The sequence below is a fragment of the Yersinia aldovae 670-83 genome, assembly GCF_000834395.1.
Taxonomy (GTDB): Bacteria; Pseudomonadota; Gammaproteobacteria; order Enterobacterales; family Enterobacteriaceae; genus Yersinia; species Yersinia aldovae.
On record NZ_CP009781.1, the window covers coordinates 3745282 to 3975967 of the forward strand.

The window sequence follows — 230686 nt, forward strand, 5'->3', positions numbered from 1 at the left end:
ATGGTGGTGAGTTAATAATATAGCCTGCGGAAGGTACTGACCTTGGCTCAGCGCCGCCAGCACCGGAGCGGATTCTCCGGGGTCCACAATGACACTCTGTTTTTGCGAGTCAGCCAGAAGCCAAATGTAATTGTCTTGAAATGCCGGAATGCTGATAAGATTCATTAGATACCTCTTTTTATTGGCAACAGTTTGAAAGAAGACGTTAAAACATGAAACCAGCGCAAACACGCCAAAAGATCAATGCGCCCGCGTCCTGGGCTGAGTTACCGTGGGGGGAGTATTATCGCGCTGCGCTTGAACAGCAGTTGCAACCCTGGTGGCCGAAATTCTTTGGTTTTCACTTGTTGAAGATAGGGCATTTGAGCGCTGAAATTGCCAGCGATACCTGTGCTATCTCGCATCAGGTCAATGTGGGGGAGCAGGGCAAGAATATGCAGGTACTTGCCAGCCCATATCAGTTGCCCTTTGCTGAAAAATCGGTTGATGCCTGTTTACTGTCTCATACTTTAGCTTATGCCGCAGACCCTCACCGCATTTTACGCGAAGTGGATCGGGTGCTGATTGATGACGGTTGGCTGGTTATCAGCAATTTTAATCCCATGAGTATATTAGGGGCCGGGAAGCTGGTGCCATTATTACGTCAGCGGCAACCTTATGTCAGCCGGATGTTTACCCAGATGCGTTTACTCGACTGGCTGAGTTTGCTGAATTATGAAGTTATGCATATGTCATGCTTTCACGTTTTACCCTGGCATAAAGAAGGGGGGCGCTTTATCAGCACCCACCTACCTGCTCTGGGGTGTGTCAGCTTGATTGTGGCCCGTAAACGCACGGTGCCGCTGACCTTCAACCCGATGAAGTTTGGTGCGCGTAAACCCTGGTTTAGCCGAGCGGTGGGTGCAACGAAGAGTTATCGTGACCAATCCTGATTCGGGGCAATGGGGTTAGTCGGGGTTATAGCCGATATCGTCCTGTGTTGGTGAGTTAGCTGCAAGCCGTGCCAATTCATCACAGCGTTCGTTTTCTGGGTGACCGGCGTGGCCCTTGACCCATTCCCACTGTATTGTATGAGTCTGAATAGCCAGATCCAGCCGTTGCCATAAATCCATATTACGCACCGGTTTGCGGTCAGTGGTTTTCCAGCCGCGTTTTTTCCAATTGTGTATCCACTGGGTGATCCCTTGGCGCACATATTGGCTGTCGGTGCTAATTGTCACTTCACACGGCGAGGTCAACGCCTCCAGCGCGACAATAGCAGCCATTAACTCCATGCGGTTGTTGGTCGTTAAATAGTAGCCCGCGCTAAACATTTTTTCATGTTGCTTGTAACGCAATATTGCGCCATAACCACCGGGACCCGGATTGCCAAGGCAAGATCCATCGGTGAAAATTTCTACCTGTTTAGTCATCTCTGGTAGACTCTTCCTATCTGTTTCATTAAACGTTAAGTCTGACATAAACGAGCGCTATGAGCACTGGCAATATGCAAGTTACACCGACCAGACAGATTGTTCTGGATACTGAAACCACCGGTATGAATAAGCTGGGCGTTCATTATGAAGGCCATCGGATTATTGAGATCGGTGCGGTTGAGGTGATCAACCGTCGCCTGACCGGTAGAAACTTCCATGTCTATGTGAAGCCGGACCGTCTGGTTGACCCGGAAGCCTACGGTGTTCACGGTATCAGTGATGAGTTTTTGGCGGATAAACCTTCATTTGCTGATATTACACCAGAGTTTCTTGAGTTCATCCGCGGTGCCGAATTAGTCATCCATAACGCCGCGTTTGATATCGGCTTTATGGATTATGAATTCCGTATGTTACAGCAGGATATTCCGAAAACGGAAACCTTCTGTACCATTACCGACAGTCTGTTATTGGCGCGCCGCCTGTTTCCCGGCAAGCGTAATAACCTTGATGCTTTGTGCGATCGCTATCTAATAGATAATACCAAGCGAACCTTGCACGGCGCGCTGCTCGATGCCGAAATTCTGGCTGAAGTTTATCTGGCGATGACCGGCGGTCAGACCTCACTTTCTTTCTCAATGGAAGGTGATCAGTCGCAGAATGATTCCTCAGAGGATATCCAGCGTATTACCCGGCCAGCATCTGGACTGAAAATAATTTATGCCGCTGAAGATGAGTTAGCCGCTCATGAGTCACGTCTGGATTTGGTGATGAAAAAGGGGGGCAGCTGTTTGTGGCGTATGCCGCTTGAATCTGAAGATGACGCCAATGCGGAATAAAGTGTAAGCGTGGCATAAAACAGTATCCAGATGAAAAACTGCGCAAACGGCTTATTTTGCTGGAAAAAGTGTTGACGAGATGGCGTTCCAAACGTAATATTCGTTTCGTTCTTAACCGGAACAGCAGCGTGGTGCGGTAGTTCAGTCGGTTAGAATACCGGCCTGTCACGCCGGGGGTCGCGGGTTCGAGTCCCGTCCGCACCGCCAACATTCAAGCCCTAGTCTTTATTAAAGACTGGGGTTTTTTGTTTGTGTTTTTTTCACAGATACCATATTCCGTTCGCCGCCACTAAACCAATTGATTGGGGTGAGGATGGATAAAGCCTGCAATACACTCATTCTGATTCATTGGGCGTTAACTCACCGTTATTCTGGTGGGTTTGAGTTAGCGTGAGTCATCAGAATGACTCTTTATTTATCAGAATCTGGCTTATCAGAACAAGACAGAATAGTTCACACCAAAGGTACGGCCACGGCCTTTGTCGGTATACAAGTCGGGTGAACCGTAGATTGGGCTGTACAGAATCGGTGCGCGCTGGCCCCAAACCGTGGTGTAGTGTTTTCAATACTGAAGCTGATTTTACCCACCGGCAAGGCGTAACTGCTGAGGAAATCGATGGTGTTATAACCGTCGATTTTACGGCCCTTACTGTCAGAAACATCAAAGGTCTGCTGGGATTGTACCCGCAGATTCCAGTCACTTGGTGCCCAGCCAACATAAGCGGTGGCTTTCGATGGGCTGGCGGTATCAACCGTCAATTTCTGCCATTTACCGCTATTTTTGGTTTCAGATTTGATCAGGTTGAATGTTGCCCCGGTACTCCAATCGCTCTCTTCGAAGAAGTAATCCACCGCACCTTCAACCCCGTAGATCCGGCGTTTGTCCGGCAACACATTGATAGTCATATCTGTTTTGTTGATTGAAATCGTCTGGTCAGGTAGTGAGTAACAACCGGCGATTTGAGTGCGCAGATTATCACCGGTGTAGCGCCAGCCCAGTTCATAGGCGTTAACTTTGATGCCTTCTAACTTGGAATCATTGACGTTGACGCTGTTTTGTAGCCGATAATGGCCGTTGACCAACTGATCGCTGCCTGAGCCATAATATTTCGCCAAATCGGGGATCTCAAATCCTTGAGAGACGTTGACCCAAGTCTGCTGGCGTTCCGCCAAATGTGCCAGTAAACCGGCGTTGAACAGGAGGTTGTTGTAATCGGTTTTTCCCCCTGGCACGGCATCGGCCGATCTCGCCGTACCGTTGGCTATCGCTTGCTGCTGCGCGTAACCGACAACATCATCGACCTTGTTCTCGGTGTACTGATAACGTACTCAACCGCTCAGGGTGAAGATTGGGTTGATGTCATCGCTGGTTTGCAGGAACGGCGCAAGGTTGGTGGTGGTGTAACCTGGGTAACGGCCTACGTTGTAGGCATTTTGTAATGTCATACCGCCGGTCTGTTGCGTCAGCGCCAAATTAAAGAACTGTTGATTGGCGTTGAAGCTTTCATGTTCTGCATCAATATGAGTGGGCCGCACCTACGCAGATGAGGCAGGCGTTACTGATTGCTGATGAAACCGCGTTACCCGCGGCGGTGGCAATTTTAGAACAGTTGGCATTACAGGCCAATCCACCACCGGTTCAGGTTTTTTTTGAGGTGCCGGTTGCCGGTGATTGTATCAATCTGGCGCGATTCCCGTTTGCACAAATACACTGGTTGCCACGCGATACGGAACATCAACCAGCCCACGGCCATTTGTTAGTCGACGCGGTGCGCCAGTGGGTACAGATTCCCGTTGCAGCGCGGGTAGCCGCACAATCATTGGCAGAAAATAGTTTGGGCGGTGATGTGTTGTGGGAGCGTGCTGAAGCTGCGAGTACTTTCTATGCTTGGGTCGCTGCGGAATCTTCAACAGTGAAAGCTTTACGACGTTATCTGATTGGTGAGAGCAATCTTGATCGTTCCTGCGTGAACTTTATGGCCTACTGGTGCCATACCCCTCTAACTGAATGCTTAAAATCGCAACGCTAAACAGACTGCTGAAGGTATCTGTTTAGCGTTGTATTTACCACTTAGCGTTATTACTGCGCTGCTTGTGCGGCGGTTTTCACCCAGCCATCAAAGGTCGTCTGATGGCCTTGAATCCAGCCATTCACATGACGTTCAATATCGGCATCTGATGATTCACCTGCGTGCATCCGCATATTCTGAGCATTCACATCATTAATAGATAATTTCATGATGGAGAACAGTTTGGCGGCAGCCGGGTTAGCTTCGGCCCATTTTTTATTAGCCACAATATGCATAATACTTGGCGGGAAGCCGTAGTTTGCGCCGTTGGCTAACTTGGTGTCGATAGTGGCATCCGGCAAAGAAGAGAAGGGAACCTGTAGCCACACTACATCGCGGCCCGGTACCAATACATCACTGACCCAATATGGTGTCCAGGTATAGTACAGGATAGGTTTACCTTCTTTATAGCGCGTAATGGTATCGGCCAGCATCGCGGCATAGTTACCCTGATTATGGGTGACGGTGTCGCTCAGGCCATAAGCCTTGATCTGATGGTTGATGGGGGCTTCACAACCCCAGCCTGGGTTACAGCCCGTCAGATCGGCTTTACCGTCGTTGTTGGCATCAAACAGTTTGGCGATTTTCGGATCTTTTAACTGCTCAATATTGGTGATGTGATATTTATCGGCGGTTTTTTTGTCAATCAGATAACCCTGCGCCAAGCCTTCAATATAGTTACCCTGACGGTAAAATTTGGCATCACCACCGGCGGCCTTATATTGGTCGTTATGCAGCGGCACCCAGTTTACCGCCAGATAGGTGGCATCCCCTGCGGCAATGGTCGAATAGGCGACGTTGTAGTCGACCTCTTTGGTTGGTTGAATATCGTAACCGAGTTTTTCCAACGCTTTGTTGACCAGCGCGGTCTGGAAGGTTTCTTCCGAAATAGTGCTTTGCAGTGCCTGGACGGTGACACCTTTGCCCGGCAATTCTGCGGCGGATAACTGAGTGCTTACCAGTGTGGTGAGGGCCAAGGCCCAGATTCCAGTCGTGCGCATAATTTTCCCCATCTTAAGCTATTTTATTTGCCAGTTTGAACCTGGGCCGTGCTCATCATCCTCACGTACTACGTGTACGCTGCGGTGATTGCGCGCTGTCCGTGTCCAAACTGCCTGCGACAATTACGCGTAAATTTGAGCGTAATAAATTGAAATTACTTAGTGTTACGGAATGGTTTGGTAATAAGCCCTACAGGGCCGGTGGCATACCAGCGGCCAACGCCTTTAGTACGACGGTCACGGCCTAATGATTGGGTCAGGCGGTCAAGGATAATCGCCAGAATCACGATACCAACACCACCGACCGCAGCCAGCCCCATATCAAGGCGACCAATCCCGCGCAGCACCATCTGGCCTAAGCCACCGACCGCAATCATCGAAGCAATAACCACCATCGACAATGCGAGCATTAAGGTCTGGTTGACACCGGCCATGATGGTTGGCATCGCTAGCGGTAATTGCACCTTGAACAGCATTTGGCGCGGGTTGGCACCAAATGATTCAGCCGCTTCAATCAAATCTTCCGGTACCTGTTTGATACCCAGAATAGTCAGGCGGACAATCGGCGGTAGGGCAAAGATAATGGTTACGACGACACCGGGGACATTACCGATACCAAACAGCATCACTATCGGCACCAGGTAGACGAATGCGGGCGTGGTCTGCATGGCATCCAGTAAGGGCCGAATGATACGGGCGGCATTATTACTGCGCGCCAGCCATATTCCGAGCGGTAGCCCGATAAGGATACAGAAGAACAGCGAGGTCAGAACCAGCGCCAGGGTCACCATCGCTTGCGACCACGCGCCAATAGCGCCGATGGCAATCAGGGAAACCAACGTCGCAACCCCCATGCCTAAGGTGGAAAACTGCCAGGCGATCAGGGCGAAAACCAGTATCGCCACCGGTGCCGGCATCCCTAGTAGCAGATGTTGAAAACCGCTGAGGATAAAATCAACCGGTACACGGATGCCCTGAAACAGCGGGCGGAAATGCAGCACCACCCAATCAATACCGTGGGTAACCCACGAATCCAGTGGCACCCAAGTGTTATGGAACGGGTCCATCAGGCTAAAATGTTCAGGCGCTGCCGCCGGCGCACTATTGAGCCAATCGGCACTTTGTGCCGCCTGGCTCTGTACGGCCTGAGACGCCACCTCATGGCTGGCGCTACTTGCGGCATGGCTACCCTCGGCCATACTCGCTCCCCACGGGTCAGCGGCGGCTGAGAGTGTCTGAGGCGCTGTGTCTGTGGCCACCGGTGCTGCTGAAGTCGCCGCATCCGTCGCCCACGGGTTACTGTCTACGGGGGTGCTGTTTTGGATTGGATTACTCATTTGGCGTCTCCTTGTCTAAAGCCTGCAACAGCATGGCTTTGGAAATAATACCGATATAACTGTTGTCTTCACCGACGACAGGAACCGCACACGGGGCCTGCGCAACCAGTGAAATCAACTCACTGAGGGGCATCTCTGCGGGAACCGGTGCTGGTTCGGCCAATAAGGCACTGTCCAGCGACAGGTTCTCTGCTAATGCTTTTTTCAGTGAATCTATCGATACCACACCAATAAACTTCTGCCCGCGCTCCAGCACATAGCCGTAATCGCGGTCTTCATCCTGAAGCAGTTTTAGTGCTGAGCGCGGCCCGAAGCCCGGCGTTTTGCGGATCAATGATACCGGACGGCGACGCGCGATATCCTTGGCACTAAAGACGTGACTAATATCAACGCCACGGAAGAAGGTACGCACATAATCGTTGGCCGGATTATTCAATATTTCATCCGGAGTACCGACTTGTACTACCTCGCCACCTTGCATTATGGCAATGCGATCGCCAATACGCATGGCTTCATCCAGATCATGGGAGATAAATACGATGGTTCTTTGATGTTTGGCTTGTAACTTGACCAACTCATCCTGCATTTCAGTACGAATTAATGGGTCGAGTGCCGAGAAGGCTTCATCCATTAATAAGATATCGGGGTTATTCGCCATTGCCCGGGCCAGACCCACACGTTGGCGCATCCCGCCGGAAAGTTCATCGGGGTAAGAATGGGCGTAGCTTTCCAAACTGACCTGACGCAGCGCTTCCATTGCTTTATCGTGGCGCTCTTGTAAAGGAACGCCTGCCAGCTCCATACCAAATGCTGTATTATCGAGTACATTCAGATGCGGCATTAATGCGAAGGATTGAAATACCATACTGATCTTATTACGGCGCACGGTGCGCAGGGCACTTTCAGATATTTTGGCAATATCCTCGCCATCGATCAGCACTTCACCACGAGTCGGTTCTATCAGACGATTGAGAAGGCGTACCAGGGTGGATTTACCGGAACCGGATAACCCCATGATGACGAATATCTCGCCTTCTTCAATGGCCAGATTGGCATCTTTAACGCCAACGGACAAACCGGTCTTGGCAAATATCTGCTCTTTATTCTTACCTGATTCAAGCAGCTTAAAAGCCCGTTCTGGATGCTCACCAAATATTTTATATAGATTCTTTACTTCGAGTTTAATTGCCATGCAGTGGTGTATTCCTCTGTCAATTTTAAATTATGTTTATTCGATCGTTGTTATCCTGATGGAAAATTAGAGCGCTATATACCCTAACACAATGAGAATCTGAGACAACCCTCAATGTTATTATAATCTAATGTGCAATAGTCAATATCCCAATATATAGCTTTTCAATTTGTTAACTTACGCATGTTAATATTGTGATTTTTCATGGTCTATTAGTTACTGAATATCCGAGAGCTGAGCGTGGGTGAATTAGGCATTCAATGGGGGGCTTGTTACCCATATAGTAGTAATATGTTTTGTTGTATTGTGACTGACTATATTAGCCTGTTCTTCGTTGCTAATTATCATATAAGTTATGTGAGGATATGAGCGCTTGTTTGCTCTTTCATCGGGCCAGACTGATGCGCCCAATCCCCTTTGTGCTCTGGTCTGTCGCCAAACAGAGGGGCGGGTAAAGATTTTTCATTGGGTGATAAAATCAGGTGATGGACACGGCTAAAATCAAGTCAGATCTAAAGGGCCACAGCATAGTGAAATAGGCAGTAAAATCGAGCAGAAAAAACGGCAGCCCTGCTACGACTACCGATGGATGCTGAACCTCTGTTTTTCTACCTACTGGAAAGGGGGGCGGAGGTCGTGTCACTAAAGGCTAAAAATCCCAGTCTTCATCTTCCGTATTGACCGCTTTACCGATCACATAGGATGATCCTGAGCCGGAGAAAAAATCATGATTTTCGTCTGCATTGGGTGATAAAGCCGCCAAAATGGCTGGGCTGACCGCCGCCTGACTGACTGGAAATAACGCCTCGTAACCTAAATTCATTAATGCTTTATTAGCATTATAATGGAGGAATTTTTTGACATCTTCTGTCCAGCCGACATTATCATAGAGGTCTTCAGTATAGCGAACCTCATTATCATATAAGTCTTGCAATAAGTCGAAAGCGAAATTCTTTATTTCCAAACGTCGGGCGTTATCCACCTTCTCCAATCCCTTCTGAAATTTATAGCCGATATAATAACCATGCACGGCTTCGTCACGGATAATAAGGCGGATAAGGTCAGCGGTGTTGGTTAATTTAGCCCGGCTAGACCAGTACATAGGTAAATAGAAACCGGAATAGAACAAAAATGATTCCAAAAATACACTGGCAATCTTTTTCTTTAAGGGGTCGTCATTATGATAATGCTGCAAGATAATATCAGCTTTCTTTTGTAGCGGGCCATTCTCTTCACTCCAGCGGTAGGCATCATCAACATCAGATGTCATGCAAAGGGTAGAAAAAATAGAGCTATAAGAGCGTGCATGTACCGCTTCCATAAAGCTGATATTGGAAAATACGGCTTCCTCATGGGGCGTAATAGCATCCTTAATTAACGCCGGTGCGCCCAGTGTATTTTGAATAGTATCCAGCAGCGTCAGGCCGGTGAAAACACGAATAGTTAACTGCTGCTCATTTGGTGTCAGGATCGCCCAAGAGGGAATATCATTGGATAACGGGATCTTTTCCGGCAACCAGAAATTAGACGTGAGGCGATTCCACACTTCCAAGTCTTTATCGTCTTCAATTTTATTCCAGTTGATGGCACTGACGTGGGTTATCGATTTTGTTGTGTTCATATTATTTATCCATTCTTATTCATTCAACGTTGTGCGTTACAGCGAGCAGGAAACACAGCCTTCGACTTCAGTTCCTTCCAGTGCCATTTGACGCAACCGGATGTAATAGATGGTTTTAATCCCTTTCTTCCAGGCATAAATTTGCGCTTTATTGATATCACGGGTACTGGCGGTATCGCGGAAAAACAGGGTCAGTGACAGCCCCTGATCGACGTGCTGTGTTGCCTCGGCGTAGGTATCAATGATTTTCTCTGGCCCAATTTGATAAGCATCCTGATAATATTCAAGATTATCGTTTGTCATGTAAGGTGCAGGATAGTAAACGCGGCCAATCTTACCTTCTTTACGGATCTCAATCGGTGAGACAATTGGGTGAATGCTGGATGTCGAATGATTTATGTAAGAAATGGAACCAGTAGGGGGCACGGCTTGCAAGTTTTGATTATAAATCCCGTGTTCCATCACTGATTGGCGCAGGGCTGTCCAATCCTGTTGATTTGGAATGGAAATCCCCGCAGTATCAAAAAGCTCTCGAACTTTGGCTGTTTTAGGCTGCCAGCACTGTTCTATATATTTGGTGAAATAGTGGCCTGAAGCATAAGTAGATTGGTCGAAACCTTTAAAGTAACTACCACGCTCCATCGCCAGTTGGTTGGAGGCGCGAATAGCGTGATAGACCACGTTGTAGAAGTAGATATTGGTGAAATCGAGCGCTTCTTCCGAGCCATAGAAAATACGCTCCCGCGCCAGATAACCGTGCAAGTTCATTTGCCCAAGACCGATAGCGTGGGATTCCTGATTGCCTTTTTCGATTGAGGGCACCGAGCGGATGTTGCTCATATCAGATACCGCCGTCAGCCCGCGGATGGCTGTTTCAATAGTTTTACCAAAGTCTGGTGAATCCATCGTGTGAGCAATATTCAGTGACCCGAGATTACAGGAGATATCTTTACCAATATGGCGATAGCTGAGGTCGTCGTTATATTCAGTTGCTGAATTCACCTGCAAAATCTCTGAACACAGGTTACTCATATTAATACGGCCTTTGATCGGATTGGCACGATTAACCGTATCTTCAAACATCATATAAGGGTAGCCAGACTCAAACTGGATCTCCGCCAGAACCTGGAAGAACTCGCGTGCTTTGATTTTGCTTTTACGGATGCGTTTGTTATCGACCATCTCACGGTATTTTTCGCTGATACTGATTTCAGACATCGGCACACCGTAGACCTGCTCTACATCATAAGGTGAGAACAGGTACATCTCTTCATTGTTCTTCGCCAGTTCAAAGGTGATATCCGGGATAACCACCCCGAGCGACAAGGTTTTAATGCGAACTTTTTCATCCGCATTTTCCCGCTTGGTGTCGAGAAAACGTAAAATATCGGGGTGATGGGCATGGAGATACACCGCACCGGCCCCCTGACGAGCGCCTAACTGATTGGCATAGGAGAAGGCATCTTCCAGCATTTTCATAATCGGGATAACGCCGGAGGACTGGTTTTCAATCCTTTTGATTGGCGCACCCACCTCGCGGATATTGCTCAGCAGGAAAGCAACACCGCCGCCACGTTTAGATAATTGCAGCGCGGAGTTAATAGCACGACCAATCGACTCCATATTATCTTCAATGCGCAGCAAGAAGCAGGAGACTAATTCGCCACGCTGTTTTTTACCGCAATTGAGGAAGGTGGGTGTGGCCGGCTGAAAACGGCCAGAGATAATTTCGTCTACCAGCTCACGCGCCAGCGTCGGGTTACCTGCCGCCAGTGTCAGCGCGACCATGCAAACCCGGTCTTCGTAGCGCTCCAGATAGCGTTTGCCATCAAAGGTTTTCAGGGTATAGCTGGTGTAATACTTAAATGCGCCGAGGAAGGTGGGGAAGCGGAATTTTTTACCATAAGCTTGCTGAAATAAGCTTTTGATAAAGCTGAAATCATATCTTACTAACACTTCTTTTTCGTAATATCCCTCTTCCACCAGATAGTCGAGCTTTTCCTGCAAGTTATGGAAGAACACAGTATTTTGATTGACGTGTTGCAGGAAGTATTGCCGCGCCGCCAGCCGGTCTTTATCAAACTGGATATGTCCGTCGGCATCATAGAGGTTCAACATCGCATTCAGTGAGTGATAGTCAAGTTCACTGCTGGATGAATCTGTCATTCTCAGTTCTGTCGTTGCCAAAATTCAGTTACTCCCTTGCGCACGTTTGCTACATCTTCTGCTGTACCCAGTAGTTCAAAGCGATACAGATAAGGAACCTGACATTTGTGGGAAATGATTTTTCCCGCCAGGCAGTAGGCGTCGCCAAAATTAGTATTACCTGCGGCAATCACACCACGGATTAAAGAGCGGTTATGAGAGTCATTCAGGAAACGAATTACCTGGATGGGCACCGCGCCAACTGGGCTACCGCCGCCATAACTGGGTACTAGCAAGATATAAGGTTGCTCGACCCGAAGCTTTTGCCGTGCCCCTGCTATGGGTATCCGTATTGCCGGGAGTTCCAGCTTCCCGACAAAGCGGTGGGTGTTCTCCGAGGAGCTGGAGAAATAAACCAGCGGATTCATGGCATTATTCTCATCAGGCACTGACAGCCTGAACCAGCGCGTTAATTTTGTCAGGGCAAAAACCTGACCAATGTTCAGTGCCTGCAACCACCACCGGTACTTGCTGATAACCAAGAGATTTAACATGGCTTAAAGCGTGGGGATCTTTTGTTAAATCAATAATCTGATAGGAAATCCCTTGTTTATCCAATGCGCGGTAGGTGGCATTGCACTGGACACAATCTGGTTTAGTGTAAATAATAATGCTCATGATTCGTATTTACCTTTTTTGATTAAGGAAAGGCGGTATAGTCAGGTTTTTGGTGTAATGCGGTGACCTGTCTATGATTATCAACTGTGGTTTCATTTACGTCAGTGATAGAATAAATACTATATCTAGTGTTTATTTAATTCAACCACACTATATGTAGTTAATTGTGTGAGTTCAGTGGTTTTTTAGAGGCAAGGCCGCCAGCACAGGGCTGGAGACTGAGTTTGAAAATAATCAGAGAGTAAAAATATTTTTATTGCAGGTTGGGGGCAGAATTGATTACTTGCTGGCGCATACTGACCGCTAAACGGTTAAAAGAATTCATAATGCTGATAGTAAAGATTAAATTAGATATCTCAGTATCAGATTGGGCACTAATGAGATTTACCAATCTCACTTCGATGGCATAAACCAACTGGCTGGTGGCTCAGTTGGCATCGCTAATCACTTCAGTATCAAGACATGAAATAAAATAGCCCGGTATCAACATCACCGGGCCACTGATTAACCGCTTAGCTAATCAGATTAACAACGCTATGATTCAAAATCAAAAAACGTATTAATAGACACCAAAATGAGGGGGGCCGCGCAAAAATTTAGCGGTAATCAACTTGGCCTTAGCGCCGAGCGAGCAACACACCCAGTACGATGCCAACGGCAACCCCAACACCTTGCCACGGCTTGTCTCGGATATAACTGTCGGCATTACCGGCAACATCACGAGCATGTTGTTTCAGGTTGGTTGAACCACTGAAACGGGCACGGGCATCACGTAAAACACCTTCGGCATTCTGACGTACTTTGGTCAATTCTTCTTTCGTTTTTTCGCCTGATGAACGCAATACATCGTCGAGAGTATCAGCCAGAAGGGTCACGTCCTGATTGAGGTCTCTTTCAATTTTCTCTGATTTCTTGAACATTTGACACTCCAATTTATCTGATGAGTACTAAGCATAGACGATCATTTCGCCTGCAAATGGGTTTCAGGAGTAATCCGAGTGTGGGGTGAACCCTATGATCACTCTTTGTACATTTGGTTACTTAGCGAAACCAATGACTCACGGAAAGGAAAATTTCATTCCTCTATGATTCTTCCAACGGCCCCATCGGGGGCTTAGCGAAACAAACTCTGAGGATTTTAAAATGAAAAAAGTATTAGCGCTGATCGTTGCTGCAACCATGGGTCTGTCTTCTGTTGCTTTCGCTGCCGAAACAACCGCAGCCGCGACAGCAGCACCTGCCGCAACCAGCACTACTGCCGCTCCAGCTAAAGCGACCCATCATAAAAAACATAAAGCAACTCAACAAACTACGGAACAGAAAGCGCAAGCTGCTAAAAAAGCAGTGAAGAAAGCGCCTGCTCAAAAAGCGCAAGCTGCTAAAAAAGCAGTGAAGAAAGCACCTGCTCAAAAAGCGCAAGCTGCTAAAAAAGCAGTGAAGAAAGCACCTGCTCAGAAAGCGCAAGCTGCTAAAAAACACCATAAAGCCGCTAAAAAATCAGTAACGGCACCCGCTGCATAATATTGCCGGAATGCAGACGGTATCGCCCCGCACAGTCTAGCCAATACCAGACACCCGGTTAATACCGGGTGTCTTTTTTATAGACTAATCATCATGATCAATCGCTATCTGTTCGAACTAATTTTCAGTGTGATGACTCTGTGTGGTGTATTACTCGCCTGTGCGTTGTTCCTCACTGATTCTGTTATCTAATCTCAATGTAAATATGCAGTTGCTGAAGGTAAGTGATTATTTTCTGAACTGTCTGCTGATGTATTTTCTCCCTTTCAACTGCCGGTGTTGCACAAATAAAGGCTTCTCCTTCTTCTGCCAAAATAGCAGCCGCCGCCGGTTTACATAGCGGTAGAAAATCAAAATGCCCACTATTGGCTAACGTGACAGCGGTAATACCTGGCTGATTCAGTTGTTTTACCCATGTTGCACCGCCCAGATTCAGGGATTCATTCGGTGAAATAAAATAGTCAGCGTTGATCAGTAGCAGTGGAGCGCTTAAGTGAAGTAGGCTGCTTTTTGGGTAAAAAGGAACCATCCCCGGATCTAGCGCAATCGCAAAACGCAGGCGTTTATCTGCATAATTTCCTTCAAATTTATCAGCGGGTAACTGGTCTAACTTCACGCCTGCACGGGTATAAAACTGGCAATTAGGCTGGTCAGGTTGTTGCTGACAGCTTGCAATAAAATGCGGGCGGGAAAGTGTAGTTCCTAATGCCGCGATAGCACTGTAGCCCCCTTTTGAATGGCCTATCACCCCGATGGCTTGCTCATCCAAAGCTGACTTCCAGCGTTGGTCTGACAGTAATGCACTGATGATAAAAGAGATATCTTCAGTTTGTAACCATAATTGAGCCGATTGTGCTGGGATTGAATCTCCGGTGGTACTGCCCGGATGATTGGCGGCGACCACCACCATACCTTGCTGCACCAGTTTATCGGCCAACCACGCCAGACTGGTATTGTTGCCGCCACTGCCATGACTGAGTACTACCAATGGGAATTTACCCTCAGCAAGGGGGGCGTTGGGTAAAACAGAAATGCCCCGGAAAACGGCAGTATCACTTAGCAAGTGGGTTTCCCCTTGATCAGCCGTGGGGTAGTAAATGATGCTATCAAGTTGTCGATTGCGTTGGAGGTCATGGAATGAAACAGCGGTCACTGCTGTTTGCCAGCTATAACCGGTCAGCGGAAAAAACAGCAGAAAGCAGAGAGACAAAAACGTAGTTTTCATGGTGTAACATCCTGATTGATTGAGTTTCCCATGACAGTAGCGAGTCATAAATTCTGTTGCGACCTCGATCATGATCCAGTCCCTGATCCTGCTTGTTTTCAATCATCTGGCTGTCTACACTGCAAAATAGCTATTCACGATATCTATTTGTTAAGGCAATGGTATGCCGCTGATCCCGGTCTCTTTTCTACTGTCTCTATTATGTTTTGGTCTGTTTTTTTATTTGATTAAAACCCATCGGCAAGGCATTTTTCTGCTGCTGTTATTGTTGGTTTGCGCATTACAAAGTGCTCTGATTGGGTTGCGCTATGGCTATCACCTGACTCTGTTTAATGGCCTACAACCGATAGTTGCCATGACGATTCCGCCACTGACCTATTTAGCTTTATTAAGCACCGCGAAAGGGAATGTGGGGGTGGGGCAATGGTGGAAACACTGTCTGGCACCTATTGGTACTATGGTTTGTGTCTGGCTGGCACCACAGTGGCTCGATGCGGTCGTGATTATCAGCTACTTGCTATATGGCGCGGCAGTACTGCTTTATTTGCGCCCCGGTGAGGATCGCTTACAACAGGTTTCGTTAGAGAAAAGTTGGCTCAGCTATCGTTTATGGCTACTGATGGCTCTTTTATTAATAGGGTCTGGGGTGGGCGACATGATTATCAGTGTGGATTATGCCTTTTTTGCTGGAAATCAAGCAGGGGTGATGGTCAGTATCAGTAATCTATTGATTACATTGGTAATCTGTTACACGTTGTTCACCAGTGCTCATCGTGCGGAACCTATCACCGAGGTGCTAACGAATGATAAACCGGAGAGTGAACCGCACGATGAATTGTTCTCGACTATTTTATCGACCTTAAAATACCATAATCTGTATCTGGACAGTCAGCTCAACCTATCTAAGTTGGCACGTAAAGTCGGGGTACCCGCGCGCAAAGTGTCACAGGCGATTAATCAGCAAACCGGGCAAAATGTCTCACAATATGTCAATCAGTTGCGGATTGAACAGGCCGCGCAGTTATTGGCGACAACCGAGCTGCCGGTGATCGATATTATGTTGGAGGCAGGGTTTCAAACCAAATCTAACTTCAACCGTGAGTTTATGCGGGTTAAGGGAATGACTCCCTCACTGTGGCGCGAGCACCAGCAGACCGGAATAATAAGTAAATAATATTTTATTATACATCTTCGATTCAGACTGAAAGCTGATCGGCGTATGGTGATAATACGTTCTTTTTTGTTTGAGCCTTGTTTATGTCTGCTGATTCAGCCCTTGCGGTGGTGAATAGTGCGCCACTTAGCACTCGCCAAATCAATAAACGTATCCTCTCGATTGTTATTTTTACTTTCGTTTGTTATCTGACAATTGGCCTGCCGCTGGCGGTATTGCCCGGTTTTGTCCATAACCATTTGGGTTACAGTTCACTGCTGGCCGGTTTGGTTATCAGCGCCCAATATTTTGCCACTTTGATCAGTCGCCCACATGCCGGACGATATGCTGATTTATTAGGGCCGAAAAAAGTCGTGTTATTTGGCCTGAGCTGCTGCGGGGTTAGCGGGATATTCTGTGGCCTGGCTTTTTGGTTGGATAATCTGCCATTAATCAGTGTGTTGATGTTAGTGATTGGCCGCTTTTTTCTGGGAATAGGAGAAAGTTTTGCCAGTACCGGATCGACCTTATGGGGCATGGGCGTGGTGGGATCAATCCATACGGCGCGGGTTATTTCCTGGAATGGTGTGGCAACTTATGGCGCGATGGCGATAGGTGCCCCACTGGGGGTTTATCTTAATCTGCACTGGGGATTCGCGGGTATCGCCTGGCTTATCTGCCTGACCGTGGTCTTGGCGCTAGTATTAGCCAGCCGTAAAGCGGCGGTTTCGGTGGCAACGGGTAAGCGCATTGCCTTTAGTGCGGTGCTTGGGAAAATCTGGCTTTACGGTTTGGGGCTGGGTTTTGGTACTGTGGGTTTCGGGGTGATAGCCACCTTCATTACACTATTCTATGCCGACAAAGGGTGGGGCGGTGCCGCATTCTCTCTGACTTTGTTCAGTGTCGCATTTGTCGGTATCCGCTTATTATTCAGCAACAGTATTGACCGCCACGGTGGCTTGAAAGTGACTGCGGTGTCCTTTTTGATAGAAATCGTTGGTTTGTTACTGATTTGGGGGGCGGGAGCACCCTGGATGGTTCAGGTCGGTGCATTTTTGGCCGGTGCTGGTTTTTCGCTGGTCTTTCCTGCCTTGGGCGTTGAGGCCGTTAAACAAGTAGCGCCTCAGAATCAGGGTACCGCGCTTGGCACCTATTCTGCATTTCTTGATTTAGGATTGGGGATTACCGGCCCATTGGCGGGGCTGGCAATCGGCCAATTTGGTATACCGGCAATTTATCTGGGAGCGGCCTTGATTGTCGTTTTTGGGGTGTTGCTCACCTTACGGTTATTACAGCGGCAACAACGTCGGGATAACACCGTCCGGCTCGATGGCGTGTAGACTATTCCGAAATAGCCGCTTTGAGCTAATAAATACGTGGTTTCCCTTATTTATTGCGGTAAGGTCGCAAGATTGCAGCCCAAAAGAGGGGAAATAAATGTATTTACGGCCAGATGAAGTGGCTAAAGTTCTGGAAAATGCCGGTTTTGAACGGGATTATACGGTTGATCAGGCTTATGGTTATCGGAAGGGAGAACACTACGTTTATATTAACCGTGAAGCCCGCATGGGCAGAACGGCTTTGGTTATCCACCCAGCGCAAAAAGATAAAAGCCTGTTGTTTGCCACACCGACAGCAACGATTCGCATCAGTGATAAGTATGTTGAGTTTCCTCTCTATCTGGCCAGTGAAAAGGAAGAACGCTACGGTATTGCCCACGGATTTAGCTCAAGGGAATTGTTATTGCGCTACCTGAACAGTATGTTTCAGTAGACTTGTCTTTCCCTGGCTGAGGGACGCTCAATGCGCCGTAGCGTAATATTTAATGCAATACGGCGTCAACTTCTTGATTAAATTGTGAATTATAATTGCGGCGAAATTGCGCTAACTCAAAAGCATCTAAATCCAGTTCAGCAAAATAGAACAAAGCAGAATCAGTGTGTTCGGCTGTTAGCACTGGTGATATATGAGAACGAAGCAATATATTACGCCACTGAATAATATTCTCATCGGAAGCATCTTTGATAAAGGTCTGATAAATAAATATCAGATAGGCTGCCTTTCTGACATCTTCGGCATACCCATTGCTGGTAGAGCGAATAAACATTTGTGTCTGGCGTTGCCCCATCTCTTGCAGCATGGATTCAATATAAATCGGTTTGATCTTTAATAAATTAGCCAGCGTATCCACGGCTTTACGGGTATCCGAGGTTAAGACCCGGTAGCCCACAATAAAAACAACAATCAAAACAGCAATAATTATCCACGTCATTTAATGTTTCTTTGCGCCATAAAAGGTGAAATTGACGACGTAAAATCATCCGGCTGTTAAATAGCCATAACCGATAACGTCAATGCAGTTCTTAACGATTATCGCCACTAAAATTATCGCTGTTTTTCTGCTGATTATTCAGGTGATGATTAAACGCGGCGGCATCTTTCGCCAGTGCATCAAGATGGGCACCTAGCATTTTGATTTGCCTGACCAGTGAATGTTGTTCAGGCAACGTATTCGCCGTATTGAGTTTTCGCAATAACATATCGTTCTTTGCCCGCGTTGCGGCTTCCCGCGCTTTTGACTGTTCCAGCTCATGTTGCAACGCATTGTAGCTTGCCTGCCAGGTCTGATGTTGTTTCTCAAAGGTAGATTGCAACTCACTCATTGCATTAAGAAACTGTACTTCAAGCTCACGCATTGTCATTGCTTTTCCTTTATGGCGTCTTCCAATTTTCAAGGGCAGTATAACGAAATCAGAGCATAACCTCATCCGCTAGAATCTGACTTTTGTTTCCGGTGGCGGATTGAACCGGGCGATGTATTACTGTTCGTTTTATCATAAAATCAGAATGATTTGTTTTTATCACTCATTTACAGGCAAAATAAATAAGCCTTGCCATTATTCTCACAGTATGCGTTAATAGGTGCATCGGTTTGTAGCACAGACCTATTTATGTAAGCCATTTAAGTAAAGCAGTTCCTAGTTAAAGCGATATTTCTAGACATCACTTCTCCGACGAATTTCCTTCTTTAGTGCCCCCATAAGTAACTCTTGATAAGCAGACCACAATTTGCCGACTTTTGGCACAAATAATGAAGGAAATATCTTATGTCTACTAAAATGACTGGTTTAGTAAAATGGTTTGATGCTGGTAAAGGTTTTGGTTTTATTTCTCCTGCAGACGGTAGCAAAGATGTATTCGTACATTTCTCTGCAATCCAGGGTAATGATTACAAAACTCTTGATGAAGGCCAGAACGTTGAGTTCAGCATCGAGCAAGGCCAGAAAGGCCCTTCAGCTGTAAACGTTGTAGCACTGTAATTTATACTGCTGTAATACACGTTTAGCTGTAATAAAAAGCCACGTCTTATGGATGTGGCTTTTTTGATTTCTGCTATTAACAATATTTGGACTGCTGGCGATATAACACTTACCGCCTGACGAGATGCATTCTGAATCCCCTCTTGTTTGTTATCCACAATATTTCACCGTTTTTGTAATATTATTTTTATCCTATTCCTGCAACTCCTCGATTGATTCATTCTTTCATACTGTAGCCCGTTTTTGGGCGCTGGCCGGTCGTGGCTGAAAAACGCCATAAAAATAGCTGCACTGCGGCCTGCTGAAGGAATGATGGCCCTCCATCTGTAAATAAGAGATTGGCACCAATATGAATGCCCAGATAACGTTGCATGTCTTAGAATTAGCTATTATTCTTGGTACTCAATATGGGGTTGCTGGTAGAGTTATAGCGGTTTATTCATTACAGGAATACTGTATGCGCTCTGTTTATCTGTGGATAGTCGTGGTGGCGATTAGCATTACAGCAATTGTATCACAGCTCAGTTTCTTTTTTATCGAGCCTCAAGCTGGTATCAGCGAGGGGAAAGTGTTGGTTCTAAAGCGTACCTCAGAGATAAATTTTATCGATAGTCCACGAGGTAACTGCCAACGTCTGTATCCCAATGAGGACTCTTTACACTGTGAATCAAGGATACTGCCATTGCTATTGGAAAGTACCCATGTGTTGTATGAGCTACCATTTAGCCCTTATTTTTATGAAATGACCTACCAACCGACTTATTGATTATGCAGATGGTATTGTCATAATTCCTGTTTCAATAATATTTACCAAATCGCTCTTTTTTCATTCTTGTGATGATAAATTCTGGTCAGAAAATAATAATCATTTCTTGAGTTTGTCTTATTATGTATATTACCTAACGTACCCTGTGACTATATAATTATCATTGATAATTAAGTAGGTTAGCAATCAGGTTTGAAAATAATAATCATGCTAATACATAGAGTTAATCTCTTGGTAGACATGGGCTGATAGGGGTAAATTTAGTTTTTACTGTTAACTGTTGATGCAACGAAGGATTTATTTCGCTTTTTTTAGATGTAGATCAATTTCAATTTCCTGTTTTTTATTTCCCACTTGCTTTATTTTGATTTTCCTCATCTAAACCTGATATTTGTCACGGAAGTGCTTTAAATCCACTTAACTTGGCGTGAAAATAAGTCATTGATGCTGAGTAAAGCATATATTATCCATATTTATGTTTAGTGTTACGCTTAATAACTTGTTGAATCTGTGCCTTGACAGGCAATGACTTATATTCGCTGATTAAATTGTCAAAGGATGATAAATGTCTAAAAGTCTATGGCTACGCAACACGTTGGTGACTGCCGCTTTATTGAGTGCTTTTGCAACTCCGGTCGGTGCCACAACTCACACACTGCAACTGGCAATCGGCGATGAGCCGACGGAAGGTTTCGACCCTATGCTCGGGTGGAGTCATGGCAGTTATCTACTGCTGCATAGCCCATTATTAAAACAAAATGAAGATCTCAGTTGGAATGGCTTTTTACTGAGCGGGTATAAAACCAGTGACGACGGTAAAACCTGGACTCTGACACTCAAACCTGACCTCAAATTCTCCGACGGCTCACCTCTGACCGCCAAAGACGTGGCTTTTACCTACAACAATGCGGCGGCCAGCGGCGGCAAGGTTGATATGGGTAACTTTGTCAGTGCAGAAGATATTGATCCTCTTAATGTTCGTATCCAACTGAAAGCGCCACAAAGCACCTTTGTGAACGTGTTGGGGTCGCTGGGTATTGTTTCAGCGGATAAATACAATGCAAAAACATATGCACAAAACCCAGTTGGTGCTGGGCCATACCGTTTAATCAGTTTCCAACCCGGTCAACAGATGATTGTAGAGGCGAACCCTTACTATGCAGGCAATAAAAATGATTTTGACAAGCTGATTTTTGTCTTCCTTGATGAGGACAGCGCTTTTGCCGCAGCACAAAGTGGGCAGCTAGGCGTTGTCCGTATTCCTCCATCAATGGCCGTTGGCTCGGTTAATAATATGAAGTTATGGGTACGGCCCAGCGTCGAGAACCGTGGCATCGTGTTCCCGACCACGCCGGCAGGCAAAAAAGATGCGCACGGTTACCCGATCGGTAATGATGTGACTGCCGATGTTGCCATTCGTCGTGCCATCAACTACGCCATCAATCGTCAGCTACTTGCCGATCAAATCATGGAAGGCCATGCCATTCCCGCCTATAGCGGCGTGCAGGGGTTGCCGTGGAATAACCCTGACTCTGCCATCAAAGACGGTGATGTAGAAAAAGCCAAACAGATATTAGAACAAGCTGGCTGGGTGGTAAACAGCCAGGGCATCAGAGAAAAAAATGGTATACCGGCAAAAATAACCCTGTGGTATACCAGTGGTGATACTACACGCCGTGATTTGGCGCAGGCGCTGCGTTCGATGCTTAAACCGATTGGCATTGAGGCTGATTTGAAATCGGGTAGTTGGGAAGCCGTTGAACGGAACATGCACGCCAACCCGACGCTGTTTGGCTGGGGCAGCCTCGACCCGATGGAGTTGTATCACCACTACAGCAGCAAAGCGGCGGGGGTGGAATATTATAATCCTGGCTACTACCAGAACCCAGTGGTGGATAAACATCTGCAACAAGCGCTGGATGCCCCAACCTGGCAGCAGGCGGTGCCATTTTGGCAACAAGTGGATTGGGACGGCACCACCGGTACCGGTATTCGAGGCGATGCGGCTTGGGCGTGGTTGCTTAATGTCCAGCACACCTATCTGGCTAACCGTTGTGTCGATTTAGGCAAAGGTGCGCCTGAAATTCACGGCTCCTGGTCGCTGCTTAATAGCCTTGATAGCTGGAAATGGACTTGTCAGTAATGAAAGGGGTTCTACTCTTTACCTTGCGTTTAGTCTGCCTGTTGCTGGTCACGGCTGTGGGCACCTTTACGCTGCTGAGTTTCTCCCCAGTTGACCCAATACGCGCCTATATTGGCAGTGATTTGCTGCATGTACCGCCGGAGCAATATCCGCTGATTGCGGCGCGTTGGGGGCTGGATTTACCATTGTGGCAACGTTTTCTCCATTGGTTTATGCAAGTATTGCAAGGGGATCTGGGCTATTCAATGCTGTACAACGCGCCGGTGTCGCAGGTTATCGGTGAGCGCTTCGCGACGTCGTTTGCCTTGCTATTATCGGCGTGGTTATTCTCAGGCGTGCTTGGGTTATTACTGGGGTTGACTGCGGGGCGTTATCTCAATCGCTGGCCGGATCGTATTATCTCAAGTCTGTCCTATTTATTAGCCTCATTGCCGACTTTCTGGATAGGTCTATTACTACTGTCATTATTTGCCGTCAAACTTAACTGGGCACCGATTTGCTGTGCCTGGACACCCGGCAGCAATGCCACAACCGCCAGTTGGGGCGATAAATTGCATCATTTGATCCTACCAATGCTGGCTCTCGGGTTATTAGGCGTTGGTAATATTGCCCTACATACCCGCGCCAGAGTAGCGGAGGTGATGAACAGCGAATTTATTCGCTATGCACAAGCGCAGGGCGACAAAGGCTGGCCTTTGGTGAATTTTCATATTCTGCGTCATGCTATTACGCCCGCGTTGTGTCTACAATTCGCCTCGGTAGGGGAACTATTGGGTGGCTCATTGTTGGCCGAGAAAGTCTTTGCTTACCCCGGTCTGGGGCAGGCCACGATTGATGCCGGATTACATGGTGATATCCCGCTGTTAATGGGGATTGTGATGTTTTGCGCCATCTTGGTTTTTTGCGGTAACAGTGTCGCTAATGGCCTGTTGCACCGCCTGAATCGGGGAGCTGCGCGGCAATCATGACTTATAACCCGAACCGGGCTTTATTCCGACTCTTTGTTTCTCTGGCACTGTTATCCATTTTGATTGTTTATGGTTGGGTAATTTATACCGCTGAAGTTCCTATGGATTTAATGGCGCGGCGGCAGCCACCTTCCATCACCTATTGGTTTGGCACCGACAGCTTGGGGCGTGATTTGTGGCTGCGCTGTTTTCAGGGGATGGCCACCAGCTTGCAAATCGGCCTGATTGCCGCCTTTGCCAGTGGCCTGTTGGCGATGTTCACAGCCAGCCTGTGTGCGGTCAATAGAACGCTGGATTACCTGATTCGCGGGCTGATTGACAGCCTGTTGGCATTGCCCCACCTGCTGCTACTTGTATTGATCTGCTTTACTCTGGGGGGCGGGAAACACGGGGTGATTCTGGCGGTGGCCTTGACTCATTGGCCAAAACTTGCCTTGATTTTGCGTGCGGAAATCTTGCGTATTCGTGAGGCAGATTACGTCATGCTGTCTCATCGGCTGGGTAACAGTCATTTTTACCGTTGGCGTCACCATCTGCTACCGTTATTACTGCCACAATGGATTGTTGGTACGCTGCTGATGTTTCCTCATGCGGTATTGCACAGCGCAGCACTTAGTTTTCTCGGCTTTGGATTAGCACCTCATGAGCCGTCGCTGGGAATATTATTGGCCGATGCATTGCGTTATCTGAGTAGCGGTGCATGGTGGTTGGCATTTTTCCCAGGTCTGATTCTGGTCGGATTGGTGTTGATATTCGATCAATTCGCACGATCATTACAGCAACTCTGGGTGAGGATAGCCTGATGTTGAAGTTTGACCAGTTTGCTATTGATATCGCTCATTACCGCTGGTTGGGGCGAAAAACCTGGCACCCATTGCTGAGTAATATCTCGCTGGAGGTGAATCCGGGGGAGCTGGTCGCATTAGTGGGGGGGAGTGGCGAGGGCAAGAGCCTGTTACTGCAAAGTGCGCTCGGTTTACTGCCGCATAATATGCGCTGCCACGGCGAAATAATGCTCGATGGCGAGGTGTTGCGCGCGCGCGATAAAGCCGAGCAGCGTGGTAAAACCTTATGTTACGTTCCTCAAGGCGTCAGTGCCCTGAATCCCTTGATTAAAGTGGGTTCACAAATGACCCGAGCAGCCCAGCTCAGCGGTGTAAAACTGCGGCTGGAAGATGTCGCGATGCAGCTGCAAACCTACAATCTTGCGCCGGGGCTAATACATGATTTCCCACGGCAACTCTCAGGCGGTATGGCAAAACGGGTGCTGACCAGTTGTGCAACCCTGACCCATGCTCGCTATATTTTGGCCGATGAAGTGACCTCGTGGCTCGATGATGAGCATGCTTGCCAGTTGCTGACCCATCTACGTGCCTTCTGCCAACAAGGGCGCGGTATTCTGTGGGTGACACATGATTTGGCGCTGGCAGCACGGTTTGCCGATAAAATTTCCGTGTTACATCAGGGTAAACTGCATGAAACATTGAGTGCAGATGAACTGAAAAATAACGGGGGTAGCCCGTGGCTACAATCATTATGGGCGGCATTACCGGAGCAACAATTTATCAGCTCGCAGGCTGAGGTGGCTGAATATGTTTAGTGTCGATAACCTGACGGTGGTTCAAGGCGGGAAACGGCTATGGGATGGAATCTCATTCTCTCTGACCGCAGGTGAGCGCTTAGGTATTTCGGCTCCCAGTGGTTTCGGTAAAACCACTCTTGGCAGGGTATTGGCACAATGGCAATCTGCCACATCGGGGCAAATTCTGATTGCAGGAAAGCCACTTGAAAAGAAAGGCTATTGCCCGATTCAACTTGTTCCCCAACATCCGGAACAGAGCTTCAATCCTTATCGAACTACCGGTGAGAGTCTGCGCGATGCCTGGAACCCCAATGCTCATTGGCTTGAGCGCATGGTGATTAATCCTGTTTGGTTGCAACGCCGCCCAGATGAGTTATCGGGAGGGGAACTGGCGCGCATTGCTTTGCTACGAGCACTCGACCCACGGACGCGTTATCTGATTGCTGATGAGGTGACGGCACAATTGGATGCGCATGTTCAGGCGAAGATTTGGCAAGTTTTATTGGCGGAGGCCGCGCATCGTCCATTGGGGCTAATTGTTTTCAGCCACAATAAGTCCTTATTAGACAAAGTGTGTTCACGTATATGGATACCGGAAAGAGGAAATAAGGCATCTTGCTATGTGAAAACCCACCTTGGTCTGGCGATGTGAATGAGCTGCTAAATAATAACCAGAAATTACAGGGTAATTAAAGCTACTATCATTGATAATAATCTGATGTGATAATTACTGAGTGTGCTGAACTTATTTTAGTTGAGTTACATTTTTATTGATTGAGATCATGTTATTGGTTATTTGAGAAAATAATAATATCGAGCCAGAGAAAAAATATTTAGCCTGTTGCTCATAAAAATTTACAGTAATGAACTTAAGTATTTATCTTTTTTTATTCCATTAAGGTAGGATGTGGTTTAATAAATTAACTAATTAATCTATGTTTATACTGTTAGTCAAAGTTGAGTTGTTGAGAATTCTGTTGGGATAATTTCCCCTGGAATTTATGGTGGTTGTTTCTCGCTGAAAAATATCAATTAAAACTCCGGTTATTAATATTTAATATCATTATAGTTACTTCTTGATTAGCATCAGATTTTGTGGGTTTTTATTTATTTATTTATTTATTTATTTATTTATTTATTTGATTGATTGATTGATTGATTGATTGATTGATTTTAATAGTTATTTTATTTGTGGCTAATTGTTTTTAGACCATTTGATGTTAAATTGGTAATTAATGATGAAAATTCTAAATTTTAGCCTATATTAATTGGAGACGATTTTTTATAGCTATGCGTTGATTTACACTCATCCCTGTTACAAGCATCTCATGCCGAATTCTAAAGAAATAAGGAATTTAGTGGCTATGGAAAACGAAAATTTAACAGGCCAAACTGCAGATGATCTACTGTGTATATAATCAGTAACCATTTTTTTAGTAAATAAATATTACTTACCTGTACTCTCCTATTGAATAAAATAACTAAAAACGATAAGAATATTTTTTCAAGACTTATTTATCATGCAATCTTATTAGATGGGGGATGTTATTCGTCTACCTTACTGTTATTTAAAATAAATTTTCAGTATGAGACCTAATCAGTTAGACAGGAGGATGTGCTTAATTCTGAAATATTCAAAGTAGCGCGTCTTGGTGGCCTATCCTTTACCCGTCATCGTATTTATTGGTCACAATGATTAGTCAGTAACGACAAGGGTGACCCTTGTATAGGCCAGCAAGTTACAGAACGAGTAGGTTCTTTTTCTCACTTTCACTTTCTTAACATAAACAGGAGGGCTTATGCAGCTCACCCCAAGAGAAGTTGAAAAGCTCATGATCTATACGCTGTCTGATGTGGCATTCAAACGTAAAGCACGCGGCTTGAAACTCAATTATCCGGAAGCCGTTTCAATCATTACCGTGACCGCGATGGAAGGTGCCAGAGATGGCAAATCGGTAGAAGATGTGATGAAAGAAGCCAGTCAAGTTCTCACAAAAGATGATGTGATGGACGGGGTAGCTGATCTAATTCCGAATGTTCAGGTTGAAGCGATTTTCACCGATGGTAGCCGTTTGGTCACCGTACACGATCCAATCAAATAAATGATGGCAACATGCGAGTAAAAACCTGAACTGATTATTGCAGAGGATTAAAGCATGAGCGCAAAGAAAAGCAGTAAAGATAATGCAGAACAGAATACTCCGCTCGGAGGCTGCATTTTAGCCGATACACCGATTACCTTTAATGAAAATAAGCCTGTTACCAAAGTGAAAGTCCGTAATACCGGTGACCGGCCAATTCAGGTGGGGTCGCACTTCCATTTCTTTGAAGTTAACCGCGCCTTGGAGTTTGACCGTGCGGCGGCTTATGGCAAACGACTGAATATCTCTTCCACTACCGCAATCCGTTTTGAACCCGGCGATGAAACCGAAGTTCCGCTGATTCCTTTTGGCGGCAAACAAACGCTGTATGGTTTCAATAACCTGGTGGATGGCTGGACTGGTGACGGCGTGGTACCTAACAGTGAACGCCCGGATAAACTGGCGGCTATTCGTCGTGCGGCTGAACGTGGTTTTAAATCATCTAAATAACGCCTTATCTAACTAAAAATCATCGAAATTCGCATACGTGTAATTAGCTATACCCAATAGATTTCAAGTTTCAGGAAGGTGGCAAACCAGAGAGTCCGATGAGCTTACACCGGTAAGTGATTCGGGTGAGCGGGGGCCGCTAATACACCTGCAACGTGAAAGATGAAGGTTACACGCACCGGAAAAAGAAAGGAGCGACAGATGCCTCAAATTTCTCGGCAAGAATACGCGGGTCTATTTGGCCCAACTACGGGCGATAAAATACGTTTGGGTGATACCAATCTATTTATCGAAATCGAAAAAGACCTGCGTGGATATGGTGAAGAGTCGGTGTACGGTGGTGGGAAATCGCTGCGTGACGGGATGGGCGCAAATAACCATCTAACCCGCGATAACGGTGTATTGGATTTGGTTATCACCAACGTCACCATTGTGGATGCCCGTTTAGGGGTGATTAAAGCTGACGTCGGTATCCGCGACGGTAAAATTGCCGGTATCGGCAAAAGTGGTAACCCCGGAGTGATGGATGGGGTGACGCCCGGCATGGTGGTGGGGGTCAGTACCGATGCTATTTCCGGTGAGCATTTGATTCTCACTGCCGCTGGTATTGATACCCACATTCATTTGATCTCACCACAGCAGGCGTACCATGCGCTGTCTAATGGTGTTGCAACTTTCTTCGGTGGCGGCATTGGCCCAACCGACGGCACTAACGGAACGACAGTCACACCTGGGCCGTGGAATATTCGCCAGATGCTGCGCTCAATCGAAGGTCTGCCGGTTAACGTCGGCATTCTGGGCAAAGGGAATTCCTACGGGCGTGGCCCACTCTTGGAGCAGGCTATTGCTGGTGTTGTGGGTTATAAAGTCCATGAAGACTGGGGGGCGACCGCTAATGCTCTGCGCCATGCATTGAGAATGGCGGATGAAATGGATATTCAGGTTTCGGTTCATACCGATAGTTTGAACGAATGTGGCTACGTAGAAGACACTATTGATGCCTTTGAAGGCCGCACTATCCATACTTTCCATACCGAAGGTGCCGGTGGGGGCCATGCGCCTGACATCATTCGTGTCGCCAGCCAACCTAACGTACTGCCAAGCTCGACTAACCCAACCCTGCCATACGGCGTCAACAGCCAGGCTGAGTTGTTCGACATGATTATGGTGTGTCATAACCTCAACCCGAACGTGCCGGCTGACGTCTCCTTTGCTGAAAGCCGTGTGCGGCCGGAAACCATCGCGGCAGAAAACGTGCTGCATGATATGGGGGTTATCTCTATGTTTTCCAGTGACTCGCAGGCGATGGGGCGTGTCGGGGAGAACTGGTTGCGTGTGATGCAAACGGCTAACGCGATGAAAACCTCACGCGGAAAGTTGCCGGAAGATGCGCCGGGTAACGATAATTTCCGCGTACTGCGCTATGTGGCAAAAATCACCATCAACCCCGCAATCGCACAGGGTGTCAGCCATGTCATCGGCTCCGTCGACGTGGGCAAAATGGCCGACCTGGTGCTGTGGGATCCGCGTTTCTTCGGGGCGAAACCTAAAATGGTTATCAAAGGCGGCATGATCAACTGGGCGGCAATGGGTGATCCAAATGCTTCATTACCGACTCCGCAACCGGTGTTCTATCGCCCAATGTTTGGCGCAATGGGAAAAACCCTGCAAGACACCTGTGTCACCTTCGTTTCTCAGGCGGCACTGGATGACGGTGTGAAAGAGAAAGCCGGATTGGATCGTCAGGTTATCGCGGTTAAGAACTGCCGAACCATCTCCAAACGTGATCTGGTGCGTAATGACCAAATGCCAAACATTGAAGTTGATCCAGAAACCTTTGCGGTGAAAGTGGATGGGGTACACGCCACCTGTGAGCCGATAGAAACGGCGTCAATGAACCAGCGCTATTTCTTTGGTTAATAAAAGCTTTGGTTAATCCGATGTAGGAGCATTAATCCAGCTTGCCTGTAGTCAGTATCACTCAGTTCCCAGTACGGGGCAGATATTCTCTGGGAAGGGGGTCATCGAAACGGATTTCATGGCTACGGGCGGCGGCTGTTGGCGATGAAGCTATGCAAGGAGTCTTATGATGCAAAAAATCAATAATATGATCTTGATCGAGCACGTTCTGGGTAATGTAAAAAAAGATCCGGTTTGGCAGGAAAAACTTAAACATGCCACCTTGGATCTGTTAGTGCTGGATCAGCGGGAAGCGCAGAAAAGCCGCTGCCGCAAATCCACCACTCATGGGCTGGATCTGGGTATTTCTCTTGACCGAAACGTGGTGCTTGCCGATGGCGATGTGTTGGCCTGGGATGAAGAAACCAACGTTGCCGTCGTGGTGCAAATCAATTTGCGCGATGTGATGGTGATTGATTTAAGTGAACTGAAAAGCCGTTCACCGGATGAATTAATTAAAACCTGTTTTGAACTTGGCCATGCGCTGGGGAACCAGCACTGGAAAGCTGTCACCAAGAATAACGAAGTGTACGTGCCACTAACCGTTGCCACCACCATGATGGATTCAGTGATGAGAACGCATGGTTTCCAGCATTTGCCTTTCCGTTTTGTCAAAGGCGGAGAGATTTTACCGCAGCTCAGTAACTCTGAAGCACGTCTGCTGTTTGGTGGTGCCGAGGACAGCGATACCCATGTTCATGTTGCCAGCCCTCTGGATGAGCCTCATGGCTCTGGTTTACATATTCACGCTATTCACTCCCACGGTGATGGAGATTCGCATAGTCACGACCATGACCACAGCCATAGTCACGGCGATCACGACCACGATCATAAACACTGATTCAGGCAAGGAGGCACCGTAATGAATGCATCAGATCTGATTCGTATTATGCAATTTGGTGATTCCGTACTGCCGGTCGGGGCCTTCACGTTTTCCAATGGCGTGGAGTCTGCCATTCAAACTGGCGTCGTGCGAGATGTACCGACGTTAAAAGGCTTTGTTCTAACGGCGCTGAAACAAGCAGCCAGTTGTGATGGCATGGGGGTGGTTGCCGCCCATCGTGCGGTGATGGCTAATGAACGCGATGGCATTATTCGCGCTGATTGGGCGGTGAATAACCGTAAGTTGAATGAAGAAAGCCGCCTGATGGCAACCCGAATGGGGAAAAAACTGACGGAAATGTCAATCCATGTGGTGCAGCACCCGCTGATCAGCTGGTGGCTGGAACAGATAAAAAATGGCAATACGGCGGGAACCTATCCAGTGACTCAGGCAGTGGTGATGGCAGCACAGGGAATAGGGCAGCGAGAGGTGGTGGTGATGCACCAATACGGTGTCGCGATGACTATCTTGAGTGCGGCGATGCGGTTAATGCGCGTCACTCACTTTGACACACAACATATCTTGTTTGAGTTGAACCATGATATCGAGAAGTTCTGTGATATTGCCGAAATCGGCGATATCGAACAGATGTCTTCTTATGTCCCGATTGTGGATGTTCTGGCGGCGGTACATGTCAACGCGCATGTTCGTCTCTTTAGTAACTGATTGATGAATAAATAGTTTATCGAACACGAATTCTGAGTGCTGGGCGCGTTTGTTAACCAGGCACATCGTTGATATCAGATAAAATTAAGAGGATAACCCCGTGAATAGCCATTCAACCGATAAACGTAAAAAGATCACCCGCATTGGTATTGGTGGCCCGGTAGGTTCAGGTAAAACCGCCATTATCGAAGTTATTACACCTATTTTGATCAAGCGGGGTATCAAACCACTGATCATTACCAACGATATCGTCACCACCGAGGATGCCAAACAGGTGAAACGCACCCTGAAAGGCATTCTGGATGAAGAGAAGATCCTTGGGGTAGAAACCGGTGCTTGCCCACATACTGCGGTGCGCGAAGATCCCAGTATGAACATTGCTGCGGTAGAAGAGATGGAAGAGCGCTTTCCTGAAAGCGATTTAGTCATGATTGAAAGTGGCGGCGACAACCTGACACTGACTTTCAGCCCGGCACTGGCAGATTTCTATATCTATGTTATTGATGTGGCTGAAGGTGAAAAAATCCCACGTAAGAATGGCCCTGGTTTGGTTCAGGCAGACATTCTGGTTATCAATAAAATCGATCTTGCGCCTTATGTGGGGGCCAGCCTGGATGTGATGGAAAGTGATACCAAAGTGGTGCGTGGTGAGCGCCCTTATATCCTGACCAATTGCAAAACCGGGCAAGGCATTGAAGAGCTGGTGGATATGATTATGCGCGATTTCCTGTTTACTCACGTCCAGTCTCAAGGAGCCAACGCATGACCTCGCAGAGCCAGAATATCGTGGAGACTCCTTCACGGGTTCGCGCTCACGCATTGGGTGTTAACGCGCCGGAATTAGCGAAGTATCAGGACGAACCGGCGCAGATGCGTAGCGGAGCGGTGGGGAAAAGTGGCTATCTCAAACTGAGATTCGCCAAACGTGAGCATCGTAGTATTTTGGCGGAAATGGAGCGGCGGGTGCCCTCAATGGTGCAAAAAGCACTGTACTGGGATGAAGAAATGCCCGAACTGCCGTGTATCACCATGATTTCGACGTCAGGGTGTATTCTGCAAGGTGACCGTCTGGCCACTGACGTGATTGTCGAGGCGGGGGCGTGCGCCCATGTCACCACGCAGTCGGCGACCAAAGTTCATATGATGAATGCCAACTATGCCTCGCAGATACAGCATTTTACGGTGGAAGAGGGGGGTTATCTGGAATTTATACCAGACCCGCTGATTCCACATCGTAATTCGCGTTTTATTACTGATACCACCATTAATATTCATCCTACGGCGACGGCGATTTATTCAGAAGTGCTGATGTCTGGGCGGAAATATCACCATGCGGACGAACGATTCGGTTTTGATGTTTATTCCTCCCGAGTGGCGGCACACGTTTTTTTGGGTAAAGAACAGCCCGCAGGTAAAGAGCTGTTTGTTGAAAAGTATGTACTGGAGCCGAAGTCAGAGAGCCTTGATGCCATCGGGGTAATGCAGACATTTGATGTGTTTGGCAACGTGATTTTACTCACGCCCAAAGAGCATCACGACCGCATTCTGGCGCGGGTTCCTGCCCATTTTGATGTCAAAGGTGGTATCGCCAGCGGAGCGACACGCTTACCGAATGATTGCGGATTAGTGTTTAAAGCACTGGGGATTGATAGCGCCGGTGTTAAGAACGAAATTCGACAGTTTTGGAAGATAGCCCGTGAGGAAATTCTCGGCGTGACATTGCCGGAGAAATTCTTGTGGCGCTAAGGTGTTGCTCAAAAGTATTGGCGTTGCAGCAAAACATCGTTGCAACAATAGATGGGTGCAACCATAAGTGAGTGCAGCTAATACAGCTGCGGCTTCAAGTTAGAAGGGTAAAATAATGAACGCGAAAACGGGCAATCAATCCGGCTGGGCACAACTGTGTGCTTCGAATGTTTTCATTGAATTTATCGATACAACGCTGCGCGGCTGTGCTCAAGTCATGTTTCAGAATAACCCTCTGACTGGGTTACTCTTCTTTATTGCCATATTTGTTGGTGCTTATGGTGAAGGAAGCCCGGCGGTGGCCTATGGCTGTGTTTTAGGCACCATCGTTGCTACTCTCGCCGGCTTAGCCATGCGTGATCGTAAATCATGGCGCGCAGGGCTGTATGGCTACAATGGGTGCTTGGTGGGCGCAGCTCTGCCCACATTTTTAGTGGCTACTCCGGTGGCCTGGGCCTGCATTGTGTTGGGTAGTATCGTGTCCGTGATCGCTACTGTGTGTATTGCCGATATTTTAAAAACCTGGAAAGTTGCGGCATTGACCGCCCCCTTCGTCTTCACGACCTGGATGATCTTACTCGCCAGCTATGCCTTTACCGGTTTGCATAGCAGTGGCTTACCGACACCGACGTTGCCGCAACAATTAATCTCTGAGCCCGGCACCATTTTTGGCGGTGGCAATGTTTTTGTCAGCATGTTCAACGGTATTTCTCAGGTATTTCTATTCAGTAGCTTGGTCGGAGGGATTATATTTGTTATCGGATTAGCTGTTGAATCTTTATGGGCCGCCATCTTTGCCCTTTTAGGCGCGTTATTAGCGATCTTTACCGCTGCTTTTCTCGATGCCAGCCCTCACAGTATTCATGCCGGGCTTTATGCTTTTAGCGCCGTATTAACCGCAATTGCTTTAGGATCAACCTTTAATCAACCCAGTTGGCGTGTTCTGACTTACACCATCGTGGGGGTTATTTTTACTGTGTTGGTGCAGGGGGCTATGAATACTTTATTGTCACCCATTGGTATTCCAACCCTGACCATGCCGTTTGTTTTAGCCTCATGGCTATTTCTGGTTCCCAATAAAGATGTGATGCCAGCACATCGACAATAACTATTTCACTCTGGACGCTTTGCTCTGAACATTTTATCCGCAGGACGGTTGATAATAATCTGGAGTGCGAACATGACAACAGTGACAGAAAAAAGAGTGGCGTTTGGTAATCAGCAAACTAAATGTCGCGCCATCTACCTGCTTATTGGTTTATTGGTTGTTAATGGACTGGCTTGGGTTTGGGCTTTTAGTGAGTTTAATAACAATGCGGTACTCATGGGAATGGCCTTTTTGGCATACAGCTTTGGCTTGCGACATGCCGTCGATGCGGATCATATTGCGGCTATCGATAATGTCACCCGTAAACTGATGCAGCAAGGTAAAACACCGATTGCCGTTGGCACTTTTTTCTCGCTTGGCCATTCCACCATTGTGATATTAGCTTCACTAGCGATTGCCGCAACAGCGATGGCGTTCAAAAATGATATGGTGTGGTTTCGTGAAACCGGAGGTTTGATTGGTACGCTGGTATCATCGGTGTTTCTACTGTTATTCGCCTTTCTTAATTTAACCATCCTAATTTCAGTCTATAAAAAATTCAAAAAGGTCAAAGCAGGCCATGTCTATCAAGAAGAAGAACTTGATCTTTTAGTTGTGAATAATGGGGGGCTATTAGCCAGAATCTTCAGACGTGTATTTAATATGGTCAATAAAAGTTGGCATATGTATCCAGTCGGTTTCTTATTTGGTTTAGGTTTTGATACCGCCACAGAAGTGGGCGTATTGGGTATTTCCGCCGCCAGTGCAACTCATGGCATGAATTTGTGGTCGATTATGGTATTTCCAATTTTATTTGCTGCGGGCATGGCATTGGTCGACTCACTTGATAATTTTGTGATGATCGGAGCTTATGGTTGGGCTTTCTCCAAACCTGTACGGAAATTGTACTATAACATTACCATCACGGCAGCTTCCGTGATTATTGCTTTCTTTATCGGCGGAATTGAAGTATTGGGATTAATTGCAGATAAAATGAATCTAACTGGAGGGATTTGGACGCCGATTAATAATATTAGTGGAAGCTTAGGCGAGATAGGGTACTGGATCATTGGTATGTTCATATTGTGCTGGTTGATTTCCATAATTAATTATTATGTTCGTGGTTATGATAAATTAAGTATTAATCGTTAATTTACAATTTAATAAAAAGGCGCTTAAATTAACTTAATAAGCACCTTTTTTGTAAGGTCTATATTGACAGGTTACATATGTTTTTTAGCAAAACCTAAGATATCCTGCTTTATTTCAGAGAGTTTGCTTTCAGGTGATTTTTTACAGACTTCGACTACTTTGGGCGTCACTATTGTATCAGTCTCATAAAAATCAACATAATCACCTTTCTTATACTGAGTATCATCATTTAATACCCAATAAACTACCGGAGTAAATGACTTAGGATTCAGATCCAGGAATTCTTTGCAGGTCATATCACTGGGGGTTGTACCGGTTGCTTTAGTCGCGGTGGGAGTTGCTGCAAAAGAAGTTGCAGCAACTGAAAGCAATAAACCAGTCAATGCAATATTACGAAGTGATTTGTAGGACATGCTTATTTCCTTATTTATCTGTTAAATATGATTAGATATTTAAGACACTTAAATTAAGGGTGATAGATATCACTCAAGTCTACGAACACTGGCATTTATGCTATGCCAGAGACCGCTATATTATTAACCAAAAAATCATTAATGCCAACAGTTACCCTGTCATTCCACTTGTTATTGAGTATGGATAACTTTACAAGATGTAAAATTAATATTGCGATTTGGATGCTTGTAAAATTAACGAATTGTCATTTGATTATAATCAAAAACAATTAAATTCATCCATGATCTTTGTGGTTTTTTTATCTATACTTAAGTTACCTATAACAATTTTAGTCACTCTATTGATGAAAATATTACAGGAAATTAAGTCTAAGTTATCGATACCCATTTTCTTGGCTATATTGGTAGCCATTAATGGGTATCTGATTTTAAGCCCCGTACTCTATCGAGCAATCTCTCACTCAACCGATGCAATAAATAATTTCAGCACTTGGAAGGATGCGCTCAGTTTTCTGGAACTATTCGAAATACCACGTTTTATGATCGGTCTGGTATTGATATTTATGGCATTTTCATTATCGATGAAAGTGCGCACGGCATGGTTTTTCTCGGTATTGTTACTGTTTACCATTGTTATTATCAATCTCTATATTCTTAAAGATCATAATAGCCTCACGACGTATTCCAGCATAGTTATGCTGGCTCTACTCTTTTATTGGCGTAAGTTTGATTATTATAGTCTCGGCAGTGCTACGTTCTTTGCTATCGTCAGTATTGCTTCATTGATTGTCTATAGCATGTTGGGCACCCTTTATATCGGTGATCAATTTTCGCCGGTAGTCACTGATTTACCTACGGCCTTTTATTTCGCAATTGTTTGTATGTCGACCGTAGGCTTTGGGGATATTATCCCGCATACCACGCTGGCGCGGATGTTTACGCTTACAGTAATTATTTCTGGTATCACGGTCTTTGCTGCTTCAGTGGCTTCTATTGCTGGGCCAATTATCAGTAATAATATCAAACGGATAGTTAAAGGTAGGATATCTCACGTGGAACGTAAAAATCATTTTATTATTGTCGGTACCAACTCTCTGGCGCTGAATGTATATAACGGTCTGCGTGACCGTGGTGATGATGTCACGGTAGTGTTCGCAGTGGGGGAGCAGCACGATTTTCCTGCCGATGCAGATATTATCGAAGGCGACCCTTCCTCAGTTGCAACATTGAAATTAGCAGGTGCAGCTAAGGCTAAATATATTATTGCGCTATGCAATAGTGATGCTGATAACACCTTCACTATTCTGGCAGCGAAAGAGATTGCTGGTGAGTTCACTAAGACATTGGCATTAGTCAATGAAACTCAGAATATGCAGAAAGTGAAACGAGTTAACCCTGATATGGTGTTCTCATTGCCGTTATTGGGAAGTGAGTTGTTGGTTAGAACCTTGAATGGCGATACTATCAATAATGACCTTATTACTGAAATGTTTTTTGGTAAATGCGTGAAACTGGATTAATTCTGGTATCTGTTACTTGGGTGTATTTATGCTGAACACCCTCATGTCGAGGGTGTTTTATTTTCTATCTCACGACGACGATGTTAATGCCGCTATTATTAGGCCGTTGCCGGGGGATCTTTAGGTTTTTCTTTTGTCCCGACCATTAAACCTAACTCTATAGCAATAAAACCAACAATAAGACTGGTAACCAAATAACAGATTGAGACTAAAACCCCAGTGGGAGTTTTCATCATTTCGACGGCACCAAATACAAAACTGGAGAATGTTGAAAGCCCTCCCATAATTCCTGTGCCTACCATCAGATGCACATATTGGTTGATTTTCCCATTCTTAAAGAAAGAGGTCGCTAACCCCAATAAGAATGCCGCAATTATATTGGCGATGAAAATATCCATTGGAAATCCATCTGTCAGTCTTGGCACTGATAGCATAATAAACTCACGGCACATCGCACCAAAAGCGCCACCGACAAAAACCAGAATAACAAGATTTGGCATGATAACTCTCTCCGATTAATAAATTAGTTTTCTGATTAATAAGCTAACCATGCGCCAAATGCCGCAACTGCCAGACCAACTACTACAGAAATAATCAAATAACCGGCAGCAATGGCTCTGCCTCGTGCGGTAGCAAGTTTTACCGCATCTAATTGCATGCTACTAAAGGTGGTGTAGCCACCTAAAATACCGGTTAACACCGCAGCATTCATTACATCACCGTAGCGATCACGCCAGTCAACACTGAATAGAATACTCAGGTAGCCGATGACAAAAGCCCCCGAAATATTGATAAGAAACGTACCCAGAGGAAAGTTACCTTTATATATCTTTGCGACACTGAGTCCCACCCACCATCGTAAAAGTGAACCTATGCCTCCGCCAAATCCCACCCACATTACGTCGATTGCAGTCATAATAATATCCTTATCGCTATCCATCATAATGGGAATAATTGTAGTATAAATAGATGGGTTAAACGATAATAATATAAGTGTGGGAAGCGCTTCGGTATTATAATTTATTAATTAATAGCCAGCGTCTAACTGTAAGATGGTTATTTAACTGCGGTAAGACCTATTTTCAGCAACTTACCGTTACTCTCATCTGTTAACAGGTAAACATAGCCGTCAGACCCGACGCGGACATCACGGATGCGCTCGCCTCGCTCGCCCAGCAGACGCTCTTCAGCAATCACTTTATCGCCCTCTAATTGCAAACGAATCAACTCTTTTTGTGCCAGTGCGCCAATAAACAGTGAATGTTTCCATGTTGGAAATCTATCTGCATTATAGAATGCCATCCCGCTGATACCAGGCGAGATCTCCCAGTAATAAGCCGGTTGCTCAGTACCGTCCACATAGGCACCCTTGGCCTCAGGGATCGGCAAACCCGAATAATTAACGCCATGTGTCGCCAGTGGCCAGCCATAATTTTTGCCAGCTTGTGGGATATTTATCTCATCACCTCCTTTAGGACCGTGTTCATTTTCCCATATCACACCACTCCACGGGTTCAGCGCCAGCCCCTGCGGATTACGATGACCATAGGACCAGACCTCTGGTCTGGCCGGTGATTTATTCACCAAGGGGTTGTCTGTAGGCACCTTACCATCGAGGGTTAGTCGCACGATTTTACCTTGATGTAGGCTCAGGTTTTGCGCGGTAGGGCGCTGATTATTTTCGCCAAGAGTGATAAACAGATGGTCCTGTTCATCGAAAGCCAGTTTGCCACCAAAATGGTTTCCGGTAGACAATTTCGGCTGCTGACGGAACAACACCTTAAAATTCTCAATGGCGGTATGCTGTGGATTAAGACGGCCATATCCCACAGCTGTGCCTGCTTTACCATCCGAATCAACTTCTGCAAAACTCAGGTATATACGGTGATCTTGAACAAAATTCGGTGATAATGCGACTTCTAGTAGGCCACCTTGTCCGTTGGCATACACTGGCGGCACGCCGATTAGTGGCTCAGACAGTTTCTTTCCTTGTTGCCACAAGCGCAGTTGACCTGATCGCTCAGTGATCAAAATGCCACTGTTATCGGGCAGGAGTGCTAGTGACCAGGGGTGATCTAGCCCATTCTGTAATTCCATTACTGTCAGTACCGGGGCTGCAAGCGTAGACATCGAAACAAACACGCTGAGTAATAATCCTGACAAGCTGTAACCCAGTGTCTTATTCCCAAATATTGTCATCCGCCACTCCATAAATGTGCAATCACCCGTTAACTTTAGAGTATTAAGGGAGAATCAGCTATGCGCTGTTGTCGGCTCACGACGTCTATCGGGTGATGTTCTACATACTGTCGATTAAATAGGGGAGTGATTCCGGCTACCGTTTTCTCTGTTACTTCAAACAGTTGAAAAATTTGCCAAACAGATAAATTTCCCTAACTTATCCCCATCTGAATTTTTATTATTTTTACTGTTAAATGTTCTACATCGAGATCTAAAAATAAAAACTAACCATATGAAATACAAATGATTTAAACTTAATTTGCCAAGCAAAAAAATAACAATTTTGCGATAAGCATCACATCCTAATCGCTGAGAAATGTGAACATCATCAATGTGGAAAGTCAATGAGAGACGATTGTAGTCAGTCGCGAATTACTGTCTTATCTATCAACGCCGTATACTGACGACAACCAGAAACAATGATGGTGGCAAGGCGGCAATGAAACAAAGATAAAGGGAATTTCACCATTGCACTGGCATATTAATCACTTGTGTCTTTTGAACTTCAAAAGGTGTTGGGTATGGAAAAGAAAAAGATTTATCTGTTTTGTTCTGCGGGCATGTCTACCTCGCTACTGGTTTCCAAAATGAAAGTACAAGCAGAGAAGTATGAGGTGCCAGTGATTATCAATGCTTACCCCGAGGCCCTGGCCGCAGAACATGGTGCCCAAGCAGATGTCATCTTGTTAGGACCACAAATCGCTTACATGTTGCCTGAAGTTGCAAAAATGTTCCCCAATAAACCAGTTGAAGTGATCGACGCGCTCCTATACGGCAAAGTCGACGGTCTGGGGGTATTAAAAGCTGCCGTAGCCGCAATAAAAAAAGCAAAACAATAAGGGGTGCACTGTGAGCGCATTTATTAATTCTCTGGAAAGGGTCATCTTGCCTTTTGCTATTAAAATAGGCAGACAGCAACATATTAATGCTATCAAGAATGGGTTTATTCGGCTGATGCCGTTAACCCTGACTGGTGCCATGTTCGTTCTTATCAATAACGTGTTCTTAAGTTTTGGTGAAGGGTCATTTTTCTTCTCAATGGGCGTAAGATTAGACGCTGATACCATAACTATGCTGAATGGTTTTAAAGGAATTGGTGGCAACGTTTATAATGGTACGCTCGGTATTATGTCGTTAATGACGCCATTCTTTATCAGTATGGCTTTGGCTGAAGAGAAGAAAGTTGATCCTCTGGCTGCGGCGTTGCTGGCGATCGCGGCCTTTATGACGGTCACTCCGTACAGCGTGGGTGAAGCCTATGCGGTGGGGGCTAATTGGTTGGGGGGGGCCAATATTATATCCGGTATTATCATTGGCTTGGTGGTAGCAGAGGTCTTTACCTTTATCGTGCGCCGTAACTGGGTCATCCGCCTGCCGGATAGCGTTCCAACCTCTGTTTCCCGTTCATTCTCGGCATTAATTCCCGGATTTATCATTCTTTCCATTATGGGCATATTGGCCTATACCCTCGGATTATACGGCACCAACTTCCACCAGATCATTATGGATACCATCTCGGCTCCGTTATCGAAAATGGGCAGTGTGGTGGGTTGGGTGTATGTCATGTTCTCCTCGCTGCTGTGGTTTTTCGGGATACACGGTGCAATGGCCCTCTCTGCATTGGAAAGTGGCATCATGATGCCATTTGCCTTGGAAAACGTAGCCACTTATACCCAATATGGTTCAGTCGCCGCCGCGATGGCTGCCGGCAAAGAGTTCCATATGTGGGCCAAGCCGTTTGTTGACTCCTATATCTTCTTAGGCGGTACAGGGGCCACACTGGGTTTAGTTATCGCAATCTTTATTGCCTCCCGTCGCGAAGATTATCGTCAGGTAGCAAAATTGGGTGCTCCGGCGAGTATTTTCCAGATTAACGAACCAATCTTATTTGGCTTACCTGTCATTATGAACCCGCTGTTCTTTATACCGTTCATTTTGGTTCAGCCTGTATTAGCGATTATCACTTCAGTGGCTTATTACACTGGCTTTATTCCGCCAATCACCAATATTGCCCCTTGGACCATGCCGGTTGGGTTAGGCGCATTCTTTAATACTAACGGCAGTATTGCCGCGATGTTATTGAGTTTATTCAACTTAGGGATTGCCACACTGATGTATCTGCCGTTCGTGATTATTGCCAATAAAGCGCAGAGCGTGATTGATAATGACGTTGAAAGTGAAGAAGACGTGGCTAATAGCCTGAAATTTTAATGAGTAGCCCTTGTCGTACCGGTGTGGAGGTTGGAATGAAATATCAATTTTCCGATGATTTTTGGTGGGGAAGCGCCACCTCAGCGACGCAATCTGAAGGCGCGTCACTGCGGGACGGTAAAAGCAAAAATATTTTCGATTACTGGTATGAAATTGCACCGCAACGTTTTCATGGTGAAATCGGCCCCGAAACCACCTCCACCTTTTACGATAATTATCAGCAAGATATTTTGCTGTTAAAACAACTTGGGCATAACACCTTCAGAACATCTATTTCCTGGTCTAGATTAATTCCCAGTGGTGATGGCGAGCTTAATCCCCAAGCCGTCACCTTTTATAACGCGGTGATTGATACTTTATTGGCTAATGGAATTACTCCGTTTATTAACCTCTATCATTTTGATATGCCACTGTGTATGCAAGAGAAAGGGGGCTGGGAAAGCCGTACTGTCGTTGACGCATATGCTCGCTATGCTAACCTCTGCTTTACCTTATTCGGTGATCGCGTTAAACATTGGTTTACTTTTAATGAACCGGTAGTGCCGGTTGAAGCCGGATATCTGAATGACCTGCATTATCCGTGTATCGTTGATTTCAGCCGTGCGGTGACGGTGGCTTATCATAGTGTGCTGGCTCACGCCAAAGCGGTAGGAGAGTATCGGAAACTGGAGCAGGGCGGGGCTATCGGTATTATTTTAAATCTTACCCCGACCTATCCGCGCTCAGACAGTGAGCAAGATAGGGCTGCCGCCAACTGTGCTGATCTACTGCTTAACAGAAGTTTTCTTGATCCTGTGACCAAAGGAGCATATCCCGACGAACTGATCGCATTGTTACAGCAATATTCACTGTTACCACAGATTGACCCCGGTGATTGCCAATTGATTGCCAGCGGAACGGTGGATTTGCTCGGTGTTAACTATTACCAGCCCAGACGAGTTCAGGCACTGGACGCCCAGCCGCAGCTAGGGCAAGTGCAAACACCAGAAGATTTATTCAGTTTTTACTCGATGCCGGGGCGGAAAATAAATCCTCATCGTGGTTGGGAAATTTATGAAAAAGGGCTGTACGACATTCTGAAAGACTTGAAAGACAATTATGGCAATATCCCCTGTTATATCTCAGAAAATGGGATGGGAGTTGAAGGGGAAGAGCAGTTTATTACGCCATCTGGCATGATTGATGACCAATATCGCATTGATTTTATTCGCGATCATTTGAAATGGTTACATCGGGCGCTACAGGAGGGCTGCAATTGCAAAGGTTACCATCTCTGGACTTTTATCGATTGCTGGTCGTGGCTTAATGCTTATAAAAATCGCTATGGCTTAGTCCGATTGAATCTCGTCGACCAGACTCGGATACTGAAGAAAAGCGGCTATTGGTTTGCGGATGTGGCCAGGCAAAATGGTTTCAATTAACGGAGAGATAAGATGTTTGATTTAGATTCTATTACTGATAGCGTAGCACAGAGCGATGCGCTGGAAAATGTGGTTATGGGCTTGATTATCAATGCTGGTCAGGCACGCAGCCTCGCTTACAAGGCATTGAAAAGCGCCAAAACCGGTGATTTTGTACAAGCCGATGAACTGATGGCACAATCTCGCCTTGCGTTGAACGAAGCGCATCTGGTTCAGACTCAACTGATTGAAGCTGATCAGGGCGAAGGGAAAACCAAAGTCACGCTGGTATTAGTCCATGCACAAGACCATTTGATGAACGCCATGTTAGCTCGGGAATTGATTGCCGAGTTGATTGAATTACACCAAAAAATGCACTGATATTGGTACGGAATATCGGCTATTTTGAACGATAGAGTGAAGGTAAATAAGATGGACGTCAGATTAGTACGTCAAAAAGACTTTTTTAACGGAAAGGAATTCCATCTATTTATTTATAATAAAACGGAAAGTGCCACCGGCTTACATCAGCATGATTATTATGAATATACCTTAATATTAACCGGCATGTGCTACCAGGAAGTTAATGGAAAAAGAGTCTTTTTAGAACGTGGCGATTTTGTTTTTATCCCCTTGGGTTCCTATCATCAAAGCTTCTACGAATATGGTGCAACACGCATTTTGAACGTTGGGATCAGTAAAGCCTTTTTTGAAGAGCACTATTTTCATTTATTGTCACGCCCCATTGTGGCTTCACAGGCATACCGCCTGAAAGGTAATTTTCTTTCCTATATTGAATCAGCGATTTCTGCTCCGCATTTTCGTGAAGATGAGCTTGTTGAACTGGTCGAGCTACTGACATTTTACGTAACTAACCGTATCAGCCACTATAAAGAAACCGAAACTAACGATGATATTCCGCAGTGGCTGAAGAGTACTGTCGATAAAATGCACGATAAATCGATGTTTGGTGAGAAAGCGCTGATTAATATGGTCGAGCTTTCCGGAAAAACTCAAGAGTATCTTACTCGAGCGACGCGGCGTTATTATCAAAAAACACCGATGCAAATTATTAATGAAATGAGAATTAATTTCGCTAAAACCCAACTTGAAGTCACGAACTATTTAGTCTCGGATATTGCCTTTGAAGCGGGTTATAGCGATACCACGTTATTTATCAAAAACTTTAAGAAACTCACCTCCTTCACTCCAGGGAATTACCGCAAGAAGTTTTACTGTGTCGGAGAGGAGTTGTCTCATTAGTTTTCCGGCCCGCTATCTTTATCGGAATGTATTTATAAGGTGTCATCAATGGAAAAGTTACTTATTGTTAATGCTGATGATTTCGGTCTGAGCAAAGGGCAAAACTACGGCATTATTGATGCGTTCCGGCATGGTATTGTCTCATCGACTACGGCGATGATGAACTGTGCGGGGATTTATCATGCAGCGGAACTCAGCGCACAAAATCCCAACTTACCGATAGGGCTGCACTTTGTACTAACCTATGGTCAGCCATTAACTGCGATGCCATCTTTAGTTGATGATAAAGGTAAGTTGGGCAAATGGTTGTGGCAGCGAGCTGAAGCCCGAGAGTTGAATCTGGATGAGATAGCGCAAGAATTGACAGCTCAGTTTGACAAGTTTGTTGAGGTTTTTGGCCGCCGACCAACGCATATTGACAGTCATCATCATGTGCATATGTTACCGCAAATTTACCCGTTGGTTGAGGCCTTTGCCCGCGAAAAATCCCTGCCACTGCGTATTGATCGTGACGAAGTACAACAACGTGGTGTTACGCTCAATAATCCTCGCAGCAGCGAGTGGTTCGATGCGGGTTTCTATGGCAAGGAATTATCAGAACAACTATTTTTACAGCGGTTGGAATTAGCCGAACAACGTGGAGTTAATTCGTTAGAGATAATGTGTCACCCGGCACTTATCGATAATATTTTATTAACCAGTAGTTACTGTTATCCCCGATTGACTGAACTGGAAATTCTCACTTCACCGAGCTTAAAACAAGCCATTGCACAACGCGACTACCGCTTGGGATCATATTCGGATTGCTAAGTTTTATATAAGTGAAAGGCATTTGGTATAAACACGAGCAGTTTTAGGTGTATATAGACCGTGTTGGACACGGAGGAAATACCTATATATGTGGGCCTTCTATCAAAGGCTAAAAGGGCATAGAACGACTTTTCCTTTCATGTATAAGAGAATTTTAAACAGTAAGTTGATAGGCTACATTGTGGGTGTTTTGATTGCGATTGGCTTTGGCGAAAGTTTTATTACTACTCGAGAAGAGGCTGAGAGGTTCGCTAAATAATTCAGTAATCACGCTAAGGCTGCCTTCTACTGTGGTCTTTCACTGCTCGCAACCAAACAATAGCTGTTTGAACATGGGCTGAGTCTGCATTTTTGGGTAATACTGTGCGTAGCGCAACCCTGTTCTAATAAGAACGCAGTTCGGGGCGAAAAAAATCCGCCCCTCTCTATTACTGTAATGCCTTTAAAATTTGCATCGCGGTTTTTACCCGCTCGGTATTCGGATAGTTTTTATTCGCTAGCATAACGATTCCTACCTGCTTTTCAGGGATAAAGGCGATATAAGCGCCAAATCCCCCCGTTGCTCCCGTCTTGTGAACCCATGATGCATCCACACGAGGATGTGATTTTGCATCCTGCACCTGCTGCGGTCCAAGAGCGACCTTGTTATCGGCGCCATTAACTATCATTACGGCCTGATCTGGCCAGTTAAGCATCTCCCAGCCTAGCCCCTGATATAATGCATCGGTGCGATAAAAGCGCGTTTGCGCCAGATCCAAAGCTTGCTGTAACGTCTTATCTGCGACCTGTTGCGGGTTCATATTCGCCTGCATCCAGCGCGACATATCTTTTATGGAAGACTTCACTCCATAGGATTCTGCATCCAGCATTCCCGGTGATACACGCACGGGTTTGCCCTCATGGTAACCCCAGGCGTAAGTATTTTTGACCTCATCCGGCACGGTAATAAAGGTGTGATTGAGCTTAAGCGGAGTAAATACACGTTGTTGCATGGCTTGTTCAAAGGAAAGCCCGCTTGGTTTTACTGCTAAAACCCCAAAAAGACCGATACTGCTGTTTGCATACTGACGCGTCTTCCCAGGTGACCATTGTGGTTGCCACTGTTTATAGAAGTTTACCAACTCATTCTCGTCTGTAACTGCATCCGGAACCTGTAACGGCAAGCCACCTGCACTGTAAGTCGCTAATTGCAGCAGAGTGATGTGACTCCACTGTGGTATGTTAAGTGCTTGCCAGTATTTGCTGGCCGGATCGTTAAGCGCAATCTCGCCTTTTGCTACGGCTACGCCACCCAGTACACCGGTGAAGGTTTTACTCACTGAACCCAGTTCAAAGAGTGTGTCTTCTGTCACCGGGCGACGCTGTTCTTCATCGGCCATACCCCAGGTGAAGTAGTAAGGCTGACCTTTAACGACCACTGCCACCGCCATACCGGGTATACCTTGCTGCTGCATCAGCGGTTTTATTGCCTTACTAACGGTAGTTGCCACATCAGGGGCTGCTGCGATACTCATAGAGCACACTGATGCCAGTACCGTCGCTATCAACGTTTGAGAAATTAATTTCACTGTTTTGAACCTTCTGGGTTGTTATTGCGCGTGCAGTTTGCACTATTTGACAGATCGTACAAACTGTTATTTTTAGCGCTGGGGGACGCTGAATAGATTAATCAATGCATTGTATTTATTGATAAAAATTGAGTTCAAACTTTCTGTGTGTACCTAAACGTGTACCAATTATTGAAACTGACAGTGAAGTAGGCTGTGTTTATTAATGGATTTCTCTGCTGCTAGTTTATGTATTTGTAAGGTACCTTACGGAAAAAAAAGATTTATAGAAAAACTGTTCACACTGTTCACTTTTTAATTTAATCATTTAAATACAATGTATTAGATGGTGATGAGTTAGTGACGAGTTTATCCAAACTGGTCACTTGCTGTGAACAGTCGGCCATTGAATACAAAAACACCGGCCTAGGCCGGTGTGATTATTTTTGAGGTGCCAAGATATGTGGGACGAATTGGGGATAAAAGAAAGGCCTGCAAGCAGGCCCGAGTACACACTGATACATTGCTCCCCGGTGTTGGATGTATGAGGTTTGTACAACGCAACTATAAGTGTCGTAACTGATAGCGTCCAATGGGTTAGGCAGATCAATAACGCCATATTGATCGGTAGAAACGATCGTGATGTTGTTTATTCAATATGCTTCACATTTAGGCAACCAGTCGGCCTCGCAATCTTCACTTAATATCAGATTGGTTTGCATCCCTTGGTTCGTCTTTCGCTTCAACAAGGCTATTTCATATTCACTGAGAGTCTGTGGCACAGCGCGCCCGAATGCGGTCAGGCTCATTGGCCGTTGATGGCCGCGCGCCTCCATAAACGACAGGTAAGCGTGATACAGGTATTTACGCGGATTAGCCGGGATAATATTGGCATTCCCCATATACAGGCCATTGGGCGTATTAACGGCCAGCAGATAACCACAAAAATCGACCAGCGGGTCAGCACCGCGTTTGATCTCCAGCGCTTCATCCGAGTTCTGCTGTGCTTCAAGCAACGCACGGGCATCATTGGGGGCGGTAAAACGCTGCATCAGGTGGCGCACGATCACCGCCAGCTCCCCGGTAATTTTCGCCAACAACTGCGGATCACGCTCGTTAGCCGGGATGACTTCCGGGAACGGCAGAATAACCCGGCGACGGGAGACGCCGCCGCTGCGGTCACTGAACTGCATCGGGTTGTTATTGACGGCCAGAATCACCGCCGGGATATGAGTGGAATAGGCATCACGGTATTTCGGGTCTATGGCAACGGCATCACCGCCAGTGATGGCTTTAATACCGGCACCGTCACCACTCCAGCGCTCTTGGTCTGGCAGGATAATCAGAGAGAACCCCACTACAGAGGCACGTTCCCGCGACGATTCCAGCGTATCGATGGTAGCCGAGGTGGTATTGTCTTTACCGGCCAGCAAGCTGGCGATGGAGGCCATCACGCTTTTACCACTGCCGCCCGGCCCGGTCACTTCAAGGAACAGTTGCCAGTCATAGCGGTTCGCCAACACCATATAAAGCGCCGCGAGAATACGCTCCTGTTTCTCATGCTGTTGCCCGGCGGCCCGCGTTAACCAGCGCCAAAAGTGCGGGGCATGGTCGGACAGATTTTCCCCGGCTTTGGGCGGGGTGTAATCCACACTGTTCACTGTACGTAACCAGTGCGTTTTCTGGTGTGCGCTGAACTGGCCGGTAGTGGTATCAAATACCCCGTTACGAAAACCTATCAAGTGCCGGGCGGGTGTTCCCATTTGTGGCACCATCAGCTTGAGTGTATCGAGTACGCTATTAATCCCTGACGCTGAGAACGGGGCGCGGATTTTATGGAACAGAGCGGCAATCTCCCGGCTAAGTACCCGATATGGCAGTACCTGCCACGCCCCTTTTTCATAGCGGCACAGGTCTTCACCCACCTGTGGCACGGCCAATAAGTGCTGATAGTGCTCTGCTAATAGTTCGGCCTTTTCACTGGCGCTCATGGCTTTCAGGTCGGCATCACTGAGCGTATCAAACGGGCTGGGCTGTTGCGGCTGATTGAATGCCTGTAACTGGGTCAGGGTAGCCAGTTTACCTTGCTGCTGATAAACGTCGTTCCAGTCACCGACAACCGGCGGCAACGCCAGCTTACCGCCGCTCAATTGGGCGGCCTCTGTTGCGCGGGTCTGGCCGGTGCCGTTCTCGTCATTATCGGCGGCCAGCAATAGCAGTGCATCCGGGTAGTGGGTACGTAACTGTTGCGCCAGCGCGGTCAGATTGTTCGCACTGAGCGCAACACAAACACTTTCCCCGGTCAGGTGATGCACCGTTAGCCCGGTCGCATAGCCCTCAGTCAGCCAGATAACGGCGTTATCCTGTCCGGCCAAAAAATGACAGGCGGTTTTCACCTGCCCCCCGGCCAGCGTGCGCTTATCACCGTTGGCGTTAATCAACTGGATGTTTACCACCTCACCGGTGCTGTCGGTCAGGGGGAATAACAGGTCGCCGGGTTGATAGGCAATCCCCCCAACACGCAACGGTTTATCGTGTAGTGTCAGCGTCTCCAGCTCTGGCCAGCCTTTGGCGGTCAGATAGGCATTCCCGGTCTGTAGTCTCGCTGCTGTCAGCAGTTGTTTAGCTTGTTCTGCGGCCCGCTGCCGTGCGTGCGCTTTCTCCTGCACTTCCTGCCCGGCATTGTGTGCCGGTAATGGCGGGTTCGATGGTTCCCCTAACACCTCGGCCACTTTGCAGGCGGCTTCCTTGGTAGTGACCGCCAGCGCCTTTTCAACCAGATTCAGGCCATCGCCGCCGCCGCACTGGTTACAAAACCATGTGCCACGCCCTTGCAGGTTATCAAAGCGGAAACGGTCTTTACCGCCACACATCGGGCAGGGCTGCGCCCGGCCTCCGGCGGCGATATGAATACCGAGCGCTGGGAGCAATACCGGCCACTGGCCTGTGGCTGCATGTGAGGTTTTTGAAACGCTTAATGTTGTCATTCTCTGTTTCTCCTCAGTGCAGGGTGGTTTGACTGGTTGTGGTTATCTGCGCTTGGCACAGCTCATCCATCATTTTTTGCCCTAATACTGTCAGGCGCGGCGGAGCCAGCAAAATATCCGGCTGCACCATGTCACTGAGCATGGTGCAGGCCATATCCATACCGGCTTCTGGCCCGTGCTGGCGCACAAAGTAGCCCTCAATATCCATCGCAATGGTCATTTGTAATTCATCCAGCGAGTAACCAAGGCTCACCCCGTGAGATACGCAGGTATCCAGATAGGCATGGGCTAACGCACGGCGATAAACAGCGGTACGGACTTCAACGGGCAGACAGGATTGATTCAGGGTATTCATACGATAGGTGCCTCCATGCGGGATAAGATTTGTGATTCGCAGGTGTTCATCACCTGTCCGAGCTGGTCAGTCAGTAACGCCACCATTGAGGCGAACGATTCAGGTGATGGAGGGGTAATGCCGTGTAACAGACAGGTTTGTGCTTCCAGCATATCGAGGAACGTCACGCCGACATTGTGCGCATGCTGGAGGCGTAAGAAATCAGCGTGAGGAATGGTGTACTGCGTATCGCTGAGATAACGGGCGGCAAGGGTATTCATGCGACTTCCCCCAGTGGCAGGCGGCCAGCAAACGACAGGATGTAGTCACGGGTTAAACGCAGGCGGGCATTCTTCTCACTGCTGGCGGTGGTACGCAACATGCAGGGACGCGCTGTTAATTCAGTACGGCGAACAGCAGCAAACAGATAGATAAATTGCGGGTGTAACGGGGTGAGGGATGTAGCCATAGTGGCAGCCTCCAAGGTTAGCGGATTAACGCTACCACCGGAGTTCCTACACTCATGGGTGGTAGCCCAGACGGGGGTAGGAATACCGGCAACCTTGGAAACCGGCCAGCCCGAAGGCTGCCCCGCCTGAGCCACCATTGCTTGATAGCGACAGCGGTATAGAAACCACTGCGCAAAAAACTGGTAGGCCGAGGCCACGACATAAAAAAACACGCCAGGCGCGTGTTGTGTCGCCAAGATTAAACACGGGTTCCTACGCCCGGCTGTCGATTTTGCGACAGCACGGCGACTATAACGCAAGGCCTGCAAAAAATGCAAGCCAGAGAAAAGCCCTTTATGCGGGATGAGCGTCATTGGTTTAACAATCAGTCTGAATATCAGGCTTGGGCTGAGCAGGGGCACGAGAGTAGAAATTGGCCTGTGCTGGTGTACTCGACGCATTGCCTGACATCACTTGCACCACGCCGTTTAGCTGGCTGCGGTACTTGGGTAAAGCAAGGCCGGGTTGTTGCTGCGCAATCTGGAACGCCTCAGCGATGTACTGCACGTCTCCCTCATTCAGAGTGAAGAATTGCTCGCCGATTTTTAGAGTGATCATGCTGATACCCCCTGACGGTTAGCAATACGCTCTGCCATCCAGCCCTCAATCTCAGAGGCCAGCCACGCGACGTTCTTACCGCCGAGGGAAATCTGTGCGGGGAAGTGGTCACGGCTAATCAGTTCATAAATGGTCGAGCGGGATAATGCGGTGGTGTTAATCACTTCCGGCAGACGCATAAAGCGGTCACGCGGGTAGTGTGTTGCCATTGGTGGTGGCGTATTGGATAAAGCCTGTTGTGTCATTGCAAGCATGAAAAGCTACCTTATTGGTTGTCCGGCCATATACCGCCGGGTTTGCTGGGATTCAGTTGGGTAGCCCCCTATTGTGAGAATATTTTTACCTGATGCAACAAGCCGTTGTTGTGTGATTTACCACAACAAACGCGCGTAAAAATGACGGTATTTGACTCTCTGGGTCTATGTGGGTGTATTCGGGTATATGTGTGGAAGGGGTGTTTTTTTGTACTGAGTCGTTAAAGCTAAAATGAATTAAAAGACATTTATTGATATTAAAATGCTCTAAAAAGAGTGGTGGTGGTTGAGCACAACAGTGAGGATTTTGCCTGCTTTTTAAGCTAGCCAGAGAAAAGGCTCTTTTTAACCCAGTGAACAGTAGTGAACACTTGGTGAATAGTTTCAAGTGAACTGTTCAACCTTTTATTTATTGATTATTAATACTTTTTTCCTAAAGTGAAGAGTAGTGAACAGTTTTTATAAAACTATTATTTTTATAGCCCTTTTAGTTTGATTTGAGAGTGTGTTGTATGGGAAATGGCACAACGGGCATTGATTGAGGCGTTGTGTGAGAGCTTGCAAAATGACTCCACCTTGACTGAAACGGAGTTATACCAATGAGCACGATCCCTGACATGACCCCTTTGGAACATTTTGAAGTGGCGAAAGCAGCACATCAGAAAAACATGCTAATACTGAATGAAGTTACCTCTGCAATTACTCGTTGCCATGAACAACAACAAGAAGCAGAAATAAAAGGCAAGCAGGCGGAAAGTAGCTGGCGGAGCTTGTTTCGTAATATGCGCGGTGAAATGACCGATGAGCTGAAAGAACAGCATGGTCAGCGAATCTCACAAAAAGAATTAGCTAAGGAGTTCTCAACACTAATCAAAGAGCTGGAGCTTGATAAAGATTCAGCGATGCTGGCATGTTGTTATTCAGCAAAAAAACTTGAAAATACCTATAAAAATAACTTTAAAATTTATGCTGAACAAGAATGGCGACAGGCTTTACTGGAACTTCCCTCCTCTCTGATAAGGGTTATTAAGTTGAAATTACGTGCTCTAGCACTAGCTGATGAGGGCAACGAAAATCAGCTTGGTTATGAAACCCCGGATAAGATAATGGAACGACAAGTAGGGCGGATATTAGTAGATGTTGCGGAGCGTCATAAGATCTCAATATACCCAGACTCAACTTTAGATAAAATCGGCTGGAATAGGCCTAATTTAGATGGAGTGGACTGGAAGTTATACAATAGCCCGGCTTCTTGCTCTAAATTAGCCAAAGAGATAATTATAAAAAGAAAAAAATTACAACAAGAAGAGGAAAGCTAATATGATGCGTTGCCCAGTGTGTAAACATGCGTCTCATACTCGCGCCAGTCGCTATTTATCAGAGCAGACAAAAGAGGCATATTATCAGTGTCAGAATATAGAATGTTCTTGTACCTTTAAATCGATTGAGAGTGTGGATAAAATAATCACTCGCCCTCCGGTTAAAGAGCCTGAAATAATACCCGCTGTTATTCTACCAGAGCGAAAAGTATTAAATCGCTACGGTTCTAACGCACGAATTCATTAATAATCCCACCCTGCCTGTAACCTCTCAAGGCAGTGACTTTTCCCCACTCTCGCCACTTTGCCCTTGCCGTTTAAGGGCTTTTTCTCTGGCTAGCCTGCCAAAAAGAGCACTGCATGCATATAGTGCATGAATTTGCATGCAACGCCTCAGCATCAAAACATCTGAAACACCACGCCACAAGGGCTTGTAGACTCTCTATGTCATGCATGAAAAGTGCATGATAAAGTCAGAGCGCGTAGGCGGGGGACCATTGCGCGCGGCAGCCAAATGGGATGTATTTTGCTATACATTAGTGATAATCTGAGATCGCTATGCGAACCCCCCACAACTGAATTGCAATAGGAAAATTGTTAGAATATAAATAGAAGATTAACAAAGGGACTAATAAAATGGCAACTCTTATAAATTGCGTTAGAATTTCCGGATTCAGAGGAATAAAAGAAATAGAAGTTGAGTTGGGAAGAATAGTGATTTTATTAGGTACTAATAATTCAGGCAAGACTTCATTCCTCAAATCTCTGCATTTAGCTTTAGGCGATTATCAAAGATACTTTAGCGAAGAAGACCTACATATTGATGTTACAGGAAATAAAGTTAGTGAGGTGGTTATTGACTTCAGGATGGTCCCTGTAAATGATAATTATGAAAAAATAGATGAGTTTGAAGATAAATGGATTGATGTGTTTGGAGATAACATTGCTTTAGATGCTGATGGGAGTGAGTTTGTAGCAATACGCACAAAGGTTAATCCTGATGAAATTAAAGGTGGTTTTAATACGCAAAGATATTTTCTAACTGAATGGCCTAGTTATGAAGAATGGAAAAACGTTGTTCCGAATGAAAGGAAGAGATTTAGGGCAAGAATAGATGCCATTCCTTATATATGCATCGAAGCGCAGAGAGATATACATAGCGAATTAAAGGATAAATCATCATATATAGGAAGGGTTCTTTCTTATATAAAATATGATGATGACGATGTAGCTTCACTCGAGAATATGATAAGTTCAATAAATGAGGTTGCTGTAAGCAAAAGTGAACCTTTACAAAGTTTAAAGGCTTGCCTACAAGGTTTAAATGAATCATTTCTCGGTTCTAATCATACTGAAATAACGCCCTTTCCAAAAAAAATAAGAGACCTTTCAAAGCAATTTACTGTTCATTTTGGTGATGAAGAAAATCAATCTTTTTCAATGGAATACCATGGGACAGGTACTAGAAGTTGGGCTTCAATGCTCACCGTTCAATCTTTCTTAGAATTTATGCACGAAAGGCATGAAAGTGAGGGCAAAGCGTTACACCCTATAATTGGAGCTGAAGAACCAGAGGCTCATCTCCACCCCAATGCACAACGAACATTATTTAAGCAACTAACATCCTCTCAGGGACAGATTATTCTAAGTACTCACTCGCCATATTTAAGTGCTATGGCGGATATTGAGGATATTAGATCTTTCATTAAACGTTCGGATGGGGTTACGGTTAACTGCTTAAGAAAAAAGATAGGACACGATGAAAAAAATGCCATTAAAAGAGAGATAATGCTTACACGTGGAGAACTGCTTTTCTCACGTGCATTAATACTTTGTGAAGGAGTTACAGAGGAGCAACTGATACCTGCAATGTTTGAGTTATATTTTAAAAAATCATTATTTACTGTGGGAGTAAATTGCATTAGTGTAAGCGGGAAAAATTATCCTCCCTTTGTGAAACTTGCGAATAATCTCGGTATACCTGTTAGCATTATCAGTGATAACGATGGCAATACAAGAAATGAAATTACAAGTCAAATGGCTCGATTGACGCGGGATGATGGATTGATTTTTAATGAGGATTGTTTTTCTTTGAATTTCATTGAGGATGGGAACGATATAGAGTCAGAATTATTTACTGAATTAAATATAAAAGAAGAGATAATCGAATCACTAGTCCTCAGTGAAACTAAAGGCAATGCCAACGTGCAGTATAGAAATGCAAAGTTAGCAGAAATAAATGCTTTGGATGATGATGCTATAATTAAAAAAATGCGTGATTCAAAAGCAAGCTATGCGGGCTATTTAGGGCTAATTTTAACAGAAAACCCTAATGAGAAACAAATCGAAGAAATACTGCCACAATCTGTTATCGCTGCATTTCAAAAAGTTAGAGGATGGCTTGAGTTATGATTGATAATTTATCTCTTGCGCAAGAAAAAATTGTTAAGGCTCCTATAGGAGAGGCTATGCAAGTTCTTGCCTCTGCTGGTTCTGGTAAAACTAGGGTTTTAACAGAAAGAGTCCGATATATTATAGACAATTCAACTAGAGGCAGCGTCGTAGCTTTAACATTTACTAATAAAGCTGCCGATGAAATGCTAGAAAGATTAGATAATGGAACGGGTATTCGCGAAAGATGCTGGATTTCTACTATACATTCAGTCGCGCAAAGAGTCCTTGATAGCTATGGATACACAATTGGGTTGCCTAAAGAGTTGCATATCTTTGAGCGCGACCAAGATAGAATGGAAGTATTTCTTCACTCCCTAAGAGAACAGGGAGTAAATATTGATAACTATCTTAATGTTGACGATGAAAGAGAAAAACGAAGCCGTGAGAAAATAATGGGGCAATATTTAACTATTTTTTCTCATATAAAAAGAGAACTCCTCAATGAAGATGAAGTTCTAACTAAATATTCTACAAACCCTCGGATGTGGAATATTTATCAAGACTATCAGTCTGCCTTGTTAGAAAGTGGTGGAGTAGATTTTGACGACATTCTTCTTTATGCACATAAAATACTTTTAAACCAAGACTCAGTGGCGAGAATATATCAAAAAAAATATATTGCTTTATTTGTTGATGAAGCACAGGATTTAAATAGAGCACAATATGAATTTATTAAAGTGTTTTGTGGTGAAAGAATAAAAAATATCATGATGGTTGGGGATAGCAATCAAATGATATATGGCTTTAATGGCTCATCCTCTGATTACTTTTTAAAATCATTTAAAAGAGATTTTCTTCCTGAAACTTATAAGCTGACTGAGAACTATCGTTCCTCTAGAGAGGTAATCGCTTTAGCCAACAAGATAAAGCCTAATAGTCAGGTTGGTATTAATGCTGCAATAGCTGGTTATAAAAGTTTTGCAGCACTACCTGATGAGTCTGCTGAAGCGATCTGGGTTTGTAATAATATAGAAAAAATATTAGAGCTTAAAACTCATCAAGATATAGAGGGAGGGATAGACTTATCAAGTATAGTTGTCATTGGTAGAAATAGATTTGTTTTCAAATACATTGAAGATGAAATGAAGAAAAGAGATTTGCCTTATTTCTTGAAAAGCAGTGAAAGAAATGAGCAACCTGTTTCGCTCATAGGAAAAATCATTGACTTAGCCTTAAGAGTTAAAATAAACCCTAGGGACTGGGTGGATGGGCGAAAATTATTTTCAATAATTGGCTTGAAAATTAATTCCGATGCAAGCTATGTATATATACTTGATGATATATGCAAAGAAATTGAAAGTAACATAATTAAGGACAAAAAGTTGATTTTGTCAGTTCTACATTCGATAGATATGCTCGAACTTGACTCACCTAATTTCATAAAATTTTGCTCTGAGCTAAAGTCGGAATTGAAAGAACTAGGTTCTAAAACTCAAGATTTTACTATGGAAGAGGATATTGCTATTGGAATAAAAGATATCGAGCAGCTAAATTCAATGTGGGTGAGATTTAAGAGGAAAGGACTTGGTGATAGTATTTTATCGTTTAGGAATGCGCTAGCATTAGGTCAACTTAACGAAGATGGTATGAAAAAAGGAATAATGCTCAGCACTGTTCATACGATGAAAGGTCTTGAGAAAGATATTGTTTTCCTTATTGGTATGTGTGAGGGCGTATTCCCTGATTACAGGGCAAAAAGTGCTGCGGATATAGAAGAAGAAAGAAATAATGTTTTTGTTGCGGTCACGCGTTCGCGTCGATGGATTTTTATTTCATATCCTGAGAAACGAATGATGCCTTGGGGTGATTTTAAGTACCATTCGGCATCGAGATTTTTTGTTGAAATGCAGTAGCGATACTAACGCAACACTGTTATAAAATTTGCGGTGTTGCGTTTTTGTTGGTTTCTCGAATTTTATTTCCCCACCAATCCATAAGCTCTTTCCTTTTCTCAATATATGTAGATCTATTGTAAGCTTTTCGTACTTCATTTTTGTCACTATGTGCCAATGCAGCTTCAATCACATCCGCATTAAATCCTGCTTCATTCATGGCCGTGCTTGCAATAGAACGTAGGCCGTGAGCAACAAGTTTCCCCCCATAACCAATACGTTTCAAAGCTGCATTTGCAGTTTGGCTATTCATTGGATTACTTGGATCGTTACGGCTTGGGAATACATGTTCGCGGTGCGCACTAATAGGTCGCATGATTTCGAGTATTTCTAGAGCTTGGTCTGAAAGTGGCACAATATGGTCTCGCTTCGCTTTCATGCGTTCGGCAGGGATACACCACTCCCTTTTATCCATATCAATCTCTGACCATGCGGTAGCGGATGCTTCAGCAGGACGAATCAGCGTCAGCAATTGCCATTCAAGTAAGCAACGGGTTGGTAATGAGAGGTTGCTCATGGCTATAGTGCGCATGAGTTTAGGTAGTTCTTCTGGCCTTATGGTTGGCATATGCTGCTTTTTAGGGCGTTCAAAAGCGTTACCGATACCTGATGCAGGATTAGCATCAATTAAACCTACATTTACCGCATAAACCATTATCTCGTTGATGCGTTGCACCAACCTCCGAACCGTTTCTAATGCGCCACGCGCCTTAATTGGTTCTAATGTCTGTATCAACGTTCTCGCTTTGATATCCTGCACCGGGATATTTCTGATAGACGGCAAAATATCTTTCTCTATGGATCGCCAAATATCTTTTGCGTGTTCTTCGCTGACATGTGTTTTTTTTAGGCTAAACCATTTTTGTGCAACATTCTGAAAAATGCTCTCTTGGGCTATCTGGCGTTCTTCAGCTTGTTGCTCTTCTTTCTCTTGGGGATCAATACCACGAGCGAGTAGTGCTAGTTTATCATCTCGTATTTGTCGCGCATCGGCTAATGAGAGTGCGGGATATGCCCCAAGACTAACATTTGTACGTTTGTCACTGGCAGGGCGTTGATAGCGTAAACGCCATAATTTCTTGCCACTCGTTTTAACAAGCAGGAATAGACCATTGCCATCATGCAGAGTGAAGTCTTTATCTTGAGGTTTAGCTTTCAAAATTTCATTGTGGGATAAAGGGCGTGTTATTCGCGCCATAGCTAGCCTTTTTCCATAATTGGTACACGTTTAATGGTACTCATTATAACGTGTACCTAAACGTGTACCAATGTTTACTGGATTTAGCCGGATACCCTCGGATTACTACAGACACAAAAAAGCCCGCAAACCTAAGTGGGATGCGGGCTTTCCGTACTTCTCCGGACTTATCTGGTAATACCCGGATCATTATTTGGTGGAGCTGGGGGGATTTGAACCCCCGTCCGAAATTACTACGCCGTTGGCACTACATGCTTAGTCCTGTCATTACATTCGCCGGTTAGCTGCGGACGGACACGCCACTAACAAACTATCCTGATTGAGTTTAACGCTTTCACCCCAGGCAAGGTGTCCACGCGATCTCTTTTAGGTTTGACCTCTCTTGATCCCCGTCCTAAGAGCGGAGGCTAGGGAGAGAGGGAATCTTCAGTTTCTTAGGCTGATTAAGCTGCTAAAGCAGCAGATTCGTATTGCGAGTCGTTTGCAATTATTTTTTTTGCGGTTTTTTACGAGGCCTCCGCACCTCGGCATGCACCTTGGGTTTCGCGAATCCCGTCGAATCCAGAATCAGCCCCAAAGAACTTCGCCAGTATAACAGAACTATGTCCTGTTAAGCCAGTTACTTAACGATTTGCGTGCTTCATGATGCGCGCTTTGTCTAATTGCCACTCACGATCTTTAATATCGTCGCGCTTATCATGATCTTTCTTACCTTTTGCGACACCGATCTTAACTTTGACCCACGCATTTTTCCAATATACGGAAAGAGCCACTACGGTAAAACCGTCGCGGTTAACTTTACCAATCAGCGAGTCTAACTCGCGTTTGTTTAGTAGCAGTTTACGGGTACGCATTGGCTCGCAGACAACATGCGTCGATGCCACGTTTAACGGCGTAATGGTGGCACCAAATAGGAATGCTTCACCATTTCTGAAGGTTACGTAGCTATCACTAATGTTGGCTTTGCCAGCACGCAGAGATTTTACTTCCCAACCTTGCAGTGAAAGGCCAGCCTCGAATTCTGCTTCAATGAAGTATTCATGGCGAGCACGTTTGTTTTGCGCAATGGTTGCGGAACCGGGTTTGTATGCTTTTTTCTTTGTCATAATATTGATCATTATACTGTATGTGCAGATGAATGAAATCCTTTCCCGCAGGATGCTGGTGCATTTTGTCTCATTTTTTGTGAGGAATATCTGGCAGATTTTTTGTCTGGCGCTGGATAAATGGTATTATCTGCGCGTTTTATGTCTCACAGGAAATGTTATGCCGCAAATTAGCCGTTCTGCGTTGGTTCCATTTAGCGTAGAACAGATGTACCAACTCGTTAATGATGTTCGTTCTTATCCGGAATTTTTACCCGGCTGTACTGGTAGCCGAGTGCTTGATGCTACTGAAAATGAAATGACGGCAGCCGTAGATGTCGCCAAAGCGGGTATCAGCAAAACATTTACTACTCGTAATACATTGACCGATAACCAGAGCATCAATATGCAACTGGTGGATGGGCCATTCCGCAAATTGATGGGCGGTTGGCATTTTACCCCCCTGAGTGCAGATGCCTGTAAAGTCGAATTGCATCTGGATTTTGAATTTACCAACAAGTTGGTTGAACTGGCGTTTGGTAAAGTATTTAAAGAATTAGCCGGCAATATGGTGCAAGCATTCACTCAAAGAGCTAAAGAGGTTTATAGTGTCTGATATTCGCATTGAGGTGGTTTATGCTTTGCCTGAACGCCAATATGTGCGCACGGTTTCTCTTGAGGTGGGTAGCACTGTTGAGGACGCCATAAATGTATCGGGTTTGCTGGAGTTGCGACCCGATATTGATCTGAAAAAGAATAAAGTCGGTATCTATAGCCGCCCGGTGAAGCTCGGCGATAAGCTCAACGATGGTGATCGGGTTGAGATATATCGTCCACTAATTGCTGATCCTAAAGAGCTGCGCCGGCAGCGTGCTGAGCTAGCAAAAAAATAAGGCACCACTTGCGCCTTATTTTTGTTGTAGCACTTGACTGCTATTGAAGAAAAAACGTGTGCTGATGAATGGCTAAATAAGCATAATATAGAATTGACACCTAAAGCCTACGATCAGCATTCACACCCTCAATTTGCTCTGCAATCTTCGGATAAATTAATTTCCTGCTAGCGTTGGTTCGTTTTTGATATCAGTCAGCACGCCACTGCTATCAAAGGTCAACGTCAACGTCTGTTGTGTTATTTTCTCATGGCCAGGTTGTTGGCGGAACACATAGAACCAGGTTTTTGTGCCAAACGGATCCTGTAGCATTGGGGTGCCTAAGGTATATGCCACTTGTTGCTGGGTCATACCTTTATGAATTTTGGACGCGTCATTAGGTGATAAATAGTTACCCTGATTAATATCAGGCCGGTAGACCACCTTCTCCAGCGTTGAACAACCCGCAGTAAGCATTGCAAGCATCACAGCGGCGGCAGTCAGCATTTTACAGCGCATAGTAATCACATTCCTTTAGGGCATAGGATGACGATGATAATAGACCTTGCAGCAGTTGGAAACCTTTACAGGGCACCTGTATGACCTCAGGAAAGGAAAAAAGTTAATCTTTTCTACGCGGCAAGTAATTCTTTTGCATTTGCCAGAGTGTTTTTCGTCACTTCACTACCGCCCAGAAGACGCGCCAACTCTTGCAAGCGGGCTTTTTTATCTAATCGATGCATATGGGTTTCGGTTTCGGTGCCATCAGTTTGTTTACTCACAAAGAAATGTTGATGACCGCAGCCCGCAACTTGTGGAAGGTGAGTAACACACATGACTTGTGTCGATTCACCGAGCTGACGCAGCAGACGGCCCACAATCGCCGCAGTCGGGCCACTTATACCCACATCTACCTCATCAAAGATAAGGGCTGGGGTGTCCATTTTACGCGCTGTAATAACCTGAATAGCTAATGCTATGCGAGAAAGTTCCCCTCCCGAGGCCACTTTTGCCAGTGATTGCAGTGGTTGGCCGGGGTTGGTGGTAACGCAAAATTCAATACGCGTCGCTCCTTCAGCACTGAGGTGCTCCGGCTCAAACTGGGTTTCGATGGTGAATCTGCCATGTGGCATGGATAACTCATGCATACTTTCAGTAATCAGCGCTGCCAATTCATTTGCATAATGCTGGCGCTCTTGGTGCAACCGTTTAGCTATTTCTAAAGCGTATTGATAGTGGGTGTTTACCGCATTACTGAGTTGTTCGTGATCATTCTCTTGCTGTGAAAGCTGTTCTTGCTCATCCAGTAGTTGTTGATGGAAGAGGGGAAGTTCTTCCGGTGTTACATGGTGCTTTCGGGCTAAATTTAGTTGGCGCGATAACCTTTGTTCCAGTTCATAGAGACGGTTTGGGTCCATATCGAGCTGTTCAGCATAGTGGCGTAATTCATCACTGGCCTCACTGATTTGGATTGAAGCCTCTTCCAACATATTCAACAGATTATTAAATTGCTCATCCATCCCTGCCAATTCAGTTAACTGATGTTTGGCAGCATAAAGTTGGCTGAGGACATTGTTTTGTTCGTCATCTGAAAGGAGTTGTAAGGTCTGTTGACTGAGAGACAGCAACTGCCCACTGTTTGCCAGCCGTTTATATTCAGCATCAATTTGTTCGTACTCCCCTACTTGAGGAGCAAATGAATTCAACTCTTTCAACTGATATTGTAATAACTCACGCCGTGCATTCCGTTCTAATGATTGCTGCTGATGAAGTGCCAGTGCACGGCAGCTTTGGTGCCAAATTTGGTAGGCAGCTTTCATCTCGGCTAAGAGGGCTGATTGATCTGCGTACGCATCCAACAGGTGCTTTTGATGTTCCGGTTTTAACAGCAATTGATGTGCGTGTTGGCCGTGGATCTGGATTAACTGTTGGCCGAGTTCCCTTAATTGAGATAAAGGTACTGGTGTTCCATTAATAAAGCCCCTTGAGCGACCATCGGTGCCAATTGCACGCCGCAGCAGGCATTCGTTACTCTCATCAAGATGGTTGTTCTCTAGCCATTGGCGGGCTGATGGGGTATCTGCTAGCGAGAAGCGCGCGCAAATATCCGCCCGTGTTGCCCCTAATCGCACCATGCTGCCATCCGAACGGCTCCCAAGACATAGCCCTAATGCATCTATGGCGATAGATTTACCTGCTCCAGTTTCGCCAGTAATTGCTGTCATTCCAGATTGAAAATCAATTTCTAACTCACGCACAATAGCAAAGTTACTGATAGTTAATTGGGCCAGCATGGTAAATCTCCTGTACATAAACACATATTTGTATTTGAATACAGTATAGACTGGTTTTATATACAGTAAAGTGTCTGATGCACTTTTTAGAATAATTTTTTTGACCAACCCAGTTTTGTGCTTAACGTATTGAAATAGCTATAGTCCTTGGGGTGAATAAGATTGAGGTGAAAATCACTACGCCGAATTAATACCTCTTCACCTTCCTGAATAGGTAAGGCTATCTGGCTGTCGCAGCTTATTTCCAGGTCGCTGGTGATTTGTGAGAACTTCAATCGGATGGTGCTGCTACTATTAATAACCAGGGGCCGGGCTGTTAAAGTGTGTGGGAACATCGGTACCAATACGATGGCGTCCAGCGTAGGGGTGAGGATTGGGCCGCCAGCAGAGAGTGAATAGGCGGTAGAGCCGGTCGGTGTGGCAATAATCAAGCCATCAGATCGTTGTGAAAAGGCGAAGCGGTCATCAATATACACTTCGAATTCAATCATATGGGCTACTTTGCCTGGGTGTAGAACCACTTCATTGATAGCTGTGCTAATGCGGCTTTGCTGATTAGCGCGCGTTACCTGCGCTTCCAGTAGAAAACGTTGTTCGCTCAGGTATTCGCCTTCCAGCACATCGGAAAGCTGCTGTTGGGCGTTATCCGGGTCCAAGTCGGTTAGAAAGCCCAGATTGCCCCTATTGACACCAATCACTTTGATATCATAACGCGCCAATACCCGTGCAGCGCCGAGCATATTGCCATCACCACCGACCACTACAGCAAGGTCTGCTTTTTGGCCGATATCTGCCAGGCTACCGGTGGTTGCATCGGTTAAATTGAGATCTTTAGCAATTTGCTGTTCAACCATGACGTCGTAGCCTCTGGCGTTTAACCAGTGGTAGAGCATTTCATGAGTGGCAAGTGCGGCCGGGTGCCGTGGGTGGCCGACAATACCAATACAATTGAATCTTTTATTATTCATTGCCGTGATTTTCCTCACTGGGGCGTCTTTTACCCTACATTATGGCCGGTTCCCTTGAATCCCCGGTTTTGATCCCCATAATATGCCAAGTAGCGAGATTAATGCTAAAACGCGGAGATATCCATGAGTAGTAAAGAACAGAAAACATCAAACGAGCAAGTCTCGGAAGAAATGGAAAATGCAGCAGAGCAGCAAGTGGAAGCAACACAAGAGACGGGTGACGGTGTAGATCCGCGTGTTGCTGAGCTTGAAGCGCAGTTGGCTGCGGCCGTACAGCGTGAGCGCGATAGCTTACTACGCGCTAAGGCTGAAGTTGAGAATATCCGTCGTCGTACTGAATTGGATGTTGAAAAAGCGCATAAATTTGCCTTGGAACGTTTCTCGGCTGAATTATTGCCGGTTATCGATAACCTTGAGCGGGCGCTGGATACAGCCGATAAATCCAATACTGAGCTAACCTCAATGATTGAAGGTGTTGAACTAACACTGAAATCACTGCTTGATGCAGTAGGTAAATTTGGTATCGAAGTTGTCGGTGAGACCCATGTGCCGTTTAATCCTGAAGTTCATCAGGCAATGACGATGCTTGAGTCTGCTGACCACGAGCCAAATCATGTGATGATGGTGATGCAAAAAGGCTATACGCTGAATGGCCGTCTGCTGCGTCCAGCGATGGTTGCGGTGTCTAAAGCGAAAGCTTAAGGTGACCTGATGTAAGAAAGGCACCTTCACGGTGCCTTTTTTTATTTATTCTCTTTCTGGCAGTTTTGGTTGCCAGTCAATCGGCTGCTGACCCTGTTGTTTTAGTTGCTGATTTGCTTGTGAAAAGTGCTTGCAGCCAAGAAAACCACGATGTGCAGATAGTGGTGATGGGTGTGGTGCTTTCAAAATAAAATGGCGCTGAGTATTAATGATGCGGCCCTTTTTCTGTGCATGTGCTCCCCACAACATAAAAATCACGCCGTCACGGTGTTCATTTAATGCGGCAATCACTTTATCCGTGAAGGTTTCCCAGCCGAGATTAGCGTGAGAGTGTGCTTTGCCAGCTTCAACTGTCAGCACTGTATTTAGTAGTAAAACGCCTTGCTCTGCCCAACTTTGTAAAAAACCGTGATTAGGGCGCTGAAAGCCTGGAATATCAGTGGTCAGCTCTTTATACATGTTCACCAGAGAGGGGGGCGCAGGTACACCGGGTAAGACTGAGAATGACAGCCCATGCGCCTGATTGGGGCCGTGGTAGGGATCTTGCCCCAGAATCACTACTTTTACTTGATCCAGCTCAGTTAAGCGAAATGCGTTAAACACATCTTTTTGTGGCGGGTAGATAATCTTCCCAACACTGCGTTCTGCTGTCACAAAGGCGAGCGTATCTTTGAAATAAGGTTGTTCTTTTTCCAGGCCGATCACATCGTGCCAGGTAAGGGAGGCGGACATAAACACTCTCCTTGGTAGTGTAAGGTATTGATGCGCGATAGCTTACCGGTTCAAGCTGATGAGTGAAACCGTTAAACCAGACTCTGTGATTTGGTGGTTGTTTTTTGACCGAAAATTGTAAAAAATGTTGAATATTTACAAAAATAATTGTCATTTGTCATACTAATAAAATTGATATAAAACATAAATTTGCCTTTACTGCCCCTATCGTGAGGGCGGAAAGTTTGATTTATATCAAAGAATAGCGTGTGCGTGACTGGTATATAGAACAATAAGACAACAATGGTTTTACCAAATAACCAAGATAGCTTTTCTCCCCTTGGAATTTAAAGCCGTATTACGGAGGCACCAAATGATTACTGGTATTCAAATCACTAAAGCTAACAATGAAGCCTTATTGAACTCTTTTTGGCTGTTAGATGATGAAAAGGCTGAACTGCGCTGCGTTTGCGCTAAATCTGGCTATGCAGAAGATCAAATCGTTCCTGCAAGTGAGTTAGGTCAGATCGAATATCGCGAAGTTCCACTGGAACTGCAACCTACGGTACGTGTTGAAGGTGGTCAGCATTTGAACGTTAACGTTCTGCGCCGTGAAACACTGGAAGATGCAGTTAAAAACCCAGAAAAATACCCTCAGCTGACGATTCGAGTTTCTGGTTATGCTGTGCGCTTCAACTCGCTGACGCCAGAACAGCAACGCGACGTGATTACGCGTACTTTCACTGAAAGCCTGTAATTTCTGTTATAGCGTTAAGTTGAAACAAATTTTAAGGGAGCTTAGGCTCCCTTTATTTTTTGTTTAACATTATGATTTTTATTCTTTATTTAATATGTATTTTTTGAATCCATGCCACTGTGATGGCATGTTTGTTTTTCTTTAGGAACAAAAAGCGGCTAACCTCATTGGGAGGAGTAGACATCAAAACAGTACTATATAAAAAGTACGAGGGCATTCAGTGTTATTCTATTGTGAACTCCTGGCAAGATTTTTATCTAAAAAATAGAATAATGGATACTCATAAAAATAATATGTTCATATTAATAAATTAAATTATAAGTGTTTTTATTAAAGCTAGTGAAATATAAGGAGAAGAAAGAATGAATGGACTCTCTCCCCTCGGCGACGATTATTCTGTGAGTCGCTTACCTTTATCTGCCAAATCAAGTTTTCTCTCAGTCACGTTGGTCAGAGTGGGTGCAATAACAACATTAGCCCAATTTATGTTAGGTGCTACCTTGGGGCATGGAATGACGTTTACCCAGGCGATGCTGGCAACCTTTTTAGGGAGTTTACTGCTCCAATTTGTTAGCCTCGGACTTGGTATTGCAGGCGCTGCCTGAATCAACGCAATTAATTGGCTGGAAGGCTATCGCGGCTTGTGTTGTAGGAACTATCGGCGGTATGAATATTGATTTTGGTATTCCGTCATTCAATTCATTAATCATTGCCAGTGCTATTTATTGGGTAATTTGTATCATAAAGAAAAAGCCATAATTTTATATTATGACATTGTGATATCTATTGGGCTAAATATTCTATATCCATAGAATTTCTTTAATTTAAAAAGGAGGAAATAATGATGAATGAAAATAATCACAAAAAAATAATTGGTTCTAAGGGACTTGATGCAGAGCCTTTCGGTTCCCTCATATCATTTATGGAAAATAATGATGAGCCTTGGGGTGTGAAAGATTGTGAATCACGTTTTATGTATGCCAATAAAACCACCCTTAAATATAGCCAATTACCCCTTAATTTTGATATTGAAGGCCGATTAGACAACGAATGTCCTGCCCAGTGGGCAGAATTTGCGCCAGATTTACAAAAGCAAGACAGGGCCGTTGAGACGGATAAGAAACGTGTAGCTATGATTCAGACCTGTTTATTTGGTCAGGAGCATACGCTTTGTGAAAAATCCCCTCTATTTAACAATGAGAAAAATGTATTGGTACTGTTTTTCATGTAACAAAATTCAATTTTATTTCTGTATGTGACTTATTTAATAAGGCCCCACCTCCAGTATTGATAATGAAGCCACCTACAAATGATTTCACTAACAAAGAACTTGAAGTGATATTTTTCTTATTACAATCCCTCAATGCTAAAGAAATAGGGAAAAAACTAAACCTTTCTAACCGTACAATAGCAAATAAATTGCAATCGATATATGGAAAGGCGAATGTAAACTCGCAAAGTGCCTTTGAAGAATACTGTAAAGCTGAAGGTTTTAATCGATATATTCCCGAATGGCTTATTAAAGCGGGCTGTACATTTATTTAGACCTTATGAGAATTTTCCGCGGGGTGGGGCGCATTAACGCGATTCGGTAATGTTTGAATGCTGCCAATTGCTGAATATCAGTCTGTTGAATATCCATTGCGACGGCGTCGAGCAGGATGTTGATGCGCTCTGATACCTGCTTTATCAACGCGGTTTTCTGTTGGGTTGCAGCGGTAATGCTGCTGGCTTTTAATTCCTCTTGAGCGCCTTCCCAGGCGGTTCCCATCCATCTATTAAACTTATACGTTGGCGGAATTAGCGTTTGATTATGGGGAATTGGTTCCTGTGCGAAAATGACAGATTCATGTTCGTCTGTACTTGATGTCAGCCCGGCCAAGAGGGTTATAAAGTCATAAATCAGAGTAGGATCACATTTTGAAAATTATATAAATAAAATTTATTAATTCCATTTAAGAACTCATCCGATGTGTCGATAGATAGATGATTAATCTTAGTTAACCATCTGGATCATCTTTCGACAAGGAGTTGGTATGAGTGCATCGGTCAATATGATTGCACCTGCTTCATTGGCGGGTTCTATGGGGCGAGTCAGTTTATCTGCACCCACAGGGAAAGACGATGTTGTATCTGTAGCAGCGACACGTACAGCTCAAACGATAGCTATGACACACTTGACCACCGTGCCGGCGAGTAATGAGCTTTACTACAGCATGGTTGCGAATCTTGGTTTGTCGCGTGCTGAAGGAATTGTGGCAGATAAGGAGAGTATTCTCGGTAGCAATAATATACCTCTCTCAAGTGGGCAAGGATCACAGCAAGCGGACTATTCATTAGCATTGCTTGCTAAAGACGTCTACTCTCCCATTTCAGGTAACTTTGCTGGTTTTTCCCGTTTAAGTGACCGTGCATTATTGTCAGCAGGTATCGATCCTGCGAGTTTATCTAATAGCGCTTCAGGTTTTATGGCTGGAATTTACTCTGATAATCAACAATATGTTTTAGCCTTTGCTGGCACCAATGATATGCAGGACTGGTTGAGTAACATTCGTCAAGCTACCGGCTATGAGGATGTGCAATACAATCAGGCTGTTGCTTTGGGGAAGGCGGCAAGAATGGCTTTTGGCGATGATCTGGTGATCACCGGGCACTCGCTCGGTGGTGGGCTGGCGGCCACTGCAGCGTTAGCAACCGGAACTTTTGCGGTAACATTCAACGCTGCTGGCGTTTCTGATCATACACTGAACCGCATGGGGCTTAACCCCGTTCAAGCGCGGCTGGTGGCAGAGAATGGCGGGATTCGGCGCTATAGCGAACAATATGATTTATTGACAGATACTCAGGAGTCTACATCACTGATTCCTGATGCGATTGGCCATAAAATCACTCTGATAAATAGCGATAAACTCACCGGGTTGGATGATTGGCTACCGCATAAACACCTGGAGCGCCGTCTGGCGGCGCATGGTATTGATAAAGTTCTCAGCTCAATGGATGAACAGCAACCTTGGGGGCGGCAGGATGCCTGAATCAACACTGATAATAAGGGTGAAACGTCAGATACGTTACGTCATCTTTGGTGTTTTGGTCCCACTACTGAGTTTTGAGGCACACGCAATGACAGATATTAACACGGCTTTCAGCGATCCATTGGTCATGCCAATTGCAGAGGCGATTGTTCGCGGAGACGTAAAACAGATCCATCAGTTGGCCAATACAACATTATTACGTCAGCAAGGTGAGCAGTCGATAACTTTACTGCAATGGGCGATCCTTAACCAACAGCCAGAAAGTTTGACGGCATTATTGCAAGAGTACGCAGATCCTTCTCAGCCCGGATTACAAGGCGATACTGCATGGCATACCGCAGCCAGTATTCAGGATGCGCATTACATGAATCTTTTACTCGATGGCCGCCTCCAGCCGAACACGCGAAATAGTGTGACATTAGCGACACCACTGGCGGCCGCCGTTATGGCCGGGCGTGAAGTACAAGTGATCTTATTACTGGTTGCTGGGATTGATCCGAATCTGGCCGATCGGATGGGAGATACCCCACTGCATTTAGCGGGTAAAACCAATGCACCAGACTTGGCTCTGCGCTTATTAAAAGCTGGTGCAGATCCTGAGTTACGTAACAAGCAAGGGGCAACGTTTCAACAGTATTTAGCGATGACCCCGATTCCCCTGCAAAGCGCTAAGATGCAGAAAAATTATCAGCAATTGAATGCCTGGCTACGCGGGAAAAAGTGGGCAGAGGTCTATCAGCAACCGTTTGAATAATAAAAAACCGCTGAGTTTGACGTCAGCGGTTTTTTGTTCGCGTGTTGAGTTATTAACCCGTAGTTTTAGTATCAGGCTTGTCTTTCGGTTTACGGCGTTTGCCCACATTTTTGGCATCGCGGTGACGAACTTTAACCTTCACTTTTTCTTTACTGGCTTCTTTTAGCTCTTTACGCTTCGCTAAGACCTTTTTAGAGGGTTTACCTGTGGCTTTTTCGCTTGGTGCCTTGCTGGTAGGGCGCAACTCATCAATAACCCGAGGCTTCAGTGGCTCGTTCAGGTAACGTCCAATCTTGCCCAATAACAGATGGTCATGGGCTTCCACCAATGAAATAGCCACACCTTTACGCCCAGCGCGACCTGTACGGCCAATGCGGTGCAGGTAGACGTCAGAGGTCAGCGGCAGATCAAAGTTGAATACATGGCTGATGTCGTCGATGTCCAGGCCGCGTGAAGCGATATCTGTTGCAACCAGCACATTGACGCGACCATCACTGAGGCGAATAACCGCTTCAGTCCGTTTGGCCTGAACCATTTCGCCTTCGAGGAACCAAGCGTTAATCCCGGCTTCACGCAGCCAACTGACTAATTGGTGTACCTTTTCACGGGTACGAACGAAAATAATCGATTTCTGCACTTCTGGTTGCTTTAACAGATGCACCAGCAAGGCGGTTTTATGTTCAATACTGTCTGCGCGGTAATACCATTGCAGAATTTTTTTACGTTCGCGACGTGATGGGTCTGCTTCCAACTCTACCGGCTCGTTCAGAATGCGTTCTGCAAACTCACGTATAGCTTCACCTTCAAGCGTAGCGGAGAACAGGAGTGTCTGTTTGCGCCAGCGGGTTTCTGCGGCGATGGTTTCAATATCTTGTGCGAAACCCATATCCAACATACGGTCAGCTTCGTCCAGAATCAGGGTTTCCACAGCCCGGCAGTCAAAGTTCTCTTCTTTGATGTATTGCAACAAGCGGCCGGTGGTCGCAACCACGATATCCTGATTCTCACTAAAGACTTCCGCGTGATTCATATAAGCCACACCGCCGGTTATCGTCGCGATATCCAGTTGTGTATGTTTAGCTAACTCACGGGCTTGATCCGCGACCTGCATGGCCAATTCACGGGTTGGCGTCAGGATTAGAATCCGTGGTGGGCCAGATTTTTTGCGTGGGAAATCCAGCAAATGCTGTAAGGCAGGCAGCAAAAAGGCGGCAGTTTTGCCCGTACCTGTTGGTGCCGAACCCAATACGTCGCGCCCATCCATCGCTGGCGGAATAGCCGCAGCTTGAATCGCGGTTGGACGCTCATAGCCTTTGTCACGCAGTGCGTCAATCAGGCGTTCATCGAGATCGAGTTCGGAAAAATTGGTTACAGTCATGGTCTTCCTCTACTTGGGGCGCCGATTATAGACGGGTTAGCCGAATTCTTCACCTGTTTAAGCGGTAATGATGTCTTTTCCCTTCAATCATATTGTCCTATGCTACGCCGGTTATAGATTCTGATGACTAATATGGGCGAGCAATTGAAGAAAAAACCGGTATTACGTGGTGGTGGTTTCACTTTTAAACAGTTCTTTGTGGCACACGACTGTTGTGCGATGAAAGTGGGTACCGATGGTGTATTACTCGGTGCCTGGGTGCCGGTGGATAATGCGCGCAGAGTACTGGATATTGGCTGCGGCAGCGGGCTTATTGCTCTGATGATTGCTCAGCGTTCGGCATCTGATGCACTCATTGATGGTGTTGAGCTGGAGCCTGCGGCGGCACAACAGGCGATTAGCAATGCAGAATCATCGCCTTGGGCTGCGCGTGTTCATATTTATGAGCAAGATGTCCATCAGTTTGCTGAAAACCATCCTCAACAGTATGACCTGATTGTCAGTAATCCACCTTATTTTGCTCCCGCTGTCGCCTGTCGCGATGAAGCGCGGGATACCGCACGTTATACCGGTTCATTAACACATTTAGCGCTACTAAATTGCGCTGAGAAGCTTATCACAGACGACGGTATATTTTGTGTGGTTTTACCTCATGAACTGGGAATTGAACTGGCGCGGCTTGGCGGTCAGATGGGGTGGTATGTTCGTGGTCAGGTTAATGTCAGGGATCGCCCCGGTAAACCGCTGCATCGAATGTTGCTGACACTGTCGCGGCAAGCGGGTGAGGCGATATATCAGGAACTGGATCTGCGCCAATCTGAAGGGATTTATTCAACCGAATTTCGTCAGTTAATCAGTGACTTCTATCTTAATTATTAAAAGTATCTCAATTATTAAAAGACATCAGCATATTCAGGGCGTATTATTTCGCCCTGAATATGCTGATGTCTTGAGCACAAAATTATCTATGGTTGAAGAATGGTCGGTTGCGGATTTTCCATTTGATCAGGATAATCAAGGGTATAGTGCAAGCCACGACTCTCTTTACGCGACATGGCACAGCGCACAATCAACTCAGCAACCTGCACCAGATTACGCAATTCCAGTAGATTATTCGAGATGCGGAAATTGGCGTAATATTCATCAATTTCCTGCTGTAACGTATTAATTCGGCGTAAGGCTCGCTCTAAACGCTTGGTTGTTCGCACGATACCGACGTAATCCCACATAAACAGACGTAATTCATGCCAGTTATGTTGAATGACAACCCGTTCGTCGGAGTTATCGACACGACTCTCATCCCAGTCCGGTAAATGCTTGGCTAACTTGGCATTAGGCAACCGTGTCAGAATATCCTCAGCAGCAGACCAGCCGTAAACCAGACACTCCAACAAGGAATTGGATGCCATGCGATTAGCACCATGTAACCCGGTATAACTCACTTCACCAATAGCATATAGCCCATCCAGGTCCGTGCGACCATGTTGATCAACCATCACACCACCACAGGTATAGTGCGCGGCTGGAACGATTGGAATGGCTTCTTTGGTCAGATCGATACCCAAAGACAGTAGCTTTTCATAGATCATCGGGAAGTGTTGCATCACAAAATCAGTCGGTTTATGGCTGATATCCAAGTACATGCAATCAGCACCAAGACGTTTCATTTCGTGGTCGATGGCGCGAGCAACGATATCACGCGGGGCCAGTTCGCCTCGGGTGTCAAAATCGAGCATGAAGCGACTACCGTCAGGGCGCTTAAGGTAAGCCCCTTCACCACGTAAGGCCTCAGTCAGTAAAAAGTTACGTGCTTGCGGGTGAAACAGGCAGGTAGGGTGGAATTGGTTAAATTCCAGATTGGCAACCCGACAACCAGCACGCCATGCCATAGCAATACCATCACCTGAGGAAATATCCGGATTGGTGGTGTATTGATAAACCTTGGCCGCCCCTCCTGTCGCTAAAACTACCGCTTTGGCGCGAAGTGTCTCGACCTTCTCTAATTCACGGTTCCAGACATACGCTCCCACCACACGTTTGGTTCCCGGTAAGCCAATTTTATTCGAGGTAATAAGATCCACTGCATTACAGCGCTCTTTTACTAATATATTAGGGTGGGTGCTTGCTTTACCGACTAAGGTGGTTTCTACTTCTTTACCTGTAGCATCAGCAGTATGCAGTATACGGCGATGACTATGACCCCCTTCACGGGTAAGGTGATAGCGCTCTTCACCACGGGCATTGGTTTCGGTATCAAAAAGGACGCCTTGATCAATTAGCCACTGTACGCAAGAGCGGGCGTTACTGGCGATAAACTCTACGGCGTCTTTGTCACAAAGCCCGGCTCCGGCGATCAGGGTATCATCGACGTGTGAACTGATGCTGTCAGTTTCATCAAAAACAGCAGCAATACCTCCCTGAGCATAAAAAGTGGCACCTTCATTGAGTGGCCCTTTGCTCAGAACAGTAACTTTACAATGTGGTGCGAGGCGTAGAGCCAAAGACAAGCCGGCAGCGCCACTTCCGATGATCAATACATCGCTAACGTGTTCAGATGATGATTGCATATCGTATGATGTGTGCAGAAGAAGAGTGAATTTCATGTTAGCCTATCTCCCAGAGCAAAAGCTATGGGTATAAGATGTCTAAAGAATATTCAGACGAAAAATCTGGCAACATGGAACTTTGCAATTTTTATAAACTCCAAGCGAGTGCTTGCTCAGGAAGATAAAGATATGGCTGGCAGTACTACTTTTAGCGTGAGGATATATTTCGGGAGAGTCCACCTCGGATGAGCGAGCAGTTAACCGATCAGATGCTGGTTGAGCGGGTCCAGAAAGGGGACCAAAAATCGTTCAATTTACTGGTTATTCGATACCAGCATAAAGTTGCGAGCCTCGTATCCCGATATGTGCCTCAGGGCGATGTTCCTGATGTTGTTCAGGAATCTTTTATCAAGGCTTATCGTGCATTGGAATCATTCCGTGGCGATAGCGCTTTTTATACGTGGCTATACCGTATTGCTGTTAATACAGCAAAAAATTACTTAGTCGCTCAGGGGCGGCGCCCGCCATCCAGTGATGTGGATGCAAATGATGCTGAAAACTATGAAAATGCGGGTGCACTAAAAGAAATATCGAACCCTGAGAACTTAATGTTGTCTGAAGAATTAAGGCAGATAGTTTTTAAAACCATAGAGTCACTTCCTGAAGATCTTCGCATGGCGATTACACTCAGGGAGCTGGATGGTCTAAGCTATGAGGAAATAGCGGCCATTATGGACTGTCCGGTGGGTACTGTGCGTTCACGTATCTTCCGTGCCAGAGAAGCTATCGATAACAAAATTCAGCCGCTAATTCAGCGATAAGCGGACACACAAAGGGTATTTTGGCATGCAGAAAGAAAAGCTTTCCGCTCTGATGGATGGAGAAACTCTTGATAGCGATCTGCTAGGGGCTTTGTCGAAAGATAAAGCATTACAGCAAAGCTGGCAGAGTTATCATTTGATCCGTGACACCCTGCGGGGGGATGTTGGTGAAGTCTTACATCTGGACATCGCCAGCCGTGTTGCAGAAGCACTGAAAAAAGAGCCAGCTCGCTTTATTCCTGGTGCAGTACCTGAATCTCAGCCACAACCACATGTCTGGCAGAGAATGCCTTTTTGGGCAAAAATTCGCCCTTGGGCCAGCCAGATTACCCAAGTGGGCGTTGCTGCTTGTGTTTCTCTCGCAGTCATTGTTGGTGTTCAGCAATATAACCAACCTGTATCTGGTACATTGCAATCAGAATCACCGGCGTTTAATACTTTGCCGATGATGGGCAAAGCATCACCGGTCAGTTTTGGTGTGCCTGCTGATGGTTCCTTTGGCACCAATCAACAGCATCAGGTTCAAGAGCAGCGTAGACGTGTCAATATGATGACTCAATTGCAAGATTTCGAATTGCAACGTCGCCTGCCACAAAATGACGTGCTGCAGCAGCCTTCAGCATCAACCCAAGCGGCGATTCAAGTCCCTGGCACTCAGTCCTTAGGAATGCAGCAGCAGTAATGAAGCAACTTTGGTTTTCCGTCTATCTAGCGGCGGGCAGCCTGTTTATGCCAACAATTGCATCGGCGGAATCCACGCCGATGCAATTGTTGCAGGAAATGGGCAGTGCCACCCAGTCGCTCAATTATGAGCTGTCATATATCAATGTTAACAAGCAAGGGATTGATTCTCTTCGCTATCGACATGCTATTCTGGATAAAAAGACATTAGCGCAGTTATTGCGTATGGATGGTCCACGTACTGAGATTATTCAGCGTGGCAATGAGATAAGCTATTTCGAGCCTGGGTTTGACTCTTTTACGCTAAGTGGTGAGCATATTGTCGATGCCCTGCCTTCTGCGGTATTCCCCGATTTTGAAAAACTGTCAAAACACTATAACTATATTGCACTCGGCCGTGCCCGTGTGGCTGATCGGCCATGTCAGGTCATTAGAATCGTGGCACGTGACAGTACGCGATATAGCTATATTATCTGGATGGATGAGGCAACAAAACTCCCGATGCGGATAGACTTGCTAGATCGCGATGGCGAAACACTTGAACAGTTTCGGGTGATTTCATTTGCTGTCGGTGAGCCTATTCAAGATATTCTGCAAGGCGTGCTAAAACTGTCTATGCCGCCATTGCTTGCGCTGCCAGCTAAAAACAAGGTGGATTTTACCTGGACACCGCGTTGGTTGCCGGAGGGCGTGACCGAAGTGTCGCGTAGCCGTCGTACATTGCCTAATATGGATGCACCGACAGAATCCCGATTATACAGTGATGGCTTATTCAGCTTTTCAGTAAACATTAATCCGGCGGGTAAAGATGTTCCTTCAGAACAATCCCTGCGCCAGGGGCGTCGCACTGTTCAGACTGAAGCTCGTAATAATGTAGAAATCACGGTAGTGGGTGAGTTACCTCCTTCAACTGCGAAGCGTATTGCCGATAGCGTTGTACTGGAATCGGCAAAATGATGAAAGAATGGGCTACAGTGATTTCGTGGCAAAACGGTATTGCTTTATTACGCTGTGAGCCACATTCAGGCTGTGGGAGCTGTCATGCTCGCCGTGGTTGCGGTAGTCACTTATTAAATGAGCTAGGGCCTGAATCAGAGCATCATTTGCAGGTCGCTATTTCGCAACCACTAGAACCTGGGCAAAGGGTTGAAGTTGGAATTAGTGAGGGCAGCCTGTTACGTTCTGCTTTACTGGTCTATTTAACCCCTTTGGTTGGGTTAATTGCAGGTGGTGCTTTATTTCAGTTCTTATTCTTAGCCGATGTTTATACAGCGCTGGGATCTATTTCTGGTGCTAGTTTAGGATTCTTACTTGCCAGAAAGTTGGCCAGCAGGATTGAAGGGCAAAGTGCTTATCAACCGACAGTATTACAAATAGGGTTGCCTCCAGCGGCTATCCGTATTCAACAACAGTAACACGTATTACCTAATCGGCATGGTAGGCTGGGATACGGTTTTGAATCATATGCTCAACTAATGCAATAAAGAGATCTGCACTGACTAATGCTGAGTAATCTATTGTAAAGAGCATTTTACCTTTAGCGTCAAATAGTCGAATTTTATCATGATATGTTTCTCTTTGAGTTTCGATATACAGTATGTCTTCCATATTAATAATGCCCTCGCTTGTAGCCAAACAATGAGCACTAAGTGAAATCGGCGATGTCTCTATTGCAAGAGTGCTATCTTTAATTATATTAATAATACTGTGGAGCATTAGTTTCACAAGCCAGTTGTCATTTTTTTAATCACTTCGAATAAAATAGGCTCGCCTTTTGATAAGCTATCTAAACTAATCATGCCGACATTGATTACTTGTTGATGTATCAGAGTGTTCATTAGGGGGTATGCATTTTTTATATTGTTTACAATGATATTCCAAGGCTGAGATTTTGAAGTGCGAAAAGCCATAGCATTAATTTTACCATCAGAGTTTATTCCTAAATGGTATTTATGAATATATCGAATTTTATTAAATGGAATAAAATAGACTTTACCATTGTGGTGGTTGAACACGCGAACTCCTTTCTCATACAGGAAGTAGGTGAACATTGGGTTACTGTGTAAACGTAGATAAAGTAAACTACTTAATGTTATTGCTGCAATGGCCACACATAAAATAGAAAGAACCGAAGGGGTGGAAAAGAGGGGTGTTGTAACTGCGAGAATAATAATTACCAAGCTGAATGCAAGTATAAATATTATTGAAAATATAGTTAGCACTGAGTTTTCTTTTCTAACCTCATGGCGGCTCAGGATTTTCCCTTCATCGATCATAATATTATCCTTGTCATTGCCAAGAGGAGATCTCACTTGGTTATTACAATTTAATATTAATACTCTATGTTGTTTTCTTGTTGAGTATATGGGCATTCTCCTAAAATTATTAGCGATAGAATATGGATAAATAGAGTCAGGCTTCGACCGTTACATCGCGTGGTTGCTCTTTGGCGATTAGAACTACTATTCTCAATGTTATAATCTGACATGGCTATCGATATAATAAAGTATGGGGAGTGGATCTTTGCTGACTAACTCTGAGGAAAAAACATGGAGTCAGATATCTTTGCAATAGCGTCAGATGGGAAGGTAAAGATACATTTATACAGGATAAATCAGGTAACAAGCTAAGTGTGATGCCTTTCACGAGGCTGAGTTACAGTGTAAGATGCGTGCATATTTATGTGGGTAGTTTTGGGTTTGAGTCCATCGCTGTGTCCACCAATAATTAATTAAAGACAACGACTAGAGAAAAATTCATATAAATGAAGCACATAAGAAACTTTTCTATTATTGCCCATATTGACCACGGTAAGTCGACGCTATCTGACCGTATTATTCAGATTTGTGGCGGATTATCTGAGCGCGAAATGGCCGCTCAGGTGCTGGATTCTATGGATCTGGAGCGCGAGCGTGGCATTACCATCAAGGCGCAGAGTGTCACACTTGATTACCACGCCAAAGATGGTCAAACCTATCAACTTAACTTTATCGATACCCCTGGTCACGTTGACTTCTCTTATGAAGTTTCCCGCTCTCTGGCGGCCTGTGAAGGGGCATTGCTGGTCGTTGATGCAGGGCAAGGTGTTGAGGCCCAGACGCTAGCGAACTGTTACACCGCGATGGAAATGAACCTGGAAGTGGTTCCAGTTTTAAATAAAATCGACTTGCCTGCCGCCGATCCTGAGCGCGTTGCTGAAGAGATTGAAGATATCGTGGGTATTGATGCCACCGATGCTGTGCGTTGCTCAGCGAAAACCGGCGTGGGTGTGCCTGATATCCTTGAACGTTTGGTGCGTGATATTCCGCCGCCAAAGGGTGATCCGGACGGGCCATTGCAGGCACTGATTATCGACTCCTGGTTTGATAACTATCTGGGTGTTGTCTCATTAATTCGTATTAAGAATGGTTCGTTACGTAAAGGCGATAAAGTTAAGGTCATGAGTACTGGCCAAAGCTATAACGCTGATCGTCTGGGTATCTTTACACCAAAACGTGTCGATCGCGATATGCTCAATTGCGGTGAAGTAGGCTGGTTGGTGTGTGCGATAAAAGACATCCTTGGCGCACCGGTTGGCGATACTTTGACATTAGCCCGTAACCCGGCAGAGAAATCATTACCGGGCTTCAAAAAGGTTAAACCTCAGGTTTACGCAGGCTTGTTCCCAATTAGCTCAGATGACTATGAAGCCTTCCGTGATGCGTTAGGTAAACTGAGTCTTAACGACGCCTCGTTATTCTATGAACCAGAAAGCTCCACCGCTCTGGGCTTTGGTTTCCGCTGTGGTTTCCTTGGTTTGCTGCACATGGAAATCATTCAGGAACGTCTGGAACGTGAATATGATCTGGAGTTGATCACCACAGCACCGACAGTCGTATATGAAGTGATCACTACCAGTCAGGAAACCATTCATGTTGATAGCCCATCGAAACTGCCTGCGCTGAACAACATTGAAGAACTGCGTGAGCCGATTGCTGAATGTCATATGTTGTTGCCGCAGGAGTACTTAGGTAACGTCATTACCTTGTGTATTGAAAAACGTGGTATGCAGACCAACATGGTCTATCACGGTAATCAAGTGGCGCTGACATATGAAATTCCGATGGCTGAAGTGGTACTCGATTTCTTTGACCGCTTGAAATCAACATCCCGTGGTTATGCGTCGTTGGATTACAATTTCAAACGCTTCCAGACGTCTGACATGGTGCGTGTTGATGTGCTTATCAACAACGAACGAGTCGATGCTTTGGCGTTAATTACTCACCGTGACAACGCGCAGTATCGTGGCCGAGATCTGGTTGAGAAAATGAAAGAACTGATCCCACGTCAGCAGTTTGATATTGCGATTCAGGCCGCCATTGGTAACCACATCATTGCCCGTTCAACGGTGAAACAGTTACGTAAAAACGTGCTGGCGAAGTGTTATGGCGGTGATGTTAGCCGTAAGAAAAAACTTCTACAGAAACAGAAAGATGGTAAGAAACGTATGAAGCAGGTGGGTAACGTTGAATTACCACAAGAGGCTTTCCTGGCGATTCTGCATGTCGGTAAAGACAGCAAATAAGGAGTTTTCATGGCTAACATGTTTGCCTTAATTTTGGCGTTAGCAACGCTGGTGACGGGGATTATCTGGTGCTTTGAGCGGTTTAGATGGGCACCAGCCCGTCAGGCAAAAATTGCGGCTATTCACACGCAAACTGCGGAAATTCAAGCTAAAGCTGGCAGTGCTGTCGATAACAAGACTTTAGCGCAAGCGGCAAAGCAACCGGGTTGGATTGAGACATGTGCTTCAGTCTTCCCGGTATTAGCTTTGGTATTTATCGTGCGTTCGTTTATTTACGAACCGTTCCAGATCCCTTCTGGCTCGATGATGCCTACCATGCTGATTGGTGATTTCATTCTGGTTGAGAAGTTTGCTTATGGGATTAAAGATCCCATAACACAGACGACATTGATTCCGACTGGTCATCCGAAACGCGGTGATATTGCTGTTTTTAAATATCCACTGGATCCGCGTTTGGACTACATCAAACGTGTCGTGGGGTTACCGGGTGATAGGGTGAGTTATAATCCTATTAGTAAAGAAGTAACGGTTCAGCCGTCGTGCAATAGCGGAACCTCTTGTGATAGCGCGCTGGCGATAACTTACAGCACGTCTGAGCCAAGTGATTTTGTGCAGACATTCCGCTATAGCGGTAATGGTGAGGCTTCGGCCGGGTTCTTCCAGATCCCAACCAATGAAGCGGTACCTGATGGTGGTGTTCGTCTGCGCGAGCGCACCGAGAGCCTTGGGCCTGTTGCACACCATATTTTGACTGTTCCGGGCCGTCAGGACCCGGTTGGTGCTTATTATCAGCAACCTAATCAGCCGTTAGGGGTTTGGGTTGTACCGCAAGGCCACTACTTTATGATGGGTGACAATCGGGACAATAGCGCAGACAGCCGTTTCTGGGGTTTTGTGCCTGAGCGTAATCTGGTGGGTAAAGCCACGGCTATCTGGATGAGTTTTGAAAAGCAAGAAGGTGAATGGCCAACGGGAGTGCGTTTAAGTCGTATTGGTGGAGTTCATTAATATAGGCTATACCCAAGTAAGCGGGGGCATTAAAACGCAGCATTATATTTCCACTCGTTGTAGAATAAGCTTTCGAGCGATAAAAAGTTGGCTCCCTGATGGGAGCCACTGCAAACGAAACAGTTTTGTCTTGATAATTTGGTGGTCAGACCTGTTCCGTGTGCTGTAGTTTTTGACGCATTCTTGATCTATTGGTAACTCATGAACCCCATCGTAATAAACAGGCTACAGCGGAAGCTGGGCTACACTTTTCAACAGCAGGAACTCTTACTGCAAGCACTGACTCATCGTAGCGCCAGTAGCAAACACAATGAGCGTTTGGAGTTCCTGGGTGACTCTATATTAAGTTTTGTTATCGCCAATGAGCTGTATCACCGCTTCCCCCGGGTTGATGAAGGGGATATGAGTCGGATGCGGGCTACCTTGGTCAGAGGGAATACCCTTGCTGAAATGGCCCGAGAGTTTGATCTTGGCGAATGTTTGCGCCTTGGGCCGGGTGAGTTGAAAAGTGGTGGTTTCCGCCGTGAGTCAATACTGGCTGATACCGTCGAAGCGTTAATCGGCGGTATATTCTTAGACAGCGATATTCATACCATTGAACGGCTGATTCTCGCCTGGTATCACAGTCGATTAGAAGAAATCAGCCCTGGTGATAAGCAGAAAGACCCAAAAACGCGCCTACAAGAATACTTGCAGGGCCGTCATCTGCCATTACCCTCTTATCTGGTTGTGCAGGTTCGCGGTGAAGCACATGACCAGGAATTTACTATCCACTGCCAGGTGAGTGGCTTGAATGAACCGGTAGTAGGTACCGGCTCAAGTCGCCGTAAAGCTGAGCAGGCGGCAGCGGAACAAGCGCTGAAACAGTTGGAGCTTGAATGAGCGAAGTAGAAAAAACGTATTGTGGCTTTATTGCAATTGTAGGTCGTCCTAATGTGGGCAAATCTACCTTGCTAAATGAGTTGCTGGGGCAGAAAATCTCCATCACCTCGCGTAAACCGCAAACCACACGTCACCGTATTATGGGTATTCATACTGAGGGGCCATATCAGGCCATTTACGTTGATACCCCAGGGCTGCATATTGACGAAAAACGTGCGATTAACCGATTGATGAATCGCGCGGCAAGCAGCTCCATTGGTGATGTGGAATTAGTTATTTTTGTGGTCGAAGGCACCAATTGGACTGCCGACGACGAAATGGTGGTGAATAAGCTGCGCAGTTTAGAATGCCCAGTTTTATTAGCCATTAATAAAGTGGATAACGTTACAGACAAAACCAAGCTGTTGCCGCATATCCAGTTCTTAAGCCAGCAGATGAATTTCCTTGATGTCGTGCCTATCTCTGCTGAGAAAGGGATGAATGTGGATACCATTGCCAGCATCGTGCGCAAGCATATGCCGGAAGCGGGTCATCACTTCCCAGAAGATTACATCACTGACCGTTCCCAGCGTTTTATGGCGTCAGAAATCATTCGTGAAAAGCTGATGCGTTTCCTGGGTGAGGAGTTGCCTTACTCGGTGACGGTGGAAATTGAGCAGTTTGTCCCTAATGAGCGCGGTGGTTATAACATCCACGGCCTGATTTTGGTTGAGCGCGAAGGCCAGAAGAAAATGGTCATCGGCAACAAAGGTTCAAAAATCAAAACCATCGGTATTGAAGCCCGCCACGACATGGAACAAATGTTCGAAGCGAAAGTGCATCTTGAGCTGTGGGTTAAAGTGAAATCAGGCTGGGCAGATGACGAACGTGCATTGCGCAGCTTAGGCTATACTGACGACCTGAAATAAGTGTCGCCAATGGAGGGGTGGCAACGCGCATTTGTCCTGCATGGGCGACCTTACAGTGAAACCAGTCTGATGCTGGATTTATTCACTGAAGGGGAAGGCCGTATCCGGGTATTGGCAAAAGGTGCGCGAGGTCGTCGCTCCAACTTAAAAGGCTGCTTGCAGCCTTTTACACCACTGTTAGTCCGTTGGGCTGGGCGTGGTGAAGTCAAAACATTACGCAGTGCTGAACCGGTATCTTTGGCTCTCCCATTGACAGGTTCTATGTTGTACAGCGGCTTATATGTCAATGAGCTGCTCTCTCGCGTGTTAGAACATCAAACCAATTACTCCGCGCTATTTTTTGACTATCTGCATTGCCTGCAAGCACTGGCTGGCAGCGATGGATCGCCTGAATATGCTCTACGTCAGTTTGAATTGGCGATACTGGCGCATCTGGGTTATGGCGTGGATTTCCTCCATTGTGCGGGCAGTGGTGAAGCGGTGGCGGATACCATGACGTATCGTTATCGTGAGGAGAAAGGCTTTATCGCCAGTCTGGTGGTCGATCACTACAGTTTTACCGGCCGTCAATTATTGGCTCTGGCTAACCGTGAGTTTCCCGATGCAGAGACGCTGCGTGCTGCCAAACGTTTCACCCGTATTGCCCTTAAGCCTTATTTGGGGGGGAAGCCACTCAAAAGTCGTGAATTATTTCGCCAATTTGTGATCAAGCCTCCAGCCGACCCTGTGCCATAACGTTCAGCCTCGCTTTTTTAAACTGCCGCTATCAACTTTCCTACGCTGTGACCTATCCGCTGCCAGCTCACTCGGTGTAAACTGCGCAATAGTAACGCATTTGATGGCATGTCTATTTACATGCTTATTAACCTATTAAAGATGCATCCATATCCGGAGGGCTGTCATGGCTGATTTGTTGCTAGGCGTTAATATTGATCACATCGCGACACTACGAAATGCACGCGGAACCATTTACCCTGATCCTGTTCAGGCTGCATTCATCGCTGAACAAGCCGGAGCTGATGGTATTACCGTGCATTTACGGGAAGATCGCCGCCATATCACTGATCGGGATGTGAAGATCCTGCGTCAAACTATTCAGACTCGCATGAATCTGGAAATGGCGGTTACCGATGAGATGGTTGATATTGCGTGTGAACTACAACCGCATTTTTGCTGTTTGGTGCCGGAAAAACGCCAGGAAGTGACTACCGAAGGTGGGTTGGATGTTGCCGGTCAGATCGATAAAATGACTATTGCGATCAGCCGGTTATCCAAGGCAGGTATTCTGGTTTCGCTGTTTATCGATGCTGATATGCGCCAAATTGATGCCGCTGTTGCGGTCGGAGCACCTTACATCGAAATCCACACGGGTGCTTATGCCGATGCCGCTTCAGATTTGGTTCGCAAGGCTGAACTCGCACGGATAGCGCAAGCGGCGATCTATGCTGCCAGCAAAGGTTTAAAAGTGAATGCGGGTCATGGTCTGACCTACCATAATGTGCAACCCATAGCCGCCTTGCCGGAAATGCATGAGCTAAATATTGGTCATGCAATCATTGGTCAGGCGGTAATGACCGGTCTTGCGGCGGCGGTTAGTGATATGAAAGTGTTGATGCGGGAAGCGCGTCGTTAATGGCTATTCTCGGGTTAGGTACTGATATTGTTGAAATCTCAAGGATTGAGGCGGTAGTGGAACGCACCGGTGAAAGGCTGGCACAACGTATCCTCAGCCCTGCGGAATTACAGCATTATCAGCAGCACCAGCAGCCAATCCGTTTTCTGGCCAAGCGCTTTGCGGTCAAAGAAGCGGCTGCCAAGGCATTTGGTACTGGTATTCGCAACGGATTGGCCTTTAATCAATTTGAAGTGGTTAACGATGCGCTGGGCAAACCAACACTGCGTTTGCATCAGCGGGCAGCCGAATTAGCAGCGGAGCTGGGGGTCAAATCCCTCCATGTGACGCTAGCCGATGAACGGCGTTATGCCTGCGCCACGGTGATTATTGAAAGCTAGGGCCAGTATTGGCCGCAAGTTGTGATGACAGGATATCGGGGCGTGCATGGCAATGCCGCCCTTTTTACGGTGCGCCGGTATAAGCTGTTGGTATCAAAAACGATTATCGCGGGGGATTATAATCGGTCGGCATGATGCAGTTGGACAAATTTATCCCATAGCTGCTCGTTGCTCTCAACCCAAGCTGGATCGATAGCAATAGTATTATCAATAGGGCAGACCAACTGACAGGTTGGCGTTTCGTAATGGCCGACACATTCGGTACAGCGCATCGGGTCAATCTCATAAATGTCTGCACCCATAGAAATTGCCTTGTTCGGACATTCCGGCTCGCACATGTCGCAATTGATACATTTACGAGTGATCAACAGGGCCATGATTCCTCTTACCTTCGCTTGGGGGATGCTCAACAGCGGAGGATTATACCTCTCTGGAGCCCTTAGACCAGTCTTTTCACCAGCGCTGCACTGTGCTTAATATTTGCCTGCGTACTTTCAAGGTCTTGCTGAATCATCGCCATAAATAGTAGATCGGTTAGCGCATATTGTGCCGTGCTGGACGAGATAGCGGCACTGCGAATCACCGGCTCTTCTGAGATAGTATATAAGCAGTGGTCTGCCCGCTGTTGTAGGTTATTGGGGGAAAAACTGGTGAGAGCCAATACCTTGGCACCACGGCGCTGTGCCTCTTCCGCTGCCAGATTTACCTCGCGGCGCTCGCCACTAAATGAGATGGCTAACACTAAATCTTGCACATTCAACGCCTGCACCACCGCCAGTTGTACATGCATATCTGTTTCCGATACGGCGACCACGCCAATTTTCAGTAACTTATAAGCCAGGTCTTTGGCCACCAAACCAGAAGCACCAATACCAATCAAAATCACCTTTCGCGCGGTACGCAGCATCTCTAACGCCTGTGTAAGACGTTGTTCACTATTGATATCCAGCGTGGCGCGTAATGCGGCAGTTTTTTCACTGAGTAATTTTTCGCCCACCGTTTTTAAGCTATCGGTACTTAGGATCTGGTTATGCAGTGTGACCGCCTGAGGTGGCGAGGCCACAATTTCACTCAGAGCCAGTTTTAGCGCTGGAAAGCCTTTATAACCTAACTTCTGGGCGAATTTGACGACGGCTGATTGGCTAACACCGGTCTGTTGCGCCAACTTTTGTGAACTAAGATGCCGCGCCTGCTCAGGGTTGGACAGTAGGAAGTCGGCCAGCTTACGGTCATTTTGTGCCAGCGTAGGGTAGATCTGGCGAATGCGAAGAAGACTGCTCATAAATCAGTTCCTGAGTGCGGGAAGAACATAATGATATCCGTAAAAATCAAGATAAAGCGCCAGTAACGGAGCATAACATCCTTTTTTTGTGATCATTCAATGAATGGCGCAAGAAAACATTCGCTTTAATGAATATTATATTCAATTATAAAAATATAATTGTGAATTAAAAATTCAAAGAGGACATATCATGAATCTGGGCACGTTAGTTTCTGAAAGCCGTAACCCGGCAACAATGGCGCTGGACAAACTCTCTACACTGGCAATGCTGACCTGCATTAACGATGAGGATCGCAAAGTACCTGAAGCCATTCGTTTGGTTTTACCTGCGATTGCTCAGGCGGTTGATCTGACGGCTGAGGCATTAAAACAGGGCGGGCGACTGATTTATTTGGGGGCAGGAACCAGTGGGCGTCTGGGGGTGTTAGATGCCTCTGAGTGCCCGCCGACTTTTGGCGTACCGCATGGCATGGTGATTGGCCTGATCGCCGGTGGCCCCGGTGCGTTACTGAAAGCGGTTGAAGGTGCTGAGGATGATATGGCTCTTGGCGCAAAGGATTTGCAAGATTTACAACTTACGGCAACCGATATGGTGGTCGGGTTGGCCGCCTCAGGGCGCACGCCTTATGTCATAGGGGCGCTGCGCTATGCCCGCGCGCTAGGTTGCCCGACAGCCGCCATTTCCTGTAATCCAGATTCCCCTATCGCGCAGGAAGCGCAGGTGGCGATTTCGCCAGTTGTGGGGCCAGAGGCACTGACCGGCTCGACCCGGATGAAGTCCGGTACGGCGCAGAAATTGGTGCTCAACATGTTATCCACCGGAGCGATGGTCAAGCTGGGCAAGGTCTACCAGAACCTAATGGTGGATGTGAAAGCGACCAATGTAAAGTTGGTTGATCGCGCTTGCCGTATTGTGGTTGAAGCCACGGGTGCCAGCCGTGTTGATGCCGAGCACGCCTTGGCGCAAACAGAATATGAAGTTAAACCGGCCATTCTGATGATTCTGAAAGGGATCAGCGCTGAACAGGCCCGTCAGAGTTTGCAGCAGCATAATGGTTACTTACGCGCAGCGCTGTAAGGCTTACACTCAGGGGAACGGCTATGGATAAGTCAACACTATTGGCAACACAAATACTTGCAGGGATTGGCGGTGAGGGAAATATTCTCAAACTTGAAAACTGCATGACGCGGGTGCGTATTGTGGTGAAAGATGAACAATTGCCCGATTTAGCCACGCTAAAACAGCTAACAGGGGTGAAGGGTTACATCAAGCAGGGTGACCAGCATCAGTTGATTGTCGGCCCCGGAGCAGCATCAAAAGTGGTTGATAGTATGCGTTCCCTGATAGGGAATCGGGCAGATGATACCGTGGTTGCTCAGGATGATATCAGCCGTAATAAGGCGCAGGCCAAAGCCAAATATGCAGCCCCTATGAGCGCAGCCTTGAGGCAAGTGGCTAATATATTCATCCCAATTATCCCCGCATTTATTGCTTCAGGTTTGATTATGGGGATAGTTAACTTACTGAAACGACACGATATCTCCGGTGATTTGGCATTGCAGTATCCAAACCTGCTAGGCCTGCTCGCCATCTTCGGTAGCGCTGTGTTTGCTATTATGAATATTCTGGTGGGGGTGAATGCGGCGAAAGTCTTCGGTGGCTCACCGGCGATGGGCGGGGTGATGGCCGGCATTCTGACCAGCCCGGCATTGGCGCAAATTACCTTATTCGGCGAGGCATTGCAGCCGGGGCGCGGCGGTGTCATTGCCGTCTTGTTGGTGGTGGTGCTGATGTGCTGGCTGGAGAAATGGCTACGCCAGCGCTTGCCAGAATCCATCGAGCTTATTGTTAACCCATTGCTGACCACCTTGATAACCGCTTCACTGGCAATTGTAATTTTGCAGCCTCTGGGGGGCTATATCTCCGATGGGATTACCCACGGTGTCAATCTGGCCATTGATCACGGTGGGTTACTGGTTGGGGCGTTGCTGTCCGGCCTCTTCCTGCCATTGGTATTGACCGGCTTGCATCAAGGGCTAGTACCTATTCATGTGGAGTTGGTCCAGGCACATGGATCTAACCCGTTGCTACCAATACTGGCGATGGCAGGTGTTGGGCAGATTGGCGCGGCATTGGCCGTATTAATGAAAACCCGCAATAGCCGCTTGAGGAAGGTGATTAAAGGGGCATTACCCGTCGGGGTATTAGGTATCGGTGAGCCACTGATTTTTGGTGTGACGCTGCCGCTGGGTAAACCGTTTATTGCCGCGTGTTTAGGCGGTGCGGTGGGCGGGGCGCTAATCAGTTATTGGAAAGTGGCGACAGTCATTACCTTTGGTATTTCGGGTTTGCCACTTGCGCTGACTATTATCACAGGCAAAGTGATGTTGTATTTAGTGGCGATGATCGTCACCATACTGGCAGGTTTTATATTCACCTGGATTATGGGATTCAATGATCCTGAGGAGTGATTCTTGAGCGTTGAGCAAGCTAAACCGCAATCAGAGCGTGCCAAACGGATTGTCTTTTTTGATTTAGACGGCACGCTGCACCAGCAGGATATGTTTGGCAGTTTTTTGCGTTTTCTGTTGCGCCATTTGCCACTGAATTTGTTGCTGGTAATCCCTGTACTGCCGGTTATTGGTTTAGGATTATTGGTCGGCGGGCGCTGCACCCGCTGGCCGATGAGCCTGCTGTTGTGGGCCATTACCTTCGGGCGGCGGGAAGCGCACCTGAAAGATTTAGAGTTGCGTTTCGTGAATGAATTCCGCCAGCAAGTAACCGCATTTCCAGTGGTGATGATGCGGTTACGTCAATATCTGGCAAGCGATGAGGCTGAAGTGTGGTTAATCACCGGTTCACCGCAACGGCTGGTGGAGCAGGTTTACCACGATTCAACCTTTATCCACCATTTGCGTTTGGTCGGCAGCCGCATGGCGCGGCGTAATGGCGGATGGGTGTTACCGCTGCGCTGTCTTGGGCCGGAAAAAGTGGTGCAATTGGAGCAACGTCTGGGGGCGCCGCTGAAACTCTACAGCGGCTACAGCGACAGTAAACAGGATAACCCGTTGTTATATTTCTGTGAGCACCGCTGGCGGGTAAGTAAAAATGGTGAATTACAGCAATTGGAATAACCACAACGGCTGTGATTCACCTGGTTAATCGGCGGTTTGGGCCTTAATGAGTGACGTCGTTGTCATGATGACCGAGCTGCCAGATCCGCTCTGCGTGCCGGCCCAGAAGCCACAAACTTACCCCCAGCAGCAGGAAGAAGATAGTTTTTGGCATCGCATCCCAGAAGAACTCAAAGAAGCGGGTATACAAGTTGATGGCGAGGAATGTCAGGCCAAAGCCACGTAACATGGCATCATCTTGCTTTAGCCCCAGCCAGATTGCCGCGCCAGCGGCGATGGCAAACAGTAAGCCCCAATGCAGTAGCTCTATCTGGCGCACTTGATACCAGTGGCCCAGGTCACCGTAATTGCCGAAAATAGACAATATCCATAAGGCGATAAACAGGTAAAGTAGCCCCATAGCTTGTGAAACGCGGTCTAAGCGGCGTTGCGCTAATTGAGGTTGCAGTGACAGTGCGGCTGCACAAAGCAGCAAGCCGAAAGCGATAAAGCGGATTGGGTAACTCATTCCTAGCCAGTAAGCGCCCCAACCGGATAAATAACCGGTTTCCGCCCCGAAGGCATTACCCAGCGACAGCAAGGCAAACAGCCATACCAACGGGGATCGGCCAAACCAGCCCACCAGGCCGTAGATAACCGTGCCGAGCAACAATAATAGCGAGATACGGCCACTGCCATTATCCAGCCAGATACCAAGCTGGCCGATGGCGGCTGCGGTCATTATCACACCGAGAAATAGCACCGCTTCATTACTGTACAATTTGCTGGGATTGCGCTGACGGCGACGAAAGCCCCACAGATAAAAGGCGGCAGCCAGTACGCCGGTAACTGCGACCCGTACCGGTGGGTCGAAGCGGAAAAACTGGCTTATCCAGGCGAGCAAGAACGTATCTGCCATCAGGCTGCCAATGGCGATAATCAGTGATGCCAGTGCGGCAAGGAAGGCGTAACCGGCTAATCTGCGCCAGTCAAAAGGCTGAACATCAATATTTTGTAACAGGCGTTGGTGTTCTTCTTCAGGAATGACGCCCTCACTGGCCCATCCATTCAGGGTCTTACGCACCACCGCGGCATTTTTCTTGCTGAGCTTCATGTATTTGCCTTCTCATGTTTCTATCCTGGCGGAACATTAACCGATCATTATGAGCTGAGCTATCTTATAGTGAAATTAGAGGTTATAGCGCTTGCCGCTGGCTGTGTATAATGCACGCCGCAAAAGTATCTGAGAGGTTAATGTGTCTGCTGATAAAAATATGTCTTCTGAATGTGATTCACCTGGTGGAGACAGTGATGAGCACTGGATGCGGTATGCCATGATGCTGGCACTGCGAGCGCAGGAAGAGGGCGAAGTCCCGGTAGGTGCGGTTTTGGTACTGGATAATCAAATGATTGCTGAAGGATGGAACCGCTCCATTAGCGATAATGACCCGACCGCTCATGCGGAAATCATGGCGCTGCGGCAAGGTGGGCAATTGCTACAGAATTATCGCTTGCTGGATGCCACTTTATACGTGACCTTAGAGCCTTGTGTGATGTGTGCCGGAGCGATGGTTCACAGCCGAATCCGCCGCCTGGTGTATGGTGCCAATGATTTGAAAACCGGTGCTGTTGGATCGCTGGTGGATATTTTGCGCCATCCTGGGGTGAATCATCAGATAGAGATAAGCGCCGGTGTGCTGGCGGATGAGTGTTCACAGCAGTTAAGTGCTTTTTTTCGTCAACGGCGCGCGCAGAAAAAAGCGTTGAAACTCGCGCAGCGGGAAAACCCTGAACCGCGCGAGATGTAAGTAAAGATAAGTGCTAATTATTGATTGACCAACCCGGCCCGACGACCGGATAAGCTTTGCCCAGTTCAGCTTCAATCGCGGCACTTTGCGCTGCTTTCTTCTCTTTTTCCTGTAAATACCCTACCAAACTGTCCTGATAACGGCGGATATTCTCCACATAATTATAGGCTTCATGACCGCGAGCATAGCCATAAGTGGTGCTGGGGTAGTAGCGCTTCTGACTTAACATCGGCAGGCGCATTTTGACGTCAACCCAACTATCTGGATTACCGTTTTGATTTTTAGTCAGACGGCGGGCATCCAGCATGTGGCCATAACCGAGGTTGTAAGCGGCCAGTGCGAACCAGATTTTTTCATCTTCAGGAATGGTTTCCGGCATCTTTTTCATCAAACGCTGTAAATATGTGGAACCACCTTTGATACTCTCCTCGGGATCAACTCTGTCTTTAACCCCCAGGCCACTGGCGGTTGCACGAGTTAGCATCATCAGGCCACGTACACCGGTAGGGGAAGTGGCTTGCGGATTCCAGTGCGATTCCTGATAGGCAATTGCCGCCAGTAAGCGCCAGTCAATTTCCCCAGCGTGCTTTTTGAACAGTGGCCGGAAAGTCGGCAGCACGTTATCGATGGCCGACAAGAAGGTTTTAGTGTCGACATAATCAAAGCTACCCACATGGCCCAGATATTTTTCTTCCAACCGCGCCAGACTACCGTCTTCCACCATGTCACTATAGAAGTCGAGCATTGCGGCATACAGGCTGTCATCTGCTCCTTGCTTGAAATACCAGGTGACCGGTTCTTCATCGGTGACATCAAAAGCCACCGCCAATTGTGGATGGACGCGCTGTAACAAGGCAATAGTTACCGAATCGCCGAGGGTGTAGTCGAGTTTGCCATCCGCGACCTGCTCCAGTAACTCTTTACCTGAGCGATCAACGGATGATCCCCATTTGAGATCAGGGTATTTGCTCTCTTTAAGCTGTTTCAATGCCGTCATGTGGGCAGAGCCGGAGGCCACCACCAACTGACCTTTCAGGTCGCTGAATGATTTTGGCCGTGGCGTTCCCAGCCGGTAGACCAACTGCTGCGAGACTGAATAGTAGGCAGGGCCGGTGCGCGCCCGGTTGAGGCGCTCACTATTATAGATAAGCCCGGCGGCCAGCATGTCGGCGTCATTGCTATCTAAGGCGTCAAACAAATCATCAATGTTATGACGAGGGGTGATAACTAGCTTAACCCCCAGATAGTCAGCAAAACGTTTTGCCAGCTCATAGTCAAGACCAGAAGGGCCATCCTTTCCGGTCGCATAGATCAGTGGAGAGCTGATGGTACTTACTCGCAGCTCGCCACGGGCTTTTATTTGGTCAAGTTGCCCCTCCTGGCCATTACGCCAGGGAATATTGGGCCACAGTGCAAGGGCCAGAAGTAAGGCAACTACACCAATGACAAAGTAATTTAATTTTATGCGCGTCAAATAGTTATCTCTCGGCAGCGCTATTTTTGTGCTTGCAGGAAGCTAGATTCAACATGGTTAAATCCCCAGTGGAGTGGCATTTTGCGCAACAAAGCGTCAGTGTGCAACTTTATTGCGTGCTTATTTATCCCCATCGCCCTTCAAGTTGCAGGCGTGTTGGCTGTGTTCAAATCTGCTCTGGGCAGATTTGTCACGCGAATCATTTGCTTGCTGCCTTGCCGCCCACCGGTATCTCGACGTCACTTGGGTATATCCAGTATTGGTATTCTCTCGATAACGACAATTTCTAACGCAATTATTAATAATAGCTACGCAAACGGTTTCGTCGGAGCCATAGATTCACTATAATAGCGCGCGTTTTCCCCTGTTTTGCGTCAATGAATGCTGCGCCCAATGAAGTGCTGTTCCCGTCACTTCGAAGAGAGAGAAACTTAGATTATGGAAATACTGCGTGGTTCGCCCGCTTTGTCGGCTTTTCGTATTACCAAACTGTTGTCCCGCTGCCAGGATGCTCATCTGCCAGTAGATGATATCTACGCTGAATATGTTCACTTTGCCGATGTTAGCGCACCACTGAGTGCTGATGAACACGCCAGACTCCAGCGGCTACTTAAATATGGGCCATCTCTCCCCGAACATGCGCCAGAAGGGCGTTTGCTACTGGTCACGCCAAGGCCGGGAACTATCTCTCCGTGGTCTTCCAAAGCCACTGATATCGCTCATAACTGTGCATTGCCGCAGGTTCTGCGTCTGGAACGTGGTTTGGCCTTCTATATTCAAGGCCCGAATCTGAACGAAAGCCAATGGCAACAATTAGCCGCCTTGCTGCATGACCGCATGATGGAAACGGTATTTACCGATTTACAACAAGTAGCGCAGTTATTCTCTCATCACCAGCCCGCCCCGGTACAACGGGTGGATATTCTCGGGCAGGGCCGCAGTGCCCTGGAGCAGGCCAATAGTAAATTGGGCCTGGCACTGGCACAGGATGAAATAGACTATCTACTGGCGGCTTTCACCGGTTTGGGGCGCAACCCAACCGATATTGAACTTTATATGTTCGCTCAGGCTAACTCTGAGCATTGCCGCCATAAAATCTTTAACGCAGATTGGGTCATTGATGGCGAAGTTCAAGCCAAGACGCTGTTTAAAATGATCAAAAACACCTTTGAACACACACCGGATTACGTCTTGTCTGCTTATAAAGACAATGCAGCGGTGATGGAAGGTTCTCAGGTTGGCCGCTTCTATGCTGCGCCAGAAAACGGCGTGTATGGTTTTCATCAGGAAGCCGCGCATATCCTGATGAAAGTGGAAACCCACAACCACCCGACGGCTATTTCACCGTGGCCAGGGGCTGCCACCGGTTCTGGTGGTGAAATTCGTGATGAGGGTGCCACCGGGCGCGGTGCTAAACCAAAAGCCGGTTTAGTCGGTTTCTCGGTTTCCAACCTGCGTATTCCGGGCTTTGAGCAGCCGTGGGAAGAGAATTTTGGTAAGCCAGACCGCATTGTAACGGCGCTGGATATCATGACCGAAGGCCCATTGGGCGGGGCGGCATTTAACAATGAATTTGGTCGTCCGGCGTTGCTGGGTTACTTCCGCACTTATGAAGAGCGCGTAAACAGTCACAACGGCACTGAGCTACGTGGCTACCATAAGCCGATCATGTTGGCGGGCGGGATCGGTAATATCCGCGCTGATCATGTGCAAAAAGGCGAAATTAGCGTGGGTGCCAAGCTGGTGGTGCTCGGTGGCCCATCGATGAATATCGGTTTGGGCGGCGGTGCGGCTTCTTCTATGGCCTCCGGTCAGTCTGATGCAGATTTGGATTTTGCCTCGGTACAGCGCGATAACCCAGAGATGGAGCGGCGCTGTCAGGAAGTGATTGACCGCTGCTGGCAGTTGGGTGAGCACAACCCGATTCTGTTTATTCATGATGTGGGGGCCGGTGGCTTATCGAATGCCATGCCAGAACTGGTCAGCGACGGTGGCCGTGGTGGGCGCTTTGAACTGCGCGACATCCTTAACGACGAACCGGGCATGAGCCCGCTGGAAGTGTGGTGTAACGAATCTCAAGAGCGCTATGTCATGGCCATTGCCCCGGCGCAGATGGCGCAGTTTGATGAGATTTGCCGCCGCGAGCGCGCACCCTATGCTGTCATCGGTGAGGCGAGTGAGGAGCAACATCTAACGGTGAACGACCGTCATTTTGACAACCAGCCGATCGATATGCCGCTCGATGTCCTGCTGGGCAAAACGCCGAAAATGCTGCGTGATGTGAGCCGCTTGCAAGCGCAGGGCGAAGCGCTACAACGGGCTGATATCAGTATCGCTGACGCGGTTAAACGTATCATGCATTTACCCGCAGTGGCCGAGAAGACCTTCCTGATCACCATTGGCGACCGTAGCGTAACCGGTATGGTGACCCGTGACCAGATGGTTGGCCCGTGGCAAATTCCGGTGGCCGACTGTGCGGTGACCAGCGCCAGCCTCGACAGCTATTATGGCGAAGCGATGTCACTGGGTGAACGTGCGCCAGTCGCCTTGCTGGACTTTGCTGCCTCTGCTCGTCTGGCGGTTGGCGAAGCACTGACCAACATCGCCGCCACCCAAATTGGTGAACTAAAACGCATTAAACTGTCGGCTAACTGGATGTCTGCCGCAGGTCACCCAGGTGAAGATGCCGGTTTGTATGATGCGGTGCGTGCGGTAGGTGAAGAGCTGTGTCCGGCACTGGAAATTACCATCCCAGTGGGTAAAGACTCCATGTCGATGAAAACCCGCTGGCAGGAAGGTAACGAGCCGCGCGAGATGACCTCGCCGCTCTCCTTAGTGATCACAGCCTTTGCCCGTATTGAAGATGTTCGCCATACCGTAACACCGCAATTGCGCACTGATATGGGCGATAACGCACTGTTACTGATTGATCTGGGCGCGGGCCATAATGCACTGGGTGCCACTGCGCTGACACAGGTCTACCGTCAGTTAGGTGATAAACCGGCGGATGTGCGGGATGTGAAACAACTGGCTGGCTTCTTCAACGCCATGCAGCATTTAGTGGCCAGTCAGTCGCTGTTGGCCTATCACGACCGCTCTGACGGCGGCTTGTTGGTCACACTGGCTGAAATGGCCTTCGCCGGTCATTGTGGTGTGGACGTCGATATTCAATCTTTGGGTAACGATGCGCTGGCTGCCTTGTTCAACGAAGAGTTGGGTGCCGTCATTCAGGTGCGTGCCGGGCAGCGTGGCGAGGTAGAGCAACTGCTGGCCGACCACGGTTTAGCAAATTGCGTTCACTATCTGGGCCACGCTGTTGAAGGTGATGTCTTTGATATCCGCAGCGGCACTGAGGCGATATACAGCGAAAAACGCAGTACCCTGCGCTTGTGGTGGGCTGAAACCACCTGGCAGATGCAGCGTCTGCGCGATAACCCGGATTGTGCCGATCAAGAGCATCAGGCGAAACAGGATGAACGCGATCCTGGCTTAAATGTGAAACTGACCTTTGACCCGTCACAAGACATTGCCGCACCTTATATTATCAAGCAGGTTCGGCCAAAAGTGGCAGTGCTGCGTGAGCAAGGGGTTAACTCCCACGTTGAGATGGCTGCTGCCTTCCACCGCGCCGGTTTTGATGCGGTTGATGTACATATGAGCGACTTGCTGGCAGGGCGCACTGATTTGCAATCCTTCCAAACGCTGGTGGCTTGCGGCGGTTTCTCCTACGGTGACGTGTTGGGTGCGGGTGAAGGTTGGGCGAAATCCATTTTGTTCAACGACCGGGTGCGTGATGAGTTCGAAGCTTTCTTCCATCGCTCTGAAACACTGGCGTTGGGCGTTTGTAATGGCTGCCAGATGATGTCTAATCTGCGCGAGCTTATTCCGGGTGCTGAGCACTGGCCACGCTTTGTCCGTAACCTGTCAGACCGCTTTGAAGCGCGTTTCAGTTTGGTTGAAGTGGCAAACAACCCATCACTGTTTATGCAGGATATGATTGGTTCACGGATGCCAATTGCGGTTTCACATGGTGAAGGGCGGGTTGAAGTGCGTGATGCTGCACATCTGGCGACATTGGAGCAGAACAATCTGGTGGCGCTGCGCTTTGTCAATAACTACGGTGTGGTCACAGATCAGTACCCAGCTAACCCGAATGGTTCCGCTAACGGTATTACGGCGGTCACCAGTGCCAGTGGACGAGCTACGGTAATGATGCCGCACCCTGAGCGCGTCTTCCGTACTGTCAGTAACTCATGGCATCCAGAAGAGTGGGGCGAGGATAGCCCGTGGATGCGCATGTTCCGTAATGCGCGCAAGCAATTAGGGTAAATTGATTGGTTTTGAGTATGAAGGAGGGGCATCGATTGATGCCCCTTTTTTATTTACGTCACGCCCTGAAATAAATTGCCACTCTCAAATGAATAGACAGTGCAGATACTGCTGTTTTCTTTAACACTACTTATCATCCGAATGACTTGATAAATACCCTACATAATTTATTAACCGTTTTGCGGATAATTCTATTAATAAATATGGAAAGGGAAGGGGTTATTGCGGGGATAGCAGGAATAAAAAGACCGGGTTACAAATAGGTTTCTGATGTGATTTTTGTCCTTTTAAGCGGATTTTAAAACCAAAAAACTGACTCACCAACTTGTACCTTAATACAGCAAAACACTGAGTTATGTGCTTTACTCAGAGTAGTCATTGTATTTACTGCGGTTACGATAAGTATTTAGAATTTTTGGTTACCGTTACCGCCACTTTCAGTACGTTACCAATACACAATTTCTATTTTACGCGCCGAATCTGCGCAGTAAAAGCCAAAAAGGAAGGTTGTATTATCATGACTCAGATTTTCACATTAACCTTATCCCCTTCGTTAGACAGTGCGACGACGACTCCTAAAATCTACCCTGAAGGAAAGCTACGCTGTACGGCACCTATTTTTGAACCCGGAGGAGGAGGAATTAATGTCGCACGCGCGGTTGTCTATCTGGGGGGGCAAGCAAATGCAATTTTTCCTATTGGCGGCCCGACCGGTGAATACCTGAAAGAATTGCTTGTTAGAGAAGGTATTCATACAGAAACGCTGAAAACGCAAGATTGGACACGACAGAACATGCATGTCCACGTAGACAATAGTGGTGAACAATATCGTTTTGTTATGCCAGGGGCACGACTCAGTGATGACGAGTTTGATCTGCTGGTGCTGCAAGTACGCAACATCCCCTCAGGATCGATTCTGGTGATCAGTGGCAGCTTGCCGCCAGGTACGGCTATTGAGAAATTAACTCACCTGGTTCGGCAGGCTCAAGCGATGGGACTGCAATGTATTATTGATAGCTCAGGCGATGCATTAAAAGCGAGCTTGGATTTGGGCGGGCTGGCATTGGTAAAACCTAATCAAAACGAGCTATCGACTCTTATCGGGCGGGCATTGGAGCACCCCGATGACGTACGCAGTGCTGCTATGGAGTTGGTCAAACGCGGTGCTGCTGAGCGAGTTGTGGTATCGCTTGGGCCACAGGGGGCGCTGGCCGTCGATCGTGATAATTGTGTACAAATAGTGCCTCCGCCGGTGAAAAAAATGAGTACCGTTGGCGCTGGGGACAGCATGGTTGGTGCGATGACACTGAAACTGGCAAATGGTGCAGATCTGCTGGATATAGTCCGTTTTGGCGTTGCAGCCGGTAGCGCTGCGACACTGAATCTGGGCACTCGCCTGTGTTCATTGGAGGATACTCAACGGTTGTATGATTATATTTGCAAGAGTTTGAATCATCCTGTTCGTGGGTGATTCAGCTATGCGATGCATCTGAAAGAGCAGGGTTGGAATCGTCTGTCGTTGCTTAGGTTCTTAATATACACCCGCCATTATGAGTTTTTGAGTGTGATAGGGGGTATCGGTTAGCACCCCCTTTTTACATGCAATTTTAGCTATTATTTGAATATGAGAGGATAAGTCTTTCTCGTTGATACTTTTTCATTGTTATAAACTTCTATCACCAAAACATAATCTCCGGCTATCATATTTTCCAGATCTAAAGCGATGTTTTTGGAAGAATGATTACTGAATCCAGAGACTTCATGGTAAATAATGTTTTCATCATTTATTACATGAACATAATAACTGACAAGTTCAGTTGAGTTTAGGGTGAAAGAAATATAGCTCTCGCCATTGGTCAGCCGATAGCTATATTGCAGGTTGCTCACTTCAAATTGAGGCGGGTTGGCACTTTCCGGGGTGTGGATATAATCTATCTTTTGTACCTTTTGTACCTTTTGTACCTTTTGTGGCACATGACTTGGCGGTATTGATAATGGATTTTTTGCAGCAGGTATACTCTGGATATTCATTAAGAAAATCAGTATTGCTGCGATGAGTGTTTTATTTATTTTCCTCATATTAACCTCGATATATTTTTAACGTACCGTTGGTCACTATCCGTTAGCTTCAAAAGTGAAATAATTTAATGTCATAGGTTTTACTCGCACTTTGGTGGTTTCTCATGGGGAGTCGAGGACAAGAATCAGCATGACTTATTTGTAATAATGATGAAATCTCATAATTTATGGCGTGATAATGATTTCAACGGCATCGCTATGCAGTGACGTGTTGAGAGGGGTAAATGGATAACAGGTGGCATGGTTATAATTTTAACTTTTTGATTTTACTGTTTTTTATTTAAAGTGTCGGTAAAGTGCGACAACGGGGATAGAGATTGTCTCAAAAAGGAGACATTTAACGTAATAATTTATATGTATTTTATTATATGTGTCATTAGGTGTCGGGGATTAGCGACAAAACAGCGATAACCCTACCGACTTGATAAGGGATTAGGTGGAGGTTATTTGTTCGTAAATTAAATTTGTGATTAAAATCAGTTAATTATGATTAATACCAAAAACTTGGCACGCTACCTGCATTGTTATTCTCAGTTGCTCATTCAACTCTTTATGATAGTCCCGCGTTTAGGCGGAATATGCGCTTCATAAGCCACCGAATGATGCCAAAGACTGGTACCTATCGTCCAACCAAATCGATATCGTGTGAATGCACATTATCAAACATCGGACGACACGTTGAGTTAGGTGCCGCCTATGTCCTGCTGTGATGAACTGTTCATCAACTTTGGACATGTCTGGATGCTATTCGTCTCATCCTCCCGATGATTGCTTCGGCTTCATCAAACTGGAGACGATATTTAAGGGCATCCAAATATTCTGTGACGGGGCAATTTATTGCCCCGTTGTCACATCTATACCGTCATACTCCAAGCTGCATGTGCGTTGGCTGCGATCGTTACTCGGCCCATCCATAGGCCTCATCTCCACGAGGCCGCTGCGAGCAGCGTTCAAATCTGCTCCCGGCAGATTGGTCACCCGAATCACTTATTCATGCTTATCGGGATTAATGAGCCTCAAAGAGGCTCACCCTGCGGGCTAACATAAATGCTGTTCAAATCGCTCTGCGACCGATTCGTCTCTCACTTGCCACCTTCCTGAACTCGAATTATTTAGGGTATATTATGGTCAAAGACAAGCTAAACTCTCTATTTTTACTGCAATTAATGATAAAAACAGGCCTGATGATGATTCTGACGATAATGGACAAGCCACATTAATTAAAAGCACTTTGCTCAAAGCCAAGTGCTTTTTTTATCTCAGCTCTGGTTAGATCATCTTAATTGAGGGACAGGCATTGTAATCCTGGCAAAGTCAGTTAGCATCACAACAGAATGATAGGTAATGAGATGATTTCGTTGAAAAGATGGCGTTTATTCCCCCGTTCTTTACGTCAATTAGTGCTCATGGCATTTCTGTTAGTGCTGTTGCCCTTATTGGTGCTGGCTTATCAAGCTTATCAGAGCCTTGACCATCTCAGCACCCAGGCGGCCAATATTAATCGCACCACGTTGGCAGATGCCCGGCGCAGTGAGGCCATGACCAGTGTGGCGCTTGAAATGGAGCGCAGCTATCGCCAATATTGTGTTCTGGATGATGCAACCCTGGCGAAGCTCTACCAGCAACAGCGTAAACAGTATGCGCAAATGCTTGATACACATGCAACAATCCTGCCTGATGCCCGTTACTATCAGACGTTACGTGAGCTGCTAATACAACTTTCTGATATTCAATGTAAAAATAGTGGGCCGGAACAGAATGCCTCTGCTTTGCTGGAGAAGTTTTCTCGATCGAATGCCGAAATGGTGCAGGCCACGCGCGATGTGATTTTCTCTCGTGGGCAACAACTGCAAAAAGATATCGCTGAACGTGGGCAATTCTTTGGCTGGCAGTCACTGTTGCTGTTTTTGGTCAGTGTCATGTTGGTAGTGCTATTCACCCGAATGATTATCGGCCCGGTTAAGGGAATTGAGCGAATGATTAACCGGTTAGGGGAAGGGCGGCCCTTGGGGAATACGGCACTGTTTAAAGGGCCGCGTGAGTTACGTTCACTGGCACAGCGCATCATCTGGCTTAGTGAACGTTTGGCCTGGCTTGAATCACAGCGTCACGAGTTTTTGCGCCATATCTCCCATGAGCTAAAAACGCCGTTGGCCAGTATGCGTGAGGGCACCGAGTTACTGGCCGATGAGGTTGCCGGGCCATTAACTTCAGATCAAAAAGAAGTGGTGGCTATCCTTGATAACAGCAGTCGCCATCTGCAATTGTTGATTGAGCAGTTGCTCGATTATAACCGTAAATTGGCCGATGGCCCCGGTGAGCTTGAGAATGTAGAGCTGGTTGAAATGGTGGAAGACGTGATTACTGCGCACAGTTTACCGGCCCGGGCCAAGATGATTCGTACCGAGACTGACTTGCACGCAGACATTTGTTGGGCAGAACCGACATTATTGATGCGGGTATTAGATAATCTCTACTCCAATGCGGTGCACTATGGCGAGGAATCCGGTACCATTTGGATTCGCAGCCGTGAGGTGAATAATCGGGTGCAAATTGATATTGCGAATACCGGGGTACCTATCCCGCAATCAGAAGAAACAATGATATTTGAGCCTTTTTTCCAAGGGAGCCATCAGCGAAAAGGGGCCGTCAAAGGCAGCGGATTGGGGCTGAGTATAGCTCAGGACTGCATCAGACGTATGCAGGGTGACCTACAATTGGTTACCGTGGATTATGCCGCAGTTTGCTTCCGTGTAGAATTGCCATTAACCGCTGAGAATGAATAAATAATGTACAACTGGTCTATGAGCTGCGTTATTAAAAAGACCGTCTCTTTGTCATACCAGACATCAACCAGAGCTAATAAGCTGGTGGGTCGACTCGGTTCGGGTATTTTTTGGCGAGCGTTATTGCTGGCTCCACTATTACTCACCGGGTGTACCGATAAGCCTAACGGCAGCCGCTTTTCACAAGCGGTTCAGATGGTGATACCGGAAACGAAAATCGTTGATTATCGAACCCTCTCTTGCGATGTCTTGTGGGGACTGGATGATAAAGAGACGCTGGAGAACTCCCTTTATTGGCTACGAGCGATGGATTGTGCCGAGCGTCTGGGTTCAACTCAAGCTCGGTCTTTAGCGAAAACATTGCCTGTTATGACCTGGTCTGCTGCGTTTAAACAGGGCATTCTGGTCAGCAGCGCTGATCCGTCGCTGTCAGAGCGGCGTCAGGTGGTTGAGCGGCTAAATAGTTACAGCCAAAGCTTTCCAGGCGCGGTGCGCCAACTGATTCAGTTGTGGCGCGAGCCGCAGGTATTGCGTATCTCGCTGGCAGAGGAGCGCATACGCTATCAGCGGCTGCAAGATGAATCTGACGCCCAAATTGATCGCCTGCGCGAAAGCCAGACCCGGCTGCAATATAACTTATTGGATACTACCCGTAAGCTGGAAAACCTGACCGATATTGAACGGCAGCTTTCATCACGCAAGCAGTTGCAAAATGAAATGCCAGAAGCCGATGCTGATAACAAAGCCGCTGTGCCAAAACCGGTGGAAATCAAACCTCAGCCAAAAGCAGAGCCTGCAAAACCAGCAGAAGCTAAGCCTGTGGAGGTTAAGCCATTAGAGGCTAAACCGGCTGAAAGCAAGCCCGCAGAGGTGGAACCGGCGCAAACGGTGGTGCCCTCTGGCAATCAGCCCGCAGCACCTGCACTAGCAAAACCGGCAGATACTTATACACCGCCTGCGGTGACACCAACGGATGTTCCACCTGCCTCCAATAAGGACACTCATGACACCACGCAAACCGGCCAATCTACTGCTGGTTGATGATGACCCAAGCTTACTTAAGCTTTTGGGGATGCGTCTAACCAGTGAAGGATTTAATGTCACCACGGCTGAGAGTGGCCAGGAAGCCCTGCGTCTGTTAATACGTGAAAAAATAGATTTGGTTATCAGTGACTTGCGCATGGATGAAATGGATGGCATGGCACTGTTCGTCGAGATTCAGAAACATCAGCCGGGGATGCCAGTGATTATTCTGACGGCCCACGGCTCGATACCTGATGCGGTTGCGGCAACCCAGCAGGGGGTGTTTAGCTTCCTAACCAAACCGGTTGATCGCGATGCTTTATATAAGGCTATTGATGCGGCATTGGAACTTTCCATTCCTGCCGGTGATGATAGCTGGCGTGAATCGATTGTTACCCGCAGCCCGGTAATGTTGCGCTTGCTTGAACAGGCAAAAATGGTGGCGCAATCTGATGTCAGCGTGCTGATTAACGGCCAAAGTGGTACCGGTAAAGAGGTCTTGGCACAAGCCATTCATGCTGCCAGCCCGCGAGCGAAAAAAGCGTTTATTGCGATCAACTGCGGTGCATTACCAGAGCAGTTATTGGAGTCCGAACTCTTCGGCCATGCCAAGGGTGCGTTTACCGGCGCAGTCAGTAGCCGTGAAGGGTTATTCCAGGCAGCAGAAGGTGGCACGCTATTTTTAGATGAAATCGGCGATATGCCGTTGTCATTACAAGTAAAATTACTGCGAGTGCTACAGGAGCGCAAAGTGCGTCCATTGGGTAGCAACCGCGATTTGAGTATTGATGTACGGATCATTTCGGCGACTCACCGTGATTTGCCTAAAGCAATGGCGAAAAATGAATTCCGCGAAGATCTCTACTACCGTTTAAATGTGGTCAATTTGAAAATTCCGGCACTGCATGAGCGCTCGGAAGATATTCCGCTGCTGGCCAACCATCTGTTGCGTGAATCAGCCAAACGCCATAAGCCATTTGTGCGTAGCTTCTCAACCGATGCCATGAAGCGGCTTATGACCGCCAGTTGGCCGGGCAATGTCCGCCAACTGGTCAACGTGATTGAACAATGTGTGGCATTGACCTCTGCGCCGGTTATCAGTGAAGCGTTGGTGGAACAGGCATTGGAAGGCGAGAACACCGCATTACCGACCTTTGTCGAGGCGCGCAATCAATTCGAATTGAATTATCTGCGTAAACTGCTACAAATCACTAAAGGCAATGTGACTCAGGCTGCCAGGATGGCGGGGCGTAACCGCACTGAATTTTATAAATTGCTGTCACGTCATGAGCTAGATGCCAATGATTTTAAAGAATAATAGTTGTGCGCTAATGACAAAAATTATTCCCGACCAAGCTGAAATAGAGTTTAAACACCCATGAGCAGATCACTTTCCATTGCGTTAGCCCAGCTAAATTGGCTGGTCGGCGATATCGAAGGCAACACTGAACGCATGTTGCAAACCTTAAATGAGCAGCAGAAGGCGGGTGCTGACCTGGTGATGTTCTCCGAGCTGGCTTTGTCCGGTTATCCGCCCGAAGATCTGCTGTATCGTGATGATTTCTATCAACGTTGTAAAACGCAGTTGGATCGTTTGCAGGCAGCAACCCAGCACACTGCCGTATTGGTAGGGCACCCGTGGCGTGAAGCGGGCAAGCTGTATAATGCCTTGTCCCTGTTTGCCGAAGGCAAATTGCTGGGGCGTTACTTTAAACAGCAACTGCCTAACTACGGTGTTTTCGACGAAAAACGCTATTTCTCAGCGGGTGACAAAAGCTGCGTGGTTGAGCTGAAAGGTTATCGCCTGGGGCTGCTGATTTGTGAAGATTTATGGTTCGATGGCCCGGTTGATGCGGTTAAAGCTGCGGGGGCTGAAATTGTATTGTCGATCAATGCCTCGCCGTATAACCGCGAAAAACCTTATATCCGCAAAACGCTAATGGCCGCTCACTGCCAGCGTACCGGCTTGCCATTGGTGTATCTCAACCAGATAGGCGGGCAGGATGAACTGATTTTCGATGGCTGTTCCAAAGTATTCGATGCTGCCGGTAATATGACCCATCGTCTGGCGGCATTTGCTGAGCAAACCACCTTATTGCAGTTCAAAGGGTGTGAAGTAGTGCCGATGATGGCACCTGCCGCTGAGTTGCCCCCATTGGCGCAGGTCTATGAGGCCTTGGTTTTGGCGGTGCGTGATTACGTGACTAAAAATGGTTTTAATGGCGCGGTGCTAGGCTTGTCCGGCGGGATTGACTCGGCACTGACACTGGCGATTGCCGTGGATGCGCTGGGTAAAGATAAGGTTCAGGCCTTGATGATGCCGTTCCGTTACACCGCTGATATCAGTATCGCGGATGCCAAAGAAGAGGCTGAAATTCTGGGAATTGAGTTCGATGTGCTCTCCATCGAACCGATGTTTGATGCCTTTATGAGCCAATTGTCGCCGATGTTTGCTGGCACCGCACGCGATACCACCGAAGAGAATCTTCAGGCGCGCTGTCGTGGTGTGGTGCTGATGGCTTTGTCCAACAAACGCCGCAGTATTGTATTAACCACCGGTAATAAAAGCGAAATGGCCGTAGGTTATGCCACGTTGTACGGTGATATGGCGGGCGGTTTTGATGTGTTGAAAGATGTACCTAAAACGCTGGTATTTAAACTGTCGGAATACCGTAATACCGTTTCATACGTGATCCCGCAGCGGGTCATTACCCGCCCACCGTCTGCTGAGCTGGCTCCAGACCAGAAAGATGAAGACAGCCTGCCACCTTATGATATTTTGGACGAGATCCTCGAAGGATACGTCGAACATGATAAGTCAGTCACCGATTTGGTCGCTGACGGCTTTGATGAAACTATTGTGCGTAAGGTCATCCGTCTGGTCGATATCAACGAATATAAACGGCGTCAGTCCGCTGTCGGGCCACGTATTACCGCCCGCAACTTTGGCAAAGACAGACGCTATCCGATTACATCAGGCTTTGGCCGCAAGAATTGGTAAAACAGGGATTCACCATGAAAAAAATTGACGCGATTATTAAGCCATTCAAACTCGATGATGTCCGTGAGGCGCTGGCTGAAGTCGGTATCACGGGCATGACGGTAACAGAAGTAAAAGGTTTTGGCCGCCAGAAAGGACATACTGAGCTGTATCGTGGCGCGGAATATATGGTGGATTTCCTGCCAAAAGTAAAAATCGAGATTGTTGTTGCTGACGATATCGTGGATACCTGTGTAGAAACCATCATGCAAACGGCTCAGACCGGTAAAATTGGCGATGGTAAAATCTTTGTTTTTGATGTCTCCCGTGTAGTTCGTATCCGTACCGGTGAGCAGGACGAAGAAGCGATTTAAATTCTGCATATTTAAGTCATCAATAAAAAGCCCGTTTGGTTTCCACGAACGGGCTTTTTTACACCTAAATACCCTTAAACCCGAAGTAATTGGGGTTGCAGGTAAGCAGCAAATGAACAAATCCCGATGAGCTTACTCAAGTAAGTGATTCGGGTGAGTGAACGTAGCTAACAACCCTGCAACTTCAAGTACAACGGGTTTATGCCGGGACAAATAACCCCAGCCAATAGAACAGATTCAGCACAATACCGGCAATAATCACGGCAACCACCGGTGCGGCAATTTTCATTACCGGGCGACCAATGGCTTCATTCAGGAAATATAAGGCTGTGGTGATGGTAAAACCGGTGTAACCGGCCATTTTGATCGAGGCAAAGATAGCCCCGATTAACAGTGCATATTCCATCAGCAAATTCATGGCATTACGAATATTGTCGGAAGCATTTCGCACCGACGGGAAACGGCCCAGCCATTTACCGATTGAACGTAACATCAATACTTCCAGCGATATCACTATCGCGCCAATTATCCCTGCCAGCAATGGGTTTGGTACCAGATAACCCACCACAAATACGAATGTGAAACCGGCCACAGCATAGACACCGGTTGCCAGCGCGGTGGTGGCAATCAGCGGCACAAAACCAAGGCCGCGCATAAACTCGGCCAGCGATGCCTGATGGATTAATGCCAGTGATTCTTCCGGTGTGATGCCCGGAGCGTACGCTTTGGCGAGCGTATAAATCGACACTTCGCTACCACCAAAGATCTTCATACTGGCGACGGCTGAAATTAAGCCACCAACAATGGCCAGCATCGGCAGATTTTTAATAATTCGCTGGGTTCGTTCTTCGAAAACAGAGTGCCCACCACCACCTCCGAGGTGGGTTTTTGCTTTCAAGTCTTGTGCGATAGCGATGCCGATAAGCAGGATCATACCGACGAAAATTTCAATCGATTCAGGGAAAAGCCCGGTAAAGCGGGTGATGACCAGGCGGGTCAGTAGCACGATAAAGGCAGAGACGACGGCAGTTTTCCAACCGAACTGGTAGAAAATGGCGACCAGCGGGAACAAGGCAAAGGCTGATATCACCGGGCTGCTCAATTCACCCAGCGAACCGATAAAGTTAACCGGTAAAGAGGTCAGCGCGGTATTAACGGCGGGTAAACTGGTCAGCGCCAAAATACCCCAAGCCGCGCCTAGCGCGAAGGCCAGATAGCTATTAATCGCCAACACGCCAATGATGTCGGTCGGCAGAAATAGCAGCCAGGAGTTAAGTAAACCGGTTGAGAGGGTAAATGAGATCCCAACCGAGGCAATAAAACCGACACTCAAGCCAAACGCGATACTGCCTGCTTCACGTCGGCTCATATTCCCTTCAACCAACTGCGGCAGAATAGGGCGAATACCGTCATGAAATACGGCCACAGAACGGTGAGACAGCAGCGCGGTCATCCCTGTCAGCAGGGCAACCACAATAATATGAATATAATCCACGGTGGCCCTTAGCGTAGCTGTGTAATTAGCAATGGGATAGCATGTTCAATATGTTCGACAGATAAGCCAAATGCCACTTTGCCATCAGTGACAAATTTTTCTATTTGTTCTGGTTTGGCTTTGATTCCCGGCTTGGCGATGGTGGCACTTTTGTTATAGCCGATAATGGCGATAGCCATTGATAACGCGGCTCCGGCCCCAGTGTTACAGGCACCAATATAATAATCCAACTGACCTTCTTTCACTTTTACCGCCGCATCCATATCCGAAAGAATAAATGTTTCAAAGGTATTCGGTGCCGTCTGCTCGATCATCTCGCGTATTAACTCGCGTTGCAGCCCGGCAATGCCAATCTTCTTCATAATCACTTTCCTTGCGTTGAGAAAAATTTATTAGGATTGTGGCGCAGCATCATTTCCACATGATCTTGTGAAAGTCCGGCGGCCAGTAACAGGGGAATAAACGTATCAACTAAATAACTAAAGCCGCTACCACCATTGGTTTTTAAATGGGAGCGACGGGTGATATCCATCGAAAGCATTACCTTATCCAACAATCCACGTTCAGCCAGCATCACTAACATGGCGACACGCCGTTCATCCGGGAAATAGCTGTTTTTGCCGATAGTATCGAACTGTACGTAAACGCCTTTATCGATCATTCGCAAAATAAGGTCTGGTTGCTCTTTGAGATCACAATGGCCGATAACCACCCGATTCAGTGGGACGCCATGTTGTTCGAGCAGGGCGATTTGTTCTAATCCCATTGTGCTGAAACTGGTATGCGTGGAAATGGCTAAACCGGTGGCGTGGTGCGCTAATGCTGCGGCATGGAATACTTTTGCTTCATCGGCCGTAACCACCCCCTCACTGGTACCAATCTCGGCAATGACACCCGCTTTGAGTTCGGTGCCATCAATACCTAGCTCGATTTCATCGATCATAGTTTGTGCCAATTGCTGTGCGGTACTTTCACGCACCATCGGCGGATAAAAACTGTCGGTATAGTAACCGGTTGACGCGATAACATTGATGCCACTGTCCCGCATCAAATTCAATAAAAACTGCGGGTTACGCCCCATGTAGCGATTGGTGACTTCAACGATGTTTGCTACCCCTTTGCTCACTAATTCGCGCATTTCGTCACAAATCGGCGGGTATTGGTCCAACCGGCAGTCCAGATTATTTTTAAAGCCAGATAAATCAATGTGGAGATGTTCGTGAGCGTAGGTATAACCGTTAGGATTAATCATCGTTCAGGCTCCGAAGGCGACAGAGAGTATTTGTAAGATAACACCCAGAGATGATGCATTATTGATTTCTGGGAGAGAAATTCATTAATATTACTTATGATACCGGCAATGACTATACCCTTCTTAGCGGGAGATGCAGCGATTAACTCAGACTATTTCCTTAATTATCATAGCGGCCAGGCAAGCGGGGATCTCCGCTTTGAATCCCATCAATGAGCACTACCTCGCTGCGGGTGACGCCAACTAACCGTACCGCAGGCATCTCGCGGATGGCGGCAATGACGACTGGCGGCCCGCGAAATCTCTAATGCTTACTCCTGCGAGAAAACTGTAATGACTTCAGGTTGCCAACTGACAATATCATCTACCCTTGCAGAAGGTGGCTGCACCAGATGGCCGATATGAGCTACGGGAATTGCGTGTCGGTGTAGTTGGCGCGCTTCTTTAAAATCCACCGCTGCCATACCCCTGAGAAACGGGCGATTTTATTGTTTATTCCTTCATAACGACATGCCAGTAAGCGGCGACACAATTCAGGATTATGCCCAAACTGTTTGCTCATAAAATAGAGTTTTATATTGTAATGGCTGGCCGTTTTGAGCAATTGACAGGCATTGGCTTCTGTTTGTTCAACATCAATTAATCTGGGGTTCTGTTTTAACAGGGTTTTTAAAAACATTTGATGTCCTAATAGCCCGAGGTGGTTTTCATTAAGTCATGATAGCGTTAAATTATTATTATTTTGAATATTTAAGCAGGCACCTGTTTGATAACTATTAAAGCCTGCCCCGATTTAGCACCGTGGGGGCATGTCACTAGCAAGGTATAGACTGTAAAGGTTTGCGAGTAAATATCCGATTTCATTTTCTGTCGGTTTTAGCGGAAAATACGCCAATAAATCCTGATTGATTTCTCTGATATAATGGATTTCTTCGCTTTGATAGATTTCCGCTAATATTACCGGGTCCAGCCCCTGAATTTCCTCACCACGGCGGGTACGCATCAGCGCATTTGCCATATGAGTGATGGCCATCACCCCTTGCTCGCCGTGAACGGGCAACTGCCAGAAGTTATCTAACCGACTGATAACCTTGTCTAAACCATGCCCGATATCGAGATCGATAACCCCAGACTGACACAAAATATTTAGGCGTGAATTGATACAGAGTTCCAAAGAGTTGCTCCTCTGAAAACAGTCTATTATCCGTCATACTTCAAGTCGCGGGTGTGTTGACGCTCTGCCACTCAAATTATGATTATATAACAATGTGTTATAATTAATATCGAGGTTCTATCTCACCATTTTGTACTGCGCGCTGGTGGTTCAGCAACAATGTTCCATTGATGCCTTTCTCCAGTAACAGTTTGATCGGATGGTTATCTGGCCGGATGAGGAGCACCGCCTGAGATGCCTGAATATAACGCTCATCACCCTGCAATTTTGTTGCCTGCAAATGTTCATGGGGAACATTCTCCGTCAGGTTCCAGATAGCAGCATCAATATCACCACGGCTAATATGTGCAATACAGTCGCTATAAGGTATCTCTACCAATTCAATCGGTTGCCCGGCGAATTTAATCTCGGTCAACAGGCACTGGTCTGGTGACCGAGGGTCTAATCCTACCCGACGAATATTCTGTTGTTCACCAGGGCGGCAAATCAATTGGTGACCATCGACGTAAGAGCCATTACCAAGATTGAGCGCCAGCGCGACCTTCCCTTCATCAATATAACTCTTGGCCGCCAGATGGGACACCACCGCGATATCGTAAATACCGTCTATCAGGCATTCGATACGTACCTCAGCGCCACGCATATGGGCGAAATAGAGGGGAAGCAAGGTAAACTGCTCTCTTAAACCACTGGCCAAACCTTCATAAAGCTTGGTGTAGGGCAATGGCATGGCACAGACCATGTTGCCGAGATCAGCTTGCTGCAACAAAAGTGGCATATTGAGATCAACCAGCAGCGTGCCATTGCGGCCATGACGCTCGACCACGATAATCCCTTCGGCCTCAAGCACTTTTAATGCGTGCTGTATCACGCCGACTGAAATTCCGAAATCATCTGATAGATCGTCGATAGTCTTTAGCCGACTACCGGGGCGCTCGCCAATTAAATAGCGCGCCATTGATACCAGAGCCAACCCTTCTTTTTTTATAAATTTCTTACTCATGGTGGGTCAAATAGCCTTATGTTGCCCAGCAGTCAATTATGTTACCTGACAATAGAGGATAAGAAGATGATTTTAGTCGTACTATTAATTTTCAATTATATGAATATTTTAACATTCATATAAATATATCATCGTGGCAATATTAAGTGAGGATATATGAGAGCTACATCAAGTTTTATCAACTTTTAAAGCAGGATACAAACGCTTTTCTTATAGCAGAATAGCTGGTCAGTTGGGGGCTGACCAGCGAGAAATTAAATAAAATTCAATTACTAGATAACTTTATGTGGGCCGAAGCATTCATAGTGAATTCGCTCAGCTGCAACACCTTGCGCCAATAATTGGCGACCAGCAAATTGCATAAAGGCTACTGGGCCGCAGAAATAGTAATGTCGGTTGGGATCGGCTGCTAACCACTGGTGCGAACTAAGATCCATAAATCCTTTGCTATGATAATCCTCGCCCTGACCATCCTGTGCGGTTGGTTCGCGATACCATACATGGCGGCTAAGATTAGGCATGTTTTCAGCAATTGCCGCGACTTCATCAGCGAAGGCATGGACCCGACCGTTTTCTGCCGCATGTAGCCAATGTACCGGAGCTGCATGTTGCTGGCTATGAAGGGTATTAAGCATACTTAACATGGGCGTTTGGCCGACACCGGCTGAGATCAGTGCGACCGGCGTCTGTGGCGAAACATCCAGGAAGAAATCGCCGCGCGGTGGGGCGATGCGCACGCTATCTCCTTCATTTAATTTACCATGTAGATAGTTTGAAACAGTACCTTGCTCTTCACGTTTCACCGCAATGCGGTAAGTTTTGCCATTCGGTGCGGCGGTCAGTGAATATTGGCGAATTTCCTGATATTCGAGGCTTTCATCTTCAATATAGATACCCAAATATTGGCCTGGTTTGAAATCAAGCACTCGTCCGCCATCTTCGGGTGCTAACACAAAGCTACAAATTACCTCGCTCTGCATCTCTTTTTTAATAATGCGGAAACGACGCAAGTTTCTCCAGCCGCCGGTTGCGGATTCACTCTGTTGATAGATCTGCTTTTCCCGCTGAATAAACACGTCAGCCAGCACGCCATAGGCTTTACCCCAGGCATCCAACACCTCCTGACCTGGAGACAGTAACTCATCTAATGTGCTTATTAGATGATGGCCAACGATTGGGTAGTGCTCTGGTTGAATATTCAGGCTGGCGTGTTTATTGGCAATTCGCTCGACTGCGGGGAGCAGGGCGGCCAGGTTATCAATATTCGCCGCATAGGCACAAATGGCATTAAACAGCGCTTCACGCTGATCCCCATTGAACTGATTGCTCATGTTGAAAATGTGCTTGAGTTCTGGGTTGTGCTTGAACATGCGATCGTAAAAATGTGCAGTCAGTTTGGGGCCAGTCGCGGCAAGTACAGGGATGGTAGACTTGACGATGGCGATGGTTTGACTATCCAGCATGGTGTGCTCCTTGTTCCCTTTGTACTTGGTGTTGCAGCTAACCTGATATCGCTGTAACGCCAATTACTTTAGGTATTATAGTGTGTAAATTAATAGATGTATTCTATATGCACCTTATAGGTTTTTCGGGAATTTGTAAATACACTTTCCGATGCTAGGGAGAATATGTATGGCGCGTTAATCCAGAGAATATGAAAAAAGCACATGATGAATATGAGGATAATTCCGTTGCAGTGGATGAACTATGAACAGCTCAAAGCCTTATGTAGCCTCAAGCCAATCGTTTGCGTAAAAACCTCTGTCAAGACCTATCTTAACGGGGGCGAAACAGTTTACACTGTGCTCTACAACCCGAAGGGGTAGCCCACCAGGTCTATTTTGTTAGCTAAGTCAGGAGAGCCGGATGTTAAAGCGTGAAATGAACATTGCCGATTATGATGCAGATCTATGGCGTGCAATGGAGCAAGAAGTGGTGCGTCAGGAAGAGCACATTGAGCTGATTGCCTCTGAGAACTACACCAGCCCGCGTGTTATGCAGGCACAGGGTTCTCAGTTGACGAATAAATATGCTGAAGGTTATCCGGGCAAGCGTTACTACGGTGGCTGTGAGTATGTCGACGTGGTAGAGCAACTGGCTATTGATCGTGCTAAAGAGCTGTTTGGTGCCGATTACGCCAACGTTCAGCCGCATTCCGGTTCGCAAGCTAACGTGGCAGTTTACTCTGCTTTACTGCAACCCGGCGACACTGTTCTGGGTATGAATCTGGCACACGGCGGCCATTTAACTCACGGTTCACCGGTTAACTTCTCCGGTAAATTGTACAATATCGTGCCTTACGGTATCGATGAATCTGGCAAGATTGATTACGCCGATTTGGCCGCTCAGGCTGAAAAATATAAACCAAAAATGATTATTGGTGGCTTCTCCGCCTATTCCGGTATCGTTGATTGGGCAAAAATGCGCGAAATTGCAGACAGCATTGATGCATGGCTGTTTGTCGATATGGCTCACGTAGCAGGCCTGGTGGCTGCGGGCGTATACCCTAACCCGGTTCCTCATGCGCATATCGTGACGACTACTACGCACAAGACATTGGCTGGCCCTCGCGGTGGTTTGATTCTGGCTAAAGGGGGGGATGAGGATTTGTACAAGAAACTTAACTCATCTGTTTTCCCAGGTAATCAGGGCGGCCCATTGATGCATGTTATCGCGGGTAAAGCGGTAGCACTGAAAGAAGCGATGGAGCCTGAGTTCAAAATTTACCAGCAACAAGTGGTTAAAAACGCCAAAGCGATGGTATCCGTGTTCCAGGAACGCGGTTATAAAGTGGTGTCTGGCGGTACTGAAAATCACCTGTTCCTGCTGGATCTAGTGGATAAAGACGTCACCGGTAAAGACGCCGATGCTGCTTTGGGTCGTGCCAATATCACCGTGAACAAAAATAGTGTACCTAACGATCCGAGAAGCCCATTTGTGACTTCTGGCGTGCGTATCGGTAGCCCTGCTATCACGCGTCGCGGCTTCAAAGAAGCGGAATCTCGTGAACTGGCTGGCTGGATGTGTGATGTGTTGGATAACATCAACGATGAAGCGACCATTGAGCGTATCAAACAGAAAGTTCTGGCTATCTGTGCTCGTTTGCCCGTTTACGCATAATAGCGTTGCATCAGTTGTAATGAAAACCCGCTAATGCGGGTTTTTTTACGCCTGTTGGCGGGTAACCTAGGCCAACAGGCGATGCGAGGGCTGCCGCGTAATAGGGTGTTATTGTGTAAAACCCAATGCTTAAGTGTGAACTTACTCTCAAACTCTATGTTTGCAGAATTACAAAGTTGCTAGCAGGCGGGGCCTCTGTCACAGTGACGGGCTGACCCTGGAGGGATTCATGGTATTGCAATCAACACGTTGGCTGTCGCTCAACTATTTCACTTATTTCTTTTCTTATGGCATTTTCCTGCCTTTCTGGGGCATCTGGTTGCAAGGCGAAGGGATACCACCTGAAACCATCGGTATCTTGTTGGGCGCAGGCTTAATTTCTCGTTTCCTCGGCAGTCTGATCATAGCCCCTAGTGTGAAAGATCCATCCCATCTGGTTACCGCCATTCGTATTCTGGCGCTGCTGACATTAGCCTTTGCGGTCGGTTTCTGGTTCGGCAATGGTTGGGCTTGGTTGATGGTGGTTATTGCGGGCTTCAACCTGTTTTTTGGCCCACTGGTGCCATTGACCGATGCACTTGCGGCTACTTGGCAGAAACAGATATCAATGGATTACGGTAAAGTCCGGTTATGGGGATCGCTGGCCTTTGTAATTGGCTCGGCGTTGACCGGTAAGCTAGTCTCGGTTTGGGGCCATCCCGCTATCCTCTACAGCCTGATTTTTGGTGTTTCAGCTATGCTGCTGGGATCTTTGCTGAGGCCCAGTGTGATGCCAAAAGGAGAAGTTAAAAGTCGTAATGTGGTGGCAACGGATTGGAAAGTCTTACTCGCTGAGCCGCAAGTGTGGCGTTTTCTACTCTGCGTGACGTTATTACAGGGTGCTCATGCCGGTTACTACAGTTTCAGCTCCATTTACTGGCAAGAGGCAGGTTATTCCGCAGCGACTATTGGTTATTTATGGTCGCTGGGGGTGGTCGCCGAGATCCTGGTCTTTGCATTCAGTAATGTGCTGTTTCGCCGCTGGACGGCCCGCAGCCTGCTCCTGCTTTCGGCCATCAGCGGCATTATCCGCTGGGGCATGATGGCCTCGACTACGGAGTTAGCGTGGTTAATCCTGATTCAGATCCTTCACTGTGGCTCATTCACGGTCTGTCATCTGGCGGCAATGCGCTTTATCGCCGCACGGCGTGGGGCGGATGTTATCCGTTTGCAGTCGGTTTATTCTGCGCTGGCGATGGGGGGCGGTATTGCGATAATGACCGTGATTTCGGGTTTCTTATTCGAGCATTATCAAGGCGGTGTTTTCTGGGTTATGGCGTTGATCGCCATCCCTGCACTGTTTATTCGCCCTCGGGTTGTTGCTGATTCAGAAGGGGGAGCGGGTTAAGGCAGCTCCAATACCTTGTGTAGCTGCTTAATTTGTTGCTCGGTCAGTGGTAATAATACCTGAATCAGTGGGGGTGTTGATTCAGGTTGCCGCACGGCATAAGGGCTAATGACCACTGAGGTGCCCGCAGGTGCGCCGGATTGTAGATATACGTCGTGGGGCAAGTATTTGACATGCAACGGCAGCAGGGTCAGTTCACGTATCTGTTGTTCCAACTGTTCTTCTAGCGCTAAATTGTTCCGCGTTAGCAGTAAAATCTGTTTTTCGTGTAAGGCATTTTCCTGCATTAACCAGGCACCGAAACTAATGGCGATCAGGCCAATTTCCTCGGCAGAAAATTGGATCTGATACTCCTGTTCAAACTCCGTCAGCGCTTGTTGTGTGGCGCGCAGTAAGCGGGGATATTTACGATTTACTTCTTCTAGAAATGAATTATCAATCCCAATATTGAAATAGCATCGTTCAATCGCAGGGGCGAGGTGAGCAAACAATTGGTTGACCAGCGCATCATTATTGCTGCTGAATGCCATGCCGGATAGTTGCTTAAAACGCTTAATCAATTGGTTAATCGCGGTTATCAGGCGTTCATCTTCGGCGGATTGAGAACTGTGATAGCTGTGGGCTTTAATCATGGTTAACATCAGCACCAGCATATCGCGCTCAATAGAATCCAATGGCTGATTTAGCAGCGGATTAAATGCATGGTACAGGCTGTCTGCCGCCGCCAACGCGGGTTTGCACGTCAACCATTGCTGCTGTGTTTGTGATAGCTCAGGGGGGATTTGTTGTTGATTCTCCCAAGCACAATAGGCTAAATAGAGTTGCAAAAATTGGCGATCTTTTTCATTGAGTCGCCGGTTCAAATGGGGTTCGCACTGGCTGACTATCTGTGGCAAATGTTCTGATAACAAACGCTCATCCCACGACAGTGCCTGATATAAGCAGGGGGCGAAATGGTTTTCGATAAAATGGGGGCAATAGCGTAGCCCACGCCGTAGCCAATGGATAAGGCACAGTCTTTTATCCAGTCTGCTGCCGTAAACCAGGCAAATATCATCAGGATTGGCATTGAGCTGCAAATGGTAGAAACGCTGGATTTCACTGGCAACCTCGGCTATATCTTGCCGTGTCGTTGTCAGGTCGACGCCGTTTAATTGGCTAATGGTATCGAGTTGTACCACCGATGCTGGCATAAAAAGCATCAAAACCATATGACAGCGCCGCTGCTGACCTGATAGCGGTTGACTGGATAATAGGGTCACAGAGGAAGTGTCCTGTCTCATATAACCTTCAGTGATGAATGAGTTGTTATTTATCAGTATCAAGCATAGCAAAAGAGATTCATTCAGTTGGTTAGAGCAGAGGGCTTTTACATCGACTTACAACTTACATCACAGTTATGCCCTTTGTACCTGGCGCTACAGCGGGTGAGCTACGCGCACTTACCCGAATCACTGACTTATGTAAGCTCATTGGAATGCGTTTACTGGCGGCCTACCTGTAACCCCAGTGACTTTGTGTATATCGTAGAATTTCCAAGGATTGATTAATGCGTAGTATGTTATATCATAACAAAACGATTGTAATTAACCGACTTACTACCTTGTTGTTAGCGGTGGCCGCTTTTATTTACAGCCCGCAGGCTCTGGCCCATCCTCATAGCTTTATTGATATGGATGCCACTTTCGTCAGTGAAAAACAGACATTGATAGGCATGAAAATGGTGTGGACGATGGATGAAATCACCTCTGCTGATTTGCTGTATGACGCAGAAAATGCCAAGAGTGATGGCGAAATTTGGAAAAAGTTGGCGGCAGAAGTGATGGCTAATGTACTGGGACAACACTATTTCACTGATATCTACCGTGATGGTAAGCCAGTGAAATATAAAAACTTGCCGACAGAATATCGTTTGTCCCGCAAGGGGCATCAGGCCGTACTTGAGTTCATTTTGCCGCTGGCGGAACCACAACCGTTGGCGGGTAAGCCTTTTATCATTTCAACTTATGATACGACCTATTTTGTTGATATGACCTATGCCAGTGACAAAGCGATACGGCTGTCACCTGAAATGGAGAAAAGCTGCAAGTTGGCGCTATTTACCCCGAATCCAAACGCCTCTTTACAGGCTTATGCATTGTCACTGGATAAAAATGATTCACCGGGAGAGGACATGGAACTGGGACAACAATTTGCGCAGCGAGTGACGGTACAATGTCAGTAGGACTTGCAACTGCAACTCGCCAGCGACACGGGTTGGTTAATTTATGGCCGCTGTTTTTGTTCTTATTTCTGTTGGCGGGAGCCGCACAGGTAGCCTGGTTCTATTGGCCTGAACTGCTGTTTAAAACCGTGGTCTGGCAAAAAATTATGCACCAGCAAATGGCGCAACTGTTGCAGCAGGTTAAAGCTAACCCCCAGCAAACCGGGCTGGCACTGATGATGTTTAGCCTGATGTATGGCGTGCTTCATGCCGTCGGCCCAGGGCATGGCAAAGTAGTGATAGTAACTTATCTGGCAACCCATCCGGCGCAGCTAAAAAGTAGCTTGAAGCTGACTTTTGCCGCCTCAATATTGCAGGGCGGGGTGGCTATCTTATTGGTTACGGTATTGCTGGGCGTGTTGCAACTCTCTTCGCGCTATTTACACCAAAGCAGCTTATGGCTGGAAAAAGGCAGTTTCCTGCTGGTTATCGGTTTAGGTCTGTTGCTGTGTTACCGCGCAATAAAACGGCTTTATTATCAAGTGAAGTTATTAAAGCCGCAAAAAATGACCATTCAGCGAATACAGCCTCTATCCGCGAGCCATGTTCACAGCGACAACTGTGGTTGTGGACATCGCCATCTGCCCAGTTCACAAGAGCTACAGGCCAGTAATGACTGGCGTACCCGGCTGGCAATTGTACTGGCGATGGGAATGCGGCCCTGTTCTGGTGCGATCATGGTGCTGCTGTTTGCCAAAGTGATTGGTGTCTATTGGTGGGGTATTTTATCCGCGATAGCGATGGCGATTGGCACATCACTGACGATTTCGTTGCTGGCGCTGTTGGTTCACTATGCGCGGCGTTTGGCGGTGCATTTAGGCCGTAATCGTACACCCGCAGCATGGGGGCCTATTGCCTGGTCGACTCTGGCATTAACCGGTGGTCTTATTTTATTGTTTGCCGGAGTGCTGCTTTACCTTTCTAGCCAGCCGGAAATGATGGGGGGGATCAGGCCATTTGGTCGTTAATCCTCACAATAAAAAAGCCAGCCAGGGTTAGCCGACTGGCTTTTTTGTATCAAACCGTCATTCATATATACTCTAAATAATTCGAGTTGCAGGAAGGCAGCAAGAGAGAAGAACCCAATGAGCTTACATAAGTAAGTGATTCGGGTTATTGAACGCAGCCAACGCACATGCAGCTTGAAGTATGACGAGTATAGAATTAACGCTTCAGGGCATCACTCACTTCTGCTTGTACTATTGCGTTAAGAATGCCTTTTATAACGCGTGGATTACCCGCTACCACATTGCCAGAGTTGAAATGGTTATGGCCACCGGCAAAATCAGACACCACACCGCCTGATTCACGCACCAGCAGCTCGCCACCGGCAAAATCCCACGGCTTCAAGCCAATCTCAAAGAAACCATCCACACGGCCGGCGGCAACATACGCCAAATCCAGTGCCGCTGAACCGGCGCGACGAAAATCAGCACACTGTTCAAACAGTTTACCCACCACTCGCAGATAAGCTGGAGCGTGTTGTTTTACTTTGAACGGGAAACCGGTTGCCAGAATGGTGCCGTCTAAATCTTTGGCATTGGTGCCACGCAGACGATAACCGTTTAATTGCGCACCCTGACCACGAGTCGCGGTAAACAGTTCGTTACGCATTGGGTCATAAACCACGGCAACTTCGGTACGGCCTTTAATGCGTACCGCGATAGAAACCGCGAAATGAGGGAGACGTTTAATGAAGTTGCTAGTGCCATCCAGTGGATCAATAACCCATTGCACATCTTTGTCTTCGCCTTCCAACTCACCGCACTCTTCACTAATAATGGTGTGTTTTGGATAAGATTTACGGATTATCTCGATAATCAGTCTTTCTGATTCGCGGTCAACATTGGTAACAAAATCGTTACTGCCTTTCTGGCTCACTTCGACAGCGTCGGGCGTTTCATAACTTTTGGCAATCAGGTTACCGGCCTTACGCGCAGCGCGTATGGCGATAGTCAGCATTGGATGCATGGGTATCTTCCACTAGGATGTTAAAGAACGAGAAACGGCGCGTAGTATAGCAGGGGTTCGGATAAATGCCTATACCCGCCACCCTTCAAGATGCAGGGGTGTTGGCTGCCTACCTGCAACTCGAAGTAGCTTGGGTATATGTCTGTGTTAAGATATGCCGATTCCCCGTTATCCTCAGAGTTTGTATGTTACACAATATTCGTATCGTTTTGGTTGAGACCTCACACACCGGCAATATGGGTTCGACAGCCAGAGCCATGAAAACAATGGGATTAACCAATTTATATCTGGTTAATCCGTTAGTTAAACCGGATTCTCAGGCCATTGCACTATCGGCCGGTGCCAGCGATGTGATTGGCAATGCCACTATTGTCGATACGCTGGATGAAGCGTTAGCCGGTTGCAGCCTGGTTATCGGCACCAGCGCCCGTTCCCGCACCTTACCGTGGCCGATGCTAGAGCCGCGTGAATGTGGTGTTCGCAGCGCGCAGGAAGCCGAACATGCGCCAGTCGCATTGGTATTTGGCCGTGAGCGAGTTGGTCTGACTAACGATGAACTGCAAAAGTGCCATTATCATGTTGCCATTCCGGCTAACCCTGAGTACAGCTCACTGAATCTGGCGATGGCGGTACAAATTATAGCCTATGAAGTGCGCGTGGCTTTCCTTGAAAGGCAACAAGCGGTAGTACCTGTAATAGAAAAAGAGGAAGCCCCTTATCCGTTAGTGGATGATCTGGAGCGTTTCTACCTGCATTTGGAGCAGGTTTTATCCCATACTGGCTTTATTCGTCAGGCCCACCCAGGGCAAATAATGAGCAAATTACGCCGCCTGTTTACCCGTGCGCGGCCCGAGGTTCAAGAGCTAAATATCCTGCGCGGGATGCTGACATCCATCGAGAAACAAGATAAATACCCACAAGGTAGTGCGGGTGATGCTGCACCAGATAATAAAAATTAATGCCTTATATCAATTAGTTATTACAGAAAATATCGCGTATTATTGAAAATGAAAAAGGCCAATAATACTTGAGTGAATTACTAGGTTAAATAGTTGACTAAAACACTCAAGAATGTCAGACTTCTGGCTCGTTTTAACCAACAGGTAATTTTAGCTATGAGACTGACTTCCAAAGGCCGTTATGCCGTGACCGCCATGCTTGATGTGGCATTACATTCCCAGGACGGGCCAGTTCCTCTGGCCGATATTTCAGAGCGTCAGGGGATTTCGTTATCCTATCTGGAACAGCTTTTTTCACGTTTACGCAAAAATGGCTTAGTCGCCAGCGTTCGTGGTCCAGGTGGCGGTTACCTGCTGGGTAAAGATGCATCAGCCATCGCAGTAGGTGCGGTTATTACTGCTGTAGACGAATCTGTCGATGCCACCCGTTGTCAGGGTAAAGAAGGCTGTCAGGGGGGCGATCGTTGCCTGACCCACACCTTATGGCGTGATTTGAGTGAGCGCATCAGCAGCTTCCTCAATAACATTACATTGGCAGAACTGGTGAATAATCAAGACATTCTAGAGGTCGCGGATCGTCAAAACAACGATACGCGCCGTACGGCTAATGGCCGACCGCAAGAGACGATTAACGTCAATCTGCGCGCATAAGCAGAATTTGCGGAATTTTACGTTTTGGAAGTGATGTACGGAGCAAAAGAGCAATGACCGAATCAAAATTAAAGTTACCGATCTATCTGGATTATTCAGCCACGACCCCAGTAGACCCGCGTGTCGCTGAAAAAATGATGCAGTATCTGACTCTGGATGGCATCTTCGGTAACCCCGCCTCTCGTTCCCACAAGTTTGGCTGGCAGGCAGAAGAAGCTGTTGATATTGCACGTAATGATATTGCTGCATTGGTAGGTGCGGACCCTCGTGAGATTGTCTTCACCTCTGGCGCAACCGAGTCTGATAACCTTGCAATCAAAGGTGCTGCTAATTTCTATCAGAAGAAAGGCAAGCACATCATCACCTGTAAAACCGAACATAAAGCAGTGTTAGATACTTGTCGCCAGTTGGAGCGTGAAGGCTTCGAGGTGACTTATCTGGCACCGCAGTCTAACGGTATTATCGATCTGAAACAGCTTGAAGCGGCCATGCGTGCAGATACCATTTTGGTTTCTATCATGCATGTGAATAATGAAATCGGTGTGGTACAGGATATCGCGGAAATCGGCGAAATGTGCCGTAGTCGCGGGATCATATTCCACGTTGATGCTACGCAAAGCGTCGGTAAATTACCGATTGATCTGAGCCAACTGAAAGTCGATTTGATGTCCTTCTCCGCCCATAAAGTTTATGGCCCGATGGGGATTGGCGCGCTGTTTGTTCGCCGTAAGCCACGTATTCGCATTGAAGCCCAGCAGCACGGTGGTGGTCATGAGCGCGGTATGCGTTCGGGCACTTTGCCAGTACACCAGATTGTTGGCATGGGTGAAGCTTACCGTATTGCCAAAGAAGAGATGAAAAGTGAAGCTGCGCGCCTGCGTTCATTGCGCCTGCGTTTGTGGAACGGTATCAAAGATATCGAAGAAGTTTACTTGAATGGCGATTTAGAGAATGGTGCACCTGGCATTCTTAACGTCAGCTTCAACTATGTTGAAGGTGAATCGCTTATCATGGCACTGAAAGATCTGGCAGTTTCATCGGGTTCAGCCTGTACTTCCGCGAGTCTGGAACCTTCTTACGTGTTGCGCGCGTTGGGGATGAACGACGAACTGGCTCACAGTTCAATCCGTTTCTCTCTGGGGCGTTTCACCACTGAAGAAGAGATCGACTACGCCATTGCGCTGGTACGTAAATCCATTGGTCGTCTGCGTGACTTGTCTCCGTTATGGGATATGTTCAAGCAGGGCGTGGATATCAGCAGCATTGAATGGTCTCACCATTAATTCCAGACTTTAAGACTCAGGAGTAATCACATGGCTTACAGCGAAAAAGTAATCGATCACTACGAAAATCCACGTAACGTCGGGTCATTCGACAACGAAGATCCTACCATCGGTAGCGGTATGGTTGGCGCACCGGCGTGTGGTGATGTCATGAAGTTGCAGATCAAAGTCAACGACGCCGGTATTATTGAAGATGCGCGTTTCAAGACTTACGGTTGCGGCTCTGCCATTGCTTCCAGCTCTCTGGTAACTGAATGGATGAAAGGCAAGTCTCTCGATCAGGCTGAAGCGATTAAAAATACTCAGATCGCCGAAGAACTGGAGTTACCGCCAGTCAAAATTCACTGCTCAATTTTGGCAGAAGATGCCATTAAAGCAGCTATCGCCGACTACAAAAGCAAACATACTGCCAAGTAGTTGTAATATAGATACCCTAAATAATTCGAGTTACAGGAAGGCGGCCAACGCATTTGTAGCTTGAAGTATGACGGGTATAAGTTATCAGAGTTGAGGAAGGTCTATGTCGATATCAATCAGCGACAGTGCTGCACAGCGGGTCAGCGCCTTTTTAAATAACCGTGGTAAGGGCTTGGGTTTGCGCTTAGGCGTTCGAACTTCGGGCTGCTCCGGTATGGCGTATATCCTGGAATTTGTTGATGAAATGAACGATGACGACATCGTTTTTGAAGACAAAGGCGTGAAAGTGATCATCGACGGCAAAAGCATGGTCTATCTTGACGGCACCGAATTGGATTTCGTCAAAGAAGGTCTGAACGAAGGCTTTAAGTTCAACAATCCGAACGTCTCCAGTGAGTGTGGATGTGGCGAAAGCTTTAACGTCTGACCCTGTTTTGTTCCTACCTCAGGCACTTGTGCTTCATACAGCTCTCTTGCGTTATAAGTGGGCTGTATAACTTTCAGCTAAGTCATCACATATTCTTGAGCATTCTATGGATTACTTCACATTATTTGGGTTACCGCCTCAGTACCTGATCGATGGTAGCCGACTCACGACCCGCTATCAGGAATTGCAGCGCCAATTCCATCCTGACCGTTTTGCCAATCAGCCTGAACGCGAGCGTTTGGCCTCGTTACAGCAAGCTGCGACCATCAATGATGCCTACCAAACCCTCAAGCACCCGTTAAAACGGGCTGAGTATATGCTATCTTTGCAGGGTTTTGATTTAGGCAATGAACAACATACTTTGCGCGATACTGCGTTTCTGATGGAGCAATTGGAGCTGCGCGAAGAGCTTGATGCCATCGAACGCAATCCAGATGCCGAAACGCAACTCGCGGCATTTAGTCACCGCGTGGCTTTGATGACAAAAACGCGCAGCCAACTGATGGTTGAGCAATTGGATCAGCAACAGTGGGAACAAGCCGCTGATACGGTTCGAAAATTACGTTTTCTGGATAAATTACAGCAACAGGTTGAACAGCTCGAAGAGCGTTTGTTTGATGGTTTATCTCTTTAGTGAAGTGAACAGTTGTATCTAATTGATAAAAATAAATAAAGATCAATTTATTGATGACTGCAATGCCCAGCTACTTCTTATTAGGGCGCGTCACTAACGTTTTTATATGCTCTAAATAATTCGAGTTGCAGGAAGGCGGCAACCGAGTGAGTCCCTGGGAGCTTAGATAACTAAGTGACTAGGGTAAGCAAGGGCAGCCAACGCATATGCAGCTTGAAGTATGACGAGTATAGATTGATGGAAGCTCAACATGGCCTTATTACAAATTAGTGAGCCTGGTTTAACGGCGGCACCACACCAACGTCGGTTGGCCGCAGGGATAGATTTAGGCACCACAAATTCATTGGTAGCCACTGTGCGCAGCGGTAAAGCGCAAACGCTGGCCGATGAACAGCAGCGGGATCTCCTGCCTTCAGTGGTTCATTATCAACAAGATGGCATTGATATCGGTTGGGATGCGCGCAATTTAGCGGCATTAGATCCGGTCAATACTATCAGTTCAGTCAAACGCATGATGGGCCGCTCTTTGGCCGATATCGTGCAGCGCTACCCTAATCTGCCTTACCAGTTTCAGCCGAGTGAAAATGGCTTGCCGATGATCCAGACTGCCAGCGGGTTAGTTAACCCGGTGCAAGTGTCTGCGGATATCCTAAAAGCATTGGCACTGCGGGCGCGAGCTGCATTGGAAGGTGAACTTGATGGCATCGTGATTACTGTTCCGGCTTACTTTGATGATGCCCAACGTCAAGGTACCAAAGATGCCGCCCGCTTAGCCGGGTTGCATGTGTTGCGTTTGCTTAATGAGCCGACCGCAGCGGCTATCGCCTATGGTCTGGATTCAGGCCAGGAAGGGGTGATTGCTGTTTACGACTTAGGCGGCGGAACATTTGATATCTCTATCTTGCGCTTAAGCCGTGGGGTGTTTGAAGTGTTGGCAACGGGCGGTGATTCTGCGCTGGGTGGGGATGACTTCGACCACTTATTAGCTGATTGGCTGCGCGAGCAAGCCGGTATTGATACCCGTGATGATCATGGTGTCCAGCGGCAATTACTTGATGCGGCGATCGCAGCCAAAATTACCTTGAGTGATGCCGAGGTTGCTGATGTCTCGGTCGCTGGTTGGCAAGGGCAAATCACCCGTGAGCAATTTGAATCGCTGATCGCTTCATTAGTTAAGCGCACATTAATGGCTTGTCGTCGTGCGTTAAAAGATGCTGGCGTGACGGCTGACGAAGTGTTGGAAGTGGTGATGGTAGGCGGTTCGACCCGTGTGCCGTTGGTGCGTGAGCAGGTGGGGCAATTCTTTGGCCGCACGCCACTGACCTCGATTGATCCCGATAAAGTGGTCGCAATTGGCGCGGCGATCCAAGCTGACATTCTGGTGGGGAATAAACCTGACAGTGATATGTTGCTGCTGGATGTTATCCCGCTGTCATTAGGGCTGGAAACCATGGGCGGTTTAGTGGAAAAAGTGATTCCACGCAATACCACCATTCCGGTTGCCCGCGCGCAAGAGTTCACCACCTTTAAAGATGGTCAGAGTGCGATGACTATCCATGTATTACAAGGCGAGCGCGAGCTGGTACAGGATTGCCGTTCCCTGGCCCGTTTTGCTTTACGTGGTTTGCCGCCGCTGCCAGCGGGAGGGGCGCATATTCGTGTGACTTTCCAGGTGGATGCGGATGGGTTATTGAGTGTCACGGCGATGGAGAAATCCACCGGCGTGGAGGCATCAATTCAGGTGAAGCCGTCCTACGGGCTATCTGATGATGAAATTGCCAATATGATTAAAGATTCAATGGCGAACGCGCAAAGTGATATTGGCGCGCGTAAGCTGGCGGAACAACAGGTCGAAGCCTCCCGTGTGCTGGAAAGTTTACAAGGCGCATTGGCCGAAGATGCAGCATTACTCAGTGAGCAAGAAAGTACTGCTATCGCTCAGGCGATGGCGGCATTACAGCAGCAGATGCAGGGCAGTGACCCACACGCAATCGAAGCTGCGATAAAAGCGTTAGATGCACAAACGCAAGATTTTGCCGCGCGCCGAATGGATGCTTCTATTCGCCGTGCTTTGGCTGGCCATTCAGTGGATGAGGTTTAATCATGCCCAAAATAGTATTTCTGCCCCATAAAGACCTTTGCCCGGATGGTGCAGTACTGGAAGCAACTCAAGGTGAAACCATATTGGATGTCGCCTTGCGTAATGGAATCGACATCGAGCATGCCTGTGAGAAATCCTGTGCCTGTACCACTTGCCACTGTGTGGTGCGGGAAGGTTTTGATTCTCTGCCAGAAAGCAGTGAACTGGAAGATGACATGCTGGATAAAGCCTGGGGGCTGGAGCCAGAAAGTCGCCTGAGTTGTCAGGCCAGAGTGACGGACGAAGATCTGGTGGTTGAGATCCCGCGTTATACTATTAACCATGCGCGGGAGCATTAATTATACTCGTCATACTTCAAGCTGCATGTGCGTTGGCTACGTTCAATCACCCGAATCACTTACAACAGTAAGCTCATCGGGACTCATTCACTTGCCGCCTTCCTGCAACTCGAATTATTTAGAGTATATACACGAGGACATGATATGAGCTTAACCTGGCAAGATACCCGCGAAATTGGCGAAGCGCTGTATGATCAGTTTCCGGATACTGATCCGAAAACAGTGCGTTTCACTGATATGCACCAATGGATCTGCGACTTAGACGATTTCGATGATGATCCGCAGGGATCAAATGAAAAAGTGCTGGAAGCGATCCTTCTGGTCTGGTTAGATGAGTTTGAATAAATACCTGAGGGTCGCACGAGCGGCCCTTTTTTCTATTGTTACTTTATAGCTGGCTGTTACTGTATAGCAGACAGTATTTTTCGAGTAGAACGTTTTGATCCGCCGTGGCTAACACAGGGCCACGTATAACTAGCTGAATAACAGCAAAAAATAATAATGAAGAGGTTGTCATGACAGAAACAATGCAAGTATCCCTATCATCCAAGCCGGCAGATGTCCGCTGGGGCGAGAAAGCCCTATTAAGTACCAATGATCAAGGCATGACTATCCACCTGACGGGCAATGATAATTTTGGGGCGATTCAACGTGCCGCCCGTAAAATCGACGGGCAGGGTATCAAACACGTCAAACTGGCCGGGGAGGGCTGGGGTCTGGAACAAAGCTGGGCATTCTGGCAAGGGTTCCGTGGGCCAAAAGGTCAGCGTAGCGTGGAGTGGGCAGAGCTGCCAGAGAACGAAAAAACCGAGCTGAAACATCGGCTGAAAATTATTGACTGGGTGCGCGACACCATTAATGCACCAGCAGAAGATTTGGGGCCAGAGCAACTGGCTAAAAACGCGATCGATTTACTGTGTTCAGTATCATGCGATGCTGTTAGTTACCGTATTACCAAAGGCGAAGATCTGCGTGAGCAGGGTTATGCCGGGATTTACACCGTTGGTCGCGGCTCTGATCGCGCGCCGGTGTTATTGGCGTTGGACTATAACCCAACCGGTAATCCCGATGCGCCAGTGATGGCATGTTTGGTGGGTAAAGGTATTACTTTTGATTCAGGCGGTTATAGCCTGAAACAGAGCGCCTTTATGGATTCGATGAAATCCGACATGGGTGGTGCGGCGACAGTCACCGGTGCATTGGCATTAGCAGTGGCTCGAGGCTTGAAACAGCGCGTAAAACTGTATTTGTGTTGTGCGGATAATATGGTGAGTGGTAATGCCTTCAAACTGGGTGATATCATTCGCTATCGCAATAAAAAGACGGTAGAAATCATGAATACCGATGCCGAAGGGCGCTTGGTCTTGGCCGATGGCCTGATTGATGCCTCTGAACAGAATGCACCGCTGATTATTGATGCAGCTACCTTAACCGGTGCGGCGAAAACTGCCCTGGGTAATGATTACCATGCGCTGTTTAGCTTTGATGATCAACTGGCGCAAGAATTGCTGAGCAGTGCCAAAAGCGAGCACGAACCTTTCTGGCGTTTACCGCTGGCCGAGTTCCATCGCAGCCAGTTACCGTCTAATTTTGCTGAATTGAATAATGTTGCGGGTGCAGCCTACAGTGCTGGTGCCAGCACCGCTGCTGCGTTTTTGTCGCATTTCGTGACAAACTATCAGCAAGGCTGGTTGCACATTGACTGCTCTGCCACTTACCGTAAAGGCGCGGTTGAGCAATGGTCGGCCGGTGCTACAGGTTTGGGTGTGCGCACCATTGCTAACCTATTGTTGGCGAAAGAAAAACAGTAAGTTTGGTGAAGCAAGGGGCTAGCACACCTACGGGCACTCCGGCGGCTCACGCCGCTACGACCCAAACGGCATGCTTCCCCTTCGTCACGCTTTGTAAGTTATCAATGGGGGCGCATTTGCGTCCCTTGGTTTGATCTGTTTGATGTACTTCTGGAGTAGAGCATGAGTGTGCCGCAGTCCCCTGATGATAAGCACGATAGTCACCATCACGATGAAGGCCAAAGCTTGGAATCGTTGCTAAAACTGGCGGCGACGGAGTCCATTCATCGCACCGCCTTTTTCCTTGCGCTGCTGGATGCGACCGTTTTAGTGCTGGTAGATGATTCAGATAAGCGCATTGAAGACGGTGAAATGACGTTCACCGCAGGAAATGGTGTGAATATTCTGCATTGGGAAAAGCAGGATGGCGAGTCGGTCATTCCATTCTTTACTTCGCCAGAAGTGCTTCAGCAGGCGCTGGATATGGCAGAAAATCAAGATATTGACAGTGAAAAACAGCCTTTTGTCGCCATGCCGGTGCGGGTGCTATTTGAAATGACCCAGGGCGCACATCTGTTTTTGAACCCAAAATCAGAGCACGGTAAAGAGTTCTGGCCGCAAGAAGTGGCTATGCTACTCGAAAACGGCGGTTTAGCACAACCGGCTGAAATGGTCGTGGATAAAGAGAGCCAAATTCTATTGGGCCAACCGGAAGAGTACCCGGCGGCAATGGTTGATGCATTGATTCAACTGTTTAGCCAGCGTAAGCCAGTGCGCCGTGCTTTTCTGGCGTTAATGCATGATAAAAATGTTGATGATCAACCTAACTTATTGATTGGTTTAGAAGTTGAGGGGCCTGAAGATGAGGTTGACCAGTTAATTCAGGAAGCCGGCAATGTGGCCAGTGATAATGCACCGGACGATCGCCCGGTTGATTTTTGCGTAGTGAGTGAAAAAGAGCGCGGTGTAAGCCATTATCTGATGACGCATACTCAGGCATTCTATCAGCGCAGATGGGGCAGTTGGCTGCGTAATGTGATTCCTTCAGTTAATCATTAGTCACGGAGCAGGATATGAATCACAACGGATTGCAGCGGTTAACGTCAGGAATCAAAAAGTGCCAGGCGACCATCTTGGGCAGTGCCATGTTATTAAGTGCCGTGTTGCTATTGACGGCCTGTGACGACAGCAGCGATAAAAAGGATGTCGCCGCGCCGGCAACTCAGGCCAGTGCGCCGGTGGCTAATACTGCGGTTAAAACGAATGATACCGCTGTACTGGCAGCGTTGGCGAAACGCCATGCAGGGCAACCGTTCACCTTGCTTGATGCTTCTGAGCTGCAACTCGATGGGGCCAGCGCGATGGTGTTGACCTTCTCGCAGCCGCTGGATACTAAACAAGATTTTGCCTCGCAGGTGCATCTGGTTGATACCGTCAGCGGCAAAATCGACGGTGCCTGGGAGCTATCCGATAATCTGATGGAGCTGCGTTTACGCCACCTTAAACCCGAGCGTAAGTTGTTATTAACCATAGACGGCACGCTGAAAGGCATCGGTGGTGGGCAACTGGGTAAACAACAGCAGCAGCAAATCACCACCCGCGACATCAAACCGAGCGTTGGTTTTGCCAGTAAAGGCTCTTTGCTGCCGGGCAAGCTGGCACAGGGCTTGCCGGTGATGGCGCTGAATGTGAATAACGTCGATGTTAACTTCTTTCGCATTAAACAAAGCAGTTTGGCCAGTTTCCTCGCTAGCTGGCAGTACCGCAGTGCGCTGTCGAACTGGGAATCAGACGAACTGCTGAAAATGGCCGATTTGGTCTATACCGGCCGCTTTGACCTTAATCCTGCCGCCAATACCCGTGAAAAGTTGCTATTGCCACTGGCGGATATCAAGCCGTTACAGGAGTCTGGTGTCTATCTGGCGGTGATGCAACAAGCCGGGCAATACAGTTACACCAATGCCGCCACTTTGTTTACGCTGAGTGATATCGGTGTTTCGCTGCACAGCTATCATGACCGGATGGATGTCTTTGCTCAGGCGCTGGCCGGTGGTGCGGCGCTGAAAGGCGTGTCACTGCAAGTATTGGATGAAAAAGGGCAAGTGCTGACTCAGGCTGAAACTGATGGTCAGGGCCATGCGCAACTGGAAAAAAACACTAACGCTAAGCTACTGTTAGCCTCGCAAAACGGGCAGACCAGCTTAATCGATCTTACGGTTCCGGCGCTGGACTTGGCTGAATTTGATATTGCCGGGCCGGAAGGTTTTCAAAAGCAGTTCTTTATTTTTGGCCCGCGTGACCTCTATCGCCCCGGTGAAACCTTAATTGTTAATGGCTTACTGCGAGACGCCGATGGAAAACCTTTGGCAACGCAGCCAGTTAAAGTGGATATCCTCAAACCCGATAATCAGGTGGTACGCAGCTTTGTCTGGCAGCCGCAGGAGGGCTTGTATCAATATCAATATGCTATACCGGAAGGCGGCCCAACCGGGGAGTGGTCGTTGCGCCTGAATTTGGGTGACAACCAGCCGCGTCTGTACAAATTTAAAGTGGAAGATTTCCTGCCAGAGCGTATGGCGCTGGAAATTACCACCAGCAAAGAACCGATTGCCACTGACAGCGAAGCCAGCTTTGCAGTAACTGGCCGCTATTTATATGGCGCACCGGCCTCAGGTAACCGCTTGCAAGGTCAACTGTTTTTACGCCCCTTACGCGAGGCGGTTGCCGCGCTACCCGGTTTTGAGTTTGGTTCTGTGACGGAAGAGAACCTCTCTCGCACCTTAGATGAGTTTGATACCACACTCGATAGCGACGGCCAAACGGATGTCGCTGTGGATAACAGTTGGCAGAATGCGCAATCGCCGTTGAAACTGATTTTACAGGCCAGCTTGCTAGAATCCGGTGGGCGGCCAGTAACCCGCCGTGCTGAACAGGCATTGTGGCCAGCCGATGTACTGGCAGGTATTCGCCCGTTATTCAACAAGCAGCAAGTTTATGATTATCGCAGTGACAGTTATAAATCACAGGCGATGGTCGATCAGGACACCACGGCCGATTTTGAAATTATCTATGCGAATGCCAGCGGTAAAAAGCTGGCCGCCGATGGCCTGAAAGTGAAGTTGGTGCGTGAGCGGCGCGATTACTACTGGCAGTGGTCAGAAAGTGATGGCTGGCAGTCACTGTTTGATAAAAAAGACCTGACTCTGGCGGAACAAACGGTAAATATTGCCGCTGATGGCAGTGCCAAAGTCAGCTTCCCGGTGGAGTGGGGCGCTTATCGTATTGAGGTGAGTAATCCAGATAATGAATTGGTCAGCAGTTCGCGTTTCTGGGCCGGTTATAGCTGGCAGGACAATACCGGCGGCAGTGGCGCTGTTCGTCCAGATCAAGTCAAACTGACACTGGATAAGCCGGCTTATCGCCCCGGTGAAAAAGTGAAGTTACATATTGAAGCCCCCGCCGCCGGTAATGGCTATCTGTTGGTGGAATCCAGCGATGGCCCGTTGTGGTGGCAGGAAGTGGCTATTCCGGCTGGGGGCGCGGATATCGAGGTGCCGATTAACAAGGCATGGAACCGTCACGATTTGTATCTCAGTGCGACGGTGATTCGTCCTGGCGACAAAGCACAGCAAGCCACGCCTAAACGGGCGGTGGGATTGCTGCATTTGCCGCTGGTGGATGAAACTCGCAAACTGGCACTGCAATTGGATGCTCCTGAGCGTATCCGTCCGAACCAAACTTTAACCGTTAAAGTTAAAGCCAACCGGATCGGTGCGCCATTGCCTGAAAAAGTGCAAGTACTGCTGTCGGCGGTCGACAGCGGTATCTTGAATATTACTGATTTCGCTACACCAGACCCGTATGATGCTTTCTTTGGTCGCAAACGCTACAGCGTTGATCAATATGATGTTTACGGGCAACTGATTGAAGGGCAGGGGCGCTTGGCCAGCCTGCGTTTTGGTGGCGATGGCGGTGACGATGATGCGCTGTCCCGTGGCGGCAAAAAGCCGATCACGGAAGTGACCATTGTGGCACAGCAAGCCCTGCCGGTGACCTTGAATGCACAAGGTGAAGGTACGGTTGAGCTGGCAATTCCTGATTTTAACGGAGAACTGCGTCTAATGGCGCAAGCCTGGAGCGCAGAAGATTTTGGCAACGCAGAGGCTAAAGTGGTGGTCGCAGCACCGTTGATTGCGCAATTGGCAACGCCGCGTTTTCTGGCGGGTGGTGACACGACACAATTGGCACTGGATCTGAGTAACTTATCAGGACTGCCGCAAACTCTGTCGCTCAAATTGGCCGCCAGTGACTTACTGGCATTAAATGGTGTGCAAACTCAGTCAGTTACGTTGGCTAAGGGCGAACGCAAAACAGTGTTGATTCCGGTGCGGGCACTAAATGGCTTTGGCCAGGGAAATATCAGTCTGAAGGTCAGTGGTATGGTGCTGCCAAATGAAAAACTGCCGGATTATCAGCATATTTGGAAGATCGGCGTGCGGCCTGCAACTCCGGCCCAAACCCGCCATTTTGCCAACGTATTGCACAGTGGCGAAAGTTGGAGCTTGCCGGCGGATGCTACTGCGGGATTGATAGCAGAAACAGTGCAAGGCCAACTTTTGCTTACCAGCCGCCCTCCGCTCAATCTTGCCCGCTATATCAGCGAGCTGTACGCCTACCCTTATGGTTGTTTAGAGCAGACCGTCAGCGGATTGTATCCCTCGCTGTACAGTAACCATGCGCAGTTGAGCGCGTTGGGAATTAAAGCCGATAGCGATGAGAAACGTCGGCAGGCGATTGACGTCGGGATTGAGCATTTGCTCAGTATGCAGCGTCACAACGGCAGTTTTGGTTTGTGGAGTAATGACAGCCCGGAAGAGTTCTGGCTGACCGCCTATGCCACAGACTTCCTATATCGCGCTAATCAGCAGGGTTACAGCGTACCGGTTGCGGCGTTGACGGCGGCGAATAACCGTTTGCAGCGCTACTTGCAGGATCCAAATCAGGTAGAAACGCGTTCTAGCGAACAAGCCAAACATACCCGTTTTGCGGTGCAGGCTTATGCCGGTTTGGTGCTGGCACAGCAACAGCAAGCCTCACTTGGCGCACTACGCCAGTTGTACACCCGCAGCAACGAAGCCCGTTCTGGCTTACCGTTGGTGCAGTTGGGTGTTGCACTCAAATTAATGGGGGATATGCCGCGAGCCAAAGAAGCCATTAGTCAGGGGCTGGATACTTCACGCAATGATAAGGATTACTGGCTGGAAGATTATGGCAGCGTGATACGTGATGACGCACTGATTTTGGCATTGTTGACTGACCACAATTTGTTGCCACAGGTGCGCGATACTCGTCTGTTGGTACTGTCTGATGCTTTGACCAGCCGCAACTATCTGTCAACGCAGGAGAGCAATGCGGTATTCCTGGCGGGTCGCACCATGATGAGTGGTGCTGAAACACCGTGGCAGGCTGCCATAGCGGCCACGGCGGAGAGTCTCGCTGAGAGTGCCACAGTGACACAAAACGCGGCATTGAATCAAAACTGGTCAGCGCCGCAACTGACTGGCGGTATGCAGATGCAAAATCGGGGTGATGTTGCACTCTATAGCCGCATCAATATCGTGGGGTATCCGCAGCATACACCTGCGCCGTTCAGCAATAATCTGCATATTAGCCGCAGATATATTGGGCTGGATGGCAACCCATTACCGCTATCACACCTGAAGAGCGGCGAGCTGGTGTTGGTGCATCTGGATGTGTGGGCAGATAAACGGGTGCCTGATGCACTGGTGGTCGATTTACTGCCCGCGGGGTTAGAGCTGGAAAACCAAAATCTGGGTGACAGCAGCGCCAGTCTGGGGGAGAGCGCCAGTAGTGTGACTGAACTGTTACAGGATATGCAGCAGTCAGAGATTAAACATCAGGAGTTTCGTGATGACCGCTATGTCGCGGCAGTGAGTGTTGATGGTTATCGTCATACCACGTTGCTGTATCTGGCCCGTGCCGTGACACCGGGGGTTTATCAGGTGCCCGCGCCGCAGGTGGAATCGATGTATGTACCGGACTGGCGTGCGCTGGGAACGACCGTGCCACAACTTGAAATCGTAAAGTAAATGCTTACTCCCCCTATGCGGCTCAGTAGCAAAGGGGGATGCTATCAATGTTAATGGGTAAAAACCGCTTCTCCCGCTATCACCGCAAAATTTGGTGGCTGGCGCTCATTGTTGTGCTGTTCCCGGCTCTATTGTGGCTGGCAGATAAGCGCTGGCCGCTGCCGCTGACAGAGGCTCAGGTCGCGCGGGTGGTGACCGCCGAAGATGGCACCCCGCTATGGCGCTTTGCCGATGCTGACGGGGTTTGGCGCTATCCAGTGACACTCGATCAAGTTTCACCTTATTACCTGCAAGCGCTGCTTACCTTTGAAGATCGCTGGTTCTACTCTCATCCCGGCGTGAATCCATTGGCACTGGCCCGCGCTACCTGGCAGGATCTGCGGGCCGGTAAGATTCTGTCCGGTGGCAGCACGCTCTCGATGCAAGTTGCCCGCTTAATCGACCCACATCCCCGCACGTTAGCGGGTAAATTGCGCCAAGTATGGCGAACGGTTCAACTGGAATGGCACTTTTCTAAAGATCAAATTCTCGAAATCTATCTTAACCGCGCCCCTTTTGGTGGCACGTTGCAAGGCATTGGCGCGGCCAGTTGGACATATCTGGGTAAGCCGCCCTCACAATTAACGCCGGCAGAAGCCGCATTATTGGCTGCCTTGCCCCAGGCTCCGAGCCGTTTGCGCCCGGATCGTTATCCACTGCGAGCTAAAGCTGCGCGCGATAAAGTGTTAAGCCGGCTGGCGGATTATCAGGTGTGGCCGGTTGAGCAGGTGGCTGATATCAAACAAGAAGATATCTGGCTGGCTCCGCGTCAGGTGCCGCAATTAGCTCCCTTATTGGCACGCCGCTTAACCCGTGGCAACCAACGCGAAGTGATTCAGACTACGCTGGACGCCGGTTTACAGCGTCAATTGGAAGATATGGCTGTGGGTTGGCGGCATCAATTACCAGAGAAAACATCGCTAGGCTTGCTGGTGGTGGACCATACCACCATGAATGTGCGTGCTTATCTTGGTTCGGTGGATTTTCAGGACAACAGCCGTTTCGGTCATGTGGATATGGTCAGTGCATGGCGATCACCTGGCTCGACGTTAAAGCCTTTTCTTTATGCAATGGCACTGGATGACGGCCTGATCCATGCCGAATCACTGTTACAGGATGTCCCGCGTCGTTTTGGTGATTACCGGCCCGGTAATTTCGATACCGGATTTCATGGGCCGGTTAGTGCCAGCGAGGCATTGGTGCGTTCGCTGAATCTCCCTGCGGTACAACTGCTGGAAGTGTATGGGCCGAAGCGTTTTACCGCCAACTTACGTAATGGCGGTTTACACTTACGTTTTCCACCTCACAGCGAACCCAGCCTTGCGGTGATTCTGGGCGGCACCGGTTCACGATTAGATCAATTGGTTGCAGCTTATAGTGCTTTTGCTCGTGGTGGAATGGCTGCCACTTTACGTTTTGAGCCACAGCAAAACATACAGGAACGGCGGCTTTTTTCTCCCGGCGCGGCATGGATAACCCGCCGTATTCTTGCCGGTGAAGCCAGACCTTTACCGGATGATAACCTACCGGCAGTCGTGCCGTTGGCATGGAAAACCGGCACCAGCTATGGCTATCGTGATGCGTGGGCTATTGGCATTAACGCCCGTTATACCATTGGTGTCTGGGTCGGGCGGCCAGATGGTACACCGGTTGCCGGGCAGTTCGGTTACGCCACCGCAGTACCAATATTGAATCAGGTTAATAATCTGCTGATGGGCGGATTGCAGCACAGTGGTCGTCAACTGCCAATCGATCCCAAGCCCTCCTCGGTCACTCGGGCCGAAATTTGTTGGCCGGGCGGGCAACCCTTGGCCGCCGGTGATAGCAATTGTCGACAACGGCGACAAAGCTGGGTGCTCGATGGCACTGTGCCACCGACTCTTGCCGCACCAGGGCAGGAGAACATGCAGGGCGGCCAGCTTAGTCTCTGGCTGAATGCGCAGGGGCAGCGAGTTGCTGCAGATTGCGCTGGCGCGATTGCTACCCCATTAACTTTATGGCCACTGCCGCTCGAACCGTGGTTGCCAGTCAGTGAACGCCGACTGCAACGTTTACCCGCAGCTAGCCCTCAATGTGCGCCACAAGGCAGTATTGATGTGGCTCCGTTGCTGATTTTGGGGATACGTGATGGTGCGATACTAAAGCGCTTGCCGGGACATAATAGCCTCGACCTGCGGTTGGCGGCGCAAGGTGGGCAGGGCCAGCATTGGTGGTTCCTTGATGGGGAACAGGTGGCGGTGACCGAAAATAATCAGTCGTGGGTACAAACTTTATCGATACCAGGCCGCCATCAGCTTAATCTATTGGATGAAAGTGGTATGGTGAGCAATTTGTTGTTTCGGGTAGAATAAGCTCATATATAAAATTAATAAATGACAACTTATAACCTTCTTTTATATTACATTATTATTAATGTTTTTGTGATAAATTAAATAATATTATTGTTTTTATTTATTCGATAGATTATCTCCAGTGTTGATATGGCACATTGCTATTCATAACTGGAGGATAATATGATTAATCACATTTACTTTGTAATGATATCTTCAGTTCTCTTAACTTCCCATATTTTTGCCCAATCCCCTAAAGTTTGTTTTTATGCTGATGAAGGTTTCCAAGGGGAGTCTATTTGTGCTACTCAGGGTCAGGCGGTCAGTGACCTTAAACATGAATGGAATGATAAAATATCATCTATTACCGTCCCTCATGGCATGGTGGTTACGGCATTTAAAGATATAAATTTTTCAGGGCGGTCTTTAACATTCAAAGAGAATATTGACTTATACTCATCCCGTCGATGGACAAATTTAAATAATGCAATTAGTTCCTTTAAAGTAAGGAGTGCTGCCTGCTTTTATGAACAGGATAGTTTTATCGGTGATTCTATTTGTATCTCTGGCAATGAACGGATTGACCTATATAGCGAAACTCGCCCGAATAGAAGCCATATCATGAATCCTCTTAATGATAGAATAAATTCAATCATTATACCACCAGACACTCAGGCTATTATCTATAGAAATGACAGTTATAGTGGTGATTACTTTGTTCTGACAGATAATTACACTGCATCAGATTTAGAAAATATAGATATGAATAATGCCATTAGTAGTATTAGAGTCTCTCAGTATGAGCATTTTCTCTGTGACCAACACTGTGTTATCAAAAATAGCATGATTATTCCTATACAATATGCCTTTGGTAGTCATTGGGCTGATAAAAGAATAGGTTATAAGCAAGTATTGATTAGCTTTAATATAACAAGCGAAGATGATTACACTATAGATATAGCCGGTGGTGGGCTTTTTAAAATAAAAGGAGGTGAAGTGTTTTTTATTAATCAAGAAAGTAACAATAGCGCCATATTTAAAATAAATAATCAGGTCGGTAGGTTATCCATGTTATCGATATTCAATGGCGGCTATTTTGAAGTTCAAATTATTGAGTCTAGTGGTGGCGTGTCGGTCAATGTTTACCCGATTTTTAGCTATTTATTTGATGTTTATAATACCAATGTTAGCTTCTTTATTAATAATGCGAACACGTTAAAACCTCTGATAATAGATAAGCTTGTTATGACCGTTGAGAAAAAAAATAATAGAACCGAACGCGGTGTTGCAGGAATCGCGGCCTGTTGGTTAGTCCCGCTGCTTAATATTTATAACTATATTATCCAGGGGAAGTGTAATCAGGCTGACCGTTTTATAACTGATGCCAGCGAGTTTTTCAGCACTAGTAGCGATAAAATATTGCAAATATCCGGTACGTCGGAACCTCTGCCCAGAATAGAAAATAATGACACCTTTCCTTCTGAAATACTCCTCGTAGATTTTGCGACGGACCCAACAGGCACATTGACTCATATTAATTCTGATATGAACGGTAAGTCATTAACGCTAGCGGCAACGGCTCTGGCCTGCAACGTCTCGATGAAATATGAGGTACTTCCACATCTGCGTTCTCGCCGTGACCTTATTCCGCCTTGCATCGATTGGACGCTAAATATTCTGACTGATTTTACGCTGTTATTTGGTGACAGTGACAGTACCTGGAATGCTGAAAACTTTGGCCGCGTTATTGCGCGCATTATCAGTTCTGGAGATACCGGTTATGCCGCATCCGATACTATTACTGATGCACGTTTAATTGAGAATGTTCGAACCTACGTTACCGAAAATATTGATAATGCCGCACTGATAAAAACGGCATTTGATTTTTCACAACTCAGCTATGCGGGTTATTTACGCCATAATGATGTGGGATCTGAAACCCAGCCGCCGCAAGTTGTGCAGTCACTACCTCAGGGGCGCTATGAACTGGCGCTACAAAATTTTCATTTTGTCGAGACGGTACCCAGAAGACAGCTTAATGGTGAGTGGATTGAACAACCTGAATTGCGTTTTGATGTCGAGGTGATCAGTGGCGCGACAGAAGATACATTGGCTGCTCGGCAAAATGTTACTCCAGTGATAGAAGAGTGGCGGCAACGGTACCGTCAGGCTGCAAGGTCTTTAAAGGTCGTTGAGAAGATAGGAAGCACCAACACTCCAAATCTGTATCAGGGCATGGATGCGATTATTTCTGCTGCTGCTATGGTCAGTGATGTGGCGCAAAGTTGGTTAAGAACATCGCGCGATGACTATATCTATGTGATTGTGCGTTTATCCGGTGAGGTCATCAGCATCGCTATGGCGGTAGATATTAACGATGTTGATGTGGGCATTGCCGGTTCGTTGACCAATCCTTCCTATGTTCTTAACCCGGCTAATAACGGGGTTATTCGAGGGGCGGGTACTGCGGCTATCAGGGCACTCGCCGACTATTTGGCTAAGAAAGGAAAACGCGCACTGGTATCGGATGTTATCAGCCAGCCGTCAGCAATTGTAAAAAAGAAAGTGGGCTTTCAGTTTATCGATGAACTTTGATATTAATAACTTTTGAATTGAATTTTCGGGTGTGGGGCACAGAGTATGGCAAACTGATTTTTATGCAAAGTGTGAGTTGTGCATAAAAATGAGGAATAAAGATAAATAATTTTTAATGAAATGTTGTGATTCCCGTATGCAAGCGCTAGCAGCGCACATATAATCTGCGGCCACTGTACCGGGTCGGCACAATTATAGAGTAAAGGAACCGTTTGCCAGCCAAGTCTATGTGCTTATTAATATTGCCTCTGTTTTATTAATGACACAGCGCAGTGCAGGTTCCGAGTCCGGTAAATATTAGAAATCCAATCGAGGTTATCATGGCTTTAGAACGTACTTTCTCCATTATCAAACCCAATGCTGTTGCCAAAAATAACATTGGCGCTATTTATGCTCGTTTTGAAAGTGCTGGTTTCAAAATCATTGCGGCAAAGATGTTGAAACTGACTAAAGAACAAGCTGAAGGTTTTTACGCTGAACATAAAGGCCGCCCATTCTTCGATGGTCTGGTTGAATTTATGACTTCCGGCCCGATCATGGTTCAGGTTCTGGAAGGTGAAAATGCCGTACAGCGCCACCGTGATATCATGGGGGCTACCAACCCGGATAACGCTCTGGCGGGTACTTTACGTGCCGATTTCTCTGAAAGTTTCACCGCCAACGCGGTACACGGTTCTGATGCGGTTGAATCAGCCCAGCGTGAAATTGCTTATTTCTTTACCGAGAGTGAAATTTGTCCGCGCTAATTGATTGATTCGGTGCAGGAGTGGTGGTTATTTAATCAACTGAAACAATAAAGTTGTCAGCGCACCTTTCCAATCATGGAATCCATGCTCTAAAATTTGTACAATGCCGCGCCCCGCTGGAGATATCTGCCGGGGCGTTCTATTATTTATTCATCGCCGTTTCGAAAGCCATACTCGGTTTAAAGCGCAGCGCCGTAAAGTGTAACAACGAGGCCACGACAACTCATGTCCGAACAACTCTTAGCAGCATCAATACCTGTTGATGCTGCATCTCTGTCTGACAATGCGGTTCAGACCGCCGCTCCTGCTAGCAGCAAAATTAATCTGCTCGATCTCAATCGCCAACAAATGCGCGAGTTTTTCGCTGAAATGGGCGAGAAACCTTTTCGGGCAGATCAGGTCATGAAGTGGATGTATCACTATTGCTTTGATGATTTTGAGCAAATGACCGATATCAATAAAGGGCTGCGTACCAAATTGCAACGTGTTGCAGAAATTCGTGCGCCAGAAGTGGCAGAAGAGCAACGCTCGACAGATGGCACTATCAAATGGGCAATTAAGGTTGGCGATCAGCAAGTCGAAACGGTGTATATCCCTGAAGGTGACCGTGCAACGCTGTGTGTGTCATCTCAGGTAGGCTGCGCACTGGAGTGTAAATTCTGCTCTACGGCACAACAGGGCTTTAACCGTAACCTGCGGGTATCGGAAATCATCGGTCAGGTATGGCGTGCGGCTAAAATTATTGGCGCAGTAAAAGCCACTGGTATCCGCCCAATCACTAACGTAGTGATGATGGGGATGGGAGAGCCATTGCTGAACCTGAATAACGTGGTTCCAGCTATGGATATCATGATGGATGACTTTGGTTTCGGTTTATCCAAACGCCGCGTGACCTTATCGACATCCGGTGTGGTACCAGCGTTGGATAAGCTGGGTGACATGATTGACGTCGCCTTGGCTATCTCTCTACATGCCCCGACCGATGATATTCGTGATGACATTGTGCCAATCAACCGTAAATACAATATTGAAACCTTCCTGGCTGCGGTGCGTCGCTATTTGGCGAAATCTAAAGCCAATGGTGGGCGGGTTACGGTTGAATACGTTATGCTGGATCACATCAATGACAGTACCGAGCAAGCCCACCAGTTGGCGGCGTGTTTGAAAGATACGCCGTGCAAGATAAACTTGATTCCCTGGAACCCGTTCCCAGGCGCACCTTATGGCCGTAGTTCAAACAGCCGGGTGGATCGTTTTTCTAAGGTATTAATGGAGTACGGTTTTACGACTATTGTGCGTAAAACGCGTGGTGACGATATCGACGCCGCCTGCGGCCAGTTAGCCGGTGAAGTTATCGATCGTACTAAGCGTACCCTGAAAAAGAAAATGGCAGGTGAACCTATTGCCATTAAAACAGTCTGATTCGTAAGATTCATGCTTGCATATAACTTATTGTTATTTAACTTATAATTTGCAAGGTGTCTAATACTGAAAAGATTATACCCTAAATCATTTGAGTTGCAGGAATGCTGCTGGCAGCGGCATCGCGCAAACAAGGTCCAGGGATGGGCTGAGTCGCAAGAGTTGCCAGTACACTTGTGGTTTGAAAGATGACGGGTATCTTCACACCTAAGGACAATTGAGAAAGCATGAAGCTGACAAGAATGTGGAGAGTGTGCCTGATAGCGACAGTATTGGCTGGTTGCTCCGGTTCTTCATCGGAAAAAGCCAATCAACCCGCGGCAGGGCAGACGCGTTTACAACTGGGTTTGGAGTATTTGGCGCAAGGTGATCTTAATGCCGCACGTCAGAATCTTGAGAAGGCTGTAGAGGCGAATCCACAGGATTATCGCGCTCAATTGGGCATGGCTTTTTACGAACAACGTATCGGTGAAAACAGTGCTGCAGAACAGCGTTATCAGCAGGCGATGAAACTGGCTCCGGGAAATGGCACGGTACTAAATAATTACGGTGCGTTTCTGTGTAGTTTAGGGCAGTATGTACCGGCTCAACAACAGTTTAGCGCGGCGGCATTGTTACCTGATTACGGTCAGGTCGCGGATAGTCTGGAAAATGCAGGTTATTGCTTTTTACGGGCTAACCAAAATGAGCAGGCGCGTGTGTTGCTGAGTCGGGCTTTAAAGTATGATCCGGATAAAGGTGAGCCGCTGCTTGCAGAAGCTCAAAGGCATTTTGGAGAAGGGAATCGCGCTCAAGCGCAGTTATTACTGGATGTCTACCAACATACGCTTCCAGCCAGTGCTGAAAGTTTATGGCTACAAATTCGTTTCGCCGCGCTAGCAGGCCGTCAAGATAGTGTACAACGCTATGGCAAGCAGCTTGCGCGAAGTTTTCCACAATCCAAACAGTACCAGCACTTTCTAGCTAATGAATACTGAAGCCTCCCAAGATCAAACTGTTCCAGAGACGACAGGTGTGCGCCTGCGTCAAGCCCGTGAAGCACTCGGGTTAACTCAGCAGACGGTTGCAGAACGTCTGTGTCTGAAGGTATCCACAATCCGCGATCTTGAGGAGGATAAAGCGCAAGCTAATCTCGCCTCAACATTCCACCGTGGTTACATTCGTTCTTACGCCAAATTGGTCCATCTTCCTGAAGATGAACTATTACCTATACTGGCAAAACAGGCTCCAGTCAGAGCGGCTAAGGTTGCCCCGATGCAGAGTTTCTCATTGGGTAAAAAACACAAAAAACGTGATGGCTGGTTGATGACTTTCACCTGGCTTATCGTGTTGGTTGTGCTAGGTCTGACCGGCGCTTGGTGGTGGCAAAATCATCAGGCACAGCAAGCTGAAATAGCCACGATGGCCGATCAGTCTTCTGCTCAATTGTCGCAAAATGGCGGGCAACCTGTGCCGCTGTCTGATGACAACAGCGATGCTATCGCACCGGATGCTTCGGCTCCGGCTGCGAATAACAGCCTGTCAGCGCCGACACCAACAACTACTGATACTGCATCTGCTACCAACAGCACAGTATCTGCGGCTCCAGCGACGAATACCGCTACTGCCGCAACAACAGCACCTCAGGGAGCGACAGTGGCAGCGCCAGCTGTTGTCTCCCCGAGTCAGGCTCCTTTGCCTGATGTAGCGACCACACAATCACCACTGCCTACCGCAGATGCAGGGGTGAATGGTGTTGCGTCGTCTGTGGGTTCATTGGTTATGAATTTCACAGCTGATTGTTGGTTACAGGTTGTTGATGCAACTGGAAAAACACTGTTTAGTGGTATCCAAAAAGGGGGCGCGACTCTAAATCTGTCTGGTAAATCCCCTTATAAGCTGACCATCGGAGCACCAGGTGCGTTGACTATTACGTATCAGGGTAATCCAGTAGATTTAACTAAGTTTATTAAGGCTAATCGCGTAGCCCGCCTGACTGTCGGTGTAGAGTAGAATGGTGGTTTTGTTAAACAACCATGTAAAAACTACACGACTGTAAAGGAGAGTGTGTAATGCATAATGAATCCCCAATTATTCGGCGTAAATCGACTCGGATCTACGTCGGTAAAGTGCCCGTTGGTGATGGTGCGCCAATTACGGTGCAATCGATGACCAATACCAAAACCACGGATGTTGCTGCAACCGTTGCCCAAATCGTGGCATTGCAACGCGTTGGTGTGGATATCGTCAGGGTTTCAGTACCCACGATGGAGGCGGCTGAGGCATTTAAATTAATTAAGCAGCATCAAGATGTCACAGTGCCGTTGGTTGCCGATATTCATTTTGACTATCGTATTGCCCTGAAAGTGGCTGAATACGGAGTTGATTGTCTGCGAATCAATCCCGGTAACATTGGTAACGAAGCCCGTATTCGGGAAGTGGTTGCCAGTGCGCGTGATCACAATATTCCTATCCGTATTGGTATCAATGGTGGATCGCTGGAAAAAGATATTCAGGAAAAGTACGGTGAACCTACACCGGAAGCCCTGCTTGAATCCGCGATGCGTCATGTCGATATTCTTGATCGCCTCAATTTTGATCAGTATAAAATCAGTGTTAAAGCCTCCGATGTTTTCCTGGCAGTAAACTCCTACCGTTTATTAGCCAAACAAATCAATAATCCTTTGCATTTGGGGATCACCGAAGCGGGTGGTGCGCGCAGTGGTTCAGTTAAATCTGCTATTGGGTTAGGTTTATTGTTGTCTGAAGGTATTGGCGACACGTTACGAATTTCACTGGCCGCTGATCCGGTAGAAGAAGTGAAAGTAGGTTTTGATATTTTGAAATCTTTGCGTATCCGTTCCAGGGGGATTAACTTTATCGCTTGCCCAACCTGCTCTCGCCAAGAATTTGATGTTATTGGTACTGTGAATGCTTTAGAGCAGCGGCTAGAAGATCTGATCACACCTATGGATGTATCTATCATCGGTTGTGTGGTTAATGGTCCGGGTGAGGCCTTAGTGTCGACTATTGGTGTGACCGGTGCTCATAACAAAAGCGGTTTCTATGAAGATGGCATTCGTCAAAAAGAACGCTTTGATAACAAAAATATGATTGACCAGTTAGAAGCTAAAATTCGGGCCAAAGCATCAATACTTGATGCCAAAAACCGAATTGTTATCAATCTATTGGATGATAAATAAATTTCACCAGTAATATTGTTGTTAATAATATTATAAGTCATGTTGTTATCGGCCAAACTATCGTCGGCAAGCGTGTTGTCGACCAGAACGGCACAAGCGGGCATGGCCCGCTTTATATTGCGCCGGTAGAGATAACAGATTGTCCCCATTGAATATGTGGGCAGCAAGCCTCTATAATCGGTATTATTTTTTGCATTATGCCCAATGCCTTTGATGTTGCGGCGAACATCGCTACAACGTCAAGTTAAGTAGGGTATAAAACTATAGAGAACAGACGTGGCAAAGAACATTCAAGCCATCCGTGGTATGAACGACTACCTGCCAGCCGATACGGCACTATGGCAGCGTATTGAAGGCAGCTTAAAGCAAGTGCTGGCAGGCTACGGTTACAGCGAAATCCGTATGCCGATTGTAGAGCAGACCCCGTTATTCAAGCGCGCCATCGGTGAAGTTACCGATGTGGTTGAAAAAGAGATGTATACCTTTGACGATCGCAACGGCGAAAGTCTGACACTGCGTCCGGAAGGCACCGCAGGGTGCGTACGCGCGGGTATCGAACATGGTCTGCTGTACAATCAGGAACAGCGTCTTTGGTACATCGGCCCAATGTTTCGTTATGAGCGCCCACAAAAGGGGCGTTATCGTCAATTCCACCAGTTAGGTGCGGAAGTTTTTGGTCTACAAGGCCCGGACATTGATGCAGAATTGATTCTTCTGACCGCCCGTTGGTGGCGTGCTTTAGGAATAACCGAGCATGTGCAGCTTGAATTGAACTCCATTGGATCATTGGATGCGCGTGCCAATTACCGTGAAGCGCTAGTGACATTCCTGGTACAACATGTTGATAAGTTGGACGAGGACTGTAAGCGCCGCATGTACAGCAACCCGTTACGTGTGCTCGATTCCAAAAATCCAGATGTACAGTTGTTGCTTAACGATGCACCTAAGCTATCTGATTACCTGGATGAAGAGTCAAAACAACATTTTGCGGGCTTGTGTGAACTTTTAGACCAGGCCAGTATCCCATATACCGTAAATGAGCGTTTAGTTCGTGGTTTGGATTATTACAACCGCACCGTATTTGAGTGGGTGACCAACAGTTTGGGCGCACAAGGTACAGTCTGTGCCGGTGGGCGTTATGATGGCCTGGTTGAACAACTGGGTGGTCGTGCAACACCGGCTGTTGGTTTTGCTATGGGGCTTGAACGTCTGGTTCTGTTGGTGCAGGCCGTCAATCCAGAGTTCAAAGTACCCGCAATAATTGATGTGTATCTCATCTCATCGGGTGAGGGGGCGCAAAGTGCTGCAATGCAGCTTGCTGAGCGTGTGCGAGATGATTTACCTAACCTAAAGTTAATGACTAACTACGGTGGCGGTAATTTCAAAAAGCAAATTACTCGTGCTGATAAGTGGGGCGCGCGCGTGGCACTCATACTCGGCGAAAACGAAGTCGCAGCAAAGCAAGTGGTCGTAAAAGATTTGCGGAGTGGTGAACAAGAAACGCTGGCGCAAGCGGATGTTGCTGTGCGTCTGGCTTTGATGTTGGGTTAAGGAGAGAGACACCGTGGAAGTCTATACCACTGAAAATGACCAGGTTGATGCAGTGCGCCGTTTCTTTAGTGAGAATGGTAAAGCGCTGGCCGTGGGTGTGGTGCTCGGGATTGGTGCATTAGTGGGTTGGCGTTACTGGCAGAGTCATCAAAACACTGCTATGACCGAAGCCTCCTCTGCCTATCAGCAAGCCAGTAATGCCTTGTTAGCCAACAGTGCTGATGGTGTTGCTATTGCTGAAAAGTTTGTTCAGGGCAATAAAAATAACTACGGCGTCCTTGCCGGGTTAGAATTGGCCCACCATTTTGTTGAACAAGGCGAGTTTGATAAAGCCACACAGCAACTCAGTCAGGCGCTGGGCCAGACAAAAGATGAAAATCTGCTGTCATTGATCAATTTGCGTCTTGCGCGTGTGCAACTGCAATTGAAGAAACCCGACCAAGCGTTAAAAACGCTGGATGCAGTACAAGGTGATGGCTGGACTGCGATGGCGCAAGATGTTCGTGGCGATGCGTTGTTAAGCAAAGGCGACATCGCAGGTGCTCGTGCCGCTTACAGTAAAGGCGTCGAATCCAATGCTTCTCAGGCGCTGCAAGCACTATTGCGCATGAAATTGAATAACTTGTCCAGCTAAGGGGTATTCCCATGCAATTGCGTAAAACACTCTTAGTAGGACTGGTTTCTGTTGCCCTATTGAGCGGCTGTTCACTGTTTAACAGTGAAGAAGATGTAGTGACGATGTCACCACTGCCTAAAGTTGAAAATCAGTTCACACCAACCAAAGTGTGGAGTACTTCTGTTGGTGGTGGCATCGGTGATTATTACTCTCATCTGCGCCCCGCCTGGCAGGGAACCACTGTTTTTGCCGCAGACCGTAAAGGTCTGGTGAAAGCGATGGAAGCCGACACCGGTAAGCAAATTTGGCAAACCGATTTGTCTGAGAAAACTAATTTCCTCTCCAGTAATCGTTCAGCCATGTTGTCTGGTGGTGTAACGGCTTCTGGCGCACATGTATATGTCGGCAGCGAGAAAGCGGTCGTTTATGCGCTGAACTCTGACGATGGGCAAGTGGCGTGGCAGACGGTGGTTGCTGGCGAAGCCTTGTCTCGTCCGGTGGTCAGTGATGGTGTGGTATTGATCCATACGTCGAACGGAATGCTACAAGCACTGAGTGAATCAGACGGCGCGATCAAGTGGACCTTAAACCTCGATACGCCTGCATTATCTCTGCGTGGTGAATCCGCGCCAGCAGTGGCATTTGGTGCAGCACTTGTCGGTGGCGATAATGGCCGCGTCAGTGCGGTGATGATGGAGCAAGGTCAGTTAATCTGGCAGCAACGTATTTCACCGGTGACCGGGACCACTGAAATTGACCGTCTGAACGACGTTGATACTACTCCTGTCGTTGTAGATGGTGTGGTTTATGCGCTGGCTTATAACGGCAACCTGACGGCACTGGATCTGCGTTCCGGCCAGATTGTTTGGAAGCGCGAAATGGGTTCAGTGAATGACATCATTGTTGATGGTGGCACCATTTATCTGGTCGATCAAAATGATCGCATCGTTGCGTTGAAAGCTGATGGCGGGATAACTCTTTGGAGTCAAAGCGATTTATTGCATCGTAACTTGACCGCTCCTGTGATGTATAATGGTTATCTGGTCGTAGGTGATGCCGAAGGTTATCTGCACTGGGTGAACACCGATGATGGCCGCTTTGTGTCTCAACAAAGTGTGGACAGCTCCGGCTTCCTGAGTGCGCCAGTGGTTGCCAGCGATAAGCTGTTGGTTCAGGCGAAAGGCGGCACGGTATACGCGTTCACCCGTTAATCTTGATTTAAAGCCTGTTCAACAGGCCTATACCTAACGTTATTGGTGTTGCAGCTGGGCCGCAAATAAATGACAAATTAGTCGGTGACTGGTTTGAGTCGCATTTATGCCTGCCCGCAGGGTGAGCCTCATTAAGGTTCATTAATTCCGATGAGCTGACGCCAGTCAGTGATTTGGTGGAATGAGCGCCGCTGCGACGTTCAAAAACAACAGGTTTTAAGCGGCTCCTGAGATTCAGGGGCCGTTTGTCTTCTAAAAACTGCGCTGTTGAAGGTTTGCTACAGCGCTGTAATGATTTGAAAATTAAGTAATGAGGCTTCAACAATGATACCTGTCATCGCGCTGGTCGGGCGCCCGAATGTGGGGAAATCCACTTTATTTAACCGTTTAACGCATACCCGAGATGCGTTAGTTGCGGACTTTCCCGGGCTAACGCGTGACCGTAAATATGGTCGTGCCGAGGTCGAGGGTCATGAGTTTATTGTTATCGATACCGGAGGTATTGATGGCACAGAAGATGGCGTAGAAACCAAAATGGCGGGTCAATCGTTATTGGCGATTGAAGAGGCTGATATCGTGTTGTTTATGGTGGATGCCCGTGCCGGATTAATGCCTGCGGATCAGGGTATTGCCCAGCATTTGCGTAGCCGCGAGAAGGCCACTTTTCTGGTCGCCAACAAAACCGATGGTATTGATCCAGATACTGCAACCGCCGATTTCTATTCATTAGGTTTGGGTGACGTCCACGCCATCGCCGCTTCTCATGGCCGTGGCGTGACTCAGTTGATCGAAGATGTCATGGCACCGTATATGGATGCCGAAGAGCCTGAAGTTGAGTTGACAGAAGAAGAAGCTAATGCGGCTTACTGGGCGGAGCAGGAAGCAGACAGCGACGAAATTCCAGAAGAAGATGACTTTGACCCACGGACTTTACCAATCAAACTGGCGATTGTTGGGCGTCCTAACGTAGGTAAGTCCACACTAACAAACCGTATCCTGGGTGAGGATCGGGTTGTGGTGTATGACATGCCGGGTACCACCCGTGACAGTATTTATATCCCGATGACCCGCGATGAACGCGAATACATCCTGATTGATACTGCCGGGGTGCGTAAACGTGGCAAAATCACTGAAACGGTTGAGAAATTCTCTGTTATCAAAACATTGCAGGCGATTGAAGATTCCAACGTCGTGCTGCTGGTTATTGATGCCCGTGATGGTATTTCGGATCAAGATTTATCACTATTAGGCTTTATTCTTAATAGTGGGCGCTCACTTGTTATTGCTGTCAACAAGTGGGATGGCATGACAGAGGAGGCCCGTGCGCAGGTTAAAGATATGCTGGACCTGCGTCTTGGCTTTGTTGATTTTGCCCGTATCCACTTCATTTCAGCCTTGCATGGCAGCGGTGTCGGTAACCTGTTTGAATCCATTCAGGAAGCTTATGATTGCTCCACCAAACGAGTGGGCACCTCGATGCTGACTCGTATTATGCAAATGGCGGAAGAAGATCATCAGCCTCCTTTAGTACGTGGCCGTCGTGTGAAGCTGAAATATGCTCATGCCGGTGGTTATAACCCACCAATTGTTGTTATCCACGGTAATCAGGTGACTGATTTATCCGATTCGTATAAACGTTATCTGATGAATTATTTCCGTCGTTCACTGAAGGTAATGGGTACACCTATTCGCATTCAGTTTAAAGAGGGCGAGAACCCGTTTGCGGGTAAGCGTAATCCTTTAACGCCGAACCAGATGCGTAAACGTAAACGGTTGATGTCGCACCTGAAAAAAGGTAAGTAATAGCAGCAGAGCGCGGGCATCCCGCGCTTTTTTCATTTCTAGCGCATGACGTTAGGGATTTGCGCTACGGAGCCAATTGCCAAAAGCAGAAGGAGTTGACGGTCAGCCATGTCTTGGGAAACCTGGAATTTCGCATTTAGTGTCACGGTGCCTAATTTGTTGATGATGTTGCTCGGCGTATTATTGCGTCGTTTTGGCTTGATGGATGACCGTTTCTGCGATGGTGCCACCCGTCTGGTTTTCAACCTGGCACTCCCTTGTTTGCTATTTTTCAGTGTTGCCACCAACCATGTTAGCCTGCTGGATAACCTGCCGCTGGCTATCTATGGTGCTGTTGGCACGTTGCTGACATTCCTCTTGCTTGAGATTGCTGCCAAGTGGTTGGTAAAAGACCCGAAAGAGCGCGGTGTATTCGTGCAGGGCGGTTTTAGAGCCAATACTGCTATCATGGGGCTGGCATTTGCCATGACCGCATACGGTGCCGAAGGGGTGGCTCTCGGCTCGATGTATCTGACGGTCACGGTGATTTTATTTAATATGCTGTCAGTTATCACCTTGACCCGCAGCTTACACGCAGGGCTGGGGGGCAAAATAAGCAAGTTGGCATTGCTGCGTAGCATTGTGACCAACCCGTTGATTATCGGGTTACTGTGCGGCTTATTTTATGCACAGATAGCATTACCGCTCCCAGCGGTCATCGTGCATACTGGCAGCTATATTTCCGCATTGGCATTGCCGCTGGCGCTGTTGTGTACTGGTGCCAGCCTTGACTGGCACGCGATGTTCCGATCTTCCAATGTGGCGGCGTTATCTTCGGCAGCAAAATTATTCGTAGTACCAATATTGATGACCGCAGGAGGCGTGTTGATGGGCTTTCGTGGCGCAACATTAGGAATTATATTTCTGTTTTCCGCCACACCAACGGCGGCAGGTAGTTATGTTATGACCAGAGCGATGGGCGGTAATGCGACATTGGCGGCCAATATCATTGCCATCACCACTGTGGGTTCATTTTTTACCACTGCGCTGGGAATATACGGGTTACGTTCGCTTGGGGTGATGTAGTTCTTTAAGGAGTGAGATATGGATGCATTATGCCCGGTTTGCCAAAAAGTGATGACAGAAGTAAGCGGTCACTTTCATTGCTCTGGCTGTCATGGCAACTATCTACCACAGGCGAACTGCCCTGATTGCGCCAGGCCGTTGCAGGTATTAAAGGCGTGCGGCGCAATTGATTATTTCTGCCAGAACGGCCACGGATTAATTTCGAAAAGCCGCGTTCGCTTCAGTTACCTGCCTACGGTTTGAGCCGTTGATCATAGTGCGGGCGGCATTACTGTTTTGCCGCTTTGCGTTGACGTGATTTTTTGGCCGCATTGATTTGTGTAATTTCACTTTCCACCCATCCGTCTTGCAATCTGGTGGTCAGTTTGTCACCTGTCTGCACTTGTTTGGTGGTTTTCAGCACCACTCCTGCTGGAGTCTGCGTAACACTATAGCCACGCGCCAGCGTTGCCAATGGGCTGACGGCTTCCAGTTGTGAACAGGCGATACCAAAGCGTTGGCGATAGCCATTAAGCTGGCGCTCGAAAGCTTGGCGCAAACGGTATTCCTGCTGCTGCACCTGTTGGCTATAACGGTGAATCTGCCCCTGCGGTTGTACTTGTGCAAGGCGCTGTTGGAGCCGCTCAGTGCGCCGGTTTAACTGGCGGATTTGGTTCTGCGCGCTGTCTTCCAGACGGCGCTGCAATTTCAGTAATAACGTCTGCTGACGTGCCAGCCGCAAATGCGGGTGTTGCTGCTGTAAACGGTGTTCCAGACGGGTGAACTGCTGGCTGCGTTGTGCCAGATAGTAATCCATCGCCATTTCCATCCGCTGCTGCTGCCCCTGAATTTGCCTGACCAATTCAATCTGATTGCGGCTGACTAACTCGGCGGCGGCAGAGGGGGTGGGAGCACGTAAATCGGCGACAAAATCGGCGATAGTGACATCGGTTTCATGGCCGACAGCACTGACAATGGGAATCCGGCTGTTAAAAATAGCGCGGGCAACCCGCTCGTCGTTAAAACTCCACAAATCTTCCAGTGAACCCCCGCCACGCCCGACTATCAAGACATCGCATTCAGCACGTTGGTTGGCCAATTGAATAGCTCGGATTATCTGCATCGGCGCATCAGCACCTTGCACCGCTGTTGGATAAATAATAACGGGAAGTGATGGATCGCGGCGCTGTAAAACCTGCAAAACATCATGCAGTGCCGCACCGCTGGCCGAAGTGATGACCCCAACTTGCCGGGCGGGGCTAGGTAGCAGTTGTTTATGGCGCTGATCAAACAGGCCCTCTGTTGCCAGTTGCTGCTTAAGTTGATCAAATTGCTGTTGTAGCAGTCCATCACCGGCAGGCTGCATACTTTCAGCAATTAGCTGATAATCACCGCGCGGTTCATACAAGGTTATCGATGCTCTGACCAATACTTGCTGGCCATTTTGCGGGCGGAATGTGGTGCGGCGATTGGTGTTGCGAAACATTGCACAACGCACCTGCGCTCGGTCATCTTTCAGGGTGAAATACCAGTGACCAGACGACGGCTGGGAGAAATTGGATATCTCGGCCGTGAGCCAAATCTGGCCCATTTCCATTTCCAGCAGTTGCCGCACCGTCTGATTCAGGCGGCTGACGGTAAATATTGTTGACGCGGAAGATTGTGACATGTGACCTGGATCAAATTTTAAAACAAGCACTTAATTGATCGATATTACCTGCCTCAAACCGGTTGGCAAGAAAAATTATGAGAAAGTACTGGAGGCAACCGATTACGCTCTGTAGAATGCCACGGCAATATTTTATCTTTTCACATTCACCTTGGTGAGATATTGCCCATGCTACGTATCAAGAAAGAAGCTCTAACATTTGACGACGTTCTTCTGGTTCCAGCCCACTCCACAGTTTTGCCTAATACGGCCGAACTGGGTACTCAATTGACTGCAACTATCCGCCTGAATATTCCTATGCTGTCCGCCGCTATGGATACCGTTACCGAAGCTCGTCTGGCCATCGCGCTGGCGCAAGAGGGCGGTTTGGGTTTCATCCATAAAAATATGTCCATTGAGCGTCAGGCTGAAGAAGTCAGCCGCGTGAAAAAACACGAAAGTGGCGTTGTGACCGAGCCGCAGACTGTGACACCGACTACCACCCTCCGTCAGGTTAAAGAACTGACCGTTCGTAACGGTTTCGCCGGTTATCCGGTCGTGACCGAAGATTACGAACTGGTTGGCATCATTACTGGTCGTGACGTTCGCTTTGTCACTGATTTGGACCAACCCGTGACTGCGGTGATGACACCGAAAGAGCGTTTGGTGACGGTCAAAGAAGGCGAAGCCCGCGAAGTTGTACTGCAAAAAATGCATGAAAAACGTGTCGAGAAAGTGCTGGTTGTTGATGATAGCTTCCATCTGCGCGGCATGATTACAGTAAAAGACTTCCAGAAAGCAGAGCGCAAGCCTAACGCCTGTAAAGACGAACATGGCCGTTTACGTGTTGGTGCTGCTGTGGGTGCCGGTGCGGGCAATGAAGAGCGTATCGATGCGCTGGTTGCCGCTGGCGTTGATGTTTTACTGATCGACTCCTCTCATGGTCACTCAGAAGGTGTGCTGCAACGTATTCGCGAAACCCGCAGCAAATATCCTGATCTACAAATCGTTGGCGGCAATGTCGCGACCGGTGCGGGTGCCAAAGCCTTAGCTGATGCTGGTGTGAGTGCGGTTAAAGTGGGTATCGGCCCAGGTTCAATCTGTACCACTCGTATTGTGACTGGCGTGGGTGTACCACAGATTACGGCGATCGCTGATGCGGTCGAAGCGCTGGAAGGCACCGGTATCCCGGTGATTGCCGATGGTGGTATTCGTTTCTCTGGTGATATCGCCAAAGCCATTGCGGCGGGCGCAAGCTGTGTGATGGTCGGTTCCATGCTGGCCGGTACTGAAGAGTCTCCGGGTGAAATCGAACTGTATCAAGGCCGCTCTTTCAAATCTTATCGTGGAATGGGGTCACTGGGCGCGATGTCCAAAGGTTCTTCAGACCGCTACTTCCAGACCGATAATGCTGCCGATAAACTGGTACCGGAAGGTATTGAAGGGCGCGTGGCATATAAAGGCTTGTTGAAAGAGATTGTGCATCAGCAAATGGGTGGCTTGCGTTCATGCATGGGGCTAACCGGTTGCGGCACCATCAATGAATTGCGCACTAAAGCTGAGTTTGTTCGGATTAGTGGTGCTGGCATTCAAGAAAGCCATGTTCATGATGTTACCATCACCAAAGAATCACCAAACTACCGCATGGGCTAATTCCAGGGGCTTAATCCGGCGAATTTGACCATCGTCCGCTGCTCGCATTGCTCATTGACTTGGTGTCAACTGCGCATGCTGTGCTGCGGGCGTTAGCCAACTTCTTGGTTCCGCCGACTGGAATGATCTATGAATAATAATGGTAACTCTCTAATTTTATTAATTATCTGTGGAATTTGCCGCACATGACAAAAAATATCCATAAACATCGCATTCTTATCCTTGATTTCGGCTCGCAATACACCCAATTAGTGGCACGCCGTGTCCGTGAAATTGGTGTCTATTGTGAACTGTGGGCATGGGACGTGACCGAAGCCCAGATTCGTGAGTTTAATCCAAGCGGTATCATCCTCTCCGGCAGCCCTGAAAGTACCACTGAACATGGTAGCCCTCGTGCACCGGACTATGTGTTTACGGCGGGCGTTCCTGTATTCGGCATATGTTATGGTATGCAGACTATGGCGATACAACTGGGCGGAAAAGTTGAAGGTTCAAATCAGCGTGAGTTTGGTTATGCGCAGGTTGAAATAAAAACTGACTGCGCGCTTATCCGTGATATCAAAGACGCTATTAATCCAGCCGGTGAAGCCATGTTGGATGTGTGGATGAGCCACGGTGATAAAGTCACGGCGATCCCATCTGATTTTGCGACTATAGCCAGTACTGATACTTGCCCGTTTGCTATTATGGCTAACGAAGATAAGCATTTTTATGGGGTGCAGTTCCACCCTGAAGTGACGCACACCAAGCAAGGCCAACGTCTGCTTGAGCGCTTTGTTCTGGATATCTGTGGCTGCGACGCACTGTGGACCCCGGCCACCATTATTGAAGATGCTATCGTACGTTTGCGTGAGCAAATTGGTGAAGACCATGTGATTCTTGGTTTGTCCGGTGGTGTTGATTCATCCGTCACCGCAATGTTGTTGCATCGTGCTATTGGCAAACGCCTGACGTGTGTGTTTGTGGATAATGGTTTGCTGCGTCTGAACGAAGCGGATCAAGTGTTGGAAATGTTCGGCGATAAATTTGGCCTGAACATTGTCCATGTTGCAGCAGAGGATCGCTTCCTCTCAGCACTGGCGGGTGTTGATGAACCCGAAGCGAAACGTAAAATTATTGGTCGCGTGTTTGTTGAGCTGTTTGATGAAGAAGCTTGCAAGCAAGATCTGGTGAAATGGTTGGCACAAGGCACCATCTACCCTGACGTGATTGAATCAGCCGCTTCTGCTACCGGTAAAGCCCATGTGATTAAATCTCACCACAATGTGGGCGGCTTGCCGAAAGAGATGAAACTGGGGCTGGTAGAGCCGCTGAAAGAGCTGTTCAAAGACGAAGTACGTAAAATTGGCCTGGAATTAGGGCTGCCGTACGACATGCTATATCGCCACCCATTCCCAGGCCCCGGCTTAGGGGTTCGTGTTCTCGGTGAAGTGAAGAAAGAGTATTGCGATTTGCTGCGCCGCGCTGATGCCATTTTTATTGAAGAGCTGCATAAAGCTGATCTGTACAATAAAGTGAGTCAGGCCTTTACTGTATTCTTGCCAGTTCGTTCCGTCGGCGTGATGGGCGATGGTCGTAAATATGACTGGGTTGTCTCTTTGCGTGCGGTTGAAACCATTGATTTCATGACAGCACATTGGGCACATTTGCCATATGACTTCCTGGGCCGCGTTTCGAACCGTATCATTAATGAAGTAAATGGTATCTCACGCGTCGTTTACGATATCAGTGGTAAACCACCGGCAACCATTGAGTGGGAATAGTTATTATCTTAAGTAGTTAGTAAGATATTATTCCTGATAGATATAAGCCTCCGTTCATTTCCGGAGGCTTTTTTGTATGTTTAGTGTAATTAAAGTTATTGTTCTATTTTATATTTATTTGTAACTTAAAAATAAATACTCTTCCATGTGAATACACTTTTAAATGGTTTTTCCTTGTGTGAATATAAATAACCACTTTTTCTTGGTTGTTTATATTTAAATAGGTGAAATATGGATGCTAATCATAATATTTTAATTGTAGTTTGTGTTTTTATTTTCACGTCGCCATCTATAGTGGCAAGTTTACCTACTGAAGATAATGTTTGTTTTTATTCTAATGATAATTATACAGAGAAAGGAGACGGTAAGAAATTTTGCGTACCTTATTATACTGAAGATGAGTGGTTATTCAGTCAGTGGAATAATAACATTGCATCAATTAAAATCCCTTCTAATTTCCGGGTTGATGTTTTTAGTGATTATTCATTTTCTGGGAACTCTGCTTCGCTTTATAGTGATGCAAATTCTCATGTTTTAGCTAATTATGGATTGATGGGAGATATAAGCTCTTACCGAGTATTGCCAAAAAACCTATATCCGAGTAATAAAAGAATCGCCTTCAATTTTAATTCGACAATCTTCTCTGAAAATTACTTTAGCTATAATTATTATGCTAACAGTGGTAACAGTATATTTTTGGTAAAACAGAGCCAACCTATTGGTGTTGATGGTGAAAGTTCATACATTTTTTACAGCTACGCAGGGCAGATAATGACGGCCTTTTTCGGGCTGGGTTTTGAACGTAATCTATATTGTCTTATGCCCACACAGCGGCGAAGCGGCAATTTAAATGCTAACGTGGCGTTTACCTATTGTGATTTCAATAATTCAGGTCAAACCTGGTTTCTGGATACTGTAGACGGAAAAACAGTATTAATTAATAATGGAACGGGTACTGCGCTATCGTTAGATCAAGCGGGTTTCTATGTGAGTTTACATGTTAGCCCCGTTAATGGCTTGCCAGGTAGAATACATCAGCATGATCAGCAACCTGTATCAGTTAATGAAAATACAATTTGGTTTGATAGCTCTGTGGTTAAGTTGTGGAATGAACATGCGGTTAGACCATTTCTTCAATATAAAGAAACGTTAGAATCAATTAATGGTAATGATCAGCGTGATGTGATTGCTCATCATTTGTATGAACTTGATGATGCTTATATTTATTTGGGTGCTCAAAAGAATGGCAGGCATGTTTATTATAATGCCGAGACTAAGTCCTTGATGGCTTATAATAAACTAAGTGATGGTAAGGCATTAATTGAATCATCATGTCTCTCTTTATTGAATGACGGTTCTGATAAACCTTCACCCATCAGTTTCACCTATCATCGTAGTAACTACAGTGATGACAGTCTTGAATATCGTTGTGATAATGGTGTTGCATATAATATGTACACGAAACGATGGTATTTTATGCCCGACTGGGAATATCATTATCTGGTTAATGGGCATGAAAATAAAATATTGCATTTTTATGTCAATGACAAAGCTCCCTCTAATAATTTTCGTGGCGTGTTGACGGGGCCAGAACTCGGTGAATATATTGGCCAAGGGGTGAACTTCCAGGAAAGAACGCCACATGATGCGGTATTTATCAGTAGTTTGGCATTGGGGTACTTATTGGATGCTGAAAAGGAAGTTTGCAAATTAAGCGGAGTTATTGATGATAAAGGTGCGTATTCTGGGGTACTGGGTACAACCTGGTCATCAACCGATAATACGGTGTGGAAGGTCAACCTTAGCCGTTACTATATCCCTTGGTTATTGTCAAAAATTGGCCACAAGTTACATTCCAGCGAGTGGACAGAGGAATTAAATGCTTTTCTGCAAAAAATCGAAGCATTGGAAACCTTTTTTGAACAACATAAGGACCAGCCCGCCGATAATGAAAAACTGCAACAAACCAAAGCGTTGTTAGCCGAATTTTTGCAGAATTATAAGTCAATCACATATGAACAGGTTTGGCATCAGGCAGCATATGTCCTTAACCGGATAGACGTCGTTCTCGAGCAAGATGAAGACTTAGAGTGAGCCGTGATGGTTACAAAATGTGACTCAGCTCACATTCTGCTTTACCCCTACAGTCAGGGATGTATAATCTTGACGAATCTTTACATCTAAACTAAATGTTTAACATATCGGCCTCAATAATTTACATCGCCATAAGGCGGGAAATCCATTCATCATTAGTCAAGATTGCCACTACTGTCGCATAAGTCGCTTGGTAGTTTAGCCCGTAGTCACCCGCATCTGTTGAAAACATGCCTCTGGCGTGCTGATTAGTGCAATGGATGAATACTGCGAGCGTGCTGTTTTGTGGAGAAAAAATATGTCGGTAAACCTCCCTCCGATACCTCAGGTACGCGGTATTTCACGTCGTCGCCTGCTAGGGTATGTCGGTGTCGGGCTGGTCAGCAGCCTAATGAGCCCACTCTCTCTCGATGTTTTTGCAGCATCAAGCCAAAACTCATCGCAGAATCTGGAAAGATTTATGTTGGTATCCCGTGCCTTGACCGGTAAACGCCAGCTCAATGGCCATATTGGTCAACGTATCTATCAGGTTTTAATCGGTAAGATTGGCGGTTTCGATCAGAAACTGGCCTCACTCCAGCCCTTGCCAGCAGGGGAACCCCATCAATGGCCGCTACTCCAGCAGCAGATCGCCCGGCAAATTTTACAAGGTTGGTATATCGGTGTAATCGGTGAAGGAACTGATGCTGCGGTTATCAGTTACGAAAATGCGCTGATGTTTGATGCGGTATCCGATGTATTGGTTATTCGCTCTTATTGCCCGAATAAGCCTGGATACTGGGCTGTAAAGCCTGACGTCGCCTTATAAATCTGGAGAGTACTTACATGGCTGACACATTAACAGCAGACATTATTATCATTGGTTCCGGTGTTGCAGGTGGTTTGGTGGCACATCAATTGGCAATGGCGGGTAAATCAGTACTGGTTTTAGAGGCGGGGCCGCGTCTCTCTCGCTGGGAAATTGTGGAAAACTTCCGTAACCAGTCAGATAAATCAGACAATATGGCACCGTACCCCTCCACACCCTATGCACCGCATCCGGAATCTAACCCTAATAATAACTATCTGATTCAAAAGGGTGAACATCCCTACGATGTGCAATATATCCGGGCAGTGGGCGGTACAACATGGCACTGGGCGGCATCGGCCTGGCGTTTTCTGCCTAACGATTTCAAACTAAAAACCGTGTATGGCGTTGGGCGAGACTGGCCGATTGAGTATGCGGCGTTAGAAAAGTGGTATTTACGTGCAGAGCAGGAGTTAGGTGTTTGGGGGCCGAGTGATGAAGACTTGGGTTCGCCGCGCAGTGCGCCTTATCCGATGGCACCGTTGCCGCTATCGTGGAACGAACAGCGCATTAAAACCGTACTGAACAGCAACAGTTTTAACGGCAGCCGTTTTAATGTGGTGACAGAGCCGGTTGCACGTAATAGCCGCCCTTATGATGGTCGCCCAACTTGCTGTGGCAACAATAACTGTATGCCTATTTGCCCCATTGGTGCCATGTACAACGGTATTACCCATGTGGAGAAAGCCGAGCTTGCAGGTGCTGTTATCCGCCCGCAAGCGGTGGTTTATCAACTGGAGGTTAACGACCAGCAGCAGATTACCGCTGCGTTGTTTAAAGACGCGCAAGGTAATGAGCATCGGGCCGAAGGTAAGTTCTTTGTGTTGGCCGCGAATGGCATTGAAATTCCGAAACTGATGCTAATGTCTACCAGCGGTAAAAACCCGTTAGGGGTGGGTAATAGCTCAGATATGGTCGGGCGAAATCTGATGGATCATCCGGGCACCGGAGTGACCTTTATGGCAAACGAACCGCTGTGGCCGGGGCGTGGCCCGCAGGAAATGACCTCAATGGTAGGGTTCCGTGATGGGGCATTCCGTGCCGAATATGCGGCGAAAAAGATTCATCTGTCGAATTTGTCACGTACTGACCAGATGGCAATTGAATTACTCAAGCAGGGGGATTTACAACTGGGGCCACAGCTTGAGGCGAAAATTCGTGATCGGGCTGCGCGGTTTGTGCAGTTTGACAGTTTCCACGAAATCTTACCTCATGTGGAAAATCGCATTATTCCCAGTGCGACCGAAAAAGATGCCATCGGTATCCCAAAACCTGAGTTTTATTATGCGATGGATGATTACGTGCGTAAAAGTGCAGTACACACCCAGCAGGTCTACGCTGAGGCGGCAAGGCTGATGGGCGGTACTGAAGTGCAATTCCACAATAATTTCGCCAATAATAACCATATTACCGGCACCACAATCATGGGCGATGACCCGAAAGATTCTGTCGTGGACAGTGATTGCCGCACGCATGATCATAAAAATTTGTTTATCGCCAGCAGCAGCGTGATGCCGACTGTCGGTTCGGTCAACTGCACCTTGACCATTGCCGCACTTTCTCTGCGGATTGCAGAAACCTTAAAGGCTGAGGTGTGATATGAAAAAGAACAACCTGGGCCGAACCGTAAAACAACTAGTAATTGCATTGGGATGGGTGGCGGCCAGTGGCTATGCCAACGCGGATGATAACCTGATTGCGCGGGGTGAGTACCTGACTAAAGCCGCCGATTGTGTGGCGTGTCATACCACCAAAGAGGGTAAACCGTTTGCCGGTGGATTGGCATTCAAAACCCCGATGGGCACCTTATATTCGCCCAACATCACACCAGATAAAGAAACCGGGATTGGCAGTTGGAGTGATGAGGCGTTTTTACGTGCGCTGCACGAAGGGAAAGGTAAGAACGGTGAAAACCTCTATCCTGCATTCCCTTATACCTCTTATACCTTGCTGACAGACAATGATGTCAAAGCGATTAAAGCTTATCTGTTCAGTTTGCCAGCGGTGCATCAGCCAAATCGTGAAAATGACATGCCGTTCCCTTTCAACCAGCGCTGGGGGCTGTGGTTCTGGAATTTGGTGAACTTTGAGGGTGAGCGCTTCCAGCCGGATAAGAGTAAAGATACCCAATGGAATCAGGGGGCTTACTTTGTTGAGGCGCTGGGGCACTGCGGTGAATGCCACACTCCGCGTAATATTACGATGGGGATGAAAGACAGTAAGGCCTATGGTGGTACTGAAATTGATGGCTGGACAGCATTTAATATTACCGCAGACCCCCATGCTGGAATTGGCAGTTGGAGTCAGCAGCAGATTGTACAGTACCTGCGCACGGGGCATGTTGACGGTAAAGCACAAGCTGCCGGGCCGATGGCGGAAGTGATTGAAAATAGCACTCGCCATTTGACTGATAGCGATCTCAATGCGATGGCGGTGTATCTGCGCACATTGAAACCGTTGAATCTGGATGATGAAACCAAGAGCCGTTCCGATTGGGGCCAATCCGCTACCAGCGTGGATACCTTGCGTGGTATGCCATTCAACGCGGATAACAGCACCGCTGGGGCGCGTTTATATCTGGGGAACTGTGCTAGTTGCCACAGCTTTACCGGTGATGGTGTGAAAGATGGTTATTATCCGTCGCTGATGAAAAACTCAGTGGTGGGGGCTTCTACACCGAATAATCTGATCAATGTGATTCTGCATGGTGTCTCACGTAAGACCAACGACGGCGAGGTCTTTATGCCCGGTTTTGCCGAAACGTTAACCGATGAGCAAATCGTTAGCCTGAGCAATTATCTGCTGCAACAGTTCGGGCAACCGACACTGAATGTAAAAGTAGATGATGTGAAAGCATTACGTGGGGAATGATAGCTAAGCCGAAGGGAGCTGCGGCTCCTTTCGGCTTATTTAACTTTTTCATTATGCCAATGCATTAATATATAGTCACCGTCATTGCTGGTTCCCGTTGCAATCGCCACCCAACCCTGTTTTTGATAAAACCCCAACGCCCGCTGATTTTTTTCCAGGCATTTTAACGCGCCGTGGCTGGTAAACAGGGTTTGTGCTGCCCGTAATAATGCCTTACCCGTGCCATGATGCTGTGCTGTGGGTTCAACAAACAGGTTATGTAAGAAACTCTCCGCCATAAAAATAGAGGCAAAGCCCAAGTGCTGGTCGCCATCAATGGCCACCAGAATGCTTTCCCCCAGCGTGACGCGATCAAAGTCTTCCAACCGAAAATGTTCTCCAGCCAGCCAATTAAACGCTGCTCGACGTGAAGCCAGGTACAAGGTGCGTAGATACGGGCGGTCACTTTCCTGATACTGACGAATCTCGATACTCATCCCTCGGCTATGCCCTCAATGTGCTGTATATCTTCCCGGTTGATCATAGGCTCGACCAATACATCATTGATCTTCTACCACCAGCCCATGATAATAACAGTTCTGACTCGGGGTGCCTGTCGCAAATTGTGATATGGCTGAGATATTACCCGTATGACCTGATCTGGATTATGCCAGCGTAGGGAAGTCTCGGTGCCGCCGGTACCGCCTTCTTGACCGCCGGTTAGGAGGAATATGTACGTTCAACCTACCGTTTTTTCTTCAGTGCTCTTTGCTGACCCTGCCATTTTAGTTCTCACCGACATGAGTACGGAGTCGTATTCATGAAACGTATTAATACGCTGACGATTGCTGGAACTGACCCGAGTGGCGGTGCCGGTATTCAGGCTGATCTGAAAACCTTTTCGGCATTGCACGCTTATGGCACCAGTGTGATCACTGCGCTGGTGGCACAAAATACCTGCGGTGTGCAGTCGATTTATCCCATTGAACCTACTTTTGTTAGCGCGCAACTGGATTCTGTACTCAGTGACGTGCGTATCGATAGCGCCAAAATAGGAATGTTAGCCAACGCCGCTATCGTCGAGATTGTCGCGAGCCAGTTACGTCGATACTCCATTGAATTTGTCGTGCTGGATACGGTAATGGTGGCGAAGAGTGGTGACCCGTTGTTGGCACCGCAGGCGGTAGACGCACTACGCCAGTTACTGTTACCGCAGGTTGCTCTGATTACGCCAAATTTACCAGAGGCCGCGGCATTGTTAGAGTGCGAGCCTGCAAGCAACGAACAAGAAATGTGTGAGCAGGGGCGAGCGTTACTCGCTTTAGGTTGTCAGGGCGTATTAATGAAAGGTGGGCATCTGAGCGGTAAAGAGAGTCCGGACTGGCTGTTTACCGCGCAGGGCGAACAGCGCTTTGTCACATCACGAGTCAATACCCGTCATACGCACGGCACCGGCTGCACTTTGTCAGCAGCACTGGCGGCGTTGCGCCCACGGTATAGCAATTGGGCGGATACCGTGGGCGCCGCCAAACACTATCTGCAAGGCGCGCTGTTACAAGCCGATACCCTTGAAGTGGGGCAGGGGGTCGGGCCGGTGCATCATTTCCATCAATGGTGGTAATACCCTTCGTCCTTGAAGTCGCAGGGGTGTTAGCGGCGTTCACGCACCCGAATCACTTACTTGAGTAAGCTCATCGGGATGTGTTCACTTGCGGCTCCAATGACTTTGGGAATAGATATTTCATATATTACGAGTCACGGGCTACCGTGCCAGCAAATAGCGCTGTGCCATATCAAACATGGCGATAACCCGTTGCAGATGGTGTGCGTCAAAACGGTTAAGGATATAGCTATCCGCGCCTTTGCGTGGGCGGATACACAAGGATAGCTTCGGATCGCCCGCTTCATCTTTAGTTATATCAAACTGATAGCTGCCGATCTCTTTCTCATCTTCCCGCCAGGAAATTTGCATGGCGGGCAGAGGATTGGCTTCAGTGGGGTGCCTGATGGCAAAGAAGTATTCTCCGGCCCAGAAACCCGCGTAATCGCCGTCGGTTTGCAAGTTTTTGGTTCGGAAAATAGTGGCATCGACTAGCTGGTGGACTGCTTGTGGCGTGATCTGCCGATGGGTTTGTTGCCATAGCGGTGTGCCGTTTTCGAGCTGCCAGCAGGCCGCGCCCAGATAGTCATTCAGCTTGCACCAATCAGCATCGAGTTGTTGGCGCAATTCTTCGTCGAGAATATTGCGGTATTGCTGCATCCCACTCGGTTGATCACCGAGTGTTTCGTATGTAATGAGTTCCATCGTGCGTGGCTTGCGGCGAAAACTCATCCACAACACGACCTTAGGGATACGAAATTCAATCGACTGAACGCTCTGGCGATAGCGATTCCCAATATTTACGACAAAACCATTGGCGGTGCCACGCTTGTTTTGATAATTACGTATTACCACCACACTATTGAGGCCCATCCAGCCCGTGACATAATGTTCACTGTCGGAATTGGCAACATCGAGATCAATGACCATCTGAATGATTTTATCACTTTCAAGTTTCGCCAGCGGATGGGTATTCCCCGCAGAGTAATACAGCTTCTCGGGTTCTTCGGGTAACTCAAAAGTTAACATGGCATGGCCTTCTGATAGTCGTATGGTTTATAGCTTAACTCAAGCTGTCATACAGATTATGCTATAACGAGAATTAGGATGAAAATTCGTGTTATGGATCAACTTTTTCATCCGTTGATGGTCATAGACAGGCAAACTAACACCACGCCGACAAGTCCGTTGCACTGGGCTACGTTTAACGCTTGGTAAGTCAATTAATCAAATTATAAGGATACCGATGATGAAAGGTCAGAAAACCCTCCATTGTCTTTTTGCGGGGACAGTACTCAGTGTCAGCTCTTGGGCTATTGCACAACCAGCTACTGTACCATCAACCTCTGAACCATCAACCTCAGAATCCTCAGTTATAGCACCATCAGTCACCGAACCTGCTGCACTATCTCGGGCCACTGCCGCCGATCTGCTGCAACAGCCCGTTTATAAAAATAGCTGGCAAAAAATGGTTAAGGGGCAGAAAAACCTTCCTACCTGGGCACGTAAAGGGACAGGAACATCCTCTCCCTATGAGGTTATTACCTGGGAAGGGCAGCAGTACAAAGTAGGGCGTATTTGCAAGCCCCACGATTGTGGTAATAATTTTATGTTGATAGCGTTCAGTCAGGATAAAAAACAGGTATGGCAGGCATGGGGTGTGCGCATTACGGTAGAGGACAAACCACAAGCAATTGATAAACCGAGTGAGTTCTCTACGTATCAATGGCTTGGTCACCCGAATGAACGTATTCAGGCCATGTTAAAAGCGCAGCTACAGCAAGATCCTAACTGGCACTGATGTTTGTCGATAAATAGCAGTGCAGATCATGATGGTTTACCCCGATGATCCTGCTTCAGTCGCTATTGCCCAAGCAATTGTACCCAACAGACTTTAAGATGCAGGAAGGCGGCTTGCTGCGGCCTCGCAGAGGCGAGGCCCTGAGTGTGAGTGCTTCCAATATATCTGCAACTTGAAAGCTGACGGAGATATCAGCCCACACCGGCCTGATGAAGGTCGTGTAAGTTAAGTGCGCCAACCAGTTTCCCATCCAGGTTAACCACCGGTGCTGCACTGATATGGTGCTGATGCAGTGCTTCCAGCGCTTCACCGGCACGCCATTGCTCTGGTAATCGGTAACCCGGCCGGGTGATAGCACCACCAAGCGGTTGTTGCAATGTGCCGCCTTTGACCAACCAGCGACGCAAATCACCGTCGGTAAATACTCCAACCACCCGTTGGTTTGGATCGCACACGGCTACCAGCCCAAGCCCAGTGCGGCTAAGCTCTAACATCGCTTCCATCACGGTATCAGATTCATTCACTGCTGGCAGTCGGTCACCGGTTCTCATTAAATGATGAACCCGATTGAGTAACTTTGCTCCCAAGCTGCCGCCAGGATGTGAACGAGCAAAATCTTCAGCATTAAAACCACGGTGGCGCATCAAGGCCATCGCCAGTGCATCCCCCATCATCAGGGTATTGACTGCGCTGGATGTTGGGGCTAAACCCATTGGGCAGGCTTCGTGTTCGACACTGATATCCAATACGCAGGCCGCGCCTTGCGCCAAGGGTGACTCTAAACCGCCTGTGATGGCAATTACCGGAATATGGCTATCGGCCAACAGGGGCAGGATCAGGTCCAATTCTTTAGCACGACCGGAATAAGAGATAAAAATCAGCACATCTTGCCGGCCAATCATACCCAGATCGCCGTGTAGTGCTTCAGCAGGATGAACAAAAAATGAGGGGGTGCCGGTGCTGGCCAGTGATGCGGCAATTTTTTTACCAATATGGCCGGATTTGCCAATACCGGAGACTACAGCCTTGCCGGTACAGGCTAACAGCAGCTCGCAGGCACGGATAAAATTGTTGTCTAATCGTGACAGTAACTTATGAGCTTCGGTCAGCTCAATTTCTAATGTTTCGCGGGCATAGGTAATCAATGGATTAGTCATTTTTATCAACCAGAATGATGTTAATACCCATTTCTTGCAGCGCCTGTAAATATTCCGGGCTAATCCCTTTATCAGTAATCAGGGTATCGACGGTGCTTAACGGGCAAACTACATTTGGGCTTTTACGGCCAAATTTGGAAGAGTCGACTAACAGAATGATGCGGCTCGCGGCGCGGCACATCGCTGTGCTGACATGATAAACTTCGTTAAACGTGGTGACACCGGCTTTCAAATCGACACCATCTGCGCCGATAAAGAGTTTATCAAAACTAAAATTATCAAATGCCGATTCCGCCAGGCTGCCATGAAAAGAGGCCGAGCCTTTACGGTAAGTGCCGCCGGGCATCAGGATTGTCTGATCATTATTCAGTTCAACCAGCTCATTGACGATATGCAGACTGTTAGTCATCACCGTGATATTGTTGAATTTTGTCAGGTGCGGTACCATTTGCAGCACCGTGCTCCCCGCATCAAAAACCAGGCTGTCACCGTCTTTGATCAGTTTACTGGCAGCTTGAGCAATTTGTTTTTTCTTATCAGTATTAATATGCGTTTTACGGTCAATCGGTTGTTCAACATCATCGCGATTTAATACCACGCCACCGTAGGTACGGATAACCGCCCCTTCTTTTTCCAGACTGGTTAAATCCTTACGGATTGTCGTACCGGTGGTTGAAAACTGGGCGGCGAGTTCATCGACTGCTGTCTTACCGTGCTGCTGAAGATATTCCAGGATTGCAACCTGTCGCTGCTTTGGTTTCATAACGATCCCCGTTCAAGTATTTTTATTGCCTATTCTTTTAGGCATAACTTTCACATGAAAAATAATAACTTTCATTATGAAAATATCATGATTTCGGTTTAATCGCTAATGATAGTGCAGTTTGACATGCGGTATCCGTAGGAAAGATCACATCCGGAATTAAATCCCGCTGATGTAACCCATGAAGTTGGGGCAGTGCGCGCGGGCGGGCAAAAACGCTAATACCACGCATGATCATGCTATCGCTGACGTGCATATTTTCATCAAATGCCAGTGCCATCACTACGCGGGGTTTAAAACGCCCGCCAGACCTGCCAACACCGACTGATTTACTGTGCTGACAAAGGCGGTCAAAAGCGCGGTTAAACCGATTGATTTGCCACCAGCCGAGCAGGATTTGCAATACCCAGGCGATGATGACAATGCTTATTAGCGCAGATGTGGGGGACATATTTCTTTCCTTTTACTCTTCGCCCTTGACGCCGCAGCGTTGTTAGCGGCACTTATGCACCCGAATCACTTACTAATGTAAGCTCATCGGGATTTATTCGTTTGCTGCCTTGCTACAACGCCAATGGCTTCGAGTAATACCTTTTGCCCTTGACGCCGCAGCGTTGTTAGCGGCACTTATGCACCCGAATCACGGGGTGAGTCAGTGATTCGGGGTTGATAACTGACGACGTTAAAACATCACCTGACCACCGGTAATATTAATCGATTGCCCGGTACAATAGGCCGCTTTATCACTTGCATAGAACAGCAGAGTATTCAGTACATCCTGGTAATCACAACCGCGCTTTAGTGGCACTTTATCGGTGTAATATTTTTCAACCTCATCCGCTTTAATGCCCAACTTGGCGGCATATTGCGGTAAAAGTGACTGGAACATCGGTGATTTGAGCAAATTACCCAACATCAGAGAATGCACGGTGATACCGTAATCCGCCAAATCCAGTGCCAATGATTGTGTCAGCCCGACGCCACCAAACTTCGCAGCACTATAACCGGAGTTGTGTTTGCTACCCACTTTACCTGATTTAGAATTGATTTGGATGATGCGCCCGGCAATTCCATCACGAATCATTAAGCGCGAGAATTCACGGGCGCACAGGAAGTAACCCACCAAATTTACCTGTAGCGAGCGGTCAAAATCATCCAGCGGGAAATCAGTAATCGGCGCAGCCTTGGCAATACCTGCACTGTAAACTAACAAATCGGTTTGGTGGAAATTCTGATCTACCGCTTTTGCCAGCATTTGAACACTGCTTTCATTGGTGGCATCAACCTGAAAACCATATGCGCGACCTGCACCATATTCTGTATTAATCTGATCAGCAACTAACTGTGCATTGGCTGAATTTAAATCGGCAACCGCAACTTTGTAACCTGCCTCAGCCAGACCGTGGCATAAAAATGCCCCCAAAGTTTGCCCACCACCAATCACTACTGCTACTTGTTGTGACATAACTACCTCCAAAACTATCCTTCGAACGTGAAGCTGCAACGGTGCTAGTGGCACTCACTGCAACTCCATTGATGTCGGATATAAATTAACGAATAAACTTCAATGAACTTCCGATGGGAATATCACTGGGTGTCGGGCCGTTGACATGGATCGACCCTGGGAACTCCGGCTGCACGTCACCATTGAAACGAATAGTGACGTGCCCCAGTTCGCGCAGGTTCTGGGTGGCAACATCGCCGACTGCGGTGATGACGTAGCGATGCTGTGCCAGTTCCATAATGTTGCCAGCCTGTAATTCCCCCTCGGTAATGCTGTGTTGGTGGATAAAACAGAACTCTTCAATATCTTTCGGTGCCCCTTCACGGAAGGTAATGAGCATGTCATCCAGTAGCGCTTCACGCGCACTATCACCGATATTGGTAATGGTTGTTTGATAGATAGTATTCATACGTACATCCTTAACCGTTGAATGTATTACCGATAATGTTGTATTTAGCGCTTACTGATAAATAAAGGCGGAGGCGGCCCAGGCAATTAATACTGTCGGTGCGCCGGTCAGGAAGCGGCCTACCAGCACTGACGGAACACCGACTCGCACGGTATCTTGCTTGGCTTCGGCCAGTGACAGACCGACGGGAATAAAGTCACAGGCTGCCTGAGCGTTAATCGCAAATAATGCTGGCAGAGCCAATTGTGGTGGAATATTTCCCAGACCAATTTGTACGCCAACTAATACGCCGATAACTTGTGCGATAACCGCCCCTGGGCCTAAGAACGGTGACAGCAGAGGGAAGGAACAGATCAATGCCAGAAGCACTAAACCAATCGGGCTGCTAGCCAGTGGTGTCAAGCCATGAGCAATAAAGTCACCTAAACCGGATGCCATGATGATGCCGATTAATGCCGATACGAAGGCCATAAACGGTAAAATGGTTTTCAGGACGGTATCGATAGTGTCGCGACCTGACTGGAAGAACACGGCCACTACTGACCCCATGCCCATCCCGACTTTTGCCAGCAAACCATCACTTTGTTCAGTGATTTTTTTGCTGGTATCGTAATCACGGGCACCTTTAGTTGCGGTGGTTGCCGCGCTGACCGGTTCTGCTGGCGCAACGCTTGCGGTGGCATGGTCAGCCCCACTGACTTTATGGATATTCTTTTCACGCACACCGGAGACGTAAATATCTTCCAGTATGTATTGCGCCATAGGCCCGGATTGACCGGTTGAATGGATGTTGACGGTTGGAATGCGACGTTTTGGATACAAACCGCAGCGCAAGGTGCCGCCACAATCAATAATAGCTACTGCAATTTCTTCCGCAGGTGGCTCACCTTCTTTGAATCCATCGACGGCTTCCCAGCCAGTCAATTCGCTGATACGGTCAATAATGGCCGGGCGAGTACCGGCGGTGATGTAGACAATTTTTTTGCCAGGAACGATTGGTAACACCAATGGCCCTCCCCAACCGCCTTCACCTTTTTCAATCCTGATAAATTCACTCATGATCTGCTCCACACAGTATGTATCTGATTTAAAAATTAAAGTTGTACGGTACGGTCCAAACGAATACCCATCTTGCGTTCAAAGATGGAGGTCGTCAGATCAGTAATCCAACCGCGGAAGAAGTTGGTGAACAACCCGACCAGGAAGTAACTGACGGCTAATGGACCCAGTGGCAGGCCAAGTGTGGTTAAACCACTGGCGATGCCTAAGTAGACGAACAACTCACCTGGGTTAATGTGTGGGAACAAACCATTCATTGAGTGACAACTGTAAGACGCTGCCGCGTAATAACTGGGTTTGTATTTTTCTGGCATAAAGCGCCCAAGACTTAAAGTCATCGGGTTACAGAAAACAAAAGTACCAATCAGTGGCAGCAGTAGGTAGCGGGAAACGGGGTTGCCCGCACAACGTTGCGCCAGACGCTCGATTCTATCCTGACCAACAAATTTTATCAGGGCGTTCATGATGACTAATAAACTGATTAATAAAGGTAAAATCCCGGTGACCATGCTAACAAAAACTTCTCCCCCTTTTTGGAAGAGCCCGATAAACCACTCGGCTCCGTGGGTTATAAGTTCAATCATTCTTTTTCTCCTAGTAATCGAGGTTATGGCTGTTTTATGGAAAAAATTTATAAGACCGCATAAAAAGCGGTTTCAACATGCGAGGTATCAAAATAGATAACTGCATCTTGTCTGTCGCCACGAGTACTACCATAATCATTTTTTGGATCTATTTATTGCATATAGATCACACTTTGAAAGATAAATCTTTCAAAGTGAATGTTGATAATGAAATAAAAAATAATCGAAATGAAAGTTTTTGGCGAAAATTACGTAGTTGTCATTGTTGAGGGCGCAGCACAGTTGAAACAGAGCAGGGAAGGAAGGCCATAGAAAGGAAGAAAATGAGTTAGAGGCTAACTGGCGTCAGCCTCCTTGGGGGGATTTAGCCTAATAGTTCACAATTTGGCGGCAGGCGGCACTGAAGAGCATTGGGCACCACTTCTATGCGGAAATGGGTACCCGATATCGGTTCTCCATCCAAATTGAACGTAATATCGTGCGGCGCGGAAATTTCCAGCCAGGGTAAGGTGGCTTCAACCACACTTTTGTTCTTCTCACCACTGAGTAAGCTGTTTAGCAAGGCAGGAAGCAGTTCATCTGCTGTCAGTAACCGTAACTCAAGCAGCCCATCATTGATCATTGCCGTCGGGCAAAGCGGTTGGCCGCCACCTGCCTGCCTGCCATTACCAATGCCGATCACCAATGCATCACCCGCCCATGCGAAGTCTGGGCCACGTATTTCGCAACTATCTGCTTTGAGTGCATCCATACGCATCAGACCATGAATAAAATAAGAAACACCTCCCAGTGCTGCTTTAAGCCTCTCTGGGGTTTCGGTGGTAATGCGTGCGCCAAAGCCACCGGTGGCCATGTTGATAAAATAGCGTTCGTTGTTGACCCTTGCTAAATCGATTGCTACCGCACGGCCTTTGACGGCCAGTTGCAACGCATTGTCCAGTTGCAGGGGAATGCTGCAACTGGTGGCGAAGTCATTGGCGGTACCCAGTGGTAAGATTCCCAGGCAGGGGCGTTGCTCCGCCGCTACAGTCATCAGTGCATCAGCGACTTCATTTATGGTGCCATCACCACCGCCGGCAATGACCGTATGAACATCAAGCGCCGTGGATTCGTCAACAAAGCGTTTAGCATCACCTTGCTCCCAGGTAACGCGAACATAAAGAACAAACCCTTCTTCACGCAACATCTTGACTGCATTGCGAACTTCAGGATTACCCGCTTCTTTGCCGTTCAGGATAAGAAGTGTACGCGGCATTGAGGTCATAATTGCTCCAGGGCATTTTTCCAATAGAGTTAACCATAAACCATTTTAGTTTAATTTGACTATCCCCTTCTGGCTTGACGTTGCAGGGCATTAGTTATGTCCATTACGCGGCCTATCTGCGGGCCTCTTCCAGACCACGACAGCCACATTTAAGTCTACTCCCAACAAATTTGTTATTCCCCTGCGGCCTCAAACTTTTTAAGGATGTTGGATTAATTAGAGAATGATTGAGAGGAGTATTGAATTTTAGGTTGAATAAAAATAGATATTTATTTTCATTGCATATTTTTTAATTATTTTACATTGAATAAAATATTAAATTAAGAGAGGTTAGTGGTTTTATCTTATTATTGTTTAATTTTCTAACAAAAATAATTAATAATATTTTTTAGTTAAATTATATTAAAATAAGTTTAATTTAAGAATAAAAAAGAAAAGGCCAGCCCAAGGGAGATTGGGCTAGCCAAGGAGGTGGTTCCTAGTCTTGCGTTAAAGCTTTTTTAGTTCTTTATTGTACTCAAGCCATGCTACCCCAGTGCCATTATAATTGATGTGATCCATTTCTAATTATTGCTAAAAATACCACTTTATTGGTAGCATTCTCTTTTACTGGTTTATGTTACGCTTTTTCATGGGGATTACGGCTATTTGTCCCACTCAGATTACGTATCAACAAGCCATATTCCACATCAATCTCTATCGGTATCGGCAAATACATGATATGCCCATTGCCCGGTGCAATATCCGCCGGTTGACCTTTTTTATCCTGCATACTGTTGAGGGTAAATTGGATATTACCCTTCGGTGTCATTAACTCAACGCTATCGCCGACTGAGAATTTATTTTTGACCACCACTTCAGCCAGACCGTCACGGCGCACACCGGTAAACTCGCCAACGAATTGCTGACGCTCGGAGACAGAATAACCGTATTCGTAAGTTTGTTGCTCTTCATGCACATGGCGGCGCAGGAAACCTTCGGTATAACCGCGGTGAGCCAGCCCTTCCAATGTGGTTAGCAAGGTTGTATCAAAAGGTTTACCGGCAACGGCGTCATCAATGGCACGGCGATAAACTTGTGCGGTGCGGGCACAGTAATAGAACGACTTGGTTCGGCCTTCAATTTTCAGTGAATGCACTCCCAATTGGGTCAGGCGTTCTACATGTTGAATTGCACGCAGGTCTTTGGAATTCATGATATAAGTGCCATGCTCATCTTCTGATGCGGTCATATATTCGCCGGGGCGCTGGGCTTCTTCAATCATAAACACTTTATCGGTTGGTGCGCCGATTCCCAAAGTGGGTTCGACATTTTTCACCTCAATCGGCTGATGGATATGCACAATATTACCAATATCATCTTCTTTGCCTTCCTGAACATTATATTCCCAGCGGCAGGCGTTGGTGCAGGTACCCTGATTTGGATCGCGTTTATTAATATAACCGGACAGCAGACAACGCCCTGAATAGGCCATGCACAGTGCGCCATGAACAAAAATCTCCAGTTCCATTTCCGGCACTTGTGTGCGAATTTCGGCAATTTCTTCCAGTGATAATTCGCGGGAAAGGATCACGCGAGTCAACCCCATTTGCTGCCAGAATTTGACCGTAGCCCAGTTGACGGCATTGGCTTGTACTGACAGGTGGATATCCATCTGTGGGAAGGCTTCACGAACCATCATGATAAGGCCTGGATCAGACATAATCAGTGCATCCGGCCCCATATCAATTACCGGTTTTAAATCACGCAGAAAGGTTTTGAGTTTGGCGTTGTGAGGGGCAATGTTCACCACCACATAGAAGCGTTTACCAAGATCATGGGCTTCCTGAATACCTAATGCCAGATTCTCGTGATTGAATTCATTATTTCGTACCCGCAGGCTATAACGTGGCTGGCCGGCATACACAGCATCCGCGCCGTAAGCAAAGGCATAACGCATGTTCTTGAGGGTACCGGCAGGAGATAATAACTCCGGTGTAAATGGGGTGGTCGATGATGGTGTAGATGAAGACATAGGTGGCTCTCAGTCTGAGTTCAAGTCAGAACCCCCCCCGAAGGGGTGGCTAAAAGCCGAGGATTGTAACCTCGCTCATGGCGAAAATCAGCCACGGCACAATTTTTGTAAGATTTAAATGATCCAGATCAATATAAGAGGGGGAATGCGCGGTCAGCAGCCCCGCGCGGGTACATTTAAGTCACGAATGTAGGTGAAGATAGTGCTATCTGATCAATAAGAATTACAGCGTCAGATCTTTAATTGTAGTGGTCGGGCCATTTTTCATTACAGAGGCAATGCCATTTTTGGCGGCAGACTCAGAACTGTAGGATTCGCTGACGCCAATAATTTGATGGTTTTTCGCTTTCAACACGAAGTAAGGTTCGTTTTTGACGTTGCGCTTCAGTTCAAACTGGCTTTCCAATGGCGAATTACTTTGTACCGATGAGATGCCATTTTCAGCCGATGCTTTGCTGGCGTACATCTCACTGGAGAGAATAATTTCACCATTACTGGCTTTTAGATTGAAATGATACTGCCCATTCTTTGCCTTCTTAATCTCATAGTGACCCGTGGCCATAAGTGTTTCTCCTGTAGGTGGAATACCTCTAATAGTGTAGTCAACGTTCACAGGAAGTCTGCTTACTACGCCTTATATCAGCATAATTAGGATTCGGTGGTAATGGAATTATACTAAACGACAGATCTCAGCTTCCCAGCGATACCCTATGCCATATACCGCGCGGATAAACGGTTTATCACCATCAAGTGACTCCAGCTTGCGTCGCAGATTTTTGATATGGCTATCAATAGTGCGATCCGTCACTACGCGGTAATCGTCGTACAGGTTATTTAATAACTGTTCACGGCTGAATACATGGCCCGGTTGGGTGGCCAATATTTTGAGTAAGCGAAACTCTGCTGGCGTTAACTCTAACAAGTGGCCTTGATAACTGGCCTGAAAACGGGATTCGTCGATTATCAAGGGGGCGCTATCTGTGGCTTGCTCTCGTGCTTGATGGCAGCGGCGCAGTATGGTTTTGACTCGAGCGACGACTTCCCGTGGGCTGTAGGGTTTGCAGATATAGTCATCGGCACCGATCTCCAGCCCCAGCAACCGGTCAATCTCTTCGGTTTTGGCGGTGACCATCATGATTGGCACATCAGAGAAACGACGGATTTCACGGCAAATGGTGATGCCATCGCTGCCGGGCAGCATTAAATCCAGCAGAATAATGGCAGGTGGCGTGTGGCGAACGGTGGCGACGGCCTCTGATCCATTAGTCAGCCACTGCGTGCGATATCCCGCGGCTTGCAGATAATCGACCAGTAACTGGCCGAGTTTAGGTTCATCTTCAACAATCAATACGCAGCCAGGCTGGCTGGCAGACAGAAGCGGCTCATGCATTACAGTGAATTATCCTATGGAATGGAATAGCGGGAATACTACCGTAATCCGCAGGCCACCCAAAGGTGAATGTTCAGCACTGATTTTTCCGCCGTGGGCTTCCACAATATTATGACATATTGCCAGGCCCAGCCCCGACCCGCCGCTGGCACGGTTACGTGAATTTTCGGTGCGATAAAAACGCTCGAAGATACGTTGCAATTGTTCGTCGCTGATACCCGGTTTACTGTCCTGCCAGTGGAGGGTTAATGTCTCTTCTTGCAGTAGTGCGATTATCTCTAGCTGCCCACCTTCGTTGGTATAACGCAGGCTGTTTTCCAGCAAATTATGAAATAATTGGTTCAAACGATCAGGATCGCCGAATATTGTCGCATGTTCTGGCAGGCGGGCGCTGATAGTCATATCTTTGCTGTGAAAGCGGCCATTGAAGCTGGCAATGGCGATTTGTAACAGGCGGACGGCGTCCAGTTGCGTTTTACGGTAAGCCAGTGCGCCACGATCAGACATAGATAGCTGATGCAGGTCGTTGACCAGCTTAGTCAGGATTCCCACTTCGGCTTGCAGTGAAATCAATGACTCCGGTGTTGATTTGCGCACGCCATCTTGCAGTGCCTCCAACTCGCCACGCAGTACCGCCAGTGGGGTGCGCAATTCATGAGAAACATCAGCCATAAAGTCGCGCCGCATCTGCTCGTTTTTTTCCAGTGAACTGGCCAGCAGGTTGAAATCCTGTGCCAGTCGCCCCAGCTCATCACGGCTGCTGACCGCCACCCGAGTGCTGAAATCCCCTGCGGCCAACCGATGTGTCCCTTCTACCAGCCGTTTTACCGGTGCCAGCATACCGCGTGACAGCAACCAGGTTACGGCCGCGGCCAGTAGTGTCGATAAGCCGACGATTAACCAACTGGTGCGCCGCTGCTGCTGATCAAAGTTAATATCGGCGTTGCGGGTAATTTTTTCCGGTGGTGTCGACAGCACCCAGCCCACCACCTGTTTCTTGACGGTTATCGGCCTGCGACTGGCACCATTTGGCACCTGACCGCTATGCCCGACCAGCAGATTATTATGGTTATCCACCACCCAGAATTGCGCGCGCCAGCCACGGGGAGGCAGATTACGGCTGCTATCGCCGCTCTGTTCGAACGAACGCATGATCTGATAAATCACCTGATCATTATTGCGCAGGAAGTCCCAATTACCGTAGCGTTGATATTGCACCTCAAGAGCCTCGCCCAGCATAGCGATACGCTGCTCATTGCTCTGTTTGATATAACCGATAAAACCGCGCTCAAAGCTGGCTCTGACTCCCCAATGCATGGTAATTAACACCAACATGCAGGTCGCGAAAATAGCCATAAAGAGCTTGCCGGTGATGCCGATTCTCATAATTTCCTCACCTGTTTAATCGGTTAGCTACCATCGAGAGCAGGGTGGTATTAACGATGGTTATATTCGTCGCCGCTGTCATGTTACTCCAGCCTCATCAGCGGCTGCGTAATCGGTCAAAGTAGAGATAAACCACCGGTGTGGTATACAGCGTGAGCAACTGGCTCATCACTAACCCGCCGACAATCGTTATTCCCAATGGCTGGCGCAGTTCTGCTCCATCGCCACTGCCCAATAACAACGGCAGCGCGCCGAACAAGGCCGCTAGTGTCGTCATCATAATTGGCCTAAAACGTAGCAAACTGGCTTGAAAAATGGCATCGCGGGCACTGAGATTGCCGTTACGTTGTGCGTCGAGAGCAAAATCCACCATCATGATGGCGTTCTTTTTTACAATGCCAATCAATAACATAATGCCAATAAGGGCAATCAGGCTGAAGGGAGCATCGAACAGTTCCAGTGCCAGCAGCGCCCCAACACCGGCGGAGGGCAGGGTTGAGAGGATAGTCAGCGGATGAACGTAACTCTCATATAAAATCCCCAGCACAATATATACCGTGGCGATGGCGGCCATAATCAACCATAGCTGAGATTTCAGCGTTTCCTGGAACACCTGCGCGGTGCCGGTAAATGTGCCACGCACACTGGCAGGAACGCCCAGTTCGGTCATGGAGCGCTCAACGGCGGCGGTTGCCTCAGACAAACTTCCCCCGTCAGGCAAATTAAATGAGATAGTCGAGGCGGCGGATAAGCCTTGATGGTTAACCGCCAGTGGCGCATTGGCAGGCCGCCATTGGGCAAAGTAAGACAGTGGAATTGACTGACCGCTGCTGTTAATCACAAACATCTTATCCAGCGAACTCACATCCTGCGTGTATTGTGGTGCCACTTCCATCACTACTTTGTATTGGTTCAATGGCTGATAAATGGTGGAAATTTGCCGCTGACCAAACGCATTGTTTAGCAGTGCATTGGCATCGGATACATCGATCCCCAGCCGCGCCATCGTTTCACGGTCATAAGTCAGCGCCACCTCCGAGCCTTTATCTTGCTGATCGGAGTTAACATCAGCCAGTTCCGGCAATTTAGCCAGTGCAGCGCGAACTTTCGGTTCCCATTCGCGCAGCGCGGCCAAGTCATCAGCCAACAGAGTGAATTGATAGCTGGCATTGGCCTGACGACCACCGACCCGAATATCTTGTACCGGAGAGAGGAACAGGCTGGCACCCGGTTCTTTAGCCAGTTTGGTGCGCAAACGGGTGATAATTTGCTGTGCGCTCTCCTTGCGTTCACTTAATGGTTTGAGCGAGATAAACATCGAACCGCTGTTAGTGCGCGAGCCACCGGTAAAACCGGTGACATTGTCAACCGCCGGATCAGCACTGACAATTTTCATGAAATCTTTCAGTTTCTGTTGCATCGACTGAAACGAAATACTCTGATCGGCTTGAATAAAGCCCATCATGCGGCCGGTATCTTGCTCGGGAAAGAAGGTTTTTGGGATACTGATATAGAGCCAGATATTCAGCGCGATAGTTGATAGCAGCACAGCCATTACCCAGCGCGTATGGCCTAACACCCAATTGAGCGAGCGGCCATAACCTTGCTGAATAGCCAGCAGCACTTTACCGAAACCGCGAATACGTGGTTGCTGACCGGCTGGCTGTGCGCGCAGTAAATGGGCGCACATCATCGGTGTCAGAGTGAGAGATATGATCAGCGAGATACCGATAGCCACCGACAATGTAACGGCAAATTCGCGGAATAAGCGCCCCGGTAGCCCTTCCATCAGCAGCAGTGGAATAAACACCGCTACCAGCGAGATACTCATCGACAGCACGGTAAAACCGACTTCATGCACCCCACGCAGAGCGGCAGCCATCGGTTTTATTCCCGCTTCCAAATGGCGAGAGATGTTTTCCAGCACCACGATGGCATCATCGACCACAAAACCGGTGGCGATGGTCAGCGCCATCAGCGACAGGTTATTGAGGCTAAAACCGCACAGGTACATGGCGGTAAACGTGCCGATCAGCGAAACCGGCACTGCAACGGCGGGGATCAGCGTGGCACGACCGGATCGCAGGAACAGGAATACCACCAGAATCACCAGTGCCACGGCGATAATCAGTGAGCGCTCCACTTCATCAAGTGACGCGCGGATGGTTGGGGAGCGATCCTGGGCGATATTTAACGTAATTGAGGCGGGGATCGAGGCACGCAGGGCAGGGAGTTCTGCCCGAATCCTGTCAACCGTGGCAATAATATTTGCGCCTGGCTCACGGCTGATCACCAACAGAATGGCGGGTTTACCATCAGACATCCCGGCATTGCGCACATCTTGTACCGAGTCTTTGATATTAGCGACATCCTGTAGCCGTACCGGTGAGCCATTGTTGTAGTGAATGATGAGCGGTCGATAACCCTCGGCGGTTTTGATTTCATCATTGGCCTGCACCTGCCAGTGCTGCTCACTGCTATCAATCGATCCTTGCGGGCGGCGCACGTTGGCGGCACTGATCGCCTGACGCACGGCATCCAGTGATACGCCTTGATTGAATAATGCGCTGGGGTTCAGCTCAACCCGTACCGCTGGCAGAGAGCTGCCGCCGACGGAGACATCGCTGACGCCCTCCGTTTGAGCGATTTTCTGTGCCAATTGGGTTGAGGCGAAATCATACAATTGGCCCTGAGTGAAAGTATCCGAAGTCAGCGTCATTATCATAATGGGCGCATCGGACGGATTCATCTTACGATAGGTCGGGCGGTTGGGCATCCCGGTTGGCAGCAGGCTTTGGGCGGCGTTAAGTGCAGCCTGCACATCGCGCGCCGCGCCATTAATATCGCGGCTAAGATCAAATTGCAGAATAATCCGCGTGCTACCCAATGAACTGGTTGAGGTCATTTCATTGACCCCAGCAATTCTGCCCAAGGCACGTTCCAGTGGGGTGGCAACCGACGATGCCATTGTTTCCGGATCAGCACCTGGCATAGAGGCGCTGACCATAATCACTGGATAATCAACCTGTGGCAGCGGTGAAACCGGCAGTAAGCTAAAGCCGATCACCCCACTTAGCGTTATTGCCAGTGTCAACAAAGTGGTGGCCACCGGGCGCTGGATGAACAGAGCGAAGAATTTCACGGCAGCTCCCGCCCGTTTGGCAATTCGGGTGCATCAATATCCTGCTGACGATAGCGATTTTTGCCGTAGGTATTGCGCGCCAGTTTATCGAATAACAGGTAGATAACCGGGGTGGTGAACAGGGTCAGTACTTGGCTGACAATCAGCCCACCGACCATACACACCCCGAGCGGCTGGCGCAGCTCGGCACCGGCTCCGGTACTGAGCATCAGCGGCAAAGCACCAAACAGCGCCGCCAGTGTGGTCATCAGAATTGGGCGAAAACGTAACAGGCAAGCCTGATAAATCGCGTCATATGGGGTCATGCCCTGATCGCGCTCGGCGGCCAGCGCAAAGTCGATCATCATGATGGCGTTTTTCTTCACGATCCCAATAAGCAGAATGATCCCGATAATAGCGATCACATCCAGCTCATTGCCGGTCAATATCAGTGCCAGCAGTGCCCCAACACCGGCGGTCGGCAGCGTTGATAAGATAGTGACCGGGTGAATAAAGCTTTCATATAGCACGCCGAGCACGATATACATCGCCACGATCGCGGCAATAATCAGCCATAGCGTGCTGCCGAGTGCAGCCTGGAACGCCAGCGTGGAGCCTTGGAAACGGGTGGTAATGTCTGCTGGTAGTTGAATCTCTTGCTCGGCTTTCATCACCGCGTTTACCGCTTCACCTAATGAATAGCCCGCAGCCAGATTGAACGAGATAGTGGCAGACGGGAACTGATTCAAATGGTTGATAGACAGTGGGCCAAAACGCTCTTCAATGGTGGCAATACTGTTTAATGGCACCGCTTTACCGTCACTGCCGGTCAGACGAATATCGTTGAACGCGGCCAGTCCTGGCGTGGCTTTAACATCGTGCTCCAGCACCACCCGATACTGGTTGGCTTGGGTATAAATCGTCGAAATCAGCCGTTGCCCAAACGCGTTATATAGCGCGCTATCGATAGCTGACATCGTTATTCCCAACCGGCTGGCGCTGTCACGATCGACATTCACAAATGCCACCAAACCTTTATCCTGCCAGTCACTGGTGACATCCTGGAAGGGAGCTTGCTGCTGCAATTCGTGGATCAGTTTCGGCACCCAGGCGCTCAGTTCCTCCAGTGAGGTGGTTTGCAGGGAGAACTGATACTGTGTCCGGCTCTGTTGGGTATCAATGGTGAGATCTTGCACCGGTTGCAAATAGAGCTTGATGCCTGGCACGCTCGCCACACTTTGCTGCAAGCGGGTAATCACCTCGGGGATGCGGTCATCACGGCGGTTTAGCGGCTTTAGGTTAATCTGCAACCGGCCATTGTTGAGGGTGGCATTGGTGCCATCCACGCCGACAAACGAGGTCAGGCTTTCCACCGCCGGATCTTTGAGAATAATGGCCGCGACCTGCTGTTGCCGTTCTGCCATATTACTGAATGAAACCGATTGTGGCGCTTCCAGTGTGCCTTGAATCAGCCCGTTGTCTTGTAATGGGAAAAATCCTTTCGGCATCATGAGATAAAGCAGCACTGTCAGCACTAAGGTGCTCACCGCGACACCCAAGGTTAGCCATTGGTGCTTAAGCACTTTTTTCAGCGCCACCGCATAGTGGGCAATGACCCAGTCAAAGAACTTCTCACTGGCGCGTGACAGGCGGTTCTGCTTGCGCAGTGACTCATAACTGAGCATCCGCGCGCACATCATGGGGGTCAGGGTGAGGGAAACCACGGCTGAAATCAGAATTGCCACCGCCAGCGTTACGGCAAATTCGCGGAACAGACGACCGACGATATCGCCCATAAATAGCAGTGGAATTAATACTGCAATCAATGAGAAGGTCAGTGAAATAATGGTGAAACCAATCTCACCAGCCCCTTTCAGCGCGGCATCCAGTGGTTTCTCGCCTTTTTCGATGTAGCGAGAGATATTCTCTATCACCACAATGGCGTCATCGACCACAAAACCGGTGGCGATGGTCAGTGCCATTAATGTCAGGTTATTAATGGAAAAACCGAGAAAATACATCGCGGCGAACGTCCCGATCAATGACAACGGCACCGCAATGCTGGGGATGATGGTGGCGGCCGCATTACGCAGGAACAGGTAAATCACCATTACCACCAATACAATTGCCAGCAACAACTCAAATTGCACGTCACTGACTGAGGCGCGGATCGTGGTGGTGCGGTCAGTCAGCACGTTGACATCAACCGATTTAGGCAGACTTTTAATCAGCTCCGGCAGCATCTCGCGAATACTGTCGGCGGTGGCTATCACGTTAACCCCCGGCTGGCGCTGAATATTCAGCACGATGGCCGGTTGGCTATTGGCCCACGCCGCCAGTTTGTTATTTTCTGCGCCCTGCTCGATGGTAGCGATATCCTGCAAGCGAACTGGCGCGCCATTTTGGTAAGCAACAATCAGATTGCGGTAATCCTCAGCCGATTTCATCTGGTCATTAGCCGATAATGTCACCGAGCGGGTTGGCCCATCCAGACTGCCTTTCGCCGAATTGACGTTGGCATTACTGATGGCGGTGCGAATGGTTTCGCTGTCCAGCCCCAAGGCTGCAACGGCGGGGGCGTTCAGTTTCACCCGCACCGCCGGGCGCTGGCCGCCAGAGATAGTGACCAGGCCGACGCCGGTAACTTGCGAGATTTTCTGCGCGATACGGGTTTCCACCATATCTTCCACTTGCGTCATCGGAATAGCCGTGGAGGTCACCGCGAGCGTCAGGATCGGTGGATCGGCAGGATTCACTTTACTGTAAATCGGCGGATAAGGCAGGTCGGTTGGCAGCAGGTTAGTGGCGGCGTTAATGGCCGCTTGCACCTCTTGTTCTGCCACATCCAGCGGCAAAACCAGTTGGAATTGCAAGGTGATGACCGACGCGCCACCGGAGCTTTGTGACGCCATCTGTTTTAAGCCAGACATCTGGCCAAACTGACGTTCTAGTGGTGCGGTAATGGAGGAGGTCACCACATCCGGACTCGCGCCGGGATAGAGTGTGACCACCTGAATGGTGGGGTAATCCACCTCCGGCAGGGCGGAAACCGGTAAGGCGCGGTAACCGATAATCCCCGCCAGCAGGATGGCAATCATAAATAATGTCGTGGCAACTGGCCGCAGGATAAACAAGCGTGATGGCCCACCACCCGGTGTTGCAGGCATCGACTGCATCAGGATTTCTCCGTGGCGGTATCCGCAACGCGTTTTCTGCCTTTATGCGTTGTATTCTCCCCTTGTACCGGTTTTTCCACGCTGGCGCGTGGGGTAATGACGTCAACTTGTAACCCTTCCGTCAGGCGATCAATACCGTCGGTCACCACACGTTGACCGGCATCCAGCCCAGCGCTGATAACCACTTGTTTGCTATCCTGAATCCCAGTGGTAACCAAGTGCTTACTGACTTTGTTCTCGTCATTTAATGTCCAGACGAAGCTGCCTTCGTTGCCCATCTGTACCGCTGCGGTTGGTACCACCACAGCGTTTTGCAGTAAATCCACTTTAATGCGCGCATTGACAAATTGATTCGGGAACAGCACATCATCTTCATTATTGAAGCGAGCTTTTAGTTTGATGGTGCCGGTAGTGGTATCAATTTGGTTATCGAGGCTGAGTAGATAACCCTGTGCCAGTAGCTGTTTATTGGTGCGATCCCAGGCTTCAACCGGAACAGTCGTATTATTTTTTGCCGCATTTTTCTGCGCTTGCATAATGGCTGGGATATCACTTTCTGGCAGGGTAAAGACCACATCGACCGGATGTGTTTGAGTGATAACCACAATCGGAGTGGCGGTGCCGCTGGTAATGTAGTTACCGACATCCACTTGTTTAAGCCCGACTTTGCCGGAAATTGGCGCGGTAATACGGCTATAAGTCAGTTGCAGTTTGGCGCTATCGATAGCGCCCTGATCAGCTTTTACGCTACCTTCGCTTTGGCGAACCAGCGAGGCTTGGGTATCGAGTTCTTGTTGAGAAACTACGTTGGTTTTGATCAATTTCTGATAACGGGCTAAATCGCGACGCGCGTTATCCAGTGTGGCCTGATCTTTGGCTAACTGGCCCTGTGCTTGAGTGAGTAACACCTGATAAGGGCGTGGATCGATTTCCGCTAATAAGTCACCGGCATTGACCTGCTGGCCTTCGGTAAAGTGAATCGCCATTAACTGACCATCGACCCGACTGGTGACCGTCACGGTGTTGGCGGCAAGCACTGTGCCTAAACCGGTGAGATAACGTGGCACCGCTTGTTCGGTCGCGGTGGCGGCCTGCACTGGCGATATTGGCATATTACGCCGCCCCCCAGCGCGGGCGGAGCTGTTGCCACTCGCAATTTGTTGCGCGCCGGGCGCACTGTTCTGCGGGGTTGCACTGAAATGACGCCATATAAACACAGTAACAATAATCGCCACCGCTACCCCCAATAACACCAATAGGCGGGAAGTGCGTTTGGATTGAGCTTTCATGATGGCGGTGAGTCCCTTATATGTTCTGGTTAGCTGCACTGGAGTGCAATCAATTAGAATTTATACCCGATAGATTTCGAGGTGCAGCCAACACATCTGCATCATGAAAGAGGTCGAGTATAGATATGTTACTAGTTTAACGGGCATTGAGCGGATAAAAATGGAGGAAATATGAAAGTATTGTCAGGGGCTGGGGAGCGGAGCTTACAATGTTGACATTCAAAACTGTTTCGGGTGGTTGATACTCGTTCATTTATCACTTTACCTCTGCGGCTTGACTCGGTTGAGGCTACAGGGTTCATATGAACACAGTACGATTCTCAACCGAAGCCTGACCGAACCTCCATACCACTACTCATAAGTCATAGTAAATGTCACACTGGCATTAGCGCTGCCAGGGGTGACTTTAGTGTCGGTTTGATAATAGCGCGCGGTGATATTTATAGTTTGCTCTAAATCCTTACTGCCGGCCATCGAGGTACCCATTTCTTGGGAACTGCCCAATACGATAGGGGCTCTATTTTTACCTGCTAGCAACTGTACGCCGATACCCGTGGCGACACCGGGTTCTTGAGTCAGTTTAATCACCCCCGGAACACCGGTGCTGGTCTCGTTAACTTTCAAACTATATTTGGTTTTCGGGTTACAAGATAAAATAATCGGCTGGGTTATTTCTTGTCCGGTGTTACCAATCCCCTTAAAAGTATTTTGCTGATGTTCACCTAAATTAAAATTGAGATTGGGTGTATTTAGCGTGCAGCCATTTTTATTGACTATCCCTGAGGCCGCGTCAAGTATACCGGGCAGATTTTTGGCGTTGCCAGGGCCATCGTTTTCCAGATAATACTTAATATAACCTTGGGGAATATTAATAGGGCCAAATTCTTGTATGGCTGCAGTCTTAAAAAAGCTTCTTCGAATAACAAAATGAACCCGCTGAACCTTGGGGGTAGGATTGATAGTACAGACTATCTTTGTTGCATCCAACATTGTGCAGACACCTGGGTTGCCAGTTACTTCAAATTTAATACCTACGCCGGCTAAGTTAGTATCAAATGCTTCAGGATAAGCGGCATTAATGCGAGCCGCCGGATCCATTTCAAAAACGAGTCTTCCAAAATTTTGTTGGGGATTGGCAAGTGAGCAATCCAGTCGGATACCTCGCGCATACATATTTTTCGAGGTACCAGGGAGATCAGTGCTATAGATGGTAATAGGGGTTAGTCTTACTTCAGTCGGTTTAAGTTTATCAATATCACATTGGATATTGGCATAACTGATGGTAGGCATAAACCCATATATAATAACTAATAATAAAATTAGCTGGCCGGTAAGGGAATGTTTTGGGATTTTCATCCAGTTATCCATTAAATATCATCTTCTGTTGTGCTCAGTAGCGCCGCGCAAATTAACCTTCATGACTCAGATGACTATTATTCACAATAATGGCCGTTGCCACTGGCGAAATACCACCGAAGTCACTGATGGCCTGCCAGCTTACCGAACCAGAGTTACCCGCAGGCAGCGGAAGCGTTAGTGTGCTTTTTGCTGCAATCATGCTGACACTTTTAATCTCATTGCCACCTACTTTCAGGCTATGGAAAGAGATGCGATACGCGCTCGGGTTGCTGACCTGCAACTGATTACCGTGACGTGAGAAAGTCAGTGTTTTATAAGCATTAGCCAGTGTATTAGGCAGTTCGGCCAAACGGTAAAGTTGAGTGACACGCTGTTTAATAGTCATAAACAGTGGGGTACTTTCATCGGCTAATACATTCGCTTGAGCAGAATGTATCGCACCGTTTAAACAGGCAATAAATAATAGCGGTTTAAACCACCACATAAAAAATTCTCTTGGCATAACGTTTATTACTTCCAGTTAATCTAACAGTTATATAATTAAACGGAATATTTATGTTGCGGAATTAAGCTGCGGTCAGAGAAAGTATAAATTGGATAAAATGGCCGTGGTTTATGACTTTCTGGGAAAACCCTATTCTGACTATTGACAACGGCCGCTACGGTGGCAGTGAAGTTAACTCACTGCCACCACCATTTTCTTTGTTATTGATAAGTCATGGTAAATGTGGCGGTAGCATTGGCGGTGCCAGGGGTGACTTTATTTTCGGTCTGATAATAGCGAGCGGTGATATCGATGGTTTCTTGTGAGTTACCATTTTTTGACGTGCCAACTTCCATAGGGTTGCCTATTTCTACTGGCTTACCGTTGGCTATTAATTGCACTCCCACTCCGGTAGCACTTGAACCTGAGTCTAATTCAATTACGCCCTTATTAGGATACTTACTTGGACTTGTAACGTGAAATGAATATTTAGTATCGGGATCGCAGGTTAATTTTATTTTTTCTGTTAGTCCATTACCTTTTGGGCCGATGCCAGTGAAATTAACTTGTTGTTGTTTCCCTAAATTAAAATTGATATCTGGGGTGTCAAGGGTGCAGCTATTAGCTAATAAAGAAAGTCCAGTCGAAATAACTTCGATGTTTGGAATTGTTTGGGCTGTGCCTTGGCCTTGAGTTTCCATGTAGTAAGTGTAATTGAATGTAGGGAGATCACTAATCAAACCGGTAGAAAATTTACTATCTAAAATAACAAGAGTTGTGGTGAAATTTATAGCCTCCCATTCATTCTGATTGCCCTTCTTAGTCATTAGCCCCCCAGTAGGTATCTTACATCTATATTCTACGCCATTATCAGTAGGAGTTTCATGTCCGTCACTACAGGCAGTCTTATTTTGCTTTAGATCAAAGTTAACTTTTATGCCAACGCCATTAAGATTTGTTGTGTAAGTATTCGGGCGGCCAGGGATTGATGGTTTGTTCGCGTTAATTTTTACGACTAGTTCTCTATCGTTTCCATTTATGTACTTACTTACCATTATATTACAACCTACATATTTAGTGTTGCGTCCTATTTCTTGCTCTTTATTTTTCATTCCTCCATTATTTATTCTTATTGATTTTACGTCTACTTTATTGTTTCCGTTAAATATACAGCTAGTCGACTTTACAGCTGCATTTGTTACTGTCGGAATAAATAACAATATACATAATAACATTAGTTTATTCATGGTGGGTTTATTTTCATTTTCCATAAGTTTGAAAGTAAACATAATATCCTGTTAAGTGAATAAGAAGACGCAGCGGGTTAATTACTATTAACCCGTCATCCTAAGTTTATTTTACCGACAAACCGCATCCAATATGCGCACTGCCGAGGTGGTATTGGTATCCGCTGCCGGTAAGGTAAATGCGGTGCTACACTGCTGCTTATCCTGATTGCCCCATTGCACCTGCAAATTGCCGTTATCCGGCACGCCGCTGAGATACACCTGACCGTCATCACCGACGATACTGCTATTGGTGCTGTCTGCTGCATCATCCTGCAAGCTGGCCATTGCGCCGAATGGCACTGGCTTGCCCTGATAACTGAGGTTAATCAGCACCCGGCTGCCCAGGCGCGGCGTAAAGTTAGCCAGCACCACCGCGCCGCGGGTGGGTACCACGTTTTGGCTGGTGATATCCATATCGATATTGTCACCCATACTTTGGGTATCCAGCGCCACGCTGTTTTGGCGATAAGGGGTGGCATACGGCACCACTGCATAGCCACGCCAGTCGGTTTTCACCCCGCGGCCATTGCCGACGCCAACGCCCTTGGCTCCGGGCGCGCGTACCAACACCAAGGTATCGCTCTGAGATTGTGACAAGGTAACGCCGTAAGGGTGCGCCAGCACACCACCGCTCAGGCCATAGTTCAACTGACGGCTGTTCGCACTGTAGCTATAACCGGCATTTAACTGGCCGTAAGCCGCGCTATAACTGCTGCTTAGGCTACCGCTGTTGCCACCGCCACGATTGGCGCGACTTTGTTGCAGACTGTAGCTCAAGTTATTATCGATCGCACTGCCACTCAGCCCCAACTGCTGGCTGGTTGTGCCGCCTTTATTGTTGTTAATACTGTAGTTGGCCCAACTATTAGGCAGCCATTTGCTCAACGGAATATTGACACTCAGGCTGGTACGCTGATCGTTTTGCTGCTGGCCCGGCGTCTGACTATAGCTGTAATTCAACCCATAATTGATACCGTGAATATTTACGTTGTAGCCCAGTGTGGCATTGCGTTCGTAGCCTTTGCGCTGCCAGTAATCCTGCTGATAAGCGGAAAGATACAGGCTGCCAAAGTCACTCAGTGACTGGCTGATATGAAACTGGGTACGGCTGCGCTTGTTGTTACGCACCTGAGAGTTGTTGCGCCCCAGCGAGTTAATGCTGCCCACGCCGGTCAGTTGGTTAGCTTCGCTGAAATCATAAAAACCCTCGGTGGAGTAGCGGTGGCTACCGAGCGAGAAGTTCGTGCCGGTTTCACTAAAACTTTTGGCATATTGCAGGCGGTAAGATTGCCCCTGACGGGTTGTTTGATCGGTAAAGGTGGTTTTGGCTTGGGTCACATCCATTGATACTGACCCCACACGGCCTAAGCCAATTCCCACGCCTAGCGCCCCGGCCTGATAATCAGACGAGATCAATAAGCCGTTATACAGGGTAAAGCTGTACGGCATACCGTAGGCCAGCGAGGTCTGGGCAAAGTGCGGCGTAGGGCTGCCGTTACCGCCACCACGGTATTGACCGGCGCTCAGGGAATATTTTAGGCTGCCCTCGCGCTGCATAATGGGCGCGGCAGCAAATGCCTGTTTAAAACTGCGTTCGCTGCCATCGGCCTCTTTGATGGTCACCTCCAGATCACCACTGGAAGCCGTGGGGAATAGGTCGTTAATGGCGAAAGCCCCCGGTGGCACGTAGGTTTGGTAAATCACATTATTATTCTGACGAATGGTGACCTGCGCGTTGCTGTCGGCAATACCGCGTATGACCGGGGCAAAACCTCGCAGGCTGTCGGGCAACATACTGTCATCGGATTCCAACAGCGCGCCACGGAATGGCACGCCACTCAGAATATCGCCGGGGGTGTAGCTGTCACCCAGGGTCAGTTGCCCTTTGATGGCGTGAATATCGCGCTGTAAGGTATTGGTAATGTTATTCCACTCTGCTTCACCATTGCTGCTTTGGCTGTAAGTGGAATAGTTGCGCAAGCGCCACGGCCCCCAGTTCAGCCCGCTGCGCAGGTTGAGGAAATGGCTGCTATTGCTGCCCGGCTGGTTATCCTGCCAGCTATTGGCACCGCTCAGGTTGTAGTTGACCATCAACGCGGGGATACCTTGATCCCACTGTTTCGGGTCAATATAGCCGCGTGCCTGACTGTTCAGCGCCGCCTGCGGAATGCTTAAATCCAGCCGCTGGTGATTAATATCAAAACTGCTGCTGGCGGCTGGGATAAATTCGCTCAATTGCGTCAGTGGCACATCTACAGGCTGCTGTTGCAAGGCGGGAAAGGCGGCCACTTTCACCCCTAAATCGGCCAGTTGCTGTGGGGTGATTTCGGCCAGTAAGCTGCCGTTAGCGGCAATGAAATTGACGTCGCGTGTCTCTATCTGCTGGCCGTTAAGGTAAATATCCACCCGATAGGTGCCGGGCAACTGCGCGCCGGATTGCGAAAACACACTGAGATCAATCGCCGCATAACTGGCGTCTTTAATTTCTAATGAACCGGGATGGAAGTAATCCTCAGCCCAGGCGGGGGCCGACAACGCGGTTAACCCTAGCGCCAACTGAATCGCCAGCCTTAAAGCCCGCCGGTTGGGCGGTAAAGCAGAATGTCGCTGTGTCATGGTAGTCATCCGGGGTTATAAGCTGGCAGTGGCAACATCGGAAGTGCCGCCAAAATCATTAATCGCCTGCCAGCTCACCGAACCGGACGCGCCCGCAGGAATATCAACCGTCAAGGTGCCTTGTGGGGCCACCATCAGCGCGCCTTTGATTTCACTGCTACCCACTTTTAGGGTATGGAAGGAGACGTGATAGGCAGTGGGGTTACTCACCTGCAACTGCTTGCCGTGGCGTGAGAAGCGCAGCGCTTTGTAGGCATCAGCGGCGTTACCCGCTAGCCCTGCTGGGCGGTAAAATAATTTGATGCGATTTTTAATCGAGATAAATAGCTGGTTGCCATCGCCTTTTTTACTGGCGGGAATGGTTTTGACATTCAGCCAATACACCGATTCGCGGTCTTGCGGCAAATTTCTGCCAGCTAATAAAATACGCAGGTTGCTTTCCTGCCCACCATCTAAACGGAATAATGGCGGGGTGATGATAAAGGGTGCTTTGTTATTATTGGAGGCCTCGATATTATCGACCCAGCTTTGAATTAAATAAGGGGTATTTTTATCCTGATTGTTAACGGATAAAGTGGCTTCTTTTTTTGCACCATCATAAATAATACGGGTGCCGCCGACCGAAATACCGGCCTGCGCCGTGTTTACCGCGCCGGATAATAGTAAAATTAACGATAGTGATTTGAACCACGGCATGAAAATTCTCTCTCTAATACAAGTGTGTTATTACCGCGATAGCAATAATGAAAATAAAATCACGCCCCGCGCAATAACCGCACGGGGTAGTGAAGGTATAACTCATAAATCAGTCATAAAAGGATTGCCGCTAAGGGCTGCTAACTTTATTCCTGTAGAAGGGATTAGTTATATGTAATCTCATAGCCCAATGCGGCAGTTAAATCACCGGCCTTGACGTCTGCTCGAGGTTTGGTTGTCTTATATTTTAATTTATAATCAAAAGTGGCATTACCATTAGTAATTGCTTGAGTGTCAGTTGAGCCAATGGTATATGCCGAGCCTTTTTTAAGTATATTCAGCACGATGGTCTCATTTTTTTTGCCACTGTCTTGCAGTTCGATATCAGCACCGCTTGCAGTACCAGTGAATTTAATTTCAGCATTTTTGGCACCGGTTGGACAACTCGTTAATTTAATTTCAAAAGATGCTTCTTTGTCAATTGGACCTGCACTCACGGGGATATCATTCCCAAAGATATTAGGCATGGTAAGTGAATGCGTAGTACCAGCGACACCACTATTAATTGCAACCTCACAAGGTGTCGCTGTGACTGAACCGGTAATATTAATATTGCCGGTTGCTGCATTCGCCGCAGAGGTAAACACAGATGCTGCCAGTAAAGAGGTGACAATCAGTTTCTTTTTCATAGTGATATTCATAATAAATCTCCAACCCGAAATAGTTCGCGGTAGTTAATGGTAATGTTTAATTATTAAGTTATTTGGCCCCAATGGCCGATTTTGCAATGAAAGGTGTTTGTCGCCATCTCATCTTGGCAGCTAATATAGTGACCTGAAATATAAAAATAAATGGAAATGCTTTGGAATTAATGTTGGGTAATAGAGGGTGGAATTCACTAAGGCGGGTCAGTTTATTAGTTATGTTGGAAATTCTCCTTAATATAGTGATTAAGACGGAATTGTTATGATTATTTTTATTGGAATTGTTTGGAAGTAGGCTTATTTAGTTTGTTGTAAGTGGTTTGAAAGTGATTGGGAATGAATTTTTGGGAGAGGGGGATTAATTGGGGGAATAGGGGAATAGGGGGATTGGTTCGGTTGTTAGAGCAACTGAGTTAACTTAACCTCCGATGAACCAACCGCCAAAGGGGGCAGCGGCCCCCTTGTGGAATCCCGCGCTTGCGCACGTATCGCCTGCCCACTGCGTGGGTTCCCTCGATTCATCATTTCGCTGGCGGGACGGCTTTATGCGGGTCCCTCCGCGTGACGCCTAAATCCGCCGTCCATGGCGGATTTCCCTTGCTCCATTCTTCACTCGGCGGCTCAAATGTGCTTTTAAACTTCAAAACCTAAAAATCATGGTTTTGATGTTGAGCGCAATCAGGAATATTACCGACAAAGACGATGGCCCGAGTGAGCCGCCATGGACGGCGGCGAAAAGCGCGCTGGAGCAGGAAGCGACTCGCGCTGGCTCGATAAGGCCAACGGCTGCCGGAGGGGACTGCGAATAGCAGTAATATTTCGCGCAAGCCGCAGGTGCAGGAGGGCCGGCTTGCCCTCCTGCTCGGTTGAGGCCGCAGAGGTAAAGTGATCACTGAACGACTATCAACCGAAAGATGATCCGGTCTGCTCTAACAACCGAATCGATCACTGATAATCAATCACCAATTACCACCATCAATATCAATATCACCGATATAGCGTCTGCGCCCACCTCGCTAACCCGGCGGTAACTGAGCCGAAATCATTGCCGCCCACTAATGGGATTCCCGGTAACTGCTGCTGCAAGGCCGCGCGTAGTAACGGTGAACGCGCGCTGCCGCCGGTCAGGTAAATCACATCTGGCGTGATATGACTGGTAGAAAGCGCCAGACTGACTTGCTCCTGGATGCGTTGCAGTGGTTGAGTGATAGCCTCTGCCAGTTGTTGTTGGCTGATGGTCTGGCCCAATTCTGGTTCAACAAAGCTCAGTGCTGCCGCCACTTGTGCCTGTTCGGACAGCACAATTTTGCTCTCTTCTGCGGCCCGCACTAAGCGGTAACTCAAACGCTGCTGATAGACTTTCAACAGGCGTTCAACTTGTTGTGGATTGGCCGCATCACGAATCAAATCGCGCAGGAAGCGGCCATTGACGCTGCTATAGAAATCGCTCTGAGCCGGAACATCGTTGGTGGCAACCGCATTCCAGTATGGCAGCGATGGCATCGCAATGCCTTTTTCAGTCTCGCCCCCCATGCCGAATAGCGGCATCAGTTGCTTAAACGCCAGCATGATATCCAGATCATTCCCACCGACGCGACAACCACTGTGGCCCAATAAACTTTGCTGGCGATCAGCCAAACCCTGCCATTTTGGCCCCATCAGTAGCACTGAACAGTCAGTGGTTCCGCCGCCGATATCCACCACTAGCACAGTTTTTTCTTCTGTTAGTGTGGCTTCAAAATCCAGCCCGGCAGCCACTGGCTCAAACTGAAAGGCGATATCGCGAAAACCCGCGCGTTGGGCGGCGCGCAGTAAGATCCCTTCCGCCTGACGGTTGGCGTCTTCACCGCCAGAACCCTGGAAGTTCACCGGGCGGCCAATCACCGTCTGGCTGATGTCGGCGGCCAGCACCGATTCTGCCTGACGTTTGATATGGAACATCATGGCGCAGACCAAATCTTCAAACAACGCCAGTTGCTGTGGTTTTAGGCCATTGGCACCCAAGAAGGATTTGGGCGATTTTACAAAGTAAACGTCTTCGGGATCTTCGATATAGTGGGCGAGGGCTGACAGGCCGAATGTCAGGCTGTCGGCAGCCACAGGAATGTCTTCTTCACGATTGAATGCAATGGCCCGGCGTAATAATTGCTGGTTTTCGTCACTGCCGGTCGGCACCTGCCAGTGGCGGTGCAGGCACTCACTCACCGCTTCCCGTGTTGGCGCGCACAGCATGGAGGGCAAGTAGACGTCGTTATTTTCCAGCGTTAGCAATTCGGGAGCATCATCCCGCATCACGGCAACCGAGCAGTTGGCTGTGCCGTAGTCAAATCCAATGAACATAATTGCTCCCCAGGCCAAATAAAGGGGTGCGACTTTACCCGAGAGTGAGCAGCGGGGCAATGTTCATGTCAATGATTTTTTAATGGGGGCGGTGAGGGTAACATTATGAGCGGGTTATTTGACGGAAAAATAGCCGCTGTTGAGTAAGTCACGTAGGGGGATTGCGGGGCCAATAGTTTCACCATCTGCCAGTGCTACATCGAGACTGATCAATTTAGTGAGCGTCAGCGGTAAGTCTGCCGGGCCTGCAATCGTGCCGATACTGGCGCGTTGAGCGGTGCCATTGATAATTGAAATCAATACTTCATCCATTTGATTAGTATGAATGTTAGTAATTAGCTCGCTGTTAAATTTTAAATAATCAATGGTATGAGCGGTCAGTAGGTCAAAATCATTCAGGTTATGGCCGAACTCTTTAATAATTAACTTACAACCCAGTTGTTGTAGCTTGGCGAGGAAATTACCCACCACCAGCGGGTATTGCAGTAGTGTTGATTCATCAACTATCCAGTACAGACTTTGCGGCGTTAACTGCGTTTGTTGTACCCGTGTCAGCAATGATTGGCGGAATTCCTCTTTGAGCAGCGCCACTTCAGACAACGGGATAGCCAGTGCTAACCCTTTGCGATTAATGGCTTTGGCCTGCGTCAGCAGCAACTGTTCACAAACCCAGCTATCTACCCGCGGTAATAAACCGTACAGCAGCGCAGCCTCTTCAAAGGCGGCCTGGCTAATGAACATATCATCTGAGCGCGTAACTTCGACACTGACCTGATAGAAGCAGACTGACAGCGGGGTTTTAGGCGGCGCGGTGGGTGCCATCAGCAGTGACAGTTGGTTATTATTGATAATGCTTTCTATATTTTCGAGGCTAGGTAATTGGTGCTGGCGTGCCAGTAACTGTTTTTGCTGTGGCTGATACAAATAAACCTGGCCACGACCACTGCGTTTGGCGGTATAACAGGCGATATCTGCCTGAGCCATAATTTCACTGCGCTGATTATTACTGCTGCTGATTTGTGTCACACCCGCGCTGGCACCAATGCGGTACAGCTTATCTTCCCAATAGAAATGATAGCCATTGATTATGGAAACCAAGCTTTGGGTAATGGCTTTAGCATGGGGCAGGGTGCAATTAAGCATCAGCAGACCGAACTCATCCCCCCCTAAGCGTGCCACACAATCACTGCTACGTAAGTGCTGTCGCATCAACTGACTCAGCTCTTTCAGTAAGGCATCTCCGGCGGGGTGGCCGGCGGTGTCGTTAATGGTTTTAAAATGGTCGAGATCGAGGAATGCCAATGCATGTTGCTGATCGAGGTCGGAAGCTTTCTGAATGGCTGCTTTGAGTCTGATCTCAAAATCAGCGCGATTAGGCAGGCCGGTCAAATTATCATGCAATGCGCTGTGACTGAGTTTACGCATCATGGCGCGTGACTCGCCGACATCCTGGAACACCAAAACAGCACCAACAATATGCCCTTCCAGCGTTTTTAGCGGTGCGACCGACTCTTGAATATCATAATACTGCCCGTCGCGGTGATGTAATACCATCGATGCATTCAGTGAGGAGAATGGGCGGTTAGTCAAACAATGCTCAATGGGATTGCTAATTTCTGGCCCGTCGACCCCGTTGGTCAATTTGACAATTTCACTGATGGGCTGGCCCAGCGCGATAGTATTCGCCCAACCGGTCATCTTCTCGGCGACCGGGTTCATAAAGGTGATGTTCATATCCTGATCCGTACAAACTACGGCTTCACCGATAGAATCCAGCGTGATGTGCAACCGCTCTTTTTCTTCGTGCAGCTCTTCGGTCAGATTGCGCAGCTCAGTCATATCCAGCGTGGTACCAATTAAACGCAGGATATCGCCATTTTTATCGCAAATCATATTGGCCTGGTTGCGCAGATGGAGGATCTCACCGTTGGGCAATAACAAACGGAACTCAAGACGGTAAGGTTTACGTTGATTGAGAGCGGCACTGTATTCACGGTTCACCCGATTGAGATCTTCCGGATGAATGTGTCGACGCCAGACATTGTCATCAACCGGGGTATTAAGCGGAATATGATAAAGTTCATACATCCGCTTATCCCAACTGATAGTCTGCTTTTTGACATCTAACTCCCAGATACCAATACCGCCAGCTTCATTAGCTAGCGTGATGCGTTCCATCAGGCGGCGGTTAATGATTTCCGTTCTTTTCAAATCATTAATATCTTCCACCTGCGCGATGTAATAGAGCGGCTGTTGTTCATGGTCACGCACCACACTGACCACCAATAAAGCCCACACCACGTCGCCATCACTGCGAATATAGCGCTTTTCCATCGAATAACTGGGAATAACGCCATGATACAAATCATCCAATAATTTCAGATCAGCGCAGAGATCATCCGGGTGGGTGATTTGCTGAAAATTCAGAGTAAGTAAGGTTTCCTGGTTGTAGCCCAGCAGCTTACATAAGGCCTTATTGACCTGCATCCATTGGCCTTCTGGCGAAACCAGCGCCATACCAATAGCCGAATATTCCATCGCATTACGAAAACGGTTTTCGCTTTCGATGATATGCTCTTTTTCCATACGAAAAGAGTGCATAACCATCGCCATCGCGTGTGGTGGTATCAGTACCATCAATAATGGAATAAAGGAAAATGCCTGTACCGAGAGCTTAGTATCGCCAGGTAGAACGAACAGATTGAAATTGATCATCATTGCAATCATTAATGTGGCGAAAAAACAGATGGTAAATGTTTCAAAACGCGGCAAGCGTATTGCGACCCAAATCTGCGCCATAATGATAAATGTGAAAGGGAAAGGCAGATAAACCAGCCCGATATAACAGGCGGCCAGTGACACTATCAACATCAAAATCATGTTGAACAGGGCCTTGGACTTGGTAGCAACATTGAAGTAGCCACGGCGATAAAGCAACCCTACCGGCCCTAGTGCCAGCATACCGATGGCTTCGGACATAAACCATACAGTAAACACCTGGATAAACTCGCCACTTTGCGGTGCCAGATACCAGGCTGCTGCCAACCCACTGAGCAGCGGAACAATAATAACGGTACAAACCGAGAATTTGAGCCAACTGAACAAATTGTTGAGAGGATCTTTAGGGTGCAGCAGCTTGCGCAGGAGCCAGGCTCCTACGGTAGATTCGGCCAGATTGATCAGCGTAAGTGGAACCGGGAACCCACTGACGCCGTATAAGATAAAATTGGCCGCAATGATACATAACCCCGCCATCAAGAGTTGTAGCGGCCAATAGCGCGAGGGATGATGGAATAATGCCACCATCAGGATCGCGGTTGGGAACCACAGGGGGGCCAGATTTTCAGATTGCTCAGAAAGGCGGATACAAAAGAGTGCCAGCAAAAACACCACTATGCTGATGATAGTGATGTGTAAAATGGTTCTATTGTCAGGTGCCGATTTTTCGGATGCGCTAAGATCCATATTACGCCTTCTTTTTGCCCGCCAACCACTCAGTTTCCGCTGAAGAAACCTACCACGTTAAAAATCATACAATATTCAAAAAACGCCCGTATTCAAAAGTTTAGTATAGAAAAACGAGGTTGATAACTATTCATTTATTATCATAATCACGGCACTAAGAATAGGGTGGCCAGCCCCAGGAAGATGAAGAACCCACCGGTATCTGTGATAGCGGTGATCATCACACTGGAACCTATTGCCGGATCACGGCCTAAACGGGCCATTGTCATCGGGATGATAACCCCCATCAGCGCCGCCATTAATAGGTTAAGCATCATCGCCAGTGTCATGACGCCACCCATTGCCGGATCGCCATATAACAGATAAGTGACCACTCCCATAATGCCGCCCCAGACCAGGCCATTAATCAGCGCAACACCCAGCTCTCTTAGCATTAGGAAGGTGATATTACCCTGCTGAATGTGGTGTAACGCCAGCGCGCGCACAATCATGGTAATGGTCTGATTGCCGGTATTACCGCCGATTCCGGCGACAATGGGCATCAATGCGGCCAGTGCGACTAGCTGCGAGATGGTGTCTTCAAATAAGCCGATAACCCGTGATGCGACAAAGGCGGTACAAAGGTTGATTGCCAGCCACGACCAGCGGGTACGCACCGCACGGCCTACCGGGGAGAACACATCCTCTTCCGGGCTTAACCCCCCCATCCGGCGCAGGGTGGTATCGCTCTCTTCATTGACCACGTCAACTATCTCTTCGATGGTCAGGCGGCCCATCAGTTTACCTTTGGCATCAATCACCGCCGCACTGATTAAGTCATAACGTTCAAAGGCACCGGCGGCATCTTCCGCTTTTTGTTCTGGCTGGAAAGTGGTTGGGTTGCTCTCCATCACGTCAAACACCATCGCATTTGGTGAATTCAGTAGGATCGCGGTCAGTGGCAGTTCGCCAAGTAAGGTGTTCTTCTCGTCGATAACAAATATTTTATCGGTGGCATCAGGAATGTTTTTCCGATAACGCAAATAGCGTTGCACCGTGGCGAGAGTGACATCTGCCCGCACCGTGACCAGCTCGAAATCCATCATCTGGCCAACCGTGTCACGGCCATATTGGATAACTTCACGAACTCTGGCCCGTTGGTCTGGGTCCAATGAGGTGAGCAAGCGGCCCATCAGGTTACGTGGCAGATATTCAGCCAGATAAGCCTGCTCATCTACATGCAAGGTGCGCATGGCTTTTAACAGGTCTTTATCACTCATCTCTTTGATAAGCGAATCCCACACGGTTTCAGAGACTTCAACCAGGGTTTGACCACGTTTCTCGTTTTTGACTAACCGCCACAGTGCCAGCCGTTCGTCATGGGGCAAGGCTTCCAGTAAGTCGGCGAGGTCGGCTGCGTGCAGGTCATCAAGCAGATTTTTGATTTCAGAGGTTTGCGCTAACAACTGCTCATCACTGAGCTTTTCTCGTTCGGCCTGACGACCAAGAATACAGTCAACCAACTCTTTATTATTCAGTAATAAGGAAAGTATCCGGTTGCGTGTTTCGGCCAGTTTTTTAGCATTATTTTTAGCGGTTTTTTTAACCGCGGCAGAAAGTGACACCGGAATTATAGGCACTGGCATAGTGTGTCCTTGTATACCCTTTGTTCTTGAAGTTGCTGCCGTATTCGCTGCGCTCACTTACCCCAATAACTTAACTTTAGTCAGCTCATCGGGATTCATTTACTTGCTAACTTGCTGCACCATCAATGACTTCGGGTATATAGAGTAAGTATGGGCGAGTTTAGATAAAGTCTAGGGACTGAAATCAGTCTCATGCGGACCAGGAAGTTCACCGTCCACTGACAGCTCAACCCGCAGCGCTTCACGCCGCTCTTGATGATGAGAAATAGAGGCCATCCCGGCATATAACAAACGGCCAAACAGAATAAGAAAACTCACCAATAAGATGATTTTTGTGAGCTGTGTTGATGGCCTTCTTCTCATCATTTACCTTTGCCCTTCGTATTTGAAATTGCAGCGGCGCTAGCTGCCCTCACGCACCCGAATCACTGACGGGGGTCAGCTCATCGGGATTTGTTCACTTGCTGCCTTGGCTGCAATCCCAATAACTTTGGGTAAACCTGCGTCCTTGGCGTTGCCAGGGGGTTTATCTCAAATTAATGTTAGCTGTGCTGATTACTCTTTGGCTACAGTATCATCGGCCTCTTCTGGTGCTTCTTCAATAAGAAGCTTCCAGCCAACCACATCATCCCAATAAGCCTGTTCGCGTTCAAAATCCAGCTGAACCAGACTATTTTGCGCCAGATAACCGGCTGGGAAGCGTAATGTCCAGTGGCCGTCGTCGGTTATCAGACGCAAGCTTTCTGGTGTGGTGGTCGATTGGCGCTGATTATTCAGCAATGTGCTCAGACGTAATAACTGAATTAGCGGCAAATAGTATTTTTTCTTGAATAAGTTCAGACGCGGTAATTCGTCTAACTTGATCCCCTTACGGTGCATTCGCACCAGAGTCGCCAGCAGTAACTGCTGCTCCTGATTGAAGCCCGGTAAGTTGGTATTTTGCAGAATATAAGCGGAATGGCGGTGCATCCCGCTGTGATTAATGCTCAAACCGACTTCATGCAGCATCGCCGCCCATCGGAGTAAAGCTTCAAGCTGTGGTTGTACCAACTTGGTATTCTGCGCCAGCCACTGGGTATAGAGTTGTTCAGTGGTTTCCAGCACCCGGCGAGCTTGTTCCCTATCGATATTGTAATGCTCAGCCAGACTTTTGGCAGTGCGTTGACGGATATCCTGATGGCGGAAACGGCCTTCCATTTCGTATAGCACGCCTTCACGCAGGGCACCGTCAGATAAGCGTAGCTCTTTGACCGCTAATGCATCGAACACGCCGCATAGAATCGCCAAACCCGGTACAAATACCGATTGGCGATCCTCAGATAACCCCGGCAGGCTAAGGGCTGAGAAGTGTTTGAATTGCAGCACTTGTTCGACCAGCATTTCCAAGCGTTCCGGTGTGATCAGGCCGTCTTTCTCTCCCATCGCAATTAATACTTCGTAGGCCGCCTTAATGGTGCCGGATGCACCCAGGGCATACTGCCAGCCCTGAATCCGATATTGCCACGCCAGATTTTCCAGTTTTTGCGCGGCGGCGAGACGGGCGCGTTTGAAATTATTCTTACTGATTTCACCGAGCGGGAAGAACTGCTGGGCAAAACTGACACATCCCATGCGGCGGCTTTCAACCAACAGAGGCTCAAAGTCTTCGCCGATTACCAGTTCAGTTGAGCCACCACCGATATCGATCACCAACTTGCGGCCTTTCTCCGGCTGGGTGTGTTCTACGCCCATAAAGATCAGTCGTGCCTCTTCCTGACCGGAAATGATCTCGATTGGATAGGGGATAACCTCGACGGCGCGCTTAAGGAAGACTTCAGCGTTGGCGGCTTGTCGCAAGGAGTGAGTGCCGACAATACACACGTTATCTGGCGAGAAGCCTTGCAAGCGTTCGGCAAACAGCGCCAGACAAGCCAGCCCCCGCTCAATGGCTTCCTCACTGAGCATGTTATTCTGGTCTAAACCATCCGCCAGATGGACGCGTTGCTTTAGGCGGCCTAAAACCTGCAACGCACCGTTGACGACGCGAGCAATAACCATATGGAAGCTGTTAGATCCCAGGTCGATGGCCGCAATTTCCTGCGGTTTGGCGGTAGTCGAACTATTAGTCGTTAGCGGCATAGTTTTTTCTCAACGGCATGGCTTTTTATCAAAGGCATCGATGTAGCCTTACTGCTCTGGTTGTTCCAGCGCTTTTAAGTAATCATAGATGGCAGTCTGTGCACGTACTTTGCGCCTATTACCACGCGGTACATAACGATTACTCAGTTCTTTATCAATATAACGGGCTTTTACGGTATCGTTGAACAGCAGCTCTAAAATATCCAACACTCGCTGTTTCAATTTTGGGTCCAGCAGCGAAACTGCCACTTCTATGCGGTAATCAATATTACGGGTCATCCAGTCTGCGGATGAGAGGTAAACCAGTTTATCGCCTTTATTCTCAAATACATATACCCGATCATGCTCAAGAAAACGGTCAACGATACTGGTCACCTGGATGTTATCGCTAATTCCTGGCATATTCGGAATAAGTGAACACATGCCACGCACCAGCAAGCGGATTCTTACCCCCGCGCTGGAGGCGCTATATAACCTATCTACCAGACCTTTATCCACTAAATTATTTATTTTCAGGGTAATTCCGGCGCTTTCACCGGCCTGAGCATGAATAATCTCTTGATCAATCAACTGATACAGCATTAAACGCGAGTTCTGCGGTGACACCATCAAGTTATCAAATTTGACCGGGCGATAAGGATTTTCAATAAAGTTAAATACCCGCCGCACTTCATTGGTGATACGGGCATCTGCCGTTAGTAATGAATAGTCGGTATAGGTTCGGGCTGTTTTTTCGTTAAAGTTACCGGTGCCGATATGGGCATAACGCACGATTTCCTCGCCTTCAAGACGAGATATTAGGAATAGTTTGGCATGAATTTTCAGGCCCGGTGCGGAGAAAATAACGTGAACACCGGCGGCGGTCAGGCTTTTTGCCCAATGGATATTGGCCTCTTCATCGAAACGTGCCTGTAATTCCACCACCACGGTCACTTTTTTGCCGTTATGGGCGGCATGAATCATCGATTCGATAATGCGTGAATCTTTGGCAACGCGGTAAATATTGATTTTAATCGCCAGCACGCTGGGATCGAACGATGCCTGACGCAGTAATTCCAGTACGTGTTCAAAGGTGTGATACGGATAATAAAGCAGCACATCTTGTTCACGAATAGCATCAAAACCGTTGCGGAATTTATCAAACCAGACATGACGTAAGCGCGGCATTGGCCGATTGACCAGATTGCTTTTGCCAACATTGGGGAAGTTGATAAAGTCTTTGAAATTATGGTAGCGGCCACCGGCGATAACTGAGTCATCGTTAGAAATACCCAATTTATTACGCAGCAACTCTACCATTTCATCCGGCATATCGCGCTGATAAACAAAGCGCACCGGTTCTGCGGTCAGGCGCTGTTTCAGGCTCGATGACATCAATTCCAGCAAGCTGGATTCCATCTCGGTAACCAAATCATATTCGGCATCACGGGTCATTTTCATTGAATACGCATTCAGCGCATCGTAGTCAAAGAAACCTTTGAATATCTCATGAAGGCAATAGCGCAATATATTATCTAATAATATCATTGGCTTGCGACGGCGCGGGGCTTCTGGCGGTAAATTGACAAAACGTGGTACTTTATCTGATGGAATTTCCAGCAGGGCATAGGCGATTTCCTGACCGCGAATGATTTCCACCGCCAGATAGGTGTAATCGTCTTTTAGGAATTGCACCAGATTGGTGTCATGGTTAATCAGAATAGGCGTAATGTGCTGACGCAGATGCTGCTTAAAATATTGCTTTAACCAGAGTTGCTGATTCTCGGAAATTTGCCGCTCATTAATCAGGAAAATCTGATTACGCGCCATCTCCAGTAACAGGTCATTATAAAGTCCGTCGAATTCTTGATCTGCTTTCACCACTTTGCTTTGGATTTTTTTCAGCAAATGGCGAGAGGTCAAGGCAGAGCCTTGCTCTTCGCTAATAAGAATGCGCCGCTTCAGGTCGGCAAAACGGACTTTGTAAAATTCGTCGAGATTATTGGAGTAAATGCCAAGAAATCGCATCCGCTCGATAAGTGGATTGCTCTTATCCGCCGCTTCCTGCAATACCCGTTCATTAAAAGATAACCAACTGAGTTCTTTTTCGGTGTAGAGCTTTTCCTGACCCATTGCCACTCCAGTAAGATTATTGTGGGAGTATTTAGTGTCCATAATCATTATTGCGAAAGATTGACAAGAAAGTCCAACAGATATCATTAGTTAACTTTCAGCGACATTGTCATGCAAACGCCACAAAACTGACATAAAATGCTCGGTCATCTGGCCATACATTGATTAGATGTGACGACAACAACAGATGAATGGCATGGGGTAACAGAAAGTTATGCAGCAAGCAGGCGTTGTAACACAATCAGGGAGAGATAAGCGCCGGGCTGTCATTGAACGTTTGGTGCGCATGATGGTAACCGGCAGCGGTGTGTTAGTTTTGCTGACGCTGATGCTGATTTTCGTCTATCTATTGTATGCCGTATTGCCGTTGTTCAAACCTGTCACTATCAGTCTACATAATCAGTTTGCGGTTAATCGTAGTGCATCCACGCTTGCCTTGGGTTTGGATTCTCAAGGAGATATGGCTTATCGCATTGATACGAAAGGGAAAGGCTATTTTATTCGCCTCAACGCTCAAGGCGATGAACCCGCAGGCAGCCTAATAAGCGAACAGGTCTTGTCGCTGACACCTGCCTCCATTAGTCGCGCCGCAGGTGAGCAATCTTTGTACGGCCTTGGTTTGAGTCATGGCCGCTTGGTGCTGCTGCAACCTGATTTTTCGTCGTCGCTACCACGCTGGCAGTTCCCGTTGGGTACCCAACCGCGCCTTTTCGATGCCAAAGGCCAGAATTTGCAGCATCTGGTGCTGGCGGAACCTCAATCTCAGCACTTTATTGTGGCAGCCATCACTGACGATAACCGCTTGTTAGTTGGGAAATTTACGGCCCAGGGCCAGCAGGTGACAGAACTGACTGATGTGCCCAAAACGGTTGACCAACTGGCACTGTCGCCGGATGGCCGTTTGCTTTATCTGTTATCCGGCCAGCAACTTTATATCTATCAATATCGTATTGATCAATCAAATGCTGACCAATCCGCCCCGGAGCTGAAGCTGCGTGAAGTCGTGGCGCTGGTGGAAGATAAACATGCATCTGATGGGCCACTGAGCATCGCATTATTGGCGGGTGGGAAATCGTTATTGGTGCAATCCGCTAATGGGGGATTAACCCAGTGGTTCGATGTACGCAAGCCTGACGATGGGCCGTTTCATCTTACGCGTATTCGTAGCTTTAACCCCGCAGAGAAGGGCTTACTCACCACCGAAAATGCCCGGCGGGTATTTGCCTCTTTGTTGCCACAAGGTGAAATGTCACTCTTCTCCAGCACTCAGTCAGCGCCGTTGCTGCAACATAAACTGCCCGAGGGTATTCGTCAGGCGGCATTTTCGCCGTGGGGCGATAAGTTGCTGGTAGAGAATGCGGCGGGGTGGTCTGCTTATCAGTTAGATAACCGCTATCCGGACATCAGTTGGCGTAGTTTGTGGCAACGAGTGTGGTATGAGAACTACCCAGAGCCGGATTATGTCTGGCAATCTAGCTCGGCACAAGATAGCTATCAGGCCAAACTCAGCCTGGTGCCCATCATCTTCGGCACTTTAAAAGCGGCGATTTATGCCATGTTGTTTGCCGTTCCGTTGGCACTGGCTGGGGCGGTTTATACCGCTTACTTTATGTCCGCCGGGTTGCGCCGTGTGGTCAAACCGACCATAGAGATGATGGGGGCATTCCCTACCGTGGTTATCGGTTTGATTGCCGGCATTTGGCTGGCTCCAGTGATTGAGCGTTATTTGGCGGGTATTTTGCTGTTACCGCCGTTGTTGGCCGCCGCGATTTTGTTGTGCGGTTGGGGCAGCACCCGTTTGTCAGATATCGCCCAGTGGCGGCTATCTGCGGGCTGGAATGTGATTGTGCTATTACCGGTTATCGTATTGACCGGCTGGCTGGCCTTGTGGCTGGGGCCGCATCTGGCTGGGTGGACGTTGGGCTTACCGTTACATGAATGGTTGGGCGATAATTATGACCAGCGCAATGCTTTGGTGGTGGGCATTGCGATGGGTTTTGCGCTAATTCCAATCATTTTCTCACTGGCAGAAGACGCGCTGTTTAGCGTACCCCCCTCATTGAGTCAGGGTTCACTGGCGCTAGGAGCTACTCCGTGGCAGACCTTGACGCGGGTGGTTTTGCCGTCGGCCTATGCCGGTATTTTCTCCGCGTTGATGATAGGTTTTGGCCGTGCAGTAGGGGAAACCATGATTGTGCTGATGGCGACCGGCAATACGCCAATTATCGATGGCAGTATTTTTCAAGGGCTGCGGGCAATGGCGGCTAATATTGCCATTGAAATGCCGGAAGCGGTGGTTGGCAGCGGGCATTATCGGGTGCTATTTCTGACCGCATTGGTGTTGTTCTGTTTCACCTTCCTGGTAAATACGCTTGCTGAAGCTATTCGTTTGCGACTGCGTGAGCGTTATCAGATGGAGCGGTCAGCGTGATGAACACAGATTCAATGAGAAGTCCTTTATTGATAAGTCAGTGGTTTAAATCCGGTTCGCCGTGGATCTGGCTAACGGCGGCATCTGTCAGTATCAGCCTGCTGGCGTTGCTGGGCGTGGTGTTGTTATTGGCGGGGCAGGGAATGCGTTATTTCTGGCCCGGCCCGGTGTATCAGTTTGAACTCAAGCAAGCCGCAGCAGGGCCGGTTAGGGTGATTGGTGAAATTTACCAGCAGCACTCTCTGCCACGTCAGCAACTGGAGCAAGCGGGTGTGACATTACCACCAGACGCGGGTGACAGCGTGACACGCTATCTGATTAAGACCGGTAATCGCGAGATTCAAGGGCAAGATTTCCGCACTTTGCTGGATCGTGATATTCAACAACGTTCACGACCTAAAGACCTGTTGGTGCTGGACCGACAGACCAATGGCACGGCATACGGTTTTCTCGCCGGGATGCTGGATAATGGCCAGCCGCTGGTCGGTGATGATTTGGCACAAGAGTTACAAAAACGTATTCCTATCGTGCAAGGGTTGGTCAATCAGGCCAATGACATTCAGTTTCGCCAGATGAATAGGCTCAATCAGCAGTTTGAAGCGTTGCGATTACAAGAAAAACGTCTGCAAATGAGCGGCGAGCTGGACAGCAAAGCGCAGGATCGTATTGCCGCAGAGCGGGGGGAGTTGCAGCGGCGTCATCAGGTTCTGACGGAAAATTTACGCAGCTTACAAACCGATCAACGCCGCTATACCGTGCTATTGCGGGATATGAATGGGCAAATTCATCCCTTACCGTTAAGCCAGATTAGCCGTGCCTGGTATCCCAATGATATGAGCCTGGGGCAGAAAACGCGTCATTGGGCGGCACAAATCCATAAGTTTCTGACGGACAACCCGCGCAATGCCAATACCGAAGGTGGCGTTTTCCCGGCGATTTTTGGCACTGTGCTGATGGTTATTCTGATGTCGATTGTGGTTATGCCGTTGGGGGTGATCGCAGCGGTCTATTTACATGAATATGCAGGGAAAAATTGGCTGACTCGCATGATCCGCATCTCTGTGGTTAATCTGGCCGGCGTTCCCTCCATCGTTTATGGCGTGTTTGGTCTTGGTTTTTTTGTCTATTTGATTGGCGGCTCGCTAGATAAACTATTTTATGCACAAGCGTTGCCCAACCCTACTTTTGGTACTCCAGGGGTACTGTGGGCCGCATTAACTCTGGCTTTGCTGACGCTGCCGGTGGTGATAGTGGCCACCGAAGAAGGGCTGTCGCGCATTCCTGCCAACTTGCGCCAAGGCTCGCTAGCGCTGGGGGCGACTAAAGCTGAAACACTGTGGCACATTGTGTTGCCGATGGCGGCACCGGCGATGATTACCGGGTTGATACTTGCTGTGGCGCGCGCCGCTGGAGAAACCGCCCCTCTGATGTTGGTCGGGGTAGTGAAATCGGTACCGGTTTTACCCGTAGACGGTATTTTCCCGTTTCTGCATTTAGAACGTAAATTTATGCACCTGAGCTTCCAAATATACGATATGGCATTTCAAAGCCCTAACGTAGAAGCTGCTCGCCCGCTGGTATTTGCTACGGCGTTGCTGCTGGTGGTGATTGTGGTGGGGCTTAATTTAGCAGCTATTGGTATTCGCCATCATTTGCGCGAAAAATACCGTGGTTTAATGTTGTGATTGGACTTTCTAACTCGCAGGACAAAATATGGGACTTTTGACGCCGGATTCGCTGCCACAGCTTGATGTGCAGCAATTGACTCACGAGCAAACGGCACTGGTAGTCGATAAGCTCAGTTTATTTTATGGCGATAAACAGGTGCTACACGACATTTCGCTTAATATCCCCAAACATCGGGTTACTGCACTTATTGGGCCGTCCGGTTGTGGGAAATCCACGTTACTGCGTTGTTTTAACCGAATGAATGATTTACTGGATAATTGCCGTATTGAGGGTGATATCCGCTTGGGTGATGTCACTATCACCGATAAGGCCACCGACGTTGCTGCATTACGCCGCCGAATAGGTATGGTGTTTCAGCGGCCGAATCCATTTCCGAAATCTATTTATGAGAATGTTGTCTACGGCCTGCGCTTGCAAGGCATTGGTGATAGGAGAGTACTGGATGATGCCGTTGAGCGCTCACTGCGCGCTGCCGCGTTATGGCATGAAGTGAAAGACCGGTTGCGGGATAATGCATTTCGTCTTTCCAGCGGGCAGCAGCAGCGTTTAGTGATAGCCAGAGCCATTGCCATCGAGCCGGAAGTATTACTGCTTGATGAACCGACTTCGGCGTTGGACCCTATTTCTACCCTAACGATTGAAGAGCTGATAACCACTTTAAAGCAGCAATACACCGTGGTGCTGGTCACCCATAATATGCAGCAGGCGGCACGGGTTTCGGATTATACCGCCTTTATTCATCAAGGGAGTTTGGTGGAATACAACCATACTGACGCGCTGTTCACATCACCACATCAGCGCCGCACGGAAGATTATATTACCGGGCGTTATGGTTGATGGCTGAACTGGGGCCGGATAGCCCCAGCAGATTAAGCTTTCTTTATCGATGGCGTTTTATATTTAGCCAAATATTGTGGCTGGAAAATGCACATACGGATCACCGTACGGTATTCACCATTGATAAAGAACTCTTGCTTCAATTCACCTTCAATCTCAAAACCTAACTTTGTATAGATATGAATGGCTTTTTCATTCTCTTTATCCACAATCAAATAGAGTTTGTACAAATTCAGAACAGAAAAACCGTATTCCATCGCCAGTCTTGCAGCCGCACCTGCATGGCCTTTACCTTGATGCGCCGGATCGATAATAATCTGAAACTCAGCTCGGCGGTGAATGTGGTTAATTTCAACTAACTCAACCAGACCGACTTTTGTCCCTTGGCTTTCAATAATAAAGCGACGCTCACTCTGATCATGGATATGTTTATCATACAGATCAGACAGTTCGACAAAGGCCTCGTAAGGCTCTTCAAACCAATAGCGCATCACGCTGGCATTGTTATCTAACTGGTGAACAAACGGCAGGTCATCTCGTTCTAGTGGACGTAACCTGACGCTGTTAGTGGTAGACATGCTTATTCCTCTTGTGGCGACAGCGGCTGCTGCCATGAAAATTATACTATCAGCATAAGGTGTAAGCACGGGGGAATTAAAAAAGGCGCAGACCTTAAACAGGCAGCACCTTTAATATTAACTAAATAACGTTTTTACTCGGCCGCATAACCTTGTGCAGGTAAGCGCTTGCCATCAAGCCAGGCTGCGTTGTCACGCATAGACAGACGACCATCAGTAAACCAACTCACCACCAGCGGATAAATGCTGTGTTCCTGGGTTTGCACCCGCTCCACCACCTCTTCCTCAGTGTCATCACTGAAAATGGGCACGTTGGCTTGCAGAATAACCGGGCCACCATCGAGCTCTTCAGTCACAAAATGCACCGAGGTGCCGTGTTCCTGATCGCCGTTTTCCAGAGCCTGACGATGGGTATGCAGGCCAGGATATTTCGGCAGTAGCGAGGGGTGGATATTCAACATCCGGCCAGCATAATGCTGAACAAATTCTGGGCTGAGAATCCGCATATAACCGGCCAGCACCAATAAATCAGGTTGATACTGATCAATGGCTTGTGCCAATGCTAAATCAAAACTGGCGCGATCAGCATAAAGCCTGGCATCCAGAGCATGGTGCGCAATACCGGCCAGTTCAGCACGTTCCAGCCCATAAGCATCAGGATTATTACTGAAAACAGCGCTAATCTCGCCTGAAATACGCCCTTGTTGCTGGGCGTCTATCAGTGCCTGCAAGTTGCTGCCTTGGCCTGACACCAATACCACTATCTTTTTCATAATACCCTTCGTACTTGAAGTTGCAGGGGTGTTGGCAGCATTCACTTACCCGAATCATTTACTGATGTAAACTCATCGGGTTCATTCATTTGCCGCCTACCTGCAACACCAATTACTTTGGGTAAAACTCTTCGTACTTGAAGTTGCAGGATGAATCATCAATATTACGGATTGATAATGACTTGCTCTGCACCATCAATTGCCGCAGCGATAACGCCGATTTTCCAGGCTTTTTCACCAGATGCGGTCAGCAGTTCAACCGCTTTATCTGCCAGTTCCGCAGGCAGGACAACAACCATGCCAACGCCACAGTTAAAGGTACGGTACATTTCGTGACGCTCAACATTCCCGGCTTGCTGCAACCAGCTAAATACCGCCGGCCATTGCCAGCTAGCTTCATCGATAACCGCCTGAGTCCCTTGTGGCAACACGCGCGGAATATTCTCCCAGAAGCCACCACCGGTCAGGTGAGCAATGGCATGAATATCATCAAGTTTTTCAATCAGGCTAAGAATGGATTTTACGTAGATTTTGGTCGGTTCCAGTAAATGGTCGGCCAGAGATTTACCTTCCAACTGAGTCTGTTCTGGATCGGTTTGACTGACTTCCAGAATTTTGCGCACTAAAGAGTAGCCGTTAGAGTGCGGGCCACTGGCACCTAAGGCAACCAGCACATCACCCGGTGTCACTTTGCTGCCATCGATAATTTCAGATTTTTCGACCACGCCGACACAGAAACCGGCAACGTCATAATCTTCGCCGTGGTACATCCCCGGCATTTCGGCGGTTTCGCCGCCAACCAGCGCACAGCCTGATTGTTTGCACCCTTCGGCAATCCCGGTAATCACGCTGGCGGCAGTGTCCACGTCCAGTTTACCTGTGGCAAAGTAGTCAAGGAAGAACAGGGGTTCTGCACCCTGAACCACCAGATCGTTGACGCACATGGCGACTAAATCGATACCAATCGTATCGTGACGTTTCAGGTCCATCGCCAGACGTAGCTTGGTGCCAACGCCATCGGTGCCTGAAACCAGAATAGGCTCACGGTATTTTTGTGGCAAAGCGCACAGGGCACCGAATCCGCCCAATCCTCCCATCACTTCTGGGCGGCGAGTCTGCTTAACCACACCTTTTATGCGATCAACAAGGTTATTGCCGGCATCAATATCTACACCTGCGTCTTTATAGCTGAGAGAGGTTTTGTTGGTCACTGCGAGGTCCCCACGGCGGTTGGCGGTTTAAAGAAAACGCAACAATTCTAACAGCGCAGGCAAACGTTTGCGAGCAGCTTGTGATATCACCCTGATTTTTTACTTTCTTGACTTAAGATTGATTTTCTATTGATCTGAATCAGGCTATTCAATGTGGCGTTCAAAAAGAAAAGCGGTATAATCTCGCGATTTTTTTGGCCGTCAACCGCCTAACCAGGAGAAAAATAATGAAGATCGTTGAGGTGAAACACCCGCTAGTAAAACATAAACTTGGTTTGATGCGTGAGAATGAAATCAGCACGAAGCGTTTTCGCGAGTTAGCCTCTGAAGTGGGGAGTTTGCTGACTTACGTGGCAACCGCCGATCTGGAAACTGAAAAAGTCACCATCGAAGGTTGGAACGGGCCGGTTGAGATTGAACAGATTAAGGGTAAGAAAATTACTGTTGTGCCCATTCTGCGTGCAGGCTTAGGTATGATGGAAGGGGTATTGGAGAATATCCCCAGTGCCCGCATTAGCGTGGTGGGTGTCTACCGTGATGAAGAGACTCTAAAACCGGTACCGTATTTCCAGAAGCTGGTTGCCGATATTAACGAACGCATGGCGTTAGTGGTTGATCCGATGCTGGCAACTGGTGGTTCGATGATTGCCACCATCGATCTGTTAAAAAAAGCAGGCTGCCAAAGTATTAAAGTGCTGGTCTTGGTGGCGGCCCCTGAAGGGATTAAAGCGTTGGAAGAAGCGCATCCAGATGTAGAGCTATATACTGCCTCAATCGATCAGTGCTTGAACGAACACGGCTATATCATCCCTGGGTTGGGTGATGCCGGTGATAAGATTTTCGGAACAAAGTAACTTTTAGATAGCCGACTTGATAGTCGGCTTTTTTTTGAATAATTTTTAGCATAAACCACACCATTGAGAGGATAGAGAAAATGAGCCGTCGCACCATTGGCGTCAGCGAGCGCCCACCGCTGCTCCAGACGATCCCCCTGAGTTTCCAACATCTGTTTGCGATGTTTGGTGCCACAGTTTTAGTCCCTATTCTGTTTAAAATTAACCCGGCGACGGTGCTGTTGTTTAACGGTATCGGCACCTTGCTTTACTTATTTATTTGTAAGGGAAAAATCCCAGCTTATCTGGGTTCCAGTTTCGCCTTTATCTCACCGGTATTGCTATTACTGCCATTGGGATACGAAGTCGCACTGGGTGGTTTTATCGTGTGTGGCGTCTTGTTTTGCCTGGTGGCGCTGATTGTAAAAAAAGCCGGTACCGGTTGGCTGAATGTGCTCTTTCCGCCGGCGGCGATGGGGGCGATTGTTGCGGTCATCGGTCTTGAGTTAGCCGGTGTAGCTGCGGGGATGGCTGGGTTGCTGCCTGCCGAAGGGGTCACGGCCGATTCCACCACTATCATTATTTCAATGGTGACCTTGGGGGTGACCATTCTGGGTTCGGTGCTGTTCCGTGGCTTTTTTGCCATTATCCCGATCCTGATTGGTGTGCTGGTTGGTTATGCCCTGTCATTTATCATGGGTGTGGTTGATTTAACCCCGATTCGTGAAGCGCACTGGTTCGCCTTGCCGACGTTCTATACTCCGCGTTTTGAGTGGTTTGCCATTCTGACCATTCTGCCCGCCGCGCTGGTGGTGATTGCTGAGCATATCGGGCACTTGGTGGTCACCGCGAATATTGTGAAAAAGGATTTGATCCGTGATCCGGGCTTGCACCGTTCGATGTTCGCCAATGGTATTTCGACAGTGATTTCTGGTTTCTTTGGCTCCACACCGAACACCACTTATGGCGAAAATATTGGTGTTATGGCGATCACGCGTGTTTACAGTACTTGGGTGATTGGTGGGGCGGCGATCCTCGCTATCATGCTCTCTTGCATTGGCAAGTTGGCTGCGGCGATTCAGGCGGTACCAGTGCCGGTGATGGGCGGTGTTTCACTGCTGCTGTACGGTGTTATTGCCGCGTCAGGTATCCGCGTATTGATCGAGTCAAAAGTTGACTACAACAAAGCACAAAACCTGATTTTAACCTCGGTTATCCTGATCATCGGGGTGAGTGGCGCAAAAGTGAACATCGGTGCCACTGAACTGAAAGGTATGGCACTGGCAACCGTCGTGGGGATCGGTTTGAGCCTGCTGTTCAAAGTGATCAGTTTGATCCGCACAGAAGAAGAGATTATTGAGGCAACGGAAGACGAACCGGCGCTTAAATAAAAGTGATATCTGGTCGAATCGCGCTTGTCGGTTCGGCCAGTTTTTCTACTCAGATCAGGTTTTTATGCTGTTGTTGGTTTTTGTGGTAAGCTTGCCCTGATTTCCCGCCCGTTTTGTTGGTTGAGGTGCTTCTGAATACGCCGGCACAGCTTTCACTGCCACTCTATCTTCCCGATGATGAAACTTTTGCCAGTTTCTATCCGGGGGAGAACCCATCCCTGTTAGCGGCGATCCAGTCTGCTGTTCACCAGTCTCATGGCAGTTATATCTATTTTTGGTCGCGTGAAGGTGGGGGCCGCAGTCATTTGCTGCACGCCGCTTGTGCTGAGTTATCGCAACAAGGCGAGGCGGTGGGTTATGTCCCGCTGGATAAACGCGCGTACTTCGTGCCGGAAGTGCTTGATGGCATGGAGCAACTCGCATTGGTGTGCATTGATAATATTGAATGTATTGCTGGTGATGAGATGTGGGAAATGGCGATGTTTAACCTCTACAACCGCATCGTCGAAACCGGCCGCACCCGTTTGTTGATAACCGGTGATCGCCCGCCACGTCAGTTGAACCTGGGGTTACCTGATTTGGCTTCCCGTCTGGATTGGGGGCAAATTTATAAATTGCAGCCCTTGTCAGATGATGAGAAATTGCAGGCTTTACAGCTACGTGCCAAATTGCGTGGTTTTGAATTACCGGAAGATGTAGGGCGTTTTCTGCTAAAACGCCTCGATCGGGAAATGCGCACGCTATTTATGACGCTGGATCAACTGGATCGGGCATCAATTACCGCGCAACGCAAGCTGACGATTCCGTTTGTGAAAGAGATTTTAGGTCTTTGAAATTGAAATAATAAACGATAAATACATTTATTCTTTCAATCTTTTGTAGCAATCAAATCACTGCAATATTTCCAGCACCTGCTCTGGTGGGCGGCCAATCCGCGCTTTGCCGTGATAAACCACAATTGGGCGCTCGATCAGCTTCGGATTATCACTCATAGCTTGCAGCAATTTATCTTGCGTCAGCGTTTTATCCCCTAGATTTAGCTCCTTATAAAGCTCCTCTTTGGTACGCATTAACTGGCGTGCGTCGTTGAAACCTAATTGTTGCAATAACTGTTTTAACGTTTCCACGCAAGGCGGGGTATCAAGGTAGAGCACCACTTGCGGATGGATACCTTGCTGTTCAACTAACGCGAGCGTTTCCCGGCTTTTCGAGCAGCGTGGATTATGATAAATCGTGACATCTTGCATAGTAACTCTCCTTAAGACTTCTGGTATTTCTGGAAGCGCTTATCGAGCTGGCGCAATTGATCAATACGAGCATCATAACGCGCCTGCTCCAGGCTGCCCAACTTCACCCGCGCGCTGGCATCGCTGAGTAGGCCGATGGCCTGTGGCAACTTGCCACTCAGGGCCAGGCTTTCTGCACGCGCGGCCAGTTCTTGATCGCGTAAACCCAGTGCGGCGGCAGCTTGAGCCAATAGATCCCAACCATTCGGATCGTTCGGATGAGCGAAGGTATAGCGGTTTAGCAGCTTAACCGCCGCTGCCGGTTGCCCGCCCTGAACATAAGCATTGGCCAGATTGAGTTGTAATACCGGCTCATCATTTTGTTTAGCAATCGCGGCTTGCAGGCGTGTAATGGCCGTAGCAGACTTATTTTGCTCCAGATCGATATCGGTCATCAGATTGAGGAACCAAATATTGTTTGGTTGCTGGGTCAACAATGGCTGTAACTGGTTACGGGCTTGATCATATTTCTTGGCCTGATACCACAAGATAGCTTGACCATATTTTGCCGCCAGTTGCTCGCGCACCGTACCTTTGCTGAGGGTTTCCAGCAGATCCGGCGTCAGGCTGTTTTCAGTCGAACCATACATTCCCAGAATACGTACTTTGGCGAATAAATAATCTTGTGATGAGGCTATCGGGTGCGGTTTCATTTGGTTAGCGCGGTTACGTGCATCAGATAACCGACTGTCAGGTAACGGGTGAGTCAGCAACATTTCCGGTGGTTTAGAGGCATATCGCGACTGATCGGCCAGTTTTTGCAGGAAATTAGGCATGGCTTGTGGATCAAACCCTGACCGCTGTAGCACCTGAATGCCAATTCGGTCGGCCTCTTGCTCATTGCCCTGCGTAAAGCTGATGATACCCTGCTGAGCACCCGCCAGTGTACCACTTAAACCCGCCATACCCGCTTGTGGGCTGGCCATTGTCAGCAGGATAGACCCTAGTACACCAACCCATGTCAGGGGAGCCATGCGTTGCTGCTCTTCCATTGCTCGCGCCAGGTGGCGTTGAGTGACATGAGATATTTCATGAGCTAATACGGAGGCCAGTTCGCTTTCGTTTTCTGTATAGCGGAATAGGGCGGAGTGAATAACCACATTGCCGCCAAAGAATGCAAAGGCGTTTAGCTGATCGTTATTCACCAGATAGAAATGAAAAGGGGTACGCACTGAATTGGCATTGGCAACCAGTCGGTGACCTAATTGGTTGATATACTGCGCTAATAATGGATCATAAATTAACGGGGTACTGGCACGCATTTGGCGGACATAAAAATCCCCCATTGCCATTTCCTGATCGATGCTTAACGTGGCACCCGCAGAGGTACCGATATCGGGTAACAGGTCTTGCGTCTCTGCACCGGCAGGTATTGCGCTGGTGAGCAACAAGCTACTGAGTAATGTGGCGATCACTGTCTTACTTAACCGACCTGTTTTAGTTAACCGATACGTCATAAACGAGGCTGCCCTTGCTAATGTAATGACAATTAGACTCCGAGATGTGTAAGAGTTCTTCTTCCTTGCTCTGCTCTCCAGTACAATCATCACGAAAGCGGGTTATACCCGTCATCTTTCAAACTGCTGGTGGGTTGGCTGTGCTCAATCAGCCGAATGGCTTACCGGTGTAAGCTCATCGGGGTTCTCTTGCTTGCCGCTTTCCCGCATCTTGAAATCTATTGGGTATAGATCACATAAATAGCATCAAATACGTCAAAGGTTAAGCTCATCATCCGTGGCTAATGCTCATCACTATCTTAGCCAGCATGTGGGTATAAGGGAACGTCTGACAAGAACAATTTACCTTCGGGTTTTGCCCCTGTATACCGGGGCGGTTAAAGGGAGTCGCCAATTTGCGGCTTCCTCATAGTATTTAAGGAGTCATTTCGGATGCTAGAGCTGTTGTTACAATGGTATCGTCGGCGTTTTACCGACCCGCAGGTTATTGCACTACTGGCTATTCTGCTGGCGGGATTCTGCATTCTTTACTTCTTTAGCGGTATTTTGGCCCCTTTGCTGGCGGCAATAGTCTTGGCGTATTTGTTGGAGTGGCCGACAGCACGATTACAGCGTATTGGCTGCTCACGCCCGTGGGCGGCCACTATTGTGCTGGTAGTGTTTGGTAGTATCACGCTGTTAGCGGTGTTTGTTGTGGCCCCGACAGTCTGGCAGCAAGGCAATAATCTGATATCAGACATGCCAAAAATGCTGAATAAATTCAATGCATTTGCCCAAACTTTACCGGCTCGCTATCCGGCACTGGTCGATGCCGGTATTGTCGATATGATGGCAGAAAATCTGCGTGGCAAGCTATCGGGTATGGGGGAGTCAGTGGTTAAAATCTCGCTTGCCTCGTTAATTGGCCTGCTGACATTGGCAATCTATCTGATTTTGGTGCCGTTGATGTTGTTCTTTCTGCTCAAAGATAAAGAGCAGATGCTGAATGCGGTGCGCCGTATTTTGCCGCGCAACCGTGGCCTGGCGGGGCAGGTATGGCTGGAAATGAACCAACAGATTACCAACTACATTCGCGGCAAAGTGCTGGAAATGGTGATTGTGGGTATCGCCACTTATCTCGTTTTCTTTATTATGGGAATGAATTATGCCCTGTTGCTGGCGGTGTTAGTTGGTTTCTCCGTGCTTATTCCTTACATCGGCGCGGTAATTGTGACGATTCCGGTGGTGTTGGTGGCATTATTTCAGTGGGGGATTGGTGCTGATTTCTGGACACTTTTTGCCGCTTATCTGGTGGTGCAAGCTCTGGACGGCAACTTGCTGGTGCCGGTGCTGTTTTCTGAAGCGGTAAATTTGCATCCGTTGGTTATTATTCTATCAGTGATTATTTTTGGTGGAATGTGGGGGTTCTGGGGCGTTTTCTTTGCTATCCCGTTGGCGACATTGGTCAAAGCCGTTATCCACGCCTGGCCGGATGAATTTATTCCCGATGCGGATTAATTAGCTGAAAACATTACAGTGTTGAACCAATAAAAAAGAGCGCGCTGGCGCTCTTTTTGTCACCAAGAACCTGAACGTTAGGCACTTTGGCGTAAATAGTCCATCACGATATCGTGGTGATTGGTGGTTTTGAAATTATCAAATACATGTTCCACTTTGCCGTCAGCATCAATCAAAAAGCTGATGCGGTGGATACCGTCGTAGGTTTTACCCATAAAACTTTTTTCGCCCCAAACGCCAAATTGCTCTGCAACCTGATGGTTTTCATCAGACAGCAAAGTGAAATTCAGCAACTCTTTTTCGACGAAACGTGACAGTTTTTCAGGTTTGTCGGTGCTGATGCCCAACACTTCAACGCCTGCACTTTTTAGCTCATCCATATTGTCGCGCAGGCCACAAGCCTGAACGGTGCAGCCTGGTGTCATGGCTTTAGGATAAAAATAGACCAAGACACGTTGTCCCTGGAAGTCGGCCAAACTAATTTGCTCGCCATCTTGGTCGGGCAAACTAAACTTTGGCGCTATATCACCGGCTTTCAATGGGCTCATTACTAACTCTCCATTCGTGAGTCATGCTGTGGATAGTTCACAATACTAATACTGCCTTGTGCATTGAGTTCTGTACATAGCTGATAAAAAGCGTGTTCGATTTTCGAACCGTTCTGGCTGGCAGGGCTGTGTGCGCTTATCTGGATATGCAGCAATGGCGGCGTATCACCTTGTGCGGGCTGAGTCTTGGAAACCAATTCCGCGATATTCATATTGTGGCAATGAAATAGATTGGTAAACCGTTCAATAATATGGGGGGAGTCATTAACTTCAACTTTTACCCATACTGTCGCGGGCATCGCCTGTTGCTCTTGTGCGTTGGTACGCTTCATGACAATCAGCAAATCAAGCTCTGCACCCTTTTGCGGCAGTGTTGATTCCAGCAGGGTAACGGCGTTCCAACTGCCTGAAAGCAGCATTATAAATGTGAACTCCTCACCGAACATGGCCAGCCGGCTATCTTCAATATTGCAACCGCAGCTACTGACATGGCGGGTGATGGTATTCACGATTCCAGGGCGGTCAGCACCCAGTGCGGTAATGACCAGATAATGTTCATCAAGCTGCGGCAAAATCGCTCTTCCTGTCATGCTCTTTGGGGTTACCATGGTAAACATAAAAAAAACCTGCTGCCAAGCGCTTACAACACAGTTGTTTACTTGCTTTTGGATAGAGGTCAAAAGTACCATGAGGAACTTGTTTAAGGTGGGGGTGGTCAATGTTTACGGGAAGTTCGATGTTTACAGGAAGCATAGTTGCGCTAGTAACGCCGATGGACGACAACGGCACTGTCGATCGCGCGAGCCTGAAGAGACTGATTGATTATCATGTCGCCAGTGGAACTGCGGCGATTGTCTCTGTGGGAACGACCGGCGAATCTGCAACACTGAACCATGACGAACATGTCGATGTGGTCATGCAGACCCTCGAACTGGCTGATGGTCGCATTCCAATCATTGCCGGAACCGGTGCTAATGCCACCTCCGAAGCTATTTCTCTCACCCGGCGGTTTAATAGCACCGGTGTGGTGGGGTGCCTGACGGTGACGCCTTATTATAACCGTCCGATGCAAGAAGGGTTGTACCAACACTTCAAAGCGATTGCTGAAAGTACCGATTTGCCACAAATTCTCTATAATGTGCCTTCGCGTACCGGTTGCGATATGTTACCGCCAACCATCGCTCGCTTGGCTAAGATTAAAAATATTGTTGCTGTAAAAGAAGCAACAGGGAACTTAAGTCGGGTAAGTCAGATCCAAGTGCTGGTTGATGATGAAGATTTCATCCTGCTCAGTGGTGACGATGCGAGTGGACTCGACTTTATGCAACTGGGCGGTAAAGGGGTTATTTCGGTGACAGCAAACATTGCTGCGTGTGAAATGGCCCAACTGTGTGCGCTGGCCGCACAAGGTAACTTTGCAGAAGCACGCCGTTTGAATCAGCGCTTGATGCCGTTGCATCAGCATTTATTTGTAGAAGCAAACCCAATTCCGGTGAAGTGGGCCGCGAAGAAGCTGGGATTAATGGCAAACGACACTTTACGTCTGCCAATGACCCCACTGACTGACCCGGCTAAACGGGTTGTGGAAGACGCGCTAAAAAGCGCAGGTTTGCTGTAACTCTTAGGGAAATTTGATGGCAATAACATTGCAAAAGTCGACGGTGGTAACGGTTGTGGGTGTTTCGCTGGCCATGCTGCTGGCCGGTTGTACCACTGACCAACGTTACAAACGCCAGGTTGGTGGTGACGAGTCTTATCTTGAAGCTCCGGGGCTGAAGCCACTGAACTCACCCTCTGGCATGATTCTACCGATACAAAACGGCGAATTTGATGTGCGCGCCGTTAATGCAACAGGTGCGGTGGGTAAACAGTTGGATATCCGTCCGCCGGTGCAACCACTGACATTGTTAAGTGGCTCCCGCGCTGAAAATGCTACCGATACCAGCAAGCTATTGTTAGAAAATAGCCCACAAAACCGCACGCTATGGGCGCAAGTTACCCGTGTTCTGCAAGATAAAAACTGGCCGATAGCCAGCCGTCAGGATGCAACACAAACCCTGGCGACTGACTGGATCAAATGGAACCGGGCAGATGAAGACGTGCAGTTCGAAGGCCGTTATCAGATAAGTGTACAGGAGCAAGGTTATCAATTGGCATTAGTGGTGAAATCCCTTGGTTTACAGCAAGGGGGTAAAACCATTACCGATTATACCGAAATCCAGCGCTATAACGGTGCGATGCTGAATGCTATCGTCGAAGGCTTGGACAAGGTGCGTTCTGACAGTGAAAACAGCCAGGCTGCGCGCAAGGTTGGCACGTTGGATGTGCAAAGTGGCAGCGATGATACTGGCTTGCCTCAGCTCATTGTTCGCGGTTCTTATGCTGTGTTGTGGGAACGTTTGCCAGCCGCACTTGAGAAAATTGGTATGAAAGTGACTGACCGTAGCCGTCCGCTGGGTACGATTAACGTCACAGTCAAATCGATGAGCAGCAGCAGTTGGGATGCAATCGGTGCCAAAGATCCTGAATTGCCAGAAGGCGATTATAAATTGCAGGTCGGTGACCTTGATAACCGCAGTAGCTTGCAGTTCATTGGTCCGAAAGGGCAGACCTTAACCCAATCGCAAAACGATGCGTTGGTGGCGGTGTTCCAGGCGGCGTTTAGCCAGACCAGTGCTACAAGTACTCAATAAAACCAAAGGGGCTACGGCCCCTTTAAACCCGTCATACTTCAAGCTGCATATGCGTTGGCTACGTTCAATCACCCGAGTCACTTACAGGTCTTGACCTTAAGAAATAGTAAGTTCATCGGGATTAATGAGCCTCATCCCTGAGGCTCACCTTGCGGGCAGCATAAATGCTGTTCAAATCGGTTCCCGACCGATTTGTCTCTCGCTTGCCGCCTTCCTGCAACTCGAATTATTTAGGGTTTAGTCATTTTATGGCGAGTTATATTTTCACATTACTGGAGTAATTAAGATGCAAAAGCTAGCTGAGTTGTATCGTGGCAAGGCGAAGACCGTCTATACCACCGAAAACCCTGACCTATTGGTATTGGAGTTCCGTAATGATACGTCAGCACTGGATGGTCAGCGCATTGAGCAGTTTGACCGTAAGGGTATGGTAAACAACAAATTTAACCATTTCATTATGGCTAAATTGGAAGCCGCCGGTATTCCAACTCAAATGGAACGCTTGCTGTCAGATACCGAAGTGTTGGTGAAAAAACTGGAAATGATCCCAGTTGAATGCGTTATCCGTAACCGCGCTGCGGGTTCTTTGGTCAAGCGTTTGGGTATCGAAGAAGGCATAGTACTGAATCCACCGCTGTTTGACTTGTTTTTGAAAAATGACGCCATGCATGACCCGATGGTCAATGAGTCTTACTGTAAGACCTTTGGCTGGGCGACAGAAGCACAATTGGCCCGCATGAAAGAACTGAGTTATTTAGCCAATGACGTGTTGAGCAAACTGTTTGATGATGCCGGTTTAATCCTGGTAGATTTCAAGTTGGAATTCGGTCTGTTCAACGGCGAAGTGGTATTGGGTGATGAGTTCTCGCCCGATGGCAGCCGTTTGTGGGATAAGAAAACCCTGAACAAAATGGATAAAGACCGTTACCGCCAAAGCTTGGGTGGTTTGATTGAAGCCTACGAGGAAGTTGCACACCGTATTGGCGTAAAATTAGACTAACCACGCAATCGATTACGTTTTTCTGACATCATCGTTTTAAGGGGAGAGTCCCATCTCCCCGATGTTTTTCTTATTCTCCCCACCGCATTAATCATTTGTACTTTTAATGGTATTAGCTTGATAGATTTCCTACGATAATACGTAAGGACTATATCTGGGAGCAAAGCTATGCGTTGGCAAGGTCGTCGTGAAAGCGATAATGTGGAAGACAGGCGTGGAAATTCATCCGGTGGTGGTGGATTCCGGCCACCGATAGGTGGCAAGGGCGGTCTGGTTATCTTGATTGTGGTATTGGTTGCAGGCTATTACGGTGTCGATTTGACTCCGCTATTAAACGGCAGTGACCCGATGTCACAAACGCAGACGCAGCAGCGCTCGCCAACGGCTATCAGCCCGCAAGATGACCAGTATGCCAAATTCACCTCGGTGGTTTTAGCTGACACAGAAGACACCTGGAAACCTATCTTCCAGCAAATGGGGCGCACCTATCAGGAACCGAAGCTGGTGATGTACCGTGGCGCAACCCGTACCGGTTGTGGCACCGGTCAGTCAGTGATGGGGCCATTTTACTGCCCGGCAGACAGCACGGTTTATATCGATTTATCGTTCTACGAAGAGATGAAAAATAAGCTAGGAGCAGGCGGCGATTTTGCTCAAGCTTATGTAATTGCTCACGAAGTGGGGCACCATGTACAGCATTTGTTAGGTATTGATACCAAGGTTCGCCAGCAACAGCAAAGCGCATCTCAGGCTGAAGTTAATCGCTTATCGGTCAAAATGGAATTGCAGGCTGATTGTTTTGCTGGCGTTTGGGGTAAAGCGATGGATCAGCAACAGGTATTGGACGTCGGTGACCTGCAAGAAGCGCTTAATGCCGCACAAGCCATTGGTGATGACCGGCTCCAGCAGAAGAGTCAGGGCAGAGTCGTACCCGATAGTTTTACGCATGGCACCTCGCAACAACGCTATACCTGGTTTAAGCGTGGTTTTGACAGCGGTGATCCTAATAGCTGTAATACTTTTGCCAGCCGCTAATAGCGCTAGAACCTCAAGTAAGCAGAGACTATCATAACCGCACTTTCTTTTTGCCGGCACGCTCGCTGCCAGCATCTATTGCAAGGCTGGGGTAACTATCATGGCAAAGCAGAATAACTATTATGGTAAAGCAGAATAACTATGGCCGCTCTTGATCCAACCTTATTGATCCTTTTGGCGCTGGCAGCGCTTGGGATCATCAGTCATAACATGACCGTTACATTGGCAATTCTGATATTAATCGCGATTAGAATCACCCCTCTGAATCAGTTTTTCCCGTGGGTGGAAAAATATGGCCTTACCATCGGCATATTGATTCTGACCATTGGTGTTATGGCACCGATCGCCAGCGGTAAAATCAGCGCCAGCGAGGTATTGCATTCATTTATTCAATGGAAATCGATATTAGCCATTGTGGTTGGTGTGGCCGTCTCTTGGCTCGGCGGTCGGGGTGTTTCGCTGATGACACACCAACCGTCGGTGGTTGCAGGCTTACTGGTTGGTACGGTACTCGGCGTCGCTTTGTTTAGAGGCGTGCCGGTGGGACCATTGATTGCCGCTGGTTTGCTCTCATTGGTTATCGGTAAATCTTAAGGTGATCGATGCCATTATTGCCCACCAGCCAAAAATGGCACGGCAAGGGATTCGGCGTTTACTGATTCTCAGTGGTCAGCGCGATTGGTCACGACAGCAGGTGGCTATTTTGCGCCAACAATTGCCAGGTGATTGGCTTTGGCTGGGCGATTCCCCACCAGCGGATGTTACCTGCGTCAGTGCTAGTGCGGCAAAAACGCTGCTGGGGCAAGAGTGGTTGCACGGTGTGTTTGATGGTACCGACGGTTTTAATACCGAGGCACTGGCAGTCTTGGCGGGGACTTTGCGTGCTGGGAGCTGGCTGGTTCTGATGGTGCCGGAGTGGGAGAGTTGGCCTCTTCAGCCAGATCACGACAGTTTGCGCTGGAGCGAACAGGGCACACCTATCGTAACTGCCCATTTTATCCGCCATTTACAGCGGCAACTCTTGGCTGAACCCGAGGTGGTTTTGTGGCGGCAAGCCAGGCCACTTGTCGCACCTCAGTTTGCTCCCCGCCCTGACTGGCAGCGGCCTGATGGGTCGCCTACGGCGGAACAACGGGCTATTTTGCAGCGTCTGATGCAGGCAAAATGCGGTAATTGGGTCCTGACAGCAGCGCGTGGGCGCGGTAAATCGACGCTCGCAGGTATGTTAGTAGCACAGTGGCAAGGCCATTGCTGGGTTACCGGGCCGGGCAAAGCGGCGACACAGGTGCTGAATCAGCGTGCCGGCGAGCGGGCACGATTTTGGGCACCAGATGCATTACTGGATTACTGCCGCCAGCATGATGTCAGTGAAATTGACTGGTTGCTGATTGATGAAGCCGCGGCGATCCCCGCACCATTATTATCCGCATTATTAGCTTATTTTCCGCGCACCTTATTAACCACCACCGTGCAGGGTTACGAAGGTTCCGGGCGTGGTTTTCTGCTTAAATTCTGCGCTACCCTGCGTAATTGGCATCACCTGACCTTAACCAATCCTGTGCGTTGGGCGACTGATGATCCATTGGAGCATGTCGTGGATGATGCGTTATTATTTAATGCGTTACCGATCAGCGATGAGTTAGGCGCAGGATCGTCACCCGCCAGCCAGATTGACATTACTCCTTGTACGCAACGCGATTGGCTAAGTCAGCCTCAACTGCTGCAGCACTTCTATGGTTTACTCACCAGCGCGCATTACCGCACCACCCCATTGGATTTACGCCGTTTAATGGATGCGCCGGGGATGCATTTTTTTGCCGCGAAAGCAGCAGATACCGTGGTCGGAGCGTTATGGCTGGTGGATGAAGGCGGTCTGAGTTGTGATCTTGCCCATGATATCTGGGCGGGAAGGCGGCGTCCGAAGGGCAGTTTGGTGGCGCAATCACTGGCGGCTCACAGTGGGCAATGGCAGGCACCAACGCTATTATCGCGGCGAATCAGCCGGGTTGCCGTCGCACCCTCATGGCGGCGGCAGGGTATCGCTCACCGAATGATTGCCGCCGAGCGACAAAATGCAACACAGCAGCAGCGAGATTTCTTGTCGGTCAGTTTTGGCTATACCGATGAGTTACATGATTTTTGGCGAAGCTGTGGATTTCAGTTGGTGCGAATTGGCAGCCATAAAGAAGCCAGTAGCGGCTGTTATGCGGCGATGGCGCTGTTACCCCTCAGTTCTGCGGGAGAAAAGCTCTGTGAGGCAGCGAGGCAGCAATTAGAGCGTAATTGGTATTGGTTGCATCAATGGATTGACATTCCAATGCCATCATCGCTATCGCTACCAGCACAACCTGATATCAGCTTAAATGATGATGATTGGCGTGAACTGTCAGGTTTTGCGTTTGCCTTCCGTCCATTAGAGGCCAGCTTGCCTGCTCTACAGCGGTTATTGCTACGAAGTGGGTTACCACTGCTGGCATTACGCCAATATTTGCAGCAGGGTATGACGCCGGCGGAGATTGTCCATAACGTGGGCCTTTCAGGGCGCAAAGCGTTGGTGGCGAGATGGCGACAGGAGGCGGCTGAGGGGATGGCGGAGTTATGATTGCAGGTGGCAGAGGGCTGTTGATGCTAAATCAGCCCCCCGCCGTGTGATGTTATCTGCGTTCTACTTACTTCTTCTTATCTGGCCAGTCATCGTCGTCGTCCCACTGCGCGTTGTTATCACGATGCGGGGGGATCTCCGGCTTGTTTTTCAAGAAACTTTTATGATCAAGGCGACGTAACTCTTTGATGCCGTTTAGGATAATACCTGCCAGTAGAATAAGAATGATCCACCAGTAATCAGCTAGCCAATGCATGGTTTAATTCCTTATATCCATCGTTTTCAAGAGACTGCACCTTGAAACTTATTGGGTATAGTTATGAATCGTGAAAAGATCATAGGCAAATGACGACTCAGCCACTCGCTGCCTGCGACATCTTGTGACTGCCAGGCTTTCAGCAGAATTTCAGGTGTCAATAAATGTTCTGCCGCTGTAGCCAGAGGGTGATAGCTCAGGTGCCACGGTTCTACCGCGATGCCACCACTGTCTTCAGTAAAGGGCCGGTAAAAGCCAAATTCTGCCATATGCGCGCTCAGCCATTGGCTTAATGGATAAAAATAACCGCCCGCCTCGTACTCCCAGGGTTCCAGTTGTAATTTAGTATCGATTGGCAACAGTGATGGATCGTAAATATCTAAATCACTGCCCCAATGGTGGCGACTGGCTCCTGGTAATGCTGACCAACGCAGAATGGCTTCGCAGCGTGCTGGTGTATCGAGTTCACCTATGTCGATTGGTTGGCTGTCTTTATCTAATACTGGCCGCTCACCACGAAATTTACCATTCCAGATGGCTAATTGACGGTCAAAATCGCGAAAAGTGCTGGCCGGTTGTAAATCAAATCCCGCCAGCTTGGCAGCCTGTTGCATCGCCTGAAAAGCAGCTACTGCTTGCGGCTGTAGGCGATGGTTGCCGCTTAACATCATCAGATGGTCGGTTGAACGGCCGGTGAGCATTTGTGGTGTTAATGGATGGGCGGTCATGCGATGAGTTGCTCCATGATGCGCTGGTACATTCGACTCAGCAGTTGTAAATCTGCTGCATGAACGCACTCATTAACTTTATGGATAGTGGCATTGACCGGCCCCAGTTCGACAACTTGTGCCCCCATTAACGCGATAAAACGGCCATCTGACGTGCCACCGGTGGTTAGTAGCTGTGGCGTTATCTCGGCATAATGTTCAACGGCGTTAACCACTGCATCCACCAGCGCGCCGCGTGGCGTTAGGAATGGCTGGCCGGACAACACCCACTCAAGGGTGTACTTCAGTTGATGGCGTTCCAGCAGCGCTTCAACCCGTTGTTTAATTATGCTATCGGTCAGTTCAGTGCTGAAACGGAAATTGAACTGCACATAGAACTCACCGGGAATAACATTATTGCTGCCGGTTCCAGCATGTAAATTGGCAATCTGCATACTGGTTGCCGGGAAAAACTCATTACCTTCATCCCATTGGGTAGCAACCAGTTCATTTAGGGCTGGCATGGCGCGATGAACCGGATTATCCGCCAGATGGGGGTAGGCCACATGCCCCTGTATACCCTGAATATGCAGATTGGCTGTGATAGAACCACGGCGGCCATTTTTGACCACATCACCGACTTTATCGGTACTGGAAGGTTCGCCCACCAGACAATAATCCAGCCGCTCATTGCGTGCCATTAGAGCGTTAACCACTTTTACCGTGCCATTAATTGCTTTGGCCTCTTCATCAGAGGTTATCATAAAGGCCAGGCGGCCGTTATGATTCGGATGGGCCGCGACAAAGCGCTCGGCGGCCACCACCATCGCGGCCAGAGAGCCTTTCATATCAGCAGCACCACGGCCATATAACATGCCATCGCGAATAGCCGGCTCAAAAGGTGGGCTGCTCCAGTGGCTTTCATCACCGGTTGGCACCACATCGGTGTGACCGGCAAACGCCAGTGTTTCACCTTCGCCACGCCATGCCCAGAAGTTAAGCGTATCGCCAAAATTCATCGGTTCAACAGTAAAACCGATCGCTTCTAAACGCTGAATCATGATCTCCTGGCAGCCTGCATCATTAGGGCTGAGCGACGGGCGTTTAATGAGTTGTTGGGCCAGGTCGATTACCGGACAGATCATGTTATTGCACCTCAATAGCAGGTTGGTTATGAATAAACTGTTGATAGCTTTCAATATTGAAGCCCAGCAGCATCTCGCCACTTTCGGCTTGCAGCAGCGGGCGTTTAATGATGGCCGGCTGCGCTAACATTAGGGCTTTAGCACGTTGCGCGTCGATGATGGCATCACGCTGTTCTTGCGGTAATTTGCGCCAGGTGGTGCCACGGGTGTTTAACAACGGCTCCCAGCCCAGTTTATCAATAAAACTTTGCAGGTGTTCATCGTTCAGCCCATCCACGCGATAATCGTGAAATTGGTAGGCAATGCCCTGTTCTTCCAGCCAGCGACGGGCCTTTTTTATGGTGTCACAATTTTTAATGCCATAAAGGCGCAATGATGGGGTTGCTGGGCTATCTGACATGGAAAAATAATACCTCGGCTTAAGGGACTCATCGGAGCAGCCACACCGCTGCCGACTCAAAAAGAGCTATTTGCTCTTAATGCAGGAAGATAGCCCATAATGCGGGAAAATTGTATTTGAATCCAGACGGCTATCGGCTATTGAGTGCCAGGGCGGGCGGTTACGGTGTTAACCTATGGCATCAAGGTCTGCGGCATATTGGCGGATGGCTTTTTGGTAGAGGCTGATGTCCTGATGGCTCGAGGTGTCGGCTAGCAGTATTAATAGTGTGGCGACAGCCTCTTTGGTTTCACCGAGGTTGTACAGCGTCATGGCACGAAACAGGGTTATCTCTTTTGCTTGCGGGAAACAGGCCAGTGCGCGGTCAAAGGTTTCCAGTGATTCTTTATACTGCCCCAGCGCCCGATAGGTGCTGCCCAATCCTAAATAAGCTTCCTGTAACTCTTTACCTGCCAGATGATGATCGATAGCGGCATGGTAGAACGGGATAGCTTGCAACTCCAACCCTTGCACGTCATACAATGAGGCAATTTTATGGAGCAGGCTGGCATTTTCAGGGTCGCGGCGCAGTAAATCCTGTGCCATTGACACCGCATCATCATAGCGGCCCAGTTCTTTGAGTGAATCGATGGAGTGTTTCATGGTTTTGCTCAGTATTTTGTCAATAATGGTTTTTTGCCAAAAACGATTTTCATCTCTCTTTAGATGGGAAAGCTACTCCGTAATTTTAAAACAGGCAAGTAAAGTGGTGGCTGCCAGCGCATCACAGTAAAAAAAGAGCAAATTCAATCTCTCTGAACCCGATCTCATTTTAGCGATTGGATAGCCTGCTTTCTATTTTGATTGTTTAAATAATAGGCGTATACTAGCTCGCGATAATTAGAGAGGATGTTATGGTTGATGTTGAGTTAAATACGTGGAAAGAGTTTATCGAGGCGATGCTGCGTAAGGCATAATCGAATAAACCCGCAGTAAAGTCAGTATTATTTTGGTTTGTTTTAACGATTTATTTATGACACCCAGGGGCGAGGAATCGCTCGCAAAAAGGCAGAACCGTGATGGTTTCTGCCTTTTTTATATCTGTCATTCTTTACATCGCAGGTGTGTTGCTACTCTATTACTCGGCTCGCGGCGGTTTGCCGGGGAAGCGTCTGCGAACCAGAACAAAGAACAGTGGAACAAAGAAAATGGCCAGTACGGTGGCAGAAATCATCCCGCCCATCACGCCGGTCCCGACGGCGTGTTGACTGCCAGAACCCGCCCCTTGGCTGATCGTCATCGGCAATACGCCAAAGGCAAAGGCCAGTGAGGTCATCAGAATTGGCCGCAGCCGTAGGCGTGAAGCCTCAAGTGTGGCCTCTACCAGGTCTTTGCCTTTACCGTTTAATTCACTGGCGAACTCCACAATCAAGATGGCATTTTTGGCCGATAACCCGATGATAGTCAATAACCCGACCTGAAAGTAAACATCATTTTCTAATCCGCGCATCCAGGTGGCGGCAACCGCACCAATAACCCCTAATGGCACCACCAGCATCACCGAGAAGGGAATTGACCAACTTTCATACAGTGCGGCCAGGCACAAGAACACGACCAACAGTGAAATGGCATACAGGGCAGGGGCTTGAGAGCCGGATAGCCGTTCCTGATACGACATTCCCGTCCATTCCAGCCCGAAGCCATTGGGCAGTTGTGTGACCAAATTCTCCATCACATTCATGGCAGTGCCGGTACTGACGCCAGGTGCCGCCTCGCCGACAATTTCCAGGGCGGAATAGCCGTTGTAGCGCTCCAGACGTGGCGAACCGTATTCCCAGCGGGTGGTCGAAAACGCCGAGAATGGCACCATACCGCCGCTGTTATTACGTACATACCATTTGTATACGTCTTCTGGCAGCATTCGTGCTGTGGCCTCAGATTGCACATAGACTTTCTTCACCCGGCCTCTGTCAACAAAGTCGTTGACGTAAGTAGAACCCCAAGCCGTTTTCAGCGTGTTGTTGATGTCATCCAGTGACACCCCCAGCGCTTGTGCTTTGCGTTGATCAATATCGATCTGCAACTGCGGGCTATCATCCAGCCCGTTATGGCGCACGCGGGTCAGTGCCGGGTCTTGGGAGGCCAGTTGTAATAGCTGGTCACGAGCCGCCATCAGTTTTTCGTGGCCTAAACCACCATGATCTTGCAGCTCCATATCGAAGCCAGAAGAGCCGCCTAAGCCTGAAATGGCCGGTGGGCTGCTCACCGACACTTTTGCTTCAATGATTTTATTAAACGCTTTAGTTGCCCGCTCGATGATGGCAAAGGAGGAATCGTTGCTGTCAGTTCGTTTATCCCAATCGGCCAGTCGAATAAACAATCGCGCGACGTTCTGGCCGTTACCGCCAGGGCCGGAACCGACAGTTGAGAACACCGACAGCACATTATTCTGCTCTTGTGTCAGGAAGTAATTTTCTACATTTTCAACCACTTTCAGGGTTTGTTGCTGGGTTGAACCTACCGGAAGCTGGACTTGGGCCATGAAAACACCGCGATCCTCCAGTGGCAGGAAAGAGGTTGGCAGTTTGAGGAACAATAAGGCTAATCCGCCGAGCAGCAATAAATACAACAGCATAAAGCGCGCACTGTGGTGCAATACCCGCGCAACCCCCTTTTCGTAACGGTGAGCGTTACGGTCAAACATGCGGTTAAACCAGCCGAAGAAGCCGCGTTTGGCATGATGGTGCCCCGGTGCGATGGGCTTGAGCATGGTGGCGCACAGTGCGGGTGTTAGGATCAACGCGACCAGCACCGATAGCACCATCGCAGAGACAATCGTAATGGAGAACTGGCGGTAGATTGCGCCAGTGGTGCCGCCAAAGAAGGCCATCGGGATAAATACCGCTGACAGTACCAGCGCAATCCCCACCAGCGCCCCCTGAATTTGCCCCATCGATTTGCGGGTGGCTTCGCGTGGGTCTAGCCCTTCCTCGCTCATCACCCGTTCGACGTTTTCCACCACTACGATGGCATCATCCACTAACAACCCAATAGCCAATACGATGGCGAACATAGTCAACGTATTGATACTAAAGCCGAAGGCTGACAATATCGCAAAGGTACCCAGTAGAACCACCGGTACGGCGATGGTGGGGATCAGTGTGGCCCGAAAATTCTGCAAGAACAGGTACATAACCAGGAAAACCAGCACAATGGCTTCTAGCAGTGTTTTAACCACATCCTTGATTGAGGCTTTAACAAAGGGGGTAGTTTCATACGCTATTTTGGCTTCCAGCCCATGTGGAAAGAAAGGCGACAACTCAGCAATACGGGCTTTAACCCGCTCATCGGTTTGCAATTCATTCGCGCCGGAGGCCAGTTTGATACTCATCCCCGATGCGGCCTGCCCGTTAAAGCGGCTCAGGTAGTCGTACTTCTCGGCACCCATCTCAATTTTTGCCACATCACCCAAGGTCACTAGCGAACCGTCCTGATTGACTCGCAGGGTTATCTCCCTGAATTGCTCCGGAGTTTGTAATTGAGATTGAGCATTAATCGTGGCATTCAATGCCTGATTATCAACTGAAGGCGTTCCACCTAATTGCCCTACCGCTATCTGGCTGTTTTGTGATTGGATTGCGGTGACAATATCCTGTGTAGTGAGTTGATAATTATTGAGTTTATTGGGGTCAAGCCAGATACGCATGGCATATTGTGAACCGAAAGCATCAATGCTGCCCACCCCTTCAATGCGGCTAAGGGGATCTTGCAGATTACTGGCGACATAATCGGCAATATCTTGTTTGTCCATGCTGCCATCGGTGGAGACAAATGCCACCATCATCAGTGTGTTATCACCTGATTTTGATACTGAAACCCCTTGCTGCTGTACATCTTGCGGCAACTTTTTGATGGCCGATTGCAACTGGTTTTGTACCTGCTGCATCGCTTCATTAGGGTCAGTTCCTGCCTGGAAAGTCAGCGTTATTGATGCACTGCCGGAGTTACTGCTTTGCGACGACATATAAAGCAGGCTATCCAGGCCAGTCATAC

General features: G+C 47.9%; 203 protein-coding genes, 1 tRNA gene, 1 other RNA gene, 6 pseudogenes and 1 riboswitch (2 of these 212 running past the window's edge). Of the genes and pseudogenes, 118 read left to right on the forward strand and 93 right to left on the reverse strand.

Going from position 1 to position 230686, the window contains the following annotated elements; genetic code table 11:
- A protein-coding gene (gene gloB / locus AT01_RS16785) for a hydroxyacylglutathione hydrolase (protein ID WP_042547955.1) crosses the window boundary here: on the reverse strand, positions 1 to 165 show its start. The gene continues 591 nt to the left of window position 1, outside the view; 165 of the gene's 756 nt are visible here — the first part of the coding sequence; its start codon is at positions 163 to 165; its stop codon lies off the left edge, out of view.
- 47 nt (positions 166 to 212) lie between these two features.
- On the opposite strand from gloB, the gene AT01_RS16790 reads away from it, so the two are divergent.
- Positions 213 to 932 carry a class I SAM-dependent methyltransferase gene (locus AT01_RS16790; protein ID WP_042547956.1) on the forward strand — a complete coding sequence of 240 codons (720 nt, stop codon included), beginning with the start codon at positions 213 to 215 and terminating at the stop codon, positions 930 to 932.
- A gap of 15 nt (positions 933 to 947) precedes the next feature.
- Here the strand turns inward: AT01_RS16790 and rnhA are convergent, their stop codons facing one another.
- Positions 948 to 1412 carry a ribonuclease HI gene (gene rnhA, locus AT01_RS16795; RefSeq protein ID WP_042547957.1) on the reverse strand — a complete coding sequence of 155 codons (465 nt, stop codon included), beginning with the start codon at positions 1410 to 1412 and terminating at the stop codon, positions 948 to 950.
- Positions 1413 to 1486: 74 nt separating this feature from the next.
- Here rnhA and dnaQ point away from each other — a divergent pair, with 74 nt between their 5' ends.
- Positions 1487 to 2251, forward strand: coding sequence for a DNA polymerase III subunit epsilon (gene dnaQ, locus AT01_RS16800; RefSeq protein WP_042547958.1), 765 nt, complete (start codon positions 1487 to 1489; stop codon positions 2249 to 2251).
- Positions 2252 to 2381: 130 nt separating this feature from the next.
- Positions 2382 to 2458 (forward strand) — tRNA-Asp (locus tag AT01_RS16805).
- A 226-nt stretch (positions 2459 to 2684) separates the two neighbouring features.
- Here AT01_RS16805 and AT01_RS16810 read toward each other — a convergent pair.
- Positions 2685 to 3772 (reverse strand): annotated as a pseudogene (locus AT01_RS16810) (TonB-dependent receptor domain-containing protein); the annotation flags it as partial.
- On the opposite strand from AT01_RS16810, the pseudogene AT01_RS16815 reads away from it, so the two are divergent.
- Positions 3772 to 4281: pseudogene (locus AT01_RS16815) on the forward strand (siderophore-interacting protein); the annotation flags it as partial. The pseudogenes AT01_RS16810 and AT01_RS16815 sit on opposite strands and share 1 nt — an antisense overlap.
- Before the next feature lie 50 nt (positions 4282 to 4331).
- Here AT01_RS16815 and proX read toward each other — a convergent pair.
- The 8 genes from proX to AT01_RS16855 form a co-directional block, all read right to left on the reverse strand.
- Positions 4332 to 5321, reverse strand: coding sequence for a glycine betaine/L-proline ABC transporter substrate-binding protein ProX (gene proX, locus AT01_RS16820; protein ID WP_004703174.1), 990 nt, complete (start codon positions 5319 to 5321; stop codon positions 4332 to 4334).
- A gap of 155 nt (positions 5322 to 5476) precedes the next feature.
- Positions 5477 to 6658: a glycine betaine/L-proline ABC transporter permease ProW gene (gene proW / locus AT01_RS16825; protein WP_042547959.1), complete on the reverse strand. Its 1182-nt coding sequence runs from the start codon at positions 6656 to 6658 to the stop codon at positions 5477 to 5479.
- Positions 6651 to 7850 (reverse strand): glycine betaine/L-proline ABC transporter ATP-binding protein ProV, encoded by a 1200-nt coding sequence (gene proV / locus AT01_RS16830; RefSeq protein ID WP_042547960.1) that lies wholly within the window; start codon positions 7848 to 7850, stop codon positions 6651 to 6653. The genes proW and proV overlap by 8 nt, the downstream gene beginning before the upstream one ends.
- Positions 7851 to 8499: 649 nt before the next feature.
- Positions 8500 to 9471 (reverse strand): class 1b ribonucleoside-diphosphate reductase subunit beta, encoded by a 972-nt coding sequence (gene nrdF / locus AT01_RS16835; protein WP_042547961.1) that lies wholly within the window; start codon positions 9469 to 9471, stop codon positions 8500 to 8502.
- Positions 9472 to 9507: 36 nt separating this feature from the next.
- Positions 9508 to 11658: a class 1b ribonucleoside-diphosphate reductase subunit alpha gene (gene nrdE / locus AT01_RS16840; protein WP_042547962.1), complete on the reverse strand. Its 2151-nt coding sequence runs from the start codon at positions 11656 to 11658 to the stop codon at positions 9508 to 9510.
- On the reverse strand, positions 11640 to 12044 hold the full coding sequence (gene nrdI / locus AT01_RS16845; RefSeq protein WP_042548684.1) for a class Ib ribonucleoside-diphosphate reductase assembly flavoprotein NrdI: 405 nt from the start codon (positions 12042 to 12044) through the stop codon (positions 11640 to 11642). Before nrdI ends, nrdE begins: the two co-directional genes overlap by 19 nt.
- A 13-nt stretch (positions 12045 to 12057) precedes the next feature.
- Complete coding sequence (gene nrdH, locus AT01_RS16850; RefSeq protein WP_004703188.1) at positions 12058 to 12294, reverse strand: glutaredoxin-like protein NrdH; 237 nt, start codon at positions 12292 to 12294, stop codon at positions 12058 to 12060.
- Positions 12295 to 12911: 617 nt separating this feature from the next.
- The gene (locus AT01_RS16855) at positions 12912 to 13214 is read right to left on the reverse strand and encodes a DUF883 family protein (protein ID WP_042547963.1); all 303 of its coding nucleotides are present in this window, start codon (positions 13212 to 13214) and stop codon (positions 12912 to 12914) included.
- 223 nt (positions 13215 to 13437) lie between these two features.
- On the opposite strand from AT01_RS16855, the gene asr reads away from it, so the two are divergent.
- Positions 13438 to 13815 carry an acid resistance repetitive basic protein Asr gene (gene asr, locus AT01_RS16860; RefSeq protein WP_042547964.1) on the forward strand — a complete coding sequence of 126 codons (378 nt, stop codon included), beginning with the start codon at positions 13438 to 13440 and terminating at the stop codon, positions 13813 to 13815.
- A gap of 184 nt (positions 13816 to 13999) precedes the next feature.
- Here the strand turns inward: asr and AT01_RS21425 are convergent, their stop codons facing one another.
- Positions 14000 to 15112 (reverse strand): alpha/beta hydrolase family protein, encoded by a 1113-nt coding sequence (locus AT01_RS21425; protein ID WP_082039640.1) that lies wholly within the window; start codon positions 15110 to 15112, stop codon positions 14000 to 14002.
- 91 nt (positions 15113 to 15203) lie between these two features.
- On the opposite strand from AT01_RS21425, the pseudogene AT01_RS16870 reads away from it, so the two are divergent.
- From AT01_RS16870 to AT01_RS16880, 3 genes and pseudogenes are all read left to right on the forward strand, one after another.
- Positions 15204 to 16210 (forward strand): annotated as a pseudogene (locus AT01_RS16870) (helix-turn-helix domain-containing protein).
- An 87-nt stretch (positions 16211 to 16297) separates the two neighbouring features.
- Positions 16298 to 17533, forward strand: a complete 1236-nt coding sequence (locus tag AT01_RS16875) for an MFS transporter (RefSeq protein ID WP_042547966.1) — start codon at positions 16298 to 16300, stop codon at positions 17531 to 17533.
- 97 nt (positions 17534 to 17630) lie between these two features.
- On the forward strand, positions 17631 to 17966 hold the full coding sequence (locus AT01_RS16880; protein WP_004703208.1) for a DUF2002 family protein: 336 nt from the start codon (positions 17631 to 17633) through the stop codon (positions 17964 to 17966).
- 49 nt (positions 17967 to 18015) lie between these two features.
- On the opposite strand, the gene AT01_RS16885 is transcribed toward AT01_RS16880, so the two are convergent.
- Positions 18016 to 18465: a DUF1198 domain-containing protein gene (locus AT01_RS16885; RefSeq protein ID WP_004703209.1), complete on the reverse strand. Its 450-nt coding sequence runs from the start codon at positions 18463 to 18465 to the stop codon at positions 18016 to 18018.
- A gap of 91 nt (positions 18466 to 18556) precedes the next feature.
- Positions 18557 to 18895, reverse strand: a complete 339-nt coding sequence (locus AT01_RS16890; protein WP_042547967.1) for an MbeD/MobD family mobilization/exclusion protein — start codon at positions 18893 to 18895, stop codon at positions 18557 to 18559.
- Positions 18896 to 19300: 405 nt separating this feature from the next.
- On the opposite strand from AT01_RS16890, the gene cspE reads away from it, so the two are divergent.
- From cspE to AT01_RS16970, 16 genes are all read left to right on the forward strand, one after another.
- On the forward strand, positions 19301 to 19513 hold the full coding sequence (gene cspE / locus AT01_RS16895) for a transcription antiterminator/RNA stability regulator CspE (RefSeq protein WP_042547968.1): 213 nt from the start codon (positions 19301 to 19303) through the stop codon (positions 19511 to 19513).
- A 457-nt stretch (positions 19514 to 19970) separates the two neighbouring features.
- Positions 19971 to 20279 carry a hypothetical protein gene (locus AT01_RS16900; RefSeq protein ID WP_004703218.1) on the forward strand — a complete coding sequence of 103 codons (309 nt, stop codon included), beginning with the start codon at positions 19971 to 19973 and terminating at the stop codon, positions 20277 to 20279.
- A 565-nt stretch (positions 20280 to 20844) separates the two neighbouring features.
- Positions 20845 to 22422: an ABC transporter substrate-binding protein gene (locus tag AT01_RS16905; RefSeq protein WP_042547969.1), complete on the forward strand. Its 1578-nt coding sequence runs from the start codon at positions 20845 to 20847 to the stop codon at positions 22420 to 22422.
- Positions 22422 to 23390: an ABC transporter permease gene (locus AT01_RS16910; protein ID WP_082039641.1), complete on the forward strand. Its 969-nt coding sequence runs from the start codon at positions 22422 to 22424 to the stop codon at positions 23388 to 23390. Before AT01_RS16905 ends, AT01_RS16910 begins: the two co-directional genes overlap by 1 nt.
- On the forward strand, positions 23387 to 24193 hold the full coding sequence (locus AT01_RS16915; RefSeq protein WP_042547971.1) for an ABC transporter permease: 807 nt from the start codon (positions 23387 to 23389) through the stop codon (positions 24191 to 24193). Before AT01_RS16910 ends, AT01_RS16915 begins: the two co-directional genes overlap by 4 nt.
- Positions 24193 to 24990 (forward strand): ATP-binding cassette domain-containing protein, encoded by a 798-nt coding sequence (locus AT01_RS16920; RefSeq protein WP_042547972.1) that lies wholly within the window; start codon positions 24193 to 24195, stop codon positions 24988 to 24990. The genes AT01_RS16915 and AT01_RS16920 overlap by 1 nt, the downstream gene beginning before the upstream one ends.
- Positions 24983 to 25624 (forward strand): ATP-binding cassette domain-containing protein, encoded by a 642-nt coding sequence (locus tag AT01_RS16925; protein ID WP_042547973.1) that lies wholly within the window; start codon positions 24983 to 24985, stop codon positions 25622 to 25624. The genes AT01_RS16920 and AT01_RS16925 overlap by 8 nt, the downstream gene beginning before the upstream one ends.
- A 1147-nt stretch (positions 25625 to 26771) precedes the next feature.
- Complete coding sequence (locus AT01_RS16930; RefSeq protein WP_042547974.1) at positions 26772 to 27074, forward strand: urease subunit gamma; 303 nt, start codon at positions 26772 to 26774, stop codon at positions 27072 to 27074.
- A 54-nt stretch (positions 27075 to 27128) separates the two neighbouring features.
- The gene (locus tag AT01_RS16935) at positions 27129 to 27563 is read left to right on the forward strand and encodes an urease subunit beta (protein ID WP_004703228.1); all 435 of its coding nucleotides are present in this window, start codon (positions 27129 to 27131) and stop codon (positions 27561 to 27563) included.
- Positions 27564 to 27764: 201 nt separating this feature from the next.
- A complete protein-coding gene (locus AT01_RS16940) occupies positions 27765 to 29483 on the forward strand; it encodes an urease subunit alpha (RefSeq protein ID WP_042547975.1) in 1719 nt (572 codons plus the stop codon).
- A gap of 187 nt (positions 29484 to 29670) precedes the next feature.
- On the forward strand, positions 29671 to 30363 hold the full coding sequence (ureE, locus tag AT01_RS16945; RefSeq protein ID WP_042548686.1) for an urease accessory protein UreE: 693 nt from the start codon (positions 29671 to 29673) through the stop codon (positions 30361 to 30363).
- A gap of 21 nt (positions 30364 to 30384) precedes the next feature.
- Positions 30385 to 31071: an urease accessory protein UreF gene (locus AT01_RS16950; protein ID WP_042547976.1), complete on the forward strand. Its 687-nt coding sequence runs from the start codon at positions 30385 to 30387 to the stop codon at positions 31069 to 31071.
- A gap of 100 nt (positions 31072 to 31171) precedes the next feature.
- Positions 31172 to 31837: an urease accessory protein UreG gene (gene ureG, locus AT01_RS16955; protein ID WP_042547977.1), complete on the forward strand. Its 666-nt coding sequence runs from the start codon at positions 31172 to 31174 to the stop codon at positions 31835 to 31837.
- Entirely contained in the window at positions 31834 to 32817 is a 984-nt protein-coding gene (locus AT01_RS16960) for an urease accessory protein UreD (protein ID WP_042547978.1), read from the forward strand. The genes ureG and AT01_RS16960 overlap by 4 nt, the downstream gene beginning before the upstream one ends.
- A 115-nt stretch (positions 32818 to 32932) precedes the next feature.
- A complete protein-coding gene (yut, locus tag AT01_RS16965; protein ID WP_042547979.1) occupies positions 32933 to 33925 on the forward strand; it encodes an urea transporter in 993 nt (330 codons plus the stop codon).
- A gap of 72 nt (positions 33926 to 33997) precedes the next feature.
- Positions 33998 to 35056, forward strand: coding sequence for a HoxN/HupN/NixA family nickel/cobalt transporter (locus AT01_RS16970; protein ID WP_042547980.1), 1059 nt, complete (start codon positions 33998 to 34000; stop codon positions 35054 to 35056).
- Positions 35057 to 35127: 71 nt separating this feature from the next.
- Here AT01_RS16970 and hdeB read toward each other — a convergent pair whose 3' ends face one another.
- Positions 35128 to 35469: an acid-activated periplasmic chaperone HdeB gene (hdeB, locus tag AT01_RS16975; protein WP_042547981.1), complete on the reverse strand. Its 342-nt coding sequence runs from the start codon at positions 35467 to 35469 to the stop codon at positions 35128 to 35130.
- A 344-nt stretch (positions 35470 to 35813) separates the two neighbouring features.
- On the opposite strand from hdeB, the gene kch reads away from it, so the two are divergent.
- Positions 35814 to 36989: a voltage-gated potassium channel protein gene (gene kch, locus AT01_RS16980; protein ID WP_042548687.1), complete on the forward strand. Its 1176-nt coding sequence runs from the start codon at positions 35814 to 35816 to the stop codon at positions 36987 to 36989.
- A gap of 98 nt (positions 36990 to 37087) precedes the next feature.
- On the opposite strand, the gene crcB (AT01_RS16985) is transcribed toward kch, so the two are convergent.
- The 3 genes from crcB (AT01_RS16985) to AT01_RS16995 all read right to left on the reverse strand — a co-directional run bounded on the left by crcB (AT01_RS16985) (position 37088) and on the right by AT01_RS16995 (position 39188).
- Positions 37088 to 37489, reverse strand: a complete 402-nt coding sequence (gene crcB / locus AT01_RS16985; RefSeq protein WP_042547982.1) for a fluoride efflux transporter CrcB — start codon at positions 37487 to 37489, stop codon at positions 37088 to 37090.
- A 35-nt stretch (positions 37490 to 37524) separates the two neighbouring features.
- Complete coding sequence (gene crcB, locus AT01_RS16990) at positions 37525 to 37905, reverse strand: fluoride efflux transporter CrcB (protein WP_042547983.1); 381 nt, start codon at positions 37903 to 37905, stop codon at positions 37525 to 37527.
- Positions 37906 to 38045: 140 nt separating this feature from the next.
- Positions 38046 to 39188, reverse strand: a complete 1143-nt coding sequence (locus tag AT01_RS16995; protein WP_042547984.1) for a PQQ-dependent sugar dehydrogenase — start codon at positions 39186 to 39188, stop codon at positions 38046 to 38048.
- 563 nt (positions 39189 to 39751) lie between these two features.
- Here AT01_RS16995 and AT01_RS17000 point away from each other — a divergent pair.
- Genes AT01_RS17000 through chbG form a run of 6 tightly spaced genes read left to right on the forward strand, consistent with a single transcriptional unit; the run spans position 39752 to position 44914 of the window.
- Complete coding sequence (locus AT01_RS17000) at positions 39752 to 40069, forward strand: PTS sugar transporter subunit IIB (RefSeq protein ID WP_005276021.1); 318 nt, start codon at positions 39752 to 39754, stop codon at positions 40067 to 40069.
- A gap of 10 nt (positions 40070 to 40079) precedes the next feature.
- Positions 40080 to 41441, forward strand: coding sequence for a PTS N,N'-diacetylchitobiose transporter subunit IIC (chbC, locus tag AT01_RS17005; RefSeq protein WP_042547985.1), 1362 nt, complete (start codon positions 40080 to 40082; stop codon positions 41439 to 41441).
- A gap of 35 nt (positions 41442 to 41476) precedes the next feature.
- Entirely contained in the window at positions 41477 to 42862 is a 1386-nt protein-coding gene (locus AT01_RS17010; RefSeq protein ID WP_042547986.1) for a glycoside hydrolase family 1 protein, read from the forward strand.
- A gap of 12 nt (positions 42863 to 42874) precedes the next feature.
- Positions 42875 to 43222: a PTS N,N'-diacetylchitobiose transporter subunit IIA gene (gene chbA / locus AT01_RS17015; protein WP_042547987.1), complete on the forward strand. Its 348-nt coding sequence runs from the start codon at positions 42875 to 42877 to the stop codon at positions 43220 to 43222.
- A gap of 51 nt (positions 43223 to 43273) precedes the next feature.
- Positions 43274 to 44104, forward strand: a complete 831-nt coding sequence (gene chbR, locus AT01_RS17020; protein WP_042547988.1) for a transcriptional regulator ChbR — start codon at positions 43274 to 43276, stop codon at positions 44102 to 44104.
- Between the two features lie 48 nt (positions 44105 to 44152).
- Positions 44153 to 44914, forward strand: a complete 762-nt coding sequence (chbG, locus tag AT01_RS17025; protein ID WP_042547989.1) for a chitin disaccharide deacetylase — start codon at positions 44153 to 44155, stop codon at positions 44912 to 44914.
- Between the two features lie 428 nt (positions 44915 to 45342).
- Here the strand turns inward: chbG and ampC are convergent, their stop codons facing one another.
- The 7 genes from ampC to AT01_RS17060 form a co-directional block, all read right to left on the reverse strand.
- Positions 45343 to 46428, reverse strand: coding sequence for a class C beta-lactamase (gene ampC, locus AT01_RS17030; RefSeq protein ID WP_144405006.1), 1086 nt, complete (start codon positions 46426 to 46428; stop codon positions 45343 to 45345).
- A 686-nt stretch (positions 46429 to 47114) separates the two neighbouring features.
- The gene (locus AT01_RS17035) at positions 47115 to 49448 is read right to left on the reverse strand and encodes a primase-helicase zinc-binding domain-containing protein (RefSeq protein WP_042547990.1); all 2334 of its coding nucleotides are present in this window, start codon (positions 49446 to 49448) and stop codon (positions 47115 to 47117) included.
- Positions 49449 to 49461: 13 nt separating this feature from the next.
- The gene (locus tag AT01_RS17040; RefSeq protein ID WP_042547991.1) at positions 49462 to 49803 is read right to left on the reverse strand and encodes a DUF5375 family protein; all 342 of its coding nucleotides are present in this window, start codon (positions 49801 to 49803) and stop codon (positions 49462 to 49464) included.
- Complete coding sequence (locus AT01_RS17045; protein WP_025381892.1) at positions 49800 to 50063, reverse strand: hypothetical protein; 264 nt, start codon at positions 50061 to 50063, stop codon at positions 49800 to 49802. The genes AT01_RS17040 and AT01_RS17045 overlap by 4 nt, the downstream gene beginning before the upstream one ends.
- The gene (locus tag AT01_RS17050; RefSeq protein WP_042547992.1) at positions 50060 to 50605 is read right to left on the reverse strand and encodes a host cell division inhibitor Icd-like protein; all 546 of its coding nucleotides are present in this window, start codon (positions 50603 to 50605) and stop codon (positions 50060 to 50062) included. Before AT01_RS17050 ends, AT01_RS17045 begins: the two co-directional genes overlap by 4 nt.
- A 4-nt stretch (positions 50606 to 50609) precedes the next feature.
- The gene (locus AT01_RS17055) at positions 50610 to 50849 is read right to left on the reverse strand and encodes a hypothetical protein (protein WP_235427176.1); all 240 of its coding nucleotides are present in this window, start codon (positions 50847 to 50849) and stop codon (positions 50610 to 50612) included.
- On the reverse strand, positions 50846 to 51103 hold the full coding sequence (locus AT01_RS17060; RefSeq protein ID WP_025381895.1) for a helix-turn-helix transcriptional regulator: 258 nt from the start codon (positions 51101 to 51103) through the stop codon (positions 50846 to 50848). Before AT01_RS17060 ends, AT01_RS17055 begins: the two co-directional genes overlap by 4 nt.
- A gap of 599 nt (positions 51104 to 51702) precedes the next feature.
- On the opposite strand from AT01_RS17060, the gene AT01_RS17065 reads away from it, so the two are divergent.
- From AT01_RS17065 to AT01_RS17075, 4 genes are all read left to right on the forward strand, one after another.
- Positions 51703 to 52422, forward strand: a complete 720-nt coding sequence (locus tag AT01_RS17065) for a hypothetical protein (RefSeq protein WP_042547993.1) — start codon at positions 51703 to 51705, stop codon at positions 52420 to 52422.
- A gap of 1 nt (position 52423) precedes the next feature.
- On the forward strand, positions 52424 to 52669 hold the full coding sequence (locus tag AT01_RS21065; protein ID WP_071841518.1) for an ogr/Delta-like zinc finger family protein: 246 nt from the start codon (positions 52424 to 52426) through the stop codon (positions 52667 to 52669).
- 389 nt (positions 52670 to 53058) lie between these two features.
- On the forward strand, positions 53059 to 54834 hold the full coding sequence (locus AT01_RS17070; protein WP_042547994.1) for an ATP-dependent nuclease: 1776 nt from the start codon (positions 53059 to 53061) through the stop codon (positions 54832 to 54834).
- Entirely contained in the window at positions 54831 to 56729 is a 1899-nt protein-coding gene (locus AT01_RS17075) for an ATP-dependent helicase (protein ID WP_042547995.1), read from the forward strand. Before AT01_RS17070 ends, AT01_RS17075 begins: the two co-directional genes overlap by 4 nt.
- 19 nt (positions 56730 to 56748) lie before the next feature.
- On the opposite strand, the gene AT01_RS17080 is transcribed toward AT01_RS17075, so the two are convergent.
- The 3 genes from AT01_RS17080 to smpB form a co-directional block, all read right to left on the reverse strand.
- The gene (locus tag AT01_RS17080; RefSeq protein ID WP_042547996.1) at positions 56749 to 57966 is read right to left on the reverse strand and encodes an integrase domain-containing protein; all 1218 of its coding nucleotides are present in this window, start codon (positions 57964 to 57966) and stop codon (positions 56749 to 56751) included.
- A 194-nt stretch (positions 57967 to 58160) separates the two neighbouring features.
- Positions 58161 to 58541: a transfer-messenger RNA gene (gene ssrA, locus AT01_RS21070) on the reverse strand.
- Between the two features lie 48 nt (positions 58542 to 58589).
- Positions 58590 to 59072 carry an SsrA-binding protein SmpB gene (smpB, locus tag AT01_RS17085; protein ID WP_042548690.1) on the reverse strand — a complete coding sequence of 161 codons (483 nt, stop codon included), beginning with the start codon at positions 59070 to 59072 and terminating at the stop codon, positions 58590 to 58592.
- Between the two features lie 160 nt (positions 59073 to 59232).
- Here smpB and AT01_RS17090 point away from each other — a divergent pair, with 160 nt between their 5' ends.
- The gene (locus tag AT01_RS17090) at positions 59233 to 59667 is read left to right on the forward strand and encodes a type II toxin-antitoxin system RatA family toxin (RefSeq protein ID WP_042547997.1); all 435 of its coding nucleotides are present in this window, start codon (positions 59233 to 59235) and stop codon (positions 59665 to 59667) included.
- Positions 59660 to 59944 carry an RnfH family protein gene (locus AT01_RS17095; RefSeq protein ID WP_042547998.1) on the forward strand — a complete coding sequence of 95 codons (285 nt, stop codon included), beginning with the start codon at positions 59660 to 59662 and terminating at the stop codon, positions 59942 to 59944. The genes AT01_RS17090 and AT01_RS17095 overlap by 8 nt, the downstream gene beginning before the upstream one ends.
- A 156-nt stretch (positions 59945 to 60100) precedes the next feature.
- On the opposite strand, the gene bamE is transcribed toward AT01_RS17095, so the two are convergent.
- The 3 genes from bamE to nadK form a co-directional block, all read right to left on the reverse strand.
- Positions 60101 to 60442, reverse strand: coding sequence for an outer membrane protein assembly factor BamE (bamE, locus tag AT01_RS17100; protein WP_042547999.1), 342 nt, complete (start codon positions 60440 to 60442; stop codon positions 60101 to 60103).
- 113 nt (positions 60443 to 60555) lie between these two features.
- Positions 60556 to 62217 (reverse strand): DNA repair protein RecN, encoded by a 1662-nt coding sequence (recN, locus tag AT01_RS17105; protein WP_042548000.1) that lies wholly within the window; start codon positions 62215 to 62217, stop codon positions 60556 to 60558.
- A gap of 86 nt (positions 62218 to 62303) precedes the next feature.
- On the reverse strand, positions 62304 to 63185 hold the full coding sequence (gene nadK, locus AT01_RS17110) for an NAD(+) kinase (protein WP_004703981.1): 882 nt from the start codon (positions 63183 to 63185) through the stop codon (positions 62304 to 62306).
- A gap of 123 nt (positions 63186 to 63308) precedes the next feature.
- On the opposite strand from nadK, the gene grpE reads away from it, so the two are divergent.
- Entirely contained in the window at positions 63309 to 63887 is a 579-nt protein-coding gene (gene grpE / locus AT01_RS17115) for a nucleotide exchange factor GrpE (protein ID WP_042548001.1), read from the forward strand.
- A gap of 45 nt (positions 63888 to 63932) precedes the next feature.
- Here grpE and ung read toward each other — a convergent pair whose 3' ends face one another.
- Positions 63933 to 64619, reverse strand: coding sequence for a uracil-DNA glycosylase (ung, locus tag AT01_RS17120; RefSeq protein WP_042548002.1), 687 nt, complete (start codon positions 64617 to 64619; stop codon positions 63933 to 63935).
- A 352-nt stretch (positions 64620 to 64971) separates the two neighbouring features.
- Here ung and grcA point away from each other — a divergent pair, with 352 nt between their 5' ends.
- The 4 genes and pseudogenes from grcA to AT01_RS22375 all read left to right on the forward strand — a co-directional run bounded on the left by grcA (position 64972) and on the right by AT01_RS22375 (position 66900).
- Positions 64972 to 65355: an autonomous glycyl radical cofactor GrcA gene (grcA, locus tag AT01_RS17125; protein ID WP_004703984.1), complete on the forward strand. Its 384-nt coding sequence runs from the start codon at positions 64972 to 64974 to the stop codon at positions 65353 to 65355.
- Between the two features lie 362 nt (positions 65356 to 65717).
- Positions 65718 to 65954 (forward strand): annotated as a pseudogene (locus AT01_RS17130) (cytosine permease); the annotation flags it as partial.
- A 242-nt stretch (positions 65955 to 66196) separates the two neighbouring features.
- A complete protein-coding gene (locus tag AT01_RS22370) occupies positions 66197 to 66586 on the forward strand; it encodes a PAS domain-containing protein (RefSeq protein ID WP_235427183.1) in 390 nt (129 codons plus the stop codon).
- Positions 66587 to 66648: 62 nt separating this feature from the next.
- Positions 66649 to 66900, forward strand: a complete 252-nt coding sequence (locus AT01_RS22375) for a helix-turn-helix transcriptional regulator (RefSeq protein WP_235427185.1) — start codon at positions 66649 to 66651, stop codon at positions 66898 to 66900.
- Here the strand turns inward: AT01_RS22375 and AT01_RS17140 are convergent.
- Entirely contained in the window at positions 66893 to 67237 is a 345-nt protein-coding gene (locus tag AT01_RS17140; RefSeq protein WP_235427186.1) for a tail fiber assembly protein, read from the reverse strand. The two genes, AT01_RS22375 and AT01_RS17140, sit on opposite strands and share 8 nt — an antisense overlap.
- A gap of 286 nt (positions 67238 to 67523) precedes the next feature.
- Between AT01_RS17140 and AT01_RS17145 the strand changes: the two genes are divergently transcribed.
- Both AT01_RS17145 and AT01_RS17150 read left to right on the forward strand, forming a co-directional pair.
- Positions 67524 to 68387 (forward strand): phospholipase, encoded by an 864-nt coding sequence (locus AT01_RS17145; RefSeq protein WP_391592589.1) that lies wholly within the window; start codon positions 67524 to 67526, stop codon positions 68385 to 68387.
- Between the two features lie 88 nt (positions 68388 to 68475).
- Positions 68476 to 69141 carry an ankyrin repeat domain-containing protein gene (locus AT01_RS17150; protein WP_042548006.1) on the forward strand — a complete coding sequence of 222 codons (666 nt, stop codon included), beginning with the start codon at positions 68476 to 68478 and terminating at the stop codon, positions 69139 to 69141.
- 52 nt (positions 69142 to 69193) lie between these two features.
- On the opposite strand, the gene srmB is transcribed toward AT01_RS17150, so the two are convergent.
- Complete coding sequence (gene srmB / locus AT01_RS17155; protein WP_004703990.1) at positions 69194 to 70519, reverse strand: ATP-dependent RNA helicase SrmB; 1326 nt, start codon at positions 70517 to 70519, stop codon at positions 69194 to 69196.
- Between the two features lie 132 nt (positions 70520 to 70651).
- Here srmB and trmN point away from each other — a divergent pair, with 132 nt between their 5' ends.
- The gene (gene trmN, locus AT01_RS17160) at positions 70652 to 71398 is read left to right on the forward strand and encodes a tRNA(1)(Val) (adenine(37)-N(6))-methyltransferase TrmN (RefSeq protein WP_042548691.1); all 747 of its coding nucleotides are present in this window, start codon (positions 70652 to 70654) and stop codon (positions 71396 to 71398) included.
- Between the two features lie 86 nt (positions 71399 to 71484).
- Here trmN and nadB read toward each other — a convergent pair whose 3' ends face one another.
- Positions 71485 to 73086, reverse strand: a complete 1602-nt coding sequence (gene nadB / locus AT01_RS17165; protein ID WP_004703992.1) for an L-aspartate oxidase — start codon at positions 73084 to 73086, stop codon at positions 71485 to 71487.
- Positions 73087 to 73310: 224 nt separating this feature from the next.
- Here nadB and rpoE point away from each other — a divergent pair, with 224 nt between their 5' ends.
- From rpoE to rseC, 4 genes are read left to right on the forward strand one after another with little or no spacing between them, the layout of a single operon-like run.
- A complete protein-coding gene (rpoE, locus tag AT01_RS17170; protein ID WP_004703993.1) occupies positions 73311 to 73886 on the forward strand; it encodes an RNA polymerase sigma factor RpoE in 576 nt (191 codons plus the stop codon).
- 25 nt (positions 73887 to 73911) lie between these two features.
- Positions 73912 to 74568, forward strand: coding sequence for an anti-sigma-E factor RseA (gene rseA / locus AT01_RS17175; RefSeq protein WP_042548008.1), 657 nt, complete (start codon positions 73912 to 73914; stop codon positions 74566 to 74568).
- Positions 74568 to 75524: a sigma-E factor regulatory protein RseB gene (gene rseB / locus AT01_RS17180; RefSeq protein ID WP_042548009.1), complete on the forward strand. Its 957-nt coding sequence runs from the start codon at positions 74568 to 74570 to the stop codon at positions 75522 to 75524. The genes rseA and rseB overlap by 1 nt, the downstream gene beginning before the upstream one ends.
- Positions 75521 to 75982 carry a SoxR-reducing system protein RseC gene (gene rseC / locus AT01_RS17185; protein ID WP_042548010.1) on the forward strand — a complete coding sequence of 154 codons (462 nt, stop codon included), beginning with the start codon at positions 75521 to 75523 and terminating at the stop codon, positions 75980 to 75982. Before rseB ends, rseC begins: the two co-directional genes overlap by 4 nt.
- A gap of 10 nt (positions 75983 to 75992) precedes the next feature.
- On the opposite strand, the pseudogene AT01_RS17190 reads toward rseC, so the two are convergent.
- Positions 75993 to 76843, reverse strand: a pseudogene (locus tag AT01_RS17190) (hypothetical protein).
- 488 nt (positions 76844 to 77331) lie between these two features.
- On the opposite strand from AT01_RS17190, the gene lepA reads away from it, so the two are divergent.
- From lepA to acpS, 7 genes are all read left to right on the forward strand, one after another.
- Positions 77332 to 79131, forward strand: coding sequence for a translation elongation factor 4 (lepA, locus tag AT01_RS17195; RefSeq protein ID WP_004703996.1), 1800 nt, complete (start codon positions 77332 to 77334; stop codon positions 79129 to 79131).
- A 9-nt stretch (positions 79132 to 79140) separates the two neighbouring features.
- Entirely contained in the window at positions 79141 to 80139 is a 999-nt protein-coding gene (lepB, locus tag AT01_RS17200; protein WP_042548011.1) for a signal peptidase I, read from the forward strand.
- Positions 80140 to 80340: 201 nt separating this feature from the next.
- A complete protein-coding gene (gene rnc, locus AT01_RS17205) occupies positions 80341 to 81021 on the forward strand; it encodes a ribonuclease III (RefSeq protein ID WP_004703998.1) in 681 nt (226 codons plus the stop codon).
- Positions 81018 to 81929: a GTPase Era gene (era, locus tag AT01_RS17210; protein WP_042548012.1), complete on the forward strand. Its 912-nt coding sequence runs from the start codon at positions 81018 to 81020 to the stop codon at positions 81927 to 81929. The genes rnc and era overlap by 4 nt, the downstream gene beginning before the upstream one ends.
- A gap of 9 nt (positions 81930 to 81938) precedes the next feature.
- Positions 81939 to 82664 carry a DNA repair protein RecO gene (gene recO / locus AT01_RS17215; protein WP_042548013.1) on the forward strand — a complete coding sequence of 242 codons (726 nt, stop codon included), beginning with the start codon at positions 81939 to 81941 and terminating at the stop codon, positions 82662 to 82664.
- Between the two features lie 166 nt (positions 82665 to 82830).
- Complete coding sequence (pdxJ, locus tag AT01_RS17220; protein ID WP_042548014.1) at positions 82831 to 83562, forward strand: pyridoxine 5'-phosphate synthase; 732 nt, start codon at positions 82831 to 82833, stop codon at positions 83560 to 83562.
- The gene (gene acpS, locus AT01_RS17225) at positions 83562 to 83942 is read left to right on the forward strand and encodes a holo-ACP synthase (RefSeq protein ID WP_042548015.1); all 381 of its coding nucleotides are present in this window, start codon (positions 83562 to 83564) and stop codon (positions 83940 to 83942) included. Before pdxJ ends, acpS begins: the two co-directional genes overlap by 1 nt.
- A 116-nt stretch (positions 83943 to 84058) precedes the next feature.
- Here acpS and AT01_RS17230 read toward each other — a convergent pair whose 3' ends face one another.
- Both AT01_RS17230 and AT01_RS17235 read right to left on the reverse strand, forming a co-directional pair.
- Positions 84059 to 84319 carry a YfhL family 4Fe-4S dicluster ferredoxin gene (locus AT01_RS17230; RefSeq protein WP_042548016.1) on the reverse strand — a complete coding sequence of 87 codons (261 nt, stop codon included), beginning with the start codon at positions 84317 to 84319 and terminating at the stop codon, positions 84059 to 84061.
- Between the two features lie 62 nt (positions 84320 to 84381).
- Complete coding sequence (locus AT01_RS17235; protein WP_042548017.1) at positions 84382 to 85224, reverse strand: MurR/RpiR family transcriptional regulator; 843 nt, start codon at positions 85222 to 85224, stop codon at positions 84382 to 84384.
- 190 nt (positions 85225 to 85414) lie between these two features.
- On the opposite strand from AT01_RS17235, the gene murQ reads away from it, so the two are divergent.
- The 3 genes from murQ to yfhb all read left to right on the forward strand — a co-directional run bounded on the left by murQ (position 85415) and on the right by yfhb (position 88359).
- The gene (murQ, locus tag AT01_RS17240; protein WP_042548018.1) at positions 85415 to 86302 is read left to right on the forward strand and encodes an N-acetylmuramic acid 6-phosphate etherase; all 888 of its coding nucleotides are present in this window, start codon (positions 85415 to 85417) and stop codon (positions 86300 to 86302) included.
- A gap of 23 nt (positions 86303 to 86325) precedes the next feature.
- Positions 86326 to 87696 (forward strand): PTS transporter subunit EIIC, encoded by a 1371-nt coding sequence (locus AT01_RS17245; protein ID WP_042548019.1) that lies wholly within the window; start codon positions 86326 to 86328, stop codon positions 87694 to 87696.
- Between the two features lie 90 nt (positions 87697 to 87786).
- Positions 87787 to 88359 carry a phosphatidylglycerophosphatase C gene (gene yfhb / locus AT01_RS17250; RefSeq protein WP_407703558.1) on the forward strand — a complete coding sequence of 191 codons (573 nt, stop codon included), beginning with the start codon at positions 87787 to 87789 and terminating at the stop codon, positions 88357 to 88359.
- A 43-nt stretch (positions 88360 to 88402) separates the two neighbouring features.
- Here the strand turns inward: yfhb and AT01_RS17255 are convergent, their stop codons facing one another.
- A complete protein-coding gene (locus AT01_RS17255; RefSeq protein WP_042548020.1) occupies positions 88403 to 89452 on the reverse strand; it encodes a hypothetical protein in 1050 nt (349 codons plus the stop codon).
- A 160-nt stretch (positions 89453 to 89612) separates the two neighbouring features.
- Between AT01_RS17255 and tadA the strand changes: the two genes are divergently transcribed.
- Complete coding sequence (gene tadA, locus AT01_RS17260) at positions 89613 to 90146, forward strand: tRNA adenosine(34) deaminase TadA (RefSeq protein WP_042548692.1); 534 nt, start codon at positions 89613 to 89615, stop codon at positions 90144 to 90146.
- A 13-nt stretch (positions 90147 to 90159) separates the two neighbouring features.
- Here tadA and mltF read toward each other — a convergent pair whose 3' ends face one another.
- On the reverse strand, positions 90160 to 91620 hold the full coding sequence (gene mltF, locus AT01_RS17265) for a membrane-bound lytic murein transglycosylase MltF (RefSeq protein ID WP_042548021.1): 1461 nt from the start codon (positions 91618 to 91620) through the stop codon (positions 90160 to 90162).
- Positions 91621 to 92058: 438 nt separating this feature from the next.
- Between mltF and purL the strand changes: the two genes are divergently transcribed.
- Both purL and pfkB read left to right on the forward strand, forming a co-directional pair.
- On the forward strand, positions 92059 to 95949 hold the full coding sequence (gene purL, locus AT01_RS17270) for a phosphoribosylformylglycinamidine synthase (RefSeq protein WP_042548022.1): 3891 nt from the start codon (positions 92059 to 92061) through the stop codon (positions 95947 to 95949).
- Between the two features lie 517 nt (positions 95950 to 96466).
- Positions 96467 to 97420, forward strand: coding sequence for a 6-phosphofructokinase II (pfkB, locus tag AT01_RS17275; RefSeq protein ID WP_042548023.1), 954 nt, complete (start codon positions 96467 to 96469; stop codon positions 97418 to 97420).
- 143 nt (positions 97421 to 97563) lie between these two features.
- Here the strand turns inward: pfkB and AT01_RS17280 are convergent, their stop codons facing one another.
- On the reverse strand, positions 97564 to 98028 hold the full coding sequence (locus AT01_RS17280; protein ID WP_042548024.1) for a hypothetical protein: 465 nt from the start codon (positions 98026 to 98028) through the stop codon (positions 97564 to 97566).
- A gap of 1349 nt (positions 98029 to 99377) precedes the next feature.
- On the opposite strand from AT01_RS17280, the gene AT01_RS17285 reads away from it, so the two are divergent.
- Genes AT01_RS17285 through glnB form a run of 5 tightly spaced genes read left to right on the forward strand, consistent with a single transcriptional unit; the run spans position 99378 to position 105191 of the window.
- Positions 99378 to 100814: a sensor histidine kinase gene (locus tag AT01_RS17285; RefSeq protein ID WP_042548025.1), complete on the forward strand. Its 1437-nt coding sequence runs from the start codon at positions 99378 to 99380 to the stop codon at positions 100812 to 100814.
- Between the two features lie 18 nt (positions 100815 to 100832).
- Positions 100833 to 101855 (forward strand): two-component system QseEF-associated lipoprotein QseG, encoded by a 1023-nt coding sequence (gene qseG / locus AT01_RS17290; RefSeq protein ID WP_235427316.1) that lies wholly within the window; start codon positions 100833 to 100835, stop codon positions 101853 to 101855.
- Positions 101818 to 103155, forward strand: coding sequence for a two-component system response regulator GlrR (glrR, locus tag AT01_RS17295; protein ID WP_042548027.1), 1338 nt, complete (start codon positions 101818 to 101820; stop codon positions 103153 to 103155). Before qseG ends, glrR begins: the two co-directional genes overlap by 38 nt.
- Before the next feature lie 60 nt (positions 103156 to 103215).
- Positions 103216 to 104838 (forward strand): NAD+ synthase, encoded by a 1623-nt coding sequence (locus AT01_RS17300; protein WP_042548028.1) that lies wholly within the window; start codon positions 103216 to 103218, stop codon positions 104836 to 104838.
- Positions 104839 to 104852: 14 nt separating this feature from the next.
- Entirely contained in the window at positions 104853 to 105191 is a 339-nt protein-coding gene (glnB, locus tag AT01_RS17305) for a nitrogen regulatory protein P-II (RefSeq protein WP_004704019.1), read from the forward strand.
- 199 nt (positions 105192 to 105390) lie between these two features.
- Here the strand turns inward: glnB and AT01_RS17310 are convergent, their stop codons facing one another.
- The 7 genes and pseudogenes from AT01_RS17310 to hmpA all read right to left on the reverse strand — a co-directional run bounded on the left by AT01_RS17310 (position 105391) and on the right by hmpA (position 111578).
- Complete coding sequence (locus tag AT01_RS17310; RefSeq protein WP_042548693.1) at positions 105391 to 106644, reverse strand: YhfT family protein; 1254 nt, start codon at positions 106642 to 106644, stop codon at positions 105391 to 105393.
- 50 nt (positions 106645 to 106694) lie between these two features.
- A complete protein-coding gene (locus AT01_RS17315; protein WP_004702379.1) occupies positions 106695 to 107048 on the reverse strand; it encodes a DUF2620 domain-containing protein in 354 nt (117 codons plus the stop codon).
- 2 nt (positions 107049 to 107050) lie between these two features.
- Positions 107051 to 107938 carry a phosphotriesterase-related protein gene (locus AT01_RS17320; RefSeq protein WP_042548029.1) on the reverse strand — a complete coding sequence of 296 codons (888 nt, stop codon included), beginning with the start codon at positions 107936 to 107938 and terminating at the stop codon, positions 107051 to 107053.
- Positions 107939 to 108146: 208 nt separating this feature from the next.
- Positions 108147 to 108617, reverse strand: a pseudogene (locus AT01_RS21855) (YhfX family PLP-dependent enzyme); the annotation flags it as partial.
- A 114-nt stretch (positions 108618 to 108731) separates the two neighbouring features.
- Positions 108732 to 109112, reverse strand: coding sequence for a hypothetical protein (locus AT01_RS17330; RefSeq protein WP_042548030.1), 381 nt, complete (start codon positions 109110 to 109112; stop codon positions 108732 to 108734).
- A gap of 103 nt (positions 109113 to 109215) precedes the next feature.
- Positions 109216 to 110115 (reverse strand): GntR family transcriptional regulator YhfZ, encoded by a 900-nt coding sequence (gene yhfZ, locus AT01_RS17335; RefSeq protein ID WP_042548031.1) that lies wholly within the window; start codon positions 110113 to 110115, stop codon positions 109216 to 109218.
- A gap of 272 nt (positions 110116 to 110387) precedes the next feature.
- Positions 110388 to 111578 (reverse strand): NO-inducible flavohemoprotein, encoded by a 1191-nt coding sequence (gene hmpA / locus AT01_RS17340; RefSeq protein ID WP_042548032.1) that lies wholly within the window; start codon positions 111576 to 111578, stop codon positions 110388 to 110390.
- Between the two features lie 403 nt (positions 111579 to 111981).
- Here hmpA and glyA point away from each other — a divergent pair, with 403 nt between their 5' ends.
- A complete protein-coding gene (gene glyA / locus AT01_RS17345; RefSeq protein ID WP_042548033.1) occupies positions 111982 to 113235 on the forward strand; it encodes a serine hydroxymethyltransferase in 1254 nt (417 codons plus the stop codon).
- Positions 113236 to 113464: 229 nt separating this feature from the next.
- Positions 113465 to 114622: a 3-phenylpropionate MFS transporter gene (locus tag AT01_RS17350; RefSeq protein ID WP_004702399.1), complete on the forward strand. Its 1158-nt coding sequence runs from the start codon at positions 113465 to 113467 to the stop codon at positions 114620 to 114622.
- Here AT01_RS17350 and csiE read toward each other — a convergent pair.
- Positions 114619 to 115905: a stationary phase inducible protein CsiE gene (gene csiE / locus AT01_RS17355; protein ID WP_042548034.1), complete on the reverse strand. Its 1287-nt coding sequence runs from the start codon at positions 115903 to 115905 to the stop codon at positions 114619 to 114621. The two genes, AT01_RS17350 and csiE, sit on opposite strands and share 4 nt — an antisense overlap.
- A gap of 266 nt (positions 115906 to 116171) precedes the next feature.
- Between csiE and AT01_RS17360 the strand changes: the two genes are divergently transcribed.
- The gene (locus AT01_RS17360; RefSeq protein ID WP_042548035.1) at positions 116172 to 116846 is read left to right on the forward strand and encodes a DUF1007 family protein; all 675 of its coding nucleotides are present in this window, start codon (positions 116172 to 116174) and stop codon (positions 116844 to 116846) included.
- Positions 116837 to 117853, forward strand: coding sequence for a nickel/cobalt transporter (locus AT01_RS17365; RefSeq protein ID WP_042548036.1), 1017 nt, complete (start codon positions 116837 to 116839; stop codon positions 117851 to 117853). Before AT01_RS17360 ends, AT01_RS17365 begins: the two co-directional genes overlap by 10 nt.
- Before the next feature lie 196 nt (positions 117854 to 118049).
- On the opposite strand, the gene suhB is transcribed toward AT01_RS17365, so the two are convergent.
- On the reverse strand, positions 118050 to 118856 hold the full coding sequence (gene suhB, locus AT01_RS17370) for an inositol-1-monophosphatase (RefSeq protein WP_042548037.1): 807 nt from the start codon (positions 118854 to 118856) through the stop codon (positions 118050 to 118052).
- 185 nt (positions 118857 to 119041) lie between these two features.
- Here suhB and trmJ point away from each other — a divergent pair, with 185 nt between their 5' ends.
- The 25 genes from trmJ (at position 119042) to AT01_RS17495 (ending at position 150369) form a co-directional block, all read left to right on the forward strand.
- The gene (gene trmJ, locus AT01_RS17375; protein WP_042548038.1) at positions 119042 to 119815 is read left to right on the forward strand and encodes a tRNA (cytosine(32)/uridine(32)-2'-O)-methyltransferase TrmJ; all 774 of its coding nucleotides are present in this window, start codon (positions 119042 to 119044) and stop codon (positions 119813 to 119815) included.
- 156 nt (positions 119816 to 119971) lie between these two features.
- A complete protein-coding gene (gene iscR, locus AT01_RS17380) occupies positions 119972 to 120466 on the forward strand; it encodes a Fe-S cluster assembly transcriptional regulator IscR (protein ID WP_004707916.1) in 495 nt (164 codons plus the stop codon).
- A 53-nt stretch (positions 120467 to 120519) separates the two neighbouring features.
- Positions 120520 to 121749 (forward strand): IscS subfamily cysteine desulfurase, encoded by a 1230-nt coding sequence (locus AT01_RS17385; protein WP_042548039.1) that lies wholly within the window; start codon positions 120520 to 120522, stop codon positions 121747 to 121749.
- A 30-nt stretch (positions 121750 to 121779) separates the two neighbouring features.
- A complete protein-coding gene (iscU, locus tag AT01_RS17390; RefSeq protein ID WP_042548040.1) occupies positions 121780 to 122166 on the forward strand; it encodes a Fe-S cluster assembly scaffold IscU in 387 nt (128 codons plus the stop codon).
- 103 nt (positions 122167 to 122269) lie between these two features.
- Positions 122270 to 122593: an iron-sulfur cluster assembly protein IscA gene (iscA, locus tag AT01_RS17395; protein ID WP_004702422.1), complete on the forward strand. Its 324-nt coding sequence runs from the start codon at positions 122270 to 122272 to the stop codon at positions 122591 to 122593.
- 106 nt (positions 122594 to 122699) lie between these two features.
- Positions 122700 to 123227: a co-chaperone HscB gene (gene hscB, locus AT01_RS17400; RefSeq protein ID WP_042548041.1), complete on the forward strand. Its 528-nt coding sequence runs from the start codon at positions 122700 to 122702 to the stop codon at positions 123225 to 123227.
- 250 nt (positions 123228 to 123477) lie between these two features.
- Positions 123478 to 125328 carry a Fe-S protein assembly chaperone HscA gene (hscA, locus tag AT01_RS17405; RefSeq protein ID WP_042548042.1) on the forward strand — a complete coding sequence of 617 codons (1851 nt, stop codon included), beginning with the start codon at positions 123478 to 123480 and terminating at the stop codon, positions 125326 to 125328.
- 2 nt (positions 125329 to 125330) lie between these two features.
- Entirely contained in the window at positions 125331 to 125666 is a 336-nt protein-coding gene (fdx, locus tag AT01_RS17410) for an ISC system 2Fe-2S type ferredoxin (protein ID WP_004713939.1), read from the forward strand.
- Positions 125667 to 125810: 144 nt separating this feature from the next.
- Positions 125811 to 126011, forward strand: a complete 201-nt coding sequence (iscX, locus tag AT01_RS17415) for a Fe-S cluster assembly protein IscX (protein ID WP_042548043.1) — start codon at positions 125811 to 125813, stop codon at positions 126009 to 126011.
- A gap of 170 nt (positions 126012 to 126181) precedes the next feature.
- Positions 126182 to 127477 carry an aminopeptidase PepB gene (pepB, locus tag AT01_RS17420; RefSeq protein ID WP_235427188.1) on the forward strand — a complete coding sequence of 432 codons (1296 nt, stop codon included), beginning with the start codon at positions 126182 to 126184 and terminating at the stop codon, positions 127475 to 127477.
- A 162-nt stretch (positions 127478 to 127639) separates the two neighbouring features.
- Positions 127640 to 128515 (forward strand): enhanced serine sensitivity protein SseB, encoded by an 876-nt coding sequence (gene sseB, locus AT01_RS17425; protein ID WP_042548044.1) that lies wholly within the window; start codon positions 127640 to 127642, stop codon positions 128513 to 128515.
- Between the two features lie 14 nt (positions 128516 to 128529).
- Positions 128530 to 133566 (forward strand): alpha-2-macroglobulin family protein, encoded by a 5037-nt coding sequence (locus AT01_RS17430; protein ID WP_042548045.1) that lies wholly within the window; start codon positions 128530 to 128532, stop codon positions 133564 to 133566.
- Between the two features lie 53 nt (positions 133567 to 133619).
- Entirely contained in the window at positions 133620 to 135956 is a 2337-nt protein-coding gene (gene pbpC, locus AT01_RS17435) for a peptidoglycan glycosyltransferase PbpC (RefSeq protein WP_042548695.1), read from the forward strand.
- A 162-nt stretch (positions 135957 to 136118) separates the two neighbouring features.
- The gene (locus AT01_RS17440; RefSeq protein ID WP_042548046.1) at positions 136119 to 138530 is read left to right on the forward strand and encodes a peptidase inhibitor family I36 protein; all 2412 of its coding nucleotides are present in this window, start codon (positions 136119 to 136121) and stop codon (positions 138528 to 138530) included.
- Positions 138531 to 138850: 320 nt separating this feature from the next.
- The gene (gene ndk, locus AT01_RS17445) at positions 138851 to 139276 is read left to right on the forward strand and encodes a nucleoside-diphosphate kinase (protein ID WP_042548047.1); all 426 of its coding nucleotides are present in this window, start codon (positions 138851 to 138853) and stop codon (positions 139274 to 139276) included.
- Positions 139277 to 139501: 225 nt separating this feature from the next.
- Positions 139502 to 140698, forward strand: coding sequence for a bifunctional tRNA (adenosine(37)-C2)-methyltransferase TrmG/ribosomal RNA large subunit methyltransferase RlmN (locus AT01_RS17450; protein ID WP_004702451.1), 1197 nt, complete (start codon positions 139502 to 139504; stop codon positions 140696 to 140698).
- Between the two features lie 227 nt (positions 140699 to 140925).
- Positions 140926 to 141675, forward strand: coding sequence for a type IV pilus biogenesis/stability protein PilW (pilW, locus tag AT01_RS17455; RefSeq protein ID WP_042548048.1), 750 nt, complete (start codon positions 140926 to 140928; stop codon positions 141673 to 141675).
- Positions 141665 to 142690 (forward strand): cytoskeleton protein RodZ, encoded by a 1026-nt coding sequence (gene rodZ / locus AT01_RS17460; RefSeq protein WP_042548049.1) that lies wholly within the window; start codon positions 141665 to 141667, stop codon positions 142688 to 142690. Before pilW ends, rodZ begins: the two co-directional genes overlap by 11 nt.
- A gap of 59 nt (positions 142691 to 142749) precedes the next feature.
- Entirely contained in the window at positions 142750 to 143880 is a 1131-nt protein-coding gene (ispG, locus tag AT01_RS17465; protein ID WP_042548050.1) for a flavodoxin-dependent (E)-4-hydroxy-3-methylbut-2-enyl-diphosphate synthase, read from the forward strand.
- 276 nt (positions 143881 to 144156) lie between these two features.
- Complete coding sequence (gene hisS, locus AT01_RS17470; RefSeq protein WP_042548051.1) at positions 144157 to 145431, forward strand: histidine--tRNA ligase; 1275 nt, start codon at positions 144157 to 144159, stop codon at positions 145429 to 145431.
- Positions 145432 to 145444: 13 nt separating this feature from the next.
- Positions 145445 to 146065 carry a YfgM family protein gene (locus AT01_RS17475; RefSeq protein WP_004702463.1) on the forward strand — a complete coding sequence of 207 codons (621 nt, stop codon included), beginning with the start codon at positions 145445 to 145447 and terminating at the stop codon, positions 146063 to 146065.
- A gap of 11 nt (positions 146066 to 146076) precedes the next feature.
- Positions 146077 to 147258, forward strand: coding sequence for an outer membrane protein assembly factor BamB (bamB, locus tag AT01_RS17480; RefSeq protein WP_042548052.1), 1182 nt, complete (start codon positions 146077 to 146079; stop codon positions 147256 to 147258).
- A 324-nt stretch (positions 147259 to 147582) separates the two neighbouring features.
- On the forward strand, positions 147583 to 149061 hold the full coding sequence (gene der, locus AT01_RS17485; protein ID WP_042548053.1) for a ribosome biogenesis GTPase Der: 1479 nt from the start codon (positions 147583 to 147585) through the stop codon (positions 149059 to 149061).
- Positions 149062 to 149169: 108 nt separating this feature from the next.
- On the forward strand, positions 149170 to 150126 hold the full coding sequence (locus AT01_RS17490; RefSeq protein ID WP_042548054.1) for an AEC family transporter: 957 nt from the start codon (positions 149170 to 149172) through the stop codon (positions 150124 to 150126).
- Between the two features lie 18 nt (positions 150127 to 150144).
- Positions 150145 to 150369, forward strand: a complete 225-nt coding sequence (locus AT01_RS17495) for a zinc ribbon domain-containing protein (protein ID WP_004702474.1) — start codon at positions 150145 to 150147, stop codon at positions 150367 to 150369.
- A gap of 25 nt (positions 150370 to 150394) precedes the next feature.
- Here AT01_RS17495 and xseA read toward each other — a convergent pair whose 3' ends face one another.
- Positions 150395 to 151774, reverse strand: a complete 1380-nt coding sequence (gene xseA, locus AT01_RS17500) for an exodeoxyribonuclease VII large subunit (protein ID WP_042548055.1) — start codon at positions 151772 to 151774, stop codon at positions 150395 to 150397.
- Positions 151775 to 151942: 168 nt separating this feature from the next.
- On the opposite strand from xseA, the gene guaB reads away from it, so the two are divergent.
- The 6 genes from guaB to AT01_RS17530 all read left to right on the forward strand — a co-directional run bounded on the left by guaB (position 151943) and on the right by AT01_RS17530 (position 160981).
- Complete coding sequence (guaB, locus tag AT01_RS17505) at positions 151943 to 153406, forward strand: IMP dehydrogenase (RefSeq protein ID WP_042548056.1); 1464 nt, start codon at positions 151943 to 151945, stop codon at positions 153404 to 153406.
- Between the two features lie 185 nt (positions 153407 to 153591).
- Complete coding sequence (gene guaA, locus AT01_RS17510; RefSeq protein ID WP_004702478.1) at positions 153592 to 155169, forward strand: glutamine-hydrolyzing GMP synthase; 1578 nt, start codon at positions 153592 to 153594, stop codon at positions 155167 to 155169.
- A 231-nt stretch (positions 155170 to 155400) separates the two neighbouring features.
- The gene (locus AT01_RS17515; protein WP_042548057.1) at positions 155401 to 157263 is read left to right on the forward strand and encodes a hypothetical protein; all 1863 of its coding nucleotides are present in this window, start codon (positions 155401 to 155403) and stop codon (positions 157261 to 157263) included.
- 298 nt (positions 157264 to 157561) lie between these two features.
- Positions 157562 to 158071, forward strand: coding sequence for a sugar dehydrogenase complex small subunit (locus tag AT01_RS17520; RefSeq protein WP_042548058.1), 510 nt, complete (start codon positions 157562 to 157564; stop codon positions 158069 to 158071).
- 17 nt (positions 158072 to 158088) lie between these two features.
- A complete protein-coding gene (locus AT01_RS17525) occupies positions 158089 to 159708 on the forward strand; it encodes a GMC family oxidoreductase (protein WP_042548059.1) in 1620 nt (539 codons plus the stop codon).
- A 1-nt stretch (position 159709) separates the two neighbouring features.
- Entirely contained in the window at positions 159710 to 160981 is a 1272-nt protein-coding gene (locus tag AT01_RS17530; RefSeq protein ID WP_042548060.1) for a cytochrome c, read from the forward strand.
- A gap of 35 nt (positions 160982 to 161016) precedes the next feature.
- On the opposite strand, the gene AT01_RS17535 is transcribed toward AT01_RS17530, so the two are convergent.
- Positions 161017 to 161457, reverse strand: a complete 441-nt coding sequence (locus AT01_RS17535) for a GNAT family N-acetyltransferase (protein WP_004702486.1) — start codon at positions 161455 to 161457, stop codon at positions 161017 to 161019.
- 98 nt (positions 161458 to 161555) lie between these two features.
- A riboswitch (TPP riboswitch) is annotated at positions 161556 to 161659 on the forward strand.
- Positions 161660 to 161780: 121 nt separating this feature from the next.
- Here AT01_RS17535 and thiD point away from each other — a divergent pair.
- Positions 161781 to 162581, forward strand: a complete 801-nt coding sequence (gene thiD / locus AT01_RS17540; RefSeq protein WP_042548061.1) for a bifunctional hydroxymethylpyrimidine kinase/phosphomethylpyrimidine kinase — start codon at positions 161781 to 161783, stop codon at positions 162579 to 162581.
- A gap of 141 nt (positions 162582 to 162722) precedes the next feature.
- On the opposite strand, the gene AT01_RS17545 is transcribed toward thiD, so the two are convergent.
- Positions 162723 to 163589, reverse strand: coding sequence for a hypothetical protein (locus AT01_RS17545; RefSeq protein ID WP_042548062.1), 867 nt, complete (start codon positions 163587 to 163589; stop codon positions 162723 to 162725).
- A gap of 220 nt (positions 163590 to 163809) precedes the next feature.
- On the opposite strand from AT01_RS17545, the gene AT01_RS17550 reads away from it, so the two are divergent.
- Positions 163810 to 164361, forward strand: coding sequence for an inhibitor of vertebrate lysozyme family protein (locus tag AT01_RS17550; RefSeq protein WP_042548063.1), 552 nt, complete (start codon positions 163810 to 163812; stop codon positions 164359 to 164361).
- A gap of 191 nt (positions 164362 to 164552) precedes the next feature.
- On the opposite strand, the gene gutQ is transcribed toward AT01_RS17550, so the two are convergent.
- The 21 genes from gutQ to AT01_RS20305 all read right to left on the reverse strand — a co-directional run bounded on the left by gutQ (position 164553) and on the right by AT01_RS20305 (position 190610).
- A complete protein-coding gene (gene gutQ / locus AT01_RS17555; protein WP_042548064.1) occupies positions 164553 to 165518 on the reverse strand; it encodes an arabinose-5-phosphate isomerase GutQ in 966 nt (321 codons plus the stop codon).
- Positions 165511 to 166281 (reverse strand): glucitol operon DNA-binding transcriptional repressor SrlR, encoded by a 771-nt coding sequence (gene srlR / locus AT01_RS17560; RefSeq protein WP_004702492.1) that lies wholly within the window; start codon positions 166279 to 166281, stop codon positions 165511 to 165513. The genes gutQ and srlR overlap by 8 nt, the downstream gene beginning before the upstream one ends.
- 85 nt (positions 166282 to 166366) lie before the next feature.
- A complete protein-coding gene (gutM, locus tag AT01_RS17565) occupies positions 166367 to 166732 on the reverse strand; it encodes a transcriptional regulator GutM (RefSeq protein WP_004702494.1) in 366 nt (121 codons plus the stop codon).
- 231 nt (positions 166733 to 166963) lie between these two features.
- The gene (gene srlD / locus AT01_RS17570; protein ID WP_004702495.1) at positions 166964 to 167746 is read right to left on the reverse strand and encodes a sorbitol-6-phosphate dehydrogenase; all 783 of its coding nucleotides are present in this window, start codon (positions 167744 to 167746) and stop codon (positions 166964 to 166966) included.
- Positions 167747 to 167831: 85 nt separating this feature from the next.
- Complete coding sequence (srlB, locus tag AT01_RS17575; RefSeq protein WP_004702498.1) at positions 167832 to 168194, reverse strand: PTS glucitol/sorbitol transporter subunit IIA; 363 nt, start codon at positions 168192 to 168194, stop codon at positions 167832 to 167834.
- A 51-nt stretch (positions 168195 to 168245) separates the two neighbouring features.
- Complete coding sequence (gene srlE / locus AT01_RS17580; RefSeq protein WP_042548065.1) at positions 168246 to 169253, reverse strand: PTS glucitol/sorbitol transporter subunit IIB; 1008 nt, start codon at positions 169251 to 169253, stop codon at positions 168246 to 168248.
- 35 nt (positions 169254 to 169288) lie between these two features.
- On the reverse strand, positions 169289 to 169837 hold the full coding sequence (gene srlA, locus AT01_RS17585; RefSeq protein ID WP_042548066.1) for a PTS glucitol/sorbitol transporter subunit IIC: 549 nt from the start codon (positions 169835 to 169837) through the stop codon (positions 169289 to 169291).
- A gap of 364 nt (positions 169838 to 170201) precedes the next feature.
- Positions 170202 to 171092: a lipid kinase YegS gene (gene yegS, locus AT01_RS17590; RefSeq protein WP_082039796.1), complete on the reverse strand. Its 891-nt coding sequence runs from the start codon at positions 171090 to 171092 to the stop codon at positions 170202 to 170204.
- Positions 171093 to 171720: 628 nt separating this feature from the next.
- A complete protein-coding gene (trhP, locus tag AT01_RS17595; RefSeq protein WP_407703559.1) occupies positions 171721 to 173040 on the reverse strand; it encodes a prephenate-dependent tRNA uridine(34) hydroxylase TrhP in 1320 nt (439 codons plus the stop codon).
- A 298-nt stretch (positions 173041 to 173338) separates the two neighbouring features.
- The gene (locus AT01_RS17600) at positions 173339 to 173677 is read right to left on the reverse strand and encodes a YegP family protein (RefSeq protein WP_004702508.1); all 339 of its coding nucleotides are present in this window, start codon (positions 173675 to 173677) and stop codon (positions 173339 to 173341) included.
- Between the two features lie 108 nt (positions 173678 to 173785).
- The gene (baeR, locus tag AT01_RS17605; RefSeq protein ID WP_042548069.1) at positions 173786 to 174505 is read right to left on the reverse strand and encodes an envelope stress response regulator BaeR; all 720 of its coding nucleotides are present in this window, start codon (positions 174503 to 174505) and stop codon (positions 173786 to 173788) included.
- 9 nt (positions 174506 to 174514) lie between these two features.
- The gene (gene baeS / locus AT01_RS17610) at positions 174515 to 175891 is read right to left on the reverse strand and encodes an envelope stress sensor histidine kinase BaeS (protein ID WP_042548070.1); all 1377 of its coding nucleotides are present in this window, start codon (positions 175889 to 175891) and stop codon (positions 174515 to 174517) included.
- Positions 175892 to 175988: 97 nt separating this feature from the next.
- Entirely contained in the window at positions 175989 to 179033 is a 3045-nt protein-coding gene (gene mdtC / locus AT01_RS17615; RefSeq protein WP_042548071.1) for a multidrug efflux RND transporter permease subunit MdtC, read from the reverse strand.
- Complete coding sequence (locus AT01_RS17620; RefSeq protein WP_042548072.1) at positions 179030 to 182188, reverse strand: MdtB/MuxB family multidrug efflux RND transporter permease subunit; 3159 nt, start codon at positions 182186 to 182188, stop codon at positions 179030 to 179032. Before AT01_RS17620 ends, mdtC begins: the two co-directional genes overlap by 4 nt.
- Positions 182188 to 183477, reverse strand: coding sequence for an MdtA/MuxA family multidrug efflux RND transporter periplasmic adaptor subunit (locus AT01_RS17625; RefSeq protein ID WP_042548073.1), 1290 nt, complete (start codon positions 183475 to 183477; stop codon positions 182188 to 182190). Before AT01_RS17625 ends, AT01_RS17620 begins: the two co-directional genes overlap by 1 nt.
- Positions 183478 to 183828: 351 nt before the next feature.
- Positions 183829 to 184833 carry a fimbrial protein gene (locus AT01_RS22380; RefSeq protein WP_235427190.1) on the reverse strand — a complete coding sequence of 335 codons (1005 nt, stop codon included), beginning with the start codon at positions 184831 to 184833 and terminating at the stop codon, positions 183829 to 183831.
- A gap of 52 nt (positions 184834 to 184885) precedes the next feature.
- Positions 184886 to 185320 (reverse strand): fimbrial biogenesis chaperone, encoded by a 435-nt coding sequence (locus AT01_RS17635; protein ID WP_052489981.1) that lies wholly within the window; start codon positions 185318 to 185320, stop codon positions 184886 to 184888.
- A gap of 221 nt (positions 185321 to 185541) precedes the next feature.
- A complete protein-coding gene (locus AT01_RS22385; RefSeq protein ID WP_052489982.1) occupies positions 185542 to 186609 on the reverse strand; it encodes a fimbrial protein in 1068 nt (355 codons plus the stop codon).
- A gap of 69 nt (positions 186610 to 186678) precedes the next feature.
- Positions 186679 to 189234 carry a fimbria/pilus outer membrane usher protein gene (locus AT01_RS17645; RefSeq protein WP_042548074.1) on the reverse strand — a complete coding sequence of 852 codons (2556 nt, stop codon included), beginning with the start codon at positions 189232 to 189234 and terminating at the stop codon, positions 186679 to 186681.
- Positions 189235 to 189240: 6 nt separating this feature from the next.
- A complete protein-coding gene (locus tag AT01_RS17650) occupies positions 189241 to 189921 on the reverse strand; it encodes a fimbrial biogenesis chaperone (protein ID WP_042548075.1) in 681 nt (226 codons plus the stop codon).
- A gap of 164 nt (positions 189922 to 190085) precedes the next feature.
- Entirely contained in the window at positions 190086 to 190610 is a 525-nt protein-coding gene (locus tag AT01_RS20305; RefSeq protein ID WP_144404955.1) for a fimbrial protein, read from the reverse strand.
- A gap of 680 nt (positions 190611 to 191290) precedes the next feature.
- On the opposite strand from AT01_RS20305, the gene AT01_RS22070 reads away from it, so the two are divergent.
- A complete protein-coding gene (locus AT01_RS22070; protein WP_167335163.1) occupies positions 191291 to 191434 on the forward strand; it encodes a hypothetical protein in 144 nt (47 codons plus the stop codon).
- Between the two features lie 178 nt (positions 191435 to 191612).
- On the opposite strand, the gene yegD is transcribed toward AT01_RS22070, so the two are convergent.
- The 6 genes from yegD to ppk1 form a co-directional block, all read right to left on the reverse strand.
- The gene (gene yegD / locus AT01_RS17660) at positions 191613 to 192965 is read right to left on the reverse strand and encodes a molecular chaperone (RefSeq protein WP_042548076.1); all 1353 of its coding nucleotides are present in this window, start codon (positions 192963 to 192965) and stop codon (positions 191613 to 191615) included.
- A 114-nt stretch (positions 192966 to 193079) separates the two neighbouring features.
- On the reverse strand, positions 193080 to 196430 hold the full coding sequence (locus tag AT01_RS17665) for a diguanylate cyclase (protein ID WP_042548077.1): 3351 nt from the start codon (positions 196428 to 196430) through the stop codon (positions 193080 to 193082).
- Positions 196431 to 196576: 146 nt separating this feature from the next.
- On the reverse strand, positions 196577 to 198055 hold the full coding sequence (gene mgtE / locus AT01_RS17670; RefSeq protein WP_042548078.1) for a magnesium transporter: 1479 nt from the start codon (positions 198053 to 198055) through the stop codon (positions 196577 to 196579).
- 171 nt (positions 198056 to 198226) lie between these two features.
- Positions 198227 to 198418, reverse strand: coding sequence for a YfgG family protein (locus AT01_RS17675; RefSeq protein ID WP_042548079.1), 192 nt, complete (start codon positions 198416 to 198418; stop codon positions 198227 to 198229).
- 192 nt (positions 198419 to 198610) lie between these two features.
- A complete protein-coding gene (ppx, locus tag AT01_RS17680) occupies positions 198611 to 200173 on the reverse strand; it encodes an exopolyphosphatase (RefSeq protein WP_042548080.1) in 1563 nt (520 codons plus the stop codon).
- A 48-nt stretch (positions 200174 to 200221) separates the two neighbouring features.
- On the reverse strand, positions 200222 to 202285 hold the full coding sequence (ppk1, locus tag AT01_RS17685) for a polyphosphate kinase 1 (RefSeq protein ID WP_042548081.1): 2064 nt from the start codon (positions 202283 to 202285) through the stop codon (positions 200222 to 200224).
- A 214-nt stretch (positions 202286 to 202499) separates the two neighbouring features.
- On the opposite strand from ppk1, the gene AT01_RS17690 reads away from it, so the two are divergent.
- Genes AT01_RS17690 through pstB form a run of 3 tightly spaced genes read left to right on the forward strand, consistent with a single transcriptional unit; the run spans position 202500 to position 207242 of the window.
- Entirely contained in the window at positions 202500 to 204716 is a 2217-nt protein-coding gene (locus tag AT01_RS17690) for an ABC transporter permease subunit (RefSeq protein ID WP_042548082.1), read from the forward strand.
- Positions 204716 to 206401 (forward strand): phosphate ABC transporter permease PstA, encoded by a 1686-nt coding sequence (gene pstA / locus AT01_RS17695; protein ID WP_042548083.1) that lies wholly within the window; start codon positions 204716 to 204718, stop codon positions 206399 to 206401. Before AT01_RS17690 ends, pstA begins: the two co-directional genes overlap by 1 nt.
- Before the next feature lie 28 nt (positions 206402 to 206429).
- Positions 206430 to 207242: a phosphate ABC transporter ATP-binding protein PstB gene (gene pstB / locus AT01_RS17700; RefSeq protein WP_042548084.1), complete on the forward strand. Its 813-nt coding sequence runs from the start codon at positions 206430 to 206432 to the stop codon at positions 207240 to 207242.
- Between the two features lie 32 nt (positions 207243 to 207274).
- Here pstB and speG read toward each other — a convergent pair whose 3' ends face one another.
- The 3 genes from speG to purM all read right to left on the reverse strand — a co-directional run bounded on the left by speG (position 207275) and on the right by purM (position 209804).
- On the reverse strand, positions 207275 to 207820 hold the full coding sequence (speG, locus tag AT01_RS17705) for a spermidine N1-acetyltransferase (protein ID WP_042548085.1): 546 nt from the start codon (positions 207818 to 207820) through the stop codon (positions 207275 to 207277).
- A gap of 134 nt (positions 207821 to 207954) precedes the next feature.
- Entirely contained in the window at positions 207955 to 208593 is a 639-nt protein-coding gene (gene purN / locus AT01_RS17710; RefSeq protein WP_042548086.1) for a phosphoribosylglycinamide formyltransferase, read from the reverse strand.
- A 164-nt stretch (positions 208594 to 208757) separates the two neighbouring features.
- Positions 208758 to 209804: a phosphoribosylformylglycinamidine cyclo-ligase gene (gene purM, locus AT01_RS17715; protein WP_042548087.1), complete on the reverse strand. Its 1047-nt coding sequence runs from the start codon at positions 209802 to 209804 to the stop codon at positions 208758 to 208760.
- A gap of 227 nt (positions 209805 to 210031) precedes the next feature.
- Here purM and upp point away from each other — a divergent pair, with 227 nt between their 5' ends.
- From upp to hda, 3 genes are all read left to right on the forward strand, one after another.
- Positions 210032 to 210658 carry a uracil phosphoribosyltransferase gene (upp, locus tag AT01_RS17720; RefSeq protein WP_004705173.1) on the forward strand — a complete coding sequence of 209 codons (627 nt, stop codon included), beginning with the start codon at positions 210032 to 210034 and terminating at the stop codon, positions 210656 to 210658.
- An 80-nt stretch (positions 210659 to 210738) separates the two neighbouring features.
- Positions 210739 to 212028 (forward strand): uracil permease, encoded by a 1290-nt coding sequence (gene uraA / locus AT01_RS17725; RefSeq protein ID WP_042548088.1) that lies wholly within the window; start codon positions 210739 to 210741, stop codon positions 212026 to 212028.
- Positions 212029 to 212153: 125 nt separating this feature from the next.
- The gene (gene hda / locus AT01_RS17730; RefSeq protein WP_042548700.1) at positions 212154 to 212861 is read left to right on the forward strand and encodes a DnaA inactivator Hda; all 708 of its coding nucleotides are present in this window, start codon (positions 212154 to 212156) and stop codon (positions 212859 to 212861) included.
- A gap of 57 nt (positions 212862 to 212918) precedes the next feature.
- On the opposite strand, the gene arsC is transcribed toward hda, so the two are convergent.
- Positions 212919 to 213275 carry an arsenate reductase (glutaredoxin) gene (gene arsC / locus AT01_RS17735; protein WP_004705179.1) on the reverse strand — a complete coding sequence of 119 codons (357 nt, stop codon included), beginning with the start codon at positions 213273 to 213275 and terminating at the stop codon, positions 212919 to 212921.
- Positions 213276 to 213286: 11 nt separating this feature from the next.
- The gene (bepA, locus tag AT01_RS17740; protein WP_042548089.1) at positions 213287 to 214771 is read right to left on the reverse strand and encodes a beta-barrel assembly-enhancing protease; all 1485 of its coding nucleotides are present in this window, start codon (positions 214769 to 214771) and stop codon (positions 213287 to 213289) included.
- A gap of 432 nt (positions 214772 to 215203) precedes the next feature.
- Here bepA and AT01_RS17745 point away from each other — a divergent pair, with 432 nt between their 5' ends.
- Entirely contained in the window at positions 215204 to 216268 is a 1065-nt protein-coding gene (locus AT01_RS17745; RefSeq protein WP_004705183.1) for an AI-2E family transporter, read from the forward strand.
- 77 nt (positions 216269 to 216345) lie between these two features.
- Here AT01_RS17745 and bcp read toward each other — a convergent pair whose 3' ends face one another.
- A complete protein-coding gene (gene bcp, locus AT01_RS17750; protein WP_042548090.1) occupies positions 216346 to 216816 on the reverse strand; it encodes a thioredoxin-dependent thiol peroxidase in 471 nt (156 codons plus the stop codon).
- Between the two features lie 2 nt (positions 216817 to 216818).
- Positions 216819 to 217388 carry a glycine cleavage system transcriptional repressor gene (locus AT01_RS17755; protein ID WP_042548701.1) on the reverse strand — a complete coding sequence of 190 codons (570 nt, stop codon included), beginning with the start codon at positions 217386 to 217388 and terminating at the stop codon, positions 216819 to 216821.
- A 164-nt stretch (positions 217389 to 217552) separates the two neighbouring features.
- On the opposite strand from AT01_RS17755, the gene dapA reads away from it, so the two are divergent.
- From dapA to AT01_RS17785, 6 genes are all read left to right on the forward strand, one after another.
- Positions 217553 to 218434, forward strand: coding sequence for a 4-hydroxy-tetrahydrodipicolinate synthase (dapA, locus tag AT01_RS17760; protein ID WP_042548091.1), 882 nt, complete (start codon positions 217553 to 217555; stop codon positions 218432 to 218434).
- Between the two features lie 16 nt (positions 218435 to 218450).
- Positions 218451 to 219509, forward strand: coding sequence for an outer membrane protein assembly factor BamC (gene bamC / locus AT01_RS17765; RefSeq protein WP_004705191.1), 1059 nt, complete (start codon positions 218451 to 218453; stop codon positions 219507 to 219509).
- Positions 219510 to 219795: 286 nt separating this feature from the next.
- Positions 219796 to 220509 carry a phosphoribosylaminoimidazolesuccinocarboxamide synthase gene (purC, locus tag AT01_RS17770; RefSeq protein ID WP_004703658.1) on the forward strand — a complete coding sequence of 238 codons (714 nt, stop codon included), beginning with the start codon at positions 219796 to 219798 and terminating at the stop codon, positions 220507 to 220509.
- A gap of 168 nt (positions 220510 to 220677) precedes the next feature.
- Positions 220678 to 221544 carry a KPN_02809 family neutral zinc metallopeptidase gene (gene ypfJ, locus AT01_RS17775; RefSeq protein ID WP_042548092.1) on the forward strand — a complete coding sequence of 289 codons (867 nt, stop codon included), beginning with the start codon at positions 220678 to 220680 and terminating at the stop codon, positions 221542 to 221544.
- A 141-nt stretch (positions 221545 to 221685) separates the two neighbouring features.
- Positions 221686 to 222138, forward strand: coding sequence for a DUF441 domain-containing protein (locus tag AT01_RS17780; protein ID WP_004703662.1), 453 nt, complete (start codon positions 221686 to 221688; stop codon positions 222136 to 222138).
- A gap of 34 nt (positions 222139 to 222172) precedes the next feature.
- Positions 222173 to 224146, forward strand: a complete 1974-nt coding sequence (locus AT01_RS17785) for a tRNA(Met) cytidine acetyltransferase TmcA (protein ID WP_407703560.1) — start codon at positions 222173 to 222175, stop codon at positions 224144 to 224146.
- A 67-nt stretch (positions 224147 to 224213) separates the two neighbouring features.
- Here the strand turns inward: AT01_RS17785 and AT01_RS17790 are convergent, their stop codons facing one another.
- From AT01_RS17790 to acrD, 6 genes are all read right to left on the reverse strand, one after another.
- Positions 224214 to 224402: a YpfN family protein gene (locus AT01_RS17790; RefSeq protein ID WP_004703666.1), complete on the reverse strand. Its 189-nt coding sequence runs from the start codon at positions 224400 to 224402 to the stop codon at positions 224214 to 224216.
- A gap of 26 nt (positions 224403 to 224428) precedes the next feature.
- Positions 224429 to 225130 (reverse strand): M15 family metallopeptidase, encoded by a 702-nt coding sequence (locus tag AT01_RS17795; RefSeq protein WP_042548094.1) that lies wholly within the window; start codon positions 225128 to 225130, stop codon positions 224429 to 224431.
- Positions 225127 to 226254: a succinyl-diaminopimelate desuccinylase gene (dapE, locus tag AT01_RS17800; RefSeq protein WP_042548095.1), complete on the reverse strand. Its 1128-nt coding sequence runs from the start codon at positions 226252 to 226254 to the stop codon at positions 225127 to 225129. Before dapE ends, AT01_RS17795 begins: the two co-directional genes overlap by 4 nt.
- 1 nt (position 226255) lies before the next feature.
- Positions 226256 to 226654: an ArsC family reductase gene (locus tag AT01_RS17805; RefSeq protein WP_042548096.1), complete on the reverse strand. Its 399-nt coding sequence runs from the start codon at positions 226652 to 226654 to the stop codon at positions 226256 to 226258.
- A 168-nt stretch (positions 226655 to 226822) separates the two neighbouring features.
- Entirely contained in the window at positions 226823 to 227296 is a 474-nt protein-coding gene (locus AT01_RS17810; protein ID WP_042548097.1) for a tetratricopeptide repeat protein, read from the reverse strand.
- A 475-nt stretch (positions 227297 to 227771) separates the two neighbouring features.
- A protein-coding gene (acrD, locus tag AT01_RS17815; RefSeq protein ID WP_042548098.1) for a multidrug efflux RND transporter permease AcrD crosses the window boundary here: on the reverse strand, positions 227772 to 230686 show its 3' portion. Its footprint extends 202 nt past the window's final position; the window shows 2915 of its 3117 coding nt (coding positions 203-3117); the start codon falls outside the window, past its right edge — the gene reads right to left on this strand; the stop codon is at positions 227772 to 227774.

Excerpts from the sequence above, each read along its gene's own strand:
- AT01_RS16790 (WP_042547956.1), top strand. The coding sequence starts at position 213 with ATGAAACCAGCGCAAACACGCCAAAAGATCAATGCGCCCGCGTCCTGG.
- rnhA (WP_042547957.1), bottom strand. The coding sequence starts at position 1,412 with ATGACTAAACAGGTAGAAATTTTCACCGATGGATCTTGCCTTGGCAAT.
- dnaQ (WP_042547958.1), top strand. The coding sequence starts at position 1,487 with ATGCAAGTTACACCGACCAGACAGATTGTTCTGGATACTGAAACCACC.
- proX (WP_004703174.1), bottom strand. The coding sequence starts at position 5,321 with ATGCGCACGACTGGAATCTGGGCCTTGGCCCTCACCACACTGGTAAGC.
- proW (WP_042547959.1), bottom strand. The coding sequence starts at position 6,658 with ATGAGTAATCCAATCCAAAACAGCACCCCCGTAGACAGTAACCCGTGG.
- proV (WP_042547960.1), bottom strand. The coding sequence starts at position 7,850 with ATGGCAATTAAACTCGAAGTAAAGAATCTATATAAAATATTTGGTGAG.
- nrdF (WP_042547961.1), bottom strand. The coding sequence starts at position 9,471 with ATGAACACAACAAAATCGATAACCCACGTCAGTGCCATCAACTGGAAT.
- nrdI (WP_042548684.1), bottom strand. The coding sequence starts at position 12,044 with ATGAATCCGCTGGTTTATTTCTCCAGCTCCTCGGAGAACACCCACCGC.
- nrdH (WP_004703188.1), bottom strand. The coding sequence starts at position 12,294 with ATGAGCATTATTATTTACACTAAACCAGATTGTGTCCAGTGCAATGCC.
- AT01_RS16855 (WP_042547963.1), bottom strand. The coding sequence starts at position 13,214 with ATGTTCAAGAAATCAGAGAAAATTGAAAGAGACCTCAATCAGGACGTG.
- asr (WP_042547964.1), top strand. The coding sequence starts at position 13,438 with ATGAAAAAAGTATTAGCGCTGATCGTTGCTGCAACCATGGGTCTGTCT.
- AT01_RS21425 (WP_082039640.1), bottom strand. The coding sequence starts at position 15,112 with ATGATCGAGGTCGCAACAGAATTTATGACTCGCTACTGTCATGGGAAA.
- AT01_RS16875 (WP_042547966.1), top strand. The coding sequence starts at position 16,298 with ATGTCTGCTGATTCAGCCCTTGCGGTGGTGAATAGTGCGCCACTTAGC.
- AT01_RS16880 (WP_004703208.1), top strand. The coding sequence starts at position 17,631 with ATGTATTTACGGCCAGATGAAGTGGCTAAAGTTCTGGAAAATGCCGGT.
- AT01_RS16885 (WP_004703209.1), bottom strand. The coding sequence starts at position 18,465 with ATGACGTGGATAATTATTGCTGTTTTGATTGTTGTTTTTATTGTGGGC.
- AT01_RS16890 (WP_042547967.1), bottom strand. The coding sequence starts at position 18,895 with ATGACAATGCGTGAGCTTGAAGTACAGTTTCTTAATGCAATGAGTGAG.
- cspE (WP_042547968.1), top strand. The coding sequence starts at position 19,301 with ATGTCTACTAAAATGACTGGTTTAGTAAAATGGTTTGATGCTGGTAAA.
- AT01_RS16900 (WP_004703218.1), top strand. The coding sequence starts at position 19,971 with ATGCGCTCTGTTTATCTGTGGATAGTCGTGGTGGCGATTAGCATTACA.
- AT01_RS16905 (WP_042547969.1), top strand. The coding sequence starts at position 20,845 with ATGTCTAAAAGTCTATGGCTACGCAACACGTTGGTGACTGCCGCTTTA.
- AT01_RS16910 (WP_082039641.1), top strand. The coding sequence starts at position 22,422 with ATGAAAGGGGTTCTACTCTTTACCTTGCGTTTAGTCTGCCTGTTGCTG.
- AT01_RS16915 (WP_042547971.1), top strand. The coding sequence starts at position 23,387 with ATGACTTATAACCCGAACCGGGCTTTATTCCGACTCTTTGTTTCTCTG.
- AT01_RS16920 (WP_042547972.1), top strand. The coding sequence starts at position 24,193 with ATGTTGAAGTTTGACCAGTTTGCTATTGATATCGCTCATTACCGCTGG.
- AT01_RS16925 (WP_042547973.1), top strand. The coding sequence starts at position 24,983 with ATGTTTAGTGTCGATAACCTGACGGTGGTTCAAGGCGGGAAACGGCTA.
- AT01_RS16930 (WP_042547974.1), top strand. The coding sequence starts at position 26,772 with ATGCAGCTCACCCCAAGAGAAGTTGAAAAGCTCATGATCTATACGCTG.
- AT01_RS16935 (WP_004703228.1), top strand. The coding sequence starts at position 27,129 with ATGAGCGCAAAGAAAAGCAGTAAAGATAATGCAGAACAGAATACTCCG.
- AT01_RS16940 (WP_042547975.1), top strand. The coding sequence starts at position 27,765 with ATGCCTCAAATTTCTCGGCAAGAATACGCGGGTCTATTTGGCCCAACT.
- ureE (WP_042548686.1), top strand. The coding sequence starts at position 29,671 with ATGATCTTGATCGAGCACGTTCTGGGTAATGTAAAAAAAGATCCGGTT.
- AT01_RS16950 (WP_042547976.1), top strand. The coding sequence starts at position 30,385 with ATGAATGCATCAGATCTGATTCGTATTATGCAATTTGGTGATTCCGTA.
- AT01_RS16960 (WP_042547978.1), top strand. The coding sequence starts at position 31,834 with ATGACCTCGCAGAGCCAGAATATCGTGGAGACTCCTTCACGGGTTCGC.
- yut (WP_042547979.1), top strand. The coding sequence starts at position 32,933 with ATGAACGCGAAAACGGGCAATCAATCCGGCTGGGCACAACTGTGTGCT.
- AT01_RS16970 (WP_042547980.1), top strand. The coding sequence starts at position 33,998 with ATGACAACAGTGACAGAAAAAAGAGTGGCGTTTGGTAATCAGCAAACT.
- hdeB (WP_042547981.1), bottom strand. The coding sequence starts at position 35,469 with ATGTCCTACAAATCACTTCGTAATATTGCATTGACTGGTTTATTGCTT.
- kch (WP_042548687.1), top strand. The coding sequence starts at position 35,814 with ATGAAAATATTACAGGAAATTAAGTCTAAGTTATCGATACCCATTTTC.
- crcB (WP_042547982.1), bottom strand. The coding sequence starts at position 37,489 with ATGCCAAATCTTGTTATTCTGGTTTTTGTCGGTGGCGCTTTTGGTGCG.
- crcB (WP_042547983.1), bottom strand. The coding sequence starts at position 37,905 with ATGACTGCAATCGACGTAATGTGGGTGGGATTTGGCGGAGGCATAGGT.
- AT01_RS16995 (WP_042547984.1), bottom strand. The coding sequence starts at position 39,188 with ATGACAATATTTGGGAATAAGACACTGGGTTACAGCTTGTCAGGATTA.
- AT01_RS17000 (WP_005276021.1), top strand. The coding sequence starts at position 39,752 with ATGGAAAAGAAAAAGATTTATCTGTTTTGTTCTGCGGGCATGTCTACC.
- AT01_RS17010 (WP_042547986.1), top strand. The coding sequence starts at position 41,477 with ATGAAATATCAATTTTCCGATGATTTTTGGTGGGGAAGCGCCACCTCA.
- chbA (WP_042547987.1), top strand. The coding sequence starts at position 42,875 with ATGTTTGATTTAGATTCTATTACTGATAGCGTAGCACAGAGCGATGCG.
- chbR (WP_042547988.1), top strand. The coding sequence starts at position 43,274 with ATGGACGTCAGATTAGTACGTCAAAAAGACTTTTTTAACGGAAAGGAA.
- chbG (WP_042547989.1), top strand. The coding sequence starts at position 44,153 with ATGGAAAAGTTACTTATTGTTAATGCTGATGATTTCGGTCTGAGCAAA.
- ampC (WP_144405006.1), bottom strand. The coding sequence starts at position 46,428 with ATGAGTATCGCAGCAGCCCCTGATGTGGCAACTACCGTTAGTAAGGCA.
- AT01_RS17035 (WP_042547990.1), bottom strand. The coding sequence starts at position 49,448 with ATGACAACATTAAGCGTTTCAAAAACCTCACATGCAGCCACAGGCCAG.
- AT01_RS17040 (WP_042547991.1), bottom strand. The coding sequence starts at position 49,803 with ATGAATACCCTGAATCAATCCTGTCTGCCCGTTGAAGTCCGTACCGCT.
- AT01_RS17045 (WP_025381892.1), bottom strand. The coding sequence starts at position 50,063 with ATGAATACCCTTGCCGCCCGTTATCTCAGCGATACGCAGTACACCATT.
- AT01_RS17050 (WP_042547992.1), bottom strand. The coding sequence starts at position 50,605 with ATGACGCTCATCCCGCATAAAGGGCTTTTCTCTGGCTTGCATTTTTTG.
- AT01_RS17055 (WP_235427176.1), bottom strand. The coding sequence starts at position 50,849 with ATGATCACTCTAAAAATCGGCGAGCAATTCTTCACTCTGAATGAGGGA.
- AT01_RS17060 (WP_025381895.1), bottom strand. The coding sequence starts at position 51,103 with ATGCTTGCAATGACACAACAGGCTTTATCCAATACGCCACCACCAATG.
- AT01_RS17065 (WP_042547993.1), top strand. The coding sequence starts at position 51,703 with ATGAGCACGATCCCTGACATGACCCCTTTGGAACATTTTGAAGTGGCG.
- AT01_RS21065 (WP_071841518.1), top strand. The coding sequence starts at position 52,424 with ATGATGCGTTGCCCAGTGTGTAAACATGCGTCTCATACTCGCGCCAGT.
- AT01_RS17070 (WP_042547994.1), top strand. The coding sequence starts at position 53,059 with ATGGCAACTCTTATAAATTGCGTTAGAATTTCCGGATTCAGAGGAATA.
- AT01_RS17075 (WP_042547995.1), top strand. The coding sequence starts at position 54,831 with ATGATTGATAATTTATCTCTTGCGCAAGAAAAAATTGTTAAGGCTCCT.
- AT01_RS17080 (WP_042547996.1), bottom strand. The coding sequence starts at position 57,966 with ATGGCGCGAATAACACGCCCTTTATCCCACAATGAAATTTTGAAAGCT.
- smpB (WP_042548690.1), bottom strand. The coding sequence starts at position 59,072 with ATGACAAAGAAAAAAGCATACAAACCCGGTTCCGCAACCATTGCGCAA.
- AT01_RS17090 (WP_042547997.1), top strand. The coding sequence starts at position 59,233 with ATGCCGCAAATTAGCCGTTCTGCGTTGGTTCCATTTAGCGTAGAACAG.
- bamE (WP_042547999.1), bottom strand. The coding sequence starts at position 60,442 with ATGCGCTGTAAAATGCTGACTGCCGCCGCTGTGATGCTTGCAATGCTT.
- recN (WP_042548000.1), bottom strand. The coding sequence starts at position 62,217 with ATGCTGGCCCAATTAACTATCAGTAACTTTGCTATTGTGCGTGAGTTA.
- nadK (WP_004703981.1), bottom strand. The coding sequence starts at position 63,185 with ATGAATAATAAAAGATTCAATTGTATTGGTATTGTCGGCCACCCACGG.
- grpE (WP_042548001.1), top strand. The coding sequence starts at position 63,309 with ATGAGTAGTAAAGAACAGAAAACATCAAACGAGCAAGTCTCGGAAGAA.
- ung (WP_042548002.1), bottom strand. The coding sequence starts at position 64,619 with ATGTCCGCCTCCCTTACCTGGCACGATGTGATCGGCCTGGAAAAAGAA.
- grcA (WP_004703984.1), top strand. The coding sequence starts at position 64,972 with ATGATTACTGGTATTCAAATCACTAAAGCTAACAATGAAGCCTTATTG.
- AT01_RS22370 (WP_235427183.1), top strand. The coding sequence starts at position 66,197 with ATGATGAATGAAAATAATCACAAAAAAATAATTGGTTCTAAGGGACTT.
- AT01_RS22375 (WP_235427185.1), top strand. The coding sequence starts at position 66,649 with ATGAAGCCACCTACAAATGATTTCACTAACAAAGAACTTGAAGTGATA.
- AT01_RS17145 (WP_391592589.1), top strand. The coding sequence starts at position 67,524 with ATGACACACTTGACCACCGTGCCGGCGAGTAATGAGCTTTACTACAGC.
- AT01_RS17150 (WP_042548006.1), top strand. The coding sequence starts at position 68,476 with ATGACAGATATTAACACGGCTTTCAGCGATCCATTGGTCATGCCAATT.
- srmB (WP_004703990.1), bottom strand. The coding sequence starts at position 70,519 with ATGACTGTAACCAATTTTTCCGAACTCGATCTCGATGAACGCCTGATT.
- trmN (WP_042548691.1), top strand. The coding sequence starts at position 70,652 with ATGGGCGAGCAATTGAAGAAAAAACCGGTATTACGTGGTGGTGGTTTC.
- nadB (WP_004703992.1), bottom strand. The coding sequence starts at position 73,086 with ATGCAATCATCATCTGAACACGTTAGCGATGTATTGATCATCGGAAGT.
- rpoE (WP_004703993.1), top strand. The coding sequence starts at position 73,311 with ATGAGCGAGCAGTTAACCGATCAGATGCTGGTTGAGCGGGTCCAGAAA.
- rseA (WP_042548008.1), top strand. The coding sequence starts at position 73,912 with ATGCAGAAAGAAAAGCTTTCCGCTCTGATGGATGGAGAAACTCTTGAT.
- rseB (WP_042548009.1), top strand. The coding sequence starts at position 74,568 with ATGAAGCAACTTTGGTTTTCCGTCTATCTAGCGGCGGGCAGCCTGTTT.
- rseC (WP_042548010.1), top strand. The coding sequence starts at position 75,521 with ATGATGAAAGAATGGGCTACAGTGATTTCGTGGCAAAACGGTATTGCT.
- lepA (WP_004703996.1), top strand. The coding sequence starts at position 77,332 with ATGAAGCACATAAGAAACTTTTCTATTATTGCCCATATTGACCACGGT.
- lepB (WP_042548011.1), top strand. The coding sequence starts at position 79,141 with ATGGCTAACATGTTTGCCTTAATTTTGGCGTTAGCAACGCTGGTGACG.
- rnc (WP_004703998.1), top strand. The coding sequence starts at position 80,341 with ATGAACCCCATCGTAATAAACAGGCTACAGCGGAAGCTGGGCTACACT.
- era (WP_042548012.1), top strand. The coding sequence starts at position 81,018 with ATGAGCGAAGTAGAAAAAACGTATTGTGGCTTTATTGCAATTGTAGGT.
- recO (WP_042548013.1), top strand. The coding sequence starts at position 81,939 with ATGGAGGGGTGGCAACGCGCATTTGTCCTGCATGGGCGACCTTACAGT.
- pdxJ (WP_042548014.1), top strand. The coding sequence starts at position 82,831 with ATGGCTGATTTGTTGCTAGGCGTTAATATTGATCACATCGCGACACTA.
- acpS (WP_042548015.1), top strand. The coding sequence starts at position 83,562 with ATGGCTATTCTCGGGTTAGGTACTGATATTGTTGAAATCTCAAGGATT.
- AT01_RS17230 (WP_042548016.1), bottom strand. The coding sequence starts at position 84,319 with ATGGCCCTGTTGATCACTCGTAAATGTATCAATTGCGACATGTGCGAG.
- AT01_RS17235 (WP_042548017.1), bottom strand. The coding sequence starts at position 85,224 with ATGAGCAGTCTTCTTCGCATTCGCCAGATCTACCCTACGCTGGCACAA.
- murQ (WP_042548018.1), top strand. The coding sequence starts at position 85,415 with ATGAATCTGGGCACGTTAGTTTCTGAAAGCCGTAACCCGGCAACAATG.
- AT01_RS17245 (WP_042548019.1), top strand. The coding sequence starts at position 86,326 with ATGGATAAGTCAACACTATTGGCAACACAAATACTTGCAGGGATTGGC.
- yfhb (WP_407703558.1), top strand. The coding sequence starts at position 87,787 with ATGTTTGGCAGTTTTTTGCGTTTTCTGTTGCGCCATTTGCCACTGAAT.
- AT01_RS17255 (WP_042548020.1), bottom strand. The coding sequence starts at position 89,452 with ATGAAGCTCAGCAAGAAAAATGCCGCGGTGGTGCGTAAGACCCTGAAT.
- tadA (WP_042548692.1), top strand. The coding sequence starts at position 89,613 with ATGTCTTCTGAATGTGATTCACCTGGTGGAGACAGTGATGAGCACTGG.
- purL (WP_042548022.1), top strand. The coding sequence starts at position 92,059 with ATGGAAATACTGCGTGGTTCGCCCGCTTTGTCGGCTTTTCGTATTACC.
- pfkB (WP_042548023.1), top strand. The coding sequence starts at position 96,467 with ATGACTCAGATTTTCACATTAACCTTATCCCCTTCGTTAGACAGTGCG.
- AT01_RS17280 (WP_042548024.1), bottom strand. The coding sequence starts at position 98,028 with ATGAGGAAAATAAATAAAACACTCATCGCAGCAATACTGATTTTCTTA.
- AT01_RS17285 (WP_042548025.1), top strand. The coding sequence starts at position 99,378 with ATGATTTCGTTGAAAAGATGGCGTTTATTCCCCCGTTCTTTACGTCAA.
- qseG (WP_235427316.1), top strand. The coding sequence starts at position 100,833 with ATGAGCTGCGTTATTAAAAAGACCGTCTCTTTGTCATACCAGACATCA.
- glrR (WP_042548027.1), top strand. The coding sequence starts at position 101,818 with ATGACACCACGCAAACCGGCCAATCTACTGCTGGTTGATGATGACCCA.
- AT01_RS17300 (WP_042548028.1), top strand. The coding sequence starts at position 103,216 with ATGAGCAGATCACTTTCCATTGCGTTAGCCCAGCTAAATTGGCTGGTC.
- glnB (WP_004704019.1), top strand. The coding sequence starts at position 104,853 with ATGAAAAAAATTGACGCGATTATTAAGCCATTCAAACTCGATGATGTC.
- AT01_RS17310 (WP_042548693.1), bottom strand. The coding sequence starts at position 106,644 with ATGACCGCGCTGCTGTCTCACCGTTCTGTGGCCGTATTTCATGACGGT.
- AT01_RS17315 (WP_004702379.1), bottom strand. The coding sequence starts at position 107,048 with ATGAAGAAGATTGGCATTGCCGGGCTGCAACGCGAGTTAATACGCGAG.
- AT01_RS17320 (WP_042548029.1), bottom strand. The coding sequence starts at position 107,938 with ATGATTAATCCTAACGGTTATACCTACGCTCACGAACATCTCCACATT.
- yhfZ (WP_042548031.1), bottom strand. The coding sequence starts at position 110,115 with ATGAGTAAGAAATTTATAAAAAAAGAAGGGTTGGCTCTGGTATCAATG.
- hmpA (WP_042548032.1), bottom strand. The coding sequence starts at position 111,578 with ATGCTGGATAGTCAAACCATCGCCATCGTCAAGTCTACCATCCCTGTA.
- glyA (WP_042548033.1), top strand. The coding sequence starts at position 111,982 with ATGTTAAAGCGTGAAATGAACATTGCCGATTATGATGCAGATCTATGG.
- AT01_RS17350 (WP_004702399.1), top strand. The coding sequence starts at position 113,465 with ATGGTATTGCAATCAACACGTTGGCTGTCGCTCAACTATTTCACTTAT.
- csiE (WP_042548034.1), bottom strand. The coding sequence starts at position 115,905 with ATGAGACAGGACACTTCCTCTGTGACCCTATTATCCAGTCAACCGCTA.
- AT01_RS17360 (WP_042548035.1), top strand. The coding sequence starts at position 116,172 with ATGCGTAGTATGTTATATCATAACAAAACGATTGTAATTAACCGACTT.
- AT01_RS17365 (WP_042548036.1), top strand. The coding sequence starts at position 116,837 with ATGTCAGTAGGACTTGCAACTGCAACTCGCCAGCGACACGGGTTGGTT.
- suhB (WP_042548037.1), bottom strand. The coding sequence starts at position 118,856 with ATGCATCCAATGCTGACTATCGCCATACGCGCTGCGCGTAAGGCCGGT.
- trmJ (WP_042548038.1), top strand. The coding sequence starts at position 119,042 with ATGTTACACAATATTCGTATCGTTTTGGTTGAGACCTCACACACCGGC.
- iscR (WP_004707916.1), top strand. The coding sequence starts at position 119,972 with ATGAGACTGACTTCCAAAGGCCGTTATGCCGTGACCGCCATGCTTGAT.
- AT01_RS17385 (WP_042548039.1), top strand. The coding sequence starts at position 120,520 with ATGACCGAATCAAAATTAAAGTTACCGATCTATCTGGATTATTCAGCC.
- iscU (WP_042548040.1), top strand. The coding sequence starts at position 121,780 with ATGGCTTACAGCGAAAAAGTAATCGATCACTACGAAAATCCACGTAAC.
- iscA (WP_004702422.1), top strand. The coding sequence starts at position 122,270 with ATGTCGATATCAATCAGCGACAGTGCTGCACAGCGGGTCAGCGCCTTT.
- hscB (WP_042548041.1), top strand. The coding sequence starts at position 122,700 with ATGGATTACTTCACATTATTTGGGTTACCGCCTCAGTACCTGATCGAT.
- hscA (WP_042548042.1), top strand. The coding sequence starts at position 123,478 with ATGGCCTTATTACAAATTAGTGAGCCTGGTTTAACGGCGGCACCACAC.
- fdx (WP_004713939.1), top strand. The coding sequence starts at position 125,331 with ATGCCCAAAATAGTATTTCTGCCCCATAAAGACCTTTGCCCGGATGGT.
- iscX (WP_042548043.1), top strand. The coding sequence starts at position 125,811 with ATGAGCTTAACCTGGCAAGATACCCGCGAAATTGGCGAAGCGCTGTAT.
- pepB (WP_235427188.1), top strand. The coding sequence starts at position 126,182 with ATGACAGAAACAATGCAAGTATCCCTATCATCCAAGCCGGCAGATGTC.
- sseB (WP_042548044.1), top strand. The coding sequence starts at position 127,640 with ATGAGTGTGCCGCAGTCCCCTGATGATAAGCACGATAGTCACCATCAC.
- AT01_RS17430 (WP_042548045.1), top strand. The coding sequence starts at position 128,530 with ATGAATCACAACGGATTGCAGCGGTTAACGTCAGGAATCAAAAAGTGC.
- pbpC (WP_042548695.1), top strand. The coding sequence starts at position 133,620 with ATGGGTAAAAACCGCTTCTCCCGCTATCACCGCAAAATTTGGTGGCTG.
- AT01_RS17440 (WP_042548046.1), top strand. The coding sequence starts at position 136,119 with ATGATTAATCACATTTACTTTGTAATGATATCTTCAGTTCTCTTAACT.
- ndk (WP_042548047.1), top strand. The coding sequence starts at position 138,851 with ATGGCTTTAGAACGTACTTTCTCCATTATCAAACCCAATGCTGTTGCC.
- AT01_RS17450 (WP_004702451.1), top strand. The coding sequence starts at position 139,502 with ATGTCCGAACAACTCTTAGCAGCATCAATACCTGTTGATGCTGCATCT.
- pilW (WP_042548048.1), top strand. The coding sequence starts at position 140,926 with ATGAAGCTGACAAGAATGTGGAGAGTGTGCCTGATAGCGACAGTATTG.
- rodZ (WP_042548049.1), top strand. The coding sequence starts at position 141,665 with ATGAATACTGAAGCCTCCCAAGATCAAACTGTTCCAGAGACGACAGGT.
- ispG (WP_042548050.1), top strand. The coding sequence starts at position 142,750 with ATGCATAATGAATCCCCAATTATTCGGCGTAAATCGACTCGGATCTAC.
- bamB (WP_042548052.1), top strand. The coding sequence starts at position 146,077 with ATGCAATTGCGTAAAACACTCTTAGTAGGACTGGTTTCTGTTGCCCTA.
- der (WP_042548053.1), top strand. The coding sequence starts at position 147,583 with ATGATACCTGTCATCGCGCTGGTCGGGCGCCCGAATGTGGGGAAATCC.
- AT01_RS17490 (WP_042548054.1), top strand. The coding sequence starts at position 149,170 with ATGTCTTGGGAAACCTGGAATTTCGCATTTAGTGTCACGGTGCCTAAT.
- AT01_RS17495 (WP_004702474.1), top strand. The coding sequence starts at position 150,145 with ATGGATGCATTATGCCCGGTTTGCCAAAAAGTGATGACAGAAGTAAGC.
- xseA (WP_042548055.1), bottom strand. The coding sequence starts at position 151,774 with ATGTCACAATCTTCCGCGTCAACAATATTTACCGTCAGCCGCCTGAAT.
- guaB (WP_042548056.1), top strand. The coding sequence starts at position 151,943 with ATGCTACGTATCAAGAAAGAAGCTCTAACATTTGACGACGTTCTTCTG.
- guaA (WP_004702478.1), top strand. The coding sequence starts at position 153,592 with ATGACAAAAAATATCCATAAACATCGCATTCTTATCCTTGATTTCGGC.
- AT01_RS17515 (WP_042548057.1), top strand. The coding sequence starts at position 155,401 with ATGGATGCTAATCATAATATTTTAATTGTAGTTTGTGTTTTTATTTTC.
- AT01_RS17520 (WP_042548058.1), top strand. The coding sequence starts at position 157,562 with ATGTCGGTAAACCTCCCTCCGATACCTCAGGTACGCGGTATTTCACGT.
- AT01_RS17525 (WP_042548059.1), top strand. The coding sequence starts at position 158,089 with ATGGCTGACACATTAACAGCAGACATTATTATCATTGGTTCCGGTGTT.
- AT01_RS17530 (WP_042548060.1), top strand. The coding sequence starts at position 159,710 with ATGAAAAAGAACAACCTGGGCCGAACCGTAAAACAACTAGTAATTGCA.
- AT01_RS17535 (WP_004702486.1), bottom strand. The coding sequence starts at position 161,457 with ATGAGTATCGAGATTCGTCAGTATCAGGAAAGTGACCGCCCGTATCTA.
- thiD (WP_042548061.1), top strand. The coding sequence starts at position 161,781 with ATGAAACGTATTAATACGCTGACGATTGCTGGAACTGACCCGAGTGGC.
- AT01_RS17545 (WP_042548062.1), bottom strand. The coding sequence starts at position 163,589 with ATGTTAACTTTTGAGTTACCCGAAGAACCCGAGAAGCTGTATTACTCT.
- AT01_RS17550 (WP_042548063.1), top strand. The coding sequence starts at position 163,810 with ATGAAAGGTCAGAAAACCCTCCATTGTCTTTTTGCGGGGACAGTACTC.
- gutQ (WP_042548064.1), bottom strand. The coding sequence starts at position 165,518 with ATGACTAATCCATTGATTACCTATGCCCGCGAAACATTAGAAATTGAG.
- srlR (WP_004702492.1), bottom strand. The coding sequence starts at position 166,281 with ATGAAACCAAAGCAGCGACAGGTTGCAATCCTGGAATATCTTCAGCAG.
- gutM (WP_004702494.1), bottom strand. The coding sequence starts at position 166,732 with ATGTCCCCCACATCTGCGCTAATAAGCATTGTCATCATCGCCTGGGTA.
- srlD (WP_004702495.1), bottom strand. The coding sequence starts at position 167,746 with ATGTCACAACAAGTAGCAGTAGTGATTGGTGGTGGGCAAACTTTGGGG.
- srlB (WP_004702498.1), bottom strand. The coding sequence starts at position 168,194 with ATGAATACTATCTATCAAACAACCATTACCAATATCGGTGATAGTGCG.
- srlE (WP_042548065.1), bottom strand. The coding sequence starts at position 169,253 with ATGAGTGAATTTATCAGGATTGAAAAAGGTGAAGGCGGTTGGGGAGGG.
- srlA (WP_042548066.1), bottom strand. The coding sequence starts at position 169,837 with ATGATTGAACTTATAACCCACGGAGCCGAGTGGTTTATCGGGCTCTTC.
- yegS (WP_082039796.1), bottom strand. The coding sequence starts at position 171,092 with ATGCCGCGTACACTTCTTATCCTGAACGGCAAAGAAGCGGGTAATCCT.
- trhP (WP_407703559.1), bottom strand. The coding sequence starts at position 173,040 with ATGCGTTATGCCTTTGCTTACGGCGCGGATGCTGTGTATGCCGGCCAG.
- AT01_RS17600 (WP_004702508.1), bottom strand. The coding sequence starts at position 173,677 with ATGGCCACGGGTCACTATGAGATTAAGAAGGCAAAGAATGGGCAGTAT.
- baeR (WP_042548069.1), bottom strand. The coding sequence starts at position 174,505 with ATGCATGAGCCGCTTCTGTCTGCCAGCCAGCCTGGCTGCGTATTGATT.
- baeS (WP_042548070.1), bottom strand. The coding sequence starts at position 175,891 with ATGAGAATCGGCATCACCGGCAAGCTCTTTATGGCTATTTTCGCGACC.
- AT01_RS17620 (WP_042548072.1), bottom strand. The coding sequence starts at position 182,188 with ATGCAGTCGATGCCTGCAACACCGGGTGGTGGGCCATCACGCTTGTTT.
- AT01_RS17625 (WP_042548073.1), bottom strand. The coding sequence starts at position 183,477 with ATGAAAGCTCAATCCAAACGCACTTCCCGCCTATTGGTGTTATTGGGG.
- AT01_RS22380 (WP_235427190.1), bottom strand. The coding sequence starts at position 184,833 with ATGAAAATCCCAAAACATTCCCTTACCGGCCAGCTAATTTTATTATTA.
- AT01_RS17635 (WP_052489981.1), bottom strand. The coding sequence starts at position 185,320 with ATGTGGTGGTTTAAACCGCTATTATTTATTGCCTGTTTAAACGGTGCG.
- AT01_RS22385 (WP_052489982.1), bottom strand. The coding sequence starts at position 186,609 with ATGTTTACTTTCAAACTTATGGAAAATGAAAATAAACCCACCATGAAT.
- AT01_RS17645 (WP_042548074.1), bottom strand. The coding sequence starts at position 189,234 with ATGACTACCATGACACAGCGACATTCTGCTTTACCGCCCAACCGGCGG.
- AT01_RS17650 (WP_042548075.1), bottom strand. The coding sequence starts at position 189,921 with ATGCCGTGGTTCAAATCACTATCGTTAATTTTACTATTATCCGGCGCG.
- AT01_RS20305 (WP_144404955.1), bottom strand. The coding sequence starts at position 190,610 with ATGAAAAAGAAACTGATTGTCACCTCTTTACTGGCAGCATCTGTGTTT.
- AT01_RS22070 (WP_167335163.1), top strand. The coding sequence starts at position 191,291 with ATGTTGAGCGCAATCAGGAATATTACCGACAAAGACGATGGCCCGAGT.
- yegD (WP_042548076.1), bottom strand. The coding sequence starts at position 192,965 with ATGTTCATTGGATTTGACTACGGCACAGCCAACTGCTCGGTTGCCGTG.
- AT01_RS17665 (WP_042548077.1), bottom strand. The coding sequence starts at position 196,430 with ATGGATCTTAGCGCATCCGAAAAATCGGCACCTGACAATAGAACCATT.
- mgtE (WP_042548078.1), bottom strand. The coding sequence starts at position 198,055 with ATGCCAGTGCCTATAATTCCGGTGTCACTTTCTGCCGCGGTTAAAAAA.
- AT01_RS17675 (WP_042548079.1), bottom strand. The coding sequence starts at position 198,418 with ATGAGAAGAAGGCCATCAACACAGCTCACAAAAATCATCTTATTGGTG.
- ppx (WP_042548080.1), bottom strand. The coding sequence starts at position 200,173 with ATGCCGCTAACGACTAATAGTTCGACTACCGCCAAACCGCAGGAAATT.
- ppk1 (WP_042548081.1), bottom strand. The coding sequence starts at position 202,285 with ATGGGTCAGGAAAAGCTCTACACCGAAAAAGAACTCAGTTGGTTATCT.
- AT01_RS17690 (WP_042548082.1), top strand. The coding sequence starts at position 202,500 with ATGCAGCAAGCAGGCGTTGTAACACAATCAGGGAGAGATAAGCGCCGG.
- pstA (WP_042548083.1), top strand. The coding sequence starts at position 204,716 with ATGAACACAGATTCAATGAGAAGTCCTTTATTGATAAGTCAGTGGTTT.
- pstB (WP_042548084.1), top strand. The coding sequence starts at position 206,430 with ATGGGACTTTTGACGCCGGATTCGCTGCCACAGCTTGATGTGCAGCAA.
- speG (WP_042548085.1), bottom strand. The coding sequence starts at position 207,820 with ATGTCTACCACTAACAGCGTCAGGTTACGTCCACTAGAACGAGATGAC.
- purN (WP_042548086.1), bottom strand. The coding sequence starts at position 208,593 with ATGAAAAAGATAGTGGTATTGGTGTCAGGCCAAGGCAGCAACTTGCAG.
- upp (WP_004705173.1), top strand. The coding sequence starts at position 210,032 with ATGAAGATCGTTGAGGTGAAACACCCGCTAGTAAAACATAAACTTGGT.
- uraA (WP_042548088.1), top strand. The coding sequence starts at position 210,739 with ATGAGCCGTCGCACCATTGGCGTCAGCGAGCGCCCACCGCTGCTCCAG.
- arsC (WP_004705179.1), bottom strand. The coding sequence starts at position 213,275 with ATGCAAGATGTCACGATTTATCATAATCCACGCTGCTCGAAAAGCCGG.
- bepA (WP_042548089.1), bottom strand. The coding sequence starts at position 214,771 with ATGACGTATCGGTTAACTAAAACAGGTCGGTTAAGTAAGACAGTGATC.
- AT01_RS17745 (WP_004705183.1), top strand. The coding sequence starts at position 215,204 with ATGCTAGAGCTGTTGTTACAATGGTATCGTCGGCGTTTTACCGACCCG.
- bcp (WP_042548090.1), bottom strand. The coding sequence starts at position 216,816 with ATGAGCCCATTGAAAGCCGGTGATATAGCGCCAAAGTTTAGTTTGCCC.
- dapA (WP_042548091.1), top strand. The coding sequence starts at position 217,553 with ATGTTTACAGGAAGCATAGTTGCGCTAGTAACGCCGATGGACGACAAC.
- bamC (WP_004705191.1), top strand. The coding sequence starts at position 218,451 with ATGGCAATAACATTGCAAAAGTCGACGGTGGTAACGGTTGTGGGTGTT.
- purC (WP_004703658.1), top strand. The coding sequence starts at position 219,796 with ATGCAAAAGCTAGCTGAGTTGTATCGTGGCAAGGCGAAGACCGTCTAT.
- ypfJ (WP_042548092.1), top strand. The coding sequence starts at position 220,678 with ATGCGTTGGCAAGGTCGTCGTGAAAGCGATAATGTGGAAGACAGGCGT.
- AT01_RS17780 (WP_004703662.1), top strand. The coding sequence starts at position 221,686 with ATGGCCGCTCTTGATCCAACCTTATTGATCCTTTTGGCGCTGGCAGCG.
- AT01_RS17785 (WP_407703560.1), top strand. The coding sequence starts at position 222,173 with ATGGCACGGCAAGGGATTCGGCGTTTACTGATTCTCAGTGGTCAGCGC.
- AT01_RS17790 (WP_004703666.1), bottom strand. The coding sequence starts at position 224,402 with ATGCATTGGCTAGCTGATTACTGGTGGATCATTCTTATTCTACTGGCA.
- AT01_RS17795 (WP_042548094.1), bottom strand. The coding sequence starts at position 225,130 with ATGACCGCCCATCCATTAACACCACAAATGCTCACCGGCCGTTCAACC.
- dapE (WP_042548095.1), bottom strand. The coding sequence starts at position 226,254 with ATGATCTGTCCGGTAATCGACCTGGCCCAACAACTCATTAAACGCCCG.
- AT01_RS17805 (WP_042548096.1), bottom strand. The coding sequence starts at position 226,654 with ATGTCAGATAGCCCAGCAACCCCATCATTGCGCCTTTATGGCATTAAA.
- AT01_RS17810 (WP_042548097.1), bottom strand. The coding sequence starts at position 227,296 with ATGAAACACTCCATCGATTCACTCAAAGAACTGGGCCGCTATGATGAT.